At 71.7% G+C, this 230,686-nt stretch carries 206 protein-coding genes and 2 tRNA genes (2 of these 208 only partly in view); 69 read left to right on the top strand and 139 right to left on the bottom strand.

All coding sequences use genetic code 11. The annotated features are described in order from the left end of the window. Positions 1-31 carry the final stretch of a TetR/AcrR family transcriptional regulator gene (locus tag FBY41_RS12395; RefSeq protein ID WP_141844553.1) on the top strand. The gene continues 605 nt to the left of window position 1, outside the view, so only the last 31 of its 636 coding nucleotides appear in the window; the start codon falls outside the window, past its left edge; it ends in the stop codon at positions 29-31. A 19-nt stretch (positions 32-50) separates the two neighbouring features. Here FBY41_RS12395 and FBY41_RS12390 read toward each other — a convergent pair whose 3' ends face one another. The 3 genes from FBY41_RS12390 to FBY41_RS12380 form a co-directional block, all read right to left on the bottom strand. After that, on the bottom strand, positions 51-347 hold the full coding sequence (locus FBY41_RS12390) for a MoaD/ThiS family protein (protein WP_141844552.1): 297 nt from the start codon (positions 345-347) through the stop codon (positions 51-53). A gap of 17 nt (positions 348-364) precedes the next feature. Next, positions 365-1,447 (bottom strand): WD40/YVTN/BNR-like repeat-containing protein, encoded by a 1,083-nt coding sequence (locus tag FBY41_RS12385; RefSeq protein ID WP_141844551.1) that lies wholly within the window; start codon positions 1,445-1,447, stop codon positions 365-367. Positions 1,448-1,511: 64 nt separating this feature from the next. Further along, the gene (locus FBY41_RS12380) at positions 1,512-2,450 is read right to left on the bottom strand and encodes a 2-hydroxyacid dehydrogenase (RefSeq protein ID WP_141844550.1); all 939 of its coding nucleotides are present in this window, start codon (positions 2,448-2,450) and stop codon (positions 1,512-1,514) included. Positions 2,451-2,489: 39 nt separating this feature from the next. Here FBY41_RS12380 and FBY41_RS12375 point away from each other — a divergent pair, with 39 nt between their 5' ends. From FBY41_RS12375 to FBY41_RS12365, 3 genes are all read left to right on the top strand, one after another. Then, positions 2,490-3,173: an MOSC domain-containing protein gene (locus FBY41_RS12375; protein ID WP_141844549.1), complete on the top strand. Its 684-nt coding sequence runs from the start codon at positions 2,490-2,492 to the stop codon at positions 3,171-3,173. An 80-nt stretch (positions 3,174-3,253) separates the two neighbouring features. After that, positions 3,254-4,435, top strand: a complete 1,182-nt coding sequence (locus tag FBY41_RS12370) for a PQQ-dependent sugar dehydrogenase (RefSeq protein WP_141844548.1) — start codon at positions 3,254-3,256, stop codon at positions 4,433-4,435. Between the two features lie 102 nt (positions 4,436-4,537). Beyond that, positions 4,538-5,230 carry a DUF937 domain-containing protein gene (locus FBY41_RS12365; RefSeq protein ID WP_141844547.1) on the top strand — a complete coding sequence of 231 codons (693 nt, stop codon included), beginning with the start codon at positions 4,538-4,540 and terminating at the stop codon, positions 5,228-5,230. A gap of 169 nt (positions 5,231-5,399) precedes the next feature. Here FBY41_RS12365 and gatB read toward each other — a convergent pair whose 3' ends face one another. The 9 genes from gatB to ligA form a co-directional block, all read right to left on the bottom strand. Further along, entirely contained in the window at positions 5,400-6,947 is a 1,548-nt protein-coding gene (gene gatB / locus FBY41_RS12360; RefSeq protein ID WP_141844546.1) for an Asp-tRNA(Asn)/Glu-tRNA(Gln) amidotransferase subunit GatB, read from the bottom strand. A 1-nt stretch (position 6,948) separates the two neighbouring features. Next, a complete protein-coding gene (gatA, locus tag FBY41_RS12355; protein ID WP_141845111.1) occupies positions 6,949-8,478 on the bottom strand; it encodes an Asp-tRNA(Asn)/Glu-tRNA(Gln) amidotransferase subunit GatA in 1,530 nt (509 codons plus the stop codon). 121 nt (positions 8,479-8,599) lie between these two features. Next, the gene (gatC, locus tag FBY41_RS12350; protein ID WP_141844545.1) at positions 8,600-8,896 is read right to left on the bottom strand and encodes an Asp-tRNA(Asn)/Glu-tRNA(Gln) amidotransferase subunit GatC; all 297 of its coding nucleotides are present in this window, start codon (positions 8,894-8,896) and stop codon (positions 8,600-8,602) included. 159 nt (positions 8,897-9,055) lie between these two features. Beyond that, a complete protein-coding gene (locus FBY41_RS12345; RefSeq protein WP_260439727.1) occupies positions 9,056-10,075 on the bottom strand; it encodes a branched-chain amino acid ABC transporter permease in 1,020 nt (339 codons plus the stop codon). Next, positions 10,072-10,941, bottom strand: coding sequence for a branched-chain amino acid ABC transporter permease (locus tag FBY41_RS12340; RefSeq protein WP_141844544.1), 870 nt, complete (start codon positions 10,939-10,941; stop codon positions 10,072-10,074). Before FBY41_RS12340 ends, FBY41_RS12345 begins: the two co-directional genes overlap by 4 nt. Before the next feature lie 119 nt (positions 10,942-11,060). Then, positions 11,061-12,311 (bottom strand): ABC transporter substrate-binding protein, encoded by a 1,251-nt coding sequence (locus tag FBY41_RS12335; RefSeq protein WP_141844543.1) that lies wholly within the window; start codon positions 12,309-12,311, stop codon positions 11,061-11,063. 131 nt (positions 12,312-12,442) lie between these two features. Next, the gene (locus FBY41_RS12330) at positions 12,443-13,231 is read right to left on the bottom strand and encodes an ABC transporter ATP-binding protein (RefSeq protein ID WP_260439725.1); all 789 of its coding nucleotides are present in this window, start codon (positions 13,229-13,231) and stop codon (positions 12,443-12,445) included. Between the two features lie 16 nt (positions 13,232-13,247). After that, the gene (locus FBY41_RS12325) at positions 13,248-14,003 is read right to left on the bottom strand and encodes an ABC transporter ATP-binding protein (RefSeq protein WP_260439724.1); all 756 of its coding nucleotides are present in this window, start codon (positions 14,001-14,003) and stop codon (positions 13,248-13,250) included. Positions 14,004-14,336: 333 nt separating this feature from the next. Next, a complete protein-coding gene (gene ligA, locus FBY41_RS12320; RefSeq protein WP_141844541.1) occupies positions 14,337-16,481 on the bottom strand; it encodes an NAD-dependent DNA ligase LigA in 2,145 nt (714 codons plus the stop codon). A gap of 133 nt (positions 16,482-16,614) precedes the next feature. Between ligA and FBY41_RS12315 the strand changes: the two genes are divergently transcribed. Then, positions 16,615-18,120: a long-chain-fatty-acid--CoA ligase gene (locus FBY41_RS12315; protein WP_141844540.1), complete on the top strand. Its 1,506-nt coding sequence runs from the start codon at positions 16,615-16,617 to the stop codon at positions 18,118-18,120. A gap of 230 nt (positions 18,121-18,350) precedes the next feature. Beyond that, complete coding sequence (locus FBY41_RS12310; protein WP_260439723.1) at positions 18,351-19,595, top strand: L,D-transpeptidase; 1,245 nt, start codon at positions 18,351-18,353, stop codon at positions 19,593-19,595. A 91-nt stretch (positions 19,596-19,686) separates the two neighbouring features. Here FBY41_RS12310 and FBY41_RS12305 read toward each other — a convergent pair whose 3' ends face one another. Continuing rightward, on the bottom strand, positions 19,687-20,667 hold the full coding sequence (locus tag FBY41_RS12305; RefSeq protein WP_141844539.1) for a methionine synthase: 981 nt from the start codon (positions 20,665-20,667) through the stop codon (positions 19,687-19,689). A gap of 82 nt (positions 20,668-20,749) precedes the next feature. Between FBY41_RS12305 and FBY41_RS12300 the strand changes: the two genes are divergently transcribed. Then, positions 20,750-21,634: a GNAT family N-acetyltransferase gene (locus FBY41_RS12300; protein ID WP_260439722.1), complete on the top strand. Its 885-nt coding sequence runs from the start codon at positions 20,750-20,752 to the stop codon at positions 21,632-21,634. 310 nt (positions 21,635-21,944) lie between these two features. Here the strand turns inward: FBY41_RS12300 and mnmA are convergent, their stop codons facing one another. Together mnmA and FBY41_RS12290 are read right to left on the bottom strand one after the other, a co-directional pair. Then, positions 21,945-23,051: a tRNA 2-thiouridine(34) synthase MnmA gene (mnmA, locus tag FBY41_RS12295; protein WP_141844538.1), complete on the bottom strand. Its 1,107-nt coding sequence runs from the start codon at positions 23,049-23,051 to the stop codon at positions 21,945-21,947. A gap of 40 nt (positions 23,052-23,091) precedes the next feature. After that, positions 23,092-24,282: a cysteine desulfurase family protein gene (locus FBY41_RS12290; RefSeq protein WP_141844537.1), complete on the bottom strand. Its 1,191-nt coding sequence runs from the start codon at positions 24,280-24,282 to the stop codon at positions 23,092-23,094. A gap of 80 nt (positions 24,283-24,362) precedes the next feature. On the opposite strand from FBY41_RS12290, the gene FBY41_RS12285 reads away from it, so the two are divergent. Continuing rightward, entirely contained in the window at positions 24,363-24,836 is a 474-nt protein-coding gene (locus FBY41_RS12285) for a hypothetical protein (RefSeq protein ID WP_141844536.1), read from the top strand. A gap of 69 nt (positions 24,837-24,905) precedes the next feature. Here FBY41_RS12285 and FBY41_RS12280 read toward each other — a convergent pair whose 3' ends face one another. The 5 genes from FBY41_RS12280 to FBY41_RS12260 form a co-directional block, all read right to left on the bottom strand. Next, positions 24,906-25,871: an electron transfer flavoprotein subunit alpha/FixB family protein gene (locus tag FBY41_RS12280; RefSeq protein WP_141844535.1), complete on the bottom strand. Its 966-nt coding sequence runs from the start codon at positions 25,869-25,871 to the stop codon at positions 24,906-24,908. A 39-nt stretch (positions 25,872-25,910) separates the two neighbouring features. Further along, positions 25,911-26,711 (bottom strand): electron transfer flavoprotein subunit beta/FixA family protein, encoded by an 801-nt coding sequence (locus FBY41_RS12275; protein WP_141844534.1) that lies wholly within the window; start codon positions 26,709-26,711, stop codon positions 25,911-25,913. A gap of 184 nt (positions 26,712-26,895) precedes the next feature. After that, complete coding sequence (locus FBY41_RS12270) at positions 26,896-27,225, bottom strand: hypothetical protein (protein WP_141844533.1); 330 nt, start codon at positions 27,223-27,225, stop codon at positions 26,896-26,898. An 88-nt stretch (positions 27,226-27,313) separates the two neighbouring features. Further along, entirely contained in the window at positions 27,314-28,093 is a 780-nt protein-coding gene (locus tag FBY41_RS12265) for an enoyl-CoA hydratase/isomerase family protein (protein ID WP_141844532.1), read from the bottom strand. Further along, positions 28,093-28,596: a YbjN domain-containing protein gene (locus tag FBY41_RS12260; protein WP_141844531.1), complete on the bottom strand. Its 504-nt coding sequence runs from the start codon at positions 28,594-28,596 to the stop codon at positions 28,093-28,095. Before FBY41_RS12260 ends, FBY41_RS12265 begins: the two co-directional genes overlap by 1 nt. 97 nt (positions 28,597-28,693) lie before the next feature. On the opposite strand from FBY41_RS12260, the gene FBY41_RS12255 reads away from it, so the two are divergent. Then, positions 28,694-29,455, top strand: coding sequence for an endonuclease/exonuclease/phosphatase family protein (locus FBY41_RS12255; RefSeq protein WP_141844530.1), 762 nt, complete (start codon positions 28,694-28,696; stop codon positions 29,453-29,455). A 58-nt stretch (positions 29,456-29,513) separates the two neighbouring features. Continuing rightward, positions 29,514-31,649 (top strand): glycogen debranching protein GlgX, encoded by a 2,136-nt coding sequence (gene glgX, locus FBY41_RS12250; protein ID WP_141844529.1) that lies wholly within the window; start codon positions 29,514-29,516, stop codon positions 31,647-31,649. Between the two features lie 4 nt (positions 31,650-31,653). Here glgX and glgP read toward each other — a convergent pair whose 3' ends face one another. Next, on the bottom strand, positions 31,654-34,242 hold the full coding sequence (gene glgP / locus FBY41_RS12245) for an alpha-glucan family phosphorylase (protein WP_141844528.1): 2,589 nt from the start codon (positions 34,240-34,242) through the stop codon (positions 31,654-31,656). A 291-nt stretch (positions 34,243-34,533) separates the two neighbouring features. On the opposite strand from glgP, the gene FBY41_RS12240 reads away from it, so the two are divergent. The 6 genes from FBY41_RS12240 to FBY41_RS12215 are packed head-to-tail and all read left to right on the top strand — an operon-like array spanning position 34,534 to position 44,106. Further along, positions 34,534-36,546, top strand: coding sequence for an alpha-1,4-glucan--maltose-1-phosphate maltosyltransferase (locus tag FBY41_RS12240; RefSeq protein ID WP_185749088.1), 2,013 nt, complete (start codon positions 34,534-34,536; stop codon positions 36,544-36,546). A gap of 4 nt (positions 36,547-36,550) precedes the next feature. Next, positions 36,551-38,257, top strand: a complete 1,707-nt coding sequence (gene treS, locus FBY41_RS12235; protein ID WP_141844526.1) for a maltose alpha-D-glucosyltransferase — start codon at positions 36,551-36,553, stop codon at positions 38,255-38,257. Further along, positions 38,257-39,684, top strand: coding sequence for a maltokinase N-terminal cap-like domain-containing protein (locus FBY41_RS12230; RefSeq protein ID WP_141844525.1), 1,428 nt, complete (start codon positions 38,257-38,259; stop codon positions 39,682-39,684). Before treS ends, FBY41_RS12230 begins: the two co-directional genes overlap by 1 nt. Further along, entirely contained in the window at positions 39,681-41,978 is a 2,298-nt protein-coding gene (gene glgB, locus FBY41_RS12225; RefSeq protein WP_141844524.1) for a 1,4-alpha-glucan branching protein GlgB, read from the top strand. Before FBY41_RS12230 ends, glgB begins: the two co-directional genes overlap by 4 nt. After that, positions 41,975-43,621: a phosphoglucomutase (alpha-D-glucose-1,6-bisphosphate-dependent) gene (gene pgm, locus FBY41_RS12220; RefSeq protein WP_141844523.1), complete on the top strand. Its 1,647-nt coding sequence runs from the start codon at positions 41,975-41,977 to the stop codon at positions 43,619-43,621. Before glgB ends, pgm begins: the two co-directional genes overlap by 4 nt. Continuing rightward, positions 43,618-44,106, top strand: coding sequence for a hypothetical protein (locus tag FBY41_RS12215; protein ID WP_141844522.1), 489 nt, complete (start codon positions 43,618-43,620; stop codon positions 44,104-44,106). Before pgm ends, FBY41_RS12215 begins: the two co-directional genes overlap by 4 nt. A 189-nt stretch (positions 44,107-44,295) precedes the next feature. Here FBY41_RS12215 and FBY41_RS12210 read toward each other — a convergent pair whose 3' ends face one another. From FBY41_RS12210 to FBY41_RS12180, 7 genes are all read right to left on the bottom strand, one after another. Further along, complete coding sequence (locus tag FBY41_RS12210) at positions 44,296-45,243, bottom strand: tetratricopeptide repeat protein (RefSeq protein WP_141844521.1); 948 nt, start codon at positions 45,241-45,243, stop codon at positions 44,296-44,298. A 14-nt stretch (positions 45,244-45,257) separates the two neighbouring features. Then, a complete protein-coding gene (locus tag FBY41_RS12205; protein ID WP_260439721.1) occupies positions 45,258-46,250 on the bottom strand; it encodes a hypothetical protein in 993 nt (330 codons plus the stop codon). Between the two features lie 221 nt (positions 46,251-46,471). Further along, entirely contained in the window at positions 46,472-46,795 is a 324-nt protein-coding gene (locus FBY41_RS12200) for a thiamine-binding protein (protein ID WP_141844520.1), read from the bottom strand. 97 nt (positions 46,796-46,892) lie between these two features. Continuing rightward, positions 46,893-47,900, bottom strand: coding sequence for a GNAT family N-acetyltransferase (locus tag FBY41_RS12195; protein WP_141844519.1), 1,008 nt, complete (start codon positions 47,898-47,900; stop codon positions 46,893-46,895). A gap of 72 nt (positions 47,901-47,972) precedes the next feature. After that, complete coding sequence (gene meaB, locus FBY41_RS12190) at positions 47,973-48,938, bottom strand: methylmalonyl Co-A mutase-associated GTPase MeaB (protein WP_141844518.1); 966 nt, start codon at positions 48,936-48,938, stop codon at positions 47,973-47,975. A gap of 21 nt (positions 48,939-48,959) precedes the next feature. Beyond that, on the bottom strand, positions 48,960-50,165 hold the full coding sequence (locus FBY41_RS12185) for an acetyl-CoA C-acetyltransferase (protein ID WP_141844517.1): 1,206 nt from the start codon (positions 50,163-50,165) through the stop codon (positions 48,960-48,962). A 138-nt stretch (positions 50,166-50,303) separates the two neighbouring features. Beyond that, positions 50,304-51,536, bottom strand: a complete 1,233-nt coding sequence (locus FBY41_RS12180) for a Fic family protein (protein ID WP_141844516.1) — start codon at positions 51,534-51,536, stop codon at positions 50,304-50,306. Positions 51,537-51,641: 105 nt separating this feature from the next. Here FBY41_RS12180 and mce point away from each other — a divergent pair, with 105 nt between their 5' ends. Beyond that, entirely contained in the window at positions 51,642-52,085 is a 444-nt protein-coding gene (gene mce / locus FBY41_RS12175; RefSeq protein ID WP_141844515.1) for a methylmalonyl-CoA epimerase, read from the top strand. Here mce and FBY41_RS12170 read toward each other — a convergent pair. After that, on the bottom strand, positions 52,069-52,740 hold the full coding sequence (locus FBY41_RS12170) for a DUF998 domain-containing protein (protein ID WP_185749030.1): 672 nt from the start codon (positions 52,738-52,740) through the stop codon (positions 52,069-52,071). The two genes, mce and FBY41_RS12170, sit on opposite strands and share 17 nt — an antisense overlap. A 292-nt stretch (positions 52,741-53,032) precedes the next feature. Here FBY41_RS12170 and ccrA point away from each other — a divergent pair, with 292 nt between their 5' ends. Beyond that, positions 53,033-54,373, top strand: coding sequence for a crotonyl-CoA carboxylase/reductase (ccrA, locus tag FBY41_RS12165; protein ID WP_141844513.1), 1,341 nt, complete (start codon positions 53,033-53,035; stop codon positions 54,371-54,373). A 34-nt stretch (positions 54,374-54,407) separates the two neighbouring features. On the opposite strand, the gene FBY41_RS12160 is transcribed toward ccrA, so the two are convergent. Then, positions 54,408-55,277, bottom strand: coding sequence for an NAD(P)-dependent oxidoreductase (locus FBY41_RS12160; RefSeq protein WP_260439806.1), 870 nt, complete (start codon positions 55,275-55,277; stop codon positions 54,408-54,410). 105 nt (positions 55,278-55,382) lie between these two features. On the opposite strand from FBY41_RS12160, the gene FBY41_RS12155 reads away from it, so the two are divergent. After that, the gene (locus tag FBY41_RS12155; RefSeq protein ID WP_141844512.1) at positions 55,383-55,961 is read left to right on the top strand and encodes a TetR/AcrR family transcriptional regulator; all 579 of its coding nucleotides are present in this window, start codon (positions 55,383-55,385) and stop codon (positions 55,959-55,961) included. A gap of 85 nt (positions 55,962-56,046) precedes the next feature. On the opposite strand, the gene FBY41_RS12150 is transcribed toward FBY41_RS12155, so the two are convergent. Together FBY41_RS12150 and FBY41_RS12145 are read right to left on the bottom strand one after the other, a co-directional pair. Next, entirely contained in the window at positions 56,047-56,355 is a 309-nt protein-coding gene (locus FBY41_RS12150; protein ID WP_141844511.1) for a hypothetical protein, read from the bottom strand. Positions 56,356-56,390: 35 nt separating this feature from the next. Beyond that, the gene (locus FBY41_RS12145; protein WP_141844510.1) at positions 56,391-58,169 is read right to left on the bottom strand and encodes a 3-hydroxyacyl-CoA dehydrogenase family protein; all 1,779 of its coding nucleotides are present in this window, start codon (positions 58,167-58,169) and stop codon (positions 56,391-56,393) included. Between the two features lie 145 nt (positions 58,170-58,314). Between FBY41_RS12145 and nucS the strand changes: the two genes are divergently transcribed. Then, positions 58,315-59,010, top strand: coding sequence for an endonuclease NucS (gene nucS, locus FBY41_RS12140; RefSeq protein ID WP_141844509.1), 696 nt, complete (start codon positions 58,315-58,317; stop codon positions 59,008-59,010). A gap of 63 nt (positions 59,011-59,073) precedes the next feature. On the opposite strand, the gene FBY41_RS12135 is transcribed toward nucS, so the two are convergent. The 4 genes from FBY41_RS12135 to murA all read right to left on the bottom strand — a co-directional run bounded on the left by FBY41_RS12135 (position 59,074) and on the right by murA (position 63,451). Next, positions 59,074-59,412 (bottom strand): hypothetical protein, encoded by a 339-nt coding sequence (locus tag FBY41_RS12135; RefSeq protein ID WP_141844508.1) that lies wholly within the window; start codon positions 59,410-59,412, stop codon positions 59,074-59,076. 19 nt (positions 59,413-59,431) lie between these two features. Then, the gene (locus FBY41_RS12130) at positions 59,432-61,450 is read right to left on the bottom strand and encodes a protein meaA (RefSeq protein WP_260439805.1); all 2,019 of its coding nucleotides are present in this window, start codon (positions 61,448-61,450) and stop codon (positions 59,432-59,434) included. Between the two features lie 103 nt (positions 61,451-61,553). Beyond that, positions 61,554-61,937, bottom strand: coding sequence for an STAS domain-containing protein (locus FBY41_RS12125; RefSeq protein ID WP_260439720.1), 384 nt, complete (start codon positions 61,935-61,937; stop codon positions 61,554-61,556). A 233-nt stretch (positions 61,938-62,170) separates the two neighbouring features. After that, positions 62,171-63,451, bottom strand: coding sequence for a UDP-N-acetylglucosamine 1-carboxyvinyltransferase (gene murA, locus FBY41_RS12120; RefSeq protein WP_141844506.1), 1,281 nt, complete (start codon positions 63,449-63,451; stop codon positions 62,171-62,173). 41 nt (positions 63,452-63,492) lie between these two features. Between murA and FBY41_RS12115 the strand changes: the two genes are divergently transcribed. Beyond that, positions 63,493-64,125 (top strand): cob(I)yrinic acid a,c-diamide adenosyltransferase, encoded by a 633-nt coding sequence (locus FBY41_RS12115; protein ID WP_141844505.1) that lies wholly within the window; start codon positions 63,493-63,495, stop codon positions 64,123-64,125. A gap of 138 nt (positions 64,126-64,263) precedes the next feature. Here the strand turns inward: FBY41_RS12115 and FBY41_RS12110 are convergent, their stop codons facing one another. Both FBY41_RS12110 and FBY41_RS12105 read right to left on the bottom strand, forming a co-directional pair. Continuing rightward, positions 64,264-64,701, bottom strand: coding sequence for a DUF2550 domain-containing protein (locus FBY41_RS12110; RefSeq protein WP_141844504.1), 438 nt, complete (start codon positions 64,699-64,701; stop codon positions 64,264-64,266). A 9-nt stretch (positions 64,702-64,710) separates the two neighbouring features. Then, a complete protein-coding gene (locus FBY41_RS12105) occupies positions 64,711-64,992 on the bottom strand; it encodes a F0F1 ATP synthase subunit epsilon (protein ID WP_141844503.1) in 282 nt (93 codons plus the stop codon). Between the two features lie 129 nt (positions 64,993-65,121). On the opposite strand from FBY41_RS12105, the gene FBY41_RS12100 reads away from it, so the two are divergent. Continuing rightward, positions 65,122-65,559, top strand: a complete 438-nt coding sequence (locus FBY41_RS12100; RefSeq protein ID WP_141844502.1) for a DUF6918 family protein — start codon at positions 65,122-65,124, stop codon at positions 65,557-65,559. A gap of 98 nt (positions 65,560-65,657) precedes the next feature. Here the strand turns inward: FBY41_RS12100 and FBY41_RS12095 are convergent, their stop codons facing one another. The 34 genes from FBY41_RS12095 to FBY41_RS11930 form a co-directional block, all read right to left on the bottom strand. After that, entirely contained in the window at positions 65,658-67,193 is a 1,536-nt protein-coding gene (locus FBY41_RS12095; protein ID WP_141844501.1) for an NAD(P)/FAD-dependent oxidoreductase, read from the bottom strand. A 205-nt stretch (positions 67,194-67,398) separates the two neighbouring features. Beyond that, positions 67,399-69,150 carry a hypothetical protein gene (locus tag FBY41_RS12090; RefSeq protein WP_141844500.1) on the bottom strand — a complete coding sequence of 584 codons (1,752 nt, stop codon included), beginning with the start codon at positions 69,148-69,150 and terminating at the stop codon, positions 67,399-67,401. 49 nt (positions 69,151-69,199) lie between these two features. Then, positions 69,200-70,660, bottom strand: a complete 1,461-nt coding sequence (atpD, locus tag FBY41_RS12085) for a F0F1 ATP synthase subunit beta (protein WP_141844499.1) — start codon at positions 70,658-70,660, stop codon at positions 69,200-69,202. A 27-nt stretch (positions 70,661-70,687) separates the two neighbouring features. Continuing rightward, positions 70,688-71,629, bottom strand: a complete 942-nt coding sequence (locus FBY41_RS12080; protein WP_141844498.1) for a F0F1 ATP synthase subunit gamma — start codon at positions 71,627-71,629, stop codon at positions 70,688-70,690. A 127-nt stretch (positions 71,630-71,756) separates the two neighbouring features. Further along, a complete protein-coding gene (gene atpA / locus FBY41_RS12075; RefSeq protein WP_141844497.1) occupies positions 71,757-73,388 on the bottom strand; it encodes a F0F1 ATP synthase subunit alpha in 1,632 nt (543 codons plus the stop codon). A gap of 68 nt (positions 73,389-73,456) precedes the next feature. Beyond that, the gene (locus tag FBY41_RS12070) at positions 73,457-74,269 is read right to left on the bottom strand and encodes a F0F1 ATP synthase subunit delta (RefSeq protein WP_141844496.1); all 813 of its coding nucleotides are present in this window, start codon (positions 74,267-74,269) and stop codon (positions 73,457-73,459) included. Beyond that, positions 74,269-74,847: a F0F1 ATP synthase subunit B gene (locus FBY41_RS12065; protein WP_141844495.1), complete on the bottom strand. Its 579-nt coding sequence runs from the start codon at positions 74,845-74,847 to the stop codon at positions 74,269-74,271. Before FBY41_RS12065 ends, FBY41_RS12070 begins: the two co-directional genes overlap by 1 nt. A gap of 57 nt (positions 74,848-74,904) precedes the next feature. Continuing rightward, positions 74,905-75,114, bottom strand: coding sequence for an ATP synthase F0 subunit C (gene atpE, locus FBY41_RS12060; protein WP_026863922.1), 210 nt, complete (start codon positions 75,112-75,114; stop codon positions 74,905-74,907). Between the two features lie 103 nt (positions 75,115-75,217). Further along, positions 75,218-76,000: a F0F1 ATP synthase subunit A gene (atpB, locus tag FBY41_RS12055; protein ID WP_141844494.1), complete on the bottom strand. Its 783-nt coding sequence runs from the start codon at positions 75,998-76,000 to the stop codon at positions 75,218-75,220. A gap of 160 nt (positions 76,001-76,160) precedes the next feature. Further along, positions 76,161-76,433, bottom strand: a complete 273-nt coding sequence (locus FBY41_RS12050; protein WP_221629268.1) for an AtpZ/AtpI family protein — start codon at positions 76,431-76,433, stop codon at positions 76,161-76,163. Positions 76,434-76,447: 14 nt separating this feature from the next. After that, positions 76,448-76,918, bottom strand: a complete 471-nt coding sequence (locus FBY41_RS12045; protein WP_141844493.1) for a hypothetical protein — start codon at positions 76,916-76,918, stop codon at positions 76,448-76,450. 136 nt (positions 76,919-77,054) lie between these two features. Beyond that, a complete protein-coding gene (locus FBY41_RS12040; protein WP_141844492.1) occupies positions 77,055-78,152 on the bottom strand; it encodes a glycosyltransferase family 4 protein in 1,098 nt (365 codons plus the stop codon). Between the two features lie 44 nt (positions 78,153-78,196). After that, positions 78,197-79,474, bottom strand: a complete 1,278-nt coding sequence (locus tag FBY41_RS12035; protein ID WP_141844491.1) for a serine hydroxymethyltransferase — start codon at positions 79,472-79,474, stop codon at positions 78,197-78,199. A gap of 46 nt (positions 79,475-79,520) precedes the next feature. Continuing rightward, positions 79,521-80,495: an L-threonylcarbamoyladenylate synthase gene (locus tag FBY41_RS12030; protein WP_141844490.1), complete on the bottom strand. Its 975-nt coding sequence runs from the start codon at positions 80,493-80,495 to the stop codon at positions 79,521-79,523. Between the two features lie 10 nt (positions 80,496-80,505). After that, a complete protein-coding gene (gene prmC, locus FBY41_RS12025) occupies positions 80,506-81,384 on the bottom strand; it encodes a peptide chain release factor N(5)-glutamine methyltransferase (RefSeq protein WP_141844489.1) in 879 nt (292 codons plus the stop codon). A 7-nt stretch (positions 81,385-81,391) separates the two neighbouring features. Beyond that, positions 81,392-82,474, bottom strand: coding sequence for a peptide chain release factor 1 (gene prfA / locus FBY41_RS12020; RefSeq protein ID WP_141844488.1), 1,083 nt, complete (start codon positions 82,472-82,474; stop codon positions 81,392-81,394). An 88-nt stretch (positions 82,475-82,562) separates the two neighbouring features. Beyond that, a complete protein-coding gene (gene rpmE, locus FBY41_RS12015; protein ID WP_141844487.1) occupies positions 82,563-82,778 on the bottom strand; it encodes a 50S ribosomal protein L31 in 216 nt (71 codons plus the stop codon). Between the two features lie 225 nt (positions 82,779-83,003). Next, positions 83,004-83,930 (bottom strand): hypothetical protein, encoded by a 927-nt coding sequence (locus FBY41_RS12010; protein ID WP_141844486.1) that lies wholly within the window; start codon positions 83,928-83,930, stop codon positions 83,004-83,006. Positions 83,931-84,102: 172 nt separating this feature from the next. Beyond that, positions 84,103-86,133, bottom strand: a complete 2,031-nt coding sequence (gene rho / locus FBY41_RS12005) for a transcription termination factor Rho (RefSeq protein ID WP_221629297.1) — start codon at positions 86,131-86,133, stop codon at positions 84,103-84,105. Between the two features lie 263 nt (positions 86,134-86,396). Then, positions 86,397-87,353, bottom strand: coding sequence for a homoserine kinase (thrB, locus tag FBY41_RS12000; RefSeq protein ID WP_141844484.1), 957 nt, complete (start codon positions 87,351-87,353; stop codon positions 86,397-86,399). A gap of 4 nt (positions 87,354-87,357) precedes the next feature. Beyond that, positions 87,358-88,452 carry a threonine synthase gene (gene thrC, locus FBY41_RS11995; protein ID WP_141844483.1) on the bottom strand — a complete coding sequence of 365 codons (1,095 nt, stop codon included), beginning with the start codon at positions 88,450-88,452 and terminating at the stop codon, positions 87,358-87,360. 2 nt (positions 88,453-88,454) lie between these two features. Next, positions 88,455-89,756 carry a homoserine dehydrogenase gene (locus tag FBY41_RS11990; RefSeq protein ID WP_185749029.1) on the bottom strand — a complete coding sequence of 434 codons (1,302 nt, stop codon included), beginning with the start codon at positions 89,754-89,756 and terminating at the stop codon, positions 88,455-88,457. Between the two features lie 115 nt (positions 89,757-89,871). Continuing rightward, positions 89,872-91,287: a diaminopimelate decarboxylase gene (gene lysA / locus FBY41_RS11985; RefSeq protein ID WP_141844481.1), complete on the bottom strand. Its 1,416-nt coding sequence runs from the start codon at positions 91,285-91,287 to the stop codon at positions 89,872-89,874. A gap of 2 nt (positions 91,288-91,289) precedes the next feature. Next, entirely contained in the window at positions 91,290-92,090 is an 801-nt protein-coding gene (locus FBY41_RS11980) for a DALR anticodon-binding domain-containing protein (RefSeq protein WP_141844480.1), read from the bottom strand. Between the two features lie 54 nt (positions 92,091-92,144). Next, on the bottom strand, positions 92,145-93,056 hold the full coding sequence (locus tag FBY41_RS11975) for an ion transporter (protein ID WP_141844479.1): 912 nt from the start codon (positions 93,054-93,056) through the stop codon (positions 92,145-92,147). Positions 93,057-93,183: 127 nt separating this feature from the next. Then, positions 93,184-93,258, bottom strand: a tRNA-Arg gene (locus tag FBY41_RS11970). Positions 93,259-93,406: 148 nt separating this feature from the next. Next, positions 93,407-95,170 carry an allophanate hydrolase gene (gene atzF / locus FBY41_RS11965; RefSeq protein ID WP_221629267.1) on the bottom strand — a complete coding sequence of 588 codons (1,764 nt, stop codon included), beginning with the start codon at positions 95,168-95,170 and terminating at the stop codon, positions 93,407-93,409. Beyond that, entirely contained in the window at positions 95,167-95,616 is a 450-nt protein-coding gene (locus FBY41_RS11960; RefSeq protein WP_221629266.1) for an AtzH-like domain-containing protein, read from the bottom strand. Before FBY41_RS11960 ends, atzF begins: the two co-directional genes overlap by 4 nt. A gap of 19 nt (positions 95,617-95,635) precedes the next feature. Beyond that, positions 95,636-97,276 carry a regulator gene (locus FBY41_RS11955; protein ID WP_141844478.1) on the bottom strand — a complete coding sequence of 547 codons (1,641 nt, stop codon included), beginning with the start codon at positions 97,274-97,276 and terminating at the stop codon, positions 95,636-95,638. Positions 97,277-97,413: 137 nt separating this feature from the next. Then, positions 97,414-98,106 carry a cysteine hydrolase family protein gene (locus FBY41_RS11950; RefSeq protein ID WP_141844477.1) on the bottom strand — a complete coding sequence of 231 codons (693 nt, stop codon included), beginning with the start codon at positions 98,104-98,106 and terminating at the stop codon, positions 97,414-97,416. Then, entirely contained in the window at positions 98,103-98,864 is a 762-nt protein-coding gene (gene biuH, locus FBY41_RS11945; protein ID WP_141844476.1) for a biuret amidohydrolase, read from the bottom strand. Before biuH ends, FBY41_RS11950 begins: the two co-directional genes overlap by 4 nt. A gap of 121 nt (positions 98,865-98,985) precedes the next feature. Then, a complete protein-coding gene (locus tag FBY41_RS11940; RefSeq protein ID WP_221629265.1) occupies positions 98,986-99,648 on the bottom strand; it encodes a GntR family transcriptional regulator in 663 nt (220 codons plus the stop codon). An 87-nt stretch (positions 99,649-99,735) separates the two neighbouring features. Further along, positions 99,736-100,803, bottom strand: coding sequence for a 1-acyl-sn-glycerol-3-phosphate acyltransferase (locus tag FBY41_RS11935; RefSeq protein WP_260439719.1), 1,068 nt, complete (start codon positions 100,801-100,803; stop codon positions 99,736-99,738). Next, a complete protein-coding gene (locus tag FBY41_RS11930) occupies positions 100,800-101,630 on the bottom strand; it encodes a patatin-like phospholipase family protein (RefSeq protein WP_260439718.1) in 831 nt (276 codons plus the stop codon). The genes FBY41_RS11935 and FBY41_RS11930 overlap by 4 nt, the downstream gene beginning before the upstream one ends. Positions 101,631-101,669: 39 nt before the next feature. Here FBY41_RS11930 and FBY41_RS11925 point away from each other — a divergent pair, with 39 nt between their 5' ends. Next, positions 101,670-102,287: an ASCH domain-containing protein gene (locus FBY41_RS11925; RefSeq protein WP_141844475.1), complete on the top strand. Its 618-nt coding sequence runs from the start codon at positions 101,670-101,672 to the stop codon at positions 102,285-102,287. A 3-nt stretch (positions 102,288-102,290) separates the two neighbouring features. Here the strand turns inward: FBY41_RS11925 and FBY41_RS11920 are convergent, their stop codons facing one another. Next, positions 102,291-103,328 carry a hemolysin family protein gene (locus FBY41_RS11920; RefSeq protein WP_141844474.1) on the bottom strand — a complete coding sequence of 346 codons (1,038 nt, stop codon included), beginning with the start codon at positions 103,326-103,328 and terminating at the stop codon, positions 102,291-102,293. Continuing rightward, the gene (locus tag FBY41_RS11915) at positions 103,325-104,758 is read right to left on the bottom strand and encodes a hemolysin family protein (RefSeq protein ID WP_141844473.1); all 1,434 of its coding nucleotides are present in this window, start codon (positions 104,756-104,758) and stop codon (positions 103,325-103,327) included. The genes FBY41_RS11920 and FBY41_RS11915 overlap by 4 nt, the downstream gene beginning before the upstream one ends. Positions 104,759-104,933: 175 nt before the next feature. On the opposite strand from FBY41_RS11915, the gene FBY41_RS11910 reads away from it, so the two are divergent. From FBY41_RS11910 to FBY41_RS23600, 5 genes are all read left to right on the top strand, one after another. Beyond that, positions 104,934-105,986 (top strand): ABC transporter ATP-binding protein, encoded by a 1,053-nt coding sequence (locus FBY41_RS11910; protein ID WP_141844472.1) that lies wholly within the window; start codon positions 104,934-104,936, stop codon positions 105,984-105,986. Next, positions 105,983-106,786, top strand: a complete 804-nt coding sequence (locus FBY41_RS11905) for an ABC transporter permease subunit (RefSeq protein WP_141844471.1) — start codon at positions 105,983-105,985, stop codon at positions 106,784-106,786. The genes FBY41_RS11910 and FBY41_RS11905 overlap by 4 nt, the downstream gene beginning before the upstream one ends. A 187-nt stretch (positions 106,787-106,973) precedes the next feature. Beyond that, on the top strand, positions 106,974-110,852 hold the full coding sequence (locus FBY41_RS11900) for a multifunctional oxoglutarate decarboxylase/oxoglutarate dehydrogenase thiamine pyrophosphate-binding subunit/dihydrolipoyllysine-residue succinyltransferase subunit (protein ID WP_141844470.1): 3,879 nt from the start codon (positions 106,974-106,976) through the stop codon (positions 110,850-110,852). A gap of 72 nt (positions 110,853-110,924) precedes the next feature. Continuing rightward, entirely contained in the window at positions 110,925-111,101 is a 177-nt protein-coding gene (locus tag FBY41_RS11895; protein ID WP_141844469.1) for a DUF6104 family protein, read from the top strand. A gap of 15 nt (positions 111,102-111,116) precedes the next feature. Continuing rightward, positions 111,117-112,049: a GDSL-type esterase/lipase family protein gene (locus FBY41_RS23600; protein WP_141844468.1), complete on the top strand. Its 933-nt coding sequence runs from the start codon at positions 111,117-111,119 to the stop codon at positions 112,047-112,049. Between the two features lie 49 nt (positions 112,050-112,098). On the opposite strand, the gene FBY41_RS11885 is transcribed toward FBY41_RS23600, so the two are convergent. Then, complete coding sequence (locus tag FBY41_RS11885) at positions 112,099-112,539, bottom strand: hypothetical protein (protein ID WP_260439717.1); 441 nt, start codon at positions 112,537-112,539, stop codon at positions 112,099-112,101. 391 nt (positions 112,540-112,930) lie between these two features. Here FBY41_RS11885 and FBY41_RS11880 point away from each other — a divergent pair, with 391 nt between their 5' ends. After that, on the top strand, positions 112,931-113,179 hold the full coding sequence (locus FBY41_RS11880) for a WhiB family transcriptional regulator (protein WP_141844467.1): 249 nt from the start codon (positions 112,931-112,933) through the stop codon (positions 113,177-113,179). Between the two features lie 62 nt (positions 113,180-113,241). On the opposite strand, the gene FBY41_RS11875 is transcribed toward FBY41_RS11880, so the two are convergent. Beyond that, the gene (locus tag FBY41_RS11875; RefSeq protein WP_141844466.1) at positions 113,242-114,729 is read right to left on the bottom strand and encodes a sensor histidine kinase; all 1,488 of its coding nucleotides are present in this window, start codon (positions 114,727-114,729) and stop codon (positions 113,242-113,244) included. A gap of 234 nt (positions 114,730-114,963) precedes the next feature. After that, positions 114,964-120,309 (bottom strand): NAD-glutamate dehydrogenase, encoded by a 5,346-nt coding sequence (locus FBY41_RS11870; protein WP_141844465.1) that lies wholly within the window; start codon positions 120,307-120,309, stop codon positions 114,964-114,966. A gap of 155 nt (positions 120,310-120,464) precedes the next feature. Between FBY41_RS11870 and FBY41_RS11865 the strand changes: the two genes are divergently transcribed. The 3 genes from FBY41_RS11865 to FBY41_RS11855 are packed head-to-tail and all read left to right on the top strand — an operon-like array spanning position 120,465 to position 121,819. Further along, a complete protein-coding gene (locus FBY41_RS11865; protein WP_141844464.1) occupies positions 120,465-120,785 on the top strand; it encodes a hypothetical protein in 321 nt (106 codons plus the stop codon). Beyond that, the gene (locus tag FBY41_RS11860; RefSeq protein WP_141844463.1) at positions 120,782-121,294 is read left to right on the top strand and encodes a hypothetical protein; all 513 of its coding nucleotides are present in this window, start codon (positions 120,782-120,784) and stop codon (positions 121,292-121,294) included. Before FBY41_RS11865 ends, FBY41_RS11860 begins: the two co-directional genes overlap by 4 nt. Positions 121,295-121,321: 27 nt before the next feature. Beyond that, positions 121,322-121,819 (top strand): DUF2505 domain-containing protein, encoded by a 498-nt coding sequence (locus FBY41_RS11855; protein WP_141844462.1) that lies wholly within the window; start codon positions 121,322-121,324, stop codon positions 121,817-121,819. 160 nt (positions 121,820-121,979) lie between these two features. On the opposite strand, the gene pruA is transcribed toward FBY41_RS11855, so the two are convergent. From pruA to FBY41_RS11815, 8 genes are all read right to left on the bottom strand, one after another. After that, positions 121,980-123,608, bottom strand: coding sequence for an L-glutamate gamma-semialdehyde dehydrogenase (gene pruA, locus FBY41_RS11850; RefSeq protein ID WP_141844461.1), 1,629 nt, complete (start codon positions 123,606-123,608; stop codon positions 121,980-121,982). 130 nt (positions 123,609-123,738) lie between these two features. Continuing rightward, positions 123,739-124,140 carry a DUF4870 domain-containing protein gene (locus tag FBY41_RS11845; protein ID WP_141844460.1) on the bottom strand — a complete coding sequence of 134 codons (402 nt, stop codon included), beginning with the start codon at positions 124,138-124,140 and terminating at the stop codon, positions 123,739-123,741. An 81-nt stretch (positions 124,141-124,221) separates the two neighbouring features. Then, the gene (locus FBY41_RS11840; protein ID WP_141844459.1) at positions 124,222-124,935 is read right to left on the bottom strand and encodes an SGNH/GDSL hydrolase family protein; all 714 of its coding nucleotides are present in this window, start codon (positions 124,933-124,935) and stop codon (positions 124,222-124,224) included. A gap of 59 nt (positions 124,936-124,994) precedes the next feature. Continuing rightward, positions 124,995-125,969: an alpha/beta hydrolase gene (locus tag FBY41_RS11835; RefSeq protein ID WP_141844458.1), complete on the bottom strand. Its 975-nt coding sequence runs from the start codon at positions 125,967-125,969 to the stop codon at positions 124,995-124,997. Between the two features lie 108 nt (positions 125,970-126,077). After that, positions 126,078-126,680 (bottom strand): TetR/AcrR family transcriptional regulator, encoded by a 603-nt coding sequence (locus FBY41_RS11830; protein WP_141844457.1) that lies wholly within the window; start codon positions 126,678-126,680, stop codon positions 126,078-126,080. Positions 126,681-126,745: 65 nt separating this feature from the next. Next, positions 126,746-127,291: an NUDIX hydrolase gene (locus FBY41_RS11825; RefSeq protein WP_260439716.1), complete on the bottom strand. Its 546-nt coding sequence runs from the start codon at positions 127,289-127,291 to the stop codon at positions 126,746-126,748. Between the two features lie 12 nt (positions 127,292-127,303). Further along, positions 127,304-127,747, bottom strand: a complete 444-nt coding sequence (locus tag FBY41_RS11820; protein WP_141844456.1) for a DUF6912 family protein — start codon at positions 127,745-127,747, stop codon at positions 127,304-127,306. Continuing rightward, positions 127,747-129,168, bottom strand: coding sequence for a WS/DGAT/MGAT family O-acyltransferase (locus FBY41_RS11815; RefSeq protein WP_141844455.1), 1,422 nt, complete (start codon positions 129,166-129,168; stop codon positions 127,747-127,749). The genes FBY41_RS11820 and FBY41_RS11815 overlap by 1 nt, the downstream gene beginning before the upstream one ends. Positions 129,169-129,208: 40 nt before the next feature. On the opposite strand from FBY41_RS11815, the gene FBY41_RS11810 reads away from it, so the two are divergent. From FBY41_RS11810 to FBY41_RS11800, 3 genes are read left to right on the top strand one after another with little or no spacing between them, the layout of a single operon-like run. Continuing rightward, positions 129,209-129,616: a hypothetical protein gene (locus FBY41_RS11810; RefSeq protein WP_260439715.1), complete on the top strand. Its 408-nt coding sequence runs from the start codon at positions 129,209-129,211 to the stop codon at positions 129,614-129,616. Then, positions 129,613-130,962, top strand: a complete 1,350-nt coding sequence (locus FBY41_RS11805) for a hypothetical protein (RefSeq protein WP_260439714.1) — start codon at positions 129,613-129,615, stop codon at positions 130,960-130,962. Before FBY41_RS11810 ends, FBY41_RS11805 begins: the two co-directional genes overlap by 4 nt. A gap of 22 nt (positions 130,963-130,984) precedes the next feature. After that, positions 130,985-131,692, top strand: a complete 708-nt coding sequence (locus tag FBY41_RS11800; protein WP_141844454.1) for a GAP family protein — start codon at positions 130,985-130,987, stop codon at positions 131,690-131,692. Here the strand turns inward: FBY41_RS11800 and FBY41_RS11795 are convergent. Both FBY41_RS11795 and FBY41_RS11790 read right to left on the bottom strand, forming a co-directional pair. Continuing rightward, positions 131,670-133,208, bottom strand: a complete 1,539-nt coding sequence (locus tag FBY41_RS11795) for an AAA family ATPase (protein ID WP_141844453.1) — start codon at positions 133,206-133,208, stop codon at positions 131,670-131,672. The two genes, FBY41_RS11800 and FBY41_RS11795, sit on opposite strands and share 23 nt — an antisense overlap. After that, positions 133,205-133,867, bottom strand: coding sequence for an SAF domain-containing protein (locus FBY41_RS11790; RefSeq protein WP_141844452.1), 663 nt, complete (start codon positions 133,865-133,867; stop codon positions 133,205-133,207). Before FBY41_RS11790 ends, FBY41_RS11795 begins: the two co-directional genes overlap by 4 nt. Positions 133,868-134,051: 184 nt before the next feature. Here FBY41_RS11790 and FBY41_RS11785 point away from each other — a divergent pair, with 184 nt between their 5' ends. After that, entirely contained in the window at positions 134,052-134,279 is a 228-nt protein-coding gene (locus FBY41_RS11785; RefSeq protein ID WP_141844451.1) for a helix-turn-helix domain-containing protein, read from the top strand. 12 nt (positions 134,280-134,291) lie between these two features. On the opposite strand, the gene FBY41_RS11780 is transcribed toward FBY41_RS11785, so the two are convergent. Beyond that, on the bottom strand, positions 134,292-134,855 hold the full coding sequence (locus tag FBY41_RS11780; RefSeq protein WP_185749028.1) for a hypothetical protein: 564 nt from the start codon (positions 134,853-134,855) through the stop codon (positions 134,292-134,294). Positions 134,856-134,965: 110 nt separating this feature from the next. Here FBY41_RS11780 and FBY41_RS24170 point away from each other — a divergent pair, with 110 nt between their 5' ends. Next, on the top strand, positions 134,966-135,868 hold the full coding sequence (locus FBY41_RS24170; protein ID WP_141844450.1) for a LysM peptidoglycan-binding domain-containing protein: 903 nt from the start codon (positions 134,966-134,968) through the stop codon (positions 135,866-135,868). Next, positions 135,865-136,527, top strand: a complete 663-nt coding sequence (locus tag FBY41_RS11770; RefSeq protein ID WP_141844449.1) for an Rv3235 family protein — start codon at positions 135,865-135,867, stop codon at positions 136,525-136,527. The genes FBY41_RS24170 and FBY41_RS11770 overlap by 4 nt, the downstream gene beginning before the upstream one ends. Positions 136,528-136,681: 154 nt before the next feature. Here the strand turns inward: FBY41_RS11770 and secA are convergent, their stop codons facing one another. Beyond that, the gene (gene secA / locus FBY41_RS11765; protein ID WP_141844448.1) at positions 136,682-139,513 is read right to left on the bottom strand and encodes a preprotein translocase subunit SecA; all 2,832 of its coding nucleotides are present in this window, start codon (positions 139,511-139,513) and stop codon (positions 136,682-136,684) included. A 429-nt stretch (positions 139,514-139,942) separates the two neighbouring features. Here secA and FBY41_RS11760 point away from each other — a divergent pair, with 429 nt between their 5' ends. Continuing rightward, a complete protein-coding gene (locus FBY41_RS11760; RefSeq protein WP_141844447.1) occupies positions 139,943-143,446 on the top strand; it encodes a DUF11 domain-containing protein in 3,504 nt (1,167 codons plus the stop codon). A 113-nt stretch (positions 143,447-143,559) separates the two neighbouring features. Here FBY41_RS11760 and FBY41_RS11755 read toward each other — a convergent pair whose 3' ends face one another. The 15 genes from FBY41_RS11755 to FBY41_RS11685 form a co-directional block, all read right to left on the bottom strand. Next, on the bottom strand, positions 143,560-144,750 hold the full coding sequence (locus FBY41_RS11755; RefSeq protein WP_375869878.1) for a winged helix-turn-helix domain-containing protein: 1,191 nt from the start codon (positions 144,748-144,750) through the stop codon (positions 143,560-143,562). Positions 144,751-144,781: 31 nt separating this feature from the next. Next, complete coding sequence (locus tag FBY41_RS11750; protein ID WP_141844445.1) at positions 144,782-145,468, bottom strand: response regulator; 687 nt, start codon at positions 145,466-145,468, stop codon at positions 144,782-144,784. A gap of 91 nt (positions 145,469-145,559) precedes the next feature. Then, a complete protein-coding gene (gene hpf / locus FBY41_RS11745) occupies positions 145,560-146,249 on the bottom strand; it encodes a ribosome hibernation-promoting factor, HPF/YfiA family (protein WP_141844444.1) in 690 nt (229 codons plus the stop codon). Between the two features lie 254 nt (positions 146,250-146,503). Beyond that, positions 146,504-147,211 (bottom strand): ComF family protein, encoded by a 708-nt coding sequence (locus FBY41_RS11740; RefSeq protein WP_141844443.1) that lies wholly within the window; start codon positions 147,209-147,211, stop codon positions 146,504-146,506. 147 nt (positions 147,212-147,358) lie between these two features. Beyond that, entirely contained in the window at positions 147,359-149,179 is a 1,821-nt protein-coding gene (locus tag FBY41_RS11735; protein WP_141844442.1) for a GerMN domain-containing protein, read from the bottom strand. After that, positions 149,176-150,990 carry an MtrAB system histidine kinase MtrB gene (gene mtrB, locus FBY41_RS11730; protein ID WP_260439711.1) on the bottom strand — a complete coding sequence of 605 codons (1,815 nt, stop codon included), beginning with the start codon at positions 150,988-150,990 and terminating at the stop codon, positions 149,176-149,178. Before mtrB ends, FBY41_RS11735 begins: the two co-directional genes overlap by 4 nt. Position 150,991: 1 nt before the next feature. After that, positions 150,992-151,669, bottom strand: coding sequence for an MtrAB system response regulator MtrA (gene mtrA / locus FBY41_RS11725; RefSeq protein ID WP_141844441.1), 678 nt, complete (start codon positions 151,667-151,669; stop codon positions 150,992-150,994). Between the two features lie 139 nt (positions 151,670-151,808). Further along, positions 151,809-152,399: a hypothetical protein gene (locus tag FBY41_RS11720; RefSeq protein WP_260439709.1), complete on the bottom strand. Its 591-nt coding sequence runs from the start codon at positions 152,397-152,399 to the stop codon at positions 151,809-151,811. A gap of 146 nt (positions 152,400-152,545) precedes the next feature. Beyond that, positions 152,546-153,982 carry an adenosylhomocysteinase gene (gene ahcY / locus FBY41_RS11715; protein WP_141844440.1) on the bottom strand — a complete coding sequence of 479 codons (1,437 nt, stop codon included), beginning with the start codon at positions 153,980-153,982 and terminating at the stop codon, positions 152,546-152,548. 239 nt (positions 153,983-154,221) lie between these two features. Beyond that, complete coding sequence (locus FBY41_RS11710) at positions 154,222-155,163, bottom strand: DUF808 domain-containing protein (RefSeq protein ID WP_141844439.1); 942 nt, start codon at positions 155,161-155,163, stop codon at positions 154,222-154,224. Between the two features lie 31 nt (positions 155,164-155,194). Next, the gene (locus FBY41_RS11705; protein ID WP_141844438.1) at positions 155,195-156,622 is read right to left on the bottom strand and encodes a mycothione reductase; all 1,428 of its coding nucleotides are present in this window, start codon (positions 156,620-156,622) and stop codon (positions 155,195-155,197) included. Between the two features lie 49 nt (positions 156,623-156,671). Further along, complete coding sequence (locus FBY41_RS11700) at positions 156,672-157,811, bottom strand: SIS domain-containing protein (protein ID WP_141844437.1); 1,140 nt, start codon at positions 157,809-157,811, stop codon at positions 156,672-156,674. Positions 157,812-157,823: 12 nt separating this feature from the next. Beyond that, positions 157,824-158,054: a Trm112 family protein gene (locus FBY41_RS11695; RefSeq protein WP_141844436.1), complete on the bottom strand. Its 231-nt coding sequence runs from the start codon at positions 158,052-158,054 to the stop codon at positions 157,824-157,826. Continuing rightward, positions 158,051-159,523, bottom strand: a complete 1,473-nt coding sequence (locus FBY41_RS11690) for a phosphomannomutase/phosphoglucomutase (protein WP_375869869.1) — start codon at positions 159,521-159,523, stop codon at positions 158,051-158,053. Before FBY41_RS11690 ends, FBY41_RS11695 begins: the two co-directional genes overlap by 4 nt. 38 nt (positions 159,524-159,561) lie before the next feature. Then, a complete protein-coding gene (locus FBY41_RS11685) occupies positions 159,562-159,984 on the bottom strand; it encodes a DUF3499 domain-containing protein (RefSeq protein ID WP_141844434.1) in 423 nt (140 codons plus the stop codon). Positions 159,985-160,163: 179 nt separating this feature from the next. On the opposite strand from FBY41_RS11685, the gene FBY41_RS11680 reads away from it, so the two are divergent. After that, positions 160,164-160,499, top strand: a complete 336-nt coding sequence (locus tag FBY41_RS11680; protein WP_311769394.1) for a metallopeptidase family protein — start codon at positions 160,164-160,166, stop codon at positions 160,497-160,499. A gap of 4 nt (positions 160,500-160,503) precedes the next feature. Here the strand turns inward: FBY41_RS11680 and FBY41_RS11675 are convergent, their stop codons facing one another. From FBY41_RS11675 to FBY41_RS11665, 3 genes are read right to left on the bottom strand one after another with little or no spacing between them, the layout of a single operon-like run. Beyond that, positions 160,504-161,982, bottom strand: coding sequence for a DUF5719 family protein (locus tag FBY41_RS11675; RefSeq protein ID WP_141844432.1), 1,479 nt, complete (start codon positions 161,980-161,982; stop codon positions 160,504-160,506). Continuing rightward, positions 161,979-165,254 carry a glycosyltransferase family 2 protein gene (locus tag FBY41_RS11670; protein WP_141844431.1) on the bottom strand — a complete coding sequence of 1,092 codons (3,276 nt, stop codon included), beginning with the start codon at positions 165,252-165,254 and terminating at the stop codon, positions 161,979-161,981. Before FBY41_RS11670 ends, FBY41_RS11675 begins: the two co-directional genes overlap by 4 nt. A gap of 46 nt (positions 165,255-165,300) precedes the next feature. Next, positions 165,301-165,567, bottom strand: coding sequence for a WhiB family transcriptional regulator (locus FBY41_RS11665; protein ID WP_141823620.1), 267 nt, complete (start codon positions 165,565-165,567; stop codon positions 165,301-165,303). Positions 165,568-165,814: 247 nt separating this feature from the next. On the opposite strand from FBY41_RS11665, the gene cofD reads away from it, so the two are divergent. Next, a complete protein-coding gene (gene cofD / locus FBY41_RS11660) occupies positions 165,815-166,834 on the top strand; it encodes a 2-phospho-L-lactate transferase (RefSeq protein ID WP_141844430.1) in 1,020 nt (339 codons plus the stop codon). After that, positions 166,831-167,913: a coenzyme F420-0:L-glutamate ligase gene (locus tag FBY41_RS11655; protein ID WP_141844429.1), complete on the top strand. Its 1,083-nt coding sequence runs from the start codon at positions 166,831-166,833 to the stop codon at positions 167,911-167,913. Before cofD ends, FBY41_RS11655 begins: the two co-directional genes overlap by 4 nt. On the opposite strand, the gene FBY41_RS11650 is transcribed toward FBY41_RS11655, so the two are convergent. Further along, complete coding sequence (locus tag FBY41_RS11650; protein WP_141844428.1) at positions 167,900-168,871, bottom strand: zinc-binding dehydrogenase; 972 nt, start codon at positions 168,869-168,871, stop codon at positions 167,900-167,902. The two genes, FBY41_RS11655 and FBY41_RS11650, sit on opposite strands and share 14 nt — an antisense overlap. Before the next feature lie 62 nt (positions 168,872-168,933). Between FBY41_RS11650 and FBY41_RS11645 the strand changes: the two genes are divergently transcribed. Genes FBY41_RS11645 through FBY41_RS11635 form a run of 3 tightly spaced genes read left to right on the top strand, consistent with a single transcriptional unit; the run spans position 168,934 to position 170,953 of the window. After that, entirely contained in the window at positions 168,934-169,587 is a 654-nt protein-coding gene (locus FBY41_RS11645; RefSeq protein ID WP_141844427.1) for a biotin transporter BioY, read from the top strand. Then, positions 169,587-170,333, top strand: coding sequence for an energy-coupling factor ABC transporter ATP-binding protein (locus FBY41_RS11640; protein WP_141844426.1), 747 nt, complete (start codon positions 169,587-169,589; stop codon positions 170,331-170,333). The genes FBY41_RS11645 and FBY41_RS11640 overlap by 1 nt, the downstream gene beginning before the upstream one ends. Continuing rightward, positions 170,330-170,953, top strand: a complete 624-nt coding sequence (locus FBY41_RS11635; protein WP_141844425.1) for an energy-coupling factor transporter transmembrane component T family protein — start codon at positions 170,330-170,332, stop codon at positions 170,951-170,953. Before FBY41_RS11640 ends, FBY41_RS11635 begins: the two co-directional genes overlap by 4 nt. Positions 170,954-170,994: 41 nt before the next feature. Here the strand turns inward: FBY41_RS11635 and FBY41_RS11630 are convergent, their stop codons facing one another. From FBY41_RS11630 to FBY41_RS11620, 3 genes are all read right to left on the bottom strand, one after another. Beyond that, on the bottom strand, positions 170,995-172,170 hold the full coding sequence (locus FBY41_RS11630; protein ID WP_141844424.1) for an NAD(P)-dependent malic enzyme: 1,176 nt from the start codon (positions 172,168-172,170) through the stop codon (positions 170,995-170,997). 247 nt (positions 172,171-172,417) lie between these two features. Beyond that, positions 172,418-173,725: an HD-GYP domain-containing protein gene (locus FBY41_RS11625; RefSeq protein WP_141844423.1), complete on the bottom strand. Its 1,308-nt coding sequence runs from the start codon at positions 173,723-173,725 to the stop codon at positions 172,418-172,420. Continuing rightward, entirely contained in the window at positions 173,722-175,092 is a 1,371-nt protein-coding gene (locus FBY41_RS11620) for an HD-GYP domain-containing protein (protein ID WP_141844422.1), read from the bottom strand. The genes FBY41_RS11625 and FBY41_RS11620 overlap by 4 nt, the downstream gene beginning before the upstream one ends. Positions 175,093-175,535: 443 nt before the next feature. On the opposite strand from FBY41_RS11620, the gene FBY41_RS24270 reads away from it, so the two are divergent. Further along, positions 175,536-175,610, top strand: coding sequence for a 50S ribosomal protein bL37 (locus FBY41_RS24270; RefSeq protein ID WP_369791897.1), 75 nt, complete (start codon positions 175,536-175,538; stop codon positions 175,608-175,610). A gap of 146 nt (positions 175,611-175,756) precedes the next feature. Here FBY41_RS24270 and rsrA read toward each other — a convergent pair whose 3' ends face one another. The 4 genes from rsrA to FBY41_RS11600 form a co-directional block, all read right to left on the bottom strand. Further along, positions 175,757-176,047, bottom strand: a complete 291-nt coding sequence (gene rsrA, locus FBY41_RS11615; RefSeq protein ID WP_141844421.1) for a mycothiol system anti-sigma-R factor — start codon at positions 176,045-176,047, stop codon at positions 175,757-175,759. Further along, on the bottom strand, positions 176,044-176,742 hold the full coding sequence (locus tag FBY41_RS11610) for a sigma-70 family RNA polymerase sigma factor (RefSeq protein WP_141844420.1): 699 nt from the start codon (positions 176,740-176,742) through the stop codon (positions 176,044-176,046). Before FBY41_RS11610 ends, rsrA begins: the two co-directional genes overlap by 4 nt. 137 nt (positions 176,743-176,879) lie before the next feature. After that, positions 176,880-177,518 carry an alpha/beta hydrolase family protein gene (locus tag FBY41_RS11605; protein WP_141844419.1) on the bottom strand — a complete coding sequence of 213 codons (639 nt, stop codon included), beginning with the start codon at positions 177,516-177,518 and terminating at the stop codon, positions 176,880-176,882. After that, positions 177,515-178,357 carry an SOS response-associated peptidase gene (locus tag FBY41_RS11600; RefSeq protein WP_141844418.1) on the bottom strand — a complete coding sequence of 281 codons (843 nt, stop codon included), beginning with the start codon at positions 178,355-178,357 and terminating at the stop codon, positions 177,515-177,517. The genes FBY41_RS11605 and FBY41_RS11600 overlap by 4 nt, the downstream gene beginning before the upstream one ends. A 218-nt stretch (positions 178,358-178,575) precedes the next feature. Between FBY41_RS11600 and FBY41_RS11595 the strand changes: the two genes are divergently transcribed. The 5 genes from FBY41_RS11595 to FBY41_RS11575 are packed head-to-tail and all read left to right on the top strand — an operon-like array spanning position 178,576 to position 182,871. Then, positions 178,576-179,106 carry a DoxX family protein gene (locus tag FBY41_RS11595; protein WP_141844417.1) on the top strand — a complete coding sequence of 177 codons (531 nt, stop codon included), beginning with the start codon at positions 178,576-178,578 and terminating at the stop codon, positions 179,104-179,106. Position 179,107: 1 nt separating this feature from the next. Next, positions 179,108-180,475 carry a 3-phosphoshikimate 1-carboxyvinyltransferase gene (gene aroA, locus FBY41_RS11590; protein WP_141844416.1) on the top strand — a complete coding sequence of 456 codons (1,368 nt, stop codon included), beginning with the start codon at positions 179,108-179,110 and terminating at the stop codon, positions 180,473-180,475. Further along, entirely contained in the window at positions 180,472-181,512 is a 1,041-nt protein-coding gene (rsgA, locus tag FBY41_RS11585) for a ribosome small subunit-dependent GTPase A (protein ID WP_141844415.1), read from the top strand. The genes aroA and rsgA overlap by 4 nt, the downstream gene beginning before the upstream one ends. A gap of 34 nt (positions 181,513-181,546) precedes the next feature. Beyond that, on the top strand, positions 181,547-182,332 hold the full coding sequence (gene hisN, locus FBY41_RS11580; RefSeq protein ID WP_141844414.1) for a histidinol-phosphatase: 786 nt from the start codon (positions 181,547-181,549) through the stop codon (positions 182,330-182,332). Continuing rightward, positions 182,329-182,871 (top strand): GNAT family N-acetyltransferase, encoded by a 543-nt coding sequence (locus FBY41_RS11575; protein WP_260439707.1) that lies wholly within the window; start codon positions 182,329-182,331, stop codon positions 182,869-182,871. The genes hisN and FBY41_RS11575 overlap by 4 nt, the downstream gene beginning before the upstream one ends. A gap of 57 nt (positions 182,872-182,928) precedes the next feature. Here the strand turns inward: FBY41_RS11575 and FBY41_RS11570 are convergent, their stop codons facing one another. Together FBY41_RS11570 and FBY41_RS11565 are read right to left on the bottom strand one after the other, a co-directional pair. Further along, complete coding sequence (locus FBY41_RS11570; RefSeq protein ID WP_141844413.1) at positions 182,929-184,326, bottom strand: M16 family metallopeptidase; 1,398 nt, start codon at positions 184,324-184,326, stop codon at positions 182,929-182,931. Next, positions 184,323-185,624: a M16 family metallopeptidase gene (locus tag FBY41_RS11565; protein ID WP_141844412.1), complete on the bottom strand. Its 1,302-nt coding sequence runs from the start codon at positions 185,622-185,624 to the stop codon at positions 184,323-184,325. The genes FBY41_RS11570 and FBY41_RS11565 overlap by 4 nt, the downstream gene beginning before the upstream one ends. Before the next feature lie 115 nt (positions 185,625-185,739). Here FBY41_RS11565 and FBY41_RS11560 point away from each other — a divergent pair, with 115 nt between their 5' ends. Then, the gene (locus tag FBY41_RS11560) at positions 185,740-187,470 is read left to right on the top strand and encodes an aminotransferase class V-fold PLP-dependent enzyme (protein ID WP_141844411.1); all 1,731 of its coding nucleotides are present in this window, start codon (positions 185,740-185,742) and stop codon (positions 187,468-187,470) included. A gap of 59 nt (positions 187,471-187,529) precedes the next feature. On the opposite strand, the gene FBY41_RS11555 is transcribed toward FBY41_RS11560, so the two are convergent. Next, positions 187,530-187,718: a hypothetical protein gene (locus FBY41_RS11555; RefSeq protein WP_141844410.1), complete on the bottom strand. Its 189-nt coding sequence runs from the start codon at positions 187,716-187,718 to the stop codon at positions 187,530-187,532. A gap of 81 nt (positions 187,719-187,799) precedes the next feature. Here FBY41_RS11555 and FBY41_RS11550 point away from each other — a divergent pair, with 81 nt between their 5' ends. Then, positions 187,800-188,282 (top strand): MarR family winged helix-turn-helix transcriptional regulator, encoded by a 483-nt coding sequence (locus tag FBY41_RS11550; protein ID WP_141844409.1) that lies wholly within the window; start codon positions 187,800-187,802, stop codon positions 188,280-188,282. 60 nt (positions 188,283-188,342) lie between these two features. On the opposite strand, the gene FBY41_RS11545 is transcribed toward FBY41_RS11550, so the two are convergent. Next, positions 188,343-188,621, bottom strand: coding sequence for a GlsB/YeaQ/YmgE family stress response membrane protein (locus FBY41_RS11545; RefSeq protein ID WP_141844408.1), 279 nt, complete (start codon positions 188,619-188,621; stop codon positions 188,343-188,345). Between FBY41_RS11545 and FBY41_RS11540 the strand changes: the two genes are divergently transcribed. After that, complete coding sequence (locus tag FBY41_RS11540; protein ID WP_311769393.1) at positions 188,509-191,151, top strand: molybdopterin-containing oxidoreductase family protein; 2,643 nt, start codon at positions 188,509-188,511, stop codon at positions 191,149-191,151. The two genes, FBY41_RS11545 and FBY41_RS11540, sit on opposite strands and share 113 nt — an antisense overlap. A 132-nt stretch (positions 191,152-191,283) precedes the next feature. On the opposite strand, the gene FBY41_RS11535 is transcribed toward FBY41_RS11540, so the two are convergent. Together FBY41_RS11535 and FBY41_RS11530 are read right to left on the bottom strand one after the other, a co-directional pair. Beyond that, positions 191,284-191,360: transfer RNA gene (locus FBY41_RS11535), tRNA-Met, on the bottom strand. A 141-nt stretch (positions 191,361-191,501) separates the two neighbouring features. Then, positions 191,502-194,543: a UPF0182 family membrane protein gene (locus tag FBY41_RS11530; protein ID WP_141844406.1), complete on the bottom strand. Its 3,042-nt coding sequence runs from the start codon at positions 194,541-194,543 to the stop codon at positions 191,502-191,504. Between the two features lie 170 nt (positions 194,544-194,713). Between FBY41_RS11530 and FBY41_RS11525 the strand changes: the two genes are divergently transcribed. Next, the gene (locus FBY41_RS11525; protein WP_185749084.1) at positions 194,714-195,253 is read left to right on the top strand and encodes a PPA1309 family protein; all 540 of its coding nucleotides are present in this window, start codon (positions 194,714-194,716) and stop codon (positions 195,251-195,253) included. Positions 195,254-195,285: 32 nt separating this feature from the next. Here FBY41_RS11525 and FBY41_RS11520 read toward each other — a convergent pair whose 3' ends face one another. Together FBY41_RS11520 and FBY41_RS11515 are read right to left on the bottom strand one after the other, a co-directional pair. Continuing rightward, the gene (locus FBY41_RS11520; protein ID WP_141844404.1) at positions 195,286-196,425 is read right to left on the bottom strand and encodes a YlbL family protein; all 1,140 of its coding nucleotides are present in this window, start codon (positions 196,423-196,425) and stop codon (positions 195,286-195,288) included. Next, positions 196,422-196,874, bottom strand: coding sequence for a molybdenum cofactor biosynthesis protein MoaE (locus FBY41_RS11515; RefSeq protein ID WP_141844403.1), 453 nt, complete (start codon positions 196,872-196,874; stop codon positions 196,422-196,424). The genes FBY41_RS11520 and FBY41_RS11515 overlap by 4 nt, the downstream gene beginning before the upstream one ends. 145 nt (positions 196,875-197,019) lie before the next feature. On the opposite strand from FBY41_RS11515, the gene FBY41_RS11510 reads away from it, so the two are divergent. Further along, positions 197,020-198,927 carry a zinc-dependent metalloprotease gene (locus tag FBY41_RS11510; RefSeq protein WP_260439706.1) on the top strand — a complete coding sequence of 636 codons (1,908 nt, stop codon included), beginning with the start codon at positions 197,020-197,022 and terminating at the stop codon, positions 198,925-198,927. Then, positions 198,924-199,487 (top strand): NUDIX hydrolase, encoded by a 564-nt coding sequence (locus FBY41_RS11505; protein WP_141844402.1) that lies wholly within the window; start codon positions 198,924-198,926, stop codon positions 199,485-199,487. The genes FBY41_RS11510 and FBY41_RS11505 overlap by 4 nt, the downstream gene beginning before the upstream one ends. On the opposite strand, the gene FBY41_RS11500 is transcribed toward FBY41_RS11505, so the two are convergent. After that, positions 199,474-200,025, bottom strand: a complete 552-nt coding sequence (locus tag FBY41_RS11500) for a M48 metallopeptidase family protein (RefSeq protein ID WP_141844401.1) — start codon at positions 200,023-200,025, stop codon at positions 199,474-199,476. The genes FBY41_RS11505 and FBY41_RS11500 overlap by 14 nt on opposite strands. Positions 200,026-200,206: 181 nt before the next feature. On the opposite strand from FBY41_RS11500, the gene FBY41_RS11495 reads away from it, so the two are divergent. From FBY41_RS11495 to FBY41_RS11485, 3 genes are all read left to right on the top strand, one after another. Beyond that, positions 200,207-200,368 (top strand): DUF5679 domain-containing protein, encoded by a 162-nt coding sequence (locus FBY41_RS11495; protein ID WP_141823589.1) that lies wholly within the window; start codon positions 200,207-200,209, stop codon positions 200,366-200,368. A 163-nt stretch (positions 200,369-200,531) separates the two neighbouring features. After that, positions 200,532-201,524, top strand: coding sequence for a hypothetical protein (locus tag FBY41_RS11490; protein WP_141844400.1), 993 nt, complete (start codon positions 200,532-200,534; stop codon positions 201,522-201,524). A gap of 37 nt (positions 201,525-201,561) precedes the next feature. Beyond that, the gene (locus tag FBY41_RS11485) at positions 201,562-202,899 is read left to right on the top strand and encodes an ABC1 kinase family protein (protein ID WP_141844399.1); all 1,338 of its coding nucleotides are present in this window, start codon (positions 201,562-201,564) and stop codon (positions 202,897-202,899) included. A gap of 139 nt (positions 202,900-203,038) precedes the next feature. Here FBY41_RS11485 and FBY41_RS11480 read toward each other — a convergent pair whose 3' ends face one another. The 6 genes from FBY41_RS11480 to ppk2 all read right to left on the bottom strand — a co-directional run bounded on the left by FBY41_RS11480 (position 203,039) and on the right by ppk2 (position 207,537). Next, entirely contained in the window at positions 203,039-203,257 is a 219-nt protein-coding gene (locus FBY41_RS11480; RefSeq protein WP_141845090.1) for a hypothetical protein, read from the bottom strand. Between the two features lie 157 nt (positions 203,258-203,414). Next, entirely contained in the window at positions 203,415-203,546 is a 132-nt protein-coding gene (locus FBY41_RS23955) for a hypothetical protein (protein WP_260439705.1), read from the bottom strand. Between the two features lie 74 nt (positions 203,547-203,620). Beyond that, positions 203,621-203,908 carry a WhiB family transcriptional regulator gene (locus tag FBY41_RS11475; protein ID WP_141844398.1) on the bottom strand — a complete coding sequence of 96 codons (288 nt, stop codon included), beginning with the start codon at positions 203,906-203,908 and terminating at the stop codon, positions 203,621-203,623. A 274-nt stretch (positions 203,909-204,182) separates the two neighbouring features. Beyond that, a complete protein-coding gene (locus FBY41_RS11470) occupies positions 204,183-204,443 on the bottom strand; it encodes a hypothetical protein (protein WP_141844397.1) in 261 nt (86 codons plus the stop codon). 140 nt (positions 204,444-204,583) lie between these two features. Then, on the bottom strand, positions 204,584-206,707 hold the full coding sequence (locus FBY41_RS11465) for an ATP-dependent DNA helicase UvrD2 (protein ID WP_375869877.1): 2,124 nt from the start codon (positions 206,705-206,707) through the stop codon (positions 204,584-204,586). A gap of 23 nt (positions 206,708-206,730) precedes the next feature. Then, a complete protein-coding gene (gene ppk2, locus FBY41_RS11460) occupies positions 206,731-207,537 on the bottom strand; it encodes a polyphosphate kinase 2 (RefSeq protein ID WP_141845089.1) in 807 nt (268 codons plus the stop codon). Positions 207,538-207,674: 137 nt separating this feature from the next. Here ppk2 and FBY41_RS11455 point away from each other — a divergent pair, with 137 nt between their 5' ends. Then, the gene (locus FBY41_RS11455; RefSeq protein ID WP_141844395.1) at positions 207,675-207,965 is read left to right on the top strand and encodes a mycoredoxin; all 291 of its coding nucleotides are present in this window, start codon (positions 207,675-207,677) and stop codon (positions 207,963-207,965) included. Positions 207,966-207,989: 24 nt separating this feature from the next. On the opposite strand, the gene nudC is transcribed toward FBY41_RS11455, so the two are convergent. After that, on the bottom strand, positions 207,990-208,997 hold the full coding sequence (gene nudC, locus FBY41_RS11450) for an NAD(+) diphosphatase (RefSeq protein WP_260439704.1): 1,008 nt from the start codon (positions 208,995-208,997) through the stop codon (positions 207,990-207,992). Positions 208,998-209,082: 85 nt separating this feature from the next. On the opposite strand from nudC, the gene FBY41_RS11445 reads away from it, so the two are divergent. Then, entirely contained in the window at positions 209,083-210,522 is a 1,440-nt protein-coding gene (locus FBY41_RS11445; RefSeq protein WP_141844394.1) for a phosphotransferase, read from the top strand. A gap of 97 nt (positions 210,523-210,619) precedes the next feature. Here the strand turns inward: FBY41_RS11445 and FBY41_RS11440 are convergent, their stop codons facing one another. The 4 genes from FBY41_RS11440 to FBY41_RS11425 form a co-directional block, all read right to left on the bottom strand. Then, positions 210,620-214,111: an ATP-dependent helicase gene (locus FBY41_RS11440; protein ID WP_141844393.1), complete on the bottom strand. Its 3,492-nt coding sequence runs from the start codon at positions 214,109-214,111 to the stop codon at positions 210,620-210,622. After that, positions 214,108-217,365 (bottom strand): ATP-dependent helicase, encoded by a 3,258-nt coding sequence (locus tag FBY41_RS11435; RefSeq protein ID WP_141844392.1) that lies wholly within the window; start codon positions 217,363-217,365, stop codon positions 214,108-214,110. The genes FBY41_RS11440 and FBY41_RS11435 overlap by 4 nt, the downstream gene beginning before the upstream one ends. Before the next feature lie 246 nt (positions 217,366-217,611). Beyond that, positions 217,612-219,795, bottom strand: a complete 2,184-nt coding sequence (katG, locus tag FBY41_RS11430; protein ID WP_221629295.1) for a catalase/peroxidase HPI — start codon at positions 219,793-219,795, stop codon at positions 217,612-217,614. Positions 219,796-219,875: 80 nt separating this feature from the next. Continuing rightward, complete coding sequence (locus tag FBY41_RS11425; RefSeq protein ID WP_141844390.1) at positions 219,876-220,304, bottom strand: Fur family transcriptional regulator; 429 nt, start codon at positions 220,302-220,304, stop codon at positions 219,876-219,878. A 177-nt stretch (positions 220,305-220,481) separates the two neighbouring features. Between FBY41_RS11425 and FBY41_RS11420 the strand changes: the two genes are divergently transcribed. After that, entirely contained in the window at positions 220,482-221,234 is a 753-nt protein-coding gene (locus FBY41_RS11420) for a class I SAM-dependent methyltransferase (protein ID WP_141844389.1), read from the top strand. Further along, complete coding sequence (locus tag FBY41_RS11415) at positions 221,231-222,973, top strand: glycosyltransferase family 61 protein (RefSeq protein WP_141844388.1); 1,743 nt, start codon at positions 221,231-221,233, stop codon at positions 222,971-222,973. The genes FBY41_RS11420 and FBY41_RS11415 overlap by 4 nt, the downstream gene beginning before the upstream one ends. A 24-nt stretch (positions 222,974-222,997) precedes the next feature. On the opposite strand, the gene FBY41_RS11410 is transcribed toward FBY41_RS11415, so the two are convergent. The 3 genes from FBY41_RS11410 to moeB all read right to left on the bottom strand — a co-directional run bounded on the left by FBY41_RS11410 (position 222,998) and on the right by moeB (position 226,529). After that, positions 222,998-224,452, bottom strand: coding sequence for a hypothetical protein (locus FBY41_RS11410; RefSeq protein WP_141844387.1), 1,455 nt, complete (start codon positions 224,450-224,452; stop codon positions 222,998-223,000). Positions 224,453-224,569: 117 nt separating this feature from the next. Continuing rightward, on the bottom strand, positions 224,570-225,286 hold the full coding sequence (locus FBY41_RS11405) for an MGMT family protein (RefSeq protein ID WP_141844386.1): 717 nt from the start codon (positions 225,284-225,286) through the stop codon (positions 224,570-224,572). Positions 225,287-225,350: 64 nt separating this feature from the next. Next, the gene (gene moeB / locus FBY41_RS11400) at positions 225,351-226,529 is read right to left on the bottom strand and encodes a molybdopterin-synthase adenylyltransferase MoeB (RefSeq protein ID WP_141844385.1); all 1,179 of its coding nucleotides are present in this window, start codon (positions 226,527-226,529) and stop codon (positions 225,351-225,353) included. An 86-nt stretch (positions 226,530-226,615) separates the two neighbouring features. On the opposite strand from moeB, the gene FBY41_RS11395 reads away from it, so the two are divergent. From FBY41_RS11395 to FBY41_RS11380, 4 genes are all read left to right on the top strand, one after another. Next, positions 226,616-227,278 carry a TetR/AcrR family transcriptional regulator gene (locus FBY41_RS11395; protein WP_141844384.1) on the top strand — a complete coding sequence of 221 codons (663 nt, stop codon included), beginning with the start codon at positions 226,616-226,618 and terminating at the stop codon, positions 227,276-227,278. Between the two features lie 56 nt (positions 227,279-227,334). Next, the gene (locus FBY41_RS11390) at positions 227,335-227,556 is read left to right on the top strand and encodes a DUF3107 domain-containing protein (protein ID WP_141844383.1); all 222 of its coding nucleotides are present in this window, start codon (positions 227,335-227,337) and stop codon (positions 227,554-227,556) included. 125 nt (positions 227,557-227,681) lie between these two features. After that, positions 227,682-227,957, top strand: coding sequence for a GlsB/YeaQ/YmgE family stress response membrane protein (locus FBY41_RS11385; RefSeq protein ID WP_141844382.1), 276 nt, complete (start codon positions 227,682-227,684; stop codon positions 227,955-227,957). A 134-nt stretch (positions 227,958-228,091) separates the two neighbouring features. Continuing rightward, positions 228,092-228,361 (top strand): GlsB/YeaQ/YmgE family stress response membrane protein, encoded by a 270-nt coding sequence (locus FBY41_RS11380; RefSeq protein WP_141844381.1) that lies wholly within the window; start codon positions 228,092-228,094, stop codon positions 228,359-228,361. A gap of 72 nt (positions 228,362-228,433) precedes the next feature. Here FBY41_RS11380 and FBY41_RS11375 read toward each other — a convergent pair whose 3' ends face one another. Beyond that, on the bottom strand, positions 228,434-229,138 hold the full coding sequence (locus FBY41_RS11375; RefSeq protein WP_141844380.1) for a ferritin-like fold-containing protein: 705 nt from the start codon (positions 229,136-229,138) through the stop codon (positions 228,434-228,436). Positions 229,139-229,387: 249 nt separating this feature from the next. Between FBY41_RS11375 and FBY41_RS11370 the strand changes: the two genes are divergently transcribed. Next, on the top strand, positions 229,388-230,686 hold the 5' portion of the coding sequence (locus FBY41_RS11370) for a DEAD/DEAH box helicase (protein WP_141844379.1). Its footprint extends 459 nt past the window's final position; the window shows 1,299 of its 1,758 coding nt (coding positions 1-1,299); its start codon is at positions 229,388-229,390; the stop codon falls past the right edge of the window.

The following is a 230,686-nucleotide window of genomic DNA, read 5'->3' as shown; positions in this document are numbered from 1 at the left end:
CGTGCTGCTCGGCGTGCGCCCCTCAGGCTGAGGCCCGTCGGCGGCCGGCGTCAGCCGCCGGAGACGGCGTTGATGATGTGCACCCGCGCCCCGGCCGGGACCGGCGTGCCGACCCCCGCACCCCGCGTCGCGTCCTCGCCGTTGACGAACACCTTGACGTGACGCCGGATCTGACCTCGCTCGTCGCGCACCTTGCCGTCGAGGACCCGGTGCTCGGCGAACGCGCGGTCGAGCAGCTGCGCCACGGTCTGCGAGTCGGACGGGGAGTCGACCTCGATCTCGGCCATGCCACCGACGAGGTCGCGCAGCATGCCCGGCAGGATGACGCGGACGGGAGCGGACGGCATACGGAATCCTTTGTCGCTCAGGCGATCTGGGCGGCCCGCACGACGAGCACGTCGGGCAGCTGGGTCGCGATGCGCTGGAAGGACTCCCCCTCGTCGGCGGACGCGAAGACGTCACCGTTGCGCGTGCCGATGTAGACGCCGACGGGGTCGAGGTCGTCGAGCCCTGCCGCGTCGCGCAGGACGCACGTGAAGCTCTGGCTCGGCAGGCCGTTGGACTGCTGGCGCCAGGTTGCGCCGCCGTCGTCGGAGCGCTGCACCTGCAGCTGGGCCCCCGGGGGGATGCGCTCGCCGTCGTCCATGACGGGGACGTTCCAGACCATGCCGGGCTTGCGCGGGTGGGCGAGGATCGTGAAGCCGAAGTCGGTGGGCAGCCCGTCGGCGATCGAGCTCCACGTCTCGCCGTTGTCGTCGGAGCGGTAGACGCCCTTGTGGTTCTGGGCGTAGAGCTCGCCGTCTGCCTCACTGCGGGCGACCTTGTGCACGCACTGGCCGAACTCGGGGTACTCGTTGTCGGGGAGGAAGTAGGCCCGGATGCCGGGGTTGCTCGCCTGCCAGCTCTGCCCGCCGTCGCCGCTGCGGTAGACACCGCCGGCGCTCATCGCGACGAGGAGGCTCTCGGGGTGGCCGGGCTCGGGGATGATCGTGTGCACTGCTCCCCCGCCGAAGCCGGGCTCCCAGGAGGGACGGTGCGGGTGGTCCCACAGACCGCGGACGAGCTCGTAGTGCTCGCCCCGGTCGGCGCTGCGGAAGAGGGCGTGCGGCTCGACGCCCGCCCACACGACGTCGGCGTCGTTGGGGTCGGGGGTCAGCTGCCAGACCCGTTCCAGCGCCGTGTCGGTGTCGGCCGGGAAGGCCAGCGCACGCTCGGCGCTCTCGGTCCACGTGCGACCGCCGTCGGTGCTCGCCTGCACGGTCGGGCCCCAGTGCCACGACTTGACGCCGGCGAGCACCGACGAGCGGCCCTCCCTGGTGTCGATCGCGACCGAGGCCACCTCGCTCATGAGGAAGTGGGGGCCTTCGAGTCTCCAGGTGCTGCGGTCGTCGCTGCGGGCGATCCAGAGCCCCTTGCGCGTGCCGATGGCAACGATGGTCTCGGTCATGTTCACAGTGTCCACTATGCACCGGTGCGCCGACAAGGGTCAGGCGCTGACGGGTTGGCAGGTGTCAGCCCGTGGCGACGACGTTGAGCGGCGGCTCACCGTCGCGCATGGCGACGACCTGCCGCCGGATGAGCTCCAGGGCCCGCGGCCGCATCGCCTCGGTCGCGCCGCCGACATGCGGGGTGATGAGCACACCCGGAGTCGACCACAGCGGGTGGTCCTCGGGCAGGGGCTCGGGATCCGTCACGTCGAGCGCGGCGCGAAGACGACCGGACGCGCACTCGGCGAGCAGGTCGCCGGTGTCGACCACCGGGCCGCGTGCGACGTTGACGACGAGCGCCCCGTCGGGCAGGCGGGCCAGCAGGGCGGCGTCGACGACTCCCCGTGTCGCGTCGGTCAGGGGGACGATGACCACGAGCACGTCGGCTTCCGCCGCGAGCTCGGGCAGCTCGTCGATGCCGTGGACCGTGTCGACGAGGTCGTCGCCCGGCCGGGCGCGAGAGGCGACCGCCGTCACCGACACCTCGAAGGGCAGGAACCGCCTCACGACGGCCCGGCCGATGTTGCCGTAGCCGAGCACGAGCACCCGCCGGTCGGCGAGAGCACGATGCAGCGTGAGCACGGGCCAGTGCGAGTCGCGTTGTGCCGCAACGAACTCCGGGATCTCCCTGATCGATGCGAGGGTGAGCGTGAGGGCGAGCTCCGCCGTGCTGGCGTCGTGCACCCCCGCCGCGTTGCAGAGCGCCACGCCCGGAGGCAGCCCGTCGACGAAGCCCTCGAACCCCGCACTCTGGATCTGCACGACCTCGAGCGCGTCGAGTCCGGAACGGATGTCCGACACCGTGAGCCGGGTCATGTAGGGCATGACCGCGAGGCGCACCTCACCGCCGCGCTCGAGCGGCCCCTCCATGTCCCACACGACGACATCGACGCCGTCGACGTCTGCCAGCGCGGCGGCATACTCCTCGTCCGGCACGCTCACGACCACGGGGGCTGCACTCATGGACCCAACCTAACCAGGCGCGGCGGCTAGGCTCGCGCGGTGGATGGCGCCAGGGAGAGCACGGTCAGGGGTCGCGTCGTGTCGGTCAACGTCGGGCACCGCGTGCCGCGGCGTCGCCCCGACGTGCCGCGCACGGCCATCGACAAGCGGCCCGTCGACCGCATCGAGGTGCGCGACCCCGGGCCCAAGCGCGGCGGCCTCGGCAGCGGGGCCGTGGGTGACGAGATCGGTGACCCCCGACACCACGGCGGCCGGCTGCAGGCCGTCTACGCGTACGCCTCGGAGGACCAGCGGTGGTGGTCCTCCGAGATCGGGCGGCCCATCACCGCAGGCGGGTTCGGTGAGAACCTCACGACCGAGGGTGTCGAGATGACGCACGCCCTCGTCGGCGAGCTGTGGACCATCGGCGACGTCGTGCTGCGCGTCGAGGTGCCGCGCATCCCCTGCGGCACGTTCGCCGAGCACATGGGCGAGCCTCGCTGGGTCCGCAGGTTCAGCGACGAGGGACGCACGGGCGCCTACCTCTCCGTCGTGGCGCCGGGGGTGATCGAGCCCGGCGCGTCGGTCGACGTCCAGCGACCCGAGCACGACGTCGACCTGCTGCTGCTCTTCCGCGCCTTCACCGGTGACCTCGACGCCGTGCGTCGCGTCGTCGACGCGCGGGTCATCGACGCCGAGGTCCAGGCCGATCTCGAGCACACCCTGGCACGCCGCGACGGGTGAGCGGCCGGCACGGGACGCGCGTAGGTCATGCCTGTGAGCCGCGCCGGGGGCCGGCCGGCCTCCATGGGACAGAATGGGGTATGCCGCCCTCCCGCCTCGTCGTTGCCCGTGCCCTCGCCGTGGGCCTGGTCGGCGTGCTGGCGGCCGGCGCGTGCTCGGCCTCACCGACGCCGCCGCCGCTCACCGGCACGAGCGGGACTGCGGCCGCGACGACGGCCACGAGCGCCTCGGGGGCACCGACGACCGCGGGCTCGCCCACGGGTGATGCGTCCCAGTCGCCCGCCACGCCCGACACGGCGGGCCCACCCGTTGCACTTCTCGGTGGTCTCGACGTGCCGTGGTCGATCGCGCCCCTGCCCGACGGCAGCTCGCTCGTCAGCGTCCGCAACACCGGCGAGGTGCGCCACGTGCCGAAGCCGGGGTCCGGCGGTCGGGCGACGGTCGCCGGCACGCTGCCCATCACGCGCTCGGCGGGCGAGGGGGGTCTGCTCGGCCTGGCCGTGCCCGAGGACTTCGAGGCCAACCCGGTCTTCTACGCCTACTACTCGACCGACAGCGACAACCGCATCGCTGCCGTCCCGTGGCGCGACGGCACGCTCGGTGAGCCGCAGGTGATCCTCGACGGCATCCCGATGGGCCGCAACCACAACGGCGGGCGGCTCGCCTTCGGGCCCGACGGCTATCTCTACGCCGCCACGGGAGATGCCGGCGCCAGGTCGCTGTCGCAGAACCTCAGCTCCCTGGGCGGCAAGATCCTGCGGATCACGCCTGAGGGCAAACCCGCCCCGGGCAACCCGTTCGGCGGCTCCCCCATCTGGTCCTACGGGCACCGCAACGTCCAGGGCCTCGCCTGGGACAGCCGGAAGCGCTTGTGGGCCAGTGAGTTCGGCGCCAACACGTGGGACGAGCTCAATCTCATCAAGGCCGGGGAGAACTACGGCTGGCCCGAGGTGGAGGGGATGGCCGAGAACCCCGCTTTCGTCGATCCCGTGGCGCAGTGGCCGACCTCCGAGATGTCGCCGAGCGGCATCACCGTCGGACCGGACGGAGCGGTCTACCTCGCCGCGCTCCGGGGCGAGTCGGTCTGGCGGGTGCCGGTGAGGCCCGACGGCACCGCCGGAACGCCGACGCGACACCTCGAGGGCACCTACGGTCGGATCCGTGACATCAGGTTCGTCGACGGCCGAGCGTGGATCCTCACCAACAACGGCACCGACGACCGGCTGATGTCGCTCCCACCCTCCGACGTCGGCGCCACCTGAGCGCCTGCCTCGTGCACGTCACCCCTGGGGCGAGGCCCGATCCGTGGCTAGCCTTGCCCCGAGAGTGGTCGCCGTCCACTCCGTGACGAGGAGGTCCAGGGCATGGGTTCGTACGACGAGATCCTCGGCCAGGTGCCGACGCAGCAGCTGGCGGAGCAGTGGGGTGTGGACGAGAGCGAGGTCGAGCAGGCCGTGCAGACGGCCCTGCCGGCCCTCCTCGGTGGCCTGCAGGCCAACGCTCACGACCCGGCGGGAGCCCAGTCGCTCGCATCGGCACTGTCCGACCACCAGGGCGCGACGGTGAGCAGCCTCGCCGACGTCGACGAGCAGGACGGCCAGAAGATCGTCGGCAACATCTTCGGCGACAACACCGACCAGGTGATGAGCCGGCTGGGAGGCGTCGGCGCCGGTGTCGGCGGGTCCGGCTCGGGCGGATCGCTCGTGCAGAAGCTGCTGCCGATCCTCGCCCCCATCGTCATGTCGTGGCTGGCCAACAAGCTGAGCCAGGGCGGAGGGCTGGGCAGCATCCTCGGCGGGGGGTCGGGTGCGGACGAGGCGACGACCTCGGCACCCGACAGTGGCCCGCTCTTCCCGGGCGGCCAGGGCGCGGGCAGCGGCCCGGTGCAGTCCCCCGGCGGAGACGCCCCCGCCTCGAGCGGGTCCAACCCGCTGGAGGACATCCTCGGGCAGGTGCTCGGCGGCGCCTCCGGCGGCGGTGCCTCCGGCTCGGGCGGCGGCGCCGGCGACATCCTCGGCGGCATCCTCGGTGGCCTGCTCGGCGGCGGCAAGCGCTGACCTCGCCGCCCCGCCAGCACCGCGCCCACCCCCAAAACCGGCCCCACACCCGATCGAAAGAGCACTTCGTCGGGGCGAAAGAGCACTTCGTCGGGGTCGCACTCAGCGCGACCGGCCGTGGCCGCTCGACTCGCTCGGCGCGGATGCCGCCGGGCCGAGCGCCGGGCGGTTACTGGAGCTTGGCGAGGATGAGCTCACGGGCCTTGCCCGCGTCGGCCTGACCCTTCATCTCCTTCATCACCTGGCCGATGAGGGCGCCCGCCGCCGCGACCTTGCCGTCGCGGATCTTGGCCGCGACGTCGGGGTTGGCCGCGATGACCTTGTCGACGGCGGCTTCGAGCGCACCGTCGTCCTGGACGAGCTCGAGCCCGCGGGCGTCCGCCACAGCAGTGGGCGTGCCCTCGCCGGCGAGGACGCCGTCGAGCACCTGCCGCGCCATCGAGTCGTTGAGGCGGCCCGAGACGACGAGCCCGTCGAGCTCGGCGATGTGCGCGGGCGTGAGGCCGAGCCCGGCGGCATACGTCACGATGTCCTGGCCCTCGGCGTTCGCGCGCCGTGACGGCTCACCGAGCCACCACTTCTTCGCGGCAGCAGCGCTCGCGCCGGCGGCGACAGTCTCCTCGATGAGCTCGACCGCTCCGGCGTTGACGACGTCGCGCATCTCGAGATCGCTGTAGCCCCAGTCGGACTGGAGCCGCTTACGGCGCAGGCCGGGAGGCTCCGGCAGCGTCGCGCGCAGCGCCTCGACCGTCTCGCGCGTCGGCGCGACGGGCACGAGGTCGGGCTCCGGGAAGTAGCGGTAGTCCTCGGCGTCGGACTTGACGCGGCCCGACGTCGTGATGCCGGTGTCCTCGTGCCAGTGACGCGTCTCCTGCAGGATCGAGCCGCCGCCGTCGAGGATCGCCGCGTGCCGCGAGATCTCGTAGCGCACCGCTCGCTCGACCGAGCGCAGCGAGTTGACGTTCTTCGTCTCGGTGCGGGTGCCGAGCGGCACGGCGAGCTGCTCGGCGCTCGTCGGCTCGCCCACGCGCGGACGCAGCGACACGTTGGCGTCGCAGCGCATCGAGCCCTGCTCCATCTTGACGTCGCTGACGTCGAGGGCGCGGAGCAGGTCGCGCAGCGCCGAGACGTAGGCCTTGGCGACCTCGGGCGCCCGCTCCCCCGCGCCCACCATGGGCTTGGTGACGATCTCGATGAGCGGGATGCCGGCGCGGTTGTAGTCGACGAGCGAGTGGTCGGCGCCGTGGATGCGGCCGGTCGCGCCGCCGATGTGCAGCGACTTGCCGGTGTCCTCCTCCATGTGCGCGCGCTCGATCTCGACGCGGTAGGTGCTGCCGTCCTCGAGCTCGACGTCGAGGTAGCCCTCGTAGGCGATCGGCTCGTCGTACTGCGACGTCTGGAAGTTCTTCGGCATGTCCGGGTAGAAGTAGTTCTTCCGGGCGAAGCGGCACCACTGCGCGATCTCGCAGTTGAGTGCCAGGCCGATCCGGATGGCCGACTCGACGGCCTTCTCGTTGACGACCGGCAGGGCGCCGGGCAGACCGAGGCAGACCGGGCAGACCTGCGAGTTGGGCTCGGCGCCGAACTCGGTCGGGCAGCCGCAGAACATCTTCGTCGCGGTGTGCAGCTCGACGTGGACCTCGAGACCCATGACGGGGTCGAACTTGCCCATGGCCTCGTCGTAGTCCATGACGGCGTCGGCAGTGGCCGTGCTCATGTCAGGCTCCCTTCGCAGCAGCAGCGCCGCCCAGCTCGGGCGCGCGGTCGAGGATCGGACCGCCCCAGCGGTCGACGAGCGCGGCCTCGAGGGCGGCGCCCACGGAGTAGAGGCGCTCGTCCTTCGTCGCCGGAGCGAGGATCTGGATGCCCGCGGGCAGCCCGTCCTCGTCCGCGAGACCCGAGGGGATCGACATGCCGGGCACGCCGGCGAGGTTGGCCGGGATGGTTGCGATGTCGTTGAGATACATCGCCATCGGGTCCTCGAGCTTGTCGCCGAGTTTGAACGCCGTCGTCGGCGCCGTCGGGCTGACGAGCACGTCGACGCGTCCGTATGCCGCGGCGAAGTCCTGCGCGATGAGCGCGCGCACCTTCTGCGCCGAGCCGTAGTACGCGTCGTAGTAGCCGGAGCTCAGCGCATACGTGCCGAGGATGATGCGGCGCTTGACCTCGGGGCCGAAGCCGGCATCGCGGGTTGCCGCCATCACCTGCTCGGCACTCGGGTCGTCGACGCCCTCGGGCAGCACGCGCAGGCCGTAGCGCATCGCGTCGAACTTCGCGAGGTTGCTCGACGCCTCGCTCGGGAGGATGAGGTAGTACGCGGCGAGCGCATAGTCGAAGTTCGGGCAGCTCACCTCGACGACCTCGGCGCCGAGCTCCTCGAGCAGCGCGACCGACTCGTCGAAGCGGGCGCGCACGCCCGGCTGGTAGCCCTCGCCACCGAGCTCCTTGACGACACCGATCCGCATGCCGCGCACGTCAGCGGCACGGGCCGCCTCGACGACCGGCGGCACCGGAGCGTCGATCGAGGTCGAGTCCATCGGGTCGTGGCCGCCCATGACCGCGTGCAGCAGGGCGGTGTCGAGCACCGTGCGGCCACAGGGGCCGGCCTGGTCGAGCGAGCTCGCCAGCGCCACGAGCCCGTAGCGCGAGACCCCGCCGTAGGTCGGCTTCGTGCCGACGGTCGCCGTGACGGCCGCCGGCTGGCGGATCGACCCGCCGGTGTCGGTGCCCGTCGCGAGCGGAGCCTGGAACGACGCGAGCACCGAGCTCGAGCCGCCGCCGGAGCCGCCGGGGATGCGGTCCAGGTCCCACGGGTTGCGCGACGGGCCGTACGCGGAGTGCTCGGTCGAGCTGCCCATCGCGAACTCGTCCATGTTCGTCTTGCCGAGGATCGGCAGGCCGGCCTCGCGCAGCTTGGTCACGACCGTCGCGTCGTAGGGCGGGATCCAGCCCTCGAGGATCTTGCTGCCGCACGTCGTCGGCAGTCCCTTCGTCGTCATGACGTCCTTGACGGCGATCGGCACGCCCGCCAGCGCGCCGAGGCTCTCGCCGGCCGCGCGACGCTCGTCGACCGCGCGGGCCTGCGCGAGCGCGCCGTCGGTGTCGACATGGAGGTAGGAGTGCACCTGCCCGTCCACGGCGGCGATCCGGTCGAGGTACGCCTGCGTCACCTCGACGGAGCTGATCGTCTTGCTCGCGAGGGCGCCCGCCAGGTCGGCGGCAGTGGCCCTCGTCAGGTCGGTTGGCAGGTCGGTCACGTCATTGCCTTCGATTCGTAGCTGCGACAGGAGGTTTCGGAAGTGCCCGTCACGGGCGAGGGCGTATGCCGGGAGGCTGGGCCCAGCGGCATACGCGGGCGTCGGCGGAGGCTCAGTCCTCGTCGAGGATGCGCGGCACCGAGAAGCGCTGCTGCTCGGCCTCGGGGGCGCCCGCGAGGACGGCCGCGGCGCCGAGGCTGGGGCGCACGACATCGGGTCGGGTCACGTTGGTCAGCGGCATCGGGTGCGACATCGGGGCCACGCCCTCGGTGGGGGCCTGCTGGACCTTGGCCACGGACTCGAGGATGACCCCGAGCTCACCCACCATGCGGTCGAGCTCCGCGTCGGAGAGCTCGATGCGGGCGAGGCCGGCCAGATGGGCTACGTCGTCGCGGGACAGGGAGGACATGCCGGTCAGTCTATGGGGCAGCCCAGCAGGCCCGGACCACCCGTCCCGCACGCTCAGCCGCGAGCGCGCCGGGTCAGGACGGGCGACGTCGACGGCCTCGACGACGGGAGCGATGACACCCGTCCGCACCCGTCGGCGCGAGGGCTCAGGCGGCCGGCGTCAGTCGCGGGTCGCGCGCCGTCGGTCGAGGACGAAGCGGCGCAGGGCATTGCGGGCCGTGCCCCAGATGCCGTGGCGGAAGAGCAGCACGATGACGACGAAGATGCCACCCGTGATGAGGCCGATGCCCTCGAAGCCGGAGCTCGACAGGTAGTCCTCGAGCGTGACGACGACGCCGGCTCCGACGAGGCCGCCCCAGAGGGTGCCGATGCCGCCGAGGACCGTGATGAGCACGACCTTGCCCGAGGTCGTCCAGGCGAGCTCCTGCAACGACGCGAAGCCGTGGCTGATCGCGAAGACGCCGCCGGCGAGCCCGGCGAGCCCGGCGGAGATGACGAAGGCCTTGATCTTGAAGACCTCGACGTCGTAGCCCAGGGCACGTGCGCGCGCCGGGTTGTCACGCACCGCGGTGAGCACCCGCCCGAACGGCGAGTTGACGACCTGCCACGCGATCGCGATGCCGATGACGATGAGCACCGCGCCGGCGTAGTAGAAGTAGAAGGAGTCGTTCTCGACCGCGTCGATGCCGAAGAAGGTGCGCGGGATGCCCTGCAGGCCGTTCTCACCGCCGGTGAGGTCGCGCAGCTGGTTGGCGATGAAGTAGATCATCTGGGCGAACGCGAGGGTGACCATGGCGAAGTAGATGCCGGTCCGGCGTACCGACAGCCAGCCGATCGGCCAGGCGATGAGCATCGCGAAGACCGAGCCGCCGATCACCGCGACGGGGAACGGCACGCCCCAGGTGATGGCGATGAGGCCGGTGCAGTAGGCCGAGCCACCCCAGAAGGCGGCGTGTCCGAAGCTCAGCAGCCCCGTGAAGCCGAGCAGCAGGTCGACGCTGATCGCGAAGAGCCCCCAGCACAGGATGTCCATCGCGACGGGCGGGTAGATCCAGTACGGCAGCATCACGAGCACGGCGAGGCCGGCCAGCAGCATGAGGTACCGCCACGGGCTGCGCCGCGACAGGATCGAGGGCTGAGCCAGGTCGACGTCGACCTTGGCGGTCATCTGCTCGCTCACGCGACCTCCTCCCTTCCGAAGAGTCCGGAGGGCCGGACGAGGATCACGGCCGCCATGAGCACGAAGATGACGATCTGGGCATAGGCCGGCGCGTAGGCGACGCCGTAGGCCTCGACGAGGCCGACGAGGAAGCCGGCGACGACCGCGCCGAGGATGGAGCCGAGGCCGCCGATGACGACGACGGCGAACAGGATGATGATGAAGTTGCTCCCCATCTCGGCCGTGATCGCCCGGGTCGGAGCGGCGAGCACTCCGGCGAGGCCGGCGAGCGCGATCCCGAAGCCGAAGACCGGGGTGACCCACCGGCCGACGTTGATGCCGAGGGCCCGGGTGCGGCCGGGGTCCTCGGTCGCGGCACGCACGATCATGCCGATGCGCGTCCTCGTCATGAGCAGGCCGACGGCGAGGCACAAGACGACGGAGAAGACGCAGGCGAAGATCGCGTAGACCGAGAGGTTGACGCTGCCGACGGTGACCTGACCACCCAGGCCCGCGGGGATCTCGTACGGCAGCCCCGACACGCCGTACCGCAGCTTCACGGCCTCGACGAGGATGAGGGTGAGGCCGAAGGTCAGCAGGAAGTTGTAGAGCGGGTCGAGGGCGAGCAGCCACTGCACGAGGAGGCGCTCCATGAGCACTCCGAAGCCGAACATGATGACCGGCACCACGACCAGCGCCACCCAGAAGCCGAGGCTCAGCTCCGCCAGGAGGACGGCCGCGATGACGGCGCCGAGCATGTAGCAGGCTCCGTGGGAGAAGTTGACGACCCCGAGGACGCCGAAGATGACGGCGAGGCCGAGTGCGGACAGGGCGTAGAAGCCGCCGGCGGCGAGCCCCTGGAGGGTGTACTGGATGAATTCGCTCATGTCTCTCGCTCGTTCGCGGTCGATCGGCTGGTGCGGCGCCTGACCGGCAGGCGCCCTGTGCCGTATGCCGTCCGGCGCGGCCGCGTGGCACACGACCGGACGGCATACGGCCTGGCGGGTCAGCCCATCGTGCAGGCGGGGTTGGCCTCGCCGTAGGCCTCAGCCGCCGGGATGGTCTTCTCGATGTCCTCGTAGTCCCACTCCTCCGGGGCGGAGCTCTTGACCTTGGCGAGGTAGACGTCGTGCGTGACGGCGTGGTCGGCCTTGCGGATCTCACCGTTGCGCAGGAAGACGTCGTTGATCTTCTTGCCCTCGAGCTTGCCGACGATGGTGTCGGCGTTGTCGGTGCCGGCCTCCTGGACGGCCTCGAGGTAGTTCATCGCGGCCGAGTAGTTGGCGGCGTGGGCGAAGGAAGGACGGGTGTTCGTCTTCTCGGTGAAGCGGTCTGCCCACTTCTTGTTCTCGGCGTCGAAGTTCCAGTACCACGCGTCGGTGAACTGCGTGCCGGCGAACTGGTCGACGCCGAGCGAGTGGATGTCGGTGATGAACATCAGGCCGACGGCGAGCTGGACCTTGCCCTTGAGCGAGCTCTGGTTGAACTGCTTGACGAAGTTGATGAGGTCGCCGCCGGCGTGCATCGAGCCGATGACCTTCGGGTTGCCCTCGCCGGCCTTGGTGATGAAGGTGGCGAAGTTGTCGCTCGGGAAGGGCGAGGCGATCGACTGGCCGACGGTGCCGCCGTTCTTCGTGACCTCGGCGCTGAACGACTTGTTCATGTCCTGGCCGAAGGCGTAGTCGGGGTAGACGATGTTCCAGCTCTTGCCGCCCTCCTGGGTGATCGTGCCGGCGGTGCCGCGAGCGAGGACGGCGGTGTTGTAGGCCCAGTGGAAGGTGTACTTGTTGCAGCTGGCACCGGTCAGCGCCGTCGTGCCCGCGCCGATGTTGATGTAGAGCTTCTTCTTGTTCTTCGCCTGGGTGGCGACGGCGAGCGCGGCGGCGGAGTTCGGGACGTCGAGGATGATGTCGGCCTTCTGCCGGTCATACATCTCCTGCGCCTTGGAGTTGGCGATGTCGGCCTTGTTCTGGTGGTCGGCCGTCACGATCTCGATGTCCTTGGCGACGGCCTTGTCGGCGTACTTCGCCTTGTAGTCGTCGATCGCCATCTGGATCGCGACCTTGGAGTTCGGTCCGGACAGGTCCTTGTAGACACCGGACTGGTCGTTGAGCAGGCCGATGACGACCTTGTCGTCGCTCAGCCCGCCGGCTGCCGCCGCCTGCGGACCGCCCGCGCCGCCGCACGCGGACAGGGCGAGCGAGGCGGTTGCGGCGATCGCGATGGCCGAGACGGCGGTGGTGTTTCTGCTGCGCATGTCCCCTCCTGGGGGTGGGTTCGGGTGGTGGAGGTGGGCGGGTGGGTGGGTGGAGGACAGGGGCGGATGAGACGTGTGGCGCGGTGACGTGCCGTGGTGCCGATCCCGCCCGGTGGGCCGCGGGCCGCGGCTTACATCCCGAGGTGGGTGAGCAGCTCGCTCTCGCGGGCCGCGAGGGCGTCGTTGGACAGGTGCTCCACGACCTTGCCCTGCGCGAGCAGGTAGTGGCGGTCGGCGACCGACCGCGCGAACGCGACGTTCTGCTCGACGAGGAGCACGCCCACGCCCTGGGCCTTGATCTCGCGGATGATCTCGCCGATGCGCTGGACGATGACCGGGGCGAGGCCCTCGCTCGGCTCGTCGAGGAGCAGCAGGCGCGACCCCATCCGGAGCACGCGGGCCATGGCGAGCATCTGCTGCTCGCCACCCGACAGCTTCGTGCCCGGGAAGTCGCGGCGCTGCGCCAGCACCGGGAAGTGGTCGTAGACCTTCTCCATCGACCATGCCGAGTCGTGCACGACCGGCGGCAGCATGAGGTTCTCCTCGACGGAGAGGCTGGCGTAGATGCCCCGGTCGTCGGGCACCCAGCCGATGCCGGCCCGGGCCCGCGCGTCGGGGCTGCGCCGCCCGAGGTCGCTCCCGTCCAGGGAGACGGTGCCCTTGACCTGCTTGTGCAGCCCCATGACGGAGCGCAGCAGGGTCGTCTTGCCGGCACCGTTGCGCCCGACGAGGGTGGCCACCTCGCCCGGGGCGACCGTGACGGAGACGTCGGTGAGCACGCGGGCCTCGCCGTACCACGCCGAGAGGTCGGTGACCGAGAGCAGCGCGGGAACCCCGTCGTCCGGGCCCCTGTTCGCGTCCGCGGTCGTGGTCGTAGTGGACGACCGCTCCGTCGTTCGCTCACCCATGCGCTCACTCATGCGTTCACTCATGCGTTCACTCATGGACGGCTCCGAGGTATGCCGTGATGACGCGTTCGTCGGCACGGACCTGGTCGTAGGGACCCTCTGCGAGCACCTGCCCCGACTGCAGCACGGTGACGCGGTCGGCGAGGGAGCCCACGACGTGCATGTTGTGGTCGACGAAGACGACGGTCCGGCCGGCCGACAGCGACTTCACGAGGCCGATGGTGCGGTCGACGTCCTCGAGGCCCATCCCCGCCGTCGGCTCGTCGAGCAGCAGCAGCTTGGGGTCGAGCGCCATGGCGATGGCGAGCTCCAGGGCTCGCTTCTGGCCGTAGGCGAGGGACGAGGCCGGAGCACCGGCCCGGTCGGCCAGGCCGACCTGGTCGAGCAGTTCGAGCGAGCGCTTTCGGAAGCGGCTCAGCCTCGCCACCGAGCGCCACCACTGGTTGGCGAGGCCGGTCGGGCTGGCGAGCGCCAGCTCGAGGTGCTCCTGCAGCGTCATGGCCTCGAAGAGGCTCGTGATCTGGAAGGAGCGCGCGATGCCGAGCGGTGCGATCTGCTCGGGAGCCTTGCCGGTGATGTCGTGCCCGTCGAAGTGGACGGTGCCCGACGTGGGGGTGAGGAATCCGGTGAGCAGGTTGAACAGTGTCGTCTTGCCGGCTCCGTTGGGTCCGACGAGGGCGTGGATGGTTCCGCGCTCGACAGCGAGGTCCACGCCGGAGACGGCCCGGAAACCCCGGAACTCCTTGGTCAGGGAGCGGGTCTCGAGCAGCGGGGTAGCCGTCAAGGCCGGCACCTCCTCGTGCATCTGCGGCGTCGTCGGGTGGGTGTCACCCGGCGGTCCACCGGGAGTCCCCCGGTGATCGACTCGGCACACTCTAGGAGGGCTCGGCGGGCTGTGGACGGTCCCGCCGCACACAGCTCGGGGGCTTGTATGGGTGCTACGCACATGACCGTCACGACCGCAGGTCAGGGCCCGTCCGGACCTCCCGCGGGGGTCACAGGCGGGTCACGTGCAGGTCACGATGGGGTGATGCTCAGGCGGCCGGGTCCACGGTTGCTGGTCACCGGTTGCTGGTCACCGGGTGCTGGTCTACGGGTGCTGCTCACCGGGTGCTGCTCACTCCGGCGAGCCCGTCTCGAGCAGCCTCCGGAAGCCTTCCTCGTCGAGGATCGCGAGCCCGAGCTCCTCCGCCTTGGCGGCCTTGCTGCCGGCATTGGCCCCGACGACCACCCAGTCGGTCTTCTTCGACACCGATCCGGATGCCTTGCCCCCTCGGCTGATGATCGCCTCCTTGGTCTCGTCGCGGGAGAAGCCCTCGAGCGAGCCCGTGACGACGACCGTCTTGCCCTCGAGCGTGCGCGCCACGGACTCGTCGACCTCGTCGGCCATGCGCACGCCGGCCTCGGCCCACTTGCGCACGATCTCCTGGTGCCAGTCGACCTCGAACCACGCGGTGACCGCCTCGGCGATGACTCCCCCGACGCCCTCGGCCACGGCGAGCTCCTCGGTCGACGCCGCCCGGATCGCCTCCATCGAGCCGAAGTGCGTGGCGAGCGCGCGGGCCGCGGTCGGGCCGACGTGCCGGATGGACAGGGCCACGAGGACGCGCCACAGCGGTTGCGACTTCGCCTTCTCGAGCTCGGCGAGCAGCTTCTCGCCGCCGGCCGACAACACGCGGCCGTCGACGACCGCCTCGGGCGGGTCGGTCCTCTTCGCGGCGCGGGTGTAGAGCGGGACGGTCGCGAGCTTCTCGCGCGTGATGCCGTACTCCCCCGCGGCCGGGCTGTCGGGCGGCGGCGCGAAGAGGTCGCCCTCGTCGGTGATGATGCCCGACTCGAGCAGGGCGATCGAGCCCTCCCAGCCGAGCGCCTCGATGTCGAGCCCACCGCGCGAGGCCAGGGCGAAGACGCGCTCGCGGAGCTGGCTCGGGCACGAGCGCGCGTTGGGGCAGCGGATGTCCTTGTCGCCCTCCTTCTCCGGAGCGAGCGGCGTGCCGCAGGCAGGGCACTCGGTCGGCATGACGAACGCGCGCTCGGACCCGTCGCGCAGGTCGACGACGGGCCCCACGATCTCGGGGATGACGTCGCCGGCCTTGCGGAGCACGACGACGTCGCCGATGAGCACGCCCTTGCGCTCCACCTCGTAGGCGTTGTGCAGCGTCGCCTGCTCGACCGTCGACCCGGCGACGACGATCGGCTCCATGACGCCGTAGGGGGTGACCCGTCCGGTGCGACCCACGTTGACCCGGATGTCGAGCAGCTTGGTGTTGACCTCCTCGGGCGGGTACTTGAACGCGATGGCCCAGCGGGGGGCCCGCGACGTCGCCCCGAGCTGGCGCTGGAGCGCCACCTCGTCGACCTTGACGACGATGCCGTCGATGTCGTGGGCGCGGTCGTGGCGGTGCTCACCGTGGTAGGTGACGAACTCCTCCACCGCAGCGATGTCGGGCAGGACGCGCACCTCGTCGGAGGTGGGCAGCCCCCAGGCCCGCAGGACGGCATACGCCTCGCTCTGGCGCTCGACGTCGAAACCGCGGCGAGCCCCGAGACCGTGGACGAGCATGCGCAGCGGCCGCGAGGCCGTCACCTTGGGATCCTTCTGGCGCAGCGAGCCCGCGGCGGCGTTGCGTGGGTTGGCGAAGGGCGCCTTGCCGGCCTCGACGAGGCTGGCGTTGAGGTCGGCGAAGGCGGCCGTCGGGAAGAAGACCTCGCCGCGGATCTCGACGAGCTCGGGCACGTCGTCGCTCATGAGGCGCGAGGGGATGCCGCTGATCGTGCGCACGTTGTGGGTGACGTCCTCACCGGTGCGCCCGTCGCCGCGGGTGAGCGCGCGTACGAGGCGGCCCTGCTCGTAGAGCAGGTTGACCGCGAGACCGTCGATCTTCAGCTCGGTGAGGAAGTGGGCACCGGTGCCCACCTCGCGCTCGACGCGCTCGGCCCAGGCCCGCAGCTCCTCGAAGGAGAAGGCGTTGTCGAGGCTCAGCATCCGCTCGACGTGGTCGACCGTCTCGAAGCCCGTCGCGAAGGAGGCTCCCCCGACGTTCTGTGTCGGGCTCTCGGGCGTGCGCAGCGCCGGGTGCTCCTCCTCGATGGCGTTCAGTCGACGCATGATCTGGTCGTACTCGGCGTCGCTGATCGTCGGCGCGTCCTTGACGTGGTAGGCGAACTGGGCCGCACTCGCTCTCTCGGCGAGCTCTGCCCACTCCTGGTGGACGGCGGCGGGGATGTCGTCGGTCAGTGGGGCACCACCGGTCTCGGTCACGCGTTCATCCTGCCAGTCGGCACCGACGCCGCGGGCTCGCCCCGAGGGCCCACCTGCGGGCACGACCCGGTCTGTTCAGCAGGCTACCGACCAGTCACAATGGGCCGGAACCGGCCGGAGCAAAGGAGCCTCGATGACCAACCTCGCCAGCAACCTCGTCGCCACCGCGGAGCGGATCCCCGACAAGGTGGGCATCCGCCTCGACCAGGCGGGCGTGACGTGGTCGCAGCTGCACCAGGCGGCCGCTCGGGTGGCGGGCCAGCTGCGTGCGGCCGGCCTCGAGCCCGGCGACCGGGTCTCGCTCATCCTGCCCAACGTGCCGGCCTACCCCGTCGCCTTCTACGGCACGCTCCTCGCCGGCGGAATCGTCGTGCCGATGAACCCGCTCCTCAAGGCGGGCGAGATCCAGTACTTCTACGAGGACTCCGGGGCGCGTTTCAGCTTCGTGTGGCCCGACTTCGCCGAGGAGGCGGGCAAGGCGGCCGCCGAGACGGGGACTCGCCTCGTCGTCTGTGGCCCGATGGGCCCCGCCGACGGTCAGTTCGACGCGAGCGAGTCGGCCGCCGACCCCGTGCTCGTGCCCGTCGAGCGCGACGACCAGGACACCGCGGTGATCCTCTACACGAGCGGCACGACGGGCAAGCCGAAGGGCGCCGAGCTCACGCACTTCAACCTGCACCGCAACGCCGAGGTGTCGGCGAGCGACATCATGCAGATCGGCGAGGACGACGTCATCATGGGGTGCCTGCCCCTCTTCCACGTCTTCGGCCTCACGTGCGGCCTCAACACCTCGGTGCTGCGCGGCTCGACCCTCACCCTCATCCCGCGCTTCGACCCGGCCAAGGCCATCGAGGTCCTCGGCCGTGACCACGTCACGATCTTCCAGGGCGTGCCGACGATGTATGCCGCGATCCTCAACCACGCGGACGCCGACCGGGCCGACACGAGCACCCTGCGCACCTGCGCCTCGGGAGGGTCGGCGATGCCGGAGGCCGTGATGAAGGCCTTCGAGCAGAAGTTCCACTGCCAGATCCTCGAGGGCTACGGGCTGTCCGAGACCTCGCCGGTCGCGTCGTTCAACATGCCCGACAAGCCGACGAAGCCCGGCACGATCGGCCGCGCCATCCCCGGCTGCGAGATGAAGCTCGTCGACATCGACGGCAACGACACGCCCCCCGGCGAGATCGGCGAGATCGCGATCCGCGGCGAGAACATCATGAAGGGCTACTGGAACCGTCCCGAGGCGACGAAGGAGGCCATCCCCGACGGATGGTTCCGCTCCGGCGACCTCGCGACCGTCGACGACGAGGGCTACTACACGATCGTCGACCGCAAGAAGGACCTCATCATCCGGGGCGGGCTCAACGTCTACCCCCGCGAGGTCGAGGAGGTGCTCTACACGCACCCCGAGGTGCTCGAGGCGGCCGTGGTGGGAGTCCACGACGACCTCATGGGCGAGGAGGTCGGTGCCGCGGTGGTCCTGCGCCCCGGCGCGACGGCGACCCTCGACGACATCCAGACCTACGTCAAGGACCGCCTCGCCGCCTACAAGTACCCCCGCAGGCTCTGGATCCTCCCCGAGCTGCCCAAGGGCCCGACGGGCAAGATCCTCCGGCGCGAGGTGCGTCCCCCCGCCTGACACCCAGCCGCCTCCCACCCGCGGGTATGCCGTCCGGCTTGGCCCCGCTGCATACCTGCGGGTAGGGTCTGCGCGGCCCCCGCGCAACCTCCGACAGGCAGTCGGCCACGCGCGTCGTTTTGTCGTATGCCGTGTCATCGGTGACACTGGTACGGGGTTCCAACCGACTCGTCCACGACTCCGCCACCGGCGCGGAGCACTCCCATGCGGGTCATCGAGGGGATTGCTGCGTGAAGCTCACCATCCGTCACACCGTCGTCTCCAGCATGGCTCTCGTGGCCGTGCTGGCTGTCTCTGCCTGCAACGCGTCGGCCAACGCCGACGGCGGAGCATCGGCCGCGACCGGCGCCGGAGGCAGCCAGACGAGCTCGGCCGGCGGTCAGCCCAGCGCGCAGACCCCCACCGTCGACCCCGTCACGTGGAAGACGACGCCGCAGGACAAGGCGACCAATGTCGCCGTCGACACCCGCGTCACGGCCTCGGCAGACAAGGGCACCCTCGAGAAGGCGTCTCTGTCGTACGTCAGCAAGAAGGGCAACACCGTCAAGGTCGACGGCACGCTCGAGAACGGCACGTGGACCGCCGGTGACCTGCTCGAGCCGGGCGTCAAGTACACCCTCGCCCTCGAGGCCAAGACCACCGACGGCGCGACGATCGAGGAGACGCGCACCTTCCGCACGGACAACCTCACGCTCGACCAGCAGGTCTACGTCGCGGTCTCGCCGCGTGACGGCGGCACGGTCGGCATCGGCATGCCCGTCATCGTGCGCTTCGACCTCCCGGTCGTCGACAAGGCGAACTTCGAGAAGAACATGCACGTCACGACCACGCCGGCCCAGGCCGGCTCGTGGTACTGGCTGTCGTCGAAGGAGGCCCACTGGCGGCCCGCGACGTACTGGAAGCCCGGCACCAAGGTGAAGGTCGACGCGCAGCTCAACGGGGTGCCTGCCGGTGGTGGCCGCTGGGGCGAGATGAGCCGCACGTCGGAGTTCACGATCGGTCGCTCGGTCATCGCGAAGGTCGACCTCAAGAAGCACCAGATGAAGGTCGTCATCAACGGCAAGGTCGCCAAGACCATCCCCGTCACCGGTGGCCAGCCCGGCTTCATCACCCGCTCGGGCGTCAAGGTCATCATGGACAAGGTCACCAACATCACGATGCGCGCCGAGACCATCGGCCTCAAGAAGGGCGACCCCGGGTACTACTCCGACACCCCCGTCAAGTGGGCCCTGCGGTTGACGAACTCCGGTGAGTTCCTGCACTCCGCCCCGTGGTCGGTCAAGGACCAGGGCGTGCGCAACGTGAGCCACGGCTGCACCGGCATGAGCGACTCCAACGCCGAGTGGGTCTACAAGAACATGATCATCGGCGATGTCGTCGAGACGACCGGCACCGACCGGCCGATGACGATGGGCAACGGTTACGCCGACTGGAACCTCAGCCCTGCCAAGTGGGCCGCGGGCTCGGCGCTCTGACGCCGCCCGACCGCTGCTGACCAGACGGCCGGCCACCCGCGAGGGTGGCCGGCCGTCGGCCTGTCCCCGGTCGAAGGGGGTCGACCGGCGCTCAGGAGGCGCTGCGCTCCTCGAGCTCTCGCGACGTGTCGACCGCCGCGCGCAGCACGGCCAGGGCGACGTCGGGAGCGCGCGTTCCGAGGCCACAGGCCGGGGTCACGACGACGTCGAGGAGCCGGCCGGACGGCATACCGATGCGGCGCCACGCGGCGACGAAGTCGTCGGCGAGCTGCTGCGCACGCAACCGGCTGCCGTCGGTGGGCACGAGGCCCGCGTGCAGCCGCATGCCGTCCTCGACGGCGACGGCGATGCCCTCCCACGCCCGGGGACGCAGCAGCGACGTGTCGAGCGAGAGGGCAGTCGGGCCGGCGGCGCGGAGCAGGGGCACGGGCGGCTCGGCGGCGCAGCAGTGCAGGACGGTGTCGCCGTCGTGGGCGCCGAGCACCGTCTGGAGGCCGGCCGCCGCCACCTGCGGGTCGAGGCTGGGCAGTCGCCCCCATCCCGACGAGGTCGGTAGACGCCCGGCGAGCACGGTCGGCAATGACGGCTCGTCGACCTGGAGCACGATCTGGGCACCGGGAACGAGCGCACGCACGGCCGCGACGTGCAGCCGCACCCCCTCGGCGAGGGACTCGACGAGGTCGCGGCACGCGCCCTCGTCGACGATGACCCGCTCGCCGCGGTGCAGCCAGAGCCCGGCGGCGAGGGTCCAGGGACCGGCCACCTGCAGCTTGAGGGGTCCGGTGTGTCCGTCGAACGCCTCGGCGAGCTCGTCGAGGTCCTCACGGAGCAGGGCCGCCGTGCGCTGGGCGTCGCGGCCCGGTCGGTCGACGAGACGCCACCCCACCGGCTGGAGGTCGACGGGCAGCTCGACGAGCATCCCCGCGGTGCGCCCGATGAGGTCGGCGCCGGGTCCTCGCTCGGGCAGCTCGGGCAGGTGGGGCAGCTGCCCGTCGAGCAGCTCGCGCACCTGGCCCACCGCGTCGCGCACCGAAGTGCCTGGCCAAGAGCCGATTCCCGTCGCGAGCGTCACCGCGCCAGTATGCCGCCGCGCCGGGTCGTCGCCGTCACGGCCCCTTCCGCCGGGGACCGGTCGGGCCGTTAGGTTGGCGGTCGTGAGGCGAGACTTCGGTGGGCCCGACGACCTGGCGGCGATGCAGTCCATGGCCTCCCGGCTCTGGACCCCGCGCAGCCGCTTTCACCCGGGGCAGCTCACGTGGAACCGGTACTCCCGGCCAGTCGACCCGACCTCGCTCGACGACAGCGAGGCGATCGCCGTCTGGACGGACGGGGACGAGACGGTCGGGTTCGGCTGGGCGGAGGCGCCCGACTGGCTGGAGCTGCAGGTGGACCCCGCCCGCCCCGACATCGCTGAGGAGCTCGTCGAGTGGTTCGAGGAGGTCAGCGACGCCGAGGCACAGTCGGCTCTCGTGATGGAGGGGGACGTTGCCGAGCAGGCTCTGGCCGCAGCGGGTTTCGAGCCTGACCGAGATGCTCCGTGGTTCACCCACCACGTCGTCGAGGTCGAGGCGCTGCCCGACGTGCCGCTCGTCGAGGGCTACCGCTTGCGCCACGTCGAGCCGCACGAGGTGCGCGAGCGAGCGGCCGTCCACGCGGCCGCATGGTCGCAGCTCGGCCCCTCGACGGTCGATGCGACGGCATACGGCCGGCTGATGGCCGCGTGGCCCTACCGGCACGACCTCGACTGGGTCGCCGTCGACGAGGAGGGCGAGATGGTCGCCTCGGCGCTCGTGTGGCTCGACCCGCCGACGGGCGTCGGCCTCGTCGAGCCGGTCGGTTGCGTGCCTGAGCACCGAGGCCGCGGGCTGGCCCGTTCGGTCACCCTCGCGGCGCTGCACGCCCTGCGGTCGGCCGGTGGAACCGTGGCCCAGGTGACGCCGCGCGGCGACGCCGCGTATCCGGGGCCGCAGCGCCTCTATCGCTCGATCGGCTTCCGTCCGACCGCCCGCACGGTGACCTGGACCCGTTCGCTCGACTGAACGCGCCGTCGACGGACGATCAGCCTGCAGATCAGTCTGCAGTCACCGTCGCCCTGACAGCACCAGACGCCGACTGATCCGCAGACTGATGACGTGCACGTCGATCAGCGATCACGCTGCAGATCAGTCTGCAGTCACCGTCGCCCAGACAGCACCAGACGCCGACTGATCCGCAGACTGATGACGTGCACGTCGATCAGCCATCACGCTGCAGATCAGTCTGCAATCACTGTCACCTAGACAGCACCAGACGCCGACTGATCCGCAGACTGATGCTGACGGAGCATCACGCTGCGGATCAGTCGGCAGATCAGTCGGCGGGTGGTGCCGTGGTGACGGGCTCGAGGCGGGAGGCGGCGATGGTCGCCGAGCCGATGACCCGCGTGCCGTCGTAGAGCACGACCGACTGGCCCGGTGCGACGCCGCGGATCCGCTCGTCGAGGCGAACCTCGACGCGGCCGTCGTCGGCCCAGGCCGTCGCCGCGTGCTCCTCACCGTGAGCCCGCACCTGGGCCCCGACCCGCACGACCCCCTCAGGTGGCGGTCCGCACCAGCGGGCGTGATCGCCGGAGATCGCGTTGACCCCCAGCAGCTCCTCCGTGCCGACAACGACCTCGTTCGTGCGGGGTCGCACCTCGACGACGTAGCGCGGCCGTCCGTCGGACGCCGGCCGTGAGAGCCCCAGACCCCGCCGCTGGCCGACGGTGAAGGCGAAGGCGCCGTCGTGGTGGCCGACGACCTCTCCGGAGGTGTCGACGATGTCGCCGGGCGCCTCCCCCAGCCTGCGGGTCAGCCAGCCCCGCGTGTCGCCGTCGGGGATGAAGCAGATGTCGTGGCTGTCGGGCTTCTTCGCGATGAAGAAGCCTCTCTCTGCAGCCTCCTCGCGGATGCGCGGCTTCTCGGTGTCTCCGAGCGGGAAGAACGCCCGGGAGAGCTGGTCGGCGTCGAGCACCCCCAGGACGTAGCTCTGGTCCTTGGCGGTGTCGACGGCCCGGTGCAGCTCGCGTCGCCCGTCGGCGGTCTCGACGATCTGCGCGTAGTGCCCGGTCGCGACCGCGTCGAAGCCCAGTGCCACCGCCTTGTCGAGCAGGGCGGCGAACTTGATCTTCTCGTTGCAGCGCAGGCACGGGTTGGGGGTGCGGCCGGCGGCATACTCCCGCGTGAAGTCCTCGACGACGTCGCGGGAGAAGCGGGCTGCCATGTCCCAGACGTAGAACGGGATGCCGAGCACGTCGGCCACCCGACGCGCGTCGCCGGCGTCCTCGATCGTGCAGCATCCACGGGCCGACTCGCGCAGCGTCGCGGCGCTCTGGCTGAGGGCGAGGTGCACCCCGACGACCTCGTGGCCCGCGTCGAGCATGCGGGCAGCGGCCACCGCCGAGTCGACGCCGCCGCTCATGGCAGCCACGACTCTCATGACGCGCCCCCCGCAACGGGGACGAGGAGGACCACGACGCTCACGAGGCCGTCGCCTCCCGCGCACGACGAGCACGCTCGATGGCGGCGGGCAGCGCGTCGATGACGGCGTCGACATCGGCCGACGTCGACGTGTGGCCGAGCGTCAGGCGCAGCGCTCCCCGGGCGTCGCTCTCGGAGATGCCCATGGCGAGCAGGACGTGGCTCGGCTGCGGCACGCCGGCCTGGCAGGCCGAACCGGTCGAGCAGGAGACGCCGGCAGCGTCGAGCAGGTAGAGCAGCGAGTCGCCGTCGCAGCCCGGCACGAGCAGGTGGACGTTGCCGGGCAGTCGGTGCGTCGTGTCGCCGGGCTCCCAGAAGCCGGTCGGCCGGATGCCGGCACCGAGGGCCATCGCACGCTCGATGAGGTCGTCGCGCAGGGCCGCGAGGCGCACCGCCTCGGCCTCCATCGACTCGGTCGCAGCGACGATCGCCGCGGCGAAGCCGACGATGGCGGGGGTGTCGAGGGTGCCCGAGCGCACCTGTCGCTCCTGGCCGCCTCCGTGCGTCAGTGGCACGAGGCGGGCATCGCGCCGGGCGAGGAGCGCGCCCACGCCGATCGGGCCTCCGAGCTTGTGCGCCGTGACCGAGAGCAGGTCGGCTCCGCTCGCGGCGAAGTCGACCGGCAGGTGCCCCGCGGCCTGCACGGCGTCGGTGTGGAAGGGGATGCCGTGCTCGCGCGCCACGGCCGCGATGCCCGCGACGTCCTGCACCGTGCCGACCTCGTTGTTGGCCCACATGACGCTGACGAGCGCGACCGAGTCGGGGTCGGCCTCGATGGCCGCGCGCACGGTGGCGGGCTCGACCCGGCCGTCGGCCGTGGAGTCGAGCCAGGTGACCTTGGCGCCCTCGTGGGCCACGAGGAAGTCGACGCAGTCGAGCACGGCGTGGTGCTCGATCGCCGACACGAGCAGACGCACCCGGGCCGGGTCGGCGTCACGCCGCGCCCAGTAGGTGCCCTTGACCGCGAGGTTGTCGGACTCGGTGCCTCCAGAGGTGAAGAGCACCTCGGACGGGCGTGCACCGAGGCAGCGCGCGATCTTCTCGCGCGACTCCTCGACGGCACGCCGCGATGCCCGACCCGTGCGGTGCAACGACGAGGCGTTGCCGACCACGGCGAGCTGCTCCGTCATGGCGGCAAGCGCCGCGGGCAGCATGGGCGTCGTCGCCGCGTGGTCGAGGTAGGCGGTCACCCACCGATTCTAGGCTCCACCGCACGAGCTCCCGACCGCGATGCGGCTGCGGGCGCCGCGTGCCTGCCTATGATCTGCGCATGGCAGGCAGGCACGAAGGTGGCGCCGACGACACCTTGCGCGCGCCTGCCGTCCACCGGGCCATCGCGGGCGCCGCCAATCCCGTCATCGCCTACCTCGTCGCGCGCCTGCTGCTCCGCCTGGTGCCTGCCCTGCCGACGCTGCCGACGTATGCCGTGTGCCTCCTGCTCGGGGTCGTCGTGGGGTGGCGTGCGTGGACCGCGCGCATCGACCTCGGCACCCGCTCGATGCTCGTGCACAACACCCTGGCGACGACCCGCGTCGAGCGGCGCGGCGTCAAGCGCATCGCCGAGTCCGGGCGGGTCGAGTGGCGCCCCGGCACGGAGCGTGCGATGCGGTTGCCCGCGGAGGCCCTGCACGGGCCCTGGTGGACCCTCGGGACGGGCCGGACGGCATACGCCCTCAACCGCGAGCAGGCCCGCAGCTGGCTGCGGACGATGCCGCACGACATCGCGCAGGGCGAGGGCGACTGACGCGCAGGAGGCCGGCCCCGGGGTGTCCGGGGCCGGCCTCGTGTCGTGTGGTGGGACGGTGCCCGAGGGTCAGTCCTTGCCCGCCTGGATCGTCTCGGTCGCCTGCGGCAGGACGGTGAAGAGGTCCCCGACGACACCGAAGTCGACGAGCTCGAAGATCGGGGCCTCGTTGTCCTTGTTGATCGCGACGATCGTCTTGGACGTCTGCATGCCGGCGCGGTGCTGGATCGCGCCGGAGATGCCGCACGCGACGTAGAGCTGCGGGCTCACCTGCTTGCCGGTCTGGCCGACCTGCGAGGTGTGGGGGTACCAGCCCGCGTCGACAGCGGCGCGCGAGGCGCCCACGGCCGCGCCGAGGGAGTCGGCGAAGGCCTCGACCTTGGAGAAGTCGCCGCCGGTGCCACGGCCACCGGAGACGACGATCGCGGCCTCGGTGAGCTCGGGGCGGCCGGTGGCCTGCTTCGGCTTGGACTCGGTGATCCGGGCGCCCTTCGCGGCGTCGGACGGGGTGAAGTCGACGACCTCGTCGGCGGCCGCTCCCGCGACCTCCTCGGGGGTGGCCGAGTTGGGCTTGACGGTGATGATCGGCGTGCCCTTCGTGACGGTCGCCGACACGGTGTAGGAGCCGGCGAAGACCGACTGCGTCGTGGCGATGCCACCACTTCCGTCACCAGCGGCCTGCACGTCGACGGCGTCGGTGATGAGGCCCGACTCCGTCTTGACGGCGAGGCGGGCCGCGATCTCCTTGCCCTCGGGGTTCGACGGCACGAGCACCGCGGCCGGTGCGGCCGAGGCGACGAGCTGCGCGAGCACCTCGGCCTGCGGGACGACGAGGTGCTCGAGCACCTCGGGCGACTCGACGCGGTAGACCTTCTCGGCGCCGAAGCGGGCGAGGGTCTCCTTCGCGGCGTCGAAGCCCGTGCCGACGAAGACGGCCGACGGCTCGCCGATGCGGCGGGCGATCGTGAGCAGCTCGGAGGTCGTCTTGCGGACCTTGCCGTCGACGTGGTCGACGAGGACGAGTACTTCAGCCATGGTGTGGGGATCTCCTTCTGTGGCTGGGGTTTCGGACGCTCAGACGAACTTGTGCTCGGCGAGGAAGGCCGCGAGCTTCTGGCCGCCGTCGCCCTCGTCGGGGACGATCTCGCCCTGCGAGCGCGGGGGGCGTGCGGCGAAGGACTCGACCTTGGTCCAGGCGGCGTCGAGGCCGACCTGCGAGGCGTCGACGCCGAGGTCGGCGAGGCTCCACTGCTCGACGGGCTTCTTCTTCGCCGCCATGATCCCCTTGAACGAGGGGTAGCGCGGCTCGTTGATCTGGTCGGTGACCGAGACGAGCGCCGGCAGCGTGGCCGTGATCGTCTGCGTCGAGGCGTCGCCGTCGCGGTGGATCGTCGCCGTGCCACCCGTGCCACCGTCGATGGTGAGCTCGGAGGCGAAGGTGACGGCCGGGAGCCCGAGACGCTCGGCGAGCATCGTCGGGACGACACCCATGGTGCCGTCGGTCGAGGCCATGCCGGTGACGACGAGGTCGACGGGGCTCTCGCTGCCGATCTTCTTGATCGCCTCGGCGAGCACGAGCGAGGTGGCGACGGCATCGGAGCCGTGGATCGCGGCGTCGTTGACGTGGACACCCTTGTGAGCGCCCATCTGGAGGGCCTTCTTGATGGCGTCGGCGGCCTGGTCGGGGCCGACAGTCAGCACGGTCACCTCGCCCTCGCCGGCTTCGACGATCTTGAGGGCCTCCTCGACGGCGTACTCGTCGAGCTCGGACAGCAGGCCGTCCACGTTGTCGCGGTCGGTCGTGTTGTCAGATGCGTTGAACGTGCGCTCGGCCTGGGCGTCCGGCACGTACTTGACACAGACGACGATGTTCATGGGTGAACGTCCTCTTCCGTTGCTGGTGGTGGCTGATGGAGCAGTCGGAGGTCGCTCCGGCACTGCCTGCCATCCTCTCACTGAGCGCCCGCTCAGTCCGCACGCCTCAGGCGTGACGCTCACCACGAGCGAGGTCGGGCCGGTGGTCGCGGCTGGTCGCGGCTGGTCGCGCGGCGGTATGCCGTCAGGCCGGGTCGAGCTCGACCGTCTCGAGGACGTGGAAGGCCGGCTCCTCGTAGGGATGGGCGGCTCGCAGGGCGGCCACGACCGCTCCTCGCAGGCTCCGGTCGAGCACGAGCTCGACCCGGTTCTCGGCGACCTTCTCGAGCTCGCCGACGGTGCCGATGGCGGGTCGGGCGCCATCGACCGGGCGGAACTGCCCGGTGCCCGACGTGACGAAGGCGCAGTCCCGGTAGTCGCCGACTGCTCCGGCACCTGTCGCCAGCACGGCGTCGAGCACCCGCTCCGTGTCATCGACGGGCACGTAGAAGACGAGCACGTCGAGCCGCCTCATCGGCGGGCCCGACGCGCTCGACGCACTCGACCCGCTCGACCCACGGTGACGGGCCGGCCCGAGACGCCGGGCCGGCCTGTCATCGACCTCATCGACCCTCGAACTGCGCCTTGCCGGAGCCCTGCTCGACGAACGAGGTCATGCCGATCTCGCGGTCCTTCGTCGCGAAGAGCGACGCGAAGAGCAGGCGCTCGATCTCGAGACCGGTCTCGAGGTCGACCTCGAGACCCCGGTCGATGGCCTCCTTGGCGGCGCGCACGGCATACGACGCGGCACCGACGAACGTCGAGGCCCACTCCCGGGACGCCGTGTAGACGTCGGCGGCGGGCACGACCTTGTCGGCGAGGCCGATCGCGAGGGCCTCCTGCGCGTCGACGAAGCGTCCGCTGAAGATCATCTCCTTCGCCCGCGAGGCGCCGACGAGGCGTGAGAGACGCTGCGTGCCGCCGGCGCCCGGGATGACACCGAGCAGGATCTCGGGCTGGCCGAGCTTGGCGTCGTCGGCGACGACCCGGAAGTCGCAGGCGAGTGCGAGCTCGCAGCCGCCACCCAACGCGTATCCCGTGATCGCGGCGATGACCGGCTTCGGGATGCGAGCGACCGCCGAGATGGAGCTCATGAGGGGCCCGGAGCGCTCGACCATGTCGGTGTACGACATCGCCTGCATCTCCTTGATGTCGGCGCCTGCCGCGAAGACCCGCTCGCCGCCGTAGACGATGACCGCCTTGACGTCGGTGCGGGTCGTCGCCTCCTGGGCCGCGGCCCGGATCTCCTCCTGGACCTGCACGTTGAGGGCGTTCATCTTCGGCCGGTCGAGGCGGATCGTCCCGACGCCGTCCTCGACCTCGAGGCGGACGAACTCGCCCATCAGACGGCGGTGCCCGGCTCGCCCTCGGCGGGCAGCCACGACTGGAAGAAGAAGCCCACGCTCTGGAGGATGTGGTTGATCGACAGCGGCACGAGGACGTCGAGGTCGGCGTTGGGGGTGATGACGTGCTCGGCCGACACGACGAGGCTCTCCTGCACGAGCGTCACCTTGACGATGTTGAGCTGCATCGTCATGTCGTTGCAGCGCGCGAGGCGCTCGTTGCGGTCGGGTGAGACGGGCTCGGCGAGCTGCCACTGACCGAAGAAGCGGACGAGCGCGAGGTCACCCTCGGCGACGCGGGCGAACAGGGTGGTACTCGTGCCCTGGTCGTCGACGATGGCGAACTCGATGTCGCCGTCACCGTCGACGGTGGCGTCGATCTCGAGGCCCCGCAGGATCGCGATGATGCGGTCGCGCACCGGGGTGTCGCTCACGGGGGCGCCGTTGGGCGCGGGCGCCGGCGTCTGCGGCGTGAAGTTGGGCAGTGCGGTCGGATCGGTCATGCAGCCAACCGTAGACTGCGAGCACGGACCCACGCGAGGTGACCCATGCCGAGACCCGACCCGTCGCCGAGGCGACGACGAGCGTGAGTGCGCCGTCATGACGAGCACGACCCTCACGGTGGCGACGGCCAACACGTGCACGGGAGACCTGCTGCGCACCCCCGGCGGTCTCGAGCCCTTCCGCGCCACCGGAGCCGGCCTCGTCGGGCTCCAGGAGGTCTTCGGCGTGACGGAGGGCCAGCTGCGGGCGGCGCTCGGCGACGTCGGACTCGAGCTCACGCACTGGCACGCCCCCGCGGGTCTCGTGCTCGCCCACGACCCGCGGGTCGCCACACCCATCGGCGAGCCCCTGGTCACGACCCTCAAGGCGGCCGGCCCGCTGCTCCGTGTCTCCGACCACTGGCACGAGCGCGGCATGGTCAGCGCGGCGTTCGAGACCGAGGCGGGGCCGCTCACCCTGTCGACCGCGCACCTCATCGTCTTCGCGCGGGCGCACGCGCGCACCAAGCAGGTGCGGGCCCTCCGAGCAGCGCTCCAGCGCGAGCCGCTGAGTCGCGGGCCGCACGTGCTCACCGGTGACATGAACCACTACCCGCGCCCGGCCGCCGCCGACCGGGCCATGCACGAGGCCGGCGGCCTCACCCACGTGCCGCTCCACGAGCCCACGTGGCGCATCAGCGGCTCGAAGCACGAGTGGATGGCGCGGCTGGCCGCGGCCGCGACGCGGCGCGACCTCGCGAGCTTCGACGCGCAGCTCGACGTCGTGCTCTACCGCGACCTGCGGCTGCTCGACTCGGCCGTCTTCGACATCGCCTCCGACCACCGCGCGGTCGCCTGCGACTTCGAGCTGGGCAGCTGAGTCCCACACCCTCGACACCCCCCTGGCGCTCCGCCCCCCTGCCCCTACGCTGTGCCCCATGTCGCCGACGTCACCGGACCTGCCCCCGGAGCCCGGAGTCCGCCTCATCGACGGCGGCGCCGAGTTCTGCGTCTACGCCGGGCACGCGACCGCGGTCGAGATCTGCCTCTTCGACCCTGGCGACGACGGCAGCGAGGTCGAGCGCCGGGTGCCCCTGCGCCACCGCGCCCACGGCTTCTGGTTCGACACGATCGCGGGCGTGGGCCTCGGCCAGCGGTATGCCGTCCGCGTCGACGGCGCGTGGGACCCGGACGCCGCCCTGCTCCACAACCCCGCCAAGCTCCTGCTCGACCCCTACGCCCGCGCCATCGACGGCGACGTGCACCTCGACCCGTCCCTCTACTCCCACCGCGTCGGCTCCGACCTGCGCGGCGACATCGCCGTGCGCGACGACCGCGACAGCGCCCCGCACATGCCGCGCTGCGTCGTCGTCGACACCGAGTTCGACTGGGGCACAGACGACTTCCCGCGTCGATCACTGTTGCAGTCGCTCATCTACGAGGTCCACGTCAAGAGCGCCACCCGGCTGCACCCGGAAGTCCCGCCCGAGCTGCGCGGCACGTATGCCGGCCTCGCCCACCCTGCCTTCGTCGAGCACCTGCTCCAGCTCGGTGTCACCGCGGTCGAGCTGCTGCCCGTGCACGCCTTCACGCACGAGCCCGACCTCGTCCTGCGCGGCCTGACGAACCACTGGGGCTACAACACGATGGGCTTCTTCGCCCCGCACGCCGCCTACGCCGCGGCGAGCGACCCCCAAGGCGTCCTCGACGAGTTCAAGACGATGGTCAAGGACCTGCACGCCGCCGGCATCGAGGTGCTCCTCGACGTCGTCTACAACCACACGGCGGAGAACTCCCGCGACATGATGACCCTCTCGTGGCGGGGCCTCGACGAGCGCGCCTACTACCGCCTCGACGGACGCGGGCAGGACATCGACGTCACGGGCTGCGGCAACACGCTCGACCTCACCCATCCCGTCGTGGCCCGCATGGTGCTCGACTCGCTGCGCTACTGGGTGCAGGAGTGCCACGTCGACGGGTTCCGCTTCGACCTCGCCGTCGCCCTCGGCCGCGGCAAGGACGACGCCTACGACCGCGACCACCCCTTCCTCGTCGCGCTGCGCACCGACCCGGTGCTCTCCCGCACCAAGCTCATCGCCGAGCCGTGGGACGTCGGCATCCACGGCTGGCGCACGGGCCGCTTCCCGCCACCCTTCTCGGAGTGGAACGACCGCTTCCGCGACACGGTGCGCACCTTCTGGCTGACCGACGTCCGGGCGTCGCTGCACGGCGGCGCGAGGCACGGGGCGCAGGAGCTCGCGACGCGGCTCGCCGGGTCGCAGGACCTCTTCGACACCCACGGGCGCGGCACGATCGCCTCGATCAACTTCGTCACCGCCCACGACGGCTTCACGCTCGCCGACCTCACGGCATACGACGTCAAGCACAACGGCGCCAACGGCCACGGCGGCACCGACGGCTCCAACGACAACCGCTCGTGGAACCACGGCGTCGAGGGCCGCACCGACGACCTGGCGACCCTCGCGCGGAGGCGGAGCTCGATGCGCAACCTGCTCGGCACCCTGCTGCTCGCCACTGGCGTGCCGATGATCAACGCCGGCGACGAGTTCGGACGCAGCCAGCGGGGGAACAACAACCCCTACTCGCAGGACAACGAGATCAGCTGGATGTCGTGGGACCACGAGCCCTGGCAGCAGGATCTGCTGGAGACCACCCGGCACCTCGTGCGGCTGCGCCAGGAGCACCCGGTGCTCCGGCAGCGCAGCTTCTTCTCCGGGCGCCAGGTCCACGAGGACGGCTCGACCGACCTCGCGTGGTTCGGCGACGACGGGCACCCGATGGGCGACCGCTGGGGACACTCGTGGGTCGAGGTCGTGCAGGCGCTCTACGGCGGCATGTGGCTCGGCCAGCGCACCGTGCTGCTCTCGCTCAACGGGGCGGCGCACGAGGTCGAGGTCACGCTGCCCACCGCACCCGGCGCGGCGGCATACGAGCTGCTCTGGGACAGCAACGACGAGGTCCCCGCTCCCCCCGGGGAACCCGTGGGAGCGGGGACGGTCGTCACGATGGCCCCGGCGTCGATGCGCGTCTGGCGCGCCACGACGTGGCCCTGAGGGCTCAGGCGTTGCGGGCGAGACCCAGCTCGGCCGACGTCGCGAGCGCGGGGTGCTTCGGCACGACGCGGACGCTGTAGCCGAAGGACCCGGTGCGGCGCAGCGACTGCGACCCGGCGAACTGGTGCCGGCCGCCGTCGTATGACTCGACGAGAGACAGGGGCGCGACCTCCGTGCCCCAGATCTCGTCGGTGTCGGTGACGTGACCGTGCACGAGCTGCACCTCGACCTCGTCGGGCTCGAGGCCCCCGAGGTCGACGTAGGCCTTGACGTCGAGGGTGTCGCCGATGAGCGGCGAGTCGGAGACGCCCGAGGGCTCGACGTGCTCGACCTTGACGCTCGGCCACGCGGCGCGCACCTTGGCCTTGTAGGCCGCGAGGTCCTTGGCGCCGGTGAAGTCCGGCCCGTCGAGGGCGCGACCCGCCCCGGCGGCCGGGCTGTAGAGCTTCACCGTGTAGTCCTCGACCATGCGGCTGGCGAGCACCTTGGGGCCGAGGGTCTTGAGGGTGTGGGTCATCATCGAGATCCAGCCCTGGGGCAGGCCGGCGTCGTCGCGGTCGTAGAACTTCGCGGCGACGTCGTGCTCGATGAGGTCGTAGAGCGCGGCCGCCTCGATGTCGTCACGGTGGTCGGGGTCCTCGACGCCGTCGGCGGTCGGGATGGCCCAGCCGTTGCGGCCGTCGAACCACTCGTCCCACCAGCCGTCGAGGATCGAGAGGTTGAGCCCACCGTTGAGGGCCGCCTTCATGCCCGACGTGCCGCACGCCTCGAAGGGGCGCAGCGGGTTGTTGAGCCAGACGTCGCAGCCCGGGTAGAGGTGCTGCGCCATGGCGATGTCGTAGTTGGGCAGGAAGACGATGCGGTGGCGCACCTCGGGGTCGTCGGCGAAGCGGACCATCTCCTGGATGAGTCGCTTGCCCGTCTCGTCGGCGGGGTGCGACTTGCCGGCGATGATGAGCTGCACCGGACGCTCCGGGTGGAGCAGGAGGCGCTTGAGGCGCTCGGGGTCGCGCAGCATGAGGGTGAGGCGCTTGTAGGTCGGCACGCGGCGGGCGAAGCCGATCGTCAGCACGTCGGGGTCGAGGATGTCGTCCACCCAGCCGAGCTCGGCGTCGCTCGCACCGCGCTTGTGCCACGAGGACTTGACGCGGCGGCGGGCGTCGATGACGAGCTTCTCGCGCATCTCGCGCTTCGTGCTCCACACGGCGTCGGCGGGCACCTCGTCGATGCGGTGCCAGAGGTCGGCACCGGCGATGTCGGCGGTGCCGAGGTGCTTGCGGGCGACCTCGTAGACGGAGCGGTCGACCCACGTCGGGGCGTGAACTCCGTTGGTGATGCTCGTGATCGGCACCTCGACGTCGTCGAAGCCCGGCCACAGACCGTCGAACATCTCGCGGCTCACGACACCGTGCAGCTGCGAGACGCCGTTGGCGCGCTGGGCGAGGCGCAGTCCCATGACGGCCATGTTGAAGATGCCGGGCTGGCCACCGGCGTAGTCCTCGGCGCCGAGGGCGAGCAGGCGGTCGACGGGCACGCCCGGGATGGCGCGGGGCCCGCCGAAGAAGAGGTTGATCTTGGCGGCGTCGAAGCGGTCGATGCCGGCCGGCACGGGGGTGTGCGTCGTGAACACCGTTGCGGCGCGGACGGCCTCGAGGGCCTCGTCGAAGGTCAGGCCGTGGTCGCGCACGAGCTCGGCGATGCGCTCGACGCCGAGGAAGCCGGCGTGGCCCTCGTTGGTGTGGTAGACCTCCGGGGTCGGCGCGCCCGAGAGGCGCGACCAGAGGCGCAGCGCGCGGACGCCGCCGATGCCGAGCAGCAGCTCCTGCTCGAGGCGGGTGTCGCCACCGCCGCCGTAGAGGGTCTCGGTGACCGCGCGGGTCGTCTCGTCGTTGCCCGGCACGTCGGAGTCGAGCAGGAGCAGGGGCACGCGGCCGACCTGCGCCTTCCAGACGTGGGCGTGCAGCTGGCGACCGGCCGGCAGGTCGATCGTGACGACGGCGGGCGTGCCGTCCTCCTCGCGCAGCAGCGAGAGCGGCAGTCCGTCTGGGTCGAGCACGGGGTAGGTCTCGACCTGCCAGCCGTCACGCGACAGCGCCTGCTTGAAGTAGCCGGTCTTGTAGAACAGGCCGACACCGACGATCGGCACGCCGAGGTCGGAGGCGGTCTTGAGGTGGTCGCCCGCGAGGATGCCGAGGCCGCCGGAGTACTGCGGCAGCACTGCGGTGATGCCGAACTCGGGGCTGAAGTAGGCGATGGCACGCGGGGCGGCCCTCCCGGCAGCCTCCTGCTCGCGGCTCCACCGCTGGTACCAGCGCTCGTCGGTGAGGTAGTGGTGGAGGTCCTCGTTGGCGGCGACGACGCTGCTGACGAAGTCGTCGTCGGCGGCGAGCGCGGCGAGCTCGTCGGAGGACAGGCGCGAGAGGAGCTTGACCGGGTCCTCGCCGGCCTCGGCCCAGCGGCTCGGGCTGATGCTCTCGAAGAGGTCGCGGGTCGGCGGGTGCCACGACCAGCGCAGGTTGCTGGCGAGCACGCCGAGGCCCTCGATGCGGGAGGGCAGGACGGTGCGGACGTTGAAGCGTCGGATGGCCTTCACGAGGAGAAGCATAGGGGTCGGCATGACGGGTTCTTGCAGACCTTGCAGACACCGTTTCACCACTCGGGACGGCACGGATGCTCTCGCTCTGCCTCATGTCGGTGCGCCCGGCTTTTCGATACGGTCGACTCCGTGAGCGGCAGACCAACGAAGTCCCGTCCGAACAAGCCCCGGCGTCCGCGCCCCGATGCGACCCCCTCAGCGAGGGCCGCGGTGATCGACGAGGGTGAGGCGGGGGCCGTGCACCTCGCCCCGGAGCATCCCGCGAGCACGCCTCCCACCGTCGCCGGTATGCCGGGTGGTGCGCTCCCCATGGGACGCATCCCCGTGGGCGACGTCCGTCCGCTCGTCGACGGCGGCACGAGACCGGCGAAGTCCGTCGTCGGCGAGGAGTTCGACGTGCGGGCCAAGGTCTTCCGCGAGGGCCACGACGCGGTCAACGCGACGGCGGTGCTCACGGGCCCCGACGGCAGCGCGCACTACTTCGCCATGCAGTGCGACAACCCCGGCACGTCGGACTGGTCGACGACCGTCGTCGCCGACACGCAGGGCTGGTGGACCTACCGGGTCGAGGGCTGGTCCGACCCGTACGCGACGTGGGTGCACGACGCGGGCATCAAGATCGCGGCTGGCGTCGACGAGGAGCTCATGTGCGCTGAGGGCGCCCTCGTGCTCGATCGTTTCGCCTCGTCCGTGCGCGGTCAGGGAGTCGACGCCTCCGAGATCGACAAGGGGGTGGCGGCGCTGCGCGACACCTCCCGCCCCGCTGCCCACCGCTTCGGCGCGGCGACCTCGCCGGAGATCCAGGGGCTGGCGGCGCTCATGCCGCTGCGCGAGTTCGTCTCGCCCTCCCCGGAGTACTCGCTGCTCGTCGAGCGCGAGCGCGCCCTCTACGGCGCGTGGTACGAGATCTTCCCTCGCTCCGAGGGGTGCCACGTCGATGAGAAGACCGGCCTGTGGGTGTCGGGCACGTTCCGCTCGGCGGCGCTGCGCCTGCCGGCCATCGCCGACATGGGCTTCGACGTCATCTACCTGACGCCGATCCACCCCATCGGCACGACCGCCCGCAAGGGCCGCAACAACAGCCTCGCCGCAGCGCCCGGTGACCCCGGATCCCCTTATGCCATCGGCTCCCCCGACGGCGGGCACGACGCCATCCACCCCGACCTCGGCACGTTCGAGGACTTCGACTTCTTCGTGGCCGAGGCTGCCCGCAACGGCCTCGAGGTTGCGCTCGACATCGCCCTGCAGGCCTCGCCGGACCACCCGTGGGTGCAGACCCATCCCTCGCTCTTCACGACGCGGGCCGACGGCACGATCGCCTACGCGGAGAACCCGCCGAAGAAGTACCAGGACATCTACCCGCTCAACTTCGACAACGACCCGGCAGAGGCCTATGCCGAGGTGCGCCGGGTCATCCAGGTGTGGCTCGACCACGGCGTGCGCATCTTCCGCGTCGACAACCCCCACACCAAGCCGGTTGCCTTCTGGCAGTGGCTCATTGCCGATGTCGCCCTCGAGCACCCCGACACGATCTGGCTCTCCGAGGCGTTCACCAAGCCGGCGATGATGCACCAGCTGGCCAAGGCCGGCTTCCAGCAGAGCTACACCTACTACGCGTGGCGCAACGAGAAGTGGGAGCTCGAGGAGTACGGCCGCGAGCTGGCAGGCGACGGGGCGGCATACATGCGTCCGTCGTTCTGGCCGACGACCCACGACATCCTCACGCCCTACATGCAGTACGGCGGGCCGACCGCCTGGAAGCTGCGGGCCGCGCTCGCCGCGACGATGGTGCCGACCTACGGCATCTACGCCGGCTACGAGCTCATGGAGCACGTCGCCCGGCCCGGCGCCGAGGAGCAGATCGACAACGAGAAGTACGAGTTCAAGGACCGCCAGTGGTACCTCTACGAGCCCGGCGGCCCCCTCGAGAGCCGCTCGCTCGCGTGGTACCTCAAGCGGCTCAACGACATCCGCGGGTGGCATCCTGCTCTGAGGTGGCTGCGCAACCTGCGCTTCCACGCGGCCGACGACGAGTTCGTCATGGTCTTCAGCAAGAGCCGGATCGTCGACCGCGCGACCGGCGAGCGCGACACCGTGATCGTCATCGCCAACCTCGACCCGCACGCGACGCGTGAGACGTGGGTGCACCTCGACATGGAGGCGCTGGGTATGGCGACGTGGTCGTCGTTCGACGCGCACGACCACATCACCAACCAGACCTGGCAGTGGCGCCAGGACAACTTCGTGAGGCTCGGCCCCGACAGCGAGCCGGTCCACGTCATCAGCGTGAGGAGCCACTGACCGTATGCAGGGACTCAACCTCTCCCAGCCGGGGCTCAAGCACGATCCCCAGTGGTTCCGGAAGGCTGTCTTCTACGAGGTGCTGGTCCGCGCCTTCTCCGACTCCAAGGGGGTGGGCGCGGGCGACTTCACCGGACTCATCCAGCGCCTCGACTACCTCCAGTGGCTCGGGGTCGACTGCCTCTGGCTCCCGCCCTTCTACGCGTCGCCCCTGCGCGACGGCGGTTACGACATCTCCGACTACAAGGCGGTGCTGCCGGAGTTCGGCACCCTGCCGGAGTTCACCGAGCTGGTCTCGCAGGCGCACGCCCGCGGCATCCGCATCGTCACCGACCTCGTGATGAACCACACGAGCGACCAGCACCCGTGGTTCCAGGCGAGCCGAGCCGATCCCGACGGCCCGTTCGGCGACTTCTACGTGTGGTCCGACACCGATGACGGCTACGACGACGCGCGCATCATCTTCGTCGACACCGAGGTCTCGAACTGGACGTTCGACCCCGTGCGGCGGCAGTTCTTCTGGCACCGCTTCTTCAGCCACCAGCCCGACCTCAACTTCGAGAACGAGGCCGTGCAGGAGGCGATGTTCGACATCGTGCGCTTCTGGATGGACCTCGGCATCGACGGCTTCCGGCTCGACGCCGTGCCCTACCTCTTCGAGGAGGAGGGCACCAACTGCGAGAACCTCCCCCGCACGCACGAGTTCCTCGCGAAGCTGCGGGCCATGGTCGACAAGGAGTACCCCGGGCGGATCCTCCTCGCCGAGGCCAACCAGCCCCCGGCTGAGGTCGTCGACTACTTCGGCACCGACGAGGCTCCGGAGTGCCAGATGTGCTTCCACTTCCCCGTCATGCCGCGGCTCTACTACTCCCTCCGGGAGGAGAAGGCGCAGCCCATCATCGAGGTGCTCGCCGACACCCCGGAGATCCCGGCCGGCACCCAGTGGGGCACCTTCCTGCGCAACCACGACGAGCTGACGCTCGAGATGGTCACGCCGGAGGAGCGCGCGGCGATGTACGGCTGGTACGCCCCCGACCCCCGCATGCGCGCCAACGTCGGCATCCGCCGCCGGCTCGCTCCCCTGCTCGACAACTCGCGCCCCGAGATCGAGCTCATCCACGCGCTCGTGCTCTCGCTGCCCGGCTCGCCGTGCCTCTACTACGGCGACGAGATCGGCATGGGTGACAACATCTGGCTCACCGACCGTGACGCGGTGCGCACTCCCATGCAGTGGACCCCCGACCGCAACGCCGGCTTCTCGAGCGTCGACCCGGGCAAGCTCTACCTCCCCGTCATCAGCAGCCTCGTCTACCACTACAACAACGTCAACGTCGAGGCGCAGATGGCCTCGTCGGCCTCCCTGCTGCACTGGCTGCGCGGCATGCTCCAGGTGCGGTCGCGCCACCCCGTCTTCGGGCTCGGCACGTTCGAGGTCGTCCCGGCGGACAACGACCACATCCTCGCCTTCACCCGCGTCATGGACGCCCAGGGCGACGACCCCGCTGAGGCCGTCCTCTGCGTCAACAACCTCTCGAGCCGGCCGCAGGCGGCGACCATCGAGCTGCCGTCCTCGCTCTCGGGCCGCCAGCTCATCGACCTCTTCGGCGGCAGCGGCTTCCCGTGGGTGGCCGAGGACGGCCGCGTCACCCTCACGCTCGGCTCGCGTGACTTCTTCTGGTTGCAGCTGCGCGGCGGAGAGGACAACCGCTGATGGCGATCGTGCACAAGGGCGCGTCGATCGTGCCGACCAAGACCGAGCTGGTCGGCGCGTGGATGCCGCACCAGCGGTGGTACCACGGCAAGGGTCACGACCCGGCGCTCCGCCGGGTGGGCGGTTTCCGCTTCGAGGATCCCGAGGGCGAGGTCGGCATCGAGACGCTGCTCCTCGCCGACACGGCCGCCGATCCGGTCGTCGTCTACCAGGTGCCACTCACCTATCGGGGGGCACCGCTCGAGGGCGGCGAGCACGCGCTGCTCGGCACCATGGAGCACAGCGTGCTCGGCCGGCGCTGGGTCTACGACGGTCCCCACGACCCCGTCTACGTCGGCCAGCTCGTCGACACGATCCTCCGGTCGCGGCAGTCCGACGAGGCCCAGGCCTCCGTCGGCAGCAACGAGCTCGCCCGCGGCAGCTCGACCGGCCAGGTTCTCGGAACGGTCGGCAGCTCGGTGGTGCTCACCGGTGAGCAGTCCAACACCTCCGTCATCTGCCGCATGCTCGCCCCCGACGGGGGCCCCGCAGAGCCCCTGATCGTCAAGGTGTTCCGCACCCTGCAGGACGGCGACAACCCCGACGTCGTCGTCCAGTCGGCCCTGACCCGTGAGGGCTCCGACCGGGTTCCGATGGCCGTGGGCCATCTCAGCGGCGCCTGGGACAACCCCTCCGGAGGCGCCCTCGAGCACGGCGACCTCGCCTTTGCGCAGGAGTTCATCCCGGGGGTCGAGGACGCGTGGCGGGTGGCGCTCGTCGCCGCGGCCGCGGGGCACGACTTCACGGCGCGCGCCCGCGACCTCGGTGTCGTCACGGCCCAGATCCATGCCGCCCTCGCCCATGCGCTGGGCACCGTCGAGGCAGGCGAGGCCGCGCGCGATGCGCTCGTCGCCTCGATGCGCTCGCGGTATGCCGCCGCCGTGGCACTCGTGCCCAGCCTGGCCTCCCGCTCCACCTCCGTCGAGCGGGTCATCGAGTCGGTGCGGGCCATGAGATGGCCTGCGCTGCAACGGATCCACGGTGACTACCACCTCGGACAGGTTCTCGACGTGCCCGAGCGCGGCTGGGTCGCCCTCGACTTCGAGGGCGAGCCGCTGCGACCGCTCGCCGAACGGGTCCAGCCCGACCTGACCCAGCGTGACGTCGCGGGCATGCTCCGTTCCTTCGACTACGCGGCCGGCTCCGTCGGGCTCGCCGACCCGTCGCGCGACGCGACGGCGTGGGCAGCGGCCTGCCGGCTCGCCTTCCTCGAGGGCTACGCCTCGGTCGCGGGGCCGGCAGACGCCGAAGACACCGCGCTCGTGCAGGCTCTCGAGCTGGACAAGGCTCTCTACGAGGTCGTCTACGAGGCCCGCAACCGGCCGTCGTGGCTGCCCATCCCGCTCGGCGCCGTCGAGCGACTCACCACTGAGGAAGGCTCGCCATGACCCCCGAGAACTCCGGCCCCTCGCTCGACGACGCCGCCATCACCGCCTTCCTGCACGGTCGCAACGGGCAGCCGCACGACCTGCTGGGGCACCACGTCGGTCCCGGGGGGCTGACCATCACGGCATACCGCCCGTTCGCGACGCGCGTCGGCGCGCGGCTCGACTCCGGCGAGCGGGTCGACCTGCAGCACGTGCGGGACGGCATCTGGTCGATGACCTCCCCCGACTTCGCCACGACGCACGACTACCGCCTCCTCGTCGAGTACGGCGACGGCGTCGCCCACGAGCAGGACGACCCCTACCGCTTCGCCCCGACGCTCGGCGAGATGGACCGGCACCTCATCAACGAGGGCCGGCACGAGCAGCTGTGGACGGTGCTCGGCGCGCACGTGCGCCACTACACCGGGCCGCTCGGCGACGTCTGGGGGGTCTCCTTCGCCCTGTGGGCGCCGCGCGCCAAGGCCGTCCACGTCATCGGCGACTTCAACGACTGGGACCGCCGCAGCCACCCGATGCGGGCCCTCGGCGACAGCGGCATCTGGGAGCTCTTCCTGCCCGGCGCGCAGGAGGGGATGAACTACCAGTTCGCGGTGCGAGGGCCCGACGAGCTCGTCCGGCTGAAGAGCGACCCGATGGCGCGCATGACCGAGGTCGCGCCGAAGCAGGCCGCCATCGTCACGGAGTCGCACTACACGTGGCGCGACGACGAGTGGATGGAGCATCGCCGCACCTCCAACGCCCACCAGGGCCCGATGAGCATCTACGAGGTGCACCTCGGCTCGTGGCGCCAGGACCTCGGCTACCACGGCCTCGCCGAGCACCTCGTCAACTACGTGCGCGACCTCGGCTTCACCCACGTCGAGTTCCTCCCCGTTATGGAGCACCCCTACGTCCCGTCGTGGGGCTACCACGTCACCGGCTACTACGCCCCGAGCTCGCGGTGGGGCCGGCCCGACGACTTCCGCTTCCTCGTCGACGAGCTGCACCGGGCCGGCATCGGGGTGCTGCTCGACTGGGTGCCCGGCCACTTCGCGACCGACGAGTGGGCGCTCGCCCGCTTCGACGGTCTGCCGCTCTACGAGCACCCCGACCCGCGGCTCGGCTGGCACCCCGAGTGGGGCTCCAACATCTTCGACTACGGCCGACCCGAGGTGCGCAACTTCCTCGTCGCCAACGCGCTCTACTGGCTCGAGGACTTCCACATCGACGGCCTGCGCGTCGACGGTGTCGCCTCGATGCTCTACCTCGACTACGCCCGCGACGAGGGGGCCTGGGTGCCCAACCGCAACGGCGGTCGCGAGAACCTCGAGGCGGTCGAGCTGCTCAAGGAGACCAACGGCACCGCCTACAAGCGCGTCGGCGGCATCGTCATGATCGCCGAGGAGTCGACGACGTGGCCCGGGGTCACGAAGCCGACCGACCAGGGCGGCCTCGGCTTCGGCTTCAAGTGGAACATGGGCTGGATGAACGACTCGCTCAAGTACCTCGGCGAGGAGCCCATCTACCGCAAGTACCACCACGGCAAGCTGACGTTCTCGCTCATGTACGCCTTCGACGAGAACTTCGTGCTGCCGATCAGCCACGACGAGGTCGTCCACGGCAAGGGCTCGCTGCTGCGCAAGTCGCGAGGCACCCGCGAGGAGCAGGTCGCGACCCTCCGCGCGTTCCTCGCCTACCTGTGGTGCCACCCGGGCAAGCAGCTGCTCTTCATGGGCTGCGAGTTCGGCCAGGAGTCGGAGTGGTCCGAGGGCCGCAGCCTCGACTGGTGGCTGCTCGAGCAGCCGCTGCACTACCGGGTGCACAACCTCGTCAAGGACCTCAACGCGATCTACCGGGGCAACACGGCGCTGTGGGAGCTCGACGCCGACCGCTCGGGCTTCGAGTGGCTCGAGGCCGACGACGCCGACCACAACACCTTCTCGTGGTTGCGCTTCGGGCGGGGCGACCGAGCGACCGATGCCCCGGTCGTGGCCTGCGTCATGAACTTCAGCGGTGAGACGCAGCAGTCCTACCGCATCGGGCTCCCGCGCGGCGGGCGGTGGACGGTCGTGCTCGACACCGCCGGCTACCACCCCGACGCTCCCAGCAGCGCCGGCATCGTCGTCGAGGCCCGGCAGGAGGCCTGGCACCAGCAGCCGTATGCCGCCGACCTGACGGTGCCGCGCCTGTCGACCGTCTGGCTCGTGCCGCTCGACGAGCCCAGCCCGGCGGCCATCGCCGCCGACGCCTCGTCCGGCCTTGCGTCCGACCACGTGCCCGACCACGCCACGACCACGAACGGAGACCAGTCATGACCCACCCGCGCGCCGGTCAGCAGGCCCAGGCCGAGGACCTCGTCGACGTCGACGCCCTCATCGGTGCCTACTACGACCGGCACCCCGACGTCGACGACCCCGACCAACAGGTCGCCTTCGGCACCTCGGGACACCGCGGGTCGAGCCTGCGCACCGCGTTCAACGAGGACCACATCCTCGCGACGACGCAGGCCATCGTCGACTACCGCGTCTCGCAGGGCTTCGACGGGCCGCTCTTCATCGGTCGTGACACGCACGGGCTCTCCGAGCCGGCATGGCGCTCGGCTCTCGAGGTGCTCGTCGCGAACGGTGTGCAGGTGCTCGTCGACGACCGAGACGGCTTCACGCCCACGCCTGCGGTCTCGCACGCCATCCTGCGGGCCAACCGCGGAAAGCCTTCTGGTGCAGCCGGTCTCGCGGACGGCATCGTCGTGACGCCGTCGCACAACCCGCCCGCCGACGGCGGGTTCAAGTACAACCCCCCGCACGGCGGACCCGCCGACACCGATGCGACGTCGGTCATCGCGAAGCGGGCCAACGACCTCATCCGTGGCGGGCTCACGGACGTGCGGCGGGTCTCCTTCGAGCGGGCCCGCGCCGACGCCGGCTCCTACGACTTCATGGGCACCTACGTCGATGACCTCGTGGGCGTCGTCGACCTCGCACGCATCCGCGACGCCGGGGTGCGCATCGGCGCCGACCCGCTCGGCGGGGCCTCGGTCGCGTACTGGGGCGAGATCGGCGAGCGCCACGGCCTCGACCTCACGGTCGTCAACCCGCGGGTCGACCCCCAGTGGGCCTTCATGACGCTCGACTGGGACGGCAAGATCCGGATGGACTGCTCCTCCCCCTCGGCGATGGCCTCGCTCATCCGCAACAAGGACGCCTACGACATCTCGACGGGCAACGACGCCGACGCCGACCGGCACGGCATCGTCACCCCGGACGCCGGGCTGATGAACCCCAACCACTACCTCGCGGTCGCGATCCAGTACCTCTACGGCGGCGCACGCCCGGACTGGCCCGCGAGCACGGCGATCGGCAAGACCCTCGTGTCGTCGTCGATGATCGACCGGGTGGCCTCCGACCTCGGCCGCACGCTCCTCGAGGTGCCGGTGGGCTTCAAGTGGTTCGTGCCCGGACTGCTCGACGGCAGTGTGGGATTCGGCGGTGAGGAGTCGGCCGGCGCGAGCTTCCTGCGCTTCGACGGCTCGGTCTGGTCCACCGACAAGGACGGCATCCTGCTCGCGCTGCTGGCGTCGGAGATCCTTGCCACGACGGGCAAGACCCCCAGCCAGCACTACGCCGAGCTGACCGCCCGACACGGCGACCCGGCATACGCCCGCATCGACGCGGCAGCGTCGCGCGAGGAGAAGGCCAAGCTCGGCGCCCTCTCCCCCAGCGATGTCACCGCCGAAACCCTTGCGGGAGAGGCGATCACGGGCAAGTTGACCGAGGCGCCCGGCAACGGCGCCAAGATCGGCGGGCTCAAGGTGACGACCGAGAGCGCGTGGTTCGCGGCCCGACCCTCCGGCACGGAGGACGTCTACAAGATCTACGCCGAGTCGTTCCAGGGGCCAGAGCACCTCGCCCGGGTGCAGGCCGAGGCAAAGGACGTCGTCAGCGCGGCCCTCGGGGGATGAGCGACGGCGCCCCTGACTCGGACCGCGGGCGTCTCTTCCTCGTCACGGGGACCGATCCGGACCAGCGGCGGGCACTCGCCACGGCGCTGACCCGTCGGCTCGGCCGCGCGGTCGTGGTCGACGGGGAGGCGCTCGAGCGGCTGGTCCGGCTGGGGCCGCTCGAGCCGTGGACGGGCGCGCCCTCCTCCGCGCAGCTGCGCGACCGCCTGCTGCGCTGGTCGGCGGCGCTCGCGGTCGCCGAGACGCACCAGCTCGAGGGCTATGACGCCGTGCTCGTCGAGGACGCTCTGGGTGACCGTCTCGAGGACCTTCTCGACCTCGTCGCCCCCGAGCCCGTGCACCTCGTCGTCATCGGCTCGGGCGTCGACCCGACGACCCCCCGGTGGGGCCTCTGGGTCGGCGCGCCGGGCCCCGTGGACGACGTGGCGGTCGACGTGCTCTCGCGCCTCCCCGAGGCCCTCGTCGTCACTGCAGACCAGCCCTGAGCCCCGCCACTCGAAAGAGCAGTTCGTCGGGCACGGCAGTTCGTCGCGCACGCAGCGCCGCCCCCGAGCGGCAATCGAAAGAGCAGTTCGTCGCCCTTCCTGGGCCCGCGCGGGCCCGCTCGGCGGCGACGAACTGCTCTTTCGATTGTCAGGGTTCGGCCTACGGAAGCCGACGGAGTGCTCTCTCGATCAGAAGAGGGCGCTCATGAGGGACTTGCGGGCCTTGGCGACGCGCTCGTCCCCGGTGCCGATGACCTCGAAGAGCTCGACGAGGTGCTCGCGGGCCTTGTTGCGGTCGGCGTCGGCCGTGATCCGCACGGTGTCGATGAGGCGCACGAAGGCGTCCTCGACATGGCCACCGAGCAGGTCGAGGTCGGCGACGACGATCTGCGCGTCGACGTCGGCGGGATCGGCCGCCGCGGCCGCGCGGGCAGCCTGCAGGTCGACTCCGGCCGTGCGCTGCAGGAGGCCGACCTGCGCCAGACCGAGCTTGGCGTCGGTGTCGGCCGGGCTCTGCGCGAGCGCCTCGCGATAGGCGGCAGCCGCCGCGTCGAGGTCACCGGCCTCGATCGCGTCGAAGGCCTGCTGGTGGAGCGGCGGCAGCGGCGGCTCCTCGGCAGCCTCCGGCGCGGCCCCAGCAGCATCGGCGCCGGCGACGGTGCCCGTGACCCCGTGCTGTGCGGCGAGCGCGAGCACCTGGTCGATGACACCGGTGATCTGGGCCTCGGGCTGCACGCCCTCGAAGAGCGGCACCGGCTGGCCCTGGAGGAACGCGAAGCTCACCGGCACCGCCTGCACCTGGAACGCCTGCAGGATGGCGGGGTTGGCGTCGACGTTGACGGTCACGAGCTGGAAGCGGCCGGCATACCGCCTCGCGACGGCGCCGAAGGTGGCCACGAAGTCCGCTGACTCCTTGAGCCTGGGCGACCACAGCACCATGACGACGGGATAGGGCACCGTGGGCCCGACGAGCTCGCCGATCGAGGCGTCAGTACCCTCGATGACGACGCCGGACGCACCGGCCGTCGAGGTGGCGTCCGCGCTGGATGCGGGGCCAGCCGGCGGGGCCGGCCGCTTGAGCGAGGACAGGTCGACGGCACCGCGCAGCGCCGCTGCGGTGAATGGCTGGTGACTCATAGGTCAATCCTGCCTCACCGACCCGAGCCGGCGACGATCTGGTCCGAGGCAGCCACCACGTGGGACTGGCCGCTCGCCGGGATGACGATCGCGATGATCTCGTTAGACGTGAGCTTGGCCTCGGACGTGATCTGCTTGATGCCGGTCAGCAGGGTCAGCTCCTTGTCGGGAGTGAGCTTCTGCGGGGTCCGCATCGCGATCGCGTCGTGGCGCTCGAGGTGGGCGAAGACGATGGCGCCCTTGCCGTCCTTGAGGCGGACCCCGCCGATGACGTCCTTGGGGGTCCAGCTCTGGGTGAAGGTGCCCTGGTTGTTGAGCGCCTGCGACTGGGCTCGCGCCGACTGCCGCAGCTGCTCGGTGAGCGGGTCGACCGAGAGGAGCTTGGAGGTCACCGGGCCGGGGAAGCGCACGGAGTCGGCGAAGGAGGCCACGACGTCGTCGGGCGCGGCGGCCAGGCCCTTGCCGTCGCCGATGGCCGGCGAGCCGTCGACCGTGGGGTCGAACGGGTCGATCTTCGCGCTCGGCAGGACCGGGGTGAGCGCGGCAACCTGGTAGGGGCCGGCCGGGGTCTGGGCAGTCAGCAGGACGAGCACGGGCGCGCCGGTCTTCTTCAGCGTCGTCTGGGCGAGGATCTGGGCCGGCGCGTCACCGGCACGCGAGACGGCGAGCACCTTGACGCCCTCGGTCGACAGAGCAGCGTCGGCCTTCTCTCCCGCCGTGCGGCCGGGCAGCATCTTCGCGGCGGCGTTCGCCGACACGAGTGCTGCGCCGGTGAAGGCCTTGGCGCGAGCCGCGGCGCCCGCGGCCGTGACATCGGTCGACGCGGCCACCGCAGCGCTCACCGCGGACTGGGCGGAGGTGTCGGCAGCCGACGGGGCCACGACGGGAGTCGCGGTCGCAGCGCCGCCGTCAGGTCCGTCGTCGGCGTTCCCGGTGCAGGCGCTGAGCATCGCGGCACAGGCCAGAGCGGCCGCAAGGGCGCGTCGACGGGTCGCGGAGCGGGGCATGAAGAAGGCCTTTCGTGGTGACACAGGGGGTCGGCCCGCCATCGTCAGAGGGCGAACCGCCAACCACGATACGCACGACGGGCCCGCCTTCCCCAATCGTCAGAGGCCGGCTCTGCTCCGAAACACCGGCGACAGAACGGACGAACCGGGAGGTAATGCCGCGCTCAGCGCCGCCACGTGTCAGACCGCTCACGTTCGGCAGCCCAGCCGGCCGGCGTCGCTCAGGTGGCGCCGTCAGCCTGCTGGCGGCCCAAGGCGTCCTCGAGGCGCTCGAGCTTGGCATCGAGCTCTCCGGTGAAACCGGGCCGGATGTCGGCCTTGAGCACGAGCCCGACACGGGGTGAGCTCTCGGCCACGACGTCGCAGCACTGCCTCACGACAGCCATGCACTCGTCCCACTCCCCTTCGATCGTCGTGAACATGGCGTCGGTGCGGTGCGGCAGCCCGGAGTCGCGCACCACACGGATGGCACGGGCCACGGCGTCGCTCACCGACCCCGTGTCATCGGCGGCGACCGTGGGTGCGACGGAGAAGGCGATCAGCATGAGCCCACCGTATGCCGCCCCGTCCCTCGTCGCTCGGCCGCCCCGGACGCGTCGTGGCCCGGTGGGCGAGCGCCCGAGGCGCCCGCAGGGCGAGGCCTCAGAACGCCGTCTTCATCGTCAGGGCTTCCTCGATGACCTCGAAGCCGAGCGCCTTGTTGATGTCGACCATCCAAGGGTTCTGCTCGTCGTTCATCGTCTGCACCGTGCGACGCTCTGGCGCCAGGCGGGCGAGCTCGTCGAGGTTGGCGATCTTCACGGCCATGCCGAGGCGGTGGCCGCGGTGCTCGGGAAGCACGAGGGTGCCCCACTGGAAGACGATGTGCGGGTCCCCGCTCGGCATGACGAGATCGGTGTAGGCGGCGACCGTCCCCGTCTCGCGGTGGAGGGCGACCGTCGTGATGATGGTGCGGCCCGCGTCGCGCTGCTGGTCGAGCATGACCTGGTAGTCCTCGACGGTCATCGACTCCGGCTCGAACTCCACGTCGCCCGTGGGGGCGTCGAGGATGAGCCGGTTCGACGCGTCGCAGACGCCCTGTCGCAGCTCCTGCGGCACGCCATTGACGTGCACGCTGAGCTCGTAGGCGTCGCCCATGGCCTCGTGGGCCCGCTCCCGGTGCCGGGTCGCGACATCGCGGTCGACCGGCAGGGAGAGCGAGCGGACGATCTCGACGCTCGACACGGCATACCCCCGGCGGAGGGCGAACTCACGGTCGGCGTGCGACTCGCGGGCGCCGACGGGCACGAACACCTCGGTGAGGAGCATGTCGCGCTTGGCAGCGCGGGCGCGCTCCTCCGTCCAGGTCACGAGGGCCGAGCCGAGCCCCTGCCTCCGGTACTGCGGGTCGACCTCGAGCTGGGTCCAGCACTTGTCGAGGTTGTCGCGCTCCGGGAAGAAGATGCGCGCCCAGCCCGCAGGCGAGCCGTCGACCATCGCGACGGCCCCCTCCTCGCGTTCGCCGGGGAAGTCGAAGCGCACCATCTTGAGGAACTCCTCCTCGGTGCGCTGGATCGGTTGCACGCGCGAGACGGCCTCGCTGCGGCAGGCGACCCCGAAGACCTCCTTGAGCATGACGTCGTCGTCACGGTCGAGCGGGATGATGTCCATGACTCGACGGTGACACCAGGGCGCCGGTCACGACAACGCATTTACCCGCTGGCCGTGGGTCGGCGGGGAGGCTCAGGCCTCGAGGCGGTCGACGAGCCGGTCGGCCGCGGCATACGGGTCGATCTCACCCGCGACGACCTGGCGCGCGAGCGCGCCGAGGCCCTCGTGACCCGCGACGTGACCGAAGCGGGCACGCACGGCGGCCAAGGCGATCGACTCGATCTCGTCGGCAGCGCGTCGCTCACGCCGGCGGACGAGCTCGCCGTTCTCCTCGATGAACGCGCGGTGCTTGTCGAGCGCCTCCATCACCTCGTCGAGGCCGAGCTTCTGGGAGGCCACGGTCTTGACGACCGGAGGCCGCCACAGCCCCGGCTCCGTGCGGTCGCCGAGCGAGATCATGTGGCGCAGGTCGCGCACCGTCGCGTCGGCGCCGTCACGGTCGGCCTTGTTGACGACGAAGACGTCGCCGATCTCGAGGATGCCCGCCTTGGCGGCCTGGATGCCGTCACCCATGCCGGGCGCGAGCAGCACGATCGAGGTGTCGGCGAGGCCGGCGATCTCGACCTCGGACTGCCCGACGCCCACGGTCTCGACGAGCACGACGTCGCATCCTGCGGCGTCGAGCACCCGGATCGCCTGGGGGGTCGTCCACGACAGGCCGCCGAGGTGGCCGCGCGAGGCCATCGAGCGGATGTAGACCTCGGGGTCGAGGGCATGGTCCTGCATGCGCACCCGGTCGCCGAGGAGGGCGCCGCCCGAGAAGGGCGAGCTGGGGTCGACCGCGAGCACCCCCACGCGCAGGCCCCGCTCACGGAAGGCCCCGACGAGGGCTGTCGTCGAGGTCGACTTGCCGACACCCGGCGAGCCGGTGATCCCGATGACGTAGGCCGACCCGCTGTGCGGGGCCAGTGCAGCCATCACCTCACGCAGGGCCGGGTGGCCGTCCTCGACGAGCGAGATGAGGCGCGCCACGGCGCGCGGAGACCCCGCCCGGGCCGACTCGACCAGGGCGGGGACGTCGACTGCGCGGCGCACCAAGCGAACTCAGCCGGACGAGGGTCAGGCCGAGGCCGGCACGCGGACGATGAGGGCGTCACCCTGACCGCCACCACCGCAGAGGGCTGCGGCGCCGACCCCGCCACCGCGCCGCTTGAGCTCGAGGGCGAGGTGCAGGGCGATGCGAGCGCCCGACATGCCGATGGGGTGGCCGAGGGCGATGGCGCCGCCGTTGACGTTGACCTTGTCGAGGTCGATGCCGAGCTCCTTGGCCGAGGCGAGGCCGACGGCCGCGAAGGCCTCGTTGATCTCGACGAGGTCGAGGTCGGCGGGGCTGATGCCCTCGCGCTCGCAGGCCCGGGCGATGGCCCGGGCGGGCTGCTGCTGGAGCGTCGAGTCGGGCCCGGCGACGACGCCGTGGGCGCCGATCTCGGCGAGCCAGGTGAGGCCGAGCTCCTCGGCCTTGGCCTTGCTCATGACGACGACCGCCGCGGCGCCGTCGGAGATCTGCGAGGCCGAGCCGGCCGTGATCGTGCCGTCCTTGCTGAAGGCCGGCCGGAGCGCGCCCAGCGAGGCCGTCGTCGTGTCGGCGCGGATGCCCTCGTCGGTCTTGAACTCGACCGGGTCGCCCTTGCGCTGCGGGATGCTCACCGAGACGACCTCGTCGTCGAAGAGGCCGTCCTTCCACGCCTTGGCCGCGAGCTGGTGGCTGCGCGCCGAGAACTCGTCCTGCTCCTCGCGGGTGAAGGCCTGCTCGCCGGTGTTGGCCTGCTCGGTGAGCAGCCCCATCGCCTGGTCGGTGAAGGCGTCCCAGAGCCCGTCGAAGGCCATGTGGTCGCGCATCGTCACGTCGCCGTACTTGTAGCCCTCACGCGACTTCGTCATGAGGTGCGGCGCGTTGGTCATCGACTCCTGGCCTCCGGCCACGACGATCTCGAACTCGCCGGCACGGATGAGCTGGTCGGCCATGGCGATCGCGTTGATGCCCGAGAGGCACACCTTGTTGATCGTCAGGGCGGGCACGGTCATGGGGATGCCCGCGGCGTGGGCGGCCTGGCGAGCCGGGATCTGGCCGGCACCCGCTTGCAGCACCTGGCCCATGATGACGTAGTCGACCTGCTCGGGAGCGACGCCCGCCTTCTCGAGGGCACCCTTGATGGCGACGCCACCGAGGTCTGCTCCGGAGAAGTCCTTGAGCGAGCCGAGCAGGCGCCCCATGGGGGTCCTGGCTCCTGCGACGATCACGGAGGTGGGACGGTCAGCACTCATGGAAACAGCCTCTTCCGACGTCATTGGGGATGTCGGTGACACTGTAGTAGCGCCTCCTGACGGCCCCGCCCACAGCATGACCAAGCGCACACGGCATACGGGAGCGGCCACGCCGCCGGCAGTCTGCGGCTCGGCGGGTCAGCGGGACCGGCGCCCCACGTCGGCGGCGTAGTCGTCGAGCACTCCCAGCACGTCAGGCGAGCGCCACAGGGTGCGCCGCTCGGGGTAGTGCAGTCGCGCGACGAGCACCCCGGCCTCGGTGAGCACCCGCAGGTGACGGTGCACGTTGGGCTCCGCGATGCCGAGCGCCGCGGCCGCCGTGGCGGCGTCGAGCACCGGGTGGGCCACGACGACGTCGAGCAGCCGCCAGACCGCGGAGTCGGACCGGGCGCGCACGCGCTCACGCCACTGCGCACGGACGTCGTCGAGGCGCCGACGCATCGTGCGTCCGTGCGCCACGGCCCGCAGCCCGGCCAGGGCGAAGGCCGTGACGATGGGCTCGATCTCACCCAGGCGGTATGCGTCGAGCGCGGCCACGTAGCCCGCGCGGTCGTGGAGCAGTCCCCCCGACACCGGCACCGTGACATGCCGGGTCACGCCCTTGGCGCGCAGCAGGGCGTGGACGAGTGCCCGCCCCGTGCGTCCGTTGCCGTCGGCGAACGGGTGGATCGTCTCGAACTGGGCGTGGGCAACGGCCGCCTGGATGAGCACGGGGAGGTCGTCGCGGGCCATGAACGCGACGAGGTCGCCGATCGCCGCCTCGATGCGGGTGTGGTGGGGTGGCACGAACTCGGCGGTGACCGGGGTGCTCGCTGGAGCGCCGATCCACACCGGCTCCTCCCGCCAGCCGACGAGATGCGGCGATGCGCGACCGAGCAGGGCCGCCTGCATCCGCAGGATCGCCTCAGCATCGAGCCGGTCGGCGAGCGCGATCGCCGCGGTCATGGCGTCGACGTTGGCGGCGACGACGGCGGCGTTGCCTCGCCCGGTGCCGGTGAGCTCGGCCTCGGCGACGGCGCGGGCCGAGGCGGTCAGCTGCTCGATCTGCGACGACGACGCCGACTCGCTGCGGAGCAGGATCGCATCGAGCGCCCGGGGCCCTCCGGAGGCTCCCGACCCCGGCTCGTCGGTCTCGGCGTCGAACGCACGCACCTCGGCGACCGCCTCCTCGGCCTGGGCCACGACGTGGGGTCGGGGCGCAGGGCTGAGCCGGGCGATCTCGGGGACGACCGCCGCGGCATACGGGCGACCCACGGCGGAGCGCTCGGCACGCGTGACGCCCTCGAGGCCGGGAGCCGGGTCCCAGCGGAGCGTCTCCGAGGTGATCGCCGGCCAGACAGGACCGCGACCGGTCGAGTCGTGGCTGGTCACAGGATCAGATTATCACTTGTGTGCGCAAGTGATAAGTACGGCGCGTGGTCCTTGCCACATGGCGATGGACTGCCTCGGCCGGGCCTGCGCTCCTAGGCTGGGGCCATGACCGGCACGAGCGAATCCCTCTTCACCCACATCGACCACGTCGGCATCGCCGTGCCCGACCTCGACGCAGCCATCGCGTTCTACGAGGAGAAGTACGGCATGACGATGCTCCACGAGGAGACCAACGAGGAGCAGGGCGTGCGCGAGGCGATGATGGCCGTCGGCGACTCCGGCTCGTGCATCCAGCTCCTCGCCCCCCTCTCGCCCGAGTCGACGATCGCGAAGTTCCTCGACCGCAGCGGCCCCGGCATCCAGCAGCTGGCCTACCGCGTCGCCGACATCGACGCCGTGTGCACCACGCTGCGCGAGCGCGGCCTGCGCCTGCTCTACGAGACCCCGAAGCGCGGCACGAGCGACAGCCGGGTCAACTTCATCCACCCCAAGGACGCCGGCGGCGTCCTCGTCGAGCTCGTCGAGCCCGCGGTCAGCCCCTCCCACTGACGCGGGCCCGGCGAACGAGCAGCACCGCCCCTAGGGCACCCAGCCAGAGGTATGCCGGCCACAGCGCCAGTCGCTCGAGGCCTCCCACCCACGTCTGCTGCCCCAGGCGGAGGCCGAAGGCTGCCGCGGCCGCCGCGGTGAGCCCGCCGACCGCGACACCGGTCGTGACGACCCACCCGGGCACGGCCCCGGCCGTGCGCCGCAGCGCCGCAGCGGTGGCGAGCACCGCGAGCGGCTGGAGCACGAAGACCGGCGCGGCAACGAGGGCGTGCAGTGCCGGCCGCTGGTCGACGGGGACGAGTCCGACTGCGGCAGAGCAGAGCCCGGACAGTGCCCAGAGGCCCGTCGCGGCGGCTCGCACCCACCCCGGAGCGAAGGACGGGTGCAGCAGCAGGGCGCCGAGCACGCGGAGGCTCGCGAAGACGACGAACGCGACGTTGAGCACCGCGTGACCGGGTGAGCAGACGAGGACCGTCGAGCCGGAGTGGCCCGGCGCGCAGGTCAGCTGGCCCAGGGCGCTGATCGTGTCGTCCCGCAGGCTGTAGGCCGCCGACGCGGCGACCGTGCCAGCCGCGGCAGCCGCCACGACGAGCTCGACGGCGACGTAGAGCGGCTGCACGAGCCACGCCGCACTGCCCAGCCGGTTCGGTCGCACCGCCCGACCGTAGCCCGCGAGCCGACGGACCGCCACGACTGCCCGAGGGCGCGCGCCCCACGCACGGCCACCCCACGGCATACGCGCTCGTGGCGGTCGGTCGGTCGGCGCTGGGCTCCACCCCACGGAATACCGGCGGGTAGGAGTTCGCCGGCACGAGGCCCGCCGGGTGACCCAGGTCACCGTGTGGTGGGGGTCTCAGAAGCGGTCCGGGGCAACAGAGCGTCGCTACGTTCGGGGCATTACGCACCACTTCGACGACCAATGACGCTGCGACCGAAGGACCTTCACCATGCAGGCCATCCGCGACGCCATCCTCTCCGGCGACCGCACCCAGGAGACCTACGCGAACATCGAGATCCCCGCGACCTACCGCGGGGCGACCGTCCACAAGGACGAGGTCACGATGTTCGAGGGACTCGCCACCCGCGACAAGGACCCCCGCAAGTCCCTCCACATCGACGAGGTGCCCGTGCCCGAGCTGGCGCCCGGCGAGGCGCTCGTCGCCGTCATGGCCAGCGCGATCAACTACAACACGGTGTGGACCTCGATCTTCGAGCCGGTCTCGACGTTCGGCTTCCTCGAGCGCTACGGGCGCATGTCGGAGTTCGCCAAGCGGCACGACCTGCCCTACCACGTCGTCGGCTCGGACCTCGCGGGCGTCATCCTGCGCACTGGACCTGGTGTGACCAAGTGGAAGCCCGGCACCGAGGTCGTCGCCCACTGCCTCTCCGTCGAGCTCGAGGACGCCGAGGGCCACAACGACACGATGCTCGACCCGCAGCAGCGCATCTGGGGCTTCGAGACGAACTTCGGCGGCCTCGCGGAGCTCGCCATCGTCAAGGCGAACCAGCTGATGCCCAAGCCCGCCCACCTGACGTGGGAGGAGGCAGCCGCACCCGGCCTCGTCAACTCGACGGCCTACCGGCAGCTCATCTCCAAGAACGGCGCGGCGATGAAGCTCGGCGACCGCGTGCTCATCTGGGGCGCCTCGGGCGGCCTCGGTTCCTACGCGACGCAGATGGCCCTCGCCGGCGGCGCGACCCCGATCTGCGTCGTCTCCTCCCCCGAGAAGGCCGCGATCTGCCGTGACATGGGCGCCGAGCTCATCATCGACCGCAACGCCGAGGGCTACCGCTTCTGGAACGACGAGGGCACCGCCCAGAACCCCAAGGAGTGGCAACGCCTCGGCAAGAAGATCCGTGAGCTGACCGGTGGCTACGACGTCGACATCGTCTTCGAGCACCCGGGCCGCGAGACCTTCGGCGCGAGCGTCTACGTCGCGCGCAAGGGCGGCACCATCGTCACGTGCGCCTCGACCTCGGGCTACATGCACGAGTACGACAACCGCTACCTCTGGATGAACCTCAAGCGCATCGTCAGCTCGCACTTCGCCAACTACCGCGAGGCCTGGGAGGCCAACGAGCTCATCAACCGCGGGCTCATCCAGCCGACGCTGAGCAAGACCTACACGCTCGAGGAGGTCGGGCAGGCGGCGCTCGACGTCCACCAGAACGCTCACCAGGGCAAGGTCGGCGTGCTGACGCTCTCGCCCGAGCCGGGGCTCGGTGTCACCGATCCGGACAAGCGTGCAGCGCTCCTGTCGAAGATCACCCGCTTCAGCGACCAGTAGGCAGCACTGCGACCGGACGAGGGCGGGCCCACCATCACGGTGGGCCCGCCCTCGTCTCGAGCGCGGTGACGACCGCAGCCATGTCGAGTGCTCCGAGGCCCGCCTCCTCGGTCTCGCGGAAGAGCTCTCGCGACGCATCGAGCAGGGGGCTCTGCGCACCGACGGACCGCGCCGCCGCTGCGATGAGGCGGGTGTTGGTGTGCACGTCGCGCACCGCGGCCTGGGCGTCGAAGTCGCGCGCCGCGAGCTTGGCCAGCTTCACGGTCGAGACGGCACTGGCCATGGGCCCGGAGTCGAGGGCGCGCCTGAAGACCTCGAGGTCGAGGTCGAGCCGCTCGGCGAGGTGGAAGGCCTCGGCGAGCCCGGCGACCATGGTGCAGAGATAGAGGTTGACCGCGAGCTTGGTGCCCGTGCCGGCCGGCACGGAGCCGCAGCGCACGACCTCGCGGCACATCGGCGCGAGGAGCGGGACGACGCCGTTCACGGCCGCGTCGCGTCCGGCCACGAGGGCGACGAGCTCGCCGCGCTCGGCCGGGAGGCGGGAGCCCGAGACGGGGGCCTCGACGTAGTCACCTCCAGCAGCCTCGACATCTCGCCCGAGCCCGATGGAGAACTCGGGCGAGGTCGTGCCGAGGTGCACGACCGTGCGCCCGGCAACCATCGCCGCAAAGGCGTCGGTGCCCCGGTGCAGCACGTCGTCGACCGCGCGCTCGTCGGCAAGCATGAGCAGCACGACGTCACTGGCGGCGAAGACGGCGTCCGGGGAGTCCTCGACCGCGGCCCCGAGCGCCGACAATGCTGCCGCGCCGGCCGGCGACCGGTTCCACACGCGTAGAGGCACTCCCGCCCGGACGAGGTTGGCGGCCATGGGCCGACCCATGATTCCCAACCCGATGAAACCCACTCTGATCTCCACAGCGACCTCCCACCTCGACTATGACACTCGTCATACTAGCCATCCGACTATGACAGCTGTCATAGTCGGAGCAGCTCGAGAATCGGAGGTCACATGTCGGCGGACACCCGCGCTCCTCGGGAGCGCATGGTCTACGCGGCTGCCCAGCACCTGCGGCGTGCGGGCGTCGGCGGGACCGGCCTGCGCCAGGTCGTCGTCGATGCGGACGCCCCACGGGGCTCGCTGCAGCACTATTTCCCGGGCGGCAAGGACCAGCTCGTCGCCGAGGCCCTTGACTGGTCCGGCACCTGGGCGGCGGCGCGGGTCGAGGAGCACGTCTCACGGATGCGGCGCCCGACGCCGAGCCGCCTCTTCAAGGCAGTGGTCGGCGACTGGGCGGCCGACCTCGAGGCGCGTGAGTTCGCTCGGGGCTGCCCGGTGGCAGCCGCCGTCGTCGACTGTGCGGACACGAACGAGACGGTGCGGCACGCCGCAGAGACAGCTCTCGAGACCTGGCGGCGGCCCATCACCGACGCCCTCGTCGCCATGGGCCGCCCGCGCCGTCGGGCCGAGTCGCTCTCGACCCTCATGCTCTGCGCCCTCGAAGGGGCCATCCTGCTCTCCCGCGCCGGGCGCGACACCGCTCCCCTGCGGCTCGTCGCCCGCGAGCTCGCGCCCGTCCTCGACGCCTGACGCACGACGCCGCCACCACGCCGGCGCAACCACGCAAGAGCAACGACGCAGGCCACCCCGACCGACCCTCGGGGTCCCACCCCGCTCAGCGGTAGGCGTTGCCCGGTGGCCGCGCGTCACGCCGCTGCCAGCACCCGGTGTGCCAGTGCCGCCGGTCGCCCACTCCCCCGACGCCGTCGGCGGGCCAGGCGACGACGTGCGGCAGCCCGGGTGGGATGTCCTGCTGGCACCCGGGGCACAGGTAGGGCCGCGTCGCCGACGCCCCGGTCACGGAGCGCACGGTCCAGCGCCCACCGGCATACGACTCCTCGCGCGTGGCGCCGCCCTGGATGCGCGTCACGTCGAGCGGCACGTGCTCGCGGGCGTGCTTGCTGGGTCGACGGCGTGACGGCATGAGCCCATTGTCGGTCACCGCGGGCGTATGCCGCCTCAGGGGTAGGTGCGGAAGCCGCGGCCGGTCTTGCGGCCGAGGTAGCCCGCCGTGACGAGGTGCTCGAGCAGCGGGGCCGGGGCGTAGCCGCGCTCGCGGAACTCGAGGTAGAGCTCGCGCTCGATGGCGAGCGACACGTCGAGACCCACGACGTCGAGCAGCTCGAAGGGGCCCATCGGCAGGCCACAGCCGGTCTTCATCGCCGTGTCGATGTCGTCGGCCGTCGAGTAGTTGGCCTCGAGCATCTTCACGGCGTCGTTGAGGTACGGGAAGAGCAGTGCGTTGACGATGAAGCCGGCGCGGTCGCCGCACGTCACGGGGTGCTTGCCGATCGTGGTGCACAGCTGCTGCACGGTCGCGGTCACGTCGTCGGCCGTCGAGACGGTGTGGACGACCTCGACGAGGCGCATGACCTGCGCCGGGTTGAAGAAGTGCATGCCGATGACGTCCTCGGGCCGCGAGGTGGCTGCTGCGCACTCGACGACGGGCAGCGAGCTCGTCGTCGTCGCGAGGATCGCGCCGGGGCGGCAGATCGTGTCGAGCCGGCCGAAGAGCTCGCGCTTGACGTCGAGGTCCTCGACGACGGCCTCGACGACGAGGTCGACCTCGGCGAGGTCCTCGAGGCTCGTCGTCCCGCGCAGGTGGGCGAGGGCCGCGTCGCGCTGCTCCTCGCTGGCCTTGCCGCGCGCGATCGCCTTCTCGAGGCTCTTCTCGACGCCGGCGCGCACCGCGTCGACCTTGGCCTCGCTCCGCGCGACGAAGACGACGTCGAGGCCGGCCTTGGCGAAGACCTCGACCATGCCGGTGGCCATCGTGCCGGAGCCGATGACCCCGACGGTGTGGATCGGGCGGGTCGCCGTGCCGCCGTCCGCCGCGGGCCGGGGCGTCAGCGCGTCGTCGACGACCTGCGAGCTGCCGGGGGCGGCATACGTGTAGAAGCCGCGGCCGGTCTTGCGGCCCTTGAGTCCCGCGCTGACCATCTGCTTGATGATCGGGGTCGGCGCGTGCAGGCGGTCGCGGCCCTGCTTGTACATCGTGTCGAGGATCTCGTAAGCCGTGTCGAGGCCGATGAGGTCCATGAGGGCGAGCGGGCCCATCGGGTAGCCGCAGCCGAGCTTCATCGCGGCGTCGATGTCCTCGCGCGTCGCGTACTTGCTCTCGAACATCGACACGGCGTGGTTGAGGTAGCCGAAGAGCAGGGCGTTGGCGATGAAGCCGGCCTTGTCGCCGACGATGACCGGCTTCTTGCCGAGCCGCTCGGCGAGCGCCTTGACCTCCTCGAAGATCTCGTCGCTCGTGATGACGGTCTTGATGACCTCGACGAACTGCAGCACCGGCGCCGGGTTGAAGAAGTGCATGCCGACGACCCGCTTGGGGTTGATCGTCGCAACGGCGATCTCGGTGACCGGCAGCGAGCTCGTGTTCGTCGCGAGGATCGCGTCGTCGGAGACGATGGTGTCGAGCCGCGCGAAGATCTCCTTCTTGAGATCGAGGTGCTCGGGCACCGCCTCGACGACGAGCTGGCACTCCTTGAGGTCGGCCATGTCGCTCGTGAACTGCACCCGCGCGTGCAGCGCTGCCTGGTCCTGCTCGCTCAGCTTTCCGCGGGAGACGGCCCGGTCGGTCGAGTGCTGGAGGACGCCGCGTCCCTTCTCGACCGCGGCGTCGGTCACCTCGACCGCCACGACGTCGATGCCGTTGCGGGCGAAGACCTCCACGATGCCGGCACCCATGGTGCCGAGTCCGATCACGCCGACCTTGGTGAAATCACGAGCCATGCGTTGGAGTCTCCCAGAGCCCGTAGGCCGCTCACACCCGTTGGGTGCGTGACGCTCCCCACCCCCGGCCCCTCCTCCTCCGCACCCGGCCTCCGGGGTGCCGGGCCATGCCGGGTATGCCGCAGGGTGATCTAGGGTGGTCGCCGTGCGTCTCGTCATTGCCCGCTGCAGCGTCGACTACGACGGCCGCCTCACCGCCCACCTGCCCCTCGCGACGCGGCTGCTCGTCGTCAAGGCCGACGGCTCGGTGCTCGTGCACAGCGACGGCGGCTCCTACAAGCCGCTCAACTGGATGTCGCCGCCCTGCACGATGGCCGAGCTCGAGCCCGATGAGACCCAGGCCGCCGAGGGTGTCGTCGCGGTGTGGCGGGTCCAGCACGCCAAGAGCGAGGACCGCCTCACGGTGCACCTCCACGAGGTCCTCCACGACTCGGCGCACGAGCTCGGCGTCGACCCGGGCCTCGTCAAGGACGGGGTCGAAGCGCACCTGCAGCGCCTGCTCGCCGAGCACATCCACACCCTCGGGCACGGCTGGTCGCTCGTGCGGCGGGAGTACATGACCGCCATCGGGCCGGTCGACATCCTCGCCAAGGACTCGAGCGGCACGAGCGTCGCCGTCGAGATCAAGCGCCGCGGCGAGATCGACGGCGTCGAGCAGCTGACCCGCTACCTCGAGCTGATGAACCGCGACCCGCACCTCGCCCCCGTGACGGGCGTCTTCGCCGCGCAGCAGATCAAGCCGCAGGCCCGCACCCTCGCCGAGGACCGCGGCATCCGCTGCGTCGTGCTCGACTACGACGCCCTCAAGGGCATCGACGACGCCGAGTCGCGCCTGTTCTAGCCCTACTCCGGGCAGACGTCGGGCACTGCCTCGGGCGCGACGTCAGGCGCAGTGCCCCACAGCTCAGGTGAGCGGCGACACCGTCTGGCCGTCGGCGTCGACGAGCATCAGCAGCGGCTGCACAGCACTGCCGCCGCGCACGACGACCGCGGTCTCGCCGCGGTGCCGGTCGACGATCTCCTCGAGGCCGCTCGTGCCGTCGGCGAGGTCGCCGTGGCCGAGGTGCGACGGCACCCCGAGGTCGTCCGCCAGCGACTCGACGGGACCGGTGTCGGGGACGTCGTCGGCGGCATACACGGCGGTGACCTTCTCGCGGCCCAACGACGAGGCGAGCCAGGGGATGTCACCGAGGCCGGGCGGGTTGACGACGATGATCCGGGCGGCGCACTGCAGATCGCTCACCCTTGCACCGTACGCCGGGTCAGGCCGGAGCGACCTCGAGATCGGCGAGACCCCGTGAGCGACGGATCACACCGACGAGCTCGCCCATGATGTCGTTGAGCCCGAAGTCCTTCGGGGTGAAGACCATGGCCACCCCGGCGGCGCGCAGGGCCGCAGCGTCGCTCTCGGGGATGATGCCGCCGACGATGACGGGCACGTCGCCCGCACCGGCCTCGCGCAGACCCCGGAGCACCTCGGGCACGAGCTCCATGTGCGAGCCGCTGAGGATCGACAGCCCGACGAGGTGAACGTCCTCGGCCACCGCGGCGGCGACGATCTGCTCCGGCGTCAGGCGGATGCCCTGGTAGACGACCTCAAAGCCGGCGTCGCGCGCCCGAACGGCCACCTGCTCGGCGCCGTTGCTGTGACCGTCGAGACCGGGCTTGCCGACGAGGATGCGCAGCTTCTCGCCGAGCTCCTCCCCGGTGCGGGCCACGAGGTCACGCACCCGCCCGAGCGCGTCACCGGGCTCCGAGGAGCTGACGCCCACCGAACCCGAGACGCCCGTGGGCGCGCGGTACTCACCGAACTCCTCGCGCAGGGCACCCGTCCACTCCCCCGTCGTCACTTCGGCCCGGGCGCACTCGACGGACGCGGCCACGAGGTTGGCGCCGGATGCCGCATCGGCCCGCAGCCGCGCGAGGGCCGCCTCGGCCCGAGCCCGCCGCTCCGGGTCGGCGTCTCGACGCTCGCGCCAGGCGCGCACGGCGTCGGCCGCGGCGCGCTCGACGCCGGGGTCGACGGTCTGGATCGCCGTCTCGAGGTCGGCGGTCAGCGGGTTGGGCTCGGTCGTCTCGAATCGGTTGAGGCCGACGATGACCGCCTCGCCCGACTCGATGCGCCGGCGCCGCTCGGCGTGGGAGGCCACGAGGGCCGACTTCATGTAGCCCGACTCGACGGCCGCGACGGCCCCGCCCATCTGCTCGATGCGCGCCATCTCGGCGCGGGCGCCCTCGACGAGCTCGGCGACCTTGCGCTCGACGACGACGGAGCCGGTGAAGAGGTCGTCGTACTCGAGCAGGTCGGACTCGTAGGCGAGCACCTGCTGGAGGCGCAGGCTCCACTGCTGGTCCCACGGCCGGGGCAGGCCCAGCGCCTCGTTCCACGCCGGCAGCTGGATCGCTCGGGCCCGTGCGTCCTTGGAGAGCGTCACCGCGAGCATCTCGAGCACGATGCGCTGGACGTTGTTCTCGGGCTGCGCCTCGGTGAGACCGAGACTGTTGACCTGCACGCCGTAGCGGAAGCGTCGTGCCTTGTCGTCCGTCACGCCGTAGCGGTCGCGCGTCAGCTCGTCCCAGAGCTGCACGAAGGCGCGCATCTTGCACATCTCCTCGACGAAGCGCACGCCGGCGTTGACGAAGAAGGAGATGCGCGCGACGACGCTGGCGAACTCCTCCGGGGGCACCTGCCCGGAGTCGCGCACCGCGTCGAGGACGGCGACGGCCGTCGACATCGCGTAGGCGATCTCCTGCACGGGCGTGGCCCCGGCCTCCTGGAGGTGGTAGCTGCAGATGTTGATGGGGTTCCACTTCGGGATCTCGCGCACCGTGTAGGCCACCATGTCGGTGATGAGCCGCAGCGAGGGCGCCGGCGGGAAGACGTAGGTCCCGCGCGAGAGGTACTCCTTGATGATGTCGTTCTGCGTCGTCCCGGCCAGGGCGTGCACCCACTCGGCCGGGTCCTCGCCCGCGGCGACCGCCTGGCGCTCGGCGGCGACCTGGTAGAGCGCGAGCAGCCACATCGCCGTCGCGTTGATCGTCATCGAGGTGTTCATCTCGCGCAGCGGGATGTCGGCGAAGAGCGCCTCCATGTCGCCGATGTGGCTGATCGGCACGCCGACCTTGCCGACCTCGCCCCGGGCCAGCGGGTGGTCGGGGTCGTAGCCGGTCTGGGTCGGCAGGTCGAAGGCGACCGACAGGCCGGTCTGGCCCTTCTCGAGGTTGCGGCGGTAGAGCGCGTTGCTCGCAGCGGCGCTGGAGTGGCCGGCATACGTCCGCATGACCCAGGGACGATCGGGCGTCACGTGGACGCGCGTGACCGGCGTGCTCTCCGTCGAAGACATGGCTCGACGGTAGTGCGGCCCACCGGCGGTGGGCAGGTGCTCAGGCGGTGAGAGGCGCCACAGTCAGCGTCGCGGGATGGACGGCAGCGGGCGCCGGGTGGCGGGGGGCGATGATGCGCTCGAGCCGGCAGGCCCGCAGGAGGCGGGTCGTGCGGTCGCTCGCGTCGACGATGACGAGCCGGCGCCCCGCTCGGGTAGCGCGGCGGTGCAGGTGGACGATGACCCCGAGGCCCGTCGCGTCGCCGATCTCGGCTGCCCCGACGTGCAGGCGCACCTCTCCGTCCCCGGCGATGATGACCGCGTGGATCGCGTCGCGGATGTCGGGCACGGAATGGACGTCGAGACGCCCCTCGATGGTGACATCGTGGCCGTCGGGCGCGTCGAGCACCCGAATCGGACCCCTGCAGTGGGTGTGCAGCGTCATGTTGACCCCTCTCAAACGCTGTGCCGTCACCCATGATGACGCCTCAGCGCGGCGGAACGTTGCCCCTCGGAGTCAAGAATCGGTCAAGAAAATACGAACTTCTCTCCAGAAAGTGCCCCGGAGGGCCGTTCGAGGCCGTATGGGGTCCCCCGGGGCCCCGCCGGACGGCATACGGACGCTCGGGCCGGGGGGTCGGACGGGGGTGGGGAGGGGTCGCTCGGACGGTGGTCCCGTCACTCGAACCACGTGTCGTCGGGCTCCCGCGTGACGTCGGCGCCGAGGGCCCGCATGGCCTCCTCGAAGCGGGGGTAGCCGCGGTCGACGTGGTGGACGCCGCTGACGAGCGTCTCGCCGTCGGCGACGAGCCCTGCGATGACGAGGGCCGCTCCGGAGCGGATGTCGCTGCTCTCCACGGGCGCACCGGAGAGCAGCGGCACCCCGTGCGTCATGACGTGGTGGCCGTCGATCTGCGCGTCGGCGCCGAGGCGCGCGAGCTCCTGGACGGTGCGGAAGCGGGCCTCGAAGAGATTCTCCGTGACCATCGCCGATCCGTCGGCGACGACGTTGTAGGTGAGGGCGAAGGGCTGCAGGTCCGTCGGGAAGCCGGGGTAGGGCAGCGTCGCGACGTCGAAGGCGAGCGGGCGCCGGTCCGCGGCCACGCGGAAGCCGCGGTCGGTGACCTCGACGCGACAGCCGGCCGCCTCGAGGGCGGCGAGCGGCGTGCGGAGGTGGTCTGCCACGCCGCCGACGACCTCGACGTCGCCGCGCGTCGTCGCGGCGGCGAAGGCCCACGTGCCGGCCGCGATGCGGTCGGGCACGACGGAGTGCCGGGTGGGGTGGAGCCGGTCGACGCCGTGGACCACGAGGTGTGACGTGCCTGCGCCCTCGATGCGGGCGCCCATCGAGATGAGCATCTCGGCGATGTCGACGATCTCGGGCTCCTTGGCGACGTTGTCGATCGTCGTCGTGCCGCGGGCGAGCACCGAGGCGGTGAGGACGTTCTCGGTCGCGCCCACGCTCGGGAAGTCGAGGCGGATGTCGGCACCGGTCAGACCGTTCGGGGCCTCGGCGACGAGGTAGCCGTGGGTGACGTGGACCGTGGCCCCGAGCGCCTCGAGACCGGCCGCGTGCAGGTCGAGGCCGCGGGAGCCGATGGCGTCGCCGCCCGGCACCGCGACGTCGGCGAGGCCCACCCGGGCCACGAGCGGGCCGAGGACCGAGATCGAGGCACGGAGGGCGCGCACGAGCTCGTAGTCGGCGCGGTGACCGAGCTCCTCGGGCACGTCGAGCACGACGGTGCCGGTCAGTGGGTCGTCGTCGACGGTCACCCCGAGCCGCCGGAGCAGCTCGGCCATGATCGCCACGTCGGCGATCGCAGGCACGTTCGTCAGGGTCGTGCGACCGGCGGCGAGCAGGGCCACCGCCATGAGCTTGAGGGCGCTGTTCTTCGCCCCGACGACGGCGACCTCGCCCGACAGCCGGGCCCCGCCCACGACACGGAAGCGCTCTCTCACCCGGCAACCCTACCGACGAGGGCTGGTGAGAGAGTGACCCCATGGTCAACCTGACGAGGATCTACACGCGCACCGGCGACGACGGCACGACCAGCCTCGGCGACTTCTCGCGCACGAGCAAGAACGACCTGCGGCTGCACGCCTATGCCGACACCAACGAGGCCAACGCCGCCATCGGCGTCGCCCTCGCCTGCGGCGACCTGCCAGACGAGGTGCGCGCGACGCTGCAACGGGTGCAGAACGAGCTCTTCGACGTCGGGGCCGACCTGTCGACCCCGCTGCGCACGAGCTACGACTACCCGCCGCTGCGCGTCGAGCAGCCGTGGATCGATGACCTCGAGCACGACTGCGACCACTACCTCGAGCAGGTCGAGAAGCTGCGTTCCTTCATCCTGCCCGGCGGCACCGCCGGGTCGGCCCACCTGCACGTGGCTACGACGGTCGTGCGCCGCGCCGAGCGGGCGACCTGGGCGGCGATCGAGCACCACGGCACCGAGCCCGCGGGCGAGAAGGGGGTCGGCGGCATCAACCCGCTGACCGCGACCTACCTCAACCGCCTGTCCGACCTGCTCTTCATCCTCGCCCGGATCGCCAACAAGCAGATCGGCGGCGACATCCTGTGGCAGCCCGGCGGTGGACGCGTCGAGAAGCCGACCAAGCGCGCCAAGCACTGACCGCTCAGGGGCGCCGACCCCTCAGCCCCGAAACACACCGAGCAGTTGCCAGCTCCACGCGGTGTGCCCGGCGGACGTGGCAACTGCTCGGTGTGTCGCTCGATCCGGGGACGTCGGGACGCGGTGCGGGACGGGCGGTCAGGCGACGTTGACGTTGTAGCCGGGGGGTGCGGCCTCCTGCCACGACCGCAGCGCGGTGTAGTCAGGCCCCTGCAGGGCGAGCTCGAAGTCGTCGTCACCGTCGGTGCACGGCACCCTGGAGGCCTCCGGCAGCAGCGGGATGGCCTCGGACCCGACGAGCGGCACCGGGGCGTCGAGGAGGAGCCGCTGACGCAGCCAGCGGTGGCGCGGGCGCAGGGAGACGCCCCCGAGCGTGAACCACTCGAGGGCGTTGTCGCCGAACCTGATGAGCCCGAGGCGCCAGCGGTCGGTGCCGGCCGGGCGCATCGCGCAGAGCGTCAGCGGCAGGCCGCCGGCGATGTAGCGGCGGCGCAGGTAGGTCGTGGCGAGCACGACCGCCGCGACCAGGATGAGCGTGCCGATCACGATCTCGGTGGAGACGAGAGCGGACGGCACGCGCGGGCCTCAGTTGCCCGTGACCTGCAGCGATGAGGCGTCGACGTGCTCCGCGACGATCGTCACCACGTCGGAGTCCACCGAGAGGAACCCGCCGTCGACGGTGACCGTCCGGCGCTGGCCGTCGACCGACTCGATGCTCACGTCGCCCTCGACGAGAATGCCGAGCAGGGGCGTGTGGCCGGGCAGGATGCCGAGCTCGCCGGAGATGGAGCGGGCACGGACGAAGCGCGCCTCTCCCTCCCAGACCTTGCGGTCGGCGGCGACCATCTCAACCTTGAGCGAACTCACGTAGTCCTCCGGTTCGTGGGGGTGTTCTTGGCAGTTTAGTGCCTCTGCGAGGATGCTCCGTACTCGCCGTCCATGCCGGCGGTCGAGCACCTTCCGACACCCTCCACATCACTTCCAAGGAGCACCCCTGTGAGCACCACCGTGTCCGACGCCCTCCTCGAGCCGACCCGTCGCCCAGCGGCCGTCGCGGCCCTGACCGAGGTCATCGACGCCGAGGTCGCCGACAAGTCCGGCCTCGGCGGAGCGGCCGTCAAGGCGGGCTATGCGGCCGCCAAGCGGCTCGGCGGCGACTTCGTCGCGAGCGCGACCGACCGCCTCCTGCCGCAGTTCGCCTCGGCCCTCGACCCGTTCTGGGCGACGAAGGGCGAGCAGCCCTTCGGCGCCCACCTCGCGAGCCAGCCCGAGGCAGCGGCCGACGCGCTGCTCGCCGTCACCGACGCCAAGGCGGCGAACACCTCGCACGGCGCTGCCGCCAAGGTCTACGGCTCCCTGCGGGGCAAGGCCAAGGAGCACGTCGTCGCGGCCCTCCCCCGGCTGGGCACGGCCGTCGAGCGCGTCGTCGCCTGACCCGCACACGGCACGACCGGAGGGCAGGACGCCTGCGTCCTGCCCTCCGTGCTGTCCGCTGAGGAACCGACCCGCGGCGGTATGCCGTCCGGTGGCCGTCAGGCCCCTCGCTCCCCCTGGACCTGGGGCTCGGGCTGCCGCGCCTCCGGCTCGGGCTGCCGCGTCTCCGGCTCGGGCTGCCGCGCCTGCGGCTCGGGCTGCCGCCCCTGCGGCGCCTGGACCTGCTGGGCGGGATCGAGGGGCTTGTCGTGCGCCGGATGGGCCGACTCGTGCGGTCGGTCCTTGGCGAGCCGGGGCAGCTGGGGGGCGAACTCCTCGCCGAGGTCGGAGATCGCCTGCCGGGCGAAGACCTGCTGCTCGGTGACCACCCGCTCCGACCGGCCGCGACCGATGAAGGTGACGATCCAGTGCAGGAGCGTCGTGATGCGGTGCTTGAAGCCGATGATGTAGACGAGGTGCACGGCGAGCCAGAGGATCCACGCGAAGAACCCGCTGAACTGGGCCTTGCCGACCGACGCGACGGCCGAGAAACGCGAGATCGTCGCCATCGAGCCCTTGTCGAAGTACTCGAACGGCCCCTTCGGCTCCTGACCCTTCAGCCTGCGCACGATCTGGTCGGCGGCGTAGCGGCCACCCTGGATCGCGACCTGCGCCACACCCGGCAGTCCCTCGAGCGCCATCATGTCGCCGACGACGAAGACCTCGGGGTGGCCCGGCAGGGTGAGGTCGTCCTGCACCTGGATGCGCCCGGCACGGTCGACCTCGGCCCCGGTCTGCTCAGCGAGCATCCGGCCGAGCGGTGATGCGCTGACGCCGGCCGCCCACACCTTGCAGACCGACTCGATGCGCTCGCGCCTGCCGTCGGGGTGCTCGACCTCGATGCCGGTCGAGTCGACGTCGACCACCTTGGCGCCGAGGCGCACCTCGACCCCCATGTCGGTGAGCCGGCTCACGGCGCGGTCGCCGAGCTTCTCGCCGAACGAGCCGAGCACGGCCGGAGCCGCGTCGAGCAGGATGACGCGAGCCTTCGTCGGGTCGATCCGGCGGAAGTCGCGCTTGAGGGTGCGCCGGGCGAGCTCGGAGATCTGCCCGGCCATCTCGACACCGGTCGGCCCGGCGCCCACGACGACGAAGGTCATGAGCCGGTCGATCTCCGCCGGGGTCGAGGCGAGCTCCGCGAGCTCGAAGGACCCGAAGATGCGGCCGCGCAGCTCGAGGGCGTCATCGATCGACTTCATGCCGGGAGCGTGCCGTGAGAACTCGTCGTTGCCGAAGTACGACTGGCCCGCGCCGGCCGCGACGATCAACGTGTCGTAGGGCGTGACGCTCTCGCGGCCCACGGTCGAGTGGGTGACAGTGCGAGCCTCGAGGTCGATGTCGGTGACCTCGCCGAGGAGGACGGTGGCGTTGTCCTGGCGGCGCAGCACCTCTCGCGTCGAGGGAGCGATCTCACCCTCGGAGAGGATGCCGGTCGCCACCTGGTAGAGCAGCGGCTGGAAGAGGTGGTGGGTCGTGCGGGCGATGATGGTCACGTCGACGTCGGCGCGCTTCAGCCGCTGGGTGCTGAAGAGCCCGCCGAAACCGGAACCGATGACCACCACCCGGTGTCGGGGCTGCTGGGTGGACGTGCTCACGTGGGGCTCCTTGGTGCTTGTCGTTCATGGTCGGTCATGCTCGACATCGTCGTCGGTGGTGCGGTCGTCACCGGGTTGTCTCCGGGTTGTCTCCGGGTTGGCTCTGGGCCGTCACTGGGTCAACACCCGCTCGGGAGCGACCATGCCCGCACGGACCCCCGCGCGAACCCCTGTGACCGACCCCACACGTCTCCCAGTCTGCTCGTCATCCGGCGCTCCTGCGCAGGACGACCAGCGTCGGTGTCGTGGCCACGGGGCCGTAGCGCGCCTCGACCCAGGCACGTAGCGGGTCGGCGTGCGGATCGGTCGCGCCCTCACTCCCCTGCCACCAGCGCGCCGGCCGCACGACGCAGTCGGGGACGGCCTGCCGCTGCTCGAACCACCGGACGAGGTGCGAGGTGCTCGGCCCGAAGTCGGCGAGCCACGTGACCGGGGTGTCGAACCGGACGTCACCCATGAGGTATGCCGCCGGGTAGCCGATCGCGAGCACGCTCGACCCCGGGGTGGCGCAGGACTTCAGAGCGGCCTGGGCGGCCGCGACGTCGTCAGCGCGACGAGCGGTCGTCAGCAGGCCGGCATACGCCCCCGTCGGGGCTGCGGCGTCGAGCCGCCCGAGCGGGCCGTCACGGAAGCTCGTCGCCAGGTGCGAGGCGAAGAGCGCGAGCAGGACTGCGGAGCCGACGGCAGCGGCCGACCACGGTGCGACCCGGGCCCTGCCCTCGCTGGACGCAGCGCCGTCCGGCACACCGAGACGCACCACGCCGCAGAGGGCGCACGCGAGCGCGGCGAAGACGGCCGGGGCGAGGCAGGACCCCACGGCGCCCCACGTGGGCGACGACGCGGTGAAGGCTGCGACGCACAGCACTCCGACCGCACTCGGGATCACGCCGATCGTCAGCAGACGCACAGCTGCTCCGCGCAGGAGGGTCGCTGCCACGATGGCCGCCGGCAGCAGGACGAGCGAGAGCACGAGCGCCATCACGGGGCTGAGCCACGCGCTCACGCTGAAGGTGGCGGAGCTCGCGCCCCGGGTGAGTCCCGCGCCCGCGGCCAGGACCACCGCGCCGAACAGCAGCGGCCCGGCGAGGGCGTTGCGACAGGCGAGCGCAACGGCTGCGGCGACGCCGAGCGCCAGGGTGACGAGAACTGTGGGCTGGGCGAGCTCGCCGCCGACGTAGGCCAGCCACCCGGCGACGCGGCCGGCCCGGTCGACCTGCTCGCCCCGGTAGTCGGCCGTGAAGGCGAGCGTCTCGCGCACGTGCCCGACGCCCCAGAGGACGATCGCCAGGGCAGCGACCACGGCGGCGGCACCGGCGGCGCCACCGGCGAGGGCCAGGCGCACCCGGCCACGGGCCCACAGCACGCTCGCGAGCAGCAGGACGATGCCGGCCGGCGCCGTGACGGGGTGGCTCACGGCCCCCAGCGCCGCGGCAGCTCCCCCCACCACCGCCCACACCACCGCCCAGCGGGCCGACGACGACGCAGCTGATCGTCTGACCATGGCCCCGACGGCGCTGCTCGCAGCGACGAGGTAGAGCAGCGCAGGGGTCGTGTTGTAGCCGACGAGCTGCAGGTTGTAGGCCGTCGGCACGACCGCGGCGACGGCCGCCACCCCGGCAGTGACCTGCCCGAGCGCGCCGGCGACCGCCCGCCAGGCCACAGCCGCCACGCCGAGGGCGAGCACGACGAAGTAGACCCGGGAGGCGAGGACGATGCCGTCGATGCCCACGGTGTGCAGCCACACCCAGACGAACGGCACGGCCGGCCAGGCGCCGAGCACCTGGAGGTTCATCTCGTCACGGAAGGGCTGGTCGCCGCGGGCGAGCCGCATCGACAGCTCGACGGCGTGGGTGCCGTCGCCGAGGTCGAGCCCGAGCCGCGCCCGCAGGCCGAGCGCGACGGCCCCGACGACGATCAGGATCGGGATGGCGAGACGACGAACGGGGAGGGCCGTCAAGGCGCCTCCCCGTCGTCGGGTTCTACCGGTCACTCCGGTCGAAGGGTGCTCAGAGGTTCTTCTGGATCTCCGACCACTGACGCTCGACGTCGTCGAGGCCACCACACATGAAGAAGGCCTGCTCGGCGACGTGGTCGTACTCGCCGTCGGCGATCTTCGTGAAGCCCTCGATCGAGTCGGCGAGCGACACGGTCGAGCCCTCGATGCCGGTGAACTGCTTCGCGACGTAGGTGTTCTGCGACAGGAAGCGCTGGATGCGGCGGGCGCGGTTGACGAGGATCTTGTCCTCTTCGGAGAGCTCGTCGATACCGAGGATCGCGATGATGTCCTGCAGCTCCTTGTTGCGCTGGAGGATCGACTTGATGCGCACGGCCGTGTTGTAGTGGTCGGCCGAGATGTAGCGCGGGTCGAGGATTCGCGAGGTCGAGGTCAGCGGGTCGACGGCGGGGTAGATACCCATCGACGCGATGTCACGGGAGAGCTCCGTCGTCGCGTCGAGGTGCGCGAACGTCGTGGCCGGGGCCGGGTCGGTGTAGTCGTCAGCCGGCACGTAGATCGCCTGCATCGAGGTGATCGAGTGACCGCGCGTCGAGGTGATGCGCTCCTGGAGCACGCCCATCTCGTCGGCGAGCGTGGGCTGGTAGCCCACGGCGGACGGCATACGGCCGAGGAGGGTCGAGACCTCCGAGCCCGCCTGCGTGAAACGGAAGATGTTGTCGATGAAGAGCAGGACGTCCTGCTTCTGCACGTCGCGGAAGTACTCCGCCATGGTCAGGGCCGACAGGGCGACGCGCAGTCGCGTGCCCGGCGGCTCGTCCATCTGGCCGAAGACCAGCGCGGTCTGGCCGAGGACGCCGGCCTCCTCCATCTCGACCATGAGGTCGTTGCCCTCGCGGGTGCGCTCGCCGACGCCGGCGAACACCGACACACCACCGTGGTCGCGGGCGACACGGGCGATCATCTCCTGGATGAGCACCGTCTTGCCGACGCCGGCACCACCGAAGAGGCCGATCTTGCCACCCTGGACGTAGGGGGTCAGCAGGTCGATGACCTTGATGCCGGTCTCGAACATCGTCGTCTTCGACTCGAGCTGGTCGAAGGCGGGAGCCTTGCGGTGGATGCCCCACCGCTCGTTGATCTCGAGCGTCTCACCCTCGGCGAGGTTCATGCACTCGCCGGTCGTGTTGAACACGTGGCCGAGCGTCACGTCGCCCACCGGGACCGTGATCGGGCCGCCGGTGTCCTGCACGCCCGAGCCGCGCACGAGACCGTCGGTCGGCTGCAGCGAGATCGCGCGGACCATGCTGTCGCCGATGTGCTGGGCGACCTCGAGGTTGATGTTCTTCGTCTCACCCGCCAGGGTGACCTCGGTCGTGAGCAGGTTGTACTGCTCGGGCATCGCGTCGGCGGGGAACTCGACGTCGACGACCGGGCCGATGATGCGGGAGATGCGTCCGACGCCGCCCGCGGGCGGTGCCGTCCACGTGGTGTCGCTGACAGTTGCAGTCATAGTGGTCTGCTTCCTTACCTGTGGGCGTTACTTCTTGGCGTCCGCGAGGGCGTTGGCGCCGCCCACGATTTCGCTGATCTCTTGGGTGATACCGGCCTGGCGGGCCTGGTTGGCGAGGCGCTGGTAGGTCTTGATCAGCTCCGTCGCGTTGTCGGTGGCCGACTTCATCGCGCGCTGGCGGGCAGCGAGCTCCGAGGCCGACGAGCTGAGCAGCGCCGTGTAGATGCGGTTGCGCACGTACTTCGGCAGCAGCCGGTCGAGCACCTCCGAGGCGCTCGGCTCGAAGTCGTACTCCGGGGCGAGCTGGCCCTCGTCGTAGTGCTGGACCGTGAAGTCGAGACCTCGGTCGCTGTCGCCGTCGACGTCCTTGTCGACGACCTCGAGGGGCAGCAGGCGCAGCACGTGCGGGTCCTGGCGCACCATCGAGCGGAAGCGGGTGTAGACGAGGTGGATCTCGTCCATGCCGCCCTCGGCGTACTCCTTGAGGAAGTCGGCCGTGATCCGGTCGGCGATCTCCTTGGCGTTCTCGAACGTCGGGGCGTCGGTGAAGCCGGTCCACTCCTGCGCGTACTCGCGCTTGCGGAACTTGTAGTAGCTGACGGCCTTGCGACCGACGAGGTAGGGCACGACCTCCTTGCCCTCGCTCTCGAGGAGGGCGACGAGCTCGGCGGCGCGCTTGAGGGCGGCCACCGAGTAGGCACCGGCGAGACCGCGGTCGGCCGTGATGATCACGACGCCGGCGCGCTTGGCGTCGGTGATCGAGGTCGTCAGCGGGTGGTCCTCGTTGGTGTTCGACGCGACCGCGCTCACGGCCCGGGTCAGCGCGGTGGTGTACGGCATCGCCTCGGTGGCCCGCTGCCGGGCCTTGATGACGCGCGCTGCCGCGATCAGCTCCATCGCGTTCGTGATCTTCTTGATGGAGTTGACGGACTTGATGCGCTGGCGGTAGATCCGCATCTGCGCTCCCATGCGCTCCGCCTCTCTTGGTCGGTGTGGGGTGTGGGCGTTCGGTCGGCGACAGCCGTTCCGGTATGCCGTCCGGCGGGCACCCGCGTCACGCGCGGGGGGACCGGTCAGGACGGCATACCGGGTGGTGCTACTTGTTCTTGACGATCCTCGCCTGGTCGATCTCGGTCTCCTCGAGCTCCTCGACGTCCTCCTGGCCGGCCTGCAGGCCATCGCGGCCCGAGCCGCGGAAGGTGAACTTCACGTCGTCGACGACCTTGGAGAGCGCGTTCTCGGTGTCCTCGTCGAGCTTCTGCGTCTCGCGGATGGTCTGGAGGATCTTGCCGTCGCGACGTAGGGTCTCGAGCAGCTCGGTCTCGAAGGGGCGGACGTCCTCGACGGCGATGTCGTCGAGCTTGCCCGTCGTGCCGGCCCACACCGAGACGACCTGCTCCTCGACGGGGTACGGGTTGCTCTGCGGCTGCTTGAGCAGCTCGACGAGGCGCGCACCACGGGCGAGCTGGGCTCGCGACGCGGGGTCGAGGTCGGAGGCGAACATCGCGAAGGCCTCCATGGCGCGGAACTGCGCGAGGTCGAGCTTGAGGCGGCCGGCGACCGACTTCATCGCCTTGATCTGCGCGGCGCCGCCGACTCGGGAGACCGACACACCCACGTCGATGGCGGGACGGACGTTGGCGTTGAACAGGTCGGCCTGCAGGTAGATCTGGCCGTCCGTGATCGAGATGACGTTGGTCGGGATGTAGGCCGACACGTCACCGGCCTTGGTCTCGATGATCGGCAGGCCGGTCATCGAGCCGTGGCCCAGATCGTCGGAGAGCTTCGCGCAACGCTCGAGAAGGCGCGAGTGCAGGTAGAAGACGTCACCCGGGTAGGCCTCGCGGCCCGGCGGGCGGCGCAGCAGCAGCGACACGGCGCGGTAGGCCTCGGCCTGCTTGCTCAGGTCGTCGAAGACGATGAGGACGTGCTTGCCCTGGTACATCCAGTGCTGGCCGATGGCCGAGCCGGTGTAGGGGGCGAGGTACTTGAAGCCGGCCGAGTCGGACGCGGGAGCCGCGACGATCGTCGTGTACTCGAGCGCGCCGGCCTCCTCGAGGGTGCCGCGGACCGACGCGATGGTCGAGCCCTTCTGACCGATGCCGACGTAGATGCACCGCACCTGCTGGTCGGGGTCGCCCGACTCCCAGTTGCGCTTCTGGTTGATGATCGTGTCGATCGCGACCGTCGTCTTGCCGGTCTGGCGGTCGCCGATGATGAGCTGGCGCTGGCCGCGACCGATCGGGGTCATCGCGTCGATCGACTTGATGCCGGTCTGGAGCGGCTCGTGCACCGACTTGCGCTGCACGACGTTGGGCGCCTGCAGCTCGAGGGCGCGGCGGCCCTCGGACTCGATGTCGCCCAGACCGTCGATCGGCGTGCCGAGCGGGTCGACGACGCGCCCGAGGAACGCGTCGCCCACGGGGACGGAGAGGACCTCGCCCGTGCGCTTGACGACCTGACCCTCCTCGATGCCGGCGAAGTCTCCGAGGACGACGACACCGATCTCGTGGACGTCGAGGTTGAGCGCGAGGCCCAGGGTGCCGTCCTCGAACTGCAGCAGCTCGTTGGTCATGGCCGAGGGAAGACCCTCGACGTGGGCGATGCCGTCGCCGGCGTCCGTGACGCGGCCGACCTCTTCGCGGGAGGCTGCGCCGGGCTCGTAGGACTGGACGAACGAGTCCAGCGCGTCCCGGATCTCCTCCGGACGGATCGAAAGCTCCGTCATGTCAGATCTTCTCCTCGGTTTCGACCCGCGTGCGGGTCGGTGGTTTCTCTAGAGCTGGGGGTTGGTGCTCAGGCACCCATGGCGCGGCGTGCCGCGTCGAGCTTGCGGATGACGGTGCCGTCGATGACCTCGTCACCGATCTCGACCTTGATGCCGCCCAGGACCCGGGGGTCGACGACGGTGTTGACGTGGACCTTGCCGCCGTAGATCGCCGACAGTCCGGCCGCGAGACGCGAACGCTCCTGCTCGCCGAGCGGCACCGCCGAGATGACGGTGGCCGTCTGCTGCTCACGACGGGTGGCCGCGATCTCGAGGTACTCGCGCACGACGGAGTCGAAGCGACGACCCCGCGGCGACAGGACGGCCTGGCGTGCGAGCACCAGGGTCTGCGGCGTCACCTTGCCCTCGAGCAGCGAGCCGATGAGCGCCGAGCGCCGCTCGGTCGAGGCCTGGGCATCGGTCAGGGCCGCGCGCAGGTCCGGGTCGGCCGCGACGATCCGCTCGAAGCGGAAGAGCTCGTCCTCGACGCGGTCGGCGCTGTCCTGCGTCTCGGCATCGGCGATGACGGACTCCACGGCATACCGCTCCAGGGTGTCGGAGAGGTCGCGCTCGGAGCTCCACCGCTGGCTGACGACGCCCTTGAGCACCACCAGCGCCTCGGCCCCCACCCGACCGGCGAAGAGCCGCTCGGCCAGATCGGTCTTGCGGGCGCCGTCGTGCGACGGGTCGGCGACCGCGCGACGCAGGGTGACGTTGCTGTCGAGAAGGGCGACGACGGCGAAGAGCTCCTCGGCCAACCGCGTGCGGTCGGCGCCGGCAGCGAGCACACCGGTGAACGCCTCGCGGCTCCCGGCCGCAGCTGCGCGTGAGGATCCCTGCATCAGGCGTCTCCGACCTTCTCGCGGACGACGTCGCCCGACTCGAGCTCGGCGAGGAAGCGCTCGACGATGCCGCGCTGGCGCGCCTCGTCCTCGAGCGACTCGCCGACGATGCGGCTCGCGAGCTCGGTGGACATGCGGCCCACGTCACCGCGGAGCGAGACGACCGCCTGCTGGCGCTCGGCCTCGATCTGCTTGTGCGCGGTCTCGGTGATGCGCGCGGCGTCGGCGGCGGCCTGCTCGCGCATCTCGGCGATGATCTGCGCGCCCTGGGCCTTGGCGTCCTCACGGATGCGCGAGGCCTCCGCCCGGGCCTCGACGAGCTGGGCCTGGTACTGCTCGAGGGCAGCCTGGGCCTGGGCCTGGGCCTCCTCGGCCTTGTTCATCCCGCCCTCGATCGCCGCAGTGCGCTCGGCGTAGATCTGCTCCAGGCGTGGCACGACCTTGGCCTTCACGACGAAGTAGAGAAGCGCGAAGGTGGCAAGGCCGAAGAAGAACTCGAGGGGGTGCGGGATGATCGGTGCCGCAGTGGCCCAGAAGCCCTCTTCGCCGCCTTCGGCGAACACGAACGATGCTTGCATGCGGGTCTCCTAGAGAGAATCGAGTGCGTCGACGGTCCTGATCGGCCCCGGAGGGCGTCAGGCCTTGAAGACGAACGCGAGCGCGATACCGAAGATGGCGAGCGCCTCGGTGATGGCCATGCCGAGGAAGGCGATCGGCTGGAGCATGCCGCGCGCCTCAGGCTGACGGGCAACGCCGTTGATGTAGGCGGCGAAGATGAGACCGACACCGATACCGGGGCCGATGGCGGAGAGGCCGTAACCGAGGATGGCGATGTTGCCAGTCATGTTGTGTCCATTTCCTTCTTGTCGTTCCCGATGACGTCTGCCGCCGGGGTCGTACGGGGTCGTGCTGGGGTGGTACGCAGTGATGCGGTGGAGCGTGCGGAGCTCAGTGCTCGTCGGCGATGGCGCCGCCGATGTAGAGAGCCGCGAGGAGGGTGAAGACGTAGGCCTGCAGGAACTCGACCAGCAGCTCGAAGAGCGTCATGACGACGGCGAAGATCCACGTGACACCGCCGGCGATGACGAGGATGCCGCCCGAGGTGAGCATGTACCAGCCACCGGTGATGAACAGCACGATGAGGATGTGGCCGGCGAACATGTTGCCGAAGAGTCGCAGGGCGAGGGTGACCGGCCGGGTGAACAGGTCGGTGATGAGCTCGAGGAAGAAGATCGGCAGGATCATTCCCTTGGGCAGCCCGGAGGGGACGAGCGACTTCCAGTAGCCGATGAAGCCGTGCTTCTTCATGCCGACGGCGTGGAAGACGACCCACACGATGAGCGACAGAGCGATCGGGAAGCCGATGCGGCTCATCGTCGGGTAGCTGAACGGCGGGAGCACGCCGAAGAGGTTGTTGACGAGGATGATCATGAAGAGCGAGAAGAGCAGCGGGACGAACCGCAGGAACTCCTTGCTGCCGATGAGGTCCTTGGCGATGCCGTTGCGCACCAGGCCGTAGACCGCCTCGGTCGACATCTGACCCCGGCTCGGCACGAGCGCCTTCTTGCGGGTCGTGGCGAGCAGGAACCAGATGATCAGGCCCGCCGAGATGGCCATGAGCAGCATGGGGCGGGTGATCGCCCAGGGACCGTCGGTCCCGAAGAGCGGCTGCCAGAACTCCTCGACACCGGGCGCGGTGTACTCCGAGGGCGCGGCGGACACGAGGCTCACGGGTTACTCCTTCGTAGGACTGGGGCAGGTGTCGCGACGCGCTGCATCTCGACGGTCGAAAAGTCTCTGGCGGGCACCGGACCGAGGGGGCTCCGGCCAGCGGGGCCGGTCGCTCGCACACCGTCGGGGGGCGCGGGGACGAGCCGGCCCGCCGGGTGGCTCAATGGGTACCGTATCGGAACCAGATCAGGTAGAGCGACAGGGCCATCCCACCGACGATCCCCGCTCCGACCAGCCAGGTCGTGCCCAGCCAGTGGTCGAGCAGGGCACCCAGCCCGCCATAGATCAGCGGACCGGTGATGAGGTAGGCGACGGCCTTCCACGCAGAGTTGGACTCGCGCAGGTTGAACTGCCGCTCGCGCTCCTTCTTCTCCTCGGCGCTCTCGCCGGGCGTCTCCTCGAAGCCCGGGGCACCGGACGGTGGGGTCGACATCGCGCCCTCCGATCTCACGACTCATCACGCGGCTCCCGAGACGTCGTGTCGAGGGCAGCGGCGCCGTCAGGATCGTAGGCGAAGATGCGCAGCCGCTTGTAGGCCCGCATCTCGAAGAAGAGCCACACGAGGGCGCAGACGGTGATCGCCAGCCCCACGGCATACCCCGACACCCAGCTGACGTCGCGCAGCAGGAACATCGCGACGCCGAGGACGATCACCTTGAAGGTGTAGGTGAGCATCACGACGATCATGACGGTCGTGGGCGGCAGGTCGGCCGTGCGCTTCATGACGAGGAGCGTCAGGCTGAAGAAGAAGATGACGAGCGCGGCACCGAAGGCGGCCGACCACGCGGCCTTGGGGCTCGAGAAGAGGCCCACGACGATGCAGCCGAGCGCGGCGACGACGGTCGGCAGGAGCGAGCCGCGGAGAAGCTGCGCGAACGCATCGGACTGTGATGCGGTGCGGGCCGGTGTGGCGCTCAAGAAAAACCTGCCTGGTCTGCGTCGTGAGGCGTTCTGCTGGCGGGGCGGGGTTGGGCTCGATCGTCTTGTGCGGGAAGGCTTTCCGCACCACCCCGAGACCGGTTATCAGGTTCTCCCAAGGTGCTTGTGAATGCTATCACAAGCGTTCGGACGCCCTCCACCGCGGAAGCCGGACCGTGAGCACCACCCCGACCGCCGCGGCCGCGGCCACCACGACGGGCGGCCGCCACCCGTCCCAGATGACGAAGGACACCGATCCGAGGGCCACGATCGCGGCCCACAGATAGAGGATGAGCACGGCGCGCCGGTGGGTGTGACCGATGCTCAGCATGCGGTGGTGCAGGTGCTTGGCGTCCGGGTGCCACGGTCGCTGCCCCGCCATGGTGCGCCGCACGATCGCGAGCACCATGTCGAGCAGGGGCAGCAGGAGCACCGCGAGCGGCAGCAGGATGGGCAGGAAGGCCGCGGACACCTCGTTGGTGCTCACCTGCCCGGGGTCGACGTTGCCCGTCAGGGTGATCGTCGCGGCCGACATGAGCAGGCCCAGGGTCAGGGCGCCCGAGTCGCCCATGAAGAGGCGGGCCGGGTGGAAGTTGTGCGGGAGGAAGCCCGCGCAACAGCCCACGAGGGCCGCCGAGATGAAGGTCGCGGTCGAGAAGACGTTGGCCGGCACGAACGAGCGCGACACGAGGTAGCTGTAGGTGAAGAACGCCAGGGCGGCGATGCCGACCACCCCCGCGGCGAGGCCGTCGAGGCCGTCGATGAAGTTGACGGCGTTGGTCCACACGAGCACGACGATGACGGTGAAGCTGACGAGCACCGGCACCGGCAGGATCGTCGTGCCGAAGATCGGCAGCGAGAGCAGCTGCACCCCGGTGTAGGCCATGAGGCCGGCCGCGAGCATCTGCCCGGCGAGCTTGGTGACCCAGTCGAGCTCGCGGATGTCGTCGAAGGCGCCGAGGAGGCAGACGATGCCGCCCGCCGCGATGACGCCGAGGATCTGGCGCGTCGAGAAGAGCGTGCCGAGGTAGGGCAGCGCCCGGGCGACGAGCGCGGCCGCGACGAAGCCGATGTAGATGCCCACTCCCCCGAGCCGCGGGATCGGGGTCGTGTGGACGTCGCGCTCGCGCACCGCCGTGAAGGCGCCCGTGGCCACGGCGAGGCTGCGGATGAACGGGGTCACGAGGTAGGTGACCGCCGCGGCCACGATGAGGACGAGAACGTACTCGTGCACCTACCGACCTTCGCTCGGGCGCCGACGCTGGCGGGTCGCCGGGGTCAGCGGGGGTATGCCGGGAAGCGCGTCACGAGGTCCGTGACCTGCGCGCGGACGTCCTTGCTCACCGCGTGGTCGGGGTCGGCGTCACCCTCGGTCACCGCCTTGTGGATGAGAGCGGCGATCTGCTTCATCTCCTCGACGCCCATGCCCTGCGTCGTCACCGACGGCGTGCCCACCCGGATGCCGGAGGCGATGTTGGCCTTCTGCGGGTCGAACGGGATGGCGTTCTTGTTGAGCACGATGCCGGCGGCGTCGGCACGCTCCTCGGCCTCCTTGCCCGTGACGCCCACAGCCTGCAGGTCGAGCAGGGCGAGGTGGGTGTCGGTGCCGCCGGTCGTCGGGCGGATGCCGAGCTCGAGCAGGCTCGCGGCGAGCTGCTGGCTGTTGGCGATGACCTCTTTGGCGTACTGGGCGTACTCCGGGGTCGCGGCCTCCTTGAAGTTGACCGCCTTGGCCGCGATGGTGTGCATCTGCGGGCCGCCCTGCATCATCGGGAAGATCGCCTTGTCCATGGCCGCCGCGTGCTCGGCCTTGCAGACGAGGGCGCCGGACCTGGGGCCGCGCAGCACCTTGTGCGTCGTGAAGGTGACGACGTCGGCGTAGGGCACCGGCGACGGGATCGCCTTGCCGGCGACGAGGCCGATGAAGTGGGCGGCGTCGACCCAGAGGATGGCGCCGACCTCGTCGGCGATGCCGCGGAAGCGCTCGAAGTCGATGAGGCGTGGGATCGCCGACCCGCCCGCGCAGATGACCTTGGGCCGGTGCTCCTTGGCGAGCGCCTCGACCTGGTCGTAGTCGATGTCCTCGCTCAGCCTGTCGACGCCGTAGTGGACGGCGTTGAACCACTTGCCGGAGAAGGAGACCTTCGTGCCGTGGGTGAGGTGACCACCCATCGGCAGCGACATCGCGAGGATGGTGTCGCCGGGAGCCATGAAGGCGCCGTAGACGGCCTGGTTCGCGCTCGCGCCCGAGTGCGCCTGGACGTTGGCGTGGTCGGCGCCGAAGAGCTCCTTGGCGCGGTCGATGGCGATCTGCTCGGCCTTGTCGACCTCGGCGCAGCCGCCGTAGTAGCGCCGGCCGGGGTAGCCCTCGGCGTACTTGTTCGACAGGGTCGACCCGAGGGCCGTCAGCACGGCGGGCGAGCTGATGTTCTCGCTCGCGATGAGCTGCAGTCCGCCACGGATGCGGTCGAGCTCCGACAGGAGCACGCCGGCGATGTCGGGGTCGAAGGACTGCAGGGCACCGAAGTCGGAGCCGTAGAACGTGTCGTCAGCCATGGTGCATCTCCGGTTGAGGGTCTCGGGAGTCGGGCGCGTGCCAACTCTATTGCGTGGGGGCGCCGCCGTCGGTGCGACGTTCGTCGGTGGCGACGTCGGGCGACTCCGCCGCCGGGGCGGGCGGGACGTCGCTGCCGGCCGGCTCCACCGGGCCTGCGGCGACGTCGGGGCGGGCGTCCTGCGCCACGTCGTGCCACTCGTCGACGGTGTCGACGGTGCCGCCCGTCTCGTCTGCGGACTCGGGGGTCGGCTCGTCCGCCGGCTCGTCCGCCGGCGCGGCAGCCGGCTCGTCCGCCGGCTCGGACGCGGGCTCGTCCGCAAGCTCGTCCGAGGGCTCGGACACGGGCTCGTCTGCAGGCTCGTCGTCGGGGGCGACGACGACGTCGTCTGCCGGCAGCAGCGCCGCGTCGATGTCGGCCTGCGGGATCGCCCCGAGGCGCAGCGTGACGGGTGCCTCACCCGTGCAGTCGATGATCGTCGACGGATCCCCGTCACCCGACGGGCCGGCGTCGAGGTAGACGGCGACGGACTCGCCGAGCATCGCCAGCGCCTCGTCGACGGTGCGGGCAGCAGGGTCGCCGGTCGTGTTGGCGCTCGTCACGGCCATCGGACCCACGTCACCGAGCAGCTCGAGGGTGACCTCGTGGTCGGGCACGCGCAGCGCGACGGTGCCGTTGGTCTCGCCGAGGTCCCAGTGCAGCGAGGTCTGGGCCTTGAGCACGACCGTCAGCGGCCCCGGCCAGAACTTCTCCATGAGCCGTTGCGCGTAGTCGGGGACCGCGGTCGCGAGGCCCTGGGCGGTGCGCGCCGTCGGGATGAGCACCGGTGGCGGCATGTCGCGGCCCCGGCCCTTGGCCGCCAGGACGGAGGCCACCGCCGTGGCGTCGAAGGCGTCGCAGCCGATGCCGTAGACGGTGTCGGTGGGCAGCACGATGACCTCGCCGCGGCGGATGGCAGCCGCAGCCGCGGGAACGCCTTCCGCGCGGCCGCTCGGGTCTGTGCAGTCGTAGCGCTCGCTCACGGCCCGAAGCCTAGTCCGCGACGGTGGGAGACCTGCGCGCGGTCGTCACCCGCGGACGGTCGGCCAGGTCGAGGTGGTCGACGACCTCCGACCACTCCCCCGTCGCCCGCATCCGCCGCGGCAGGCTCTCGCCCTGGCTGTCGGCGTGCTCGACGAGCACGAGGCCGCCGGGGCGCAGCAGACCCGCGGCGACCCGTACGACGGCGAGCGGGATGGCGAGCCCGTCCTCGCTGCCTCCGTAGAGCGCGATCTCGGGGTCGTGGTCGCGCACCTCGGGGTCGACCGGGACGGCGCCCACCGGGATGTAGGGCGGGTTGACCGTCACGACGTCGACCGTGCCGGTCCAGTCGTCGAAGCAGGGCTGGGTCGCGTCGCCGAGGACGAGGTCGACGTCGAGGCGCAGACGGTCGCGGTTGGCCGTCGACCAGGCCCACGCCTCCGGCGAGACCTCGAGCCCGCGCACCTCGGCCGCCGGGCACTCGTCCTTGAGCGCGAGCGGGATGGCCCCGGAACCCGAGCAGAGGTCCACCACCCGCGTCTTCCTCGCCTCCCCCATCAGTCGGGTGAGCTCGGCGAGGGCGAGGTCGACGAGGACCTCGGTCTCCGGTCGCGGCACGAAGACGCCGGGGCCCACCGCGAGCGTCAGGTGCCGGAAGCTCGCGTGGCCGGTGAGGTGCTGGAGCGGCACGCGGCGGGCGCGCTCGTCGACGAGGACGGCATACGCCGGCGGGAGGGTGCGTCCGCCGAGCACCGTGAGCCGGCGCACCTCGGCGACGTCGACCCCGAGCGCGTGGGCGGCGAGGGCCAGCGCGTCGGGCTCCGGGGAGGGCACGCCGGCCTGGGCCAGCCGCGCCGTCGCAGCACGTATGCCGTCACGCAGGTCGGTCACCGACGGCTCACTCGGGTGCCCCGGCGAGGGCGCTCAGCTTGGCCGCCTCGTCGGCGTCGAGCGCCGACTGGACGACGGGGTCGAGGTCGCCGTCGAGCACGGCGTCGAGGTTGTAGGACTTGTAGCCGGTGCGGTGGTCGGAGATGCGGTTCTCCGGGAAGTTGTAGGTGCGGATGCGCTCGGAGCGGTCGACGGTGCGCACCTGCGAACGGCGCGCGGCGCTCGCCTCGGCGTCGGCCTCGTCCTGCGCCAGCTGGTGCAGCCGGGCCCGGAGCACGCGCATCGCGGCCTCCTTGTTCTGCAGCTGCGACTTCTCGTTCTGGCACGAGACGACGAGGCCGGTGGGCACGTGGGTGATGCGCACGGCAGAGTCGGTCGTGTTGACGCTCTGGCCGCCGGGGCCGCTGCTGCGGTAGACGTCGATGCGCAGGTCGTTCGGGTCGATCGTCACCTCGACCTCCTCGGCCTCGGGCATGACGAGCACGCCGGCGGCCGACGTGTGGATGCGCCCCTGGCTCTCGGTGACGGGCACCCGCTGGACGCGGTGGACGCCGCCTTCGTACTTGAGACGCGCCCACGGACCCTCACCGGGGCCGGGAGCCCCCTTGGCGCGCACCGAGACGCGGACGTCCTTGTAGCCGCCGAGGTCGCTCTCGGTGGCGTCCTCGATGACGGTGCGCCAGCCACGGTGCTCGGCATAGCGCAGGTACATCCGCAGCAGGTCACCGGCGAAGAGCGCGGACTCGTCGCCGCCCTCCCCCGCCTTGACCTCGAGGATGACGTCGCGGTCGTCGTCGGGGTCGCGGGGCACGAGCATGCGGCGCAGGTGCTCCTCGGCCGCGGCCTCACGGGCCTCGAGCGAGGGCACCTCGGCGGCGAAGGCCTCGTCCTCGGTCGCCAGCTCACGGGCGGCCCCGAGGTCGTCGACCGCGGCCTGCCACGAACGGGCGGCGGCCACGGTCGGGGCCAGTGCGGCATACCTCTTGTTGAGGGTGCGCACGAGGTCCTGGTCGGCGTGGGTCGCGGGGTCGGCGAGGCGGCGCTCCAGCTCGGAGTACTCGTCGAGGATCGACTGCACGGAGTCGAGCACGATGATCACCTCTCGGCTGGGGATGTCGCTGCCAAAACGAACGCCGGCCCCCGACGACCGAAGTCGTGGGAGCCGGCGTGCGGGAGACCTACTTGGCGGCCTTCTTGCCGTAGCGGGCCTCGAACCGGGCCACGCGGCCACCGGTGTCGAGGATCTTCTGCTTGCCCGTGTAGAACGGGTGGCACTGCGAGCACACGTCGGCCGAGATCTTGCCTGACGTCTCGGTGCTGCGCGTCGTGAACGTGTTGCCACAGGTGCAGGTCACCGTGGTCTCGACGTAGGCGGGGTGCAGGTCCTTCTTCACAGCGTCTCCTTGAGATGAGGTGGCCGGGTCGGAGTCTCCGCAGCGCCCGTGGGGCGCCTGCTCGTCCGTGAACCGGTCCAAAGGAAGATTGTGCCAGAGGGGTGGCACCTCACCCAAAACGTCCACCCCCGCCTCGGCATTCCCGTATGCCGCCCGGCTGGCAACGCTTGTGTCATGCACAACGCACAGCCTGGCGTGCGTTGTGCATGACACACGTTCTTCGGATCAGGCAGGCAGCTCGCAGAGCTGTTGGTGGGCTCGCACGACCTGGTCCAGGAACCGCTCCGCATCGAGGCGCAGGCCAAGCACCGGGATGCGAAGCACGCGGGTGGCCCCGAGCACGACCTCGTTCTGGCGCAACGCGTCATCGACCGGGTTGAGTGCCAGACCGTGATGGCCGCCGTCGATCTCGACGGCGAGCCCGATGTCCTCCCAGGCAACATCGAGGTAGACCCGGCCGTCCCGCTGGACCCTCACTGCCTGACGGCTCGGCTCAGGCAGGCCGCGAGCCCGGCACAAGCGGGCGAAGTCGAGCTCGCCGAGCGAGTGGACACCGTCGCAGACGTCGCGGATGACGCCGTCGATAAACGGACGTCGTGGGCTCCGGGTCACGGTGAGCCAGTGCGCGAGCAGCCGATCTGGCCGGACGAGCCGTTGCTGCACCACGAGGCAGATGACGAGTGCCGCCTGCCGGTCGCTCCTCGCCCACTGCGCGCCGTGCACGACAGCCACCTCAGGTCGTACCCGTGGCACGCCCACCGACAGCCGGGGTCCGAGATCGCGCCGACGACGCAGTCGCACACCCGGCACCGCGTGACCTCGGTTGCGCGCTGGTAGCGCCACGTCGATCACTTCGAGCCGGAAACCCGTCAGCCCACCAGCGACCAGAGCCGCGACTCCGTCGAGGACCGCGCCAGAACCAGACTCCCACACGGCTCGCCAGAGCAGGGCCTCACCGTCTGGCGACCCGGTGCCGATGACGACGGTGTGCCTGCCGGCCAAACGCCATCGCCCGGCGGCGACCTCCGAGGCGACGTCGTGGCGACTCAGGCCCGCCGCCCGCAGGTCTGCCCGGTGAGCGACTCCGTCGTGCAGGGCAGCAACACCTGTCGCACGGAAGGCTCGCTGGTCTCGGGTCACCCTCGTCGTCATGGCTCGACGGTGCCCGAGCTAGCTCAGGTGCGGCGCTGGTCATCCACAGGGTCGCCGGTGTCATGCCGAACGCACAGCAGGGATTGCGTCTGGCATGACATTGCCACCGAACGCACGTATGCCGCTCGCCCGGGGTGGGCGAGCGGCATACGGGGTGCTGGTGGGGTGCGGGTCAGCCCTCGTCGTCGATCTTCATCGACGAGGTCTGCTGCACCTGGAGCAGGAACTCGTAGTTCGTGCGGGTCTTCCTGAGGCGGTCGGTCAGCAGCTCGATGCCCTGGACGGGGTCGAGTGCGGCGAGCACCCGACGCAGCTTCCACATGATCTTCAGCTCCTCGCTCGCGAGGAGGATCTCCTCGCGGCGGGTGCCCGAGGCGTTGATGTCGACCGCGGGGAAGATGCGCCGGTTGGCCAGCTCGCGCGAGAGCTTGAGCTCCATGTTGCCGGTGCCCTTGAACTCCTCGAAGATCACCTCGTCCATCTTGGAGCCCGTCTCGACGAGCGCCGTGGCGAGGATCGTCAGCGACCCGCCGTTCTCGATGTTGCGCGCGGCGCCGAAGAACTTCTTCGGCGGGTAGAGCGCAGCCGAGTCGACACCGCCGGAGAGGATGCGCCCGCTCGCCGGGGCGGCGAGGTTGTAGGCACGACCGAGCTTGGTGATCGAGTCGAGGAGCACGACGACGTCGTGACCGAGCTCCACGAGGCGCTTGGCGCGCTCGATGGCGAGCTCGGCGACCGTCGTGTGGTCCTCGGCCGGGCGGTCGAAGGTCGAGGCGATGACCTCACCCTTGACGGCCCGCTGCATGTCGGTGACCTCTTCGGGCCGCTCGTCGACGAGGACGACCATGAGGTGGCACTCGGGGTTGTTCGTCGTGATCGCGTTGGCGAGCGCCTGCATGACCATCGTCTTGCCGGCCTTGGCCGGGGCGACGATGAGGCCGCGCTGGCCCTTGCCGATGGGGGCGACGAGGTCGATGATCCGCGTCGTCAGGGCGGTGCTCTCGGTCTCGAGGCGCAGGCGCTCCTGCGGGTAGAGCGGCGTCAGCTTGCCGAACTCGACCCGCTTGAGGGACTCCTCCGGGGTCGCGCCGTTGACCGAGTCGAGACGCACGAGCGCGTTGAACTTCTGGCGGCCGACGTTGCCCGACGGCTGCTCGCCCTCGCGCAGCGCCTTGACCGCCCCGGTGACGCCGTCGCCCTTGCGCAGGCCGTGCTTCTTGACCATGCCGAGCGGCACGTAGACGTCGTTCGGGCCCGGCAGGTAGCCGGTCGTGCGCACGAAGGCGTAGTTGTCGAGCACGTCGAGGATGCCGGCGACGGGAACGAGGACGTCGTCCTCCTGCACCTGCAGCTCGGTCTCGACCCAGTCCTGGCCGTCGCGCGTGCGACCGCGCTTGCGGTCTCGGCTGCGCTGGCGGTTGCGGCTGCGGCGGGTGCCGTTGCGATCGTCGTCGTCGTCGAAGCGACCCTGCGGGCCGTTGCCCTGGTTGGCCTGGTGGCCCTGGTTGCTCGCGGCGCCCTGGTGGCTCTGCGCACCCTGACGCGGCTGGGCAGCGCGATCCTGCTGGCGGTCGCCCTGCTGGCGGTCGCCCTGCTGCCGGTCGTCGCGCTGCTGCCGGTCACCCTGCTGACGGTCATCCCGCTGCTGCCGGTCGCCCTGCTGGCGGTCACCCTGCTGACGGTCATCCCGCTGCTGCCGGTCGCCCTGCTGGCGGTCGCCGCGCTGCGTGCGCTCGGCGCGGTCGACGGCTGCCTCGGCGAGCTCGATGCCCTCCGGCAGACGCGGCTCCTCACGGGTCTCGCGCGTCTCACGGGCGGCCCGGCCGGTGCGGCTCGTGCGACGCTCCTGCCGCGGCGCGCGCTCCGACGGGCCCTGGGACGCGTCGCCGTCGGACTCGGCCGGGCGATGGTCCCCGTGGTCCGCCTGGTCTGCGGAATCGGCCGTCTGACGTCGGGTCGTGCGCTCGCGACGCTGCGGCGCTGCCTCGTCCGCACGATCCGAGCCGGCGTCGGCGGCCGGCTCCTGACGCTCGGTGGTGGCCGCAGGAGCAGCGGTGGCGGCGGACGAGGGGGTGGCCCCCTGCCCGGCGCCGCCACCGGCCTGGCGTGCCTTGATGGCCTCGACGAGGTCGCTCTTGCGCATCTTCGTCGTGCCCTTGATGCCCATGGACGACGCAACGCCCTTGAGCTCGTCCAGCTTCATGGCGGCGAGGCCAGAGACGGGACGGGTGGTGGTTTCTGACACGAAGGATCCTTCCCCCTCGTTCGCGGCCCGGCGAAGACCTCGCGGAGCCGAACTGGGGCCAGTTGTCTCTGGCCGACTGTGAACCACATCGGCGCACTGCACCGAGAGGCAGAAAGAACTGCCTCAGCGTGGGGGTGATGCACCGGCCTGCGTGAACGCGGCGAGTGGTGCGAGGCCAAAGATACCACCCGACGCCCCGCAACCGGCGGCAGGAGAGCAGGTCAGCACGCCGTCACGGTGGCGCCGCGCACCGGCACCCCGGGCGTCAGTCGTCGCCAGCCTGCGCACTCCACCGGAGTCTGCACGGTGTCGACGGCCCCGCGCGTCGTCAGCACGAGGACGCTCGGACCGGCGCCGGACACGACCGCAGCGTGCCCCTGGGCCCGCAGCGCGTCGACGAGTCGCATCGTCTCGGGGTAGGCGGGCCGGCGCGCCTCCTGGTGCAGCCAGTCGCGGGTCGCGGCGTGCAGGTGGCCGGGGTCGGACGTCAGCGCGTGCACGAGCAGGGCGGCGCGCCCGGCACCCGCCGCCGCAGCAGCGAGCGGCACCATCGCGGGCAGCACCGCCCGGGCGGTGCGGGTGGCGAGCTGGGTGTCGGGGACGAGCACGACGACCTCGACCTCGCGGTGCAGCGCGATCGACGCCGTGACCGTCCGGTCACCGCGGTCGAGGCCGCTGTCGTCGGGCATCCAGCTCACTGTGAGACCGCCGAGCACGCTCGCCGACGCGTTGTCGGGGTGGCCCTCGAGGACGCTCGCGATGTGCGTCGCCAGCGACCGGTCGATGGCGACGGGCTCACCCGCCTCAGGGAAGGAATCCACCGAGAGTGCTTGCGCCGCAACGACTCCCGCGGCGATCGCCGTCGCCGAGGACCCGAGCCCGCGGCTGTGCGGCACACCGTTGAGCGCCTCGATGCGCAGGCCGGCCGGAGGCTCGCACCCGAGCACTCCCCACGTATGCCGCATGGTGGCGTGCACGAGGTGACGCTCGTCGGTGGGCACGTCGTCGGCGCCCTCGCCCGACACCTCGATGACGAGGCCGGGGGTGTCAGACGTCGTGATGACGTAGCGGTCCCAGAGCCCGAGGGCCAGACCGATGGAGTCGAAACCGGGGCCGAGGTTGGCGCTGCTGGCAGGCACCCCCACCATGGCGGAGCGTCCCCCCGGCACGCGGGTCACGAGCTCACCCTTCGAGACCGAGCGCCTGGGCGGCCGAGTAGGCGTCGACGGAGACGCGGGTCGGCACGATCTCGCTGCCGTCGGCCGTGCGCAGGGCCCACTGGGGGTCCTTGAGGCCGTGCCCCGTGACGGTGCAGACGATTCGCGCGCCCGTGGGCACGAGACCCTCGGCGTGGCTCGCGAACAGGCCTGCGACCGACGCCGCCGAACCCGGCTCGACGAAGACTCCCTCCTGCGACGAGAGGTAGCGGTGCGCCTCGAGGATCTGCTCGTCGGTGACGGCCGCGATCCGACCACCCGACTCGTCGCGCGCAGCGATCGCCTGGTCCCAGGACGCGGGGTTGCCGATGCGGATCGCCGTGGCGATCGTCTCGGGGTCGTCGACCGGGTGGCCGAGCACGAGCGGCGCCGCTCCGGCCGCCTGGAAGCCCCACATGACCGGAAGGTGCGTCGCCGGACCCGGCTGGTCGCTCACCGACGGGTCGGAGAGGTACTCGCGGTAGCCCTTCCAGTAGGCGGTGATGTTGCCGGCGTTGCCGACGGGCAGGCAGTGGATGTCCGGCGCGTCGCCGAGGGCATCGACGACCTCGAAGCTCGCCGTCTTCTGACCCTCGATGCGCGCGGGGTTGACCGAGTTGACGAGCTCGACGGGATAGGCCTCGGCGAGCTTGCGCGCGAGGGTGAGGCAGTCGTCGAAGTTGCCGTCGACCTGGAGGAGGGTGGCGCCGTGGGCGATGGCCTGGCTGAGCTTGCCCATCGCGATCTTGCCGTCGGGCACGAGCACGCCACAGGTCATGCCGGCCTTGGTCGCATAGGCCGCGGCGGAGGCGCTCGTGTTGCCGGTGCTCGCGCAGATGACGGCCTTGGCGCCACGCTTGGCGGCCAGGCTGATGGCGGTCGTCATGCCGCGGTCCTTGAAGGAGCCCGTCGGGTTGAGCCCTTCGTACTTGAGGTAGACCTCGGCGCCGACGAGCGCCGACAGCTTCTTCGCGTGGATGAGCGGCGTGCCGCCCTCGTGCAGGGTCACGACGGGAGCACCGTCGAGCATCGGCAACCGGTCGGCATACTCCCGCATCACGCCGCGCCACTGGTGGGCCATCACTAACCTTCCACGCGCATGACGGAGTTGACACCTCGCACGACGTCGAGCGTGCGCAGGCGCTCGACGGTGGAGGACAGCGCGGCGTCGGTCGCGGTGTGCGTGACGATGATGAGGTTGGCGCGGTGGCCGCGGTCGCCGTCCTCACGGACGAGCTGCTGGCGCACCGTCTCGATCGAGACGTCGTGGTCGGCGAACGCCGCGGCGACCTGGGCGAGGACACCGGAGCGGTCCTCGACGTCGAGGCTGATGTGGTAGCGCGTCAGGGCGTCGCCCATGGTGAGCACGGGCAGGTCGGCATAGCTGCTCTCCCCCGGGCCGAGCCCGCCGCCGACCCGGTGACGGGCCACGGCGACGAGGTCTCCGAGCACGGCCGACGCGGTCGGGTCGCCACCCGCACCGCGGCCGTAGAACATCAGCTGCCCGGCGGCGTCGGCCTCGACGAAGACGGCGTTGAAGGCCTCGCGAACCCCGGCGAGCGGGTGCGACCGCGGGATCATCGCCGGGTGCACGCGGACGCTGACGCCGGCCTCGGTGCGCTCGCAGATCGCGAGCAGCTTGACGACGGAGTCCATCTCGCGCGCCGCTGCGACGTCCGCCGCGGTCACCTCGGTGATGCCCTCGCGGTAGACGTCGGCCCCCGAGACGCGGGTGTGGAACGCGAGCGAGGCGAGGATCGCCGCCTTGGCTGCGGCGTCGAATCCCTCGACGTCGGCCGTGGGGTCGGCCTCGGCGTAGCCGAGCGCCTGGGCCTGCTCGACGGCGTCGGCGAAGCCGGCACCGGTCGTGTCCATCTTGTCGAGCACATAGTTCGTCGTGCCGTTGACGATGCCGAGCACCTTGGTCACGTCGTCGCCGGCGAGCGACTCGCGAAGCGGCCGCAGGAGCGGGATGGCCCCGGCCACGGCGGCCTCGTAGTAGAGGTCGACACCGTGCTCGGCAGCCGCCGCGTAGAGCGCCGGGCCGTCCTCGGCGAGCAGCGCCTTGTTGGCGGTGACGACCGAGGCGCCGTGCTTCATGGCACTGAGGATGAGCGAGCGGGCGGGCTCGATGCCGCCGATGACCTCGACGACGACGTCGGCGCGGGTGACGAGGTCGTCGGCGTCGGTCGTGAAGAGCCTCGGGTCGATGCCGAGGTCGGACCGGTCACGGCCGGCCCGGCGCACGGCGATGCCGACGATCTCGAGCGGCGCGCCGACCCGGGCTGCCATGTCGCTGGCGTGCTCCGTGAGCAGGCGCGCGACGGCTCCGCCGACCACGCCGGCCCCGAGAAGGGCCACGCGCAGCGGTCGCTGGGTGCTCACGGCGCTATCCACGCTGCGAATCCTGCCGTCTGTCCGCCTGATGGACGCTCATTGTTTCGCGATCCGGACATCGGTGGCGAAGGATCTGCGACATCTGCGGGTCATGTCCGGCATCTCAGACGTCGAGCGCGAGCAGGTCGTCGATGGTCTCGCGGCGCACGATCACCCGGGCCCGGCCGTCGCGCACGGCGACCACGGGCGGCCGCGGGGTGTGGTTGTACTGGCTCGACAGCGAGCGGCAGTAGGCGCCGGTCCCGGGCACGGCGATGAGGTCACCGGCCGTGACGTCGGCGGGGAGGAACTCGTCCTTGACGACGATGTCGCCGCTCTCACAGTGCCGGCCGACGACGCGGGCCAGCGCGGGTGTGGCCAGGGAGGTGCGGCTCGCGAGCGTGCACGAGTAGTTGGCGTCGTAGAGCGCCGTGCGCACGTTGTCGCTCATGCCGCCGTCGACCGACACGTAGACCCGAGAGGCTCCCCCGTCGAGGTCGACCGGCTTGACGGTGCCGACCTCGTAGAGCGTGAAGGTGCTCGGGCCGGCGATGGCCCGGCCGGGCTCGATCGAGATGCGCGGCACGGTGACACCGTCGGCGCGACACTCACGCTCGATGATCTCGGCCATGCCTGCCGCGAGGCTCTTCGGCGGCAGCGGGTCGTGCTCGGTCGTGTAGGCGATGCCGAAGCCCCCACCGAGGTCGAGCTCGGGCAGCTCCGTGCCGAGCTCCCTCGCGATCTGCGTGTGCAGGCCGAGGATGCGGCGGGCCGACACCTCGAAGCCGGACGTGTCGAAGATCTGCGACCCGATGTGGCTGTGCAGGCCGAGCAGGCGCAACGCGTCAGGTCGCTCGAGGATGCGTCGTGCCGCGTCGAAGGCGTGTCCACCCGAGAGCGAGAGTCCGAACTTCTGGTCCTCGTGCGCGGTCGCGATGAACTCGTGGGTGTGCGCCTCGACACCGACCGTGACGCGGATGAGCACCGGTGCCACGACGCCGAGCTCGCTCGCCACCGCCGACACTCGCTCGATCTCGTCGAAGGAGTCGATGACGATGCGACTGACGCCGTGGTCGAGGGCGGCACGGATCTCGGCGACGCTCTTGTTGTTGCCGTGCAGGCCGATCCGCTCCCCCGGCACCCCGGCGCGGATCGCGACAGCGAGCTCGCCGCCGGTGCACACGTCGAGGTGCAGCCCCTCGTCGTGGATCCACCGCGCGACCTCGGTGCAGAGGAACGCCTTGCCGGCGTAGAAGACGTCGGCTCCGGAGAGGCTGCCGAACACCTCGGCATACGTCTGCTTGAAATCCCTTGCGCGCGAACGGAAGTCGTCTTCGTCGATGACGTATGCCGGAGTGCCGAACTCGCGCGCCAGCTCGGTGACGCTCACTCCGCCGACGGTGAGCACGCCGTCGCCACCGCGACCCACGGAGGTCGCCCACAGGGAGGGGACGAGCGCGTTGACGTCGACCGGCGTCCGGAGCCACGACGGCCCGCGATAGCCCTCTGCGTGCAGCGCTCCGGCTTCGTGTGCGTGCATCCCTACATCCTCTCGGGGGCCGCGGCACCGAGCCGGGCGAGTCCATTGCGCAAGACGACGCGCACCGTGTCGGCGAGCGCCATCCGGGCGCCGTGGACGTGCTCGGGCGAGTCCCCCACGAGCATCGGTCGGGTCGGGTGGTCCCAGGCGTCGGCGAGCCGGCCGAGATTGACGAGCGCCTGGCGGCAGGCGTGCTCGTCGCCCGCATGGGCATCAAGGCGCTGGGGCAGGTCGGCGACCGCGACGAGCAGGTGGCGCTCCGGCACGTGGTTCAGCATCTCGAGCCGGTCGGTCGCTCGCTGCTGCACCCCGGTGGCCGCGGCGTTGCGCAGCAGCCGGCAGAGGCGCGCGTGCGCGTGCTGCACGCCGCGCAGCGGGTCGTCGAGGGCGCGCCACCCCGGCCGCTCGAGGACGGGACGGTAGCGCCCACCCGGCCTCGCGGCATACGTCTCGGGGGCGCTGTGGACGACCTCGATGATGCCCGCGCGGACTGCGTCGTCGAGGGTGATCGCGATGAGCCCGGACGGGCCGACCTCGACGGCGGCGACCTCGCGCCGCTCCGAGAGGCCCTGGGCGAGGATGCGGGCGAGCGCGCGGGGCTGGAGTTCGGTGTCGAGCAGGGGGACCCAGCGCTGCGCCACGGGCGTCACCCAGTCGGCGACGACGCCGGCACCCCGCGGCTCCGCCGGCCGGAAGAGCACCCCGGCGGGCGGGCCAGCCTCGGCTCCCTCTGGTAGCGCCCCGACGTCGGCGGCCCGAGCGGCGACGGCCACGAGCAGGTCGCGCAGGTGCTCGGGCGTCATGGCCCGAGTCTACGAAAGGGCTCCCTCGCCCCGAGCGGCAGTCAGAATGCCTCGTCAGGGCGCGGGCGTCGCCAGGATCTCGGCCTTGAAGGCCTCGAACTCCGCCTGGCTGAGCACCCCGGCCTCGCGCAGCTCCCCCGCCCGGGTGAGCTGGGCGAGGCGACGGTCGCGCGCATCGGCCGCGGCGCTCGTCGTGGTGTCGCTCGCGACCGTGTCGCTCCCGGCCGTGTCGCTCCCGGCCGTGTCGTCCGACGTCGTGGGAGAGAGGAAGAGGTTGGCGAGGTAGCCCGTGAGGGTGCCGAAGATCGCGACGCCGAGGACGATGATGATCGCGCCCAGCACCCGGCCGGAGGTGGTCACCGGGTACTGGTCGCCGTAGCCGACGGTCGAGATCGTCACGATGACGTACCACATCGCGTCGGAGGCCGTGGTGATGTTGGGGTCGACAGCGGTCGACTCGAGCCGCAGCATCCACAGGCTGCCGAACTCGAGGACGAGGATGGCGATGAAGAGGAGGCTGAGCAGCGCGCTGCCGGCGCGCTCACGGAGCAGGCTGCGGCCGATGTTGCGCGCTCCGTAGGCCCGCAGGAGGCGGTACACGCGCGCCAGGCGGAAGAGCCTGAGCATCTTCAGCTGTGGGAGGGGAAGGCTGGCGAGAAGGTCGGCCCACCCGAAGTTGCGGAAGAAGTAGTCGGACCGCGACGGGGCCGTGCGCAGCCGGACGAGGAAGTCGATGAAGAGGATGACACTCAAGCCGGCGTTCATGGCGTTGAGGACCGCGTCGAGCGCGGCATCCTTCACGATGATGGCGAGCGCGAGGTTGACGATGGAGAGGATCGACAGGGCGGCGATGAAGATCTCGTAGCCGGGGCTCTTCAGCTCATGCCGGCCCCCGGATGTCGGGGCGGATGTGGGGGTGGCGCCCTCTCCGGCCTCAGGGACAGCAGCGTCCTCCGTCGGCGGCATGTCGGCCTCCCAGCACTCTCGACCCAGCAGGGTCGCCATCGAACCACGCGCGACGGGCCCGCATCCCACGAATGGACGAGGGCCGGTGCAACCGCGCGTTTCGCAGCGGTCACACCGGCCCAGACTTTGGTGCCCCCGGCAGGATTCGAACCTGCGCTCCCGCCTCCGGAGGGCGGTGCTCTATCCCCTGAGCTACGGGGGCGGGCACGTGTTTGCGTGCGCCCGGTGAGATTAGCAGCCGGGCGGACCAAACGCGGAATGGGCCGGTCGGTGCGCGCACGGCGAGCCTCACGTCGTTGCCGAGGGCCGGTCCAGGGGCAGGCCTCGCGAGCCCACCCGGCGTGACTCGGTCACCGGTCGGCGCTGCCGCGTGACACGTCCGCGAGGTGGGCCCGCCAGCTTCCGGCCCCACTGATGTCGGGCTCGTGACGCGCGGTCCGGTCGGCGGTGAAGCCCGCGACCCGCGAGCCGTCCCACAGGCGCACCAACCCGATCTCGAGCGGTGGATCGACGTCGAGGGCGAGCTGCGCCAACAGCTCGTCCGACACCTCCCAGAGCTCCACGTCGATGCCCTCGTCGGGGCCCGTGCCGTCGTCGAGCAGTCCGGGCCGGGGCAACGGGCCATCGATGCGGACCATGCGGTGGCCCGGCGCGGTCCGCCCTCGACGGTGCAGGCGTGCACCGGCCCCGGTCAGGACGTCGTTGAGCGGCTGCCCCGAGAGGTGAGCTCCGCACACGGCGAGCAGGTGTCGGCCCGGTGGCACTGGGACCTGCACATCGGACGCGCGCTCCCCCGTGAGCAGCGCGGCCAGATCGAGGAGCGGCGCGTCCGCAAAGGCGGGTGCGACGAGCTGGACACCGAAGGGGAGTCCGTCGGATCGCCGTCCCGCGGGGATGGCGACCGCGGAGAGGTCGAGGAGGTTGGCCATGTTGGTGTAGGTCCCCAGCCGGCTGTTCGTCCCGACGGGGTCGTCGGCCACATCGGAGAGCGTCGGGTGGAACGGTGTCGTGGGCAGGAGCACCGCGTCGACGCCGGCGGTCGCCTGCGCGACATCTCTCGCCAGCCGTGCCAGCCGGTGCTGGGCGGCGAAGAGCCGGTCTGCCTCCATCCCAGCAGCCCCCAGGACGATCCGGCGCACGGTGGGGTCGAGGTGCGGTCCATCCGGTTCGAGCAGGTGTCCGAAGGCCGCGAGCCGCTCGGCGACGAAGGGTGCGTCGTAGAGCATCGTCGCCACCTCGAGCATCGGCGACACGTCCACGGGCACCAGACGGACCAGCCCCGCGAACCGGGCGAGCGCCGCCTCCCAGGCGGCGCGATGCCGGGGGTCCAGGTCGATCGGAACGTCAGGCACGCCGACGACGCCCATGACCCGGGCGATCCCGGCCTGCGGAGGGCTGGGACGGCGGCGCGACCACGGGTCGTCGGGATCGAAGCCTGCGATGACGTCGTGCACGGCACGCGCGAGTGACACCGTCGTCGTGAAGACGGAGACGCAGTCGAGTGACGGGCACGCAGGCATGACCCCACGCGTACTGACGAGACCACGGGTCGGCTTGTACCCGACGAGTCCGTTGAACGCGGCGGGGACCCGCCCGCTGCCCGCGGTGTCGGTACCGAGAGCGAACGGCACGACACCCGACGCGACCGCGACAGCGCTTCCTGAGCTGCTCCCCCCGCTGACGTGGTCGTCGGAGTCCACGCAGTGGCAGGCGCCGTACGGCGAGCGCGTGCCGACCAGACCGGTGGCGAACTGGTCCATGTTCGTCTTGCCGATCGGGATGGCGCCAGCCGCCACCAGCCGGTCGACCACGTGTGCGTTCCGCTCGGCCGGCGCCGTCAGCGTCGGGCAGGCGCCCGTGGTGGGCAGACCCGCGACGTCGATGTTGTCCTTGACGGCGAACGGCATACCGCGGAGGGGCTGTGCCCTTGACGCCTGTACCGGGTCGGACGAGTCATCCTGTCCCACAGCACGACCCGGGTCGGCGCCGCCCGGGTCGTCGACCAGGCTGTCGACGAGGCTGATAAAGGCCGGGTTGTCGAGCTGCCCTGCGCCGGCCAGCGCCTGGCTCACGTCCCACGTCCGGGGTGCGGGCGAGAAGGTCACGGGCTTCACGCCCGCTCGGAGACGTGTGCGTGGACGATGCGCCACCCCGAAAGGGTCCGGAGCCAGGTCTGGCTCTGACGCCCGACGGCGCTCGACGAGGGGTAGTCGAAGAGGGTCGTCACGACAGCGAGGTCGTCGCCCCAGAGGTCGACCCGGGTCTCGCTGAGCCGGCGCCCCGCCGGGACCGGCGGGGCGCCGTGGCGCCACCGCCGGATCTCGTCCGCCCCCCAGTGTTCCTCGCCGACGCCGAAGCGGATCGTCCGGGGGTCGGCGGCGAACCAGGAGTCGATGGCCGCGGCGTCACCGGCCACGAGGGCCGCCTCGTAGGCCGTGAAACAGCTCCTCACCACGTCCTCGACGCTCGCCCCAGGACCACCGCCCCCGACGTCGATCGCAGTGCCGTTCATCTCGTCGTTCAGGGCGCCGGCCACGATCTCGTCCATCGTCTCGTTCACGGTGCTGGTCGCCGGGCCGTCAGGCGGCGCCGGTCGGCTCGGGCTCCGGCACGTCGGCTGGCCGGGAGACCATGCCCTCCTCCGCGTCGAGCTCCAGCTCGTCGGCATCCTTCTCGCGGCGAGGGAGCCTCATCATGGCGAAGGCGACACAGACGGCGGCGGCGAAGAGATAGCCCACGGTGACCTCCGCATTGGCGTTGAGCTCGACCTGCTGGGCGTTGATGATCCCTACGAAGCTGAGCGCTGCCGCTCCGACGAGGTAGCCCGCGGCCCAGACGAAGTTGCGGTCCACGATGAAGGCGACCACGGCGCCGATCATCATGCCTGCGAGGACAGCGCCGCTGCCGAGGATGAGCAGCCCGTGGTAGAGGACGCTGTTGCCCTCGAGAGCGGCCTCCCCGACCTCGGCGGCAGACGTCCCCGCAGCACCGAGGGCGTTGTCGATGAGACCCTGGGCCCAGGCCGCGATGTTGGGGATGATCGCGATGACGACGGCGACGTAGTGGGCCTTGGGGACGGCCCGGAAGGCCTGCGCCCCGATGACGAGGCCGATGTAGAGCAGGATCGGCACGATGGCGGGCGTGGGGAGGAGCGTGTTGATCAGGCCGAACAGGCCGACAAAGCACAGCAGCGCGATGACGACACCGCTGCCGAGCGAGTAACCGGTCCGTCCGCCCGCGGCCTTCCATCCGGGGTGACCGATGTAGACGGCGGGCGGGAACGGCGAGCCGAGCGCCGCGCCGGCGATTGCACCGGCGCCGTCCGCGAGAAGGACGCTCCGGAGGTTGTAGTTGTCCCCGGCGGCGGCCGCGCTCTCGACGTTGCTCATGCCCTCGGTGAAGTTGTAGATCCCCAGCGGGATCGCCGTGGCGAGCAGCGGCAGGATGTCCTTGAGGCCGTTGACCAGCAGGTCCAGCTGCACGGTCGGGACCGCGATCGCGATGTCCCGTGCGGCGGACGCGACGTCAGGGGCGGACATGAAACCTCCCGCCCAGCCGATGGCTGTGCCGACGAGGAGTGCGACGAGCCCGACCGGGAGGCCGAAGGGCATCCTCACGTTCGCGAAGAACCCCGCCAGGATGATGACGAACACGGGGAGGGCGATCCATGCGGTGTCCCACATCTGGGCTGCCGGACGCATCGAGATGAACGCCAGGGAGATGCCCGCCAAGGTGCCGAGCATCGCCGCTCGTGGGGTGAAGCGGCGGATGTACGGGCCGACGAACGCCCCGATGACGACGATGATGCCGATGATGAACGCCCACGCCAGGCCGGTCTCCCAGGCCTTGATCGGGTCTTTGGTCGCAAGGTAGACCGGCAACATGATGAGGAAGGTGACGATGAACATGTGCGGGACGCTCGGACCGTAAGGCATGGCGGTGACGTCGTCCCGGTTCTCCCGGTAGGCGAGCCTCCGTGCGAGGTAGGTGTAGTAGACGTTGCCGATGAGCAGCTGGATCCCCAGTGCAGGGACGATGACGCCGTAGACGCTGGCCTCGGACATCCGGATGACCCCAATGCACAGCGAGCTGAGGACGAGGACGTTGACGAGGACGTTGAAACCGAGACCGAAGGCGGCGTTGGTGTCGCCCGGTGTCCACCACGGCAAGCGGAGGTCGGGCTTCGGCGTGGGACGGAACGTGCGGGTGAGGACGGACATGGGACTCCTCCTTGGACGTCGGTGCTGAGGGCAGGCAGGGATGACGCGTTGGCGGTGCACAGGGCCACTCGTGGGGACCCTTCGTTGACCTTTCGTGAGGGGCCCGTCGCTGGGCCCGTTCGTGGAGGGTGGGGGGATCAGGCCGAGAGCGTGGGCTCGTCCGCCGTGAGGGCCGACAGGTAGTCAGGCGAGGGAGCAACCCAGCCGAAGATGCCGCCCTGGGCGCTGATCATGGCCAGTGCTGCCTTCTGGAACTCCGGGAAGTACGAGCCGACGCAGTCCGACAGGACGAGGCACTCGTATCCGCGGTCGTTCGCCTCGCGCACCGTGGTGTGCACGCACACCTCGGTGGTGACTCCGGTGACGATCAGGGACGTGATGCCGGATGCCTGCAGGAGGTCGTCCAGCCCGGTCGCGTAGAACGAACCCTTGCCGGGTTTGTCGATGACGACCTCGCCCGGCAGCGGCGCGAGGTCGTCGATGATGTCGTGGCCGTACTCGCCGCGAACCAGGATGCGACCCTTGGGGCCGGGATCGCCGATGCGCATCGACGGTGCGCCGCGCATCAGCTTCGCCGGTGGGCAGTCCGAGAGGTCGGGTCGGTGGCCCTCTCGCGTGTGGATGACCGTGAGCCCCCGCTCGCGGGCGTCGGCGAGGACGGCCTGCAGGGGAGGCACGACGGCCTGGAGGATCGACACGTCGTTGCCGAGCGACTCCCCGAAGCCGCCGGGCTCGACGAAGTCCCGTTGCATGTCGATGAGCACCAGCGCCGTGCTGGCGGGGTCGAAGCGGAACGGCGAGGGTGCCGCCTCGACGATGATCTCGGTCATTGCTCTCCCCCTCGGTCGGTGGCGGCGATGACGTCGGCGGCCTCGGCCACCGCGCCGAAGACGCCGCCCTGCATCGTGACCATGTGCAGCGCCGCATCGTGGTTGGACGGATCGGTGGCCCCGGTGCAGTCGGCGAGGACGAGACACTCGTAGCCACGATCGTTGGCCTCGCGCATCGTCGTGTGCACGCACACGTCGGTCGTGATGCCGGTGAGCAGGAGGTGCGTGATCTGGTTGGTCCGGAGCAGGAGGTCGAGGTTGGTGGCGTAGAAGGCGCCCTTCCCCGGCTTGTCGACGACGAACTCCCCAGGGGCCGGCGCCACCTCCGGCACGATCTCCCAGCCGGGTTCGCCACGGACGAGGATGCGTCCGCGCGGCCCCGCCGAGCCGATCTCGGCCCCGATCTGCGCCGAACGCCAGCGCTTGTTCGCCGGGAGGTCCCCGAGGTCGGGGGCGTGACCCTCGCGGGTGTGGATCACGGTCATCCCAGTCGCACGGGCATGCTCGAGGAGCATCGCCGTGGCCGGAAGGCCGGCCCGGGTCAGGCGGATGTCATAGCCCATCCGGTCGACGTAGCCGCCCGCGCCGCAGAAGTCCACCTGCCAGTCGATGCAGATGACGGCCAGGTGCCGCGTGTCGACCCGGCCGTCGTACGGCCAGGCATAGGGCCTGGCCGCCACCGGCCCGACAGACCAGCCGTCGGTGCTCCCGACCCGTGCGGGAGCCCGGGTCACGTTGGTGGTGCGTGCGTCGATCATCCTCACCTCCTGCTCATCGCTGGTAGATGTCGATTGTCGACCGTTTGCACTGAACGCAGGTTGCGCCCGCGTAAAAGTCACGTTTCGGAACCGGGCAAACCGGTCCTACCGTGGGCTTCGGCTAGTGGAAGTAGCGACGCGCCCCGTGGCGGTCGAGCTCGTCTCCGATTCGCACCGGGTCACCCTCGAGGAGCGCGTCGAGGAGGCGCTCGTGGCGACGCACCCCTTCGATGGGCGAGCTGGTGTCCGCCTCGAGCCGAAGGTTCGCTGCCATGTAGAGCTGGAGCTTGACGATGACGGGCTCGTAGGTGACGAGAAGCTGCCGATTTCCGGCCAGCGCGACCAGAGCGAGGTGGAAGGCCCGGTGCGCGTCGCTCGCCGCCAACCGGTCGCTGCGCGACGCGGCGTCACGCAGGGTCTCGAGCGAGGACTCCACCCCGGTCAGGTCGAGCCCCTCGAGGCCCCGGCCCCCGGTCTGTGTCAGGGCGAAGCGCTCGAGCGCATGCCGGACGGCGAACAGCTCGTCGAAGTCGCGGTCGGAGTACGTCTTCACGCGGGCGCCTCGACGGGGAAGGTGCTCGACGAGCCCCTGCTCCATCAGCAGGCGCAGCGCCTCCCGAAGGGGTGCGCGGCTGATCTGGAAGCGCTGGGTCAGCTGCTCCTCGACGAGTCGCTCACCGGGCACGAGCGCGCCGGACAGGATCTCGCTGCGAAGCCGGTCGGTGGCGAGCTCGACCAGGCTCTGGGGCCGCAGCATCCCGGTCGCAGGCCCGTCGTTGTCCACATCCGCTCCCAACCCTGTCGCGTCTCTGCACGAAGTATGACCTCCGGCCACCGTGCCGTATGCCGCTGGGCTCGGTCCCGGCGCGCCTCACCGCATCGGGGCAGGCCGTTCCAGGACAGGCTCCGCGGGCAGTCGTCCGCGCGGCAGGTCGGCCGGCTGGTGCTCGTCGATCCACGCGTCGATCTGCTCCCACCGCGTGAAGAGCCAGTCGATGCGCTCGTCGCGACCCTGCGGCACCTCGGCGCGTGGCACCCGCCACCACCGCATGACGATCTCCTTGTCCATCGGCAGCTCGCGCCAGATGTCGGTGACCGTCACCATGTGGTCGAGCCCCGTGTGCCCGACGAGCGCGACGTCGGCTTCGGGAGCCGCGTCGAGCGCGGCGAGCACCCCGCCGGGCCGCGGGGCGAGCACGTTCGTCATCCGCTCTGCCCTGCGCGCCATGGCGTGCAGCCCGAGACGGTGCAGCGAGGCGATCGCCCGGTCGCGGCGGGCCTCGGTGAAGTTGCCGCCCTCCGGGAAGATGACGAAGGCGTCGTCGTCGTCGAGCCCGGTGGCGAGCTCGGTGATCTGCGCCTCGATCGCCGCGCTCGCCGCCGACGAGCCGGGGTTGGGCGAGATGAAGCGCGCCGGCAGGCGGTGGAGGAGCAGCCCGATCGCGGGGTCGAGCGACATCGTGTCCTTGAGCACGACCCGGGGCTCGCGGCCGTACCAGTGGAGCAACGCGTAGACGAGGATGAAGGAGTCGCCGGGGCCAGCGTGACGCGAGAGCACGAGGATGCCGCCCGGCTCGGTCGGGCGCGGCGGGTCGCCCTCGACAGTGATCTGCAGCCGCAGCACGCGCCGCGCCGCGCGGAACATCACGACGAGGTAGCACCGCATGAGCCCGTAGTGCGCCCGCTCGAACCACGGCCGCCGGATGGCCCAGCCGAAGCCCGACGCCACCCACAGCACGAGCATGACGACGATCATCGCGGTCTCGAGGAGCAGGTGCAGCAGGAGCAGCCACACGAGCCGCAGCGGGCGCAGCCGTCCTGACACGAGGGGTGAGGCTGCCGCGGCGACGACGAGCCAGAGCGGCACCGTGACGACGACGAGCACCGTCAGCGCGACCATCGCGGCACCGAGCGCCGTGCGGCGCAGCAGGCCGGTCACGACAGCCCGGCGAGGTATGCCGCCGAGGCCAGGTGCGCCTGCTCGATCCGTCGGCCCACGGCTGAGAAGCTGCGGTACGCGAGGATCGAGTCGTCGCCATCACCGGCGCTCCCGGTCGGCATGACGTGCACCTCGACCCCGGCCGGGACGGCGGCGAGCTCGCGCACGTAGCGGTGGCGACGGGCGATCTCGAACGACACGCGGGCGACCTCCCACGGTCGCGTCGGGACCGCGAGCGGCTTCTCCGCGCGACCCACCTGGAGCACGTAGATGCGCTCGGCGCCGAGCTCGACGGCCCGCCCGAGCGGGATCGAGTTGACGATGCCGCCGTCGAGGTAGTGCTCGCCGTCGACCTCGGCCGGTGGCAGCAGGCCCGGAACGGCGGCGGAGGCGACCACCGCGTCGACGACACTGCCGGAGGTGAACCAGTGCTCCGTCGCCCGCTCGATGGAGGCGGCGCAGCACTGGAAGGGAACGGCGAGGTCGGCGAAGGTCCGGTCACCCAGCTCCTCGGCGATGCGCTGGCGCAGGGGGCTCGCCGAGTGCAGGTGCGTCCGGGTGCGCATGGCCCGGGCGGCCTGGCGCAGCACGCTGTCGCCGTAGATCTCGCGCCCCTCGGACGCACTGCGCCACAGCTCCACGAGCCGGTCGACGACGGCCGGCGTCGGATCGGCTGCGACGAGAGCCCCGTTGAGTGCACCGACGGAGGTCCCCACGACGAGGTCGGGGCGGATGCCGGCGTCGAGCAGGGCGCGCAGCATGCCGACCTCCACGGCGCCGAGCAGCCCGCCACCACCGAGCACGAAGGCCGTTCGTTGCGTCTCCACGCAGCGACGCTACCCCGCAGCCTCGTGCCACGATGGGGCGTGCTCATCTCGAAGCCCGTCGCCGAGGCGATCCGTGCCGGCACGGTGACCCAGGCCTTCCGCCGGTGGGACGCTCCACGGGTCAAGGTGGGCGGGCTGCAGCTGACACCGGCGGGCCTCGTCCGCTTCGAGGCCGTGAGCCAGGTCCGCGACCCCTCCCGGCTGACCGAGCGCGATGCGCTGCGGGCCGGCGTCAAGGACCTCGCCACCCTGCAGAAGTTCCTCGCCCCGACGACGCGCAAACCCTCCGCACGGGGCGGCCGCGGTGGCGACAAGGTCTACCGGATCAGGCTGAGCTGGGCCGGCGAGGATCCGCGAATCGCCTTGCGCGACAGCCTTCCCGACGAGGAGACGCTGAAAGACCTCCGGATCCGGCTCGACCGCCTCGACGCCCGCCCCGCGGGCCCGTGGACTTGCGAGATCCTCGAGTGGATCCGCGACAACCCCCGCGTCGTCTCCAAGGAGCTCGCCGCACTGCGCGGGGTCGAGCTGCTCCCGATGAAGGCCGACATCCGCAAGCTCAAGGCCTTGGGACTCACCATCAGTCACGACGTCGGCTACGAGCTCTCACCCCGCGGGGCGGCATACCTCGGCTGGCTTGCGCGCGAAGGCAACTGAGCGTCAGCGCTGAGTGGTGTCGGTGACCTCTCCGACGAGCTCTTCGATGACGTCCTCGAGGAAGACCACTCCGGTGACCACACCCTCGTCGTCGATGACGCGGGCGAGGTGCGAGCCGGTGAGCTGCATCGTCGCGAGCACGTCCTCGACCTCGTCCTGCTGGCGGACCGTCGCGAGGCGGCGGATCCGCTTGGGAGGGATCGGCAGCTCGTGCCGCTCGTCGTCGGCGTAGAGGACGTCCTTGAGGTGGAGGTAGCCCGCGATCTCGTCGGCGGCGTCACGCACGGGGTAGCGCGAGAAGCCCTGCTTGGCGACGAGCCGCTCGATGTCTGCCGGGGTCGCCCCGAGGGGCACCGTCGTCAACGCGTCGAGCCCGACCGCGACCTCGTGGGCACGCTTGTCGGAGAACTCCAGCGTCTTGGCGACGAGGCCGTGCCGCTCCTCCTCGATGAGCCCCTCCCGGCGCGACTCGCCGACGATGTGGGCCACCTCCTCGGCCGTGAAGGCCGAGGCGATCTCGTCCTTGGGCTCGATGCCGAAGCGCCGCACCATCCACTTCGCGGTCGTCTCCATGGCACCGACGATGTGACGCAGGCTGCGGGCGAGGAAGAAGAGCGGGGGCACGAGGACGAGGGCCGCGCGGTCGGGCCCGGCGATGGCGAGGTTCTTGGGGATCATCTCGCCGACGACCACGTGGAGGTAGCTGACGATGAGCAGCGCGATCGCGAGCGCGACGCCACTGGCCCACGCGTCGGAGAGCCCCCAGGAGTGGAAGACCGGCTCGAAGAGGTGGTGCAGCGCGGCCTCGGCGAGCGCACCGAGACCCACCGAGCACACCGTGATCCCGAGCTGCGCGGTGACGAGCATGGAGCCGAGCCGCTCGAGCGCCTGGAGGCACGACGCGGCGCGCTTGCTGCCGGCGTCGGCGAGCGGCTCGAGCGTCGAACGGCGCACGGCCATGGCCGCGAACTCCGCACCGACGAAGAAGGAGTTGCCGAGCAGGAGCAGCAGCGAGACGACGTAGACCCAGGGCCCGCTCACGGCTGCCCCTCCCCCGGCGGCGACGACCCGTCGGAGGACGACGACGCCGCGGAGGACGACGACGCCTCGGAGGACGACGACGCCGCGGAGGACGACGACGCCTCGGAGGACGACGACGTCTCGGAGGGCAGCGAGTCGGGGTCGGGGACGAAGCGCAACCGGTCGACCCGACGGCCGGCCATCCCCGCGACGACGATCCGCCAGCCGGGAAGCGAGACGACGTCACCGACGACGGGCACCCGGCCGAGAGCGCTCATGACGAAGCCGCCCATCGTCTCGTAGGTCGGCCCGTCGGGCACGTCGGCATCGAAGGCGTCGCGCACCTCGTCGGGGCGCCAGAGGCCGGGCACCGTCCACGACCCGTCGACGAGCTCGCGCCCGCTCTGGCGCGTGCGGTCGTGCTCGTCGGCGACCTCTCCCACGATCTCCTCGACGACGTCCTCGAGGGTGACGATGCCGGACGTGCCGCCGTACTCGTCGACGACGACGGCCATCTGGAAGCCGCCCTCACGCAGCTCACGCAGCAGCGGGTCGAGCCGGATCGTCTCGGGCACGACGAGACGGTCGGACATCAGGGCCGACACCGGCACGTCCTTGCGTCGCTCGTGCGGCACGGCCATCGCCTTCTTGACGTGCACGACGCCGTCGATGTCATCCCAGTCGTCACCGAGGACGGGGAAGCGCGAGTGGCCGGTGCGCCGCGACAGGCGCAGCACGTCCTCGGCCGACTCGTCGCGGTGGATGCCGGTGCACCGCACCCGCGGCGTCATGACGTCGTCGGCCGTGCGCTCGCCGAAGCCGAGCGATCGGGTGAGCATGCGAGCGGTCGTGATGTCGAGCGTGCCGGCATCGGCCGATCTCTGCACGAGGCTCGCGAGCTCCTGCGGCGTGCGCGCGCCCGACAGCTCCTCCTGCGGCTCGATGCCCACCGCCCGCAGGAAGCGGTTGGCCGAGCCGTTGAGCACGATGATGAGCGGCTTGGCGACCGCCGCGAAGACGCGCACCGGCAGGGCCACGACCTTCGCCGTCGCGAGCGGCGCCGAGATGCCGAGGAACTGCGGCAGCAGCTCGCCGAAGACCATGGAGAAGACCGTCGCGAGCACGAGGGCGAGCGCGCTCGAGACCGCCTCGACGGCTCCGGCCGACAGGCCGAGCGCCGTGAGCGGGCCCGCCACGAGACTGCCGATGGACGGTTGCGCGAGGGCGCCGACGACGAGCGTGGTGATCGTGATGCCGACCTGGGCCGCCGACAGCTGGGTCGAGAGCTGGGTCACCGACTGGAGCACGACGCGCGCCCGCGAGTCCCCCTCGTCGATCGCCCGCTGCACCGTGGGGCGGTCGATCGCGACGAGCGAGAACTCGGCCGCGACGAAGACGGCCGTGCCGGCGGTGAGCAGCACGGCGACGAGCAGCAACAGCCACTCGGTCATGGGAGCATCCGGCCGGCCGAGGCCAGGCGATCGTCGGCGTCGGTCATCGCGCCCCACTATAGAGAGGCGCCGCCCGTATGCCGTGTGCGGAGGTCTGCGTCCCGACCGCGACCCGCTGTGGTTGAGTTGGCCCCGTCAGGATCGACCCGGCGGGGGCCGGAGGAGGAGAGCTGTCGTGGATCCCGCAGGCCCAGAGCCCACCGGTCGCATCGAGGTGCGCGGGCTGACCAAGCACTTCGGCTCCTTCACCGCGGTCGACCACCTCGACCTCGACGTCGAGCCCGGCCGCATCACCGGCTTCCTCGGCCCCAACGGCGCCGGCAAGACGACGACGCTGCGCATGCTGCTCGGGCTCGTGCGCCCCACCTCGGGCACGGCCACGATCGACGGCCGGCGCTATGCCGACATCCACAACCCCCTGACCGTCGTCGGGTCAGCTCTCGAGGCGACCAACTTCCACCCCGGCCGCACCGGGCGCAACCACCTGCGCGTGCAGGCAGCGGCCTCGGGCGTCTCCGACCGCCGCGTCGACGAGCTCCTCGAGCTCGTCGGCATCCCCGCGGCCGCGCGCAAGCGAGCCGGCGGCTACTCGATGGGCATGCGCCAGCGTCTCGGCCTGGCCGCGGCGATGCTCGGCGACCCGCACGTGCTCATCCTCGACGAGCCCGCCAACGGTCTCGACCCCGAGGGCATCCGGTGGCTGCGCGGCTTCCTGCGCCACCTCGCCGACGAGGGGCGCACGCTGCTCATCTCGAGCCACATGCTCTCGGAGGTCGAGCAGACGGTCGACGACGTCGTCATCATCGCCAACGGCAAGCGCGTGGCGCAGGGCACGGTGGAGGAGCTGCGTGGTGAGCCGACGGCCTTCGTGCGCACCTCGGACCCCGACCGGCTCACCGCCGCGCTGCAGCAGCGCGGCCTCCGGGTCGCGCCGAAGGCCGGGGGCCTGCAGGTGACGACGGAGGACCTTGCCGTCGTCGGCGACGTCGCCCACGCCAGCGACGTCGCGATCCACGAGCTGCGCAGCGAGCAGACCCACCTCGAGGAGCTCTTCTTCAACCTCACGGAGACCGAGGGCGACCGCAACCGCCTCAGCGGTGCAGCCCACGCCCGGGCGGGGGTTGCGCCCGACCTGCCGCCACCCATGCTGCCGCCACCGAGCGGCCCCCCGGTCGACCCGTCCGTGGTCGCCGCCCCGCCGGCAGACGCCAGGGAGGCCGGACGATGACCCCCGCGATCCGCGCCGAGTTCCGCAAGTTCTTCACGACCCGGCTCTGGTGGGGCATGGCGATCGCCGTGGTCCTCTCCGGCGCCGCGTTCGCCGTCCTCTTCGCACTCGTCTTCACGAGCGACATCGCGCGGGGGCCGCAGGGAGCAGCGGTGCCGCAGACCGACGCTGACCTCGCCAAGGCGGTCTTCACCGGAGGCATCCAGGTCGGCTACCTGCTCACCCTCGCGATCGGGGTCATGACGATCGGGGCGGAGTACCGCCACCAGACGATCACCGCGACCTTCCTCGCCGTGCCGCGCCGCGGCCGGGTGATGGGGGCGAAGGTCCTCTCGCTGCTCGTCATCGGAGCCTTCTACGGCGTCCTGTCGCTCGCCGGCGCCGTCGGGGCGGGCACGCTCGTGCTCACGGCCAAGGGCCACCAGCCCTTCGCCGACAGCTCGATCTGGCGCGCCCTCGCCCTGTCGCTGCTCATCCTCGGTCTCTGGGCCCTCATCGGTCTCGGGGCGGGCATCCTCATCCCCAACCAGGTGGCCGCGCTGCTCATCTCGATCGCCGTCGCGTGGATCGTCGAGCCCGTGCTCGGGCTCGTGCTCGCCCTCACCGACTGGGGCCAGAACATCTCTCCCTACCTGCCGAGCCGGGCGACCGCGGCGATGCTCGAGTCGACCGGTGGCGGCTTCGACGGCCAGCCCGTCGAGCAGCTCTCGTGGTGGGCGGGGGCGCTCGTGCTCGCCGCGTATGCCGCCGTCATGGCCGGCTTGGGCACCTGGCGCACGGTGCGACGCGACATCGCCTGACGGCATACGGGCGACATGCGGACGGCACAGGGACGGCAGCCGGCCGGTCTCGCCGGCGTGACGAACGCCTCGTCACGGGAGCATTTCGACAGCCCGGGGCCATGGCTGGTATCGACCGCTTCCGGGCTAGGCTGGACCCCCGTACAGGCAACGACGCACCCGAGCCAACGAAAGAGGCGCATCCGCCGTGTCCGAACAGTCCACGTCCGGCGACCCCATCGCAGCATTCGGGCCGAACGAATGGCTCGTCGACGAGCTCTACCAGCGCTACCTCTCCGACAAGCACTCCGTCGACAGGGCCTGGTGGGAGTTCTTCGAGGACTACGGCACTGACGGTGGACGTGCCGGCAACGGTTCGGCCCCGACGCCCCCGCCCGCCGCCCACGGCACGGCCGCCCAGACCAACGGGGCCGCCCCCGCAGGCGCGAAGGCCGCCCCCGTGAAGGCCGAGCCCGCCCCGGCGCCCGCCGCCCCCGCCGCCCCCGCCGCCCCCGCGCCCGCCCCAGCCAAGCCCGCGCCGCAGGCCACGACGGCCCCTGCCGCACCCGCAGCGCCCGCCGCCAAGGTCGCCGCTCCGGCCGCCAAGGCCGAGCAGAAGCCCGAGCCCACCCCCCGCGACGTCCCGGCGGTGAAGCAGACCGGCCCCGTCAACGAGGACACCATCACCCCGCTGCGCGGCGCCCCCCAGCGCGTCGTCGCCAACATGGAGACCTCGCTCACCGTCCCGACCGCCACAAGCGTGCGTGCCGTGCCGGCCAAGCTGCTCATCGACAACCGCGTCGTCATCAACAACCACCTCGCCCGCTCGCGCGGCGGCAAGGTGAGCTTCACGCACCTCATCGGCTACGCCATGGTCAAGGCCCTCGCGATCATGCCGGCGATGAACAACGGCTTCACCATGAAGGACGGCCGGCCGGCCCTGCTCCAGCCGGCCCACGTCAACTTCGGGCTCGCCATCGACCTCCAGAAGGAGGACGGCAGCCGCACCCTCGTCGTGCCCTCGATCAAGTCGGCGGAGGAGATGGACTTCGTCCACTTCTGGACCGCCTACGAGGACATGGTCAAGAAGGCACGGCACAACAAGCTGACCGTCGAGGACTTCCAGGGCACGACGATCTCGCTGACCAACCCGGGCGGCATCGGCACCGTGCACTCGGTCCCGCGCCTCATGTCGGGCCAGGGCACGATCATCGGCGTCGGCGCGCTCGACTACCCCGCCGAGTGGCAGGGTGCGAGCAACGAGACGCTCAACCGCAACGCCGTCAGCAAGATCATCACGCTGACCTCGACGTACGACCACCGGATCATCCAGGGCGCCCAGAGCGGCGACTTCCTGCGGATCATCCACCAGCTGCTGCTCGGCGACAACCGCTTCTACGACGAGATCTTCGAGTCGCTGCGCATCCCCTACGAGCCGATCCGCTGGATCCAGGACGTCGACTCCTCGCACGACGACGACATCAACAAGGTCGCCCGCGTCCAGGAGCTCATCCACGCCTACCGCGTGCGCGGCCACCTCATGGCCGACACCGACCCGCTCGAGTACAAGCAGCGCCGCCACCACGACCTCGACGTCACGACGCACGGGCTGACCCTCTGGGACCTCGACCGCACCTTCGCGACCGGCGGCTTCGGCGGGGCGCCCTTCCTCAAGCTGCGCAAGATCCTCGGCATCCTGCGTGACTCGTACTGCCGCACCAGCGGCATCGAGTACATGCACATCCAGGACCCCGACCAGCGCAAGTGGATCCAGGACAAGGTCGAGCGGCCCTACGAGAAGGCCGGCCGTGACGAGCAGATGCGCATCATGCGCCGGCTCAACGCCGCCGAGGCCTTCGAGACCTTCCTCCAGACGAAGTTCGTCGGCCAGAAGCGCTTCTCGCTCGAGGGCGGCGAGTCCGTCATCGCCCTGCTCGACCGCATCCTCTGCCGCGCCGCGAGCGACAACCTCGACGAGGTGTGCATCGGCATGCCGCACCGGGGCCGCCTCAACGTGCTCGCCAACATCGCGGGCAAGTCCTACGGCCAGATCTTCCGTGAGTTCGAGGGCAAGCAGGACCCCAAGTCGGTCCAGGGCTCGGGCGACGTGAAGTACCACCTCGGCACCGAGGGCAAGTTCGTCTCCGAGGACGGCTCGACGACGAAGGTCTACCTCGCGGCCAACCCCTCGCACCTCGAGGCGGTCAACCCGGTGCTCGAGGGCATCGTGCGCGCCAAGCAGGACCGCCTCAACCTCGCCGGCGAGTCCTTCCCCGTGCTGCCCGTGCTCATGCACGGCGACGCGGCCTTCGCCGGCCAGGGTGTCGTGGCCGAGACGCTCAACCTCTCCCAGCTGCGCGGCTACCGCACCGGCGGCACGATCCACGTCGTCATCAACAACCAGGTCGGCTTCACGACCTCGCCGAGCAGCTCGCGCTCCTCGGTGTACTCGACCGACGTCGCGCGGATGATCCAGGCACCGATCTTCCACGTCAACGGCGACGACCCCGAGGCCTGCGTGCGCATCGCCGAGCTCGCCTACGAGTTCCGCCAGGAGTTCAACAAGGACGTCGTCATCGACATGGTGTGCTACCGCCGCCGTGGTCACAACGAGGGCGACGACCCGTCGATGACCCAGCCGCTGATGTACAACCTCATCGAGGCCAAGCGCTCGGTGCGCAAGCTCTACACCGAGTCGCTCATCGGCCGCGGTGACATCAGCGTCGAGGACGCCGAGGCCGCGCTGCGCGACTACCAGCAGCAGCTCGAGCGGGTCTTCATCGAGACCCGCGAGGCCAAGAAGGCCCCGGCTGCGGGGCCGACGCCGGGCGCCGACCGCGACTCCGACGCCCCCGACAACGCCGGCCTCGAGCGCCCGACGGCGCAGGTGCAGGACGAGACGGCCCCGCGCCGCTCGGCCACCGAGACGGGCGTCAGCCACGGCGAGCTCATCCACATCGGTGAGAGCTTCGCCAACCCGCCCAAGGGCTTCACGATCCACCCGAAGCTCAAGCAGCTGATGGACCGTCGCGCCGCGATGGTGCACCAGGGCGGCATCGACTGGCCGATGGCCGAGCTGCTCGCCTTCGGGACGCTCCTCAAGGAGGGCACGCCGATCCGCCTCGCGGGTCAGGACAGCCGCCGCGGCACCTTCGTACAGCGTCACGCCGTGCTCATCGACAAGAACAACGCGGAGGAGTGGACCCCGCTGCTCTACCTCGGCGAGGGGCAGGCGCGCTTCTGGGTCTACGACTCCCTCCTGTCGGAGTACGCCGCCATGGGCTTCGAGTACGGCTACTCCGTCGAGCGGCCCGACGCCCTCGTGCTGTGGGAGGCGCAGTTCGGCGACTTCGGCAACGGCGCGCAGACCATCGTCGACGAGTTCATCTCGAGCTCGGAGCAGAAGTGGGGCCAGCGCAGCTCGGTCGTGCTCCTCCTCCCCCACGGCTACGAGGGCCAGGGACCGGACCACAGCTCGGCGCGCATCGAGCGCTACCTGCAGCTCTGCGCCGAGAACAACATGACGGTCGCCTACCCCTCGACCGCGGCGAGCTACTTCCACCTCCTGCGCCGGCAGGCCTACGCCCGCCCCCGCACGCCGCTCATCGTCTTCACCCCGAAGTCGATGCTCCGCAGCAAGGCGGCGGCCAGTGACGTCGAGGCCTTCACCTCGGGCGGGTTCCGCCCGGTCCTGCCCGACCACGAGGGCGTGACGACCGATGTCACCCGCGTCATCCTCGCGAGCGGCAAGGTCGTGCACGAGCTCGACGCCGAGCGCGAGAAGCGCGGCGACACCGCGACGGCGATCATCCGCGTCGAGCAGCTCTACCCGATCCCCGAGCAGGAGATCCGCGACGCGGTCTCCCGCTACCCGGGCGCCGAGCTCGTCTGGGTGCAGGACGAGCCGCGCAACCAGGGCGCCTGGCCGCTCATGGCCCAGTGGCTGCACGAGGACCTCTGCGAGATGGGCGAGACCCGCCCGTGGCGCGTCGTGGCCCGCAAGGCCTCGGCGTCCCCCGCGACCGGCTCGTCCAAGAAGCACGCCATCGAGCAGGCCGAGCTCATGGACCGCGCCTTCGCCCGCTGAGCCGGCACCCGCGCCGTCGACGCCCGGCCCGCCTCCGCGGGCCGGGCGTCGTCTCGCGATAACCTCCCTCTCGTGTACTTCACGGACCGGGGCATCGAAGAGCTCGCCGCTCGCCGCGGTGAGGAAGAGGTCAGCATCGACTGGCTCGCCGAGCAGCTGCGCACCTTCGTCGACCTCAACCCGGAGTTCGAGGTGCCCGTCGAGCGGCTCGCGACGTGGCTGGCGCGGCTCGACGACGACGAGGACTGACGAGGAACTGACGACGTGAGCGACCCCACCGACACCTCAGGAGACACCGGCACCGGGCGCAGGCCCTACGGTGTCGGCCCCGCCTACCCCTCGCGCCACACGGAGTTCACGTCCGAGCCCCCGCCGAGCCGGTATGCCGCCGCGCCGGCCGCCGCTCCCGCGCCCGCTTCTCCGCCGGCCCCCGCCCTCGAGCCGACCGCCCCCTCCGCGGCACCCGTGACCGGTACGCCGGGCGCAGCGACGGGACCTGCGTGGCCCACGGCCCCCACGGCTTCGTCGGCTCCGGCCGGGTCGGGCCCTGCGACCGAGCCGGAGCCGTCCTTCACCCCGACGCGGGAGTTCACCGTCGCCGACGGAGTCCGCGACGTCGGGCTGGTCTTCATCGGCGCCTCGATGACCGCGGGCTACGGCGACCCCAAGGGGCTCGGGTGGGTCGGTCGGGTCGTGGCCCGCACGCAGCACCCGGACCTCGACCTCACGGCATACAACCTCGGGGTGCGGGGCAACACCTCCGGAGACGTCGTCGCCCGCTGGGGGGCCGAGTCACACCCTCGCTGGAAGGGACGTGGCGAGCGGCGGCTCGTCGTCTCGGTCGGTGCCGGTGACATCACCTCGGGCATGACGATGGCGCGGTCGCGCCTCAACCTCGCCAACGTGCTCGACGAGGCGACCAACTCCGGCATCGGGGTCTTCGTCGTCGGCCTGACACCGACGCTCGACGCCGAGCACAACCGCAAGATCGAGGCACTTGCCGAGGCGCAGGCCGACGTGTGCGCCCGCCGCGGCATCACCTACGTCGACTGCTTCCGGCCGCTCGTCAGCCATGACCAGTGGATGGCAGACCTCGCAGCCAGTCCCGACCGGGTGCACCCCGGACAGGCCGGCTACGGCCTCGTCGCCTGGCTCGTGCTGCACAACGGCTGGAACGACTGGCTCGCGATCAGCTGAGCCGGCGAGCCCGACATGGCTGGAGCCGGGGCTCTCGCTGGACGGCGGATCAGTCGCCGTCGGGAGCCTCGCGCCGGTCCCGAGGGGCGGCGATCGCGGCGACGATGCTCGCGAGCGCGACCGCCCCGAGGGCGAGGGCGATCTGTGCGCGGTCGCCCTCACGCAGCGACCACGCCACGGGCAGCAGCAGGGCGTTCCACAGCACGGTCGGCGTCTTCGGCCAGTCGGCGGCCGCGAACCACCCCCGCGCCAGGGCGAGCAGCCCGATGGCGAAGACGAGGATGAGCACGGTCGACACCGCTGCACGCGACAGGTTGTCGGTGGCGCCCGAGACCATCTCGACGACGTAGAAGACGGCGAAGCCGACGAGGACGAGCCCCTCGAGGGCGGTCAGCGCGCCGGCCACGCGATGGGCCACCGTGGCGGCACGAGGCTGCGGGCCGCCCTCCGGGGCAGGGTGTGCGCTCGGGCTGGAGCTGGGATCGGTCACGGCAGCAGCGTAGCGAGCGTGAGAAGTCCCACCGCACCGGCTGGGTCGAGCCCGGCCGTAGGTGTGGAACTGTGAGGCTCCTGCCGATAGAGTGTTTCCTCGGTGTGACTTGCGTCCAACCCGTTGAACACGCACGTGGGCTCTGGGCACACTGGTCATGGACTCGTCGGGCACGGAATCTTCCCGTGCTCGGCGGCGTTGGTCAGGTGGGCCTGCCCCACAGCACGATGACGCCGGTGCATGGCCGCCTCGACCCCCGTCGAGTCATGTCCCACCCACCACGACTTCACCCCCTCACGGCTCCGTCAACGACGCTGGCGCCCGGCTCCCGCGACCGCGGGGCTTCGCCGGGGGCGGTGACGACAACGACCACAGAAGGAGCACAAGCCATATGGATTGGCGCGACCGCGCTGCCTGCCTGGAAGTCGACCCGGAGCTGTTCTTCCCCATCGGGAACACCGGGCCGGCGATCCTGCAGATCGAGGAGGCCAAGGCTGTGTGCCGCACCTGCCCCGTCATGGACACCTGCCTCAAGTGGGCCATCGAGACCGGGCAGGACGCCGGAGTCTGGGGCGGCCTCTCGGAGGACGAGCGTCGCGCACTCAAGCGACGCAACGCCCGGGCCCGCCGAGCCGGCTGATCCCCCGCCTGCCAGCCCGGTGACGTCATCGTCACCGGGCTTTTGCGTGCACCCCGAACGAGCTAGTCGAGAGGGCGCAGGCTCGCCGTGAAGCGGGCCCGGGTGCCGTGCGGGCTGACCGGCTCCCACGTGATGCGGCCCTGGAGGTCCGCGACGAGCGACTGCACGATCTGGGTTCCCAGACCCGAGCCGGGTCGGCGGGCCGGGTCGATCCCCTTGCCGTCGTCCTCTACGGACACGGCGAGCATCGGCTTGCCGCGCTCGTCCGACGATCGCTCGATGGTGATGCGCACCTCTCCCCCGGCGTCACCGAGCCCGTGCTCGATGGAGTTCTGCACGAGCTCGCTCATGATCATGGCGAGGGACGTCGCGTCCTCGGCGCGCAGTCGGCCGAAGGAGCCCTCGGTGACGGTGCGCACGGGCGCCCCGTTGGCCGTGACCTCGACCACGGCGCCCAGGCCACGCTTCGCGATGGTGTCGAACTCGACCGTCTCGTCGAAGCCCTGGCTCAGCTGGTCGTGCACCATCGCGATCGTGCCGACCCGACGCTCGGCCTCCTGGAGCGCGGTGCGGGCCTCACCCTCGGGCACCCGGCGGGCCTGGAGTCGCAGCAGGGCCGCCACCGACTGGAGGTTGTTCTTGACGCGGTGGTGGATCTCGCGGATCGTCGCGTCCTTGGTCATGAGCTCGCGCTCGCGCCGGCGCAGCTCTCCCACGTCGCGCAGCAGGACGATGGCTCCGAAGCGCTGGCCCGCCTCGGTCAGGGGAATCGCGCGCATCGAGACGGTGGTGCCACCCGCGACCACCTCCGTGCGCCACGGCTGGCGGCCGGTCACGACGAGGGGCAGGCCCTCGTCGACGGGATACGAGTCGCGCACGTTGTCGGTGACGATCTGGGCGAGGCTCGCGCCCACGACCTCGCCGAGATGCCCGAGCCGGTGCAACGCCGACACGGCGTTGGGACTCGCGTAGGTGACGATCCCGTCGATGTCGAGCCGGATGACCCCGTCTCCCACCCGGGGGGCACCGCGTCGCAGGCCCGTCGGGGCACCGCCGTGCGGGAACTCGCCGCCCGTCACCATCCGGCACAGGGCGTCGGCCGTCGCGAGGTAGGTCAGCTCGAGCCGGCTCGGCGTCCTCGTCGTCCAGAGGTTGGTGTGCCGCGTCAGCACGGCCACGACGTGGCCGCCTCGGACGACCGGGATGTACTCCTCGCGCACCGACTGGTCGGGCGCGTGGTCGTGAGGCACGAGCACCTGGCGCACCCGCAGGATGCGCTGCTCCGCCGCCGCCTCGTCGAGCAGGTCTCGGGTGCGGCCCGGCTCGGCGACGCGCCCGACCTGGTCCTCGACGAAGACGAGCTGGCCGGTCGTCGGCCGGACGTGGGCCACGGCCTCCCAGTGGTCGCCGACGGTCCGCACCCAGAGCAGGAGGTCAGCGAAGGAGAGGTCAGCGACGAGCTGCCAGTCGCCGACGAGCAGGTGCAGCCAGTCGACGTCGTGGTCGGGCAGATTGGTCCGCCCGCGGAGGAGCTCGCTCAGGGTGGCCACGACTCGAGCCTATGCGTCGCTGCCGCGGTGCGGCAGACCGGTCCGGGCCGCTCGCTGGCGCCCGCCGGACACGGGGGGAGGCTCAATCTGCCGAGGTCGGCCGGCAGGTCCAGCGACGCAGCCCGGTGGCGGGCACAGACCAAGCCAGGCGCATCCGGCGGTGCGGCCAAGGCGAGCGCGTCCTGCCCGGTCGGGTGGTGTCGTCGGCGACGGCCGACGACACCACCCCTGGGGTCAGCCCCGAGACGCGGCCGAACGCTTCGCAGCAGCCGTGCGGGGAGCGGCCGAGGACGTCACGGTTGCGCCCTTCCTCGCGGGCACAGCCTTCTCGGCGGGCGCAGCCTTCCTCGCCCTCGCTGTCTTCCTGGCGGGTGCCGTCGCGGCCTTGGCCGGCGCAGCCTTTCGTGCACTCGCCGCCTTCGTGGCGGGACCCGCAGGCTTCTTCGCCGTCGCCGTCGCCGTCTTCGCCGTCTTCGTGGCGGTCGCCTTCTTGGCAGTGGCTGCCTTGGCGGTGGCTGCCTTGGCGGTCGCTGCTGTGGTAGCCGCCGCCTTCTTCTTCGTGGGCGCGGCCTTGCGAGCAGCCGCCCCGTCGGCGGCAGACGCAGCAGCTGAGCCCGACGTCGGCGTGGCCGTGAGGGCGGAGCTCGAGGCCGCGGGCTTGGTCACGGTGCGCAGGGTGCGCAGGGCGACCGAGAGGGCAGCGATGCCGGCGTGGGTCATGCGCTCGATGCCCCCGAGCGCACCGCGCGCCCGACTCAGCGCGTCGGCATTGAGCTCGGACCACTCGGCCAGGCGATCAGCGGGGGCGCTGCTCCCGTTGCTCACCTCCAGCACCGACCTCGTCAGGCTGTGGAGGACCGAGTAGAGGTCGTCGCGCAGGGCGCCTCTGGCCATGGCATCCCAGCGGTCGTCACGCGGCAACATCGTGACTCGGCCGAGCATCGCATCGATCGAGAACGTCTCGGACGTCAGGAAGTAGACGCTGACGACGTCGTCGAGATCCTCCCCGGTCTCCTCGGCGATCTCGATGATGTCGAGCAACGAGTAGCCGTCGAGGAGCGAGGCCGCCACCATGGCGAGCTCCTCGGGCACGCCCTTGCCCTGGAGGTCGCGGGAGCGGCGCATCAGGCGGGCTCGCTCACTGCCCTGGAGCAGCTCGGGGATGCGGCCGGCATACGCCTCGATGCCGGGGCGGAAGCGCCCCACCTCGGCAGCGATGTCGAGCGTGGCCGGACGAGTGGTGAGGAACCAGCGCACCGAGCGGTCGATGAGCCGACGGAACTCGAGGTAGAGCGCTGTCTGGGCATTCGTGCTCACGACGTTGTCGGTCGCCTCGACCCGGCGCACGAAGCCCGCGAGGTCGAAGATCTCGCGGCAGACGACATACGCCCGAGCGACCTGCTCCGGCGACGCGCCGGTCTCCTCGCCGGCACGATAGGCGAAGGTGATGCCTCCGCGGTTGACCATCGAGTTCGCGACGGAGTTCGTGATGATCTCGCGGCGCAGCGGGTGGGCAGCGATCTGCTCGGCGTACTTGCTTCGCAACGCCTTCGGGAAGTAGCCGGCGAGGGTCTCGGCGAACCACGGGTCGTCGGGCAGCGAGGTCGCGATGAGCTGGTTCTTGAGATAGAGCTTCGCGTAGGCGACGAGCACCGAGAACTCCGGTGACACGAGGCCCAGACCCTCCTTGTTGCGGCGCGAGATCTCCGCGTCGCTCGGGAGGAACTCGAGCCCGCGGTCGAGGTCGCCGTGCTCCTCGAGGAACTGGATGAGCCGCTCGTGCACCGTCAGCATCGCGTGCTGTTGGGCCCGCGCGTTGCCGAGGAGGACGTTCTGCTCGTAGTTGTCGCGCAGCACCTGCTCGGCGACGTCGTCGGTCATCGACGCGAGCAGGGTGTTGCGCCGCTTCGTCGTCAGCTCGCCCGAGCGGGTCAGCTCGGTGAGCAGGATCTTGATGTTGACCTCGTGGTCGGAGGTGTCGACGCCGGCGCTGTTGTCGATGGCGTCGGTGTTGACGCGCACGCCCCGCAGCGAGGCCTCGATACGGCCGAGCTGGCTCGCACCGAGGTTGCCGCCCTCGCCGACGACCTTGCAGCGCAGGTCGGCGCCATTGACGCGGATGGCGTCGTTGGCGCGGTCACCGATCTCGCCGTTGCTCTCGGAGGTCGCCTTGACGTAGGTGCCGATGCCGCCGTTCCAGAGCAGGTCGACCGGCGCCTGGAGGATGGCCTTCATGAGCTGGGCGGGGGTCATGCTCTTCGTGCCGGCGCGCAGCCCGAGGGCGGTTGCCATCGCGGCGCTGATCGGCACCGACTTGGCCGAGCGGTCGAAGATGCCGCCACCCTTGGAGATGAGCGAGGCGTCGTAGTCTGCCCACGACGAGCCGGGCAGCTCGAACATCCGGCGCCGCTCGGCATACGAGCTCGCGGCGTCGGGCGTCGGGTCGACGAAGATGTGCCGGTGGTCGAAGGCGGCCACGAGGCGGATGTGCTCCGACAGGAGCATGCCGTTGCCGAAGACGTCGCCGCTCATGTCGCCGACGCCGACGACGGTGAAGTCCTCGGTCTGCGTGTCCACCCCGAGCTCACGGAAGTGCCGCTTGACCGACTCCCAGGCGCCACGGGCCGTGATGCCCATGCCCTTGTGGTCGTAGCCGGCCGAGCCGCCGGAGGCAAAGGCGTCGTCGAGCCAGAAGCCGTAGTCGGCCGAGATGCCGTTGGCGATGTCGGAGAACTTCGCCGTGCCCTTGTCGGCCGCGACGACGAGGTAGGTGTCGTCCTCGTCGTGGCGCACGACCCGGTGCGGCGGCACCGCATCGCCGGAGACGAGGTTGTCGGTGAGGTCGAGCAGGCCGGAGATGAACAGCCGGTATGCCGCGATGCCCTCGTCCATCCACGCGGCGCGGTCGACGGCGGGGTCGGGCAGCTGCTTGGCGTAGAACCCGCCCTTGCTCCCCGTCGGCACGATGACGGCGTTCTTGACCATCTGCGCCTTGACGAGGCCGAGGATCTCGGTGCGGAAGTCCTCGCGCCGGTCGCTCCAGCGCAGGCCACCACGCGCGACCTTGCCGAAGCGCAGGTGCACGCCCTCGACCCGGGGGCTGTAGACCCAGATCTCGAACATCGGCCGCGGTGCCGGCAGGTCGGGGACCTTCTTGGGGTTGAGCTTGAGCGAGACGTAGGTCTTGTCGTTGCCGCGCTCGTCGGGCTGGTAGAAGTTCGTGCGCAGGCTCGCCTGGATGACCCCCAGCAGGGCGCGCACGATGCGGTCGTGGTCGAGGCTCGCGACGTCGTCGAGCGCCTCCTTGACGCTCGTGACGATCGTGCGCTGACGCGCGGCGCGCTGGGCGGCACCGGCCTCGGTCGCGTCGTCGAAGGCGTCGGGGTCGAAGCGGGCTTCGAAGAGCTCGACGAGGCTGCGCGCGATCCCCGTGTGGGCGACGAGGGCCGACTCGACGTAGTCCTGCGAGAAGGTCGACCCGGTCTGGCGCAGGTACTTCGCGACGGTGCGAAGGATGACGACCTGGCGCCACGTGAGGCCGGCTCCGAGCACGAGCGCGTTGAAGCCGTCGGACTCGGCTCGCCCCTCCCAGACCGCACGGAAGGCGTCCTCGAAGCGCTCGCGCACGTCGTCGGCCTCGGCGCCCGTGCCCCACCGCTCGGCGGGGGCCCGTAGGCCGAAGTCGAAGATGTGCACGACGCGCTGATGGTCGACGACCCGCACCTCGTAGGGCCGCTCGTCGGTGACCTCGACGCCGAGGTGGGTGAAGAGCGGGAGCACCTGGGTCAGGGACAGGTCGGCCCGGCGGTAGAGCTTGAACCGGCGCTCCTCGGGGCCTTCGGCGGCGGCGTCGGCGTAGAGGTGCAGGGCGGTGGTGCGGTCGCCCTCGCCGAGGCGCTCGATGCGGTCGAGGTCGGCGACGGCCGTCTCGACGTCGAAGTCCTCCTTGTACGCCTCGGGCAGGGCCTTGGCGTAGGCCGCCATCGTCCGGGCACCCTCGTCGACGCCGCGCGACTCGCTGAGCGCCTCGGAGAGGTCCTCGTCCCACGTGCGGGTGGCGTCGATGACGCGACGCTCGAGCGCTTCCTCGTCGATGTCGGGGATGTCCACGCCGGACGGCATACGGACGACGAAGTGCAGGCGGGCGAGCGTCGACTCGCTGACACGGGTCGTGTTGTCGATCGTCTGGCCGCCGTAGGCCTCGAGCAGGATCGCCTCGATGCGCAGCCGCACCGTCGTGTTGTAGCGGTCGCGCGGGAGGTAGACGAGGCAGGAGACGAAGCGGCCGAACTCGTCACGACGCGTGAAGAGCTTGGTCTTGCGGCGCTCCTGCAGGTGCAGCACGCTCGTCGCGATCTCGGAGAGCTGCTGCGCGCTCGTCTGGAACAGCTCGTCGCGCGGGTAGGTCTCGAGGATCTGGAGGATGTCCTTGCCGGAGTGGCTGTCCGGGGAGAGCCCGGTGAGGCGCAGCACCTCCTCCGCCTTGACGTCGAGCAGCGGGATGTCGTGGATCGTGTCGTTGTAGGCGGCCGAGGCGTAGAGGCCGAGGAAGCGCTGCTCGCCGACGCACTCGCCGCGTGCGTCGAACTTCTTGATCGAGATGTAGTCGAGGTAGACGTCGCGGTGCACGGTGGCGCGCGAGTTGGCCTTGGTGATGATGAGGATCGTCGAGTCGCGCGCGGCCCGGCTGGCGGCCGGCGTCAACACGACACCCGTGCCCGCGTGGGGCCGGTCGTAGCGCAGGACACCGAGGCCGGTGCCGGCCACCTGCACCGAGATGTCGTGGCCGTTCTCATGCTTGAGGGCGTACTCGCGGTAGCCGAGGAAGGTGAAGTTGTTGTGCGCGAGCCACTCGAGGAAGCGGCTCGCTTCGCGCGCCTGTCGGGGGTCGGTGCCGGGAGGCGTCGCCGACTTCAGCTCGCTCGCGATCGTGAGCGCGTGCGCGCGCATCTTCGGCCAGTCCTCGACGGAGTCGCGGACGTTCTCGAGGACGTGCCGCAGCCGGGTCTCGAGGTCGTCGAGGGCGCTCGGGGGCAGCCGGTCGATCTCGACGTGCATCCACGACTCGCGGACGACACCGGTGGAGTGGTCGCTCGTCGCCACCGAGGTGCCCTCGGGCAGCACCGAGCGCAGCTCGCCGGTGATCGTGCGCTCGACCGTCATCTGCGGGTGGACGATGAGGTGCACGCCCCGGTCGAAGCCGCCGAGCGCCGACACGACCGAGTCGACGAGGAAGGGCATGTCGTCGCACACGATCTGCACGACGGTGTGACCCGTCGACCAGCCCTCGTCCTGCGCCGTGGGGTTGAAGGCGCGGACGTTGAGCGTGCCGACCGGGCGCTGCTGGGCGAACTCGCGGTGCGCGAGAGCCATCGTCGAGAGCTCGCGCGCGGGGCGGGCGAGCAGGTCCTCGGTCGCGACGAGTCGGTAGTAGGAGGCGAGGAAGGTCTCGACCTCCGCAGTGGGGTCGGCGCGCCGGCTGCGGCGACCCTCGGCTCGTGGGCTACGCGTCGGTGGCGCCGCCGCGGCGGCGGCGGTCCGGAGGACGTCGATCCGAGACTCTTCGAGTGACGCGGTCATGCGTGTGTCGGTTTCCTCACCGTGTGGCTCGTGCACCGGCACCTCGTCGTGCCGGGCATCTCACCATGTGAGCCTAGCGCCGACCAGCGTCGGGTCCGAAACGACCCGTGGAGAACTCTCCGGGTGTCGTCGCCCGACTGCCTAGAGTGGGGGCCATGAGCGATGCGAGCAGCCGTCCCGTGACGGCTGACGGCGCGGCCCTGCGGGCGCTCGCGACGGTGCGCCTCGAGACCCGGGCGATGTCCGACCGCCTCCTCGACCACCTTCCCGACCTCGGCGACGTCCCCACCCAGCGGCTCCTCGACACCTGGGTCGAGCAGGCCGCCGATGCGCTCCGCGCCCTGTCGGAGGCGGCAGAGGAGCGCCTCCTCGACCTCGGTCGCACGAGCGCGCCGGACGGCATACCGCCGGGGTATGCTGCGGGCGACCTCGCGCCGTCCGCCCGGCCGGGTGCCCCGGAGGGCGGTCAGCGATGACGCTGCCCACCGGCGACCCGGCCTCGGTCTCGGCGCTCGGAGGAGCCCTGCTCACCCAGTCGGCCCGGCTCGCCGACCTCGTGACCGAGCTCGGCGGGTCGTCGGCTCGCGCGGCCCGGGCCCGACGCCGCCCGGTCGACGAGGCGAGCTCGCACGAGCGGCTGCTGCTCGAGCGCGCGGCGACCGAGCTCGACCGGGTCGGTGCCCTCCTCCAGGCCTGGACGACGACGAGCGTCGAGACGGCCGCCCGTGCCCGCCAGCTGGCGCCCGACCTCGCCAGAGCCGATCTCGTCATCGACGGCCAGCTCGTCGTCGAGTCGTCTGGCCCGAGCCGCGTCGACCCGCAGACCCGGGCACGCGAGCGCCACCGCCTGCAGGAGCTGCTCAACCGGGTGACGATGGTGCGGGCCCGCGAGCTCGCGAGGCTGGGGCGCGAGCTGCAGCACTCCCACGACGCCCTCGCCGCTGTGGCGCTCGACGCGCGGACGGGGCGGTCCCCCACCTCGTGACCGGAGGGCGTGCCCTAGCGTTGGCGCATGAAGATCACCGAACGGATCGACTACGCGGCCGCTCCGGCCGCCGTCTTCGCGATGCTGACCGACACTGACTTCCAGGTGGCCAAGTGCATCGAGGCAGGCTCCGAGCGCCACGAGTCCGCCGTGACGCCGGCCGGTGACGGCGCCCGGGTCGTGACCCAGCGAGACCTGCCCGCCCACCACCTGCCCGACTTCGCCAGGTCCATCGTCGGCGACACGCTGTCGGTCACCGAGACCTACGACTGGTCGGCCCCGGCCTCCGACGGTGGGCGCGACGGCACCCTCGTCGTCGAGGTCGCCGGAGCACCCGTGGCGCTGCGTGCGAAGGTGCGCCTCGTCCCCAGCGCCAGCAGCACGGCCATGACCATCGACGGCGACCTCAAGGCGTCGATCCCGCTCCTCGGCGGCAAGGTCGAGAAGGCCGCCGCCCCGGCGGTCGTCGACGCGATCCACCTCGAGGGGCGCACCGGCGCGCGGTGGCTGGCCGATCGGGTCTGACCCTCAGGACTCCGCGTCGAGAAGTGGGCACTCGACGCAAGCCCCTCGTCGAGTGCCCAGTTCCTGGCGCAACACCACGTCGAGTGCCCAGTTCCTCACGCGCCCGCCACGTCGAGTGCCCAGTTCCCCGCCGTCGGGGCATGGGCACTCGACGGGGTGGTCAGCCCATGTGGGGGTAGGCGTGGGCGGTCGGGGGCACGAAGGTCTCCTTGATCGAGCGCACGCTCGTCCAGCGCAGGAGGTTCTGGGCTGCGCCGGCCTTGTCGTTCGTGCCCGAGGCGCGGCCACCGCCGAAGGGCTGCTGGCCGACGACGGCCCCCGTCGGCTTGTCGTTGATGTAGAAGTTGCCGGCCGCGAAGCGCAGCCGCTTCGTCGCGTCGGCGATCACGCGCCGGTCCTGGGCGATGATCGAGCCGGTGAGGGCGAAGGGCGCAAAGCTCTCCATCTGGTCGAGCACCCGGTCGTACTGACGGTCCGGGTAGACGTGCACCGACAGGATCGGCCCGAAGTACTCGGTGCGGAACGACTCGTCGGTGGCGTCCTTGATCTCGAGGACCGTGGGGCGCACGAAGTAGCCGACCGAGTCGTCGTAGGTGCCACCCGCGATGACGTCGATCCCCGACGTGGCGTGGGCGCGGTCGATCGCGTCCTTGTGCTTGGCGAAGGCCCGGTCGTCGATGACGGCGCCCATGAAGTTCGACAGGTCGGTGACATCGCCCTGGGACAGGCCGTTGGTGATCTCGACGAGGTCGCCCTTGATCTGCTTCCACAGGGACGCCGGCACGTAGGCACGAGAGGCGGCCGAGCACTTCTGGCCCTGGAACTCGAAGGCTCCCCGGATCATCGCCGTGCGCAGGACGGCCGGGTCGGCGCTCGGGTGCGCGAGGATGAAGTCCTTGCCACCCGTCTCGCCGACGAGACGTGGGTAGGTGCGGTAGCGGCCGAGGTTGGCGCCGACCTCGGCCCAGAGGTGCTGGAAGGTCGGTGTCGAGCCGGTGAAGTGGATGCCGGCGAGGTCGGGGTCGGCGAGCGCCGCCTTGGAGACGTTGATCCCGTCGCCGGTCACCATGTTGATGACACCCGGGGGCATGCCCGCCTCCTCGAGCAGCTGCATCGTCAGTGAGGCCGCGAACTGCTGGGTGGGAGAGGGCTTCCACACGACGGTGTTGCCCATGAGGGCCGGCGCCGTGGGCAGGTTGCCGGCGATCGCCGTGAAGTTGAAGGGCGTGATCGCGTAGACGAAGCCCTCGAGCGAGCGGTAGTCGGAGCGGTTCCAGATGCCCTTGGTGTTGAGGGGGGGCTGCTCCTCGAGGATCTGCCGCGCGAAGTGGACGTTGAGCCGCCAGAAGTCGATGAGCTCGCACGCGCTGTCGATCTCGGCCTGGTACGCCGTCTTGCTCTGCCCGAGCATCGTCGCCGCGTTGAGCCGGGCTCGCCACGGGCCGGAGAGGAGCTCGGCCGCCTTGAGGAGGATGGCGGCGCGGTCGTCGAAGGAGAGCTCACGCCACATCGGTGCGGCCGCCTTCGCTGCGTCGACCGCCGCCTGCCCTTCCTTGACGGTGGCGTTGCGAAGGGTCCCGAGGACCGAGCGGTGGGCGTGCGGCTGCCGCACCGCCACCGCGCGGCCGGTGCCCATGACCCGCTCTCCGTCGATGACATGCGCCAGCTCGACAGGCGAGCTGCCGAGCTCGGCCAGCGCCACCTCGAGCGAGGCGCGCTCCGGCGACCCCGGGGCGTAGTCGAGCACCGTCTCGTTGACCGGTGCGGGCACCTGCGTCACTGCATCCATCGACCTTCTCCTGCTGTAGCACGGGGCGCGCGCGAGCCGAGCCGGCGCGCGATGGGGTGGCCACCTCGTGAGCGGCCACCCCATCGTTCCATGCCTGCCGGGCCCGGGTCAGATCCCCGGGAAAGGTGCATCAGCGCAGGACGGTGATCGCCCACGGGTAGCGGTAGAGCTCGCCGCGGTTCGCCGCGAGAGCCGCCTTGATGTGGAAGACGAGGGCAGCGACGACCGCGACCAGCCACACGATGAGCGCCACGGGGATGAGGATGACCGTGAAGAACATGATCCAGCCGACGATCACGGCGGCCCAGACGGCGAGGTTGAAGTTGAACGCGCCGGCCGCGGCCTGGCGCACGAAGGCGCTCTTGTCCTTGTAGAGCGCCCAGATGACGAGCGGACCCACGACGCTGAGCCATCCCGCCGAGATGACGGCGGCGATGACGGCAGCGAGGTGGCCGAGGATCGCCCAGGTGCGCTCCTCGCTCGTGGGGGCGGGCAGGCCCTGGCCCTGCGGGGAGGGAATCGGTTGTGTCATGTCACCATCGTCCAGCCTCTCGCCGCCGGCCGCTGCTGGGGTCGGCCCTGATCGGACCCTGATCCACCCCTGAGAGCGAGGTCAGGCGTGGGCGCCGACGGTGTCGTCGATCACCAGCGAGCACACCTCGCTCGAGGCGTCGGCGATGCCGAGGCCGTCGAAGAGCGTGAGGGCAAGCTCGTGGTGGCCGCGCGCGCTGGGGTGGAACGTGTCGTCGAGCCAGCCGACCGGCGCGGTGGCTGCCCCGTCCCGCTCGGCCGCCGCACGCCAGGCCGCCGCGTGGTCGATCACGAGGACCCCGAGGTCGTCGCCCACCTGGCGGACGGCCTGCGCGTAGGACTCGGCCAGCTCGGGCGTGCGGTCGCCGTCGGCCTCGACGGGCGGCGGCGTCTGCAGCACGACCATGGCGCCGACGTCGCGTGAGCGCTGCACGATCTGGTCGAGGCGGTAGCGGAAGCCACGGATGCCGTCGGGACCAGCGGTCTGGTCGTTGGTGCCGAACATCACGAAGACGACGTCCGGAGCGAATCGCCCTGCCCGCCAGTGGAACTCGGGCAGCAGGTCCTCGGTGGTCGTGGCCGACACCCCGGAGTTGATGACGGCGTCGCTGCGTCGCCCGAGCTCCCCACGCACCCGCTCCGCGAAGTGCTCGACGTATCCCCTCCGGCCGCGGGTGTGGTGCACCCCCTGGGTGATGCTGTCGCCGAGGAAGACCCACGTCACCGGAGGCCCGGCGAGCACCTCGCGGAGGCGGTCGGCATCGCGGCGGGCGTACTCGTCAGCGGTGAAGTCCATCCGAGCAACGTAACAAGCGATGCGGCGCCACCGACTCCCCCGGCCCACTGGGTGGACGCTCAGGCGACCTGCGCGGCGGGGGCGTCCGCGGAGCCGAGCGGCCAGGGAGCACGCGGCTCACCCGCGTGCAGGCTCGGCTCCACCGGCTCCCGGTCGACGAACCTCACGACCGCCCCAGCCACGGCGGGGTCCGCGAGGACCCGCCGGTGCCCCAGGCCGGCCGTCGAGTAGAGCTCGGCCCCTGCCCACTCCCCGACGAGCCGCACGGAGGCTGCGTGGGGTGCCTCGCGATCCATGAGGTCGTGCACGACGAGCAGTCGTGGACGCTCGATCGCGCCGGCGAGCCCGACGAGCTCGAGGTCGTCGACGGCATACCCGGTGCGGCGCTCGGCGAGGGCGACGAGGCGGCGTTCGACGCGGTCGCCGAAGCCCAGCTCCGCGCGGAGCCGCTCGACGACGCCGGGCACCCCGCTCACGGGCGCGACGAGCACGAGCCGCTCGGTGCCGAGCCACCCGTCGCGCAGGGCCAGCAGCGTCGACAGACCGCCCAGTGAGTGCGCGACGACGGCGCGCGCCGGCCCGAACCGGGCTGCCACGGCGTCGAGCGACCGGCCGAGCTCGACGGCGTCGCTCGAGCGGGGACCGTGGGCGCCCGGGTCGGAGCGTCCGTGGCTCAGCCCGTCGAAGGCGACCACCTGCAGGCCCTGCCGGGTCAGCGGGGTCACGAGCGGAGTGAGCTGCTCGAGCGATCCACCCCAGCCGTGCACGAGGTAGACGACCGGACCCGCACCCCAGGACCACCCGCGGATGCGGCGCCCGTGAAGCGCGACCTCGAAGGGGCTGCCGAGCAGCTCCTCGATGGATGGTGCGCTCGCGCCGGCCTGGCGGGAGGAGGCCGCCGTGACGGGCAGGCGGAACCAGCTGCGATGGACGAGGCGAGCGGCGAGGGCGGGCGCAATACGTTCGGCCAGTGCCCTTCCCTGTCGAACAATAAGACGATCGATCGTGCGTTTTTTGGTGGATGACGGTGCCATGGTCAGCTCCTTGCGGGTGGTCGTTCTACGGTGTTCGCGGCGACGAGCACCACGAGGACAGGTGGGGGGGCAGGGCCGCCGACGCGTCGGGGCGAAGACCCCGGTGCGTCAGCCCGTGAGGGCGACGGGACGGCAGTCAGCGACGAGCCGCTCGAAGGCACGCCGCGCGCGGGCCTCGGCGCCTGCGTCGCGCATGAGGCGGCGCGCGTGGTGGTGGGCCAGGAGGATGCCCTCGAGCTCGTAGGCGACCTGCTCCGCATCGACGTCGGGCCGGAAGTGCCCCTCGCTGATGGCCGTGCCGACGATGAGGGTCACCGACTCGAGCTTGTCACGCTCGGCGCGCAGCAGCTCGTCACGGACCGGGCCCTCCTGGTCGTCGAACTCGCTGGCCGCGACGACGAAGATGCATCCGCCGTCAAACGCCTCCGACTGCCAGGTCAGCCACCGGTCGAAGAACTCGCGCAGCCGGGGCTCCCCCCGCGGCGCCGCGAGCGTGGGACGCATGACGACGTCGGTGAACCGGCCGCGGGCATGCTCGAGCACCTGCACCTGCAACGCCTCCTTCGAGGCGAAGTGGGCATAGAGCCCGCTCTTGCTCAGCTTCGTCGCTGCGGCGAGGGTGCCGATCGTGAGGCCGCCGAGTCCGACGAGCGACGCGAGCTCTGCCGCCTCGTCGAGGATGGCGGCCTTGGTCTCCTCGCCCTTGCTCATGGGTCAATAAAAGCACGAACGTTCGGATTGCTCAAGGGTTCGCGGCCGTGACCTGACGCGCAGCATCAGGCGCTCCGGGCCGCCAGCCAGCCGCGCAGCTCGTCGCCCCACACCGCGGTGCTGTCGGGCACGACCGTCGCAGGCTCCTCGTCGAGACGGCGCACGAGCTCCCCGAGGTCGACCCACTCGCCCCACGACACCTCCTCGGGCTGCCAGCGGACGGGGCCGTCCCACTCCACCGTGAAGCGGTGGGCGTGGTAGCGGGTGTGCTCGTCCTCGTATGCCACGACGCCGACCGGCTCCAGCGGCACGCCGTGCACCCCGAGCTCCTCCTCCACCTCGCGGACGGCGCCGAGACCCGGGTCCTCCCCGGCGAGCACGACACCGCCGGCCGCGAAGTCGAGCAGTCCGGGATAGACATCCTTGGTCGTGGTGCGCCGGTGCAGGTAGATGCGCCCCTGCGAGTCATGGACAACGACGGAAGACGCTGCGTGCCAGAGGTTCTCGCGGCGCATGACCGAGCGTGCGACCTCTCCGACGACGTGGCCCCTGGAGTCGTAGCGGGCGACGAGCTCGTCCCCCGGGTTGCCTCGTGCGGGCTGCCCGCTCACCGCGCGAGCCGCTCAGCCGAGGAAGGAACGGACGTCGTCGAGCTCGGTCACGTCGTACCAGAGCAGCTCGTCGGCCTCCTCGTCGGCGACACCGACCGCCGACTCGTCGTCGATGTGGAAGGAGGCGACGCGAGAGAGCGGCAGTGGCGCGACGAGGACGACGCTCGACGCGGGCTCCCCGACGCCCTGCACGAGCCAGGACGGGTCGGCGTCGGCGGCCGCGACCACCCGGCGGTGGCGCGGCGAGGACCGCACCGAGCCCGCCGCCGCGACGGCGTCGCTGAAGGCGGCGTACTCGAGATCCTCGACGTCGAGACCTGGGGCACGCGATCGCAGTGCCGACGTGACGGCATACGCCGAGACGGGTGTGCCCTGCCCGGCCGCGAGGCTGCCCGACGTCGCGAGCTGCTCGAGGTCAGCTTGCGAGAGGGGCACGTAGACGCGCACGACGGCCATCAGGACTCCCGCCCGCTCGTCAGCTCCTCGATGGACTCGAGGATCGAGGAGCCGAGGTCGTCGACGTCGGGCATGGCCTCGCGGTCGGCGTTGAGGCCGTAGTAGACCCCTCCGTCGTAGGACGTGATGCCGATGGAGAGCGCCTGCCCCTTCGCGAGCGGCATGACGGGGAAGGTCGAGAGCATCTTGGCGTCGCCGGCATAGAGCGGGCTCTGCGGGCCGGGCACGTTGGTGATCATGACGTTGTAGAGCCGTCGCGACATCGCCGACCCGAGCCGTGCGCCGAGGGCGTGGAGCGTCGGGGGCGCGAAGCCGGCGAGGTTGGCGAGCGAGGAGGCCCCCACCGCCTGGCCACCCTCCATCTGCTGGCGCATCGCGAAGGCGATCTGGTGCAGCCGCATCGAGGCACCCGGCTCGCCGACGGGAAGGTTGACGACGCAGGCCATGACCTGGTTGGCATACATCCCCGCGGGGTCGTCACCGTAGATGCTGACCGGCACCATCGCCCGCACCACGGTGGGCCCGCTCACCGCCTCGCCCCGCCCGAGCAGCCACGTGCGCAGACCTCCGGCGATCGTCGCGAGCACGACGTCGTTGATCGTGACGTCCTCGGCGTAGGCGCCCCGGGCGAGGCGCTTGCGCACCATGCGATAGTCGTCGAGGTCGGTCGAGACCATGACCCACCGGCGCGCCGTGCCGATCTCGGCGTTGAGCGGCGAGTCGGGAGCAGGACGCGCGGCCGTGCGGGCGACGGCCGACAGGAGGGTGCCTGCGGACTCGGCCGCGCGCACGCCGACGTTGAGCACGTCGTTGAGGCCGCCGCGCACGAGGTCGACGACCTGCGTCGGGCGGCGCACCGCATCGACGACCGCCTCGGTGAAGAGCTCGGCCGAGCTCGGCGCCCGGCTCGGCTCCCACGGCACAGGATCGATGCCCTGGTCCTCGCCCTTCACGGCATCGACGATGACGTGGGCGATGTCGAGGGCGTTGACGCCGTCGATGAGCGAGTAGTGGGTCTTCGTGACGATCGCGAAGCGCCCGTCGTGCAGGCCCTCGACGAGGTAGACCTCCCAGAGGGGGCGGGTGCGGTCGAGCTTGCGCGGCTGCACGCGGGCGACGAAGTCCTGCAGCTGCTCGTCGCTGCCCGGGCGCGGCAGTCCGGCCCGCCGCACGTGGTAGCTCATGTCGAAGCCCTCGTCGTCGACCCACACCGGGTTGGCGATGCGGCCCGGCACGTCGCGCACCTTCTGTCGGAATCGCGGGATCGCGCCGATGCGCCGCTCGATGATGCCGACGAGCTGGTCGTAGTCGAACCCCTCGCGCGGGGGTTGGAAGACCATGACGGAGCCGACGTGCATCGCCGTCGTCGACTCCTCGAGATAGAGGAAGGACGCGTCGAGCGAGGTCAGCCGGTCGGACATGGTGACACTCTGCCAGACGGCCCGACCTAGGATCGTGGCCATGCGCGCGTTTCGCCCCCTGCCGTATGCCGTCACCGCCCTCGTGCTCGCGGGCTCGCTCACCGGGGTGGCCGGCTGCTCGTCGAGCAGCGGGTCCACCGGGCCGTCGACCGCGGCCGGTCAGGCGGCCTCGACCGGCACCAGCGCGGTCAAGCGCCTCGAGGTGACGATCACGGGCACGACGGTGACGCCGGCGCCCGCCCAGGTCGAGCTGCCCGTCGGCAGCACGCTGGAGCTCGTCGTGACGAGCGACCACGACGACGAGCTGCACGCGCACGGCTTCGACCAGGAGGCGACGCTCGAGGCCGGCGTGCCGGCGACGCTGCGGCTCACCGCGACGGAGCCCGGCGTCTACGAGGTCGAGACGCACGAGCCCGCACTCACCCTGCTCTCCGTCGCCGTCCGGTGATCGCGCCCGCGTCCCTCGGCAGCTGGTCGACGGCGCTGCCCGGCCACGGGGTCGGCAGCAGGAGCGACCTGCCACTTCCGTTCGCGGCGCTCGTCGCCGCCGCCGGCGCCGCGCTGCTCATCTCCTTCGTCGCCATCGGCTTCCTCTGGCGCGAGCCGCGGCTGCGCGAGAGCGACGGGCTGCTGCTCCCGGACTGGCTGGCCGGAGTGCTCGACTCGCGGTGGCTGCGGCTCGTGGCCCAGGTCCTCGCCGTCGCCCTGACGCTCTGGACGCTCTTCGCCCTCGTCTTCGGGCCGGACTCGGCGCTCAACCCGGTGCCCCACGTCGTCTACGTCTGGTTCTGGGTGGGGCTCGCCTTCGCGTCGATGCTCTTCGGACCGGTCTGGCGGGTCATCAACCCGGTGCGGATGCTGCACGCCGGGGTGCTCCGGCTGGCCCGCGTGTCGCCCGACCTCGCGGTGCTGCCCTATCGATGGGGCCTGTGGCCGGCCGCGCTGGGGCTCGGCACGTTCACCTGGGTCGAGCTCGTCGCCGAGGAGAACACCTCGCTCGACTTCCTGCGCCTGCTCATCGCATCGTTCTTCGCGCTGTCGCTGCTCGGTGCTGCGGTGTTCGGTCGCACCTGGTTCGACCTCGCCGACCCGTTCGAGGCGTGGTCACGGCTGCTCGGCCTCCTCTCCCCCCTCGGCAGGCGCGACGACGGACGCTGGGTGCTGCGCACCCCCTTGCACGGAGTCAACACGCTACGCGGCCAGCGCGGGCTCGTGGCCACCGTCGCGGTCATGCTCGGCGGGACGGCATACGACGGCTTCTCGGCCAACCTCGGATGGGCCACCTTCGTGCAGAGCTCGCCGTTGCCCTCGTCGCTGCTGCGGACCGTCACCCTCATCGGCTTCTTCGGGCTCGTCGCCCTGACCCTGTGGCTGGCGTCGGCCGTCTCGGTGCGACTCGCGGGTGAGCCGCTCCGGCAGTCCGTGAGCCTCGTCAGCGACATGGCGCCGTCACTCATCCCGATCGCCGGCGGCTACGTCATCGCGCACTACTGGTCGCTCTGGGTCTACCAGGGACAGGTGACCTGGCAGCTGTTGAGCGACCCTCTCGGCACCGGCGCCGACTGGCTCGGGACAGCCGGGCTCGTGCCTGCCGACGCCCTCATCCAGCCGACCCTCGTCGCGACCATCCAGGCCGTCAGCATCCTCGTCGGGCACCTGCTCGGAGTGCTCGCCGCTCACGAGCGGGCCATCACCGTCCTGCCGCACCGGGCGGCGATCATCGGCCAGGTGCCGCTCATGGTCGTCATGATCCTCTACACCGTCGGCGGCCTGACGATCCTCTTCACGCCCTAGCGACCGTCCCTAGGCTGACGCCATGACCTCGGACCTGGACGCCGCCCTCCTCGTCGCGCTCACGTACGGTGGTGCGGTTGCTCTCGCCGGGGTGCCCGTCGTGGTGCTGGCCTTCGTGCTCGCCTCGTCGCGCCCGGCACCCGTCGGCCTCGGCTTCGCCGGCGGGTGGGCGCTCGGGCTCGCGGCGGCCCTCGGTGTCGTCGTCGCGATCTCCGACGTCGCGGTGGCGGTCTCGGACAACGCAGACGGCAGGGACGGTCTCGACGGGGCCGGGACGCCGTCATCGGTGCTGCTCGCCTGGGTGCGCATCGTCGCCGGTGTGGCCCTGCTCGTGCTCGCCGCCCGCTCCTGGCGCGCACGCGGCACCGCGAAGCAGCCTGGATGGATGAAGGGCGTCGCCGGGTGGAGCGCGCGCCAGGCCTTCGTCACAGGCCTCGGCCTCGGGGCGCTCAACCCGAAGAACCTCGCGATCATCGCCGGCGCCGCGTCGTCGCTGCTCGCAGCCTCCGCGACACCGGCCGACCACGTGCCTGCGGTGGTCCTCTTCGCACTCGTGGGCTCGATCGGCGTAGCGGGTCCCGCGATCTACCGGGTGACGGGTGGTGAGGGCGCGGGCCGCGCCCTCACGCGAGGCGATGAGTGGCTCCAGACGCGGGCCAGCGTCCTCAGTGCAGTCGTGCTCGCAGTGCTCGGCGTCATCGTGGTCGTCAACGGCGCGACAGCGCTCTGAGCCCTCGGGGTCGCCGGCGACGCGCAGTGGGCGCCGTCCACGGTGCGACCACGGAGGCGAGGTCGCCGACCGCCGACCGGACCGGCGACTCCGGCGCCTGCTCGACGAGGGAACGGCCGGCCAGCACGGCGGCGTCGACGGCCGCCGGGTCGTCGGGCACGAAGCGCACCTGCTCGAGACCGGCGAAGCGGTGCAGGGACGCAGCGATGCGGGCCTCCGGCCGCGACCCGACCGAGGCGCTGCGCACCCGGTTGACGACGGGCAGCGGCTGGGGCGAGGGCACGGTTCCGAGCTCCTGGAGTCCTCGGACGAAACGCTGGAGAGCCACGGGGTCGGCTCCCCCGACCGCGACGACCGTGTCGGCAGCAGCGAGGCTCGTCAGGGTGGCCTCGTTGCGTCGCGGCGCGGCGGTGTCGTAGCTCAGCTCCTCGTCGTCCTCGAGGCAGAAGCCGCAGTCGACGACGACGAGCGACACGAGCGACCGGCTGAGCTCGAGGACGCGCTCGAGCGCGGCCGCCCGCACCTCGGGCCACCGCTCGGCCTTCGGCAGGCCGGTCAGCACGCGCAGGCCGGGGAGCACCTGGGGTGCGAGGCCAGCCAGCGCGGGCAGGTCGAGCGTGCCCTGCTCGGCTGCGCGGCAGGCAGCCGCGATGCCGGGGGCCTCGTCGAGCAGGCCCAGCGCCTGGGCGATGCAGCCTCCGTAGGTGTCGGCGTCGACGAGGAGCACCTCCGCGCCTCGCGAGGCCACCTCGGCCGCGAGCGTCGTCGCCACCGTGGTGCGTCCGGGTGCACCGGTGGGTCCCCACACGGCGACGATCCGGCCGCGCTCGGGGACGGCGTCGGATCGGTCGGCTGGGCCGGCGCCGTCGGCCTGGTCGGCAGGGTCGGTGCCGTGGGCCCGGCCCGGGCTGCCCGCCAGAGGGTCATCGTCGCCACGCGGTCGCCAGCCGGTCCACTCGGCATCGAGGTCCGGGTCGCCGTCCACGATGTGGCCGGCCTGGTCGACTCCCGAAGGACCGATGTCACGCCGGAGGGCCTGCCCCGGCTCCCCCGGCTGTCCTTGCTGCGCCTGCCGCCGCGGCGGCTCGGGAGCGTGCCGGGGCCCGCTCGGCGCCGGCGTCTCCGGAGCGGGGAGGACGCCGTCGGTGCCGTGGGCTCCAGGGCCGTCGGGGACGCCGGGGTCGCAGGCGTCGGCCAGGTCACCGACCGCGGCGTCCAGGGGCAGGAGGGTCCGGACCGAGAGCTGGCGAAGACGCTTCTGGGCCGGCTCGTCATCGGCCGGGTGGAGGCCGATGACACGGATCGCCTTGGCCCGCAGGCGCGCCACGACGTCGAGGTCGAGTCCGCGCAGGTCGTGCGACACGACGGCGACCTGGCCCACCCCCGCCTCGGCGACGGAGAGCAGCTCGGCGACGTCGGCGCAGCGGCGCGCGATCGTCACCCCGGGCACCCTCTCGAGCGACGTCGCGACCTGCGCCTCCCACCGGGGCCCGAGCCCGGTGATGACGTCGGTCACGCGCCTCCCCCGCCCGCCGAGCCGGCGACCGGCACCAGGGTCAGCCTCGCGTCGCCGTCGACGGCCTCGACGAGGTCCTGCACGGTGCCCGCGGGCACGTAGAGCTGGACCGAGGTCGTCGCGTTGGCGCCGAGCCCTCCCGTCGTCGTCGAGACCGTGGCGACCCCGGCCGCCTCGATGAGTCGCGTCGTGCGAGGCGGCTCGGCGTCGCTGCCAGTGGCGGCCTTGGGCGTGACGAAGACATCGACCCGGCTCCCCCGCGCCAGCCCGGCCGTCGAGGCCGAGTCGGCGCGCACCGTCACGCGGCGCACGTCGACATCGGCAGGGCTCCCCACGGCTGACGCGGGCACGAGCTCGCCGGCCCGGACGTCACGCACGACGAAGCTGCCCGTCGGAGCAGGGGCGTCCGCCGAGAGGTAGGGCACGGAACCGTCGCCGAGCAGCACGTCGACACGGGTGAAGGACGCCGCGTCGATTCGGTCGCCCGCGACGAGATCGGTCGCCGCGGCCCAGACCGGCACCCGGTCGTCGGCGCTCGCGACCGCCTTGGCCCCGAGGGTCGCCGCGACGAACACGAGCAGCACGCCCGCGACGAGCCGACTGTCACGCCACGACGGACGTTGGAGTCTCTTGGCAGTGGGTCGGGCGAGCTCGGTCATGCGATGTCCCCTGAGATCGTGCAGTGTGCGGTGTGCGGCGTATGCGGTGACTGCGAGCACATCCTCCAACACGGGCGCGCGTTGCGCGCGGCGAGCTGCACAGCTGTGGAGACCGGGCCCGGCGGCATCCGGCGGCGACCTACGATGGGACCGGCCTGTCGCACGACCACGAGGAGGAGAGAGCGTGGCACAGCGCTTCCTGCAGCTCGCCGAGGTGTCCGAGGTGCTCAACATCTCCGCCGCCCAGGCCTACGCCCTCGTGCGGTCGGGCGAGCTGCCCGCCATCAAGATCGGTGGCCGTGGCCAGTGGCGCGTCGAGGCCACCGAGCTCGAGGCCTACATCCAGCGGATGTATGCCGAGACCCGTTCGTTCGTCGAGGCGCATCCCTTCGGCGGCTCGGTCGAGGACTGACGAGCAGGTCGCTCACCCGTCGGCCGTGACCGGCCGCACCCGCCGCACCCAGGCGAGGGACGCGTAGGGCACGAGCGCGACCGACGTGACGTTGGCCGACCGCCGTGGCTCGTCGGAGGCGTGCTCGGCGATCTCGAGGTGGTCCGCCCCCACCACGTCGATGGTGCCGACGAGCTGCCTGCCGTCGACGTCGCGGATCTCGACCGACGCCCGGTCGCGGCTGATCGCCCCGAGCGCGAGGGCCAGCGTGAAGCGCCGTGCCACGACAGACGGCGTCTGGGCACCGCGCCGCAACCCGGCAACGGACCGCACTGCACCGAGCCGAAGGAGGACGGGCCGCGCCGGCGTGGGCTCGACGAGGACCCAGTCGGGCCCGACATCGACCACCTGCGCCGCGAGCGCCTCGCCCCCGACCCACCAGGTGGGCCGGGTGCCGACGTTGGCGAGCAGGCGGGCGTGCAGGTCGATGAGGGCGCGCTCCCGTCGAGTGCGGTCGGCGATCTCCGACTCGAGGTCGTGCGCGTCGTCGGAGGCCAGCTGGGCCTCCAGGTCGTCGAAGAGACGCTCCCACCGCATGTGCCCACCCTTCATCGCGGACCCCGGCCACGCCAGCCGAGGACTCGGCTGTCCACATCTTGACGCATGCATCCTTGACCAAACGCAAGCAAACGACATTGAATGAACGCATGACAAGCGTGCACCACTCCGCAGCGACCGGCCTCCGGTCCGTCCTCGGGCTCGGGCTCTCCCTCGTCGCGATCGCCCTGCTGCGGGGCGTGGCGGCCTCGTCGGCCGGCGCTGGAGCGCTGTGGGGCCCGGCTCGACGCCCGGACGAGCTGCTCGTCGTCGTCCTGGCATGGGTGGGGATGGCGCTCGCGGGCTGGCTCGCCCTCGGCTCGGCACTCGGTCTGCTCTCGACGGCCCCCGGGGCCATCGGTCGATGGTGCGGCCGTCTTGCCGACCACCTGACGCCCCTGCTCGTGCGGCGAGTGCTCACCGTCGCGCTCGGCACCTCCACCGTCTCGCTCGCACTCCCTCCGGCGAGCGTCGTCGGCACCGCAGCCGCGCCCCTGCCGGTCGGCCCGGCGCTGCCTGCCGGTCAGGCGCTGCCTGCCCCCGAACTGCCCGCCGACGTGCTCGACCCCGGTTACGCCCCGACCGCCGATGCCGGCCCGGGCCACACCCGGATCACCGGTGCCGGCCCGGGCTGGGCCCCGACCACCGACGCCGGCCCGGGCTACCACCCGACTCCCGAGTCCTCCGGGCGCCCGCAGTCCGCCACCTCCACGGACCCCACCCCGGGGTTCCGGCCCACCCGTCCGCCGCGCGTGCACGACCGGGCGGGGTCCACCCTCCTCACCCCGCCGCCACGACCCGCGGTGGCCGCGCACGACGCGGTCACGGTGCGCCGTGGCGACAGCCTGTGGTCGATCGCCGCACGTCACCTCGAAGCGGGGGCGAGCGACGCCGAGGTCGCACGGGCGTGGCCGCGGTGGTACGCCGCCAACCGCACCGTCATCGGCGAGAACCCCGACCTCATCCGACCCGGCACGCAGCTCGTCCCGCCCCGCGAAGGAGACCTCCCATGACACCACTCGCAACGACCCCCGGAACGGTCTCGGGCAGGACTCCCGGCACGGCTCCGGGCGCACCCTCCTGCACGACCCCCTCCGGCGCCGACGATGCCGTCGCGGACCGTGCACCCGCGGCAGCGCCCGGCGCAGGCGCTGGCCGGGCCCAGGTCGGCCGCATCGTCGCCGGCTTCGTGGTGCGTCCGATCCCCGCGACGGCGCCCGAGATCATCAGCGCCGACGAGGCCTGGTACGGCCAGGAGCCGTACTCCCAGGACGCTCTCGCCCTCGACTTCCAGTCGCAGAGCGACGAGGACGACTTCGGCCCGCAGCCGACCCGCAGTGCCCTGCTTCCCGACCCCGCTCCGCTCGTGCCGCGCCTCGCCCAGACGGTCATCGAGGTCGTGTCTGGCCAGCGGCCCGCCCCTCAGCTGATCCGGCACACCGCGCCGAGCGTCTACTCCGTGCTCGCCCGGCAGGCCATGGTGGCTGGCCGCCGCCGCACACCGGGCGCCCAGCGGTCCCCGCTCGTTCGGCGGGTCCGGCTCTGCGAGCCCGCCGACGGAGTCGTCGAGGCGTGCGCCGTGGTCGTCGCGCACGGCCGGGTGCGGGCTCTCGCCATGCGGCTCGAGGGGCTCGATGGCCGATGGGTCGTGACGGCCCTGACGATCGGCTGATCGAGGGGCTGCGACGTCGCGTGGCATGGCTGGCGCGACGCGATCCCCAGGTCACCGACCCACCCCCCCACCGCCGCCGAACGGAGAAGGGTCCACCCCCAGGGGGACGGACCCTTCTCCATCTGGCGCTGCTGGCCGAGCTCGCCGACCGGCGTCAACGGCGCTTGCGCTTGACCTTCTTGCCGCGACGGTCCGCCTGGCGCTCCACGGTGCGCTGCGGCTCGGTCTCGACGACGTGGCCGTCCTCGCCGGGAGCCGAGTAGCGCAGAGCGGCCGGACGCTTGCCGTCCTGCAGGTCGACGCCGGAGACCTGGACGCCGGAGCGGGCGAAGGAGCGCCCTGCCCCGTCGCCGTCGGCCGCGGCCCCGGTGTGGTCGGCGTCCGCTGCGCCGGTGCTGTCGGTCGGCGCTGCGGCAGCGAGACCCCCGATGAGGTCCCCGACGGACATCGGCGCGGCACCCACCGCAGGCGCGGCCGGCTGTGCGACCTGCACCTCGACAGAGAACAGGTGGCTGACCGACTCCTCCTTGATGGCCTCCATCATCGCCTCGAAGAGCTGGTAGCCCTCGCGCTGGTACTCGATGAGCGGGTCGCGCTGGGCCATCGCGCGCAGGCCGATGCCCTCCTGGAGGTAGTCCATCTCGTAGAGGTGCTCACGCCACTTGCGGTCGAGCACGGACAGGACGACGCGACGCTCGACCTCGCGCATGGTGTCGGAGCCCAGGGCCTCCTCGCGCTGGTCGTAGGCGTGGTGGGCGTCCGACATCAGCTGCTCGCGGAGCAGGGCGGCCGAGATCGCCTGGCGCCCCCCGGCGAGGTCCTCCACCTGCTCGATCGTGATGCCGACGGGGTAGACCTGGCGCAGCGCCTCCCAGAGCCGCTCGAGGTCCCAGTCGGCGGCGAAACCCTCGGACGTCGCCGCGTCGACGTAGGAGCCGACGACGTCGTTGACGAACATCCGCAGTTGCTCGTGGAGGTCCTCGCCCTCCAGCACCGCCCGACGCTCCTCGTAGATGACCTGACGCTGGCGGTTCATGACGTCGTCGTACTTGAGGACGTTCTTGCGGATCTCGTAGTTCTGCGCCTCGACCGACCCCTGGGCCTTCTGGATCGAGTTCGTGACCATCTTGCTCTCGATCGGCACGTCGTCCTCCATGCCGGCCGTCGTCATGAAGCGGTCGACGAGGGCGGCGTTGAACAGGCGCATGAGGTCGTCGTTGAGCGAGAGGTAGAACCGCGACTCACCGGGATCTCCCTGGCGGCCGGAGCGGCCTCGGAGCTGGTTGTCGATGCGTCGCGACTCGTGGCGCTCGGTGCCGAGCACGTAGAGCCCGCCGAGCCCGGTGACCTCCTCGTGCTCCGCGGCGACCTCCGCCTCGGCCTTGGCGAGCGCCTCGTCCCAGACAGCTTCGTACTCCTCCGGCGTCTCGTGCGGGTCGAGGCCGCGGCGCTTCAGCTCGGCGACGGCCCGGAACTCGGAGTTGCCGCCGAGCATGATGTCGGTGCCTCGACCGGCCATGTTGGTCGCCACGGTGACGGCGCCCTTGCGGCCGGCGTCGGCGACGATGGCCGCCTCACGCTCGTGCTGCTTGGCGTTGAGGACCTCGTGGCGGATGCCACGCTTCTTCAGCTGCTGTGAGAGGTACTCGCTCTTCTCGACCGAGACGGTGCCGACGAGCACCGGCTGCCCCACGGCATGGCGCTCGGCGATGTCGTCGACGACGGCGTTGTACTTCGCCACCTCGGTGCGGTAGACGAGGTCGGCCTGGTCCTTGCGGATCATCGGGCGGTTCGTCGGGATCGGGATGACACCGAGCTTGTAGATGGAGTTGAGCTCCGCGGCCTCCGTCTGGGCCGTGCCCGTCATGCCCGAGAGCTTGTCGTACATGCGGAAGTAGTTCTGCAGGGTGATCGTCGCGAGCGTCTGGTTCTCGTTCTTGATCTCGACGCCCTCCTTCGCCTCGATCGCCTGGTGCATGCCCTCGTTGTAGCGCCGGCCGGGCAGCATGCGGCCCGTGTGCTCGTCGACGATGAGGATCTCGCCGTTCATGACGACGTAGTCCTTGTCCTTCTTGAACAGCTCCTTGGCCTTGATGGCGTTGTTGAGGTAGCCGATGAGGGGGGTGTTGACGGTGTCGTAGAGGTTGTCGATGCCGAGCAGGTCCTCGACCTTGGCGATGCCCGACTCGAGCACCCCGACGGTGCGCTTCTTCTCGTCGACCTCGTAGTCGCCGCGGCCGTCCTCGCCACGGTGCAGGCGCTGCACGATCCGGGCGAACTCGACGTACCACTTCGTGGCGATGTCGGCCGGGCCGGAGATGATGAGCGGGGTGCGAGCCTCGTCGATGAGGATCGAGTCGACCTCGTCGACGATGCAGAAGTGGTGGCCGCGCTGCACGAGCTCGGCGGGGTCCCACGCCATGTTGTCGCGCAGGTAGTCGAAGCCGAACTCGTTGTTCGTGCCGTAGGTGATGTCCTTGGCGTACTCCGCCCGACGCTGCTCGGGCGTCATGGACGCGAGGATGCAGCCGGTCTCCATGCCGAGGGCGCGGTGCACGCGGCCCATGAGCTCGGACTGGTACTCGGCGAGGAAGTCGTTGACGGTGATGACGTGCACGCCCTGGCCGGTGAGTGCATTGAGGTAGCTCGGGAGGGTTGCGACGAGGGTCTTGCCCTCACCGGTCTTCATCTCGGCGACGTTGCCCATGTGCAGGGCCGCCCCACCCATGATCTGCACGTCGAAGTGCCGCTTGCCGAGGGTGCGCTTGCTCGCCTCGCGGACGGCGGCGAATGCCTCGGGCAGGAGCATGTCGAGCGTCTCGCCGTTGTCGAGGCGCTCGCGGAAACCCTTGGTCTCGTCGCGCAGCTCCTCGTCGCTGAGCTTCTCGAAGTCGGCCTCGAGGGCGTTGACCTGCTTGGCGATGCCCTGGAGCTTCTTCAGGGTCCGGCCTTCGCCGGCGCGAAGCAGCTTCTCGATGACGGCCATCTGGTGATCTCACTCCCGACTCAACGTGTGGACCCGCCCGGTGGGTGGGCTCCATCGCCCGTGATGGGTCACGGGACCCGCCTAGGCTATCCGTCCACCTGACGGAACGACCAACGCGCCGTCGCCTCGGCTGGTTCCGCACCGACGCCCAGGCGGTATGCCGTCCGGCCTGGTCCGTGACCCAGGCCCCAGCACGCCTCACGACCGCGTGCGCAGCGCTCGCGCCCGATCCCCTCATTTCGCCGGTGGCCCGGCCACCCCGGGAATAGCCTGAAAAGTCTCGGGGATTCAGCCGAACGAGCGGAGATCAGTCACCATGATTGCCATCGTCGGCCCCAGCACCTGCGTCCGCACCTGCGCCCGCACCTGCTCGGACCGTTCCCCGTCCTGCCGCGCAGCCGACTCGGCCCCTCCGTCAGGAGGGCCGGAATGTCCCTGACCCGCAGCCCCCTCGGGCGTCTCACCATCGCCGCCGGCGTGGTGGCGCTCATCAACTCCGGTGCCGCGGTCGCCGTGGCCCTGCCCTCGAGCTCCTCACCGAGCACCATGACCGCCGCCAGCGCCGCGTCATCCAGCGCCGCGGCGGCCACGTCCGCCCCGAAGACCTCCAAGATCCCTTCCCTCGTGAACCAGCGGGTGGCCGAGGTGCGCGCAGCCACCGGTGGAGGGCACCGCCTCACCCCCGCCAAGCAGAAGGCGGTCAGCGACCTGCTCCTGCGCGTCGATGCGACCGGCGCACTCGACCTCGAGATCCATGCCCTCGGCACGCTCACCGGCAAGGAGCGGGCCGACTTGCGCCGGCTCGGCGTGAGCGTGCTCAACGCCTCGGACCAGTGGGTCAAGCCCGCGAAGGTCAAGGCGCTGCCCAGTGCCGGGGTGCTTCGTGCCCTCGTCCCGTATGACCGCGTCGACGCCGTCGCGGCGCTCGGCTGGGTGGCCGCGATCCGGCCGACCGAGATCCTCCCCGCCGACGCGGGCAGCTTCCTCAGCGAGGGGGTTCCCCTGCACCGAGCAGACGACGCCCAGGCGATCGGCCTCGATGGTGGCGGCGTCGATGTGGGCGTCATCTCCGACGGCGTCAGCGCGATTGCCGCTGCCCAGTCCCTCGGAGACCTGCCCGCCGGAGTCAACGTCCTCGACGCAGGCAGTGGAGACGAAGGCACCGCCATGCTCGAGATCGTCCACGACATGGCTCCTGGCGCGGGGCTGCTCTTCCACGGCACCGGCGGCGGGGTGGCCGCCCATGTCTCCGCCCAGAACGACCTTGTCACGGCCGGCGCCGACATCGTCACGGAGGACATCCCGTTCGATTCCGAGCCCGCCTTCCAGAAGGGCCTCGCCGCCACGAACGGCGAGATCCTCGGCGCCTCGGGCGTCTGGGTCAGCTCGTCCTCCGGCAACCTCAACTCGACGCACGCCCCCCGCGTCGTCGCGACGGGCACCGGCAACGGTCCTGACAACCAGGCACCTGGGGGCTGCGGGGTCGCGCCGACGAACACCGTCGCCTTCAACGGGGCCGACACGACGTTCGACGTCAGCGTGAACCCGGGCGCGACCATCGGGGCGACGCTGCAGTGGAGCGAGCCGCGGGCGATCTTCCCGACCGCCGGCGCAGGCGGTTTCACCAACCTCGACCTCTACATCCTCAACGCCGCAGCGACCAGCTGCCTCGCGAGCAGCACCGGGGCCCAGGGTGGCGGGGCCGGCGACACGATCGAGCAGGCGACCTGGACCAACGGCGGCGCGAGTGCCGTCACGGTCAAGCTCGCCGTCAACAACACCGGGAGCACTGGCGCCAAGGGCACGCCAACGCTCGACCTGCGCTGGCGCGGTGCCGGCGCGATCGACGCCACGGGGAGCGGCGGCTCGCTCAACCCCGACAGCAACTACACCGACTTCGCCACCTCGGCAGGCGCCGTGAACGGCGGCGCCGACCAGAACCCGACGACGACGCCCCTCGAGGGCTACAGCGGGCAGGGCCCGGTCTCGCTCGTGAGCACGACCGTGTGCTCGGCGTCCTACCCGTGCCCGGCCTCCGCCCCGCCCGGCTCGAACCAGAGTGTCCCGGGTGGCGGTGGCCGCACTGCCATCGCGCCGACGTATGCCGCGGCCGACGGCGTGTCGGTCAGTGGCGCCGGCGGCTTCGGATCAGGCTCGTGCCCCGCGGCGACCCAGGGCGACTGTCGCTTCTTCGGCACCTCGGCGGCAACGCCGTCCTCTGCCGGCGTGGCAGCGCTGGTCCTCGACGCCTCGGGCGGCCCCGGATCACTGACGCCCTCGGCCCTCACGGCGGTCATGACCGCCAACGCGACCGATCGCGGCGTCCCGGGCACGGACAACGCCTTCGGGGCGGGTGTCCTCGACGCCTTCTCCGCAGCCACCGCACGAGCCGACTTGTCGGTGACGAAGGACTGCCTCCCCAACGGTGACGCGCTGGCCGGTGTGCTCAACCCCTGCTCGATCACGGTGACCAACTCGGGCCCGGCGATCGCGCGGGCCGTCACGCTGAGCGATGTCATCACGTCGAGCACCGGTTTCACCGTCGCGACGTCGTCGGCGGGCTGCGCCGCCCCGGCCGGCACGCAGACGGGTAGCGCGACGGCGACGTGTGCTCTCGGGGACCTCGCCGCCAACTCGTCCGTCACCGTCGTGATCAGCGAGCGGTCCGATGAGCCCCAGGACCTTGCCGACACCGCGAAGGTCACCTCGGGCACGATCGACCCGAACCCTTCCGACAACTCGTCAGGTGACACGCTGCACATCATCGGTCGCGCGGACGTCGGCATCGTCAAGACGGCGCCCGCGGCGGCGACTGCCGGTGGGCAGATCACGTGGACGAGCACCGTCTCCAACGCCGGCCCGTCGACGGCGACCGCCGTCGTCGTGCGGGACGTGCTGCCTGCCGCGGTGACCGTCGGGTCCGTGACCGGTTCGGGTGGCGCCACCTGCACCGCCGGGGTGCCGGGCAACGCGGCCCTGCCGACCACCTGCTCCTTCGGCACCGTCGCCTCCGGCGCATCGCGCACCATGACGGTCGTCGCCACCATCGACCCCGGCTTCATCGGGTCGTTGCACAACGACGCGGTGGTCTCCACCGACACGTACGACGACAACGGGGCGAACGACACCGCGACGGTCACGACGACGGTCGAGGCCTCCGCCGATCTCCAGGTCACGACGGTGGACAGCCCTGACCCCGTCCTCGCCGGGCGTCCGCTCACCTACACGCTGACGGTCCGCAACAACGGTCCCTCGACGGCGAAGGACGTCAGCCTCGTCGACGTCCTGCCGGGTGCGGTCGACTTCGCGTCGGTCGCGGTCACGTCGGGTGCTGGCACGTGCGTGCACGTGACCATCCCGGTCGACCCGCCGGAGCACCAGGTCGAATGCCTCCTCGGCACGCTGGCGCCGGGCGCGGGACCGACGACGGTCGTCATCCAGACGGTCGTCAAGCCGGCGACGCCGGCCGGTTCCATCAGCGACTCGGCAACGGTCGACTCCTCCACGGACGACCCGTCATCGGGCAACGACACCGCGTCCGCGACGACGACGGTCGGCACGCAGGCCGACCTCCGGATGGCGCTGACGAGCGACAAGGACGTCTACAAGGCATCCGCGACGATCGTCTACACGGCAACCGTGACGAACGCCGGTCCGTCCGACGCTGCGGCGCCGACGGTGACCATCGCCCTGCCCGACATCAAGGCGGCCGTCTACGTCTTCGACACGGGCGCCTGCACGAAGGCCGGTCAGACGCTGACGTGCGTACGGCCGACGTCACTCGCGGCCGGTGGTGCGTGGTCGTTCAACGTGCACCTGCTCGTCAAGGGCAACAAGGGAGTCGTGACGACGTCGGCAAAGGTCGCCTCGGCCACGTCCGACCCCGACCTGTCGAACAACTCGACGACGCGCACGGTGAAGATCGGCAAGTAGCTCGACAACGAAGATCGGCACGTAGCTCGACAACCTCCGGGGCTGCTTGCCCGGACCGACCACTGCAGGTGTCCCGCCACACGGGGCACCTGCAGTGCGTCATCGGGGCCGGGTCAGGCGTCGCTCACGTCAGGAACGTCGATCCGCGACAGGCCGAGCCAGGACGCCATCGACTCGAGGTTGCGGATGAGAGCAGGACGGGCCTCCGGCGGCGCTCCTGGCTCCCACGTGACGCGGTGGCACCGGAGGACACCGGCAGCGCGGTCGGCCTTGAGGTCGCAGCGCGCGACGAGGTCCTCTCCGAAGAGGAAAGGCAGGACGTAGTAGCCGTGCACGCGCTTCTCGACCGGGGTGTAGATCTCGATGCGGTAGTGGAAGTCCCACAGGGCGAGGATCCGGTCACGCTGCCAGACGAGGGAGTCGAAGGGGCTGAGCAGGGCCTCGGCGTGCGCTCGTCGGGGCAGCCGGGCCTCAGCGTGGAGCCAGGCGGGCTTCCACCCGGGAACGGAGACCGGGATGAGCTCCCCGTCGTCCACGAGGCGGGCGATGGCCGGCCGGGCGTCCTCTCGCCTGATGCGGAAGTAGTCGGCGAGACAGAGCTCGGTGCCGACGCCGTGCGCACGCGCAGCGATGCGCACTAGCTCGACGTGCCGCTCGGGGTCGGCCTCGGCACCGGGCCGCCGCGTCCACGCCTCACGCAGCGGCGGGGGCGCGGTGGCCGGGAGGGCGGCATACCGCCGCTCGAACTGCGTGGTGCGCCCGACCGAGCTGATGCGTCCGGCCCAGAAGAGGTACTCGAGCGCCTGCTTGACGTCGGACCAGTTCCAGCCCCACTGGTCGGTGCGGCGCGGCTCGTCGTGCTCGAGCGCCGCCTCGACCTCGCGTGCGGTCATCGGCCCGCGCGCCTCGACCTCCGCGCGCACGAGGTCGACGTAGTCGGGGCGTTCCTCGAGGATGCGGCGCATGCCGCCCCACGCCTTCTCGGCGGCGGCGCGCATGCGGAAGTCGAGCAGCGGCCACGTCGACGGCGGGATGAGGCTCGCCTCGTGGGCCCAGTACTCGACGAGGCGCCGGGGCGCGCGGTCGCGGGCGCGGTCGAGCAGGGCGGTGTCATACGGACCGAGCCGGGAGAAGAACGGGAGGTAGTGGCTGCGGGTCAGCACGTTGACGCTGTCGATCTGCACGACCTGGACGCGGTCGATGACCCGCTGGACGTGGCGTGTCGTCGCGGCGAAGGGCGCCGGACGGGGGTCGAGGAACCCCTGCGCGGCGATGGCCACGCGCCGGGCCTGGGCACGGGTCAGCGACCTCGTCGTCACGGAAGGGGCCACGCCCTCACTCGCCGGGGTCGATGAGCCGCTGGCGCACCGCATACATCGCCGCCTCCATGCGCGAGTGCATCTGCAGCTTGTCGAGGATGTTGCGGATGTGGTTGCGCACGGTGTTCTCGGAGATGAACAGCTCGGCGGCGATCTCGCGGTTGAGCCGGCCCCGGGCCACGAGCCGCAGGATGCCGAGCTCGCGATCGGTCAGCCGCGGCAGCTCGAGACCGGGGGTGGGCGCGGGCAGGGTGTCACGCTGGCTGATCTGCGCGAACTCGAGGAGCAGCTTGGAGGCCATCATCGGTGAGAGCAGCGACTGGCCCTGGTGCACACCACGGATGCCGGCCGCGACCTCCTCCGGCGGCACGTCCTTGAGGAGGTAGCCGTTGGCCCCAGCCCGCACCGCCTCGAAGAGGTTGGCCTCGTCGTCCGAGCTCGTCAGCATGAGGATGCGAGCGGAGGGGACGCGCTGCTTGATGACGCGGCAGGCGTCGATGCCGCCACGCTTGGGCATGCTGACGTCCATGACGATGACGTCGGGCAGCGTCTCCTCGGCCTGGTCGACCGCCTCGATGCCGTCGGCCGCCTCGCCCACCACCTCGATGCCATCCTCCACCTCGAGCACGGTGAGCAGGCCTCGCCGGTAGAGGGCGTGGTCGTCGACGATGAGCACCCGGATGACCTCTGCGGTGACGTTCACGTCGTCATCCTGTCAGGCGGTACCGACGCCGGGGCGTCGACCGGGCATTCCCGGTGACGCCCCGACGCCTCGCCGCACCGGCCGCAGGGGGTCAGCCCGTGGCGGCGACGCTCCCGACGGCCTCGACAGGGGACGGGCCGTGTCGGGAGTCGGCTCCGGAGGCAGAGTCGGTCTCGAGGTGCAGGACGCCGTAGCTCCAGCCCCGACGCCGGTAGACGACGCTCGGGCGGTCGGTGTCGGCATCGTGGAAGAGGAAGAAGTCGTGCCCGACGAGCTCCATCTGGTTGACGGCGTCCTCGAGCGACATCGGCGCCGCCGTGTGGACCTTCTCGCGGACCTCGATCGGGGAGTTGCCCAGGGCGCCGAAGCGGTCGAGGTCATCGACCTCGACCTCGGGTGACGCCGTCGTCACAGGGGCTGCACCGTTGCTCGCAGCGTCGATGCGGGCGGTGGCCCGGGCCACCGACTCCGGCTGGCGCCGGCCGCGACTCACGCGTTGCTTGTCGTGCACCCGCCTCAGTCGTTCCATGAGCTTGTCGACGGCCGCGTCGAGCGCGGCGAACTTGTCGTCCATGCACGCCTCGGCCCGGATGACGGGCCCCTTGGCGTGGCAGGTGATCTCCACCTTCTCGGACCCGCGAGCAACCCGCTCGTGGGTGACGACGACGTCGATGCGATGGACCTTGGGAGCGAGCGCCGGCACCTTGGCCAGTCGCTCCTCCAGCAGCTCACGGAATCGGTCGGGGATCTGGACATGGCGTCCAGTGACGACGATCTCCACGGTTCCTCCTTGTCGCGCGCGTCTTCTTCGCGCGCATGTGGCGACGTGTTGACCGGGCCGGCCTCAGCAAGGTCGGGCCCGCCGTTCGATCGGCACCACCCCTTTCCGCTCCGTGCGTCCTGACGTCGACCACGCCCGATGATCGGGTGTGGCGACCCCTTCAGGACGAGGCCTTGACTCGACCCTACTTGGCGCGAGACGACCGTGTGAAGCGTTGTGACGCCCGGACTGCAACATCACCGCGGACTCATCGGTCACACCCGCTCGTGACGCTGCGCTGCCGCGACCGACGCGCCCACGACCTGCACGGCGCCGCAGCGACGCAGCGCCCGAGCGGCCTCCGCCAGGGTGGCTCCGGTCGTGACGACATCGTCGACGACCACGACATATCGGTCGCGGATCACGTTGTGCCACATGGGTTTCACCGCCATGGCGCCGGCGAGGTTGCGTCGACGGTCGGCGATGTTGAGCCCTGACTGGTCTGCGACCCGTCGCACCTGACGCAGTGCCGGAACCACCCGGAGACGGGCGTGCCGCGGCTGACGCCCGACCCAGGTGGCGAGGTCGAGCAGCGGCGCGTCACCACGCCGCCGCTGCGCCCCCGGGGACGAGGGGGCGGGCACGACGACGACGGGCCGGTCGACCCAGCCGGCCGCGACGAGGGCTGCCTCGACGGAGCGATCGAGCAGGGGTCCGAGCACGGCCACGAGGTCTCGACGGTCGGCGTCCTTCCAGGCCGAGACGGCGGCACGCACCGGGTCGGCGTAGGCCACGACGGCGTGGGTCGGGGGCATCAGCGGGGGCAGCGGCCGCGGTCGCACGGGCACCGGGTCGGGGCCGAGCTCGAGCCGCTGCAGCGCGAAGTGGCAACGCGCGCACCACCTCGTGCCGGGGCGGTGGCAGGCGGCGCACTCGGTGGGCAGCACGAGGTCGACGAGTCGAGAGGCGAGCGGATGGACCATGCCCCGAGTCGACCACCCCCACGGCCGACCGTACCCGCGGGGCGCCCCACTGTGGACGACGACGGCCGGATCCGCCCGAGGACCCGGGAGGTGTGGACGAGCCGGCCGGCCGCCCTCTCCCCCGGCAACCGACGCGACGGCGCGTGCTCAGCGGGCGGGGACGAGCACGTCGGTGGCGCGCACGATCTGGCGCCAGGCGGAGCCCGCCCGGGCCCAGGCCCAGCCGTCGTCCGAGGTGATGACGACCCCGCGCGGCCCGCCGACGGTCGTGATGGTCCGGGCGCCGGGTACGGGCGCGGTGCGGCTCGACTCCGCCGTAGACCGGCCGTGGCTGCGCATGCCGTCGAGGCCCATGCCGACCGTGCCCACCCAGGGTCGCACGGGCTCCGCGGCACCCAGGCGGCCGAGCACGGCATACGTCGACCTCGTCGTGTCGAGCCACACGACATCGGTGAGCGACGACAGCGGCTGGGCCTGGCGCAGCGGGGCTGCCAGGGCGACGGGCTGGCCGTTCGGCAGGCGCTGGATGCCGCTGACGCCGAGCTGCGCGTCGGTGCCCTGCTCGTTGGTCGTGATGATGAGCAGTCGCACCCCGTCGCCGGCGACCGCGAGCGAGACGACGCGACGGTCCTTGAGCCACGGCGCCTTGAGGGCGGTCGGCGTCGGGGTCTGCGGAGCCGAGCGCGGGTCGAGGATGTAGACGTGGTCCTGGCCCTTGACGTCGGTGCCACCGACCCAGAGGTAGCCCTCCTCGTCGTAGGTCGGACGGATGAGCGAGCTGGCGAAGGTCGGCACCTCCACCATGGGGGCGTTGGCGTGCCAGAGCGAGAGCAGCTGACGGCCGGTGCTGATCGCCGCGATCTGCTTGCCGTCGGCGGAGAGCGCCAGACGGGTCCAGGTGTCGGGGATGCGGGCGATGTCGCCGTCCTGCGGCTTCGTGTCGGCGCGACGGGCGCCGACGGAGGTGTCAGGCAGGAAGCGCGGATCGATGCGGCTCAGCTCGTCGCCCTGGCGCAGCAGCGCGGTGTCGAACGTCCGGTTGGGCACGGTGTCGTAGCCCAGCTCGGACGCGGAGCCCGCCGACGAGACGCCGCTCGGCAGCTCGAGCGGGGTGTCGTCGACGGCGAGCGAGACCGACGACACCGTCGATACCTGCGACAACGTGGCCGTGAGCTGTGCCCACATCGCGGTGCGGTGATCGGGGTCGGCCGAGAGCGCCTCGGTGCTGAGGCTCACCTGGGCGCGACCCGCGACGACGGGAACGGCGTTGACGGCGAGCCGGGTGTTGCTCGGGACCCCCGTGCCGACGGCGTTCTGGAGGTAGTCGGGCACCCGGCCGAGCTGTGCGCGCGCCAGTGTGGTCGCGAGCCTCGAGCCGTTGGGGAACCAGCGGAAGTCGGGGACGAGGTCGCGTCCGCTCGGCGTGACGAAGTAGACCATCCGCGGCGTGAAGGTCCGGTCGAACTGGTCGGAGTCGAGCCACAGGCCGAAGCCGTCGGGCGGCAGGTCGATGCGCCACTCGCCCCCGACCTTGCGCATGCCGAGCGTCAACGTCGCCTTCGTGCCTGCCGGCATCTCGACGTAGCGGCCGTCGGGGCCGAGCCGGGCCACCTCGGTCGTCGAGACCCGCACCGTCTCCTCGTCGACCTTGCGCACCGTGAGGTCCCCGTCGTAGACGACGACGTCCTGCGTCGACCACCGCCAGAGGTCGACAGACTGGGGAGCGAGGTACTGCTTGCCGGTCTGGCGCGTCTCGTCGCTGTCCTCGCCCGCGCGCAGGAAGCCACGGACGATCTCCTCCTGGCTGGCGCCGTCACGCGGGCCGGTCGCCGCGACGCGGACGGGCTCGTTGATCGCCTCGCCCAGCGCCCGGCCCTCGAGGACCGGCCCGGACTCCGGCAGGCCGCCACAGGCGGACAGGGCCAGCGTGACGGCGAGCGCGGCCGCCGCGACGATCCGGCGCCTCACGGGGTGCGCTCCGGCACGATGCGCCGCAGACGCAGGGTGTCGTCGTCGGCGAATCCGGCGGCCCGGGCGCTGTCGCCGGGACCGAGCTCGCCGGGACCGAGCGGTCCGCGGGCGGCCTCCGCCGCCTGCGCCTGGGCGGCCTCCGCCGCCTGTGCCTCGGCGGCCTCGGCGGCCTCGGCCGCCTCGGCGGCCTCTGCAGCGAGCGGGCTGAGCGGCAGCGGCGAGCTCGTGATCGTCGCATCGGCCTTGCGGGGCAGGGTGAGCCGGAAGCACGAGCCCTCCCCCAGGGCTCCCCACGCCTCGAGTCGCCCCGCGTGCAGGCGGGCGTCTTCGAGCGCGATCGCGAGGCCCAGTCCGGTGCCGCCGGTCGTGCGTGCCCGCGCCGGGTCGGCCCGCCAGAAGCGCGTGAAGACGAGGGCGGCCTCGCCCGGCTTGAGCCCGACGCCGTGGTCGCGCACCGTCACCGCGACCGCCGAGTCGTTGCTGCCGATCGTCACCTCGATGGGCAGGCCCTCGCCGTGCTCGATCGCGTTGGAGACGAGGTTGCGCAGCACGCGCTCGATGCGTCGCGAGTCCATCTCGGCGATGACCGGCTCGTCCGGCTGGTTGACGACGAGCTGGGTGCCCTTGCGCGCCGCCAGAGTGCGGTGGGCGTCGACGGCCCGGTCGACGGAGGCCCGCAGGTCGCTCGCCTCGACCTCGAGCACCGCCGCACCGGCGTCGAACCGCGAGATCTCGAGCAGGTCGGTGAGCAGCGACTCGAAGCGGTCGAGCTCGTGGTGCAGCAGCTCGGCCGAGCGCGCGACCGTCGGCTCGAAGCTGCTGCGCGAGTCGTGGATGAGGTCGCCGGCCATGCGGATGGTCGTGAGCGGCGTGCGCAGCTCGTGCGAGACGTCGGAGACGAAGCGTTGCTGCACGCGTGAGAGGTTCTCGAGCTGGGCGATCTGCTGCTGGATGGAGGCGGCCATGCCGTTGAACGACATGCCGAGGCGGGCGAGGTCGTCCTCGCCCTTGGCCGGCATGCGCTCGTCGAGGTTGCCCTCGGCGAAGCGCTCCGCCGTGATCGCGGCACGACGCACCGGGTCGGCGACGAGGCGGGTCACGACGAAGGCGATGGCTCCGACGAGCAGGATGAGAGCGAGCCCGCCGAGCAGGAAGGTCTGCCCGATGAAGCTGATGATCTCGCGCTCGCGGTGCATCGGGTAGATGAAGTAGAGCCCGTAGTCGCCCGCCACTCCGGTGTCGATGCGCTGGCCGACGATGACCGCCGAGATGGTGTCGCCGCCCTCCTCGATCGTCGTCACCTGCAGGTGCTGACGGTCGGGCTGCGCCGCCACCTGCGTGCGCAGGTCCTCGGGGATGAACCGGGCTCCGACGCTGCCGCTCTCGAGCGGCCCGACGATGACGGGCGAGGTGTTCTCCTCGAAGCGTGTGAGCACGACGTAGCGCGGCTCGTTGCCGGCGTCGCGCCGGTAGGTGTTGATGAGCGTCGTGGCGAACTGCGTGAGCTTGGCCTGGGTGTCGGTCTGGTCGGTCGAGTCGAAGCGCTTCTGGGCGTCGGTGGCATCGCGCAGGCTGTCCTCTGCCGCGATGCGCTGCCTGCTGTCGACGAGGCCCTGGGCGATGGTGCCGTAGAGGTAGGTGCCGACCGCGGTCAGCACGAGCACGCCGAGCAGCATCGTGACGACGACGACGCGGAAGCCGAGCGATGACCGCCACAGGTGCACCGTGCGGTGCCAGAGCCGGCGCAACGCGGAGCCGACCCGGGAGACCAGGCCCCCGAGTCCTCCGGCGCCGGTCGGCCCGGTCATCTCAGGACGTGCCCGCCTTGTAGCCGACGCCTCGCACGGTCACGACGATCTCGGGGTGCTCGGGGTCGTGCTCGATCTTGGAGCGCAGGCGCTGCACGTGGACGTTGACGAGGCGGGTGTCGCCGGCGTGCCGGTAGCCCCACACCTGCTCGAGCAGCACCTCGCGCGTGAAGACCTGCCACGGCTTGCGGGCGAGCGCGACGAGCAGGTCGAACTCCAGCGGAGTCAGCGACAACGCGACGCCGGCCCGCTTGACGGAGTGGCCGGCGACGTCGATCTCGAGGTCGCCGATCGACAGCTTCTCGGGTGCCGGCTCGTCACCACGACGCAGCCGGGCGCGCACGCGGGCAATGAGCTCCTGCGGCTTGAAGGGCTTGACGACGTAGTCGTCCGCGCCGGACTCGAGGCCCACGACGACGTCGACGGTGTCGGTGCGAGCCGTCAGCATGACGATCGGCACGCCGCTCTCGGAGCGGATGCGGCGGCACACCTCCATGCCGTCGAGCCCGGGGAGCATGACGTCGAGGAGCACGAGGTCGGGGCGCGACTCACGGAACACGCCGACCGCCTCGGACCCGTCCGCCACGTGCGTGACCTCGAGGCCCTCGTTGCGCAGCACGATCCCCAGCATCTCGGCGAGGGCGAGGTCGTCGTCGACGACCAGAACCCGACCCTTCACGGCACACTCCTCCCCGGAGCCGCACCACCTGCGCGCCCCGTTCCTGACCACATCTTCACATAGGTATGCCGTCCGCCCGCGTCCACGCGGGAGCGCCGGCCGGGCAGACCGGACCGTCCGGCCCACCCGACAGGCCGGCTCAGCCCTGCGAGATGTACCACTTGCCGTCGATCTTGACGGCCTTGAAGTTCGAGACGACATCGGCAGCGAGGGCAGGCGTCGTCGTGACGCTCTCGAAGGTCGCCGTGTTGCCCTTGACGGTCGCACCGGAGATCTTGAGGCCGTCGAACACGGTGCCGAGCTGCTTGATCTGCGACAGCATCGGCGTGATCGTCGAGCCGCACGCCTCCGAGGCACCCGGGATGCTCGAGATCGCCTTGCCGTCGGTGGCCATGAGGTTGCAGACCGTCTGCCCCTCGCCCGCCACCATCGCGCCGAGCCACGAGGTCATCGCCGCCTCGGGCGTCGACTGGTCGACCGGGACGGGAGCAGCCGTGCCCGTCGTCGCCGTCCCGCTCGACGTCGTGTCGTCGGACGTCGTACCCGACGACATCGTGTCGCTCGGCGTCGTCGCGGTGACGGTCGGTGCCGCCGACGACGCGCTCGGCGGCGCCGGCGTGTCAGCGGTCTTCGCGCACGCCGTGAGCGAGCCCGCGAGGACGAGGGCGAACGCGGCGGTCGTGAGCTTCTTCATGAGGGTCCCTGCCTTGCCTGTCAGTGAGAGGGTCATCGTCCCACGCGGCCCTACGCGATCGGGTGCAGCCGGGCCCGACGATGACGTATGCCGCCCACCTCGCGAGGCGGACGGCATACGTCGTCGTCGTGCTGGCTGACGATCGGTGCCGGGCGGGGCCCGGTCGAGCGGCGCGCCGGAGCTCAGTAGCGGTAGTGGTCCGGCTTGTAGGGGCCGGCGACGTCGACGCCGAGGTACTCGGCCTGGCCCTTCGTCAGCTCGGTGAGCCTGACGCCGAGGGCGTCGAGGTGGAGGCGGGCGACCTTCTCGTCGAGGTGCTTCGGCAGGGTGTAGACCTGCTTGTCGTACTCGCCGGTCTTCGTGAAGAGCTCGATCTGGGCGATCGTCTGGTTGCTGAAGGAGTTGCTCATGACGAAGCTCGGGTGGCCCGTGGCGTTGCCGAGGTTCATCAGGCGACCCTCGGAGAGCACGATGATCGAGCTGCCCGAGGTGAAGGTCCACTCGTGCACCTGCGGCTTGATCTCGGTCTTCTGCACGCCGGGGACGCGCGCCAGGCCGGCCATGTCGATCTCGTTGTCGAAGTGACCGATGTTGGCGACGATCGCCTTGTTCTTCATCTGCGTCATGTGCTCGGCCGTGATGACGTCGTAGCAGCCGGTCGTCGTGATGAAGATGTCGGCGGTCTCGACGACGTCCTCGAGGCGGGCGACCTGGAAGCCCTCCATCGCGGCCTGCAGCGCGCAGATCGGGTCGATCTCGGTGACGATGACGCGGGCGCCCTGGCCGCGGAGCGACTCGGCGCAGCCCTTGCCCACGTCGCCGTAGCCCGCGACGACGGCGACCTTGCCGCCGATGAGGACGTCGGTGGCGCGGTTGAGGCCGTCGATGAGCGAGTGGCGGCAGCCGTAGGTGTTGTCGAACTTGCTCTTGGTCACCGCGTCGTTGACGTTGATGGCCGGGAAGAGCAGCTCGCCGGCCTCGGCCAGCTGGTAGAGGCGGTGGACGCCGGTCGTCGTCTCCTCGGTGACGCCCTTGATGCCTGCGGCGACGGTCGTCCACTTCTTCGGGTCGGTCGCCATCGTCTGGCGCACGAGCTCCTTGAAGACGCCGAACTCCTCGGAGTCCTCCTCGGTCGTGGCGGGGACCTGGCCGGCCTTCTCCCACTCGAGGCCCTTGTGGACGAGCATCGTGGCGTCGCCACCGTCGTCGAGGATCATGTTGGGGCCCTCACCGCCGGGCCACGTGAGGATCTGGTCGGTGCACCACCAGTACTCCGGGAGGGTCTCGCCCTTCCAGGCGAAGACGGGGACGCCCTGCAGGTCGTCGGGCGAGCCGTTGGGGCCGACGACGACCGCGGCAGCCGCCTCGTCCTGCGTCGAGTAGATGTTGCACGAGGCCCAACGGACCTCGGCGCCGAGCGCGGTGAGGGTCTCGATGAGCACGGCCGTCTGCACGGTCATGTGGAGCGAGCCGGCGATGCGCGCGCCCTTGAGTGGCTGGGAGGCGGCGTACTCCTCACGGATGGACATCAGGCCGGGCATCTCGTGCTCGGCGAGTCGGAGCTGGTGACGGCCGGCCTCGGCGAGGCTCAGGTCGGCAACCTTGTAGTCAAAGGACATGGAGAATCTCTTCCGTTGAGTGTCGGTCTGCAGACCCGGCGCGCCCATCTGGGCTCCTCGTGGCGGGTCATCTCCCACGCCGGCAGTCCCCCAGTCTAGCGGCGACCCGAGTGACCCTCGACCCGTGCGTCGAGGGTTGGGGCCCCTCACCCGTCCACCTCGCGCCCAGCCGCCAGTGCGAGGCCACCCGCCCGCGGTATGCCGTGCGCCGCCGGCCTGCGGGTGTGCGGCTGGGGCCGTCAGTGCGAGGCGGCCGGCTCGTCGTGCTTCTTGCGCTTCGGGAGCACGTGCAGCACGGCGACGATCACGGCGCCGACGACGAGTCCGAGCAGCGCCGAGGCGAGCGTGTTGACGAGCCAGGCGAGCAGGCCACCGATGCCGGCCACCCCGGCCACGGCCTCCTCGAGGTGGTGCACGACGTCATAGAGCGCGTGCCAGCCGAGCTCGTCGATGCCGACGAGCAGGATGTGCCCACCGACCCAGAGCATGGCCGCGATGCCGACGGTCGAGAGCACCGAGAGCAGCTTGGGCATGCCTCTGACGAGACCGCGCCCGACCTTCTGGGCGGTGCCGGACTCGCGCTGGGCGAGGCTGAGCCCGACATCGTCCATCTTGACGATGAGCCCGACGACGCCGTAGACGAGCAGGGTGATGAGCAGCGCGACGATGACGAGGATGACGAGGCGCGACACGAACGGCTCCGTGTCGACCTCGTTGAGCGCGATGACCATGATCTCGGCCGACAGGATGAAGTCGGTGCGCACGGCACCCGAGACGACGGCGTCCTCGTCGACGGCGCCGGCCTCCTCCTGCGCCTCTCGGTGCCCGGAGACGATCTCCCAGACCTTCTCGGCGCCCTCGTAGGCGAGGTAGGCGCCGCCGACCATGAGGATCGGCGTCAGCAGCCACGGCAGGAACTGGCTGAGCAGCATGATGACCGGCAGGATGATGAGCAGCTTGTTGCGCAGCGAGCCGATGGCGATCCGCTTGATGATCGGCAGCTCGCGCTCCGGCTTCAGCCCCTGCACGTAGCGGGGCGTCACCGCGGTGTCGTCGACGACGACGCCCGTCGCCTTGACGCTCGCCCGCGCGGCGGCCGCTCCGACGTCGTCGACCGATGCCGCGGCGAGCTTCACGAGGGCAGCCACGTCGTCGAGCAGCGCTACGAGTCCTCCAGCCATGCGGACAGCCTAGGGCCCTTCCAGCCGGCTCTCAGACAGCGAGGCCGAGGAGAGCGTTCTCGACGACCTCGGCGAGCGCGGGGTGGATCCAGTACTGCCCGCGCGCGACGTCGCGAACGGTCTGCCCGAAGCTCATCGCCTGGATGAGCGGCTGGATGAGCGTCGTCGCGTGCGGGCCCATGAGGTGGGCACCGAGGAGCAGGCCCGTGGCCGGGTCGGCGATGAGCTTGCAGACGCTCGTCGTGTCCTCCATCGCCCAGCCGTATGCCGTGTCGCCGTAGGACTGTACGAAGCTGACGTGCGCGAGCCCGCGCTCCACGCACTCCTCCTCGGTGAGGCCGACGGTGGCGATCTGGGGGTGGCTGAAGATGCCTGCCGGCACGGGCTCGGTCGGCAGCGGATGCAGGTCGTCGGGGTGCACGAGGTTGTGCGCGATGGCCCTCGCCTCGGCGTTCGCGACGTGCTTGAGCTGGTGCGGAGAGCTCACGTCACCGAGCGCCCACACGCCGGGCGCGCTGGTGCGGCCCACCTCGTCGACCGCGACCCTGCCGTCGTCGTGCAGGCGTATGCCGCCCGCCTCGACCCCCAGGTCAGCGGTGTTGGGCTCGCGGCCCGTCGCGACGAGCAGGAGGTCACCCTCGAGCACGGAGCTGCCGGTCTCGTCCTCGAGGTGCAGGCGAACCCCCTCGCCGGTGCGCTCGAGCGCGGTCACGGTGGTGCCGGTGCGCACGTCCCACTGCTCGCGGGCGAGCGCCGTGAAGCGGGCGGCGATCTCCTCGTCGAGGTGACGCACGAGCAGTGGCCCGCGGGCGACGACGCTGACCCGCACCCCGAAGGACGCGAAGACATGGGCCATCTCGACCCCGATGTAGCCGCCACCGACGATGACGAGGTGCTCGGGCAGGTCGTCGATGCGCATGATCGTGTCGGAGGTGTGGAACGGCACCCCGGACTCACGCACGACGTCCGGCACCACGGGGTGGGCGCCCGCGGCGATGACGACCTGGTCTGCGGTCAGCGTGCGCTCACCACCGTCGGCCAGCTCGACCGTCAGCCGGCGGTCCCCGGTGAAGCGTGCGTGGCCGAGGAAGGCGGTCGTCCCCGGCCCCTCGATGCGGTAGCGCTTGCCGCCTTCGGCGATGGGGTCGATGCGCTGGAAGATCCGGTTGCGGACGTCGGCCCAGCGCACCCCGTGGACCGTGGCGTCGACGCCGAAGCGGGCCGCGTCGCGGGCGCTCGCGGCGACCTCCGCGGCATACACGAACATCTTGGTGGGGATGCAGCCGACGTTGAGGCAGGTGCCGCCGAAGGTGCCGCCCTCGATGACGGCCACCCGCTTGCCCTCGAAGTCGGGCGTGACGAGGGAGTTGCCCGAGCCGGTGCCGATGATGGCGAGATCGAAGTGGTCGGTCTGCCCAGACTGCCCAGTCTGCTCGGTGTGTCCGGTCTGGTCGCTCACCCCCGAAGCCTACGGGCCGCGGGACGGCGCCCGACCCGCGGTGGGCCGGTCAGAGGCCGCGGGCGCCCCGCAGGAGCCGCACGTGGGGGGAGGTCGACGGGTCGTAGCCCTGGCCGAGGGCGAGGTAGGTGGCGGCGAAGTCGGTGAGGGCCACGTGGTGGGCGAGCCGCAGCACCGGGTCCGTGGCCGGGGCCTCGACGAAGGAGACGCGGACCCCTGCGTCCTCGGCCACGGAGACCACCGTGTCGGTGAGCTGGCGGTCGGCGCCCGCGGAGGTGTCCCTCAGCATGATGAGTCGCAACGGCGGGCGGGTCGGCCCGTCGAGGAACGGGTCGGCGAAGATGTCGTCGGTCACGCCTCGTCGGCCCTCGCCGCCCGCGAGCGGTCCGTCGAAGCAGGCCACGATCTGGCTCGCACCGTCGGGCAGCGACCCGAAGGCCACCGGCACCCGCCCCGTGCGGCCGAACATCGAGGCGGCGCGGCGTGCCGTGACGGAGCCGAACGGGCCCTCCCCCAGCACGATCGGCGTCGACTCCGCGACCTCGGTCGCGAGCACCTTGGCTGGGTTGACGAAGGACTCGGACGACGGACGGCAGGCCGTCGCGCAGTCGTCGAGCACGTCGGCGACGGCCAGCAGGCTCGCGCGCCCGACCGAGGCGAGACCGATGGCGTCGGCGGCGAGCAGCGCCGGAGTCGTCTGCGCCCAGATCGAGGTGCGCGAGGACGTGTCGGGCACGGCGATCGGCACGTGGACCCCCCGAGCCCGAGCGCTCACCTCGGCGAGCGGGGAGTCGGCGGAGCCGATCGTGACGACGAAGGCGCCGCGACGTGCTGCCTCGGCAGCCATCGACAGCGTGCCCGCCGCCCGCCCCGACTGCGACACGGCGATGACGAGGTCGAGGGCGCCCACCCAGCCGGGCAACGGGCCCGAGGCGCAGGACTGCACGGGCAGCGCCGCTCCCGGGCGGGCCGCGGCGACGAAGATGTCGGCGACCGCCGCAGAGCCGCCGGCAGCGGCCACGACGACGCCGCGCGGCTCGATGTCACGAAGGCGCTCGAGTCCGGCCTCCTCGGCAGCCCTCAGCGCGATGCGCACCTGGGCGCCGGCGCCGGCCAGGGCCCGCAGCGTGAGGCTGTGGTCGAGTGCCGCGATGGCGTCCTCGTCGTCGAGCCGGGCCTCGTCGAACACCGGTGCCGCGGCTCAGCCGAGCCGACGAGCCAGGTCGACGAGCAGGACGGGCACGCCCGACTCGATCGGGTAGCCGAGCCCGCAGGCCGGGCACTGGAGCTCGGTGAGCTCACCGGCGGCGCCCGCCCCCTCGGTGTCCTCGGCGCCCCCGGCGGCCCGCACGTCGGTGAGCTCACCCTTGCACTGCGGGCAGCGCAGGATCTCGCGCAGCCACGGCTCGATGGTGGTGGGGGTCTGGCTCACGGTGCTTCTCCTCCGTCGGGGCGGTCTGTGGTCGGGACCGGGTCGCGGTCGGCCCGGATGAGGGCGAGCAGCTCGTCGCGAAGCCGCTCCATCGTCTCACGGTCGGCTGCCTCGACGTTGAGCCGGAGCAGCGGCTCGGTGTTCGAGGCGCGCACGTTGAACCACCACATCGGGTCGGTGCCCTCGGGGCAGGCGATGGTGAGACCGTCGAGCTCGTCGGTGCGCGCGCCGTGCTCGCTCGCCCAGGCGCGGATCTGCTCGATGACGCCGTGCTGGTCGCTCACCGTGGAGTTGATCTCGCCCGAGGCGACGTAGCGCTCGAAGCGGTCGCAGACCTCCGAGAGAGGCCGCTCCTGCTCACCGAGGGCCGCGAGCACGTGCAGCGCCGCGAGCATGCCGGTGTCGGCGAACCAGAAGTCGCGGAAGTAGTAGTGCGCCGAGTGCTCGCCGCCGAAGACTGCTCCGTGGCGTGCCATCTCGGCCTTGATGAAGGAGTGGCCCACGCGGGTGCGCACCGGCCGGGCACCGGCCTCGCGCACGATCTCGGCCACTGCCGCGCTGGAGATGACGTTGTGCACGACTGCCACGTCGTCGTCGCCCCCGGCTCGAGCCCTCGCGATCTCGCGGGTGGCGACGAGCCCGGTGATGGCGCTCGGCGACACGGGCTCACCATCCGCGTCGACGACGAAGCACCGGTCGGCGTCGCCGTCGAAGGCGAGCCCGATGTCGGCACCGTGCTCGCGCACTGCGGCCTGGAGGTCGACGAGGTTGGCCGGGTCGAGCGGGTTCGCCTCGTGGTTGGGGAAGGTGCCGTCGAGCTCGAAGTAGAGCGGGACCACCTCGAGCGGGAGCTCCGGCAGCCCGGCGGCCGTGCCGAGCACCGCCGGCACCGTGTGGCCTCCCATGCCGTTGCCGGCGTCGACGACGACCTTGAGCGGGCGGATGGCCGACAGGTCGACGAGCCCGCGCAGGAAGGCGGCATAGTCGGCGAGCAGGTCGCGCGACTCGACGCTGCCCGGGCCCCCGACGGGCGCGGCCAGACCGGTGCCGCCGTCGAGCATCCACTGCGCGAGGTCGCGGATCTCGGCGAGGCCGGAGTCCTGGCCCACCGGCCTCGCGCCGGAGCGGCAGAGCTTGATGCCGTTGTAACGCGCCGGGTTGTGGCTGGCCGTGAACATCGCTCCCGGGAGCCCCAGGGCGCCACTGGCGTAGTAGAGGCCGTCGGTCGAGCACAGCCCGATGAGGGTGACGTCGACCCCCCGCGAGGTCACCCCCGCGGCGAACGCCGCGGACAGCTCGGGCGAGCTCGGACGCATGTCGTGGCCGACGACGATGCCACGACTGCCGTCCGGGATGGCGACGACCTCGGCGAAGGCGGCACCGATCGCCTCCGCCACCCGCGGTGACAGCTGGTCGGGCACGATGCCGCGGACGTCATAGGCCTTGACGAACTCTGCAAGGGTGGGCACGGGCGCCACCCTAGCCGTCGCGGGCCCGGCCGCGGACGTCAGGAGTCGCGCAGGATGCGCAGGTGACCGCGCCGGCCGGACTCGACCGCTCCGGACTCCGCCTCGGCCCGCGCCTGCCCCCGCGCGTCACCGCGGGTGCCCCCGGCGTCTCGGGAGCCGGAGGTGGCGCTCGGGGGGCGCTGGGCGCGCGGGCGACCGGCCTCGCGGACGGCGTCGGCGAGGGCCAGCAGGTCGTCGGGAGCGAGTGCGGGCTCGGAGTAGTCCCCGCCGACGCGCACGACCTCCCAGCCCCTGGGAGCCGTCATGCGCTCGGCGTGCTCACGACACAGGTCGTAGGTGTGCGGCTCGGCGTAGGTCGCGAGCGGGCCGAGCACGACGGCGCGGTCGGAGTACGCGTAGGTCAGAGTCGCGACGGCAGGGCGGCTGCACCCCGTCTTTGAACACCCTCGTGTGAGACCCACGCGGGGGACTCTAGTCGTGCCGGGTGACGAGATGCAGACACCACGCCGGTCACCGTCCGACGGAAGCCTAGAGTGAACGGGTGAGCACGAGCATCCCGCGTCCCGCGCCCGCGAGTCGGCGCCGCGACCGGCACGGCAGGGGCCATCGGGGACCCCTCGCCTGGCCTCCGGTGCCGGCCATGAGGAGCCGGCGTGACGCCTTCGACGACTACGTGCTCGACGCCGCCGCCCGCCTCGAGGCCACGTGCGGGCGCGCTTTCCCCGCAGTGGAGTTCGCGGTCGAGGACGTGCCACGCGGGCCTGCGCCGTGGGATCACCGGGAGGTGCCCCTCGGCCGGCTCTTCCCGGCCACGGGCGCTCGGCCGGCCCGCATCGTCGTCTATCGCCGGCCGGTCGAGACACGCGTCAGCGACCGGCGCGACGTCGCGGCGCTCGTCGCCGACATCGTCACCGAGCAGGTCGCCGGGCTGCTCGGGGTGTCGCCCGAGGAGCTCGACCCCGGCTTCGGGGAGTAGCCGCTCAGCTGCCGACCTGGCGCACCGGCACCGAGACGGCGGTGACAGGGGCCGGGACGAGCGGCACCGCCGCGACCTGCGGCACGCCCGCGTCGACCCCGACGACCGACACTGCCGCCCGGACGTCGCCGTCACGGGCCGCGACCCACACCCGGTCGGCGCGACCGAGGTCGACGACGGCAGTGGAGTCGGCCCTGACGGCGACCGCGACGCTGCGACGCTCGGCGCCCGTCGCGATCTGGACCTCGACGTCGCCACCCCGCGCGCCCGCCGAGAGGAGCAGCCGCTTCGTCGCCCCGTCGACGGCAGGCAGCACCGCCCCGGCGAGGCCGCGCACCGCGGGCGTGGCCGGCATCCACGCGAAGTCGCCCATCCGGTCTGCCGACGCGGCCCGACGCTCGGTCCAGGCTGCCGCGGTCACGGGCCGGTCCGAGCTGATCCGCAGGCCGTAGGCGCCGGGACGCAGAGCCACTGGCACGTCGGCGGTCGCACCCGCAGGCACCCGGACGGCCCGCAGCTCGGCCGGCTGGGTCGGGCCCCGATCCGTGAGTACCGTCACCTGGACGAGGGCCTCCCCGGCCGTGCCGGGGTTGACGAGGCGCAGGGAGGTCGTGCCGGTGACGTCGAGGCCCGCCACCACCTGCGCGGTTGCGGGGGGCGAGGCCGGCACCGAGTCGTCGATGCCCCGGGGGGTGGCGCCCTCGATCCACTGGTCGGAGAGCACCGCCGAGACGACACCGCCCGTGGCGATGACGTGCACCGCGGGCGCAGCCTCGTCGGGAGCCAGGGCATCGAGCGAGACGACGACGCGGTCGCGGGGCGGCACCGAGACGCTGCGCCCCTCCGCCGTCGCCACCGGGCCCGCGCGGCCGAAGACGTCGAAGGCCACGGTCACGGCGTTGGCCCCGGGGTTGCTGACGACGAGTCGCTCGGTGCGCGAGGCGCCGGCGCCGCCGCCGAGGAGCCAGGCGTCGGCGGCGGGCAGGCCGCACGGGGTCACGACGAGGCCACGGTCGTCGTCGCCGGTGCGCCGCCAGACCTGGGTGGCCACGAGGCCGGGCGCAAGCGCCCCCATGGCGCGGGCGATGACCGGGGGCGTGGCGTTCACGGCCGCACCCACGAGTCCGTCGATCGTCGCGCCGGTGGCGAGCACCGCGCCGCTCGCCCCGCTCTCGAGGTCGACCTGACCGGCCCCGCTCGGTGGGGTGACGCCTGCGGCGCGCAGGGTGTCGGCCGACGCCGGCGATGCCGCCACCCGCACGTCGCCGGCCACGTCGCGCAGGCCGCTGGCGCCGAGGCGCTGCTGGCCCGGACACACGAGGGCTGCCTCGCCGACGAGGACGTCGGACACCTCGGGCAGGCCGGCCTGGCCGCGGGCCGGCGCGAGCTCCACCGTGCCCGGCACCTTCGCCGCGCCGACGGCGATGCCGGCCGCCACGACGACGAGGGCCCCGACGCGGGCGGCACGCCCGAGCCGGCTCACGAGCGCCTCCTCGAGCGCCGGTTGCCGAAGGGGATGGCCATGAAGACGACGAGGGCGAGCAGGGTGGCCTGCGCGATCCGCCACCACGGGTCGGCGGCAGCGAGGTCGACCGTCAGGGAACCGCCCGCGGGTGGCACGGCATACGTGGGCTGGTCGGTGCCCGCGAGGGCGGTGAGCTGCTGGCCGTCGAGCGTCACGACGGCGTGGTCGGCCCACTGGGCCGGCTCGGCCACGACGAGGCGGCGGCTGTCGCTGCCGCGCGGCACCTCCGTGTCGATGGCGGCATGGGGGCCCCGCGTGGGCACGACGGCGAGCTGGGCTCCGGACGCATCGACGAGCCGGGCCCTCGAGGGTGCGCTCGCGGCCTCCCCGTCGGCGGCCGCGGCCAGGGGACGGACCTTCCACAGGATCCCCCGGGAGCTCGAGCCCAGACGGCTGAGGCCCTCTGCGGAGTCGAGGCGACGGGTCAGCGTCGAGTCGCTGCGCTCGGACACCTGCACGAAGCCGATACCGAGCCGCGCGAGCGAGCTCGCGTCCAGAGAGTCGGCACCCTGACCGCCGACGAGCTCGGCGACGGCCGCCACGAGAGGAGCGTCGTCGGCGTCGGGCTCGCGGTCGAGGTCGCGCAGCAGCTCGCCGGGCTCCTGCCCGGCCAGCACGAAGTCGACCACCTCCGGCGACGGGTGCAGCAGCAGGAGGCGGTTGGCGAGCGGGCCCGAGCCCTGCTCCACCGCCACGGCCGGGAGCGTCGCCTGGCCGACGGTCAACGTCGACCCCGCGCCCCGCACGGCCCAGAGCGCGGCACCCGACACGACCGCCGCGAGCAGCACCGCGACGACGGCGACGCTCGCGGCGAAGGACCAGCGCCGGCGCGGACCACGCAGCGCGGCGAGCACGGGCCCGCTGCCAGCAAGGACGCCGACGAGCAGACCGGCGAGCCACAGCTCGAGACCCACACCCGCCCACAGGTGAGCCGGCTCCGACACGCCCACACCCGTCTCGGCGGAGCCGAGCACGACCCGCCCTGACGCGAACGCGGACGCGAGCCCGACGAGTGACAGGCAGGCGCCCGCCACGAGCCCGAGCGCCCCTGCGACGCTTCGGGACCGGACGGCATACCCCGCCACCCCGAGGGCGACGACGGGAGCGAGCAGCCACACGGCCGGCGTGACCCCGCCGGGATGGGTGAGGAGGAGTGGCCAGCCGCCGGGACCGTCACCCGTGGCGACGAGACCGGGGCCGGAGAGGACGAGGCGCCAGTCGTCGGCGAAGCGGGTCACCCACGGACCGAGCAGCCCGACCGGCACCAGGAGCAGGACGATCGCGCGGCCGCGCACCATGCCGGGTCCGACGATGAGCAGCACGAGCGCGGCGACGAGCACGACGACGAGCAGGGGCGGCACGAAGGCACCGAGCACCGCGGCGGCGAGCGCGGTGGCGAAGGTGGCGGTCCACGTGCCGTCACGCCGCGCGGCGAGGGTGAGCCCGGCGAGCACGAGGGGCAGCAGGACGTGCCCGACCGCGGCGGTCAGCCGGCCGTCGGCCGTCGCCGTCGTGACGACGGCGCTCGTGCCCCACGCCAGCGCGACGATGCCGCGCGCCACCCGCGACGACGTGACGACACGACCTCCGAGGTATGCCGTCCACGCCGAGAGCGCGGGGGCGAGGACGAGCAGCCAGGCGACCGTGACCCCGGCGCTCGACCGGCTGCCGTCGAGGGCGGGGAGCCGCTCGGCGAGCCACGTCAGGCCGGCCAGCACGGCGAGATGGGGACCGGAGTCGAGGCCGGTGCCGAGTCCGGCGCCGTGCCAGGCATCGCGGAACGCGTGCCAGAGGCCGGCGGCGTCGGTCGTCACCGGCCGCAGCTCTCCGCCGGCGAGGCCGGTGTGCGACGCGGAGAGGGCACCCGCCCGCAGCGCTCCCCGCCAGGCGATGCCGGTGGCCACGAGGACGGCCGTCACGGCGAGGACCCCGGGGTGGGTGAGGATGCGTCGCCCGAGCGATGCCGGCAGGGCCCCGAGGGCCTCGGACTCGTCGGTCGCGGGACCGGTCTCGGTCGTCGGGGCCGCCTCGCGCAGCTCGGGTCGCCCGTCGGGGAGCACCGAGTCCTGGACGCGGTCGACGGCCGTGCGCGCAGAGGCGCCCACCGGGACGAAGAGGGTGGCGAGGTCGCCCCGGCCGAGCCGCCGCGATCGGCGGCCCCGCCACCGTGCGCCCGTGATCGCGACGGGGTGCAGCAGCGCCGTGACGTCGGCGAGCTCACGCCAGGCCAGGCGCGGCCGCTTGGCGAGCAGCAGCGTCAGGGCGAGCAGCACGGCCGAGAGGGCGAGCCACCCGGCGAGGAAGGGGGCGGCGAGCGGCGAGCACCGGGCGAGCGCCACCTGGCGCATGGCGCGCCGCTCGGCGCGCTCAGCCCGCTCCGTGCGGTCGGCCGGGGCGGACGGCTCGGGCCGGCCCGAGCGCTCGTCGTCACGGCCTGCGACCGAGCCGACCCGCGTGCCCGCGTCGCGGACGACGGCACCGGGCACGACGACGACACGGTGGCCGGCGAGCTGGGTGCGCCAGCCGAGGTCGAGCGCGGCGCCGTGCTCGAGGAAGCTGCGGTCGAAGCCCCCGACGTCGTGCCACACCGAGCGGCGCACGAGCATGCCGCCGGTCGGGACGGCGAGGACGTCCTCGCGTCCGTCGTACTGCCCCTGGTCGGCCTCCCCCACAGCCGGTGTGGGGAGCCGGCGGCCCGTGTGGCTGACCTGGATGCCGAGCTCGACGAGTCGCCGGGTGTCGTCCCAGGCGACGACCTTGGGGCCGGCGATGCCGACCGACCGCGAGGCGAGGCCCGCGGTGAGCAGGCGCGCCAAGGTCGACGGCGTCGCCGCCGCCCCGTCGTGCAGCACCCACACCCAGGCGTCGGACGGGTCACCGACGAGCGGGAGCGCCTCGACGCCCCGAGCGACGGCCGTGCCCAGCGCGACCGGCTCGTCGAGGCGGACGACCTCGAGGGGCGGCGCCACCCGCCGCACGCCCTGGTGCGCCCGCGCGACGGCGACCGACGTGTCGGTGCTCGCGACGTCGACCAGCACGATGCGCGATGGCGAGACCTGCTGTGCCGCAATGGCATCGAGGCACTGGGGCAGCCAGGCCGATCCGTTGCGCACGATGAGGACCACGTCGACCGTGGCAGCAGCGGGACGTCCGGAGGAGGGGAGGACGGACGTCGCTGCCGCCCCCGCGCCTGCGGGGGTGGTCATGACCTCGGTGAGCTCGTCGGGCACGGGTCTACCATCGCCCCGGACCGCGACGGTCCGGGGGACGACACGCTCAGACGGCGCGCTTCTTCAGCTTGCGGCGCTCCCGCTCGGACAGCCCGCCCCAGATGCCGAACCTCTCGTCGTTCGCGAGGGCGTACTCGAGGCACTCGGCGCGCACCTCACAGCCGACGCAGACCTTCTTGGCCTCTCGGGTGGAGCCGCCCTTCTCGGGGAAGAACGCCTCGGGATCGGTCTGCGCGCAGAGCGAGCGCTCCTGCCAGGAGAGCTCACCCTCCTCCGCACCCGTGTCCGGTATGACTGCAAACAGCTCGTGCATGACCCCTCCTCGACCCTGACTTCTCTATGTGTGTCAGCACTTGCTGCATCCCTCGGCACCGTTCCCCCGACTGCGAGCGAGTCGATCACCTGCACCGACCTGCACCACCACGGAACCGACCCCGACGAATACAACAATGAAATTACATGCGTGTCATACGCCTCACGTCAAGCCCGAAGATGATATTCGCCCACTTCTTCCTCGACCTGGCGACGCGACGGCGCAGGCGGACTGAGAGGATCGGCACATGCGCATCACCGCCCTGGCCGGAGGTGTGGGCGGCGCCCGCTTCCTCCGTGGACTGCTCCGCCACCTCGAGCACCGCTCTGCAACCGCTTCCGGCGAGGCACCTACCCGGATCACCGTCATCGGCAACACCGGTGACGACATCACCCTCTTCGGCCTGCGGGTCTGCCCAGACATCGACACGATCCTCTACACCCTCGGCGGAGGTGTCCACGAGGGTCAGGGCTGGGGGCGCGCCGACGAGACGCACTCTCTCGCAACGGAACTCGCTGCACTGGGCGCCACCCCGCAGTGGTTCACCTTGGGAGACAAGGACTTTGCCACCCACGTCTACCGCTCCCAGCTCCTCGGCCGCGGTATGCCGCTCAGCCAGGTGGTCTCGCGGCTCTCGGCCCGCTGGGGCCTGCCCGACCTCGGCGTCACGCTCCTGCCCATGACCGACACCCCCGTCGAGACGCACGTCGTCGTCGAGGAGGACGGCGAGCAGCGGGCCATCCACTTCCAGGAGTGGTGGGTGCGGCACCAGGCCGCGCTCCCGGCCGAGCGCTTCGTCGTCGCCGGGCTCGACCAGGCGACCGCGGCCCCCGGGGTGCTCGACGCGATCCGTGAGACAGACGTCGTCCTCCTGCCGCCGAGCAACCCCGTCGTGTCGATCGGCATCATCCTCGGCGTGCCCGGGGTGCGCGACGCGCTGCGCGGCACCCGCGCCCCCGTCGTCGGCGTCTCTCCCCTCGTCGGCGGGCGACCCGTCCGGGGCCACGCCGACGCCTGCCTGCGCGCCATCGGCGTCGAGGAGTCGAGCGCCGGTGTCGCCGGCCTCTACGAGGACTTCCTCGACGGCTGGCTCGTCGACGAGCAGGACCCGATGCCGGCCGGCCGGCCATCCGCCCGGTCGCGTCTCGAGGTCGAGCACCGCCCCCTGCTCATGAGCTCGGTAGACGCCGCCGCCGACCTCGCGGGCGCTGCCCTCGACCTCGGGCTGCGCCTGCGCGAGGACCGTGCGAGCCGGGTCACCGCGTGAGCGGCACCGTCACGATCACCCCGCTCCACGGCATACCGGAGGTGCGTCCGGGCGATGACCTCACAGACGTCGTCGACTCCGGCCTGCGCTCCTCGGGCGTCACCCTCGCCGACGGCGACGTCGTCGTCGTGTCGAGCAAGGTGGCGAGCAAGGCCCTCGGCCTCGTCACCGACGACCCCGACAAGGAGCGCGTCGTCGCCGGCGAGAGCGACGGCGTCGTCGCCGAGCGGATCTCCGGCGAGCGCCTGACCCGCATCGTCACGGCCAAGGCCGGACCGGTCATGGCGGCTGCCGGCGTCGACGGCAGCAACACCGGTGAGCGGGGCGGCTTGCTGCTGCTCCCCCACGACCCCGACGGCGTGTGCCGGACGCTCCACACGTCGCTCACCCTGCGCCACGGCGTCCGGCTCGGCGTCGTGCTGAGCGACACCGCCGGGCGCCCCTGGCGGGTCGGGCAGGTCGACTTCGCGCTCGGCGCGCACGGGGTGCGGGTGCTCGACGACCTGCGCGGAGCCGTCGACGCCGACGGGAGGGACCTCTCGGTCACGGCCCGTGCGCTCGTCGACGAGATCGCGGCTGCGGCCGACCTCGTCAAGGGCAAGGTGCTCGGGGTGCCGGTCGCGGTGGTGCGCGGGCTCGCCGACGTCGTCCTCGACGACGCGTCCGACGGCGGACTCAACGGTGGCCTCGACGGTGCCCGGGGCCTCGTGCGCACGGGACCCGACGACTGGTTCGCGCTCGGGAGGGTCGAGGCCGTGCGGGCCGCCCTCGGCGTCGCGCCGGGCACAGCCCTGGCGGCCCGGGTCGGCATCCCTCCGGCTGGGCCGGACACGCGCACCGGCGCGGTCGCGCGCGCCGTGCGGCTCGCCCTCGCGGCCGACGACGAGGCCACGGCCGACGTCGGCGACGAGTCCGTCACGCTGGGGGCCGACGGCCCCTACGCGCTCGGGAGACTCGTCGCCCGGCTGGAGGCCGCGCTCTCGTGCGACGGGCTCGAGGGGCGGCCCCTCGCTCCCGCGGCCGACGGGTGCTCGGTCGTCGTGCAGGTGCGCGCGGCCGGTCTGCTCAGCCGACCGTGAAGACGACCTTGCCGAAGACGTCCCCGTCGACCATCCGCGCGAAGCCGTCGCGCGCCTCGGCGAGCGGTCGCACGGAGTCGATGACCGGCTCGATGCCGGCCTGGACGACGAGACGGGCGAGCTGGGCGAGCTCCTGCTGAGTGCCCATCGTCGAGCCCACGACGCGCAGCTGCTTGAAGAAGATCTTCGTCAGCTCGGCCTTGGCAGGCGCATCACCCGAGGTGGCGCCGGAGATGACGATGGTGCCGCCGGGTCGCAGCGAGTTGACCGAGTGCGACCACGTCGCGGCGCCGACCGTCTCCATGACGGCGTCGACGCGGTCGGGCAGCCGCTCCCCCGGGCCGAAGACCCGGTCGGCCCCGATCTCGAGCGCACGGGCGCCCTTCGCCTCGTCGCGCGAGGTCGCCCACATCCGGTAGCCGGCGGCCGCTCCGAGCTGGATGAGCGCCGTCGCGACGCCGCCCCCCGCGCCCTGCACGAGCACGGTCCCGCCCGGCTGCACCCCGGAGTTCGTGAAGAGCATGCGGTATGCCGTGAGCCACGCCGTCGAGAGGCACGCCGCGGTCTCCCACGACATCGACTCGGGCTTGGGCACGACGTTGGTCGAGGGCACGGCGACCTGCTCGGCCAGCGTGCCGTCGTGCAGCTCCGACAGCAGGGTCCGGCGAGGGTCGAGGGTCTCGTCGCCCCGCCAGCCGTCCGAGGGAACGACGGCGTGCACGATGACCTCGTTACCGGCCTCGTCGACGCCCGCGCCGTCGCAGCCGAGCACCATGGGCAGCCGGTCCGCCGGCAGACCCACCCCACGCAGCGACCAGACGTCGTGGTGGTTGAGGGCGGCCGCCCGCAGCCGCACGACGGTCCAGCCCGGCCGGGCCTGCGGCTCGGGGCGCTCCCCGACGACGAGACCGGACAGCGGGTCGGAGGCGGACTGGGCGGCGGCGTAGGCAGCGAGCATTCCAGCACCATAGTGACCGTGGCCGGACGGAGACCGGTCAGGCGCCCGATAGGGTCCGTGGCGTGACCGACGCCATCCCCGCTCACGAGGTCCACGGACCGACCGACGCCCACCCCGCTGACCCACGTGCCCGCAGCCGCGGGCTCGACGCGCAGTCGGTGGGTCTCGTCGCGGTCTTCACGGCGCTGCTCGTCGCCGCCGCCGTCGTGCCGGGCGTCCCGGTCGGGCCGCTCGGGGTGCCGATCACGCTGCAGACCCTCGCCGTCATGCTCACCGGTCTCGTGCTCGGACCGGGGCGGGCCACCGCCGCGGTCCTGCTCTACCTGCTCCTCGGCTTCGTCGGGCTGCCCGTCTTCAGCCGGGGACAGTCCGGTCTGCAGGTCCTCGCCGGCCCCACGGCCGGCTATCTCGTCTCGTTCGTCGTCGCGGCCTTCGTGCTCGGACTCGCGAGCCGGTCGGTGCTGCGGCGCGCCCGGCGGTCGTGGTGGGTGCCGCTCTTCTTCGTCGCGACGCTGCTCACGACCCTGCTCGTCGTGCACCCGCTCGGCATCGCGGGTCTCATGGTCAACGCCAAGCTGTCGTTCCAGGCCGCCCTCGCCGCCGACCTCCCCTTCCTGCCCGGCGACGTCGTCAAGGGCCTCGTGGCCGCCGTCGCGGCGGCTGCGGTGCACCGGGCCTTCCCCGACGTGCTCCTGCGGAGGGTCGCGCGCCCCTGATGCCCGCCGAGCCGCATACCGCCGGGACGGGCGTGCCCGACCGTCCGGAGGTGGTGATCACGGCGGCGACCGTCTCGGTGCCGCTCGAGACGGGGACGGGCCGACGCACCCTGCTCGGCCCGCTCGACCTCGTGCTGCGCGAGCCCCGGGTCACCGTCGTCGGCGCCAACGGCTCCGGCAAGTCGACCCTCCTGCGCCTGCTCAACGGGCTCGTCCTGCCGACGTCGGGGTCGGTGCGGGTCGACGGTCTCGACACCGCGCGACACGGCAGCGACGTGCGCCGCCGGGTGGCCTTCGCCTTCACCGACCCGATCTCGCAGCTCGTCATGCCGACCGGACGTGAGGACGTGGAGCTGTCGCTGCGCCGGGTGCACCGCTCGCGGTCCGAGCGCCGGGCCGCGGCCGAGACGGTGCTCGCGCGCTTCGGTCTCACCGAGCTCGCGGACCGTTCCGTCTACGAGCTGTCGGGCGGCGAGCGCCAGCTCATGGCGCTCGCCGTCGTGCTCGCCACCGAGCCGCGCCTTCTCGTGCTCGACGAGCCGACGACGCTGCTCGACCTGCGCAACACCGTGGCACTGCGTCGCCTCGTCGCCACGCTTCCCCAGTCGGTGGTCACGGCCACGCACGACCTCGACCTCGCGCTCGAGGCCGACCGCACCCTCGTCGTCGAGGGCGGGAGGGTCGTCTTCGACGGATCGCCGGGCGCCGCCGTCGAGCACTACCGCCGGTCGGTGGCGACCTCGTGAGGGAGCCCGGTCTCTTCACGGCGCACGTCGTCGGCAGCTCCTGGCTGCACCGGGCGCCCTTCGGGGCCAAGCTGATCGGCGTCATCGCCATCGGCCTGCTGCCCTGGTGGGTGGACTCGGCCGTCCCCCTCGCAGCGGTCCTCGCCGGCCTGCTCGTCCTCGCCGTCACGGCCGGTGTGCCCCTGGCGCGGCTGCTGCGCTCGCTCCGCTCCCTCGCACCCGTGCTCGTGTTGCTCGGCGCCTTCCAGTGGTGGGCCGTCGGCCCGGCGTATGCCGTCCGCGTCGTCCTCGGCATCAGCACCGCCTTCGTCGCGGCGGGCCTGCTCACCGCGACGACACCGGTCACGACGATGCTCGACGCCGTCGTGCGAGGGGCCCGGCCGGCAGCACGCTGGGTCGACCCCGAGGTCGTGGCCCTCACCGTGGCGGTCGTGCTGCGGTCGGTGCCGTGGGTCGCCGGCGCCTTCGCCGTCGTGCGCGAGTCGGCCCGGGCCCGGGGCCTCGAGCGTGACCCGCGGGCCCTCGTCGTGCCGACGGTCGTGCACGTCGTCGCCTACGGACGGGCGACGGGCGAGGCGCTGGCGGCTCGCGGGCTCACCGATCCGGCAGAGCGGGCCTGATCCCCGTCGACCGGGCCCGCCCTGCCGAGCTCATCCCCCCGTCACCGCCGCGCCGCGATCCTCGCGACTGCGCCCGCGACGGCGGGGGCGACCCGCTCGTCGAAGACGCTCGGCACGATCTGCTCGGCGGTCGGGTGCTCGACGAGGCACGCGATGGCGTGGGCGGCGGCCAGCTTCATCTCCTCGGTGATCGCCCGGGCCCCCGAGTCGAGGGCGCCGCGGAAGATCCCGGGGAAGGCGAGCACGTTGTTGATCTGGTTGGGGAAGTCGGACCGCCCGGTTGCGACCACCTCGGCGAAACGGCGAGCAACACTCGGGTGGACCTCGGGGTCGGGGTTCGCGAGGGCGAAGATGATCGCCCGCGGCGCCATCCGCATGAGGTCGCGCTCGACGACGGTGCCTCCTGAGACGCCGATGAGCACGTCGGCCCCCTCGAGGGCGTCACCGATGGCGCCGGTGACGCCGGTGCGGTTCGTGTCGCGCAGCAGGTCGGCCTTGTGGGAGGGCAGGCCCTCCTCGGCCACCCGGTCGGGGCCGAGCACGCCCCGCGAGTCGGTGACGATGACGTCACCCACCCCGGCGGCCAGCAGGATGCGCGTGACCGCCACCCCCGCCGCCCCGGCACCGGCGACGACGACGGTGAGCTCGTCGAGCGCCTTCTCGACGACCTCGACCGCACCGAGCAGCGCCGCGAGGGCGACGATCGCCGTGCCGTGCTGGTCGTCGTGGAAGACGGGGATGTCGAGCCGCTCCTTGAGCCGGCGCTCGATCTCGAAGCAGCGCGGCGCCGAGATGTCCTCGAGGTTGATGCCGCCGTAGGTCGGCGCGATGCGGGCCACCGCGTCGACGATCTCGTCGACGGTGCCGGTCTCCATGCAGACCGGCACGGCGTCGACGTCGGCGAAGTGCTTGAAGAGGACGGCCTTGCCCTCCATGACCGGCATGGCGGCGAGCGGCCCGACGGCTCCGAGGCCGAGCACCGCCGTGCCGTCGCTGACGACGGCCACCGTGTTGCGCCGGCTCGTGTAGACGTCGGCCAGCGTCGCGTCGACGGCGATGGCGCGCGAGACGTCGGCGACGCCTGGCGTGTAGAGCAGGGAGAGGTCGGCCGCGTCGCGCAGCTGGGACGTGGCATGGACGGCGAGCTTGCCGCCCTCGTGGACGACGAAGACCGGGTCGTTCGGATCGAAGAGCTGGTGGGTGGGCAACGCACTCATGGCTGGAACACCTCGTTCGCGTGACGGGAAGGGCAGGCAGGCCCTGACTGGTGGAACCGTGCCGGGGTCATGCCTGCAAGGTCGTTCTCGCGTAACGGGGGTTGCCCGAGGCGCCATCGTCGCACGGGGCACCCGCTCGACTCAACGGCATACCGTGTGACCGGCGTCTCAGCAGGGCGATGACCGCGTGTGGGGCTCGGGGACGGGCGTCAGCGCAGGCGTCGGCGCAGGCGTCGGCGAGGGTGGCTCAGGTGGCGGCGTCGGCGTGGTGCGGCGCGACGTCGAGCACCCGCAGCAGGGCGTCGACGACGCGCGGGTCGTACTCGTAGCCGAGTCCGAGATAGATCCGCTCGAGCGCCGCGTCGCGCGAGCGGCTCCCGCGCGCGCCGCGGTTGAGGTCCTCGTAGGCGTTGACGACCTTGATGATGCGGCTCGTCAGCGGGATCTCCTCGCCGAGCTCGCGCACCTGGCGGTAGGGCGTCGTCTGGTGCTCGAGGATGCGCGCCACCCCCTCGAGCACACCGGTCTCGCGGACGATCGCGACCGTGTCGGCCTCGATGCGCCGCTGGTCGGCCGGTGCCGCGAGCACCGTGGCGCCGCCGGGGATGGGCTCGACGAGGGCGACCTGCCCGATGTCGTGCAGGAGTGCGGCGTACTCGAGGTCGAGCAGCTCTCGCTCCGGCAGCGCGAGCTCGCGCCCGACGCGGAGCGCCAGCGCGGCCACGCGCTCGGAGTGCCCCGCCGGTGTGTAGCCGGCGGCGTCGGTGAGCCGCGAGAGCGTGCGGATGCTCTGGAGGTAGGTCGCGCGGATGCTGACGTAGCGACGGAAGGCGAAGAGGGTGAGCACGAGCGGCACGAGGAAGAGCGGCAGCGCGGCGATGCCGAGGGTCGGCGCCGCGAGGGCGATGAGCACCCCGGTGACGGCCACCGGCGACGAGAGGGTCACCGACGACACGAGCTCCTCGAGGACGATGCGCCGCAGCCCCCCTCCGGCCGCGAGAGCGCGCAGGGCCGACGTCAGGGCGACGTCGGCGAGCAGCCCGACCGCCGCGATCGCGAGCATCGTGACGGCGTTCTGCCACGGGGGCTGCCAGTGGTCGATGACGGCGGCACCCGTGCTCTGGCCGAGGTACACGTTGCGATAGAGCAGGGCCACGACGACGACCGCCGCGAGGCGCCCGCTCACCTCGATGAAGCTCACGGCGTGCCGCGCCGCGAGCCGGGCACCGACACCGATCGCGGTCGCCACCGAGGTGACGGCGATGACGACGGCCGCGGCGTAGGCGATGTATCCCCCGTCGGGCACCTCGACGGTGAAGCAGAGGCCGAAGGCGCTCGCCGTCGCGAGCGGAGCCGAGCCGCGCAGGCCGGGGGCCGAGATCTGGAACCACTCCCCCACGGCGATGGTCACCCCGAACACGAGCAGGAGGGCGAGGGCCGCCCCGCTGCCCCAGCCCGGGAAGTTGCCGGCCTCGTAGGCAGCGAGCACGCTGAGGACGACGGTGAGGATCCCGAGGACGAGACCGACGGACTCGGCTCTCGTGGCGCGGCTCATGCGCGGTCCGCCGTGCCGACGGTGACCGCTGCGAGCCCGTGCTTGTCGAGCGCCGCGCGCAGGGCGAGCAGGACGGCGGGATCGAACCGGCCGGGGTCGCGCGACAGCTCGTCCACGACGCCGTGCGCATCGGGTGCGCCGTGCGCGCCGTGGCTCGCGTGCGTCCCCGCTGCTGCGTGGCCTCGGAGGGCTCGCACCGCGTCGCCGCCCTGGGCGGTGAGGTCGTCGGCTGCCACGACGACGGCGAGCACCCGCGCGACGACAGGGATGGCCGGGCCGACGAGGCCGTCCGGCGTGCCCCGCCCGTCGAAGCGCTCGCCCTGGTGGCGGATGCCCGACCGAGCCGGCTCGAGGAAGTCGATGCCCTCGATCATCCGTGCCCCGAGCACGCAGTGACGGTCGACGACACGGCGCTCGGCCGCCGTGAGGGAGCCGCGGGGTCGGCGCAGCAGGCGGGTCGGCACCCCGAGGTGGCCGATCTCGTGGAGCATCGCGGCGTAGCGGACGGTGCCGATCTGGCTCGGCCCGAGCCCCATCTCCTCGGCGACCCACTCGGCGAGGCGGGCGACCCGGAGACTGCGCTCAGCCGCAGCCGGCTCCTTGGTGGCGAGCGCGGTGACCAGGGTGTCGACGGTGCGCTCGTGCGACCGCAGCTCGTCGCCGAACTGGATGAAGGCCCACCGCGCCGCGAGCAGCGGCGCGAGGATGAGCACGGCGCTGAACGCATCGAGCCCGGCCGGGAACCAGACGATGACGAAGAGGAAGCCGATGGCGCCGTACCCGACGTAGGCGACGCCGGAGCTGACGAGAACGCGCCGCAGGAAGACGAGGAACGGCACGCCCTGGTAGAGGTGGATCACCCCGGCGAGGAGCAGGGCGTTCGTCAGGCACTGCACGATGTCGGCGACGAGCAGCGGCAGGCCGAGCTCGGTGGCGATGCTCGCCAGGCCCGAGAGGTCGCCCAGGTTCTCGGCGCCGTGCGACAGCGCGTAGGCCCAGCCGCCGGCCACCCCGATGATCGCCATCATCGCGGCGTTGAAGAGCCGCTGGAACCAGTGCACCTTGCGGTCGCGGTCGATGACGGGTGAGACCAGGCCCACGCACCAGGCACCGAAGGGCCCGAGGATCGCGCCCGAGGCGAGCAGGATGATCGACAGGAACGAGAAGCCGATGCGTGAGGTGACCGTCGGCTCGCGCAGCTGGAAGCTGAGCACGCCCATCGCCGCGAGGAGCAGCAGCGGCGCCAGATCAGGACGGCGACCCCACGTCCACGACAGGACCCCGAGGAGCACGGCCGCGGCGACCACCGCGGCGATGTAGGCGGGAAGCCAGCGGGAGGGCGCAGGCTGCTCGGGGCGGGTGGTCACAGGCTATTGAAGCGCGCAGACGCCACGGTCCCGCAAGTCTCGAGCGAGAGCTCGAGACTGCACGGGACCGTCGTGACGGGCGAGCGGCGTGAGCGGAGGGCTCAGCTGCCCCACGACCACGTGTTCGCGAGGTAGACGAGCACGTTGGTGGTGAAGCCGCCATCTCCGAGGGCCGACAGCAGGGCGCTGAACATGGGGTTCTCCTTCTGACGTCTTGCGTCCCGGCTGCAGGCACAGAAGTTGCTCCGTGCCGCTCGCAGCACGGACGCAAGTGGGGGGTCTAGGGCCTCAGCCTGTCAAACCCGGTGGCCCGATTGGCGCACGCGGCGCTCCAGGGCCTGGATCTATACCAAGATTTTAAGGTTCTCATCGCGATTCGGCGTCAGCGAAAGGGTGTGGGACGATGGGCCTTTGACCGCATCACCCGACGAAAAGAGCCGACGATGAGCAAGCGCGCCCGCAAGCGCCGCTCGCGCAAGGGCAACGCCGCCAACCACGGCCGCAAGCCCAACGCGTGAGCTCCTGACACTCAAAGGCCCGCCTCCGGAAACGGGGCGGGCCTTCGTCGTGTCTGGGTCGTATCGCTCAATCGAAAGAGCAGTTCGTCGCCCTTCCATGGGGCCGCGCAGGGGCGCAGGACGGCGACGAACTGCTCTTTCGATTGTCAGAAGCCGTCGACCTGGATGACGGTCATCGAGATGCGCGACATGATCGTCGTGCGCAGGGCATCGGGAGCCTGCTCGCACTCGCAGGAGCGCTTCACCAGCGCCTTGAGGGTCGTGTCGAGGTCGTACTCCTTGAGGCACGGACCACACTCGTCGAGGTGCGCCTGGATCTTGGCGCACTCGTCCGGCCCGAGCTCTCCGTCGAGGTACTCGTAGACCCGCAGGAGCGCCTCCGAGCAGTCGGTGCCCGACGCGCTGCGCTGCACGCCCTCGCCCGTCTCGTCGATCATGACCGCTGTCCTTCCGTGCCCGTGCCGGTGCCACCTGCCGCGCCGGCCGCCACGAAGCCGCGCTGCGCGGCGTAGTCCGCGAGCAGCTCGCGCAGCTGGCGCCGGCCGCGGTGCAGCCGACTCATCACCGTGCCGATGGGGGTCTCCATGATCTCGGCGATCTCCTTGTAGGAGTAGCCCTCGACGTCGGCGAAGTAGACGGCGAGGCGGAACTCCTCGGGGATCTGCTGAAGCGCCCGCTTGACGTCGCTGTCGGGCAGGTGGTCGAGCGCCTCGGCCTCGGCCGATCGCAGCCCCGCGCTCGTGTGCGACTCCGCGCGCGCCAGCTGGTAGTCCTCGATGTCCGACGAGTCGGCCTCGAGCGGCTGGCGCTGCTTCTTGCGGTAGCTGTTGATGTACGTGTTGGTGAGGATGCGGTACATCCACGCCTTGAGGTTGGTGCCCGGGCGGTACTGGTGGAACGCGGCATACGCCTTGGCGAACGTCTCCTGGACGAGGTCCTCGGCATCGCTCGGGTTGCGCGTCGTGCGCAGGGCGGCGCTGTAGAGCTGGTCGAGCAGCGGCATCGCCTCGCGCTCGAAGCGGGCGCGGCGCTCGACGTCGGTCTCGGTCGCGAGGTCGACGTCGGCATCGGTGGGTGCACTCGCCGGCGCCACCCGCACGGCGGTGGGGTCTGAGGTCTTGTCCTTGGCCATTGCCCCCCAGCCTAGTCCGGCCGGCTGGGAGACTTTCGGCGCCGCTGCACCGAGGGCTGCACCGACGCCCTCGCCTGCAGGGGTGGCGCGCTCGGGGGCGCTCGGGGGACACGTGACCATGTCGGGTGCAACGACCCCTACGCGGGGAGCATTCCCGCCACCTGGCCGAGGGCCTCCACGAGGGCGGCGCGGGAGCCGCGCGGGAAGGAGTGCGCACCGGGGACCTCCAGCAGCGTCGCCCCCGCAGGCAGGTATGCCGCGAGCTCGGCCGGGGTGCCGAAGCTGTCGTTCGTGCCCTGGACGACCCACGAGGGGTCGGGCGCCAGGGCCAGCTCGTCGGCGCGCAGCCTGTCGGGCCGGCCGGGTGGGTGGAGCGGGAAGCTGAGGAGCAGGCCGGCGTCGGCCTCGAGCTCGGCGGCCGTGCGGCAGGCGACGCGCGCCCCCGCGCTCCGGCCCCCCACGACGAGCGGTCGCGGCAGCGGGCCCCGCCCGGTGAGCAGGGCCCGCACGACCGGCACCCAGGCCTCGTCGAGGGTCGCCGGCCGTCCGGCGACCTTGCGTCCGGCGACGAGCCACGGCTGCTCGACCACGACGACGGCCCACCCCCGGTCGACGAGGACCTCGCGGGCGACGGCGAGGTCGAGCGCGCCCAGCCCTCCCCCGGCTCCGTGCCCGAGCACGATGGTGCCCGCGGCACGGGCCGGACGGCATACGTGGGCTCGGGCGGGGCCCTGCGGGGTCGCGACCTCGCGGACCGACTCGCGGGGGGCGCTCACGACCCGATCACCTCGCCGGTCATCGGGTCGATGACCCCCTCGAGCTCGGCGACCGGCGCGGGGTCGAGCAGGTGCGGGCCGTTGTTGCGGGTCGCGCCCACCGCCCGGCCGACCGGGTAGGCCTCGAACCGGCCCGGGCGGGCGAAGTCGAGGACGCCCTGGACGTAGCCGGGGTCCTTCTCGTCGGGGTCGAGCCACTGCTCCCACTGCTCGGGCTCGAGAACGAGCGGCTGGCGGTCGTGGATGCGGTCCATGCCGGGGTCGGCCGCCGTCGTGATGATCGTGAAGGTCGTGAGCCAGGCGTCCGGCTCTCCCTCGGGGACCTCGCGGTCCCGCCAGAACTCGTAGAGCCCCGCGAACGCCACGGGCGCCCCGTCGGCCCGGTGGATGAAGAACGGCTGCTTGCGCGGCTTGCCCTTGGCGTCGACCGCCGTCGGCGACACCTGCCACTCGTACCACCCCTGCGCCGGCACGAGGCAGCGCCGGGCGAGCGCCGCCTTGGCGAAGGCCCCCTTGCCGAGCACCGACTCGGCGCGGGCGTTGACCATGCGCAGGCCCATCGTGACCTCCTTCGACCACGCCGGCACGAGGCCCCAGGTCAGCAGCCGCAGCTGCCGGGAGGGCTCGGCCTCGTCGTCGGGGCCGTCACCGCGTGGCCTGCGGGTCAGCACGACGGGCGCCTGCTTGGAGGGCGCCATGTTCCAGTCGGGCTCGCCCGCCGGTGGGCTCTGCGGGCTCTTGAGGATGCTGCGCGCCGGGTCGCCGGTGTGGTCCTCGTCGACGTCGAAGGCCTCGATGAGCTCGTCGGGCCGCGCGCTCGCGGCATACCTCCCGCACATGCCGCCAGCGTATGCCGCCCGCCGCCGCCCACTTCCCCGCCACGTCGAGTGGCCGCGCAGTCCCATCTGCACCGTCTCGAGTGGCCGCGCAGTCCCACGCTGTCGGGCCGCGGGTGCGCCGGACGCGAGGGGAGGCGACCCCGGATGTCGGGCGCGACGGCCCTGGACCCGGGGTATGTCGATAACGTAGGTCCCCACTGATCCAGGAGGAAGTCCCCATGATCGTCCGCCGTCTCGCCCGTCCCCTGCTCGCCTCAGTCTTCATCGCCGCGGGGATCGACGCGCTGCGCCACCCCGGGCTACGCAGCCGGCAGGCCGCGCAGCTGCTCGACAAGGTGCCGGGCCAAGTGCCGGGAGCCCAGTCGGCCGCGAAGGACCCCGACCTCTTCGTCCGGGTCAACGGCGCCGCCCTGCTCGGGGGCGGCGTGCTGCTCGCCACCGGCCGCATGCCGCGGCTCGCCTCGACGGTGCTCGCCGCGTCGATCATCCCGACGACGGCCATCGACCACGCCTTCTGGGACGAGACCGACCCCACCCTCAAGCAGCAGTCGCGCAGCCTCTTCTTCAAGAACGTCGGGCTCCTCGGCGGCCTGCTCCTCGCGGCTGTCGACACCGAGGGACGCCCCGGGCTCGTGTGGCGGGCCCAGCACGCCGGCAAGGTGACGCGCCGGGAGGCCCGCCACGCCAAGCGTGCCGCCACGCGTGAGGCACGGCTCCTCGCCCATCAGGCCAAGGACGTCGTGAGCTGAGTTGAGTCCGGCCACACCTCCCGCCAGCCACCCCGGCGACGACCAGCCGGGTGACTGGACCGCCCCCGTCGCCTCCGGACCTCTCGACGCCACGGTTTCCCTGCCGGGCAGCAAGTCCCTCACCAACCGCTACCTCGTGCTCGCCGCCCTCGCCTCGGACCGCTCCCGGCTGCGAGCGCCGTTGCGCTCGCGCGACACGCTCCTCATGGCGAAGGCCCTGCGCGGCCTGGGGGTGCGCATCGACGACGTGCCTCCCGAGGGTGAGCCGATGCCCGGCGCCGTCGACGACTGGGTCGTCACCCCGCCGGAGGTGCTCGGCGGTGACACGCGGATCGACTGCGGTCTCGCGGGCACCGTCATGCGCTTCCTGCCCGCGGTGGCGGCGCTCGCCGACGGGCCCGTCGTGCTCGACGGGGACCCCCAGGCCCGGGTGCGGCCCATGGGTCCGGTCATCGACGCCCTGCGCACCCTCGGCGCCGACCTCGACGACGACGGGGCGGGCCACCTCCCCGTCACGGTGCGGGGGCGGGGGCGCGTGCGCGGCGGCTCGGTGACGATGGACGCCTCCGCGTCGTCGCAGTTCATCTCCGCGCTGCTGCTCGCCGGCCCGCGCTACGACCAGGGCGTCACGGTGCACCACGACGGCAAGCCCGTGCCGAGCGAGCCGCACATCCTCATGACCGTCGAGACGCTCCGCGACGCCGGTGCCATCGTCGACGACAGCGAGCCCAACACGTGGCGCGTCGAGCCGTCCGAGATCAACGCCCTCGACGTGTCCGTCGAGCCGGACCTCTCCAACGCCGGCCCCTTCGTCGCCGCCGCGCTCGTCGCCGGCGGCACCGTGCGGGTGCCCGGCTGGCCGCAGCACACGACCCAGGCAGGCGACCTCCTGCGCGAGATCCTCGACTCGATGGGTGCCGACGTGCGCCTCGACCGGTCGGGCCTGACCGTCGTCGGCGGCGACGAGATCGTCGGCATCGACATCGACCTGCACGACGCGGCCGAGCTGACGCCGACGGTGGCGGCCGTCGCGGCACTGGCCTCGACGCCGTCGTGGATCCGCGGCGTGGCGCACATCCGCGGCCACGAGACCGACCGCCTCGCAGCCCTCACCGCCGAGCTGGGCGGCCTGGGTGGCTCCGTCGTCGAGACCGAGGACGGCCTGCGCATCACGCCGGCACCGTTGCACGGCGGGCGGTTCCGCACCTATCACGACCACCGCATGGCGACGGCCGGTGCCGTGCTGGGTCTGCGGGTGCCTGGCGTCCTCGTCGAGGACGTGGCGACCACGGCCAAGACGCTGCCCGACTTCGTGGGGCTGTGGCAGGGCATGCTCGCGGGCTCCCCCGCGGTGGTGCTGCCGCGATGAGCTGGCGGGACCTCGACGAGGGCGACATCCGGGTGCGCCCGAGCCGCAAGGGATCGAGGCCCCGCACCAAGGAGCGGCCGGCTCACGCCGACGCCGTCGTCGCGATGGTCATCGGGGTCGACCGCGGCCGCTACACCTGCCTCATCCCGAAGGGCGCTCTCGGCAAGAAGGAGCCGGAGCGCGTCGTGACGGCGATGAAGGCACGTGAGATCGGCCGCACCCGGGTCGTCGTCGGAGACGACGTGGCGCTCGTCGGCGACCTCGCGGGAGGGCCCGACGCCCTCGCCCGGATCGTGCGCATCGAGGAGCGCCGGTCGGTGCTGCGCCGCACGGCCGACGACACCGACCCGTTCGAGCGCATCATCGTCGCCAACGCCGACCAGCTCGTCATCGTCACCGCCCTCGCCGACCCGGAGCCGCGACCGCGGATGGTCGACCGCTGCCTCGTCGCGGCCTACGACGCCGACCTCGTGCCGCTGCTCGCGCTGACCAAGGCCGACCTCGTCGACCCGGCACCCTTCCTGTCGGCCTACACGCCCCTCGAGGTCGAGCACGTCGTCACCTCGAGGCGCGACGGCGAGATCGTGGGGGTCGAGGACCTCCGCAAGCGTCTCGCCGGCCAGGTGTCGGTGCTCGTCGGGCACTCCGGTGTCGGCAAGAGCACGCTCGTCAACGCCCTCGTGCCCGGGGCCGCGCGGGCCACCGGCGTCGTCAACGACACGACCGGCCGCGGTCGGCACACGTCGACCAACGCGGTGGCGCTGCGCCTGCCCGGTGACGTCGACGGATGGGTCATCGACACCCCCGGCATCAGGTCGTTCGGCCTGGCCCACATCGACGTCGACCACATCATCGACCACTTCCCCGACCTCGCCGCAGGCACCGACAACTGCCCGCGCGGCTGCACGCACGACGAGGAGGAATGCGCCCTCGACGCCTGGGTGGAGGAGGGTCACGCCGGTCCTTCGGGCCGGAGCCGTCTCGAGTCGCTGCGACGGCTGCTCAGCAGCCGTTCGAGCACCGACGACCACTACTGACCTGTGCCGTCGCCCGCGGCGATAGGTTGACCCGGTGACCTCCTACGACGACGACCTGCGTCTGGCCCACGTCCTCGCCGACGCGGTCGAGCGGGTGACGACCGCCCGTTTCCGGGCCGACGACCTCGTGGTCGAGAGCAAGCCGGACCTCACCCCCGTCACCGATGCGGACCGGGCGGCCGAGGAGCTGATCCGCCTGCAGCTCAAGCGAACCCGTCCCCGCGACGTCGTCCAGGGCGAGGAGTTCGACACGACGGGCCACGGCTCCCGGCGCTGGATCGTCGACCCCATCGACGGCACGAAGAACTTCGTGCGCGGGGTGCCGGTGTGGGCGACGCTCATCGGGCTCGTCGTCGACGACGTGCCCGTGCTCGGCCTCGTCGCTGCCCCTGCGCTGCAGCGCCGGTGGTGGGCGGCGCAGGGCTCGGGTGCCTGGTCGGGTCGGTCGCTGTCGTCGGCGAAGCGGATCTCGGTGTCGAAGGTGAGCACCCTCGCGGACGCGTCGATGTCCTACTCCTCCCTCGGCGGCTGGCGCGAGCGCGGTCGTGGCGCGCAGGTGCTCGAGCTCATGGACGACTGCTGGCGCAGCCGCGCCTACGGCGACTTCTGGTCCTACATGCTCGTCGCCGAGGGTGCCGTCGACATCGCCGCAGAGCCCGAACTCGCGGTGCACGACATGGCGGCGCTCGTGACGATCGTGCAGGAGGCGGGCGGCCGCTTCACCGGCCTCGACGGTCGCGACGGGTGCTGGAGCGGCAACGCACTCGCGACGAACGGGCTGCTGCACGACGAGGTCCTCTCGCGGATCGGCATGCCGTGAGCACGACCACGGGAGTGACGGTGCGGGCCGCCGGGCCCGACGACGTGCCGGAGCTCGCCGAGGTGGCCGCCGCGACCTTCGGTCTCGCCTGCCCCCCGAGCATGAGCCGTGAGCGGGTCGACGCGTTCATCGCCGACGTGCTCTCTCCCGCCCGATTCGAGGACTACCTCGCCGACGCGGACCGACGCGTCCTGCTCGCCGAGCAGGACGGCATACCGCTCGGCTATGCGATGCTCGTGCGCGGCGAGCCGCAGGATGCCGACGTGCGTGCCGCGCTCACGCTGCGGCCCACCGTCGAGCTGAGCAAGATCTACGTGCTGCCGGAGGCGCACGGCACCGGCGCGGCGGCCGCCCTCATGGCGGCCTCGCTCGAGTGGGCTGCGTCCGTCGGCGCCGCCGGTGCGTGGCTCGGCGTCAACCAGCAGAACGAGCGGGCCCAGCGCTTCTACGCCAAGAGCGGCTTCGCCCGGGTCGGCACGAAGCGCTTCCTCGTCGGCGGCGCCTACGAGGACGACTTCGTCCTCGAGCGCCCCCTCTGACCCGCCTGCCGCGCCCCGGGATCGCCGTGGTTCGAGGTGATCCCGGAGCGAGCGGGGTCAGGCGTGCTCGTCGCGCACCACGGTCACGTCGCCGAGGCCGAGGGCCGAGATCGCGTCGAGGTGGGCCTCGGCGTCGCCGACGAGCGCGATCGTCCACCCCGCCCCCGGCCGCGGGCCGGCACCGATGCCGGCCCTCTCGGCGAACCTGGCGTATGCCGCATCGACGCGCGCTGCGTCGACGGTGCGCAGGTCACGCAGGTTGCTCGTCACGAACTCCGTCGTGCGCCCGTCGAGCGCCATGCTGACGGCCTCGTCGGCAATGGCGTCGGCCGTGGCGTAGCGGCCCGGTGCCGTCTTGCTGATGAAGTCGACACCGGAGCGGATCTCCTTGTCGGAGAAGCCTTCCGACCCGCTGCCGAGGATCTCGACGAGCAGGTGCAGCGACTCGGGTGTCGAGTCCGACCGCACCGAGCCGGAGGTGAGGAAGAGGCCACCGGCCCGGCGGGGACGAAAGCTCGACCGGATGCCGTAGGTGTAGCCCTTCTCCTCGCGGAGAACGGCGTCGATGCGAGCGGTCGGTGAGCCGCCGAGCACGAACCCGAGCACCGGGTAGGGGGCCCACCCGCCCTCGACCGAGCGGTCCGGACCCGGGGCCCCGACCACGAGCTCGGTCTGCACGGATCCGGGACGGGAGACGAGCACGATGCGGGACCGGTCGGCGGCGAGCGTCGCCGGACGGTCGAGGTGCCGGTCGCGCTCACGTCCACCACTGCTCCAGCCTCCGAGTGCGGAGTCGACGAGCGCCGGCACGTCGAGGCCCGCCAGGTCACCGGCCACCACCATCGTCACCCCCGCGGCGACGACGTGGTCGGCGTGGAACTGCGTCACGTCGTCGCGCGTGATCTGCGCGACCGTGTCGCGCGACCCGCCCGTGGGCCGGGACGACCGGTCCTGCGCCGCGTAGAACGTGCGGACGAACTCCAGTCCGGCGCGGGCCGACGGCACCGCTCGCTCCTGATCGATCTCGGCGAGCCGGGTGCGCACCTGACGCGCGACCTCGGTCTGGGGGAAGGCGGGCTCGGTGAGGATCTGGCGGAGCAGGTCGAGAGCCGGCTCGAGGTTGCCCTTGACGACGTCGAGGTCGAGCGAGAGGCCCGAGTCGGCCATCCCCGCACCGAAGCTGACCCCCTTGCGCTCCAGCAGCCGCGCGAACTCCTCGGCCGACCAGCGCTCCGTGCCCTCGTCGAGCGAGCGCGCCATGATCGTCGCGACGCCCTCACGTTCGCGGGGCTCGTCGCGCAGCGAGATCGGCAGTCCGAGGCGCAGGGACAGGACGTACTGTCCGGGCACGTCGTAGGTGAGCAGCCGCAGGCCGTTGGGAAGGTCGTGGGTCTGCGCCACGGGGAAGTCCCACGGGGCGGGGGGCGCGACGACGGGGCGGGCGACATCGGTCATGCTGCCTCCCCCTCCTCGCCGCGACCGCTGGAGTCGGAGAGGTAGCGCACGACCGCTCGCGATCCGGGGTCGAGCCACGCCGCCGCCGCAGCCCGCGCGTCGTCGGCGCCGACCTGGCGAAGTCGGTCGACGAAGGTGTTGACGTAGTCGGGGTCGCCGGTCAGCAGCGCGTGGTGGCTGATGTGGTCGGCCCGCTCCTCGATGCTCGCGAGGGCGCTCAGCCACGACCGCTCCGTGTCGGCGATGACCGACTCGAGCTCGGCCTCGTCGGGCCCCTCGGCGATGAAGCGCGAGATCTCCTCACAGAGGGCCTGCTCCACCTCGTCGGCGTCGGCGCCGGAGGAGACGTCAACGGTGAAGGCGCCGAGGCCCACGCCGTCGACGAGACCCATCGTCCAGCCACCCACGGCCACCGCGGTCTCGTCGGTGCGCACGAGACGGTGCATGAGCCGGCTGCTCGCGAGCCCACCGAGCACGTCGACGGCGACCTGGCACGCGAGGTAGTCGGGCGTGGTGTCGACGGGGAGCCGGAAGGCCACGTAGAGGCGGTCGTTGGGAACGTCGCCGACCCGGTCCACCCGCACGGGTCCGTCCATCGGGGGAAGCTGGGCGTGCCGCGGCCGGTTCTGGAGCGGGATGGCCGCCAGCGGGCCGAAGTACTTCTCCGCCGCGGCGAAGCCCTCCTCGGGCGTGATGTCACCGACGAGCGTGAGCACGGTGTTGTTGGGTGCGTAGTGGGCGCGGAAGAAGTCGTGCACGTCGTCGAGCGTCGCTGCGTCGAGGTCCTCCATCGAGCCGATCGTCGGGTGGTGGTAGGGGTGGTCCTCCGGGAAGACCGTCGCGTAGATGTCGATGAGGGCCGTGCCGTAGGGCACGTTGTCGTAGCGCTGGCGCTTCTCCTCCTTGACGACGTCGCGCTGGTTGTCGAGGTTCTCCTGCGTCACGGCGTCGAGCAGGTGCCCGTGCCGGTCGGCCTCCAGCCACAGCGCGAGCTCGAGCGCGCCCGTCGGGACGGTCTCGAAGTAGTTGGTGCGGTCGAACCACGTCGTCGCGTTGAGCCGCGCACCCTCGTCCATGAGCGCCGAGAAGTGCTCACCGGACTTCACGTTGCGGCTGCCCTGGAACATCAGGTGCTCGAACAGGTGGGCGAAGCCGGTGCGCCCGGGGCTCTCGTGGCGGGAGCCGACACCGACCCAGAGGTTGACCGCGACGTTGGGTGCCGCGTGGTCCTCCGAGACGATGACGCGCAGCCCGTTGGCGAGCGTGCGCTCGACGAGGGGATAGGAGATCGCAGTCACGCGATCGACCCTATGCGACGCCTCGCGATCCCGTCCCGCGGCAGGACCGAAATGTCATGAGTAACGCAGTGTTATCCAAAATTCGTTTACCATCACGGACGGTATGCTTGATGGCATGACCCCGACGGACCCCTCCTCCGACGACCTCCTCGACCTCATCCGCACCAGCGTCATCGGTGACGACCAGGTCATGCAGGGGCCTTACGGCCCACGCCGTGTGACGTATGCGGACTACACCGCCTCCGGGCGCGCGCTCGGCTTCATCGAGGACTTCATCCGCGACGAGGTGCTTCCCCGCTACGCCAACACGCACACCGAGAGCTCGGGCACGGGCCTGCAGACGACCCGGCTGCGCGAGGACGCCAGGCGCGAGATCCGCGACGCCGTCGGTGGGGACGACGAGACCGTGGTGATCTTCGCCGGCTCCGGGTGCACCGGCGCCATCGACAAGCTCGTCGGCATCCTCGGCCTCCGAGTCCCATCGAACTTCGAGGACCGCTGGCACGCAAGCGATCTCGTGCCTGCCGACCAACGTCCTGTCATCTTCATCGGCCCCTACGAGCACCACTCCAACGAGGTCATGTGGCGCGAGTGCGTGGCCGACGTCGTCGTGATCCCCCAGGACCTCGACGGTCACATCGACTGTGACGTGCTGCGGGATCGACTGCAGGAGTATGCCGCCCGCCCCCTCGTCATCGGATCCTTCTCCGCCGCAAGCAATGTCACCGGCATCGTCACCGACACCGATGCCATCTCGTCGCTGCTGCACGCGCACGGCGCCCTCGCGTTCTGGGACTTCGCCGCCGCCGCGCCGTACGTCGACATCGAGATGTACGGCACGGGTGGTCGTGGCGTCGCAGACCCGACGGCCTACAAGGACGCCGTCTTCCTCAGCCCCCACAAGTTCATCGGCGGGCCCAGCACGCCAGGGGTGCTCGTCGTGCGCCGCGAGCTGCTCGACAACCGCGTGCCCGACGTGCCCGGCGGCGGCACGGTGGCCTTCGTCAACCCCACCGCGCACGACTACCTCACCGACCCTGCCCACCGCGAGGAGGGCGGCACCCCCGCCATCATCGAGGCGATCCGGGCAGGCCTCGTCTTCAAGCTCAAGCAGGCCGTGGGAGTCCCGACGATCCGCGCCCGCGAGGCGGTCTTCCTCCGCCGCGCCGTCGAGGCGTGGCAGCAGGAGCCGACCATCGAGATCCTCGGCAACCTCTCGGCCGAGCGTCTCTCGATCGTGTCCTTCACCGTGCGCTCCGCGGGCGGGCGCCACCTCCACCACAACTTCGTCGTCGCCGTGCTCAACGACCTCTTCGGCATCCAGGCCCGAGGCGGCTGCTCGTGCGCCGGCCCCTACGGCCATGCCCTGCTCGGCATCGACCTCGAGCGCTCGCAGGAGTTCGAGCGCGAGATCGGCCGGGGGTGCGAGGGGATCAAGCCCGGCTGGGTGCGCGTGAACTTCAACTACTTCATCTCCGACACGGTGGCCGACTACGTCATCGAGGCGGTGCGCCTCGTGGCCCGCGAGGGCTGGCGACTCCTCTGCGACTACGACTTCGACGCCCGCAGCGGCCTCTGGCGCCACCATGACGGACCCGTCGAGCCGCCGCTGCGGCTGCGTCAGGTCCGCTTCGAGGGTGGGCGCCTGACCTACCCGAAGCAGCACGACCGCGCGGGTGAGGAGGTGCTCGCCGACCACCTGGCCGAGGGCCGACGGATCCTTGCGGCGGCCACCCCTCCGGCCTGCCCCGACGGACACGTCAACGCCGACTTCGACCACCTGCGGTGGTTCGACCTGCCGGCCACGGCCCTCGTGGCCGCGAGGGGCGCGAGCCCCGCGGTCTGACCGGCCGGCCCGCGACTGCCCGCTCGCTGCGGGCGGCGCCGCGTCACGCTGGCTCGACGTCAGGCTCGCCCGTCCCGGCGCGCCGCCGCGGCAGCGACCTTCCGCTCTCGCTCGCGGCGCAGGCGCGCCTTGGGGTCGTTGTGCTCCTCGAGCTCGGCCGGACCCAGCAGCGTGAGAGCCGCGAGGCGCAGCCGGTAGCCGAGCCGGTAGCCGAGGGAGAGTCCCTCGCCGCGAGAGGATCGGGTCATGTCGCACACCTCAGATGTCGTTCGTGCACAGATTATTAGTGCACATACTATATGGTCGAGGCGAAGGAGGAGACCACTGACATGAGCCAGACGAGCCACACCGACCTCGCCGGACGCTCTCCGGACGACCTGCTGCGCCTCGACCAACAGGTCTGCTTCGCCCTCGCCGTGGCCGCGCGCAACGTCATCGGCCTCTACCGCCCCGTCCTCGAGCCGCTCGGTCTGACCCACCCGCAGTATCTCGTCATGCTCGCCCTGTGGGAGCGGGCTCCGTTGGCCCTCAAGGAGATCGGCGAGCTGCTGAGCCTGGAGCCCGCCACCGTGTCGCCGCTCGTGAAGCGGCTCGAGGCGGCCGGTCTCGTCGTGCGCGAGCGCCACCCGCACGACGACCGCGCGCTGGTGGTCAGCCTCACACCGCGCGGAGCCGCGCTGCGCGACGAGGCACTCCGAGTGCCTCCTCAGATCATCGAGCGCCTCGGCATGGAGGTGGGGCAGCTCGAGGAGCTGCATGCGTCACTGACCCGCGTCATCGCGGCGTCCCGGGCCGCGGCTGACCGCGCCTGAGCGGTGTCGGAGGCGGCACGCATACCGCCCCTCGACGCCGGTCACCAGCTGAGGCGACCCTCAGGGCGTTGTGCGCCGGCCCCGGATCGAGGCCACGGCACCCACCGCGATCATGCCGACGACCAGCTGCAGGCCGTGCCTGATCCAGTCGATGCCGGCCGTCTTCTCGACCCCGAAGAGTCCGGCCAGCCAGTCCCCGACGAGCATGCCGACGATGCCGGCGAGGATGGTCAGCCAGAACGGGATGGCCTGCCTGCCGGGCAGGAACAAACGAGCGAGGACGCCGATGATCGCGCCACCGATGACCATCCACAGGATGTTGCCGATGCTCCAGTCCATGGGTGCTCCTGGTTCTCGTGGGCGAGGACCGTTCTCGCCCCTCACCCATCCTGCCAATCTCCGCTCCACCACCGGTGCCGATTGGGAGAAGCCGACTTCTCGGGAACGGTCCCTACAATGGCTCGGGCAACGACCCAGCTCCTCTCCGCGGGAGGGCGTCATGCCCGGTGCCGGCCCTGAACTCCAGGCCACCTTCTGTCCCATGTGCGTGTCGCGGTGCGGCGCGACGGCCACCGTCCAAGACGGCCGGCTCGTCGGCCTCGGGCCCGACCCGGATCACCCGACGGGACGAGCCGTCTGCATCAAGGGCAAGTCGGCCCCACAGGTGCTCGAGCACCCGGACCGCCTGCTCCGCCCTCTGCGCCGAACGACGCCCAAGGGGTCGGCGAGCGCCGGCTGGGTGCAGATCAGCTGGGACGAGGCGCTGGACACCATCGCCACGCGCCTGCGCACGATCGCGGACGAGAGCGGCGCCGAGGCCGTGGTGTTCGGGTCGGCGTCGCCGTCGACCTCCGCGATCAGCGACTCCGTGGAATGGATCACGCGGCTGCGCCGTGCTTTCGGCAGCCCGAACTACACCAACTCGATGGAGCTGTGCGGCTGGGGCCGCTTCCTCGCGGCGACCTACACCTTCGGCGCACCGGTGCCGGGAGCGTTCATGCCCGACCTCGACAACGCCGGCTGCATCCTCTTCTGGGGCTACAACCCGTCGGTGTCCCGGCTCGTGCACGCCACCGCGACCGTCGAGGCGGTGAACCGCGGTGCCCGCCTCGTCGTCGTCGACCCCCGCCGCACGGGGCTGGCCAGCAGGGCCGACCACTGGCTCCAGGTCAGGCCGGGCACCGACGCCGCCCTCGCCCTCGGCCTGATCCATGTGATGCTCGAGAACGGCTGGTACGACGCGGACTTCGTGCGCCGCTGGACCAATGCGCCGCTCCTCGTCCGGCTCGACTCGCGGCGTCTGCTGCGCGCCGACGAGCTGCGCGACTCCCCCGGGCGCACGGGCTACGTGGCGTGGGACGAGCCGGACGCGCGGCCCGTCACGGTCGACCCGGCCTCACCGGCAGACGGCAGCTCGGTGTCACGACGTGCGGTGTCCGGCACCGTCGAGGTCGCGACCACCGACGGACCGGTCAGCTGCCGCCCCGTCTTCGAGCTCCTGCGACGTCACTGCGACGAGATGACGCCGGAGTCGACCGAGTCCGTCACCGGAGTCGCGGCCCAGACCGTCGTGGACACGGCGCGCACCCTGTGGGAGTCGCGCCCGGTCGCCTACTACAGCTGGAGCGGTCTCGAGCAGCACAGCAACACGACCCAGATGATCCGCGCCGTCAACGTCCTCTACGCCCTCACCGGGTGCCTCGACAGCGTCGGGGGCAACGTCCTCTTCACCCCGGTGCCGACGAACCCCGTCGACGGGGCCGACCTCCTCGGCGACGCACAGCGGGCCCGCACCATCGGGGTGCAGGGTCGCCCTCTCGGACCGGCGCGCTTCGAGTTCGTCACCGTCGAGGACCTCTGCACCGCGGCGCTCGACCACGAGCCCTACCGGGCCCGTGCCCTCGTCAACTTCGGCGCCAACTTCGTCATGGCTCATGGAGACAGCGCGCGGGTGCGAGATGCCTTGTCGTCGCTGGACTTCTTCGTCCACGCCGACCTCTTCGCGACCCCGACGGCCGAGCTCGCCGACATCGTCCTGCCGGTGGCCGGCCCGTTCGAGACCGAGGCCTTGCGAGTGGGCTTCGAGGTCAGCCAGTCGGCGCAGTCCCATGTCCAGCTCCGTCGTCCCGCCGCGCTGCCCCGCGGTGAGGCGCGCTCCGATCTCCAGATCGTCTTCGCCCTCGCCGAGCGCCTCGGCCTCGGTGAGCACTTCTGGCACGGCGACATCGACGCCGGATGGCGCTACCAGCTCGCACCGAGCGGGATCACCCTCGAGGCCCTGCGCGAGCGACCGCGCGGCATCTCCCTCGACCTGCCCACGGTCCACCGCAAGTACGGGGACCGTGGCTTCCGCACGCCGACCGGGCTCGTCGAGCTCTGGTCCCAACCACTGGCCGAGATCGGCGAGCCCGCTCTGCCCAGCTTCACCGAGCCGGCGCTCAGCCCCCGATCGCGGCCCGACCTCGCAGCGGACTACCCCCTGGTGCTGACCTGCGCGAAGTCCCTGCGCTTCTGCGAGTCGCAGCACCGTCAGGTCGCCGAGCTGCGGCGGGCGGCGCCCGACCCCCAGGTCGAGCTCCACCCCGACACCGCGCAGGCGCGCGGCATCGCCACGGGCGACTGGGTGCGCATCAGCACGCCGCACGGAGCCGTGCGGGCCCGCGCGAAGCTCAACTCGAGCATCGGCCCGGACACCGTATGCGCCCAGCACGGCTGGTCGCAGGGATGCGACGAGCTGGGGCTGGCGTCGTCGGACCCCTACGGGCAGGACGGCGTCAACCTCAACCTCGTCCTGCGCCAGACTCCGAGCGACCCTGTCAGCGGCAGCTCGCCGCTGCGCTCGTCGCTGTGCGAGGTCACCCGGCTCTGAGGCCGACCGTCCACCGACAGCACCTGCACCAGCGACCGCGCGGCCGTCCGACCGTCCGACCGCTGTCAGCAGAACCGCCGCACGACGAAGGGCCCCGGATCTCTCCGAGGCCCTGCATCGTTGCCTTGCGATTGGTAGCGGGGGCAGGATTTGAACCTGCGACCTCCGGGTTATGAGCCCGGCGAGCTACCGAGCTGCTCCACCCCGCGTCGGCAAGAGCAACGTTACGCGAATCCGACGCAGACACCAAATCGAGGTGACGCGAGGCCCTCCTCCACCGCCGAACGCACGGATCCCGTTGTAGCGGTGCGTGATCCACGCACCGCCACAACGGGATCGTCGAACTCGGGTCAGGGCGCCTTGGTCGTGGCCGTGCCCTGCGGCGACGCGTCGACCGCGCGCTTGAGGGCGTCCTTGAGCTTCGTCTGTGCGGCACCGTAGGCCGAGAAGTCGCCACGCTTGAGCGCGGCCTCGCCCTCGGCATACGCGGCCTCGGCGTCCTTGAGCGCCTGGGCCAGCGCTGCGGCGTTCGGCGTGCCCGCGGGGGCGGGTGTGGCGCTCGAGGTGCCGGTCGGCGTCGGCGACGTCGTCGGGGTGCCGCCGGAGCCGGTCGCGCCCGGTGTCGGTGTCGCCGGGGTGTTGGTGCCGGTGTCACCGGCAGACGCACCCGACGAGCCGCCGAACAGGTCGTTGAGCGCGCCGTCGAGCGACCCGGCCCACGCGATCTTGTTGCCGAATGCCACCGCCACCGCGACGAGTCGCGGATAGGTGCCCGACGCCGAGCGTGCCTGCGAGTAGATCGGCTGGACGTAAAGCAGTCCGCCACCGACCGGCAGGGTCAGCTGGTTGCCGAAGATGACGACGTTGCCGTTGTTGGAGGTCGTGCCGATGTACTGCGCCAGCGTCGTCGGCAGCTCGGGATCCTTCGACGACACCGCCGAGCTGCGCATGTCGTTGTAGACCTGGCCGGGTCCGTTGACCGTGCCACCCGTGGTCTCGAGCAGTCGGATCGTGCCGTAGCCGGCTGCCTTCTTGCCCGTCTCTCCGCCGGCGTCGCCGTCGACGGCGAGGAAGCCGGTCAGCACGTTGCGGTCACCGACGGGCATGAACGTCGACGTCAGCGAGAACGCCGGCTCGTTCTGCCCGGGCATCGCGAGCGACAGGTAGTAGGGCGGCTGGAGCAGGTCGACGCCCTGCTGCGTCGGGTCGTCCGGCACCCGCCAGAAGTTCTGGCCACCGTAGAAGGAGGCCGCGTCGGTGTCGTGGTACTTCTGGAGCAGCTGGCGCTGCACCTTGAAGAGGTCCTCGGGGTAGCGCAGATGCTTCATGAGCGAGCCCGGGATGTCGGCGAGCGGCTTCACGGTGTCGGGGAAGATCGACATCCAGGCCTTGAGCACGGGGTCGGACTCGTCCCACTGGTAGAGCGTCACCGTGCCGTCGTAGGCGTCGACCGTCGCCTTGACCGAGTTGCGCACGTAGTTGACCTTGCCCGCCTGCACGGCCCGCACCGACTGGCGCACGCTCGTCACCGAGTCCTCGGTGGCCTGGTCGAGCGTCGTGGTCTCGGAGTAGGGGTAGTTGGCCGAGGTCGTGTAGCCGTCGAGGATCCACAGGACGCGCCCGTCGACGACCGCGGGGTAGGCGTTGCCGTCGAGCGTCAGCCACGGAGCCACGCGCTGCACGCGGTCACGGGGGGTGCGGTGGTCGAGGATGCGGGAGTCGTTGGTGACGGCGTCGGAGAGCAGGAAGTTGATCTCGCGGTACTTGATCGCGTAGGCCATCCGCTTGACGGCGTCGAGCTCGACGCCACCGGTGCCCTGGTAGGTGTAGGTGATCTGCCCGGTGCCCTCGGGGTCCGGGTAGTCGAACTCCTTCTTGTCGCCACCGACGATGGAGTACTCCGGCGACTGCTCGCCGAAGTAGATGCGCGGCTCGTACTTGCCGAGCTTGCCCTCGGTGCCGATCTGCGACTCGAAGAAGCTCGGGCGGCCGTCGTCCTCACGGGTGTTGCCCTTGGCCGCGACGACCCCGTAGCCGTGGGTGTAGACGGTGTGGTCGTTGAGCCAGTTGCGCTGCCCGTCCGGCACGCCGTTGAGGTCGAGCTCACGGGCGGCGATGACGGTGTCGGTGGGGGCCCCGTCGATGGTGTAGCGGTCGACGTCGAGCACGTCGGCGAACTGGTAGTAGCCCTTGCTCGCCTCGAGCTGCTTGAAGGTGGGGCTGACGACGTTGGGGTCGATGAGGCGGATTCCGGGCACCGTCGCCGCGTCGCCACGCAGCTGTCCCGGCGCCGCGACGGTGTTGGTGTCGTAGGACTCGACCTTGATGGTGTTGAAGCCGTAGGCCGCCCGGGTCGCGTCGATGTTGCGCTGGATGTAGGGCACCTCGAGCGACTTCTCAGACGGGCCGACCTTGAGCGACTGCACGAGGGCCGGGTAGATGCCGCCGACGGCCACGACGATGACGGCGAGCACGGCCACGCCGACGAGCGGCAGCCGCCACGACCGGGTCCAGATCGTCACGACGAACATCACGGCGCACATCACGGCGGCGATCGCGAGGATGCCCTTCGTCGGGATGACGGCGTGCGCCTCCGTGTACTGGATGCCGGTCATGCGCGTCGACTGCGCTGTCGCGAGGTTGTAGCGGTCGATCCAGAAGGCGACGGCGCGCACGAGCACGAGCACGGCGGCGATGACCGACAGGTGCACCCTGGCGGCCTGCGTCGAGCGCATCTTCTGCCCGGCGACGATGCCGCCGTAGAGGTAGTGGGTGAAGGCCGCCGTGATGAAGCCGATGACGAGGATCATCGTGAGGAAGGCGACGACGAAGTTGATCCACGGCAGGTCGAAGACGAAGAAGCCGATGTCGAGGCCGAACTCCGGGTCGGTCTGGCCGAACGCCTGGCTGTTGCGCCAGAGCAGGAAGGTGTCCCACTGGGTCGCCGCCGACAGCCCGGCGAAGAGCCCGATGGCGAGTGGAGCGGCGATCGTCGCGGTGCGGCGCATCGGCTCGACGAGCTCGCGGTAGTGCTCCATCGCCTGCGTGTCGGGCGAGGGCGCGTAGATCGGCCGGTTGCGGTAGGCGATGTGGATGCTCGACCAGACGACCGCCGCGGTCAGCAGTCCCCCGATGACCCCGAGCAGGACCTTGGTGACGATCTGGGTGCTGAAGACGCCGGAGAAGGCGACCGACTGGTACCACAGCACCTCGGTCCAGAACTGGGCCGCGATGCCGAGCACGACGACGAGCACGCCGGCGACGACGAGCGCCGTGACGAGCGGCTTGCGCGCGGGCGGGAGCGTGGCCGTGTCGCCCCGTCGCGGTGGACCGCTGTGGCCGTCGTCGTCGTTGAAGTTGCTCGGAGGGGGGCCGAAGTTGCTGTCGCTCACGTGGAGTGCCTTGTGGTCGCCGGGCTGAGGGGGCGGCCGGGCCGCCTGGCGCCAACCATAACCCGGCTCCCCATGAGTCCGAGCGGGCCGATGCCGCACCGTGACCAACGGCCGACCACGCACGAGCAAGGGGGTATGCCGTGGGGCCCGGCGGAGCGGCATACGGCAGCATGGGTGCCGTGAACGTCCAGCCGGTCGCCGACCCCCTCGCCATCGCCGCCCTCGACGCCGAGCGCCACGTCGCGTCCGCCGGCTGGGACCAGCCGCCGCGGCTCTTTGCGCTCGTGCGCACCGCCGACCTGCTCGCCCGGGAGCCGCACCTGCGCGGCCAGATGGGCACGTCGGACCTCGCCGAGGGCGCCCTCAGCGCGATCGAGCAGGAGGGGCTGCCGGCGACGAGCTCGCTCGAGACGCTCCTCGGGCGCATCGCGTGGCCACCGGAGGTCGACGGCTGCGCCTTTGCGATCGAGCGGATGGTGGTGCCCCCGGACGCCGAGCGCGACCTGCCGGAACGCCCCGAGGCGGCGGTCGACCACCTCGCCGCCCACCCCGACCGTCAGGACGTGCGGCTGCTCGTCGCCGTGCTGCGCGACGGCACCTCGATCTGCCTCCTGCGCCAGCGCGCGCACGACTCGGACGACGCCGTGGCCACCGGTCGCGACATCGCTCCGGGGCTCGTGGCGGCCCTGCAGGCAACCTTCGAGGACTGAGGCGCGGGCAGCCTCTGGCCCGGGGCTGCGCGTCAGCAGCGGGGCAGTGACCCGGTGCGGCCCTTGGCGATCGCCTCGACGGCGGTGCGCCCCTCGTCGAAGGTGCCGACCTTGAAGACCTCGAGGCCGTCCGGGATGTTGCCGACGACCTCGTTGCAGTTCTCGGCCGGGGCGAGGAAGTACTCCGCACCGCCGGCACGCGCGCCGGCGAGCTTCTGCTTGATGCCGCCGATCGGCCCGACGTTGCCGCCGTCGTCGATGGTCCCCGTGCCGGCGACCTGGTGGTTGCCGGTGAGGGCGCCCGGAGTGAGCTTGTCGTAGATGCCCAGGGCGAACATCAGGCCTGCCGACGGTCCCCCGACCGAGCCGGCGTCGATCGCCACCTTCGCCGGGAAGTCGTGGGTGAGGCCGAGGATGACCCCGAGCGCCGTGCGGCCGCCCTGGCCCTCGATGGTCGGCACGTCGACCGTGACGTCCTTGCCGTCGCGCTCGACCGTGACCGTGACCTTCTCACCCGGCTTGACCTGCTGGAGGGCCGCCCGCACGCTCTCGGCCGTCGTGATGTCGGTCGAACCGACCTTGACGAAGCGGTCCTTGGGCTGGAGCAGTCCCTTCGCCTTGGAGGTCGGGGCGAGGCTCGCGACGGCGACGTGGGTGGGCACGTCCTTGCCGAGACCGCGCAGCGCGACCGCCGTCGCCTCCTCCTGCGAGCCCTCCATCTGGACGGCATTCTCCTCGGCGACCTGCTCCTGCGACACCTGCGGGTCGAAGATCTCGTCGACCGGGAAGACGTCGCGCGACGGGTCGACCCAGGCCTGCAGGACGTCCCACACGTCGACCGGGTAGCCCGGCCCTCCCTCGACACGCACGGTCGTGAACTTGAGGGAGCCGTCGGTGGGGTAGGTCGGCAGGCCGGAGACGGTGATGATCGGCTTCGTCGTGCCGGGGCTGTCCCCCAGCGTGTTGACCGTGGGACCCGGGCTCATGACGGCATACGGCAGCTTGATGAGCGAGCCCGCCACCATGAGGACGAGGAAGGCGAAGAAGAGGCCCAGCGTGACCTTGTTGCCGACGGTGAGCCGGCCACGACCGGTGGAACCGTCGTCGGAGTCGTCCCACGCGGCATACGCCTGCTCGGTGCCCTCGGGGGGCACCCGCCTGATCGTCTTCACGGCAGGCCCACCCACTCGTCGCCGCCGTCGGCGAACTGCTGGTGCTTCCAGATCGGCACGCTCGCCTTGAACTCGTCGATGAGCGCCCGGCACACCTCGAAGGCCTCGGCGCGGTGGGCGGCGCTCACCCCGCAGACGACGGCGAGGTCGCCGACCTCGAGGTGACCCACGCGGTGCACGACGGCGATGCGCACGACGCGGCCCTCGGACGCGAGCCGGTCGGCCAGCGCGCGGGCGACCTCGCCCGCCTGGGGGTGCGCGGAGTAGTCGAGATGGCTGACGCCGCGGTTGCCGTCGTCGGGCCCGTCTCCGTGGCCGTCGTGGTCGCGCACGGTGCCGACGAAGAGGCACGTGCCGCCCGCCCGCGGGTCGGTGACGCTCGCGAGCACCTCGTCGACCGACAGGGGTGTCTCGCGGATCTCGGCTAGGGCGACCGTCACGACGAGCATCGTATGCCGCTGACCCGGCATCCGCTGTGCGCCTGCGTCACGCTCCGGTCACGCTCGTCGGACGGAGACCGGGGAACCAACGAGCGGGATCCGTGGTTGTCTTGGTGGTAGCACGACGACACCTGGTGAGTGGGGATGAGCTGACATGGCGGACGACCGCGGGCCCGACGGCAGCGAGGGCGAGCAGCGCCCCGACGACGAGACCGGCACCGAGAGCGGTGCGACCGGTGCGACTGGGCACGACGGCGGTGACGGCAGCGCCGGCTCGGGGCCCTCGAAGGACTCCGGGCGCAACTCCGGGCGCGACTCCGGAGAGGACGTCACGCGTCGCGACCCCATGGACTCCCCGTTCGGGCTACCGCTGCGTGGCGGCAACCGCGACAGCGGGGACGACCCGTTCGCCGGCCTGTCCGGGCTCGGTGGGCTCGGTGGGCTCGGTGGGCTCGGCGGCCTCGGTGGGGCCGGCGGGCCCGGAGGCTTCGGCGGCGGCGACCTCGGCGCGATGCTCGAGCAGGTGCTCGGCGAGGCGGCGAACAACCCCGAGCTCGCCGACGTGATGCGCAGCATGGGCGTCGACCCGACCGATCCCGCCACGCAGGCGGCGATGCGAGCCCAGCTCGGCACCTTCATGCAGGCGCAGCAGACCCCGACGGGCTCTCGCGACCTTGCGACGGACGTCGCTCGCAAGCACGTGCTCGTGAGCGAGGGCAACGACGTGCACGACCCGGCCGCGGCGCAGGCCGTCGCCGACGCCGTCGCCGTCGCCACCCTCTGGCTCGACGAGCAGACGACCCTGGCCGCCCCCGCCTGGCGCGCGACCGGGCTCTCGCGCGCCGAGTGGGTCGAGGCCACGATGCCGCGCTGGTTCGAGCTCATCGAGCCGGTGAGCGACGGCGTCACCGCCGCGACGTCCGACGCGCTGCGCAAGCAGATGGGCGAGCTCGGTCCGGAGGCGTTCGGCGAGGCCATGCCGCCCGGACTGCCCGAGGGCTTCGACCCGCGCGCCATGGTCGAGCAGTGGGCCCCGATGCTCGGCAACCTCAGCCGGCAGATGTTCTCGGCCCAGCTCGGGCAGGCCGTCGGCACGCTCGCGACCGAGGTCGTCGGCGGCACCGAGGTGGGCCTGCCTCTCACCGAGCCGGGGCTCGTTGCACTGCTGCCGGGCAACGTCGCCGCGCTCGCGGAGTCGCTCGAGATCGACCTGCCACAGGTGCGGCTCTACCTCGCGGTGCGTGAGGCGGCACGCGTGCGCCTCTTCTCCGAGGTGCCGTGGCTCGGGCCCCAGCTCCTCTCGGCAGTGGACGACTACGCCCGCAACATCACGATCGACACCGAGGCGATCGAGTCGGCCCTGACGACGATCGACGCCTCAGACCCCGCGGCCCTCCGCGGCGCCCTGCAGGGCAACCTCTTCCGCCCGCACCCGACACCCGCGCAGCAGGCTGCGCTCGGGCGGCTCGAGACCCTCCTCGCCCTCGCTGAGGGCTGGGTCGACCACGTCAGCGACCGGGCCACCGCCCGCCACCTCCCCCAGTCCGCCGCCCTGGCCGAGGCCATCCGTCGTCGCCGGGTCGGCGGCGCCGCGCAGAAGACCTTCGCCGGGCTCGTGGGGCTCGAGCTCAGCCCGCGCCGGCTGCGCGACGCGGCCAACCTCTGGGCCGCGCTCGAGAACGCGGGTGGCGCCGACCTGCGCGACAGCCGGTGGGCGCACCCCGACCTCGCTCCGACGGCTGCCGACCTCGACGACCCGATCGGCTACGTCGAGCGGGCCACGGGCGGGTCGAGCGCCGCGGCGGCGTCGGTCGCCGGTGCGGGTGCAGCCGGGATCGAAGGCATCGAGGGCATCGAGGGTTCTGAGTCGAGCGACCTCGACGCGGTGCTCCGCGGCATCCTCGAGGAGGCCGACCGCGCGCGCGAGGCCGGGGGTGACACCGGAGGCGACACCAGAGGCGACACCAGAGGCGACACCGGAGGCGCTGCTGGCGGCGACACCCGCGGACCGGACGGCGACGCACCCGGCGCCGACGGCCCGTCCACGGGCGAGCGAGAGTGACCGCTGCGGCATACCGCTCGCTCCGCGAGGACGCCGTCGCCCGGCTGACGGAATGGCCCGCGCCGAACGAGGACCAGGAGCGCCTGCGGCGCGAGTACCTGCACCACCTCGAGCAGCACCCGGACGCAATGGCGCGGTCCGGACCGCCGGCGCACCTCACGGGCAGCGTCATCGTGCTCGACGAGAGCGGTGAGCACGTGCTCCTGACGCACCATCCCAAGGCGCGGCTGTGGCTCCAGTTCGGTGGGCACTTCGAGGAGGGCGACACCTCGATGCTGGCCGGCGCTGCGCGCGAGGCGCTGGAGGAGTCCGGCATCGCCTCGCTCGTCGTGCTGCCCGACATCGTCGACCTCAGCCGTCACGCCCTCGCCGCGTCGTTCGGCCGGTGCCGCGAGCACCTCGACGTGCGCTACGCGGCCATCGCTCCGGCCGACGCCGGGCACACCGTGAGCGAGGAGTCGCTCGACGTGCGCTGGTGGCCGGTCGGGGGCCTGCCCGACGGAGCCCCGGCCGACCTCGTTCCGCTCATCGCGGAGGCCCGTCGCGTCAGTCGTCGCTGAGACCGAGGCCGGCCGTCGCCGAGACACCGTGGAGGTAGCCCCGGGCGCGCTCGAGCCGGGGATAGCCCTCGATGAGCCGCCAGAACTGGGGGCCGTGGCCCGGCTGGAGCAGGTGCGCGAGCTCGTGGAGCAGGACGTAGTCGACGACCCAGCCCGGCATGCCCTGCAGCTTGTCGGAGAGCCGGATCGTGCCCTCGGCAGGGGTGCACGAGCCCCAGCGGCTGCTCTGGTTGGACACCCAGCGCACGCTCGAGGGCACGGCCCGCCCACCGAGGTGCTCGCGGGAGAGCTCGAGCGCACGCCGCTCGAGGTCGCCGTCGCTGCGCTGCCTGCGCTGCTCGGAGGCGGCGACGCGCGCCACCATGGTGCGCACCCACTCCCCCTCCTCGGCGGCGCTCATCCGGGCCGGCACGAGGACGACGAGCTGGCCCTCCTGGCGGTAGGCGGACACCGTGCGTCGACGCTTGGCGCTGCGGCGGACCTCGACGGTGACCCCGTCGACCACCGTCTGCACCACCTCGCGCCGCGTCGTCGCCATGAGGGCAGGGTAAGCCCGAGCGCCGACAGTGGTGGGGACCCCCACCGCGCCCGCGCGTTCTACCGCATCTGTCCCGGGCACGCCAAGCGGGGCGGGAGCATGATTTCGTGCTCAGCGTGCTCTAGGGTTGTGCGAGCCGAGGCGCCCGTCGGATGGGCGCCAGCAACAAGGAGACACACCAATGGCTGACGAGACCTACAAGGGCGAGTTCTACTGCGTCAAGTGCAAGGAGAAGCGCGAGGCCGAGGGCAAGGTTGTCGTTTCTGACAACGGCCGCCGGATGGCCAAGGGCGTGTGCCCCGTGTGCGGCACGAACCTCAACCGCATCCTGGGCAAGGCCTGACAGGTCGCGACGGCGTCGCTGACGCCGTTTGAGGAGGGGCGGGACCACCACTGGTCCCGCCCCTCTCGCATGCCTGTGGACGACGGCACGGTCGGTACGGGGACGCCTGCGACGCTGAGGCCCTGAGCCGCCGCGGCACCCTGCCGCTCCCCTCGGAGGTCCGATGAACACCGCCCACCCCGGCCCGTATGCCGCCATCCCCCTCTGGCTGCGCCCAATCACTCGGCGTCCCGGCGAGGTGCAGTTCGGTGTGCTCGAGGGCGGTCCGATCGTCAGTGGGGTGACGCCTGACGAGGCGCGTCTGCTCGGCCGTCTCGACGGCACGATGCCGCCCGACGCGCTCGACCTCGTCGCCAGGGCGAGCGGGGTCTCCCGCCGACGGTGGCGTGCCCTGCTCGACCTCGTCGGGCGTCTGGGGCTGCTCGAACCCATCGTGCCGCCGCGCTCCCACCGCGCTACGTCACCGGCCACGCGGGGCGCACGCGCCGGGTCGCACGTGCTCGTCGAGGGTGACGGCTCCCTTGCCCATGACCTCAGGCGGCTCCTCGAACCGGACACCGGTTTCGCGGGTGGCGAGGGTGGCGAGGGTGCTGAGGGTGGCGCCCGTGCGATCGACTCGGGATCTGCGCAGCCCGCGGCCGTCGTGCTCGTCGCCGACATCGCCCTCGACCCCCGCCGCGGAGACCTCTGGCTGCGGCGCGGCGTGCCCCACCTGCCCGTCGTCACGACCGGACCGCGCGCCGTCGTCGGCCCGCTCGTCGACGGCACGGCCCGCGCACCGTGCCTCTGGTGCCTCGACCTGCACCGCAGCGACCGCGACGCCGCCTGGCCGACGGTCATCGCCCAGGTGGCGACCGTGCCGGTGGACTCGCTTGCGCCGCAGGCCCAGCCGCTCCCGGCTCCCGGCCGGTCGCGTCGGGGCGAGCCGGGGCTCTCCCAGCTCGTCGCGGGCACGGTGGCCGCCCTCGTCGCCCGCTCGGTCGCAGGTGAGCCTCCCCCGCCCGGCGTCGCCGTCGAGGTGACCGTGCCCTGGCCGCGGATCGACCACAGACGGTGGCGGCCCCACCCGCGATGCCGGCACCACACGTCCCGGATCCCGGACGCGCGCCCCGCCTTGGAGGGCACCGCCTCAGCGCCGGAGCCCGACAGAACGTAGGCTCGCAGGTGGCCCGTACGTCGACCGAGGAGGTGCCGTGACCGATCTGCCCCGCAAGGCCGTGGTGCGCAGCGCCAAGCTCGCCAGCGTGCCGCTCGGTTTCGCCGGTCGCACCGCGCTCGGATTCGGCAAGCGCATCGGTGGCAAGCCGGCCGAGGTCGTCGCCGCCGAGCTCCAGGCCCGCACGGCGCAGCAGCTCTTCCAGGTGCTCGGTGAGCTCAAGGGCGGGGCGATGAAGTTCGGCCAGGCGCTCTCGATCTTCGAGGCAGCCTTCCCCGAGGAGATCGCCGTGCCCTACCGGGCGACCCTCACCAAGCTGCAGGACAGTGCGCCCCCGATGCCCACGAGCTCGGTCCACGAGGTCCTCCGTGCCGACTTCGGCATTCGCTGGCGCAGCAGGTTTCGCACCTTCGACGACCATCCGGTCGCCTCGGCGTCCATCGGCCAGGTGCACCGTGGCGTGTGGGCCGACGGGCGCGACGTGGCCGTCAAGATCCAGTACCCCGGTGCGGGTGCGGCCCTCATGGGCGATCTGCGCCAGATCTCGCGAGTTGCCAAGGTCGCCGCGGGCTGGGTGCCGGGGCTCGACATCGGTCCGATCCTCGACGAGCTGCGCGACCGCATGGCCGAAGAGCTCGACTACCGCCTCGAGGCGCGGTCGCAGGCGACCTTCGCCGATGCCTTCACCGACGACGAGGACTTCGCCATCCCCGCCGTCGTGGCCCACGCCGAGCACGTCATCGTCTCGGAGTGGCTCGAGGGCAAGCCGCTCTCGCAGATCATCTCCGACGGCACCCCAGAGGAGCGCGACGACGCCTCGCAGCTCTACCTCGAGTTCCTCCTCGCCGGGCCGGCAGAGGCCGGCCTGCTCCACGCGGACCCCCACCCGGGCAACTTCCGGATGACCCCCGACAACCGCCTCGGTGTCATCGACTTCGGCGCGGTGAACCGGCTGCCCGACGGCATGCCCGCCGAGATCGGTCCGCTGCTCACGACCGGCCTCGAGGGCAGCGCGCAGGAGGTGCTCGACGGACTGCGCGAGCTCGGCTTCGTCCGCTCGGGCATCGACCTCGACCCGCAGCGGCTCCTCGACTACCTCGAGCCGTTCATGGCGCCCTTCCGCGAGGACGAGTTCACCTTCAGCCGCGACTGGCTCCGCGGCGTCTTCGCCCACATCAACGACCCCCGCCAGCCCAACTACGCCGTGGGCTACAAGCTCAACCTGCCCCCGGAGTACCTCCTCATCCACCGGGTCTGGGGCGGGAGCATCGGGGTGCTCTGCCAGCTCGGTGGCACCGTGCGCGGGCGCGAGATCGTCGACGCGCTCCTGCCGGGCGCCGACCTGCCGCCGATCGGGCACCGCGGCACCGGCTGAGCCAGCCGCCGGCGCCCTACATCGGCCAGGCGGTCCGCTCTGCGGCCGGGCGCACACCTCGCGGTCAGCCACACCCGTATGCCTCGTGCGCACCTCCTCGAGTGCGCGCCCCGCCTGCGAACGGAGGCGTTCGGAGGTCTCACCACCAGGTGGGGTCGAGCTTGCCCTCGATCGAGCGCAGGTGCTCGCGGCTGCACCGGTCGCACGTCCACGTCGTGGCGGCACCGCTCGTGTCGCGGCTCCACGTGAGCCGGGCGGTGGCCTCCTCGCCTGCCTCTGGGCGCCGCCCGCACGTCGCGCAGACGAGAGCCGTGCCCTCCGCGGCGGACCGCTCGCCTTCTGCCCGGACGTCTCTCACGACCGGCTCCTCATCGCCCATGGTGTCGATTATGCGCCGAGGTCAGCAGCGGCGCGCGAAGCCGCCCGGGCACGCAAAACCGCGGGTGACGTGCGCGTCACCCGCGGCTTGCTCACTCGATTCGGTTGTCCTGCAGGGGCCCCGTCGGGGCGGTCCTTCACTTCTCGTGGCGTCGACTGGCGCGGATCTCCTGCGCGATCAGCCGGGCGCTGCGACGGATGCCGCGGCGTTCCTGGCGCTGACTGCGCTCGTTGATCCGGTCGCGAGCCAGCATCTCGAGCTGGTTCATGACGATCTCCTGATCTCTGGAATGGGTTGGTGTCGGGGGCCGGTGGCGTCTGGACCATGCGTGGTCGGGCGGGGTCAAGCGGCCACAGGGTGCTTGCGGGGACGGCCTCGCGGCCGCTTGCGGGCGACGACGGCGCCCTGGACGAGGAGTTGACCTCCCCAGACGCCCCAGGGCTCCTGGCGCTCGAGGGCGCCGGCGAGGCACTGGAGCCGCGCGGGGCAGAGACCGCAGAGGGTCTTGGCGAACTCCACGTCCTCGGGTCGCTCGGCGAACCAGAGCTCCGCGTCGTAGTCGCGACACGGGATGGTCTCGCCCAGCGCCTGCGCCTCCGTCCCGAGGTCGAGCATCTCGCTGAGTGGCATGGTCACCTCCGTCTCCGGGGCCCCGGTCACGGGGGCCGCCTGTTCACTCGTTCCTGGCTTGGTCCGAAGGCCGGCACCGGAGGTGCGGGTCTCGGTCCGGCTGCTCGGCATGCGAGGAGTCATGTCTTGTCCCTGATCTGTCTGGCACCGGTCGGTGCTCTGGTGGCGGTGCTGCTGGTCTGTCTTCGTTGAGCGGCAGGTGTCCGGAGACAACAGAAAGGCCGCGGACCCGGTGATGTCGGGTTCGCGGCCTGGGAGGTGAGGCTCGGTCTGGTCAGACCGGTGGCCTCCCGGAGCGGGAGCGAACGACATCGGGGGTCTTGTACGTCGGGGCGATGGCGCGGACATCGACAGAGACCTGCCCCTTGACGAGGGCGCCGAAGCCGACGACACGGTCACCCGTGTGGGCGGCAACGGACAGGGTGGTCCCCTGGTCCATGAGGAACGCGACGGCAAGGCGAACCGGGCCGGCGATACGCGGACGCACGGAAAGCACGCAGGTCACTGCGTTCATCGTCATCGTGGTGTTGTCCATCAGACCGGCCCTCCTCACTTCTGCTCGCGCTCCCCAACTGGCCACCTGAGCCATTGGGCTTGACGTCGTCAAGGGTACGCGGGGCCCTCGCGGGCGAACAACTGAATTAGCGAACTTTTCCGAACTTTTTTCAGCGAAGCTCAAGAATCGGTGGATTCCCTTGCGGCAGAGGCCTTTTCGAGGAGCTCCTCGGGGTCTGCCCCCTGGAGGATGGCGAGGACATCGGCGCCGTACTGCTCGAGCTTGCGCAGGCCGACACCGCTGATCGTCGAGAGCGCACCCTGGTCTGCCGGCTCCGACTCGGCGATCGCCGTCAGCGTCGCGTCGGTGAAGACGACGAATGCCGGCACGCTGGCCTCGCGGGCCACGGCCAGCCGCCACGCACGCAGCCGCTCGAACGTCGCCTCGTCGTAGGTCGGCGGACACGTGTCACACCGCCCCGTCTTGCGCTGCGCCGCGGTGACGAGCTCGGCACCACACCCACGGCAGTGCGCGATGCGGGCCACCTTGGGCCCGCTCCTGCGGCCGCCACCCGATCGCGGCGCCTGCTCCGGACGGGCCCCCTGCCCGAGGATGCCCGCCGCGGGCGCGAGGAAGCGCGAGACACGACGCGTCGAGCGGGCCCCGGGCGTGCGCGCCCCGGACCACGAGATGTGGAGGCGGCGGCGGGCCCGGGTGAGGCCGACGTAGAGCAGCCGCCGCTCCTCCTCGACCGCCTCGGGGCCTTCGGCCATCGAGATCGGGATGAGGCCGTCGGAGGCGCCGACGAGGAAGACGACGTCCCACTCGAGGCCCTTGGCGGCGTGGAGGCTCGCCAACGTCACGCCCTGCACCGCCGGCGCGTGCTGCTCGGACGCGCGCCGCTCGAGCTCCGCGACGAGCTCGGCCAGCCGCGCGTCGGGCGACGTCGCCGCCAGGTCGTCGGCGAGGGTCGCGAGCGCGGTCAGCGACTCCCAGCGCTCGCGCGTCGCGCCGCCACCGGCCGGCGGGTCGTGGCTCCACCCCGCGCCGGTGATGACGTCGCGGGCGAGCTCGCCGAGCGGCTTGGTGCCGTCGTCGCTGCGAGCGGCCCCACGCAGCAGCAGGATCGCGTCGCGCACCTCCTTGCGGGCGAAGAAGCGGTCGCCGCCGCGCACGAGGTAGGGCACGCCCGCGTCGCTGAGCGCGTTCTCGTGCGCCTCCGACTGGGCGTTCGTGCGGAAGAGGATGGCGATCTGCGACGGCGGCGTGCCCTCGTCGACGAGCTGACGCACCCGTGCCGCGACGGCCGCCGCCTCTGCCGGGTCGTCGGGGTGCGACTCGAGCACCGGCTCCGGACCCGGCTCGCCCTGGGCCAGCAGCCGCACCGCCCCGTCACGAGCGGCCTGCGTTCCGGCGGCCACGATGGTGTTCGCGAGCGCGACGATCTGGGGCGAGGAGCGGTAGTTGCGCACGAGCCGCACGACGTGCGCTCCCGGGAAGCGCTGGGGGAAGCCGACGAGGTGGCGGGGGCTGGCGCCGGTGAAGGAGTAGATCGTCTGCGCCGGGTCGCCGACGACGCAGAGGTCGTTGCGCTCGCCGAGCCAGAGCTCGAGCAGGCGCTGCTGGAGGTCGTTGACGTCCTGGTACTCGTCGACGACGAACTGGCGGTACTGCCCCCGCACGGCCCGGGCGATGTCGTCGCGCTCGTCGAGGATGCCGACGGTGAGCAGGAGGACGTCCTCGAAGTCGATGACACCGCGGCGCTGCTTCACCTCCTCGTACGCCTCGAACAGGCGGGCCATCGCCGTGAGGTCGACTCCCGGGGGCTCCCGGCGCGCCGTGCGCGCTCGGGCGGCATACGACTGCGGCGTGAGGAGGTTGACCTTCGCCCACTCGATCTCGGCGGCGAGGTCGCGGATCGCCGTGCGGTCGAACTGCATGCGCAGGCGGCTCGCAGCCTCGGCGACCGCGGCGGCCTTGTGGCTCATCACCTCGGGAGCGGCCCCGCCGACCGCCTGGGGCCAGAAGTAGTGGAGCTGGCGCAGGGCGGCCGCGTGGAAGGTGCGTGCCTGCACGCCCTGCACCCCGAGGCCGCGCAGCCGGGTGCGCATCTCGCCCGCGGCGCGGGCGGTGAAGGTGAGGGCCAGCACCCGCTGCGGCTGCTGCGCGCCGGAGTGGACGGCATACGCGATGCGGTGCGTGATGGCGCGGGTCTTGCCCGTGCCGGCGCCCGCGAGGATGCACAGTGGGCCGGGCGGCGCGAGCGCGACCTCACGCTGCTCGGGGTCGAGACCGGCCAGGATGTCGTCGGCCGTGGGGACTGCGCTCAGGACGGATCACCCTTGGCGAGTCGCATGACGTCGGCCGCGTGGTCGTGCACGTAGTTCTGGTCGTCCTGCGGGGGGCGCTCGTAGCCCCGCGGAGCCGGGCGCTCGGGGATGGGCGGCACCTGGGCCTCCATCGGCTCGTGCGGGATGGAGGTCAGCAGGTGGTTCATGACGTTGACCCGCGAGCGCCGCTTGTCCTCGGACTCGACGACGTGCCACGGCGCCCATTCGGTGCTCGTCGCGTCCATCATGATGTCCTTCGCCTCGGAGTAGTCCTCCCACCGGGTGATCGACTCGAGGTCCATCGGCGAGAGCTTCCACTGGCGCATGGGGTCCTTGGCGCGCGAACGGAAGCGACGCTCCTGCTCGACGTCGGAGACGCTGAACCAGTACTTGCGCAGGATGATGCCGTCGTCGACGAGCATCCTCTCGAAGACCGGCGCCTGCTCGAGGAAGAGGGAGTACTGCTCGTCGGTGCAGAAGCCCATGACCCGCTCGACGCCGGCGCGGTTGTACCAGGACCGGTCGAAGAGCACCATCTCGCCGGCCGCCGGCAGGTGGGCGATGTAGCGCTGGAAGTACCACTCGGTCTTCTCGCGGTCGGTCGGCGCCGGGAGCGCCGCGATGCGGGCGACGCGGGGGCTGAGGTACTCGGTGATCCGCTTGATCGCCGAGCCCTTGCCGGCCGCGTCACGCCCCTCGAAGACGACGACGACCCGCTGACCGGTCGCCCGCACCCATTCCTGGAAGGAGACGAGGTCGGCCTGGAGCCGTCGCACCTCGGCGTTGTAGACCTCGAGGTCCATCTTCTTGGGTCGCTTTGCGGCGACGTCCGTCTTGCTGGGTCGCTTTGCACCGTGGCGGGCCATGGGCTCATCCTTGCATCGAGAGCCGACCACGCGACGGGACCTGTCCACGTCGTCCACAGATCCGAGGAAATCGCATGCCCGACGCGACGCCTGGCGCAACCCAGAGCCCCGACCTCACCCCCGACGCGGGCTCGGTCACGATGTTCACGACGTCGTGGTGCGGCTACTGCCGCCGTCTCAAGTCGCAGCTCGACCGTGAGGGCATCCTCTTCACCGAGATCGACATCGAGGCCAGTCCGGAGCACGTCGACTTCGTCGAAGGCGTCAACGACGGCAACCGGACGGTGCCGACCGTCGTCTTCCCCGACGGGTCGGCCGCGACGAACCCCTCCGTCGCCGAGGTGCAGGCCCGCCTCAGCGCCTGATCCTCCGGTGTCCGCGTCGACGCCTCAGCGGTCGACCACCGACGGGCCGGCGACCGACTCGACGGTCGCGCCGAGCCAGTGCTCGATGATGCGCTTGGCGATCGAGATGCCGCTCGGTGTGCGGATCTCGTTGCTGGACAACAGTTCTCGGTACTCCTCGCGCGTCACCCAGCGAGCCTCGGCGATCTCGGCCGGGTCGGGGCGCAGCTCGGACTCCGAGGTGGTCGCGGCGTAGCCGACCATGAGCGAGGAGGGGAAGGGCCACGGCTGGTTGCCGAGGAAGCGGGCGTCGTCGATGTGGATGCCGACCTCCTCCGCGACCTCGCGAGCGACCGCCGCCTCGAAGGACTCGCCCGGCTCGACGAAGCCCGCGAGCACCGAGAAGCGTCCTTCCGGCCAGTGCGCGCCGCGCCCGAGCAGCAGCCGGTCGTGGGGGTCGATGACCGACATGATGACGGCGGGGTCGGTGCGGGGGTAGTGCTCGCTGCCGTCACGCACGCACCGCCGCACCCAGCCGGCCTGGGTCGGCTCGGTCTCGGCGCCGCAGCGCGGGCAGTGCCGGTGGGTCGCGTGCCAGTTGGCGAGCGCGAGCGCCGTCGTGAAGAGCCCGGCGTCGCGCGCGCCGAGTGCCTCGCCCGCCTGTCGTAGGGTCAGCCACGTCTCGGCGTCGCCAGGCTCGTCGGCGCCGGCCTTCGGCACGGGTTCGGGCGCTGGCGTCGACGACACGACGCCGAGGTATGCCGTGCCGTCCGGTCCGCGGCCCAGGTGCAGCCCCAGCCCGGCGCGGTCGGCCTCGACCGGCGCGCGGAGGTGAAGGGCGAGGTCGTCCCCGTCGGCCCCGGACCCGACGCGCAGTCGCTCACCGCGCAGCTCGACCACCCGGGTCGAGGGGTCGGCGAGCAGGTCTTCGACGACCGAGGGGCGGGTCCGTTCGTGCGCCACGCGGTCGAGGCCGCCGCGTGCCAGCGCGAGGTCGCGCAGCCGGTCGTCCTGCGGGTCGGGGCTCGTGGTCCGTGGAGGAGTCAGGGGCACTCTCCCCACCTTAGGTGCCGGGCACCCCGCCCCGACGGGGGCTCGCCTCCCACGCTCGGCCCGCCCCGCGGCATACCGTGGTCGTGTGAGTCGCAGCCCGCTCGTCCTCGCCGCCCTGGCGAGCTCCGCCGTGCCGGGGCTCGACCCGGTCTCGGTCGAGGGGGTTCGGGTCACGCCCGGCGACCTCTTCGAGGTCGCCTACGTGCAGGACAGCCAGGACCGGCGATGGGTCGTCAAGGCACCGCGCACCGCGGCTGCCGGGGCCATGCTCGACGACATCGCTGCGCTCTCGGGACTGCTCGGGCGACGGCTTGACGTGGCGATGCCGATGGTGCGCGGTCACGCGCCCGTGGCGGAGGGTCGCGCCGCCGTCTACCTGCGGGTGCCGGGGCGGCCGCTCGACTTCTCGGCCCTGCCTCCGGGGCCGCTCGCCGAGGCGGTGGGTCGCACGCTGGCCCACATCCACAACGTCGAGCTGCTGCTCTTCGAGGAGGCGGGGCGGCCCACGTACGACGCGGAGGCGCATCGACGCCGTCAGCTCTCCGAGCTCGACCGCGCGGCGGCCACCGGCCATGTGCCCACCGACCTGCTGACCCGCTGGGAACGCATGCTCGAGGACGTGTCGCTGTGGCGCTTCGCCCCGAGCCCGGTGCACGGCGCGTTCACCGGCGACAACGTGCTCGCCTCCTTCGACGACGAGCAGGACGCCGGCAGCGGCCACGTGCGCGGGGTGCTCGCATGGGAGGAGTCGCGCGTCGGTGACCCGGCCGACGACTTCGCCGACCTCGTGGCCCGCGCCGGGCCCGACACGCTCGACTCGGTGCTCGAGAGCTACGCCAGGTCGCGCGTCGAGCGACCCGACGGCGCCCTCGTTGCGCGAGCGCGGCTGGCCGCGGAGATGACGCCCCTGCGAACCCTCCTGCGCGCGCTCTCGAGCGGCGATCTCGTCCTCGTGGAACGCACCGCCGGTCGTCTGCGCACGCTCGCCGACCGCCTCGAGCAGGACGACGAGCGGCACGCGCGCGAGGACGCCGCGCGCAGCGAGCGCTCGCGGCGCGCCGGTGAGCAGGCTGCGCTCGCCAGCGCCCTCGACCCGGACGACCCCGAGGCGCCGCCCGCGCCCGAGTGGGACGCCACCGCGCCGCACCACCCCTTCCCGATGCTCGCCGAGACCCAGGCGGTCGCCATGGCCGGACTGCTGGGCGACGAGAGCGACGCCACTGGGCGGAAGGCCTTGCGCGGCGACGCCGTCGACGATCCCGCCGTGCCCTCCGGGGCCGCATTCGATAGCGTCGGTGAGACGCCGCCCGCCGACAGCTCTGCGGTTCCCTTCGTCGCGTCGGGCGACAGCACGGCGACCTTCGAGATCGACGAGGTGGAGGCGTTGCCCGGTGAGGACGACGGGCTGCTCGACCTCCACGAGGGGGCATCGGAGTTCGTGCCCGTCGAGCACCAGCCCCACGCGCACGGGCCTCGGGTCGCAGACCCGCCCGCCACCGAAGCCGCACCCGACTCAGCCCGCTGACGACGCCCCCCCCCCGGCCACTCGAGGGCCGCGCGACCTCACCTGCACCACCACTCGAGCGCATGTCGACGAGGCCACTCGCGAAGAGGTCTTGGCGCTACTGCGGCAGAGTGCGCAGCAGGTCGACCAGCTCGGTCTCGCCGGGCAGGTCGGGACGGACGGTGACACCCTCGGCGGCGTAGTAGAACGCGGCGTCGACGAGCGCGGGGTCGACGCCCCGGAGCCGGGCGAACGCGACGGCGTAGGCGCCCAGCTGCAGGGCCCGCACCCTCGCGTCGTGGCCCGTGGGGCGGGCACCGGTCTTCCAGTCGACGACCGTCCACCCGCCGTCGTCGCGGGCAAAGACGGCGTCGACCCGGCCGCGCACCGCGATGGCGTCGATGACCGTCTCGATGGAGAGCTCAATCTCCTCGGGGATCCGACCGGCCCACTCGCTTGCGAGGAAGTGCTCCTTCATGACCTCGAGGCTGGTGTCGTCGGAGGCGCCCTCGTCGGCGCTTCCGGGCAGGTCGAGCAGGTCGACCATGGCCGCTCGCGAGTAGTGCTCCTCGACCCAGGCATGGAAGGCCGTGCCCTGCCGCGCGGCGACGGCAGGGGCGCTCGGCATCGGGCGGCGCAGGTTCATCGCAAAGGCCTCTGCGTCTCGCGCGAGCGACACGACGGCCGACGCCGACAGGTGGCGTGGCACGTCGACGACGGGCTCACCGCGCGACTGGCGCGCCGCCTGCTCGGCGAGCAGGAGCCGGAGGTCATCGAGGCGGGGATCACCCTGCGGGGGCAGGTCTCCCGAGCGAACCGCCTCGGCGAGCCGGTCGGCGACGCCGCTGAGAGCCGCACGGCGGTGGGCCATCGGGTCGTGCGGCCACGCAGCCGCCACCGGGTCGACGAGGTGCGGGTTGGTCGGCGCGACGGCGCGGCCCTTGGCGTCCTGCACGGGGTCCGGTGCCGGGTGCCACACCTGCTGGGTCGCGGCGGCGCCCAGTGCCTCGCGGATCTCGAGGAGGAAGCGGCTCGGCACCGACAGCGTCTTCTTCGTGGCACCCCACACATGCGTGGTGAGGAGCACGTCGTTGCGCGCGCGGGTGACCGCGACATACGCCAACCGGCGCTCCTCGGCCACGGCATGGCGCCCGCCCTCGAGCCCGAACTCGTCGATGGCCGCTCCGAGGTGCTTGCGGTCGGGAACACTGCGCCAGTCGAGGTGCGGCAGACCGTCGCGGTCGCCGCGCAGGTCGTAGGGCAGCGAGTCGAGCCCGACGAGCCAGCCCTTGTCCCTGGGGGTGCCCGAGCAGGCGTACTCGACCTGCTCGGACCCCTCGACGGGTGCCACGGACGTCGAGGCGTGGTCGGGGAAGGCGCCCTCCACGAGCGCGGGGATCGCGACGACGTCCCACTCGAGCCCCTTCGAGGCGTGGACCGTGAGGACCTGCACAGCGTCGGCGTCGGACTCGGTGTGGCCGGCGTCGAGCCCTCGCTCCTGCTCCCGCGCCGCCTCGAGCCAGGCGAGGAAGCCGCTGAGGGTGGGTCGGTCGGCGCTCGTCGCGTAGCGGGCCGCGACGTCGGCGAACGCGTCGAGGTGCACCCGGGCCGTCGAGGCGGTGTGCTCGTGGCGCGCCAGCACCTCGATGTCGAGCCCGAGCGCCACCTCCGCCTCGGCGACGAGGTCGACGAGCGGCAGCGCGGTGAGCCGACGAAGCCGGCGCACGACCTCGGCGAGCGCGTGGAGACGGCGCAGCCCCTCGCCGCTGAGGCGAGCACCGTCGCGGGCCACCCAGCCGGGTCGCGGCAGCTCGTCGAGCGCCTCGACGAGCGTCGCCGTGTCGGCGCTGTCGGCCGCGAGGTCACTCCCCCGACGGTCGTCGTCGGACCGCTCGCTGTCGGCATCCTCCGCCCCACCGGACGCGAGGTCGGCGCCCTCCACCGTCGGGAGAACCCCTGCGATGGAGGCCGTCTCGCGCTCTGCCGTCGCGTCCGTCGCCTCCGGCACGCCCGCCGCGCCTGTCGCGCCCGTCGCCTCCGGGGAGCCAGCAGCGCGTGGCGGCCGGCCGTGCAGGTCGCGCGCCCAGGCCCAGAGGCCGGCGAGGTCGGCGGCGCCGAGGCGCACGACGGGCCCGGTGAGCAGGCGCATGAGCTGGTCGCCCCGGGTGGGGTCCTGCACGACCCACAGCGCCGCGACGAGGTCGCTGACCTCGGGTGTCACGAGCAGGCCGCCGAGCCCGACGACCTCGACCGGCAGGTCTGCGGCGCGCAGGGCCTCGATGACGAGCGGGAAGGACGACCGGCGTCGACAGAGCACCGCCGCCGACCGACCGGTGCGGCGGCCGCTCGGCGAGCGCCACCGCGCGGCGACCCAGGCGGCGACGTGCGCCGCCTCGGCCTCCGCGGACTCGAGCCGGTCGATGGTGACGGTGCCGGGCCCGGCACCGGGCCGCGCCACCAGTGGCTGCACGTGGGCCGTCGCCAGAGGCCGGGCCGTCACGTTCGCCGCCGCGAGGATGAGCTCGTCGTTGCGCCAGCTCGTCGAGAGCGGCAGCACGTCGGCAGGACCCCCTCGACCCGCGAACTCGGTCGGGAAGCGTAGCAGCGTCGTGGCACTCGCCCCCCGCCAGCCGTAGATCGACTGGTTGGGGTCGCCGACGGCCGTCAGGGCGACCGCCGGGTCGTGGAAGAGGCTGCGCAACAGGGTCAGCTGCGCCTCGGACGTGTCCTGGAACTCGTCGAGGAGAACGGCGGTGAACCGGTCGCGTTCGATCGCCCCGACCTGCGGGATCGTCGCGGCAAGACGCGCCGCGAGGGCGATCTGGTCGGCGAAGTCGAGCGACTCGCGCGCCCGTTTGAGGTCGAGGAAGGCCTCGACGATCGGCAGGACGAGGCGGCGCTCGCGGAGCACCCCGAGCACCTCCTTGGCCGGCGTCAGGCTCCCGCGGCCGTCACCGTCGGGCAGCGCGTCGAGGCGGGCGAGCACGTCGTCGAGGTGCGCCATCACCTCGGCCGGGGTGCGCACGTGCTCGGCCATCTCGCCCGCGAGCGACATGACCGCGTCGATGATGTTGCCCTCGGACCGGGACATGCCGTCCATCGGGCCGTCCCACCGCGACACCGCCTCGGCAGCCAGCTGCCACGCACCGGCCTCGGTGAGGACGCGGAACTCCGGCTCGATGCCGACCCGGAGGGCGTGCTCCCGCACGAGGCGGCCGGCATACGAGTGATAGGTGGAGACCGTCGGCGTGCCACCGAGGACCTCGGCGCCGGTGCCGTCGTCGGCCGGGGGCGTCCAGAGGCCGGCACGCTCGAGGCCACGCAGACGCTTGCCGATGCGGGCGGACAGCTCCGCGGCCGCCTTGCGGGTGAAGGTGAGGCCGAGCACCTGGTCGGGCGTCACCAGCTCGTTGGCGACGAGCCACACGACCCGGGCCGCCATCGTCTCGGTCTTGCCCGAGCCAGCGCCGGCGACGACGAGGAGCGGGCCCGGCCCCGCCTCGATGACGGCGGCCTGCTCCGGCGTCGGGGGCGGCAGCTCGAGGGCGCCCGCGATGTCGCGGGCGGAGTGGCGCACCGCGGTGGGCGCGTGGTCGAGGGTCTCGGTCACAGCGCGTCGCCCTCGGGCTGGACCGGGCAGGACGATCGCACCGGGCACGTGCGACAGGTGCCCTGCGACGCCGTGAAGGTCGCAGCCCCCATGCCCTCGGCGGTGGCCTCGACGAGCACCCGGGCCCACGTCGGGTCGGCGGCGGCGCTGACCGGCTCCTGGGTCATGACGGCGGGCTGGAGCCCCGAGAGCCCACCCTTGCCGATGAAGACGAGCGCCGCGCCCGCGCTGTGCTCCCCGAGCTCCGGGAAGCCGCCCTCCTCGACGGCCACCTGGTAGGCGCCGAGCTGCCCGTGCTCGGCGAGATCGGCCCTCGTCGGCTTGCTCGTGCCCGTCTTGAGGTCGACGATGCGCAGTCCCCCGTCACGGTCGCGCTCGATGCGGTCGACGCGCCCGCCGACCACGGCCCGCCCGACGCGCACCCGGAAGTCGACCTCGACCCCGACGCGCTCGCGCTCGCGCTCGGCGGCGTCGCGGTAGTTGACGAAGCGGGCCACCATGTCGTGGGCCTCGAGACGGGTGCGGTCGGTGACCCAGCCGGGCGCCAGGCCGAGGCGGCCCCATCGCGCCTCGACCTCGGCGTCGAGCTGCTCGCGCGTGGCATCGGGCTGCTCGGCGACGATGTCGTGCACGAACGTGCCGACCGAGGCCGCGCCGAGCTGCACCCCCTCGCCGCCGACCGCCGTGAGGAACCAGCGCAGGCCGCACTCGTTGAAGTAGGTCACCTTGGACGGAGACACCGGCACGGGCTCGTCGGCAGAACGCACGGGGTGGTCGGTCGTCACGTCGCGCAGGGCCCACCAGGTCGCCGGGTCGGCTCCGCGCACGCCCTCGCGCGCCGCGGCTGCGAGAAGGGCGAGGGCGGGCTCGGCCACCCCGGGGTCGGGGCTGGTGACCTCGCGGCGCAGCTCGCCGACCAGACCGGGCAGAGTCATGGTGCGCGCGACGTCGCTGTGGGGACGCACCTCGTCGGCCAGACGGGTCTGGGCCGGCGGGTCGACGAGGTCGAGGTAGACCGACGGCTGCTCGTCCTCGTTGCCGACGGCGGTGACGAGGAGCCGCTCCGTCGCCCGCGTGACAGCGACGAGGAAGAGGCGCGTCTCGTCGTAGCGGACCGCTGCCTGGGCGGCACGGAAGCCGAGCGGCCGCCCGGCGACGACGTCGACGAGGTCCTCGGAGCCGAGCACCGACCCGCGCAGGCGCAGGTCGGGCCAGACCCCTTCCTGCACGCCGGCGACGACGACGATGCGCCACTGACGACCGGCTGCGGTCTGCGGCGTGACGAGCGAGACCCGGCCACCCGACTGCCCGCCGACGAGCAGGGTGTCGCCAGGCACGTCCTGGCCCTGGATGTGCTCGAGGAACGTGTCGGGCCCGGCTGTCGGCAGACGGTCGACGAACGCACCGGCGGCGTCGAAGAGTGCGAGCACGGCGTCGAGGTCGCGGTCGGCCCGCTCTCCCGCCCCGCCACCAGCCAGGGCGGTCCGTCGCCACCCCTCCGCGACCCCGGCACCCTGCCAGATCGCCCACAGCACCGACTCCGCGTCGACCCCCGCGGCCCAGCGCCCGTCGTCGCCGAGCCGAGCCGCAGCCGCTCCCGCCGCGAGCGCCGACGCCACCCGTGCGGCCGGGCGTGCAGCCGGCCCGAGCAGGGCCGCGCGAGGGGCGTTGAGGAGCAGCTCGGCGAGCAGCTCGTCGCTCGATCGCCCTCCGCCCGAAGCGAGCTCGTCCTGGCGCAGCATCCGCCGCAACCGACGCAGGCCCACCGTGTCGGATCCACCGATGGGCGAGAGGACGAGATCGGCCGCACGAGCGGCGTCGATGACGTGCTCCTCGCCCCTTCGCTCCGCGCGCGCCACCCCGATGCTCTCCTCGAGGAGGTGGAGCAGCGGCCGCACCGCGCTCTCGTCGCGTACGGGCGTCTCCGCGCTGCCGGCCTGCACAGGGACACCGGCCTGCCCGAGGAGGCGGCGCATGGTGTCGGCGCGCGCCGACCCGCGCACGACGACCGCCATGTCGGTCCACGGCACGCCCTCGACGAGGTGGGCTCGCCTCAGCAGGGCCGCGACGTGGGCGGTCTCCTGCGCCGCGGAGCGCAGGAGGGCGACCTCGACGGAGCTGCGCCCGGTCTGCGCCACGACCGGCGCCAGGCGTCGCTGCTCACCGCCGCCGAGCGCGCCGATGCGTCTCGAGACCCGGTCGGCGACCGCGACGAGCTCCGGTCCGAGCCGGTGGCTGCGGTCGAGCACGATGGTCTCGCTCCCCCGGTGAGCCGACCGACCGACCGGGACGTCGGGCTCGATGAAGTCGAGCAGGGTCGGTTCGTCGCCCGAGGCGTACGGGCTGCGGACGACCTCGCCGAGCTCGCTCCACCCGCTCGCGAGGAACCGCGGGTCGGCGCCACGGAAGGTCTGGACAGCGACGTCGGGGTCACCGAGCAGGACGACGCGGGGGCCGCTGCGGGCGACGACGCGCAGCAGGCGAGCGGCTGCCGACGTCAGCTCCTGGGCCTCGTCGACCACCACGAGACCGATGCGCTCGTGCAACCGGTCGAGGGCGCCGGGGTCGTCGGCGAGCAGCTCGGCAGCGGCCGTGAGCACCCATGCGGGGTCGTAGGAGCCGTGCCGGCTGAACGAGGTGACCTGGTCGTACTCGCGCAGCACCTGCGCCGCCGCCACCCACTCCGGACGGTCGTGCTCCGCGCCGAGGCGGGCGAGGTCGTCGGGCCCGAGGCCGTGCTCGACGGTGCGCATGAGAAGGTCGCGCAGCTCGTTGCGGAAGCCCCGCGTGCGCAGCGCCTCACCGAGACCCTCGGGCCACTGCGGCCCGGGCACCTCACCCGAGGCGTGCCCGGCGAGCAGGTCGCGGAGGATGACATCCTGCTCGGGCCCGTTGAGCAGCCGCGGCGGGGGCTCACCGCGCAGCGCCGCCTCGGCGCGCAGCACCCCGAAGCCGAACGCCTGCCACGTGCGCGCCAGCGACTCCGTCGAGGTGCCCCCGAGGCGCGCGGTGACCTGCTGACGCAGCTCGGCCGCGGCACTGCGGCTCGAGGTGAGCACGAGGCACGCGTCGGCCCGCAGGCCGTGACGCTGCACAGCATCGACGGCGAGCTCGACGGCGAGGGTGGACTTGCCGCTGCCCGGGCCGCCGAGCACCCGAAGCACGCGGGCGCCGGAGTCGAGCGCGGCCTGCTGCCGCTCGTCGAGCCGCACCGTCGCCGGGGCGGCGGCCGGAGCACGACGAAGGATGACCACCGGAGGATTCCATCACGCCACTCCGACACCCGCGCGCCCGCCGACGCGGTATGCCGCGCGCACCCGTGGCGTGGCCACGCGCACCGATGCGGTATGCCGCACGCCCGGGCACGCGGTGGGCCGCACCCCTCGCGTGCCCGCTCGCACGCTCGGGAGCGGGGAGGTGACACCCCAGCAGCGTGGCGGGCACGCGAAGGGCCCGGGACGGCATGCGCCGTCCCGGGCCCCACGACCTGCGTCAGGTGGTCACTTGACGTCGAAGCGGTCGGCCTCCATGACCTGCGTCCAGGCGGCGACGAAGTCGCGGACGAACTTCTCGCCAGCGTCATCGCTCGCGTAGACCTCGGCGAGGGCGCGCAGCTCGGAGTTGGAGCCGAAGAGCAGGTCGACGCGGCTGCCGGTCCACGTCTGCTCGCCCGCCGCGTTGGTGGCCGTGAACTCGTCGGCGGCCTCGCTCGTCGGGGTCCACGTCGTGCCGAGCTCGAGCAGGTTGACGAAGAAGTCGTTCGTCAGCGTGCCCGGGCGGTCGGTGAGGACGCCGGTGCTGGAACCGCCGGTGTTGGCGCCGAGCACGCGCAGCCCGCCTACGAGGACCGTCATCTGCGGAGCCGACAGGCCGAGCAGGTTCGCGCGGTCGACGAGGAGGTACTCCGCGGGCACCCGACCCGGCTTGCCGAGGTAGTTGCGGAAGCCGTCGTGCTTCGGCTCGAGGTAGCCGAACGACTCGACATCGGTCTGCTCCTGCGACGCGTCGACACGGCCCGGGCGGAAGGGCACCTCGACGGTGATCCCGCCTGCCGCAGCGGCCCGCTCGACCGCGACGTTGCCGCCGAGGACGATGAGGTCGGCGAGCGACACGGTGCGCCCACCTCGGCCGTTGACGTCGGACTGGATGCCCTCGAGGACCCGGAGGACGGATGCGAGCTCGGCCGGGTCGTTGACGTCCCAGCCGTTCTGCGGGGCGAGGCGCACCCGGGCCCCGTTGGCGCCGCCGCGCTTGTCGCTGCTGCGGAAGGTCGCGGCCGAGGCCCACGCCGCCTTGACGAGCTGGCTCGTCGTGAGACCGGAGTCGGCGATGGCCTGCTTGAGGGCGGTGACGTCGTCGGCAGTGACCGGCTCGCCGGAGGCGGCGGGCAGAGGGTCCTGCCAGAGCAGCTCCTCCTGCGGCACCTCGGGGCCGAGGTAGCGCTCGACCGGGCCCATGTCGCGGTGGGTCAGCTTGAACCACGCGCGGGCGAAGGCGTCGGCGAACTCCTCGGGGTTCTCGTGGAACCGGCGCGAGATCTGCTCGTAGGCCGGGTCGAAGCGCAGCGACAGGTCGGTCGTCAGCATCGTCGGGAGGCGCTTCGGGCCACCCTCGTCGGGCGCCGGGATGATGGCCTCGGCGTCCTTGGCGACCCACTGGTTCGCGCCGGCCGGGCTCGCGGAGAGCTCCCACTCGTAGCCGAAGAGCATGTCGAAGAAGCCGTTGTCCCACTGGGTCGGCGTGGGTGTCCACGTGACCTCGATGCCGGAGGTGATGGCGTCCTTGCCCTTGCCGGTGCCGTACGTGTTGATCCAGCCCAGGCCCTGCGCCTCGAGCGGGGCCGCCTCGGGCTCGGGGCCGACGTTGACGAGCGGGTCGGCTGCGCCGTGCGTCTTGCCGAACGTGTGGCCACCGGCGATGAGGGCGACGGTCTCCTCGTCGTTCATCGCCATGCGGGCGAAGGTCTCACGGATGTCGCGGGCCGCGGCGATCGGGTCGGGGTTGCCGTTGGGCCCCTCGGGGTTGACGTAGATGAGGCCCATCTGGACCGCGGCGAGCGGGTTCTCGAGGTCGCGGTCGCCCGTGTAGCGCTCGTCGCCGAGCCACTCGGCCTCGGAGCCCCAGTACACGTCGTCGTCCGGCTCCCAGACGTCCTCGCGGCCACCGCCAAAGCCGAAGGTCTTGAAGCCCATCGTCTCGAGGGCCACGTTGCCGGTGAGGACCATGAGGTCAGCCCACGAGAGCTTCTGGCCGTACTTCTTCTTGACCGGCCACAGCAGGCGGCGGGCCTTGTCGAGGTTGCCGTTGTCGGGCCACGAGTTGAGCGGGGCGAAGCGCTGCTGCCCGGCGCCCGCGCCGCCGCGGCCGTCCTGCACGCGGTAGGTGCCGGCGCTGTGCCACGCCATGCGGATCATGAAGGGGCCGTAGTGGCCGAAGTCGGCCGGCCACCAGTCCTGCGAGTCGGTCAGCACGGCCGCGATGTCCGACTTCACCGCGGCGAGGTCGAGGCTGTTGAAGGCCGCGGCGTAGTCGAAGTCGTCACCGAGCGGGTTCGCGACCGCGGGGTTCTTGGCGAGCACCTTGAGGTTGAGCCGGTTCGGCCACCACTCGTCGTTGCTCGTGCCCCCCGGTCGGGTCGCCCGGTCGTGCGCGACAGGGCACTTGGCGGCCTCCGGCTCGTTCATCTCGCCGACTTCGGCGTCAGGCTTGGCGGTGTGCTGCTGCTCAGACACGGGGACGATCCTTCTCTTTCGGGGTGGGCATTTCAGGAAGCGGCGTCAGTGGCACACGGGGGACAGAGCCCCCAGTACGTCACCTCGGCCTGGTCGATCAGGAATCCGTGGCCGTCGGACGCGTCGAGGCACGGGGCCTCGCCGACCGCGCAGTCCACGTCGGCGATGACACCGCACGAACGGCATACGACGTGGTGGTGGTTGTCTCCGACGCGCACCTCGTAGCGGGCGACGGAGCCGGTGGGCTGGATGCGGCGCACGAGACCGGCATCGGTCAGGGCTCGCAGGACGTCGTAGACCGCCTGGTGCGACACGTCTCCGGCGACCTCACGGACACGGCGGATGATCGTGTCGGTGTCGGTGTGCGGGTGGTCGCCGAGCACCGTCAGCACGGCCACGCGGGGGCGCGTCACGCGCAGCCCCGAGCGGCGCAGCGCCACTTCGATGTCCGACTCGACCACGCCCCCGAGTCTGGCCCGTAATCTGGAGCGAATCAAGTCTCAATGTGAGACGGCGTCGGCCTCCCGCGCGCACCGCGCGCCGGACGCGAACCGTGCCGGCGCGGTGGCGGCGACACTATGCTGGCGCGCACGTCCGGGACCGGCCCGGCGACCCGGCACGACGGAGGACTCAGCGCAGTGTGGTTCCTCGAGTTCCTCAGGGCGCTGCACGAGCGGCTCTCACCGACGACCTACCTCGAGATCGGTGTCGGCGACGGCAGCAGCCTCGCCCTGGCGCGCGGCCGGGCAATCGGCATCGACCCCCACTTCGCGCTCACCCGTGAGCTCGACGGGGACGTCTGTCTCGTCCGCACGACGAGCGACGACTTCTTCGCCACGCAGCAGGTCGCCGACCGCACCCGCGGCCTGCCGGTGGACCTCGGTGTCGTCGACTCGGCCCACCTGTTCGAGTTCGCCTTGCGTGACGTCATCAACCTCGAGCGGTGTGCCGGCCCCCGATCGGTCATCGTCGTCAGCCACGTCCTGCCGCGAAGCGTCGACGACGCCGCCCGCACACAGCACACGGCCGACCGGGCGGGCGACGCCTTCCGGCTCACCGAGGTGCTGCGGCGCTACCGGCCGGAGCTGCTCGTGCTGCCCGTCGACACCGCGCCGGACGGGATGCTCCTCATCGCCGGCTTGGACCCGACGAGCACCGTCCTCACCGACGCCTACGACGCCATCCTCGCGGAGTACCGCCGGCCGGATCCTCAGCTCGTGCCTGCCGACGTGCTCGACCGCATCGATGCCGTGCCCGCCCGCCGCCTCCTCGAGTCGGGGCTGCTCGCTGCCCTCGCCGACCGAGACAGCGACGACCCGACCTGGCGCCGCGGCGTGCGCGACGCCGTGGTCGCCTGCGCGGGTCCCGCCTTCGTGGGGACGCTCCGATGAACCCGCTCGTGCGCACCGTGCTCGACCTCGTCGAGTCGGGTGGCGCGGCCGGCGCCCCGGCTGGGGCCGCCCCGCTCGACGTGCACGACATCGTGCTCGTCCTCGGCCACGACACCGCCGAGATCGCCACCGAGCTGGCCCGTCGGCTGCCCGACGTGACGGTCCACGTGCTGCCCGTGTCGGCCGACGATCCCGCGACCACGGCCGAGCTGCCCCCCAACGTGCGGCTGCAGGCGTGCACCAGCGTCTGGGACCGCGTGCACCATGTCGCGGGACTGCCGCGCCCGCAGGTCATCGTCGAGTCGGGCAACGGCCACAAGGGGCAGAAGCTCGCCTGCTTCCGCGAGATGTTCCTGCTCCTCGAGCCGGGCGGGTGGTACGTCGTCGACCGCCTCGCCGACGTCGAGGACCCGGCGCTGCACGACGTCCCCGGAGAGACGGTGCTCGAATTGCTCGCCCGGCTCGACGGGGCACCTGCGAACCCCGGCGCAGACGCCGCCGCCACCGCCCCCAAGCTCAACGTCGCCGACGCCGAGCTGCGCGAATCCGCCTCTGCCATCGTGCTCTCCGGCGATGCCGCCTACGTCTGCAAGCGCAACCGCCACCTCTTCAAGCTGCGTGACGCGCGTGCTGCCGAGATCCTCACTCGTCGTCTCGGTGACAGCTGGGGCGCGGTCGTCGAGACGCGGCCGGCCTACTCCTACCCGAGCCGGGCCTCGGTCACGGTCCACGGCAAGGGCCCCGTCCACGGCCCCGGCGTCGTCAAGGTGCCCGAGCAGACGCTGCGCCGCTACACCGCGCCGGTCGTGCTCCCGCGACAGCGCATCATCATGGGCGACTTCTACCTGCCCGAGACGTTCCGTCACCACCTCGGGCACCGGCTCCTCCACCACACGATGGTCTGTGGCAATGCCGCTCTGGACCGGTTGATCTCGCGGTGGGACCCCACGCCGACAGACCTCCCCGGCAGCTACATGTACCTCGACACGGAGTACCCCGGGCACTACGGCCACGTCATGACCGAGGTGATCTCGCGCTACCACGGGTGGACCGAGGCTCGCCGTCTCGACCCCGGAGTGCGGCCGCTCATCAGCCTCCGCGAGGGCCAGACCGAGGCGCCCGGCTACCAGCTACAGCTCCTCGACGCCCTCGGCATCCCTCGGGACGAGGTGGCCTACATCCCCTTCAACGCGGCCGTGCGCCCCGAGGTGCTGTATGCCGTGACGCCGGGCTTCTCGATGCCCCACTACGCCGACCTCGCGCTCGGGGCGCTCTACGCGGAGATCGGACGCCGGTTGCACACTCCGCACCTCGAGACCCCGGAGCGCATCTTCGTCTCCCGGCGACCGGGCGGGTGGCGCACCTGCCACAACCTGCCGGAGGTCGAGGAGTGGTTCGTCCGCGAGGGCTACACGGTCGTCTACCCCGAGGACCACTCCTTCGGTGACCAGATCAGCATCTTCCGCCAGGCGCGGCGCATCGCCGGCTTCGGTGGCAGCGGCATGTTCAGCCTCATGTTCGCGCCCGGCGCGCGGTGCGTGCTGCTGTCCGGCAACGCCAACACGGCCAACAACGAGTACCTCATCGGCTCCGTCATCGGTCTCGACCTGCACTACTTCTGGTCGCCGAGCGACATCCAGCACCCCAAGGGCGGCTGGACCGACGAGGCCTTCCACTCCGGCTTCACCTTCGAGCTCGACCGCTTCGGAGACGAGATCCTCGCGACCCTCGACAGCTGACCGCCCCTCGCCGTCCGCGGCGGCTCAGCGCAGTCCAGTGGCCCGCCGGTAGGCACCACGGAGCGAGTGCATCGTGGAGAGCTTCGCGACGACGGGATCGACACCCTTCGGGAGCCGACGCCGCAAGGCGGCAACCGGCCCGGTGGCCTGCGGCCGCGCCGGCGCCCTGGGCGCTCTCACGGTCGCTGCTGGCGCCTCGGGCCGAGGCGTCGCCACGACGAACTCGCCCGTGGGCGAGGTGATCACCTCGCAACCCGTGGGCGCGGCCGGACCCGGCCCGAAGCTCCACTCGAGGGCAGCTCGGCCGGGCGACCCCGTCAGCCGGCACTCGACCCGAGGGAACTCGTCGATGACGAGTCGAGCGGGCAGGGGCACACCCCCGATCAGGAGCGACCCCTCGACGACGCCGGTGCTGCGATGCTCCAGCTGCGGCACCTCGACGGTGAGCAGCGACCCCGTCGCGTCCTCGACGACCGTCGCGTGGCGCGGGTCGAGACGACCGAGGAGGGAGCGTCCAGTCGCACCGAGGTCGACGACGATGCCCTCACCGTCCGAGCGCACCGAGACCAGACGGCCCCGGACGACGGCGGGCGCGTCCAGCTCGCGGTCCGGAGCGGCCTCGACCCGACCCACGAGGGGCGGCCGCAGGGCTCCCCTCGCCGACGCGCCCTCCTCGTCGTCCGTGTCGGAGGGCTCCACCTCCAGCCAGACCTCGAGCTCGTCGTCGACGTCGTGGGCCTCGACGGGCACACTGGCCGTCCACAGCAGACTCGGCTCGGTGTCCTCGTCGTCACCCGAGACGGTGAATGTGTCGACGGGGTGGGCGTGCACGACCCCGGTGCGCCGGCCCACGAGCACGATGTCGGCACCGGCCGCACCCGCGGCATGCAGGGGAGCCCGTCCGAGGAACTCGAGCACACCGTCGACCCACCGGACATCGGCCGTGATCTCCGAGAGCACGTGCGCCGGGTCCGACGGCGACGGGGCGACCCGACGGCGAAGGCCCATGGGGGCAACCCTCTCGGCGGCGCGCTGCCCGCCCTCGCGGGCGCGCGACCCCTCCCGGCGCGTGAGCACCACGGTCCCGTCGGCGACGCCCCAGAGGGTGGTCGCAGCCCGGACGGAGAGGACGTCGTGGTCGCCCGCCTCCGCCCCGAGCTGGACGAGTCGGCTCAGCGCCGCCGGCTCCACGCGGTCGTCGGGCGCGAGCACGAGCACCCACTCACCCTCGGCACGCGCGTGGTCGGCCTCGCCCTCGTCGGCGGGCACTTCTCCGGCATCCTGTACGAGGACCCGCACGTTCGGCCGGTGGGCTGCCACCCGCTCGAGGTCGGCGACGTGGGGTCCGGGCGAGGCGGCGAGCACGACCTCCCACTCCTGCACCGGCAAGGTCTGCGCGTCGAGGTGGTGCACCAGGGCGGTCGCGGACGCCACGGTGTCGTCCGCGACGGGGGTCCACACGGTGATCCGACGGGTCATGGCTGTCGTCATCCTTGTCGAGGCACGCTGGAGGAGGCTTGCGTCACCCTAGCGCCAAGCGCGCGGCCCACGTGGCGCGACGCCGAGGTCGGCGTGGGGCCTCGGCCTCACTCGTCCTCACTCGGCCACGAGCTCGACCTCGAAGCCCTCACCGCTCTCGAGGTAGGCGGCGTAGTGCGCCGGCCCACCGGCATACGGATGCGTGTCGGCGAACATCAGCGTCCAGCCACCGCGCGCGCACTCTGCCACGACGGCGTCGACGTCGGCGCGCGAACCCCCATGGAAGGCAAGGTGATTGACCCCGGGACGCTTGCGTTCGTGGCGTCCGCCAGCGACGTCGGGGCCCGACTCCACGACGACGTAGAGCGACCCGAGCTCCCAGGCCCGACCGTGGCCCCAGTCGTCGCCGAGGCGGTAGCCCAGGCGTTCGAGCAGCCAGCCCCACTCGCGCCCCGCCGCCTCGATGTCCTCGACCCAGATCTCGATGTGGTGCACGGTTCCCCGCGCACCGGCCGGAGCGGCCGCCGGTGCGTCGTCCCAGCGAGCCCGGGCCATGTCGGCCCGACCGCCCTCGACGAGCCCGCCCACCATCGGCGTGCCCTCGGCGCGCCAGTGCTCGAGGGCCTCCGCCTCGAGCCCCTGGGGCGGGCGACCGTCCGAGCGGATGACCCGCCACCACGGCACGTCGGAGCCGTAGCGGCTCATCACCGTGCCCACGGTGCGCGGCCCCATCCCACCGAGGCGCTGGGCGATGTCGCCGTAGGCGAGCACGCGCCCGGACGGGATGCGGGCCACGAGGTCGAGCACCCTCGCGGCGTGGTCCTCGACGGACATGGAGGCACCCTCCTCGGGTGGGCGGCGCGGGAGGGGAAGATCCCCGCGGGGCGGACAGGCTGGCTCAGTACTCCGGCTGCGTCGGGTCGATCTCGCGCAGGTAGGCGAGTATGCCGCCCTCGACGTTCGCGACGTCGGTGAACCCCGCGCGCAGTGCGAGTCTCGTCGCCTCGGCAGAGCGTGCGCCGACCTTGCAGTGGATGAGCACCCTTCGGTCAGAAGGCAGCTCGTCGAACGCCTCACCGGATCTGAAGCTGTCGAGATGGATCGCGACCGCGCCGGGGATGCTCGCGATGGCGCGCTCCTCGGTGCCGCGCACGTCGACGAGCAGTGGCGGGGCGCCCGAGGCGAGCTCGTCGGCCATCTCGTGCACCGTCACGGTCGGAAGGTCGCCCTCCTCGGGCGTGGCCGCACCGGGCACCCCGCAGAACTCGACGTAGTCGATGAGCTCGGTGACGGTCGGGTGGGTGCCACACACGGGGCAGTCGGGGTCGGCTCGGACGGTCAGGGTGTCCCAGCTCTGGCGTAGTGCGTCGTGGATGAGCAGACGACCGGTGAGCGGCTCGCCGATGCCGAGGAGCAGCTTGATCGCCTCGGTCGACTGCACGGACCCGATGGACGCACAGAGCACGCCGAGGACGCCGCCCTCCGCGCAGCTCGGCACCGATCCGGGCGGTGGCGGCTCGGGGAAGACACACCGGTAGCAGGGCCCGTGGCCGGCCCACCACACCGAGACCTGGCCGTCGAAGCGCAGGATCGACCCCCAGACGTGCGGTTTGCCGAGCATGACGCACGCGTCGTTGACGAGATAGCGCGTCGGGAAGTTGTCGGTGCCGTCGACGACGAGGTCGTAGCCCGCGATGACCTCGAGGGCGTTGCTCGAGTCGAGAGCCACGTCGTGGCGCTCGACGGTCACGTGCGGGTTGACCCGGTGCACGGCCGCCTCGGCGGACTCGGTCTTCGGCCTTCCGATGTCGGCGTCCGAGTGGATCACCTGCCTGTGCAGGTTGGTGAGGTCGACGACGTCGGCGTCGACGACGCCGATGGTGCCGACACCGGCAGCCGCGAGATAGAGCAGCGCCGGCGAGCCGAGGCCCCCGGCGCCGACGACGAGCACCCGCGCAGCCGCGAGACGCTCCTGACCGTCCCGGCCCACGTCGGGCAGGAGCACGTGTCGCGCGTAGCGCGTCAGCTCTGGCCGGCTGAGCGGGCGACCCGTCTTGACCAGCGGATCCGTCGACATGCGATCACCGTACTGCTCGGTATGGTGACAATGACATCGTCGTCCCGCGAAGGGGCGACGCAGCACGATCGCTCTCGAGGAACCGGATGCCTGACGACACCACCGCCGCCGTTCGCGGCCAGCGGCTCCCCCGATCGGAGCGACGCGCCCAGCTGCTCGACGCAGCTCTCGGCGTCTTCGTCGAGAACGGCTACCACGCGGCGGCCATGGACGACATCGCCGCGCGAGCAGGCGTCTCGAAGCCGGTGCTCTACCAGCACTTCCCGGGCAAGCTCGAGCTCTACCTCGCGCTCATCGACCAGCACACCGGCGAGCTCGAGCAGCTCGTGCGAGACGCGCTCGCCCTCGAGGACAACAAGGCACGCATCAACACGATGACCCGGGCCTACTTCGACTTCGTCGGGCAGGAGGGCGCGGCCTTCCGCCTCATCTTCGAGTCCGACCTCGCCAACGAGCCCGAGGTGCGCAAGCGCCTCGACCAGATCGACCTCACGTGCGCCGAGGCGATGGCCGAGATCATCACGAGCGAGACCTCGATGGAGCAGGAGGAGGCAGTGCTCGTCGGGGTCGCCTTCGTCGGCATGGCCCAGACCGCTGCGCGCCACTGGCTCACCCACGAGGCCACCCTCTCCGAGGACACCGCCGTGCGCGTCACCGCTGCCCTGATCCGCCGTGGGTTCGGCGCCTTCCCGTCCGTGCGGTCGGGCGCCGACAAGCCCAAGGAATCCGTCGGCACCACCGCTGGTTAAGGTGACGACAGGGCGCCGATCGCGCGCCCGACGACGTGTGAGAAAGCAGGTATGACGTGGAGATCCGCATCGGCGTGCAGAACGTGGCGCGCGAGATCGCCTTCGAGACCACGCAGTCGACCGACGAGATCCTTGCTGCGGTCAAGGCAGCCCTGGACTCCGACGTCCTCGAGCTCGTCGACGACAAGGGCGGCCGCATCATCGTTCCGTCGGCGTCCATCGGCTACGTGACCACGGGCGCGGAGCGCCGCACGGGAGTCGGCTTCGGCGCCTCCTGATCCGATCGGCCGGGGCCACCGCGTGCACAGTGGCCCCGATCCGGGTACGACCCTCTCGTCAGGGACCGGCTCGCGCCGGTCCGCCGTCAGCGCGACAACGATCGGGCCGTCCGGAGGGAGCCAGCATGCTGTGGACCGTCGTGTTCGCAGTCGTCGCCGGTGCCGTCGTCGGCCCCATCGCCCGTCTGGTGCTACCGGGCAGGCAGTCCATCAGCATCCTCATGACGATCGTGCTCGGCGCCGCCGGGTCGCTCGTCGGGACGCTGATCTACTACTCGATCAGCGGTGACCGCACCGCCGCCTCCGTCGACTGGGTCTCCGGAGTCATCGGAGTCATCGTCGCGGCAGCTCTGATCCTGGGCTACGGCCGGGTGAGGGGCGAGAGCCACCCCACCCGCTGAGGGTCCCTGTCGTGCAATTTCCGCGCGTCACACCCACCACACCCGCCCCAATGGTGGGACAGTTCACCTGTCATCTGCGCTCCCGGCGCGGAACAAGAGGTCGCCTTCATCCGGCGGCCAGAAGGAGCAACGACATGCTTGGCACCATTATCGGAGCGATCATCGCCGGTCTCATCATCGGCGCCCTGGGCCGTCTCATCCTCCCCGGCAAGCAGAACATCTCGATCCTCATGACGATCGTCATCGGCATCGTCGCCTCACTCGTCGCGACGCTGATCCTCGGTGCGATCTTCGGCTACAACAACGCCAGCGGCGGCATCGCCTGGTGGTACTGGATCGTCGGTGCGATCCTCGCCGCCCTCGGGATCGTCGCCTACGGCCGCATCACGAACAAGTCCGTCTGACGCGGACCGCGCCACGCGGCATTCGCCGCTGCACATGACGAAGGGCTCGGCCGCGACGGCCGGGCCCTTCGGTCATGCCGACAGGCCGAGCCGCTCCATCCGCCGGGTGTGCTCGTCGGTGAGCCGGGCGAACATCCGCCCCAGCTCGGCGAGGTCGGCCCCGGGCCGGCCCGGTGCGCCGACGAGGATGCTCGCGAGCGCGTCCCGCTCGACGCCGACGCGCTGGGCCTGGGTGATCGCCTCGCCGACGAGGCGGCGCCCCCAGAGCGCGAGGCGCCCGGCGAGCCGATGGTCCTCGGCGATCGCCTCGCGCACCGCCGTCACCGCGAAGTCGGCCTGGCTGTCGTCCTCGAGGACCTGGAGGACGAGCGCCCTGGTGTCCGCGTCGACGTAGGTCGAGACCTCGCGGTAGAAGTCCTGCGCGATGCCCTCGCCGACATAGGCCTTGACCATCCCCTCGAGCCAGTCGGACGGCGCCGTGCGCTCGTGGAAGGCGTCGACGGCCGGCACGAAGGGCTCCATCGCCGTCTCCGGCTCGACGCCGAGCGATGCCAGCCGCTCGCTCAGCACGGTGAAGTTGCGCAGCTCGTGAGCGGCGAGCTGCGCAATGGCCGACTTGTGCCGCAGGGTCGGGGCGAGCTCGGCATCCTTGGCCAGCTGGGAGAAGGCACACAGCTCCCCGTAGGCGAGCGCTCCGAGCAGGTCGGTGACCGCGGCGAGGTAGCCGGGCTCCGAGTCGGGCGGGAGGGGCGCGGCGGAGGCATCGGCGCTGGTCATGGAGCCAATCTAGTGAACGATGGCGGGCCTGGCGCCTACGTGCCGGTACGATGGCGGGGACAGCTCGGTGCCCGGTCGGCCCGAAGGTTTGCCCAGATGGTGCTCGCGGGGAGCGAACGACTCGCCGCGCACCGGTGGAGCCCGCACGGATGCGAGAGCCACCAACCGTCCATGACACGCTCCGATCGGCCCGTCACGCGCCACTGAGCTCCCGCCCGCCGGGGTGCTCGTGCCGATCGAGAGATGCCCATGACCCAGCCCACCCCGAGCCCGATCGAGCCTGTCGAGGCACCGGCTCCGGAGCTCACCTTCACCGACTTCGACGTGCACCCCGACATCGTCGCCTCGCTGGCCGACGCCGGCATCGTCACGCCGTTCCCCATCCAGGCGATGACCCTGCCCGTCGCGCTCGGCGGCCACGACATCATCGGCCAGGCCAAGACCGGCACCGGCAAGACGCTCGGCTTCGGCGTGCCGATCCTCAACCGCGTCGTCACGCCCGCCGACGAGGGGTATGCCGCCCTGGCCCGTCCCGGCAAGCCGCAGGCTCTCGCCGTGGCACCGACGCGCGAGCTCGCCGTGCAGGTCGCCGGCGACCTCGAGCGCGCCGGGCGTCGCCGTGGCGTGCGCGTGCTCACCGTCTACGGTGGCCGCGCCTACGAGCCCCAGATCGAGGCCCTCAAGGCAGGTGTCGAGGTCGTCGTCGGCACCCCCGGCCGTCTCATCGACCTCGCCAAGCAGGGGCACCTCGACCTGTCGCAGGCCCGCACGGTCGTGCTCGACGAGGCCGACGAGATGCTCGACCTCGGCTTCCTGCCCGACGTCGAGACCCTCATGTCCCTCACGCCGGCCTCGCGCCAGACGATGCTCTTCTCGGCGACGATGCCGGGCGCGATCGTGGCCCTCGCCCGCCGCTACATGAGCCAGCCGACCCACATCCGCGCGATGGGCGACGAGAACGAGAACGCCCACACCGTCAAGGCCGTCGAGCAGTTCGTCTACCGCGCGCATGCGATGGACAAGGTCGAGATGCTCTCGCGGATGCTGCAGGCCAACGGCCGGGGCCTCACGATCATCTTCAGCCGCACCAAGCGCACGGCCGCCAAGGTGGCCGACGAGCTCGTCGAGCGCGGCTTCGCGGCCGCCGCCATCCACGGCGACCTCGGCCAGGGCGCCCGCGAGCAGGCCCTGCGCGCCTTCCGCAACGGCAAGGTCGACATCCTCGTGGCCACCGACGTCGCTGCCCGCGGCATCGACGTCGACAACGTCACGCACGTCGTCAACTTCCAGTGCCCCGAGGACGAGAAGACCTACCTCCACCGCATCGGCCGCACCGCCCGAGCCGGCAACACCGGTGTCGCCGTCACCTTCGTCGACTGGGACGACCTGCACCGGTGGGCCCTCATCAACAAGGCGCTCGACCTCGGTATCCCCGACCCGCAGGAGACCTACTCGAGCTCCGACCACCTCTACAGCGACCTCGGCATCCCGACCGGTGCCAAGGGCCGGCTGCGGCGTTCGCAGCAGACCCTCGCCGGCCTCGACGCC

The organism is Humibacillus xanthopallidus (genome assembly GCF_006716675.1).
Lineage (GTDB): Bacteria > Actinomycetota > Actinomycetes > Actinomycetales > Dermatophilaceae > Humibacillus > Humibacillus xanthopallidus_B.
Note: the sequence above shows the minus strand (reverse complement) of the source record. Positions and strands in the feature narration are given on the sequence as shown.

Excerpts from the sequence above, each read along its gene's own strand:
- treS (WP_141844526.1), top strand. The coding sequence starts at position 36,551 with ATGCAGGGACTCAACCTCTCCCAGCCGGGGCTCAAGCACGATCCCCAG.
- mce (WP_141844515.1), top strand. The coding sequence starts at position 51,642 with ATGACCGGCACGAGCGAATCCCTCTTCACCCACATCGACCACGTCGGC.
- FBY41_RS11395 (WP_141844384.1), top strand. The coding sequence starts at position 226,616 with ATGCCTGACGACACCACCGCCGCCGTTCGCGGCCAGCGGCTCCCCCGA.
- FBY41_RS11375 (WP_141844380.1), bottom strand. The coding sequence starts at position 229,138 with ATGACCAGCGCCGATGCCTCCGCCGCGCCCCTCCCGCCCGACTCGGAG.
- ccrA (WP_141844513.1), top strand. The coding sequence starts at position 53,033 with ATGCAGGCCATCCGCGACGCCATCCTCTCCGGCGACCGCACCCAGGAG.
- FBY41_RS11540 (WP_311769393.1), top strand. The coding sequence starts at position 188,509 with ATGGTCAGCCAGAACGGGATGGCCTGCCTGCCGGGCAGGAACAAACGA.
- FBY41_RS11545 (WP_141844408.1), bottom strand. The coding sequence starts at position 188,621 with ATGGACTGGAGCATCGGCAACATCCTGTGGATGGTCATCGGTGGCGCG.
- FBY41_RS12230 (WP_141844525.1), top strand. The coding sequence starts at position 38,257 with ATGGCGATCGTGCACAAGGGCGCGTCGATCGTGCCGACCAAGACCGAG.
- FBY41_RS12265 (WP_141844532.1), bottom strand. The coding sequence starts at position 28,093 with ATGGGCGAGTTCGTCCGCCTCGAGGTCGAGGACGGCGTCGGGACGATC.
- FBY41_RS12340 (WP_141844544.1), bottom strand. The coding sequence starts at position 10,941 with ATGAGCGAATTCATCCAGTACACCCTCCAGGGGCTCGCCGCCGGCGGC.
- FBY41_RS12050 (WP_221629268.1), bottom strand. The coding sequence starts at position 76,433 with ATGTCGACCCCACCGTCCGGTGCCCCGGGCTTCGAGGAGACGCCCGGC.
- FBY41_RS11490 (WP_141844400.1), top strand. The coding sequence starts at position 200,532 with ATGAACACCGCCCACCCCGGCCCGTATGCCGCCATCCCCCTCTGGCTG.
- moeB (WP_141844385.1), bottom strand. The coding sequence starts at position 226,529 with ATGTCGACGGATCCGCTGGTCAAGACGGGTCGCCCGCTCAGCCGGCCA.
- FBY41_RS11845 (WP_141844460.1), bottom strand. The coding sequence starts at position 124,140 with ATGACACAACCGATTCCCTCCCCGCAGGGCCAGGGCCTGCCCGCCCCC.
- FBY41_RS11870 (WP_141844465.1), bottom strand. The coding sequence starts at position 120,309 with ATGACCGCGTCACTCGAAGAGTCTCGGATCGACGTCCTCCGGACCGCC.
- FBY41_RS12255 (WP_141844530.1), top strand. The coding sequence starts at position 28,694 with ATGACGAGCACGACCCTCACGGTGGCGACGGCCAACACGTGCACGGGA.
- FBY41_RS11500 (WP_141844401.1), bottom strand. The coding sequence starts at position 200,025 with ATGGCGACGACGCGGCGCGAGGTGGTGCAGACGGTGGTCGACGGGGTC.
- FBY41_RS11405 (WP_141844386.1), bottom strand. The coding sequence starts at position 225,286 with ATGTCCGTCGAGGACCACGCCGCGAGGGTGCTCGACCTCGTGGCCCGC.
- FBY41_RS12195 (WP_141844519.1), bottom strand. The coding sequence starts at position 47,900 with ATGGACATCATCCCGCTCGACCGTGACGACGACGTCATGCTCAAGGAG.
- rsrA (WP_141844421.1), bottom strand. The coding sequence starts at position 176,047 with ATGATCGACGAGACGGGCGAGGGCGTGCAGCGCAGCGCGTCGGGCACC.
- FBY41_RS11495 (WP_141823589.1), top strand. The coding sequence starts at position 200,207 with ATGGCTGACGAGACCTACAAGGGCGAGTTCTACTGCGTCAAGTGCAAG.
- FBY41_RS12080 (WP_141844498.1), bottom strand. The coding sequence starts at position 71,629 with ATGGGAGCGCAGATGCGGATCTACCGCCAGCGCATCAAGTCCGTCAAC.
- FBY41_RS11680 (WP_311769394.1), top strand. The coding sequence starts at position 160,164 with ATGAGGAGCCGGCGTGACGCCTTCGACGACTACGTGCTCGACGCCGCC.
- glgX (WP_141844529.1), top strand. The coding sequence starts at position 29,514 with ATGTCGCCGACGTCACCGGACCTGCCCCCGGAGCCCGGAGTCCGCCTC.
- FBY41_RS11740 (WP_141844443.1), bottom strand. The coding sequence starts at position 147,211 with ATGGTCCATCCGCTCGCCTCTCGACTCGTCGACCTCGTGCTGCCCACC.
- secA (WP_141844448.1), bottom strand. The coding sequence starts at position 139,513 with ATGGCCGTCATCGAGAAGCTGCTTCGCGCCGGCGAAGGCCGGACCCTG.
- FBY41_RS11860 (WP_141844463.1), top strand. The coding sequence starts at position 120,782 with ATGACGCTGCCCACCGGCGACCCGGCCTCGGTCTCGGCGCTCGGAGGA.
- FBY41_RS11385 (WP_141844382.1), top strand. The coding sequence starts at position 227,682 with ATGCTGTGGACCGTCGTGTTCGCAGTCGTCGCCGGTGCCGTCGTCGGC.
- thrC (WP_141844483.1), bottom strand. The coding sequence starts at position 88,452 with ATGGCCCACCAGTGGCGCGGCGTGATGCGGGAGTATGCCGACCGGTTG.
- FBY41_RS11835 (WP_141844458.1), bottom strand. The coding sequence starts at position 125,969 with ATGGCACCGTCATCCACCAAAAAACGCACGATCGATCGTCTTATTGTT.
- FBY41_RS12210 (WP_141844521.1), bottom strand. The coding sequence starts at position 45,243 with ATGAGTCACCAGCCATTCACCGCAGCGGCGCTGCGCGGTGCCGTCGAC.
- FBY41_RS11820 (WP_141844456.1), bottom strand. The coding sequence starts at position 127,747 with ATGGCCGTCGTGCGCGTCTACGTGCCCCTCTCGCAAGCTGACCTCGAG.
- FBY41_RS12035 (WP_141844491.1), bottom strand. The coding sequence starts at position 79,474 with ATGGCTGACGACACGTTCTACGGCTCCGACTTCGGTGCCCTGCAGTCC.
- FBY41_RS11915 (WP_141844473.1), bottom strand. The coding sequence starts at position 104,758 with ATGACCGAGTGGCTGTTGCTGCTCGTCGCCGTGCTGCTCACCGCCGGC.
- FBY41_RS11800 (WP_141844454.1), top strand. The coding sequence starts at position 130,985 with ATGACCTCGGACCTGGACGCCGCCCTCCTCGTCGCGCTCACGTACGGT.
- FBY41_RS11840 (WP_141844459.1), bottom strand. The coding sequence starts at position 124,935 with ATGGACTTCACCGCTGACGAGTACGCCCGCCGCGATGCCGACCGCCTC.
- FBY41_RS12185 (WP_141844517.1), bottom strand. The coding sequence starts at position 50,165 with ATGAGTGCTGACCGTCCCACCTCCGTGATCGTCGCAGGAGCCAGGACC.
- rsgA (WP_141844415.1), top strand. The coding sequence starts at position 180,472 with ATGAGCTGGCGGGACCTCGACGAGGGCGACATCCGGGTGCGCCCGAGC.
- FBY41_RS12070 (WP_141844496.1), bottom strand. The coding sequence starts at position 74,269 with ATGCAGGGATCCTCACGCGCAGCTGCGGCCGGGAGCCGCGAGGCGTTC.
- FBY41_RS12275 (WP_141844534.1), bottom strand. The coding sequence starts at position 26,711 with ATGAACATCGTCGTCTGTGTCAAGTACGTGCCGGACGCCCAGGCCGAG.
- FBY41_RS12150 (WP_141844511.1), bottom strand. The coding sequence starts at position 56,355 with ATGCCGTCACGCCGTCGACCCAGCAAGCACGCCCGCGAGCACGTGCCG.
- gatC (WP_141844545.1), bottom strand. The coding sequence starts at position 8,896 with ATGTCCTCCCTGTCCCGCGACGACGTAGCCCATCTGGCCGGCCTCGCC.
- FBY41_RS11415 (WP_141844388.1), top strand. The coding sequence starts at position 221,231 with ATGAACCCGCTCGTGCGCACCGTGCTCGACCTCGTCGAGTCGGGTGGC.
- FBY41_RS11610 (WP_141844420.1), bottom strand. The coding sequence starts at position 176,742 with ATGGCCAAGGACAAGACCTCAGACCCCACCGCCGTGCGGGTGGCGCCG.
- FBY41_RS11555 (WP_141844410.1), bottom strand. The coding sequence starts at position 187,718 with ATGACCCGATCCTCTCGCGGCGAGGGACTCTCCCTCGGCTACCGGCTC.
- gatB (WP_141844546.1), bottom strand. The coding sequence starts at position 6,947 with ATGAGCACGGCCACTGCCGACGCCGTCATGGACTACGACGAGGCCATG.
- FBY41_RS12010 (WP_141844486.1), bottom strand. The coding sequence starts at position 83,930 with ATGACGACGAGGGTGACCCGAGACCAGCGAGCCTTCCGTGCGACAGGT.
- glgB (WP_141844524.1), top strand. The coding sequence starts at position 39,681 with ATGACCCCCGAGAACTCCGGCCCCTCGCTCGACGACGCCGCCATCACC.
- mtrB (WP_260439711.1), bottom strand. The coding sequence starts at position 150,990 with ATGACCGGGCCGACCGGCGCCGGAGGACTCGGGGGCCTGGTCTCCCGG.
- FBY41_RS11380 (WP_141844381.1), top strand. The coding sequence starts at position 228,092 with ATGCTTGGCACCATTATCGGAGCGATCATCGCCGGTCTCATCATCGGC.
- FBY41_RS12065 (WP_141844495.1), bottom strand. The coding sequence starts at position 74,847 with ATGCAAGCATCGTTCGTGTTCGCCGAAGGCGGCGAAGAGGGCTTCTGG.
- FBY41_RS12145 (WP_141844510.1), bottom strand. The coding sequence starts at position 58,169 with ATGGCTCGTGATTTCACCAAGGTCGGCGTGATCGGACTCGGCACCATG.
- FBY41_RS12390 (WP_141844552.1), bottom strand. The coding sequence starts at position 347 with ATGCCGTCCGCTCCCGTCCGCGTCATCCTGCCGGGCATGCTGCGCGAC.
- FBY41_RS12365 (WP_141844547.1), top strand. The coding sequence starts at position 4,538 with ATGGGTTCGTACGACGAGATCCTCGGCCAGGTGCCGACGCAGCAGCTG.
- FBY41_RS12205 (WP_260439721.1), bottom strand. The coding sequence starts at position 46,250 with ATGCCCCGCTCCGCGACCCGTCGACGCGCCCTTGCGGCCGCTCTGGCC.
- FBY41_RS11600 (WP_141844418.1), bottom strand. The coding sequence starts at position 178,357 with ATGTGCGGGAGGTATGCCGCGAGCGCGCGGCCCGACGAGCTCATCGAG.
- FBY41_RS12270 (WP_141844533.1), bottom strand. The coding sequence starts at position 27,225 with ATGAGGCGGCTCGACGTGCTCGTCTTCTACGTGCCCGTCGATGACACG.
- FBY41_RS12370 (WP_141844548.1), top strand. The coding sequence starts at position 3,254 with ATGCCGCCCTCCCGCCTCGTCGTTGCCCGTGCCCTCGCCGTGGGCCTG.
- FBY41_RS23955 (WP_260439705.1), bottom strand. The coding sequence starts at position 203,546 with ATGAACCAGCTCGAGATGCTGGCTCGCGACCGGATCAACGAGCGCAGT.
- FBY41_RS11905 (WP_141844471.1), top strand. The coding sequence starts at position 105,983 with ATGACCCCCGCGATCCGCGCCGAGTTCCGCAAGTTCTTCACGACCCGG.
- FBY41_RS12125 (WP_260439720.1), bottom strand. The coding sequence starts at position 61,937 with ATGACGCTGCACACCCACTGCAGGGGTCCGATTCGGGTGCTCGACGCG.
- FBY41_RS11720 (WP_260439709.1), bottom strand. The coding sequence starts at position 152,399 with ATGACCCTCTCACTGACAGGCAAGGCAGGGACCCTCATGAAGAAGCTC.
- FBY41_RS11770 (WP_141844449.1), top strand. The coding sequence starts at position 135,865 with ATGACACCACTCGCAACGACCCCCGGAACGGTCTCGGGCAGGACTCCC.
- cofD (WP_141844430.1), top strand. The coding sequence starts at position 165,815 with ATGCGCATCACCGCCCTGGCCGGAGGTGTGGGCGGCGCCCGCTTCCTC.
- FBY41_RS11830 (WP_141844457.1), bottom strand. The coding sequence starts at position 126,680 with ATGAGCAAGGGCGAGGAGACCAAGGCCGCCATCCTCGACGAGGCGGCA.
- katG (WP_221629295.1), bottom strand. The coding sequence starts at position 219,795 with ATGAACGAGCCGGAGGCCGCCAAGTGCCCTGTCGCGCACGACCGGGCG.
- FBY41_RS11475 (WP_141844398.1), bottom strand. The coding sequence starts at position 203,908 with ATGCCACTCAGCGAGATGCTCGACCTCGGGACGGAGGCGCAGGCGCTG.
- atpA (WP_141844497.1), bottom strand. The coding sequence starts at position 73,388 with ATGACGGAGCTTTCGATCCGTCCGGAGGAGATCCGGGACGCGCTGGAC.
- rho (WP_221629297.1), bottom strand. The coding sequence starts at position 86,133 with ATGAAGCTGGACGAGCTCAAGGGCGTTGCGTCGTCCATGGGCATCAAG.
- FBY41_RS11550 (WP_141844409.1), top strand. The coding sequence starts at position 187,800 with ATGAGCCAGACGAGCCACACCGACCTCGCCGGACGCTCTCCGGACGAC.
- FBY41_RS11625 (WP_141844423.1), bottom strand. The coding sequence starts at position 173,725 with ATGAGCCGCGCCACGAGAGCCGAGTCCGTCGGTCTCGTCCTCGGGATC.
- FBY41_RS11810 (WP_260439715.1), top strand. The coding sequence starts at position 129,209 with ATGCGCGCGTTTCGCCCCCTGCCGTATGCCGTCACCGCCCTCGTGCTC.
- FBY41_RS12335 (WP_141844543.1), bottom strand. The coding sequence starts at position 12,311 with ATGCGCAGCAGAAACACCACCGCCGTCTCGGCCATCGCGATCGCCGCA.
- biuH (WP_141844476.1), bottom strand. The coding sequence starts at position 98,864 with ATGATCGACGCACGCACCACCAACGTGACCCGGGCTCCCGCACGGGTC.
- FBY41_RS11955 (WP_141844478.1), bottom strand. The coding sequence starts at position 97,276 with ATGTCCGTCCTCACCCGCACGTTCCGTCCCACGCCGAAGCCCGACCTC.
- FBY41_RS11470 (WP_141844397.1), bottom strand. The coding sequence starts at position 204,443 with ATGGACAACACCACGATGACGATGAACGCAGTGACCTGCGTGCTTTCC.
- FBY41_RS11570 (WP_141844413.1), bottom strand. The coding sequence starts at position 184,326 with ATGACCGATGTCGCCCGCCCCGTCGTCGCGCCCCCCGCCCCGTGGGAC.
- FBY41_RS11980 (WP_141844480.1), bottom strand. The coding sequence starts at position 92,090 with ATGACGCCCGAGCACCTGCGCGACCTGCTCGTGGCCGTCGCCGCTCGG.
- FBY41_RS12385 (WP_141844551.1), bottom strand. The coding sequence starts at position 1,447 with ATGACCGAGACCATCGTTGCCATCGGCACGCGCAAGGGGCTCTGGATC.
- FBY41_RS11790 (WP_141844452.1), bottom strand. The coding sequence starts at position 133,867 with ATGACCGAGCTCGCCCGACCCACTGCCAAGAGACTCCAACGTCCGTCG.
- FBY41_RS11710 (WP_141844439.1), bottom strand. The coding sequence starts at position 155,163 with ATGGCTGGAGGACTCGTAGCGCTGCTCGACGACGTGGCTGCCCTCGTG.
- FBY41_RS12260 (WP_141844531.1), bottom strand. The coding sequence starts at position 28,596 with ATGACCGATCCGACCGCACTGCCCAACTTCACGCCGCAGACGCCGGCG.
- FBY41_RS11815 (WP_141844455.1), bottom strand. The coding sequence starts at position 129,168 with ATGTCCGACCGGCTGACCTCGCTCGACGCGTCCTTCCTCTATCTCGAG.
- FBY41_RS11410 (WP_141844387.1), bottom strand. The coding sequence starts at position 224,452 with ATGACCCGTCGGATCACCGTGTGGACCCCCGTCGCGGACGACACCGTG.
- FBY41_RS12130 (WP_260439805.1), bottom strand. The coding sequence starts at position 61,450 with ATGCGGACGTATGCCGGCCACTCCAGCGCCGCTGCGAGCAACGCGCTC.
- FBY41_RS12200 (WP_141844520.1), bottom strand. The coding sequence starts at position 46,795 with ATGCTGATCGCCTTCTCCGTCGCACCCACGGTCGCCGCCGATGACACG.
- pgm (WP_141844523.1), top strand. The coding sequence starts at position 41,975 with ATGACCCACCCGCGCGCCGGTCAGCAGGCCCAGGCCGAGGACCTCGTC.
- FBY41_RS11880 (WP_141844467.1), top strand. The coding sequence starts at position 112,931 with ATGGATTGGCGCGACCGCGCTGCCTGCCTGGAAGTCGACCCGGAGCTG.
- FBY41_RS11510 (WP_260439706.1), top strand. The coding sequence starts at position 197,020 with ATGGCGGACGACCGCGGGCCCGACGGCAGCGAGGGCGAGCAGCGCCCC.
- FBY41_RS11780 (WP_185749028.1), bottom strand. The coding sequence starts at position 134,855 with ATGCGGTGGGAGCGTCTCTTCGACGACCTGGAGGCCCAGCTGGCCTCC.
- FBY41_RS11595 (WP_141844417.1), top strand. The coding sequence starts at position 178,576 with ATGATCGTCCGCCGTCTCGCCCGTCCCCTGCTCGCCTCAGTCTTCATC.
- FBY41_RS11975 (WP_141844479.1), bottom strand. The coding sequence starts at position 93,056 with ATGCCGCCGACGGAGGACGCTGCTGTCCCTGAGGCCGGAGAGGGCGCC.
- FBY41_RS12240 (WP_185749088.1), top strand. The coding sequence starts at position 34,534 with ATGCCGGGTGGTGCGCTCCCCATGGGACGCATCCCCGTGGGCGACGTC.
- FBY41_RS11560 (WP_141844411.1), top strand. The coding sequence starts at position 185,740 with ATGACCCCGACGGACCCCTCCTCCGACGACCTCCTCGACCTCATCCGC.
- FBY41_RS11525 (WP_185749084.1), top strand. The coding sequence starts at position 194,714 with ATGGGTGCCGTGAACGTCCAGCCGGTCGCCGACCCCCTCGCCATCGCC.
- FBY41_RS11630 (WP_141844424.1), bottom strand. The coding sequence starts at position 172,170 with ATGAGTGCGTTGCCCACCCACCAGCTCTTCGATCCGAACGACCCGGTC.
- FBY41_RS11665 (WP_141823620.1), bottom strand. The coding sequence starts at position 165,567 with ATGCACGAGCTGTTTGCAGTCATACCGGACACGGGTGCGGAGGAGGGT.
- FBY41_RS11650 (WP_141844428.1), bottom strand. The coding sequence starts at position 168,871 with ATGCTCGCTGCCTACGCCGCCGCCCAGTCCGCCTCCGACCCGCTGTCC.
- FBY41_RS12330 (WP_260439725.1), bottom strand. The coding sequence starts at position 13,231 with ATGAGTGAGCGCATGGGTGAGCGAACGACGGAGCGGTCGTCCACTACG.
- FBY41_RS12215 (WP_141844522.1), top strand. The coding sequence starts at position 43,618 with ATGAGCGACGGCGCCCCTGACTCGGACCGCGGGCGTCTCTTCCTCGTC.
- FBY41_RS11855 (WP_141844462.1), top strand. The coding sequence starts at position 121,322 with ATGAAGATCACCGAACGGATCGACTACGCGGCCGCTCCGGCCGCCGTC.
- atpE (WP_026863922.1), bottom strand. The coding sequence starts at position 75,114 with ATGACTGGCAACATCGCCATCCTCGGTTACGGCCTCTCCGCCATCGGC.
- pruA (WP_141844461.1), bottom strand. The coding sequence starts at position 123,608 with ATGGATGCAGTGACGCAGGTGCCCGCACCGGTCAACGAGACGGTGCTC.
- FBY41_RS12285 (WP_141844536.1), top strand. The coding sequence starts at position 24,363 with ATGGCAGGCAGGCACGAAGGTGGCGCCGACGACACCTTGCGCGCGCCT.
- ppk2 (WP_141845089.1), bottom strand. The coding sequence starts at position 207,537 with ATGGACCTCGAGGTCTACAACGCCGAGGTGCGACGGCTCCAGGCCGAC.
- FBY41_RS24170 (WP_141844450.1), top strand. The coding sequence starts at position 134,966 with ATGACAAGCGTGCACCACTCCGCAGCGACCGGCCTCCGGTCCGTCCTC.
- FBY41_RS11455 (WP_141844395.1), top strand. The coding sequence starts at position 207,675 with ATGCCCGACGCGACGCCTGGCGCAACCCAGAGCCCCGACCTCACCCCC.
- FBY41_RS12315 (WP_141844540.1), top strand. The coding sequence starts at position 16,615 with ATGACCAACCTCGCCAGCAACCTCGTCGCCACCGCGGAGCGGATCCCC.
- FBY41_RS11640 (WP_141844426.1), top strand. The coding sequence starts at position 169,587 with ATGCCCGCCGAGCCGCATACCGCCGGGACGGGCGTGCCCGACCGTCCG.
- atpD (WP_141844499.1), bottom strand. The coding sequence starts at position 70,660 with ATGACTGCAACTGTCAGCGACACCACGTGGACGGCACCGCCCGCGGGC.
- FBY41_RS11515 (WP_141844403.1), bottom strand. The coding sequence starts at position 196,874 with ATGCTCGTCGTGACGGTCGCCCTAGCCGAGATCCGCGAGACACCCCTG.
- FBY41_RS12380 (WP_141844550.1), bottom strand. The coding sequence starts at position 2,450 with ATGAGTGCAGCCCCCGTGGTCGTGAGCGTGCCGGACGAGGAGTATGCC.
- FBY41_RS12155 (WP_141844512.1), top strand. The coding sequence starts at position 55,383 with ATGTCGGCGGACACCCGCGCTCCTCGGGAGCGCATGGTCTACGCGGCT.
- FBY41_RS12280 (WP_141844535.1), bottom strand. The coding sequence starts at position 25,871 with ATGGCTGAAGTACTCGTCCTCGTCGACCACGTCGACGGCAAGGTCCGC.
- FBY41_RS12115 (WP_141844505.1), top strand. The coding sequence starts at position 63,493 with ATGGTCAACCTGACGAGGATCTACACGCGCACCGGCGACGACGGCACG.
- FBY41_RS11865 (WP_141844464.1), top strand. The coding sequence starts at position 120,465 with ATGAGCGATGCGAGCAGCCGTCCCGTGACGGCTGACGGCGCGGCCCTG.
- mnmA (WP_141844538.1), bottom strand. The coding sequence starts at position 23,051 with ATGAGAGTCGTGGCTGCCATGAGCGGCGGCGTCGACTCGGCGGTGGCC.
- lysA (WP_141844481.1), bottom strand. The coding sequence starts at position 91,287 with ATGCACGCACACGAAGCCGGAGCGCTGCACGCAGAGGGCTATCGCGGG.
- ahcY (WP_141844440.1), bottom strand. The coding sequence starts at position 153,982 with ATGTCCTTTGACTACAAGGTTGCCGACCTGAGCCTCGCCGAGGCCGGC.
- FBY41_RS11760 (WP_141844447.1), top strand. The coding sequence starts at position 139,943 with ATGTCCCTGACCCGCAGCCCCCTCGGGCGTCTCACCATCGCCGCCGGC.
- FBY41_RS11950 (WP_141844477.1), bottom strand. The coding sequence starts at position 98,106 with ATGACCGAGATCATCGTCGAGGCGGCACCCTCGCCGTTCCGCTTCGAC.